This window comes from Marinobacter sp. F3R11 (assembly GCF_003318275.1).
GTDB lineage: Bacteria > Pseudomonadota > Gammaproteobacteria > Pseudomonadales > Oleiphilaceae > Marinobacter.
Map to the genome: position 1 here is coordinate 945,954 of NZ_QOCH01000015.1, position 230,686 is coordinate 1,176,639.

Here is a 230,686-nt window from a genome sequence, read left to right on the forward strand (position 1 = left end):
AGTTGCATTCAATTTATAATTGAAATTTATATAATCTATATTCATCATTTTTCTCATGAATGTGCCGCCTTGACAGTCATGCACAAAACCACGAGGCGATCTCCAGGCTGAATATCGAGATGATCCCGCCGGGGAGGATTCAGGCTGAGGTGCCGACCCGCAGCATCCGGCTGGCTCCGGAAGACGCCAAGAGCTATTTCACCTTCTACCGCCAATATCCGCTCCAGTAATTGGAAATCAGCACTGGCTGGCAAGGGGTAGTCTTCAGGATCCCGAAACTGGATTTCCGCACCTCCGACTGTAAAGAGCTCATCCAACACCAAACGCAATTCCCGCCTCAGGGCCACCTGGGCCAGAATATGGCTGAGAATCATCGGACTGATGAGCATTTCACTCTGGTGACCGTACAACAGATGGCTATTGTCCGGATCACTCAATTCCATAACCAGCTGCGGACGCCGGGCCGCTTCTGCCAGTACGTCTTCCAGCTGGAGATAACCAACCATCGTGCGCGCATCGGCCTCTTCACCCGAGGCCAGGCGATCACTACCAAGTAGTATAATGGTGTCATAGCTGGCTGGATTGATGCGGCGCAATTCATCCTCAACCATATAGTCTGCTTCGATATGATTGTAGGACCTGAGAGGTTTGCCGGCAGCGTAACGGCTGATCTCCTGATCACGTTCAGACGCAGATACAACTGACACAATATCCAGTGCAGGCTGTCCGGGGCCATAGCTTGCAAACTCAGCCATCAGGCTGGGCACTCTGCGGTTCCAGCCAAGCAGAAGAATGCGGCGACCTTCCAGCCCCTCTCCCCGCGCAGCGAGTTTTGCTTCCCCACGTTTTATCTGAGGCAGTACCTGCGCTTTCGGATCAGCATCCGTTTCAGCGTAATCACGGGCCAACATGACAACCCGGTCTTCCGCCTCTATGCGGGTATCAGAGGGTGCCGCCAGGCGTATATCCCAGGCCTGGCCCTGGCGGCGAAGCAACCCAAGAATGATTACACCAGCGCGCTCGGCAGCCAGCTCCCCGAGAGACATCCCGGCTACCGTTTCTCCGCTTCGCAGGTAAATTTCATTACCCTCTCCGGCCGTCAAAAGCTCGTTATAAACTTCAGATAACCCCGGGTGCAGCACGTTCTGTACCATTAAACGGCTGATAGTGGCGTTACCTGCCACCACTTCTACTGCACCGGGATATGCACGCTCAACTACCGGTAATTTCCGGATATCCTGAATCTCTGCGACCACAAAGGGCAATGGTGCCTGATACTGCCTTGCCTGCGCGGCAATCGATAACAACGCTTTAACCGTCTGCACATCGGAAGAAATCAGGCTACCCGAATCATAGGCTGCGCTGGGCACGATGACGGCGGCAGCATCAAGACAGGCAACCCGGTGCAGGGCATCCGGCTGGATGGCCGACCCCGAGCGCAGGATGATCTGACGGGCGCGCCGGCCAATTCCGGGCTCACTCCGCAATTCATGTACCTGTTCGGCCGAAGCCTCTTCGGATAACACCACCAGGTTCAGTTTCTGGGTATCGTACTTTTCAAGAAACCGCTGCATACGGCCAGACGAACCCAGCAGTTCAGAAAGCAAGGGCAATGTCTGGGCAGTCCAGCCCAACACAACCACATGGTTTTTCAGGGTGACAGGAGTTAAACCGCGCTCAAGGTCTTCCATTTTGGCAATCAGCCAGCGGGTCAGGATAGCTACAAGAGTACCCATGAACACCACATACCCGCTGATTGTCAGCAATGTTGAAACAAAACGTTGCCAGGTGCCCACGTCGTCACCCAGATAACCCGGGTCTGTCAGGCGCAGAAAAGCCCACCATACAGCGGACCCGGGATCATCAAAATCGCCACCCTGAGGCACCACAAGAAGGCCGCCAACAAGGGAAATCAAACCAATAAAAATACCCACCACCAGAAGCTGGAAACCGGCGCCTTTTACCAACTGGCGTTCAACAATGAACTTCACACGGTCGACAACACGAAAAGGCAACATGGCGGGCTTTTTCATCAGCTGGGTCCGGTGACTTTTGGTGGAGTGGAGCCCTGCTCAACCATGGATGACAAAGGTAAAGACAGGGCTTCCCGCAGGGACGAAGTAAACTGCAGCACGCCCTCCCTGGGGCCAACACCTCCACGAGCAAGCGTTCGCTGGGGCTGAGACTGCAGATCGGCAATGACAATACGGGTACCATCATTCTCGCAGGTAGCGATCAGCTTGTTGAGTGCGGACAACCCCCCTGCATCCAGCACGGTCACACCATCCATATAAAGGATAAATCCGTTAACGTTCCGGGACAGCTCAGCAAGCTCACCGAAAATACGGTCCGCAGCGGCAAAAAACAGCGGCCCATTGATTTTGAATACCCGCCAGCCCTCAGGCAGACTTTCTCCACTGATCCGTTTGCCTGTGGTGATATCGGTCACCTTGGTCATCTCTGCCATTTCGCGCATGAACAGCACGGCCGCCAGCAGAACACCCGTCGTAATGGCAATAACCATATCCAGGGCCACGGTCAGGGAAAAACAGGCCAGGAAGACCCATATATCACTGCGCGGTGCAGTTTTAAGAAGATGCACCGCCTTGGGCGCTTCACTCATATTCCACGCCACCATGATCAACAGCGCCGCCATAGCAGGCATAGGCAGGTAGGCCAATACACCAGCCAGCGATACCAGGGCCAGCAGCACCACGACTGCATGGATCATGGAGGCTACTGGCGATTCGGCCCCGGCACGGTAGTTGGCGGCGGAACGGGCAATGGCTGCGGTTGCGGTAATACCCCCGAAAAACGGCACGACAATGTTACCCAACCCCTGCCCCATCAGCTCACTGTTGGCACTGTGGCGTTTTCCTGTCATACCGTCGAGCACCACGGCACAGAGCAAAGATTCGATAGCGCCGAGCATGGCGATAGCAAACGCAGCCGGAAGGAGTTCGCGCACCATATTCCAGGACAAGCCAATAGCTTCACCACTGGCATCCGGCTGTTGCCAGGGCCAGGCAAATTCCGGTAGAAACGGAGGAATCCCGGCGCCAGTGCCACCATCTGGCAGCAAATAGCTGAACCTTGAGCCAATGGTTTCCACCGCAGCGCCGTTTGCGTTAAGAAACAAAGCCAGCAAACTCCCGATAATTACCGCTGGAAGATGAGGCGGTACCGGAGTCTTCAGCCGAGGCCATAGCAGCATGACCGCGAGTGTAACCGACGCAACCAGGGCACTCATGGAATCCAGTGCGGGCAAGTTCTGCACAAGCACCGCCAGCTTGTCCCAGTAGTGCTCCGGCATGGTGTCTATAGACAGGCCAAGAAAATCCTTTACCTGCAGCGTTGCGATAACCACCGCAATACCCCCGGTAAACCCGAGTGTGACGGATTCCGGTATGTACTCGATAAACCGGCCCAGCCGCATAAGAGCCATGATAATCAAAAGAACACCGGACATCAGGGTGGCCAGTAACAGCCCACCCAGTCCGTATGTCTGGGCAATGGGGTAAAGAATAACGACAAAAGCCGCTGTGGGACCGGAAACACTGAACCGGCTACCGCCGGTCAGGGCAATGATAAAGCCGGCAATGAACGCCGTATAAAGGCCGTACTGAGGTGCAACGCCGCTTGCGATAGCCAATGCCATGGCCAGCGGTATTGCAATAATACCCACGGTAACGCCAGCCATTAGATCACGGATAAAACGGCGACTGTTGTAGGGTTGATCAATGCAGGCTTCCCGGAAAGCGTGGGCAAACCGGAGCGAAAAAAGGTGGGCACGATGGGACATACTGGCCTCGAGTCTAAGGGGACATACAGGTAACGAGGCCCCATATCATATATAATTTTGCGATGAAAAAGTTATCAATCACTGTGCTAGTTGTACTAATCAGCAGCCTGACGGGATGCTCAGCCATGATCCAGCCCAGCGCCAGCGGTGCCCTGGCCAGACCTCAAACCCTTTACGAGTCCCGCCTGACAGATGCAGACAGTGGCACTCAACTGACCACTGAGACACTCGCTCAAAGACTTTCCGGAACCGATGTGATCATCATTGGCGAGTACCATGGCCACCAGGCGGCGCACTTGCTGCAATCACAGATCCAGGCGGCCCTCTTCGAGAAGCAACCTTTCCAGGTGCTGTCCATGGAACAGTTCAATCTGGACCATCAGGCTGCGGTTGATGCTTATCTGAATGGCGAAACCGGCGAAACTGAAATGATTGAAGACAGCCATGCCTGGGATAATTACCGTGCGTCCTACCGGCCACTAATGGAGTTTGCACGCCAGCACAGCCTGCCAGTGATCGCTGCAAACGCCCCCGCAGATATCGTACGCTGCGTCGGTCGCACAGGGCCGGACTATTTGGACGGCCTGACCGCCGGTCATCGGGCACAATTACCCGACAACCCGTTTATGGACACCCCGGCCTACCGGGAAAAGTTCAATGATGCCATAAACACCAGCCATGGCGCGGCGGATGAAACCATGCAGGAACGTCTCGACAATACCTACAAGGCCCAGTTGCTCCGGGACAACACCATGGCAAGTCGCATACTGGCCGCCCTCAACGCCCACCCTGGCCATCAGGTGATTCATACCACTGGCACCTTTCACAGCGAAGAACATCTCGGAACCGTTGCATTACTCCGGCAACGGGCACCGGAGATTTCGATTGCGGTCATTTCACCGGTAGTATGGCCGGCGGATGTCGAAAAGGCACCGTTGCAAGAAAACCGCAACAAGGGAGATTTTCTCTACTTCATCCAACCCTTGCCGGAAGAATTCCTTGATAAGCAGCGCGAACGCAAAGCGATGTCTGCAAGATTCCGGCGCCCTGTTCAAGAGACTTGCGAGGGAGATACCCCATGAAAGTTATTGCTGCCCTCATCCTGGGTTTCAGCGCTATCGTCTCAGCCTCACTGATCAGCGACGGCCTTACAGACCTGCGAACCGGTGACCGCTATGTAACCGTAAAAGGTGTGGCAGAACGGGAAGTGACTGCGGATCTTGCCCTGTGGCCTATCCGCTTTGTGGCAACCGGGACCAGCCTCAGCGATGCTCAGGAAAAGGCCCGGAACAGTCGCAATGCCATCATGGCGTTCCTGAAACTGCAAGCTATAAACGACAGCGCCGTGGAACTTCAGAGGCTGGATGTAACGGATACTCGCGCCAATCCTTACCAGGACAATAACAACGAACAGAAGTTTATTATCAGCCAGACTTTGATGGTACGTAGCGAGGATATAGAAAAGATCCGCCAGGCTGCCCAGGGTGTGAGCGAACTGGTCGATTCCGGTGTGGTACTTTCATCGGACTACGGCCCGAGCGGCCCGACTTACCTGTTTAACGGGCTGAATGACATCAAACCCGACATGATTGCGGAAGCCACAGCTTCCGCCCGTGAAGCCGCCAGCCAGTTTGCGGAAGATGCGAAAGCCGAGCTGGGCGACCTGCGCCGTGCCAATCAGGGCGTATTCCAGATACTGGCCCGGGATCAGGCCCCCGGGGTGTCCGAGCAACAACACCCGGTAAAAACCGTAAGGGTCGTTTCAACCGTTGAATACTATCTGCGCTGATACGGACTGAAACAGCACAACCTCACTGGGTCTGGACCATCTCGTCGGTTACCTGATACTCACCAGCCAGCCAGCGTGTAATTTCGCTGGCTGCAGGGTGATCATATGCATCATAGGTATGCATCAGGCTTTGGCGTTTTTCCTCGCTGATGCGTCCAAGACCTGTGTCCTGTAACACCAGAAGATCGGCATGGAGCTGGTCTGCGAGTTCCTTTCCGAGAACCTCTTTCGCTGCATGACGAAATGCCTGAGCATACTGGTATTGCGGCCCCTGACGATAGGATTCCACCAGCGTTATCGCGGGGATTGTAGTCAGCACAGACTGCAGGGCCGGGTTAATTCCATGCCCGGAAAGATAAGCGCCATTGGCAGCCGGACGGCCAGTAAAACCACGCAGGTGCAGATGTCTGGACATGCGATCCCCATCATTCACCGGATAATTGTCCCAAAGTACCGGCTTGCGGCCCAGCTGTTCACTCACACGCTTCAAATGCCCGGGCGAAATTTCCCGGGAACATACTTCCTCACCCGTCCAGAATATCTGGATATCATGATCCAGCCGGCGCCCAAGAGTCTCCAGGTATGCTGGAGGACGTTGCCCGAAAACACGGTCCAGCACCGGGTCATCGGAGTAATAGCTGGGGCAAACGGAAAGGTACTCAGCCTGAGTACGCTCCCGAACCCACTGCATAATATCCGCCTGGGTTTCTGCAAGCGCCGGAGTATCAGCATGCATATCATCAAACAGGATCGCCAGCTCATCGATACCAAGGCTATCAAGCATCTCAAGCTTTTCAGCAAGTACGGCACGGGCAGCATCATCAAAGCAGTTGAAAATTTCGTACGGGCTCAGACCAACACCAAACCGCATCCCCTGGGCTCGGCAAAACCGACCGAACTCTGACAGCTCTGATGCCATTTCCGATGGGTACGGCTCCTGCCAGCGCCGACGCAGAAATGCGTCGGCCTTCGGCGCGTACAGATAAAAGCCGTAACCATGCGGCGCCAGCGTGCGCACAAGTTGTTTGCGCTCCTGCCAGCTCCATACCGGCCCGTAGAAACCTTCGATAATCCCCAGTGTTGTGCTCATGGCGCTCTCCCTGTAGCAACCTGGTTTGTTACCACATGGTATACCTGCAGCAAGCGAATGGTATATCCCGCCCGTATGCCACTCGGCGAAAGCAGGCTACTATGAGTAAAATTTTTAACGGAAACGGCTATGAGTCCTCCCCAGGCCAGACTGGGCAGTCTTGATGCATTACGAGGCCTGGCAGCCATCGGGGTCGTACTTTTTCATTACCTGCCTTATTACGACAAACTTTTCGGCCATTCATTCGAACTGCCACAACTGCTGACAGACACTTTGATGTTTGGCCGCTACGGCGTACATCTGTTTTTCATCCTCAGTGGTTTTGTCATCTTCATGACCCTTGAACGCACCCGCAATGCCACCTGGTTCGGGCTGGCCAGAGGGGTCCGGCTGATGCCAGCTCTCTGGACCGGCATTGTTCTTACCTTCATTTCAGTACACCTCCTCGGCCCCGAAAGCCGTGCTGTCAGCCTCGAAACAGCATTACTCAACGCCACCCTGCTGCACGAATATCTGGGCGCAGAGCACGTGGATGGAGCCTACTGGAGCCTGGTTATAGAGGTAACCTTTTACGTCTGGATGGCACTGTTGTTCTATACCCTGCGTGACTGGTCGCGGCTGCGCCTGGCTTTCTGGGTCTGGATGCTGGCGAGCTACGCCGGTGTAATATGGTGGAAACAGATACCTGAAAGCCTTGAATTTCTGGTGAAGGATCTGATGTTTGTGAAATATGCCCCTTTGTTTATTGGGGGCATGCTGATTTACCGGATTTACCGGTACGGCCGCCCAACAGCTGCAGACGCCGCATTACTGACACTGGCTGTGTGCCACGGCCTGCTGGCTTACAAACTGCCCTACAGTCTTTTTGTACTGGGCTGCTTTGCCGTATTTTCCCTGGCAGTGGCCGGCCGGCTGAACAGTTTGGCCAATCAGCCAATGCTCTGGCTGGGCAGCCTGTCCTACAGCCTTTATCTGGTGCATCAGAACATCGGCTACGGCATTATTATGTGGAGCTACAACACTGGAATCCCGGGCTGGCTTGGCGTCTGTCTTGCCCTGGGAATGTCACTGCTTATAGCCTCTGCAATTCACTACACTGTTGAAAAGCCGGCATTGAGACATTTCCGGGCCTGGCGAAGCGGTACCGAAACGGCACAAGCTCTGGGAGCAAAGGCAAAAGCAATCGACTAGACTGGTGTCTTACTTGTGATCTGAGCAACTATCTCATTGAAGGAGCTAGGCAATGGAGATAAAAACTTTTGAAGATCTGATCGACTGGACCCGCCAACTGCATGCTCACCTCGCAAGGTGCCTGCACGAGTCTGCCAAGAAACACGATAATGAACGCGCCAGTGCGTTACTGGACTATATTGCCCGCCACGAATCCTTGCTGGAAAAAACCGTATCTGAGTTTGAAAAACAGGCCGACCCCAAAGTTCTGCAGACCCGGCTCTACGATTACCTGAACCATAAACCGTTCAAACCAGGCCAGGCCTGCGACACCAGGTTTGCTACGCTTGGTTTTGACGACATAGCCCGGGAAATTTTCGCGTTCCATGATCAGGTTATGGATCTCTACGACTCCTTGATCGGCAAGGCAGAAATTGAGGAAGCCAAAACCCTTCTGGAAGAGCTTCTGGCCCTGGAGCAACACGAAGCCATGCAGATGTCCAGCCAGATTGGAAGAATGAACGACATCTGACACCAGCTACGACCTATGTCGCATCCGGTGCGATTTTTCGTTTCACTGGTCTACAATACTTGATAACGTGAACTTGTTATCAGGCTTCCTCAAGAAAGCCGGGCTCTATCCACAAAAATGAAAAAAAGGACACATGGGCAATGAAGATCCGTTCTGTTTTCTCCGCAGCGGTACTCGCTGTGGCCGCAACTTTCGCCTCTACTCAGGTGCTGGCTCAAGACACATTTACTCTCAAGCTGGCAGAGACCTGGGGGCCGAACTTCCCGATTTTTGGCGACACTACCAAGAATTTCGCCAAATCCGTCGAGAAAATGTCTAACGGGCGTCTGAAAATCCGTATCGATTCCGCGAACAAACACAAAGCGCCTCTGGGCGTATTTGATATGGTGAAGGCTGGTCAGTACGACATGGGCCACTCAGCTTCCTATTACTGGAAAGGCAAGGTTCCCGAAACCCTGTTTTTCACCAGCATGCCCTTCGGCATGAACGCCATGGAACAATATGCCTGGTTTTACCACGGCGGCGGCATGGAGCTGATGCAGGAAGTTTACGAACCTCACAACATGCTGTCGTTTCCCGGCGGCAACACCGGCGTTCAGATGGGTGGATGGTTCCGTAAGGAAATCAAATCGCTCGAAGACCTTGACGGCCTGAAAATGCGGATTCCCGGATTCGCCGGCGAAGTTTTTGCTGAAGTAGGCGTAAACCCGACGAACATTGCACCGGGCGAGCTTTATACAGCACTTGAGCGCAACACCATTGATGCCGTTGAATGGGTAGGTCCGGCTCTGGACCTGCGTCTTGGCTTCCAGCAGATCGCCGATTACTACTACACAGGGTGGCACGAGCCTGCTACAGAGCTTCAGTTCCTGGTGAACAAGAAGGTCTGGGATAAGCTTCCGGCTGATCTGCAGGAAATCATGCGTGTTGCCATGCGCACCGCTTCCTACGACATGCTGGTAATGTCACAGCACGCCAACGCGGAAGCCTGGGCCAACATCAAGAAAGATTATCCGAACGTGCAGATCAAGCAGTTCCCGCAGGATATCTTCCAGGCCATGTACGACGCCAACAAAAAACTCCTGAAAGAAGCTTCTGAAAGTAACGAGCAGGCTGCGCGGATTGTTAAATCCCAGCAGGAGTATCTGGAACAGAGCCGTGCTTACACCGACATTTCTGAGCGCGCATATCTAAACACCATGGGCACAATCGAGTAAGATACAGGCTGTAATTGAGCCGGGGTCGCCCTGATCGTGATCCCGGTTTTGTTGTTTATAGCAATAGAACAATTGCCAGTCAGCCTGGCAGAGGATTGTGAATGCAGTGGATTATAAAACTGGATGAGGGCCTCGCCCGCTTGTCCTATCTCTGCGGCTGGGTTGCCTGTGTCGCTATGCTGCTGATGGCCGGCAACGTATTTTACGACGTGGTCGCCCGTTACGCCTTCAACGAAGTATCCATCGGTATGCAGGAAATGGAATGGCATCTGTATTCGGTGGTGTTTATGCTCGGTATACCTTACGCATTGCGCACGGATGGTCATGTGCGGGTTGATGTGTTTTATGCCCGCTGGGGCAACAAAGCAAAGGCCTGGATAAACCTGACCGGTGCCCTGCTGTTTGTGGTGCCATTTGCTTACCTTATCGGCATCTACGGCTACGATTTCGCGCTCGACTCCTACAACATGGGAGAAGGTAGCGGTGATCCTGGCGGTTTGCCGCAACGCTGGCTCATCAAATCCGTGATTCCATTCACTGCAGTCTTTATCGCCATTGCCGGTCTTAACATGGCCACTTTCGCCTTGCGCGTCATGTCTGGAGAAAAACAATACGAAGGAGAGCATAGCGGAGGGGGACTCGCATGATCGGCATGATTATGTTCCTGGTTGCCCTGTTCATGTTGATGCTGGGCTTCCCTGTCGCGTTCACATTTGGCGGCGTCGCTTTGTTTTTTGGCATATATGCCGAGGGCATGGATCTGTTTGCCTTTATGCCTTATCGCATCATGAGCGTTATGCAAAATACCGTTCTGATGGCTGTTCCGCTGTTTATCTTTATGGGTGTCATTCTCCAGCGCACGCGTCTGGCAGAGCAATTGCTGACATCCATGGGTCGGTTGTTTGGTGGTCTGCCCGGCGGTCTGGCTATCTCTACCATTCTGGTAGGCGCCCTGCTCGCCGCCTCCACCGGTGTGGTAGGTGCAAGCGTGGTAGCTATGGGCCTGATCTCTCTCCCTGTCATGCTGGCTCACAAGTATGACAAGCGGCTTGCAACCGGCACCATCTGCGCTGCAGGTACATTGGGACAGATTGTTCCACCGTCCATCATTCTGATCATTCTGGGTGACGTGCTGGGCCTTCCTGTTGGAGATCTGTTCAAGGCTGCCGTCTGGCCAGGTGTGGTTCTTATCGGGCTCTATATCGCCTATATCCTGATCATGACCCGTTTCAAACCTGAGACGGCTCCGGCCATGCCCATAGACGACAGCATCTCCCGCAAAAAGGAGATCATGAATGCATTGATGGCGATCATTCCGCCGTTAGCGCTCATTGTCGTTGTGCTTGGCTCGATCTTCACTGGCATTGCCACCCCCACAGAATCCTCTGCTCTGGGCGGCGTCGGCGCCATTGTTCTGGCCATCATCTACCGTCAGTTTTCTTTCCAGATGGTATGGGATGCATCAAAAGATACTGTCAAGGTTACCGCCATGGTATTCGCCATTCTGATCGGCGCCACGGCCTTCTCCATGGTATTCAGTTACACAGGTGGTGATTACCTGCTGGAAGAATGGATGCTGCAACTGCCGGGCGAGAAATGGGGTTTTGTCATCCTTGCCATGCTGGTCATTTTGATACTGGGATTTTTCATCGATTTTGTGGAAATTTCTTTCATCATTGTGCCCATTCTGGCACCGGTTGCCGAAGCTCTGGGCATCAATATGCTCTGGTTTGCCATTCTTATCGCCATGAATCTGCAGACCAGTTTCCTCACGCCACCCTTTGGGTTCTCTCTGTTCTACCTCAAAGGCGTTGCACCACCACAAGTACGCACCGTCGACATCTACAAAGGGGTTTTGCCGTTCATCCTCCTGCAGATGCTGGTACTGGCTCTTATAGTGATTTTCCCAGAGTGGTTTGGTATGAGCTCCTCATACTGATCTGTCGTGCAGCCGGGCCATCTGGTCCGGCTGCATTTATTCCCCCGCCTCTCACTCTTTTCTCCCCACCCTGTCAATTCCTGACGGCTCCCGGTTCCCGGTTTACCTGACAAAAACAAAACATTTTCTATAATGAACAGACAACCGGCCGTTCTCAGTCATGTATTCGGGAAAGCCCTGGCGTATGACCGCCAGCCTGAACAGCAATGTTAAGGTGAAAAAGGGAGCAGAATCAGTGAATCAGAACCGCGTCCGAAACAGTGCTCAGGGTAGTGTCAGAACCAACGCAAAGAACACCAGCCTGAGAGGACATACCGACGAAAACCATATACTGAATCTTCCTCTACAGGACACTCACGTAGATCGTGCACCGCACACCTATGAGCGCTGGCTCGTAGCCAAGCTCATGCGCATGGCAGGGTCGCCTCCTCTGCGTTTCCGGTTGTGGAATGGCGATGTCATTGAACCCGGCGAAGAATCAGCACAATTCACGCTGCAACTCGCTGACCCCAAGGCTCTTTATTCTCTGGTAACCAACCCTAATCTGGCTTTTGGCGACCTATACAGCGCCGGGCGCCTGGAAATAGAGGGCGACCTGCCCGATCTTATGGAGACACTCTACCGCGCTATTCACCAGGCGCGCGAGAAATGGCCACGATGGCTGGAAGCCCTGTGGCGAAACCACCCTCCCCGGTCGACCGGAATGCCGGAAGCACGGGAGAATATTCATCATCATTATGATCTGGGCAACGACTTTTACCGGCTCTGGCTGGACCAATCCGAGATGCAATACACCTGTGCCTACTATGAGCGGCCCGAGCTGAGTCTGGAACAGGCGCAACTGGCAAAGCTGGAACATATATGCAGAAAGCTCAGGCTCAAACCAGGCATGACCGTTGTCGAAGCAGGCTGTGGCTGGGGCGGACTGGCGCGTTACATGGCACGGAACTACGGTGTACACGTCCACGCCTACAACATTTCCCGGGAACAGATCCTTTATGCACGGGAACAGGCTCGCGAACAGGGGCTGGACACTCTGATCGACTATGTTGAAGACGACTACCGAAACATTCGTGGCCAGTATGATGCATTCGTCTCAGTTGGCATGCTGGAACATGTCGGTAAGGAAAACTATCCCGCATTGTCAGAATTGATCAAGCGTACGCTGAAGCCGGAAGGTATGGCGCTGATCCACAGCATTGGCCGCAACCGTCCCATGCTGATGAATTCATGGATTGAAAAGCGAATATTCCCCGGTGCCTATCCACCCAGTATCGGAGAATTCATGTCGCTGTGCGAACATGGCAACTTCTCTGTGCTCGATGTGGAAAATCTCAGGCTCCACTACGCCCGTACCCTGGATGACTGGCTGACACGCTTCAATTCCGTGGAAGCCGCTGTTTCTGAAATGTATGACGAGCACTTCACCCGGGCCTGGCGTATGTACCTTGCCGGCTCCATCGCAGCCTTCCGGGCAGGGTCGCTGCAGCTTTACCAGGTTCTGTTTACCCACGGCGACAACAATGAGCTGCCAGCGACACGGCAGGATATCTATAGTTCTCCCGCCGCCTCCGAAAACACCTGAGGTTACCGGCCATGGAAACTTACGATCTGATTATTGTTGGTGCCGGCCCGGCAGGATCTACCCTGGCAAAAGCCCTCGAAGACAGTGGAAAACGGGCGTTGCTAATTGATAAACACAAGTTCCCCCGGGATAAAACCTGCGCCGGCTGGGTCACACCTTCGGTTATGGAAACCCTGGGGATTGATCCTGCTGAATACGGAAACGGCCGAACCCTCCAACCCATACGCCGATTCCGGATCGGCATGATGGGGCAGGCTGCTGTAGAAAATGATCATGGCGGCGTGGTCAGTTACGGAATCCGACGCTGTGAGTTTGATGATTACCTTCTGAGCCGGACAAACACACCCAGACAGCTGGGCACACCGGTAAAAAGCATCACAAGAAAAGACGATAACTGGCTTGTCAATGAAGCCTGGAGTGCGCCGCTTCTGGTGGGCGCAGGCGGGCACTTTTGCCCTGTAGCCAGGCTGATTGGCGATGGCCCGGGAAGCCACGAAACCGTTGTCGCTGCCAAGGAAGTCGAGTTTGAAATGACTCCGGAGCAGGCAAGTGCCTGTAAAGCGCGGGGAGATACTCCGGAGCTTTGGTTCTGCCAGGACCTGAAGGGCTATGCCTGGATTTTTCGCAAGGGTAACTATCTGAATGTCGGCCTTGGCCGGGAGGACAATCATAAACTGAGCAATCATTTGCAGGATTTTGTGGAAACAATGAAAGCCAGCGGACGACTCCCTGCGGACCTGCCCGGCCGCTTTAAAGGTCATGCTTACCTGCTCTATGACCATTCAGGGCGAGCACTGACGGGTGATGGCCTGCTATTGATTGGCGACGCCGCAGGGCTTGCATATACCCAAAGTGGCGAAGGTATTCGCCCGGCCATCGAATCCGCACTACTGGCGGCAGATGTTATCCGGCGTACGCCGGAGTTCTCTGCCACTACCCTGCAGACATACAGCGACGCCATCAGGAAGAGGTTTGGTCATCGCGGACCTGCAGCAGAACAGGGTTTCCAGCTACCTGCCTGGATCCGGATGCCCATGGCAGGCATATTGATGCGATCTCACTGGTTTACGCGAAAGGTGGTGACTGAAAAATGGTTCCTTCACGAGCAAGTACCGCCCCTGGCAGCAAATATCTGATCCCGACTGCTTTCCAGATACAAAAAAGGCGGCCAAAAGGCCGCCAGGAAACAGTTCTAAGGGATCAGTGGCCCAGATAGCTACGATACATCCAGACAGTTTTTTCCTGCTGGGAAATGTAGTCACTCATCAACGCCACAGTGCCCTCATCCTGAGCATCTCCCGCCAGGCTCAGCAGCTCCCGCTGTTTGCCAATCAGTTTTGCGAAGCTGTCGAGAATATTTTCCATAGCCTGCTTACCATCACTAACGTCTCTCTGCTCAGGCACTTCTGAACGCTCAATGTAGGTGCTGTATGCGTGGGCCGGACGATGCCCCAACGTAAGAACCCGCTCAGCAACCTCATCAACCTTGAGCAACAGGTCGTTGTACAGTTCTTCAAACTTTACGTGGAGTTCAAAAAAGTTATCACCTTTTATGTTCCAGTGATAACCACGCACGTTCATGTAAAAAATCTGATAGTTGGAAAGCAGATCGTTGAGCGCATCAGCCAGCTTTACCGTTTTTTCCTTGTCCAGACCAATGAAATTCTTACCCATTTTGATGTCTCCTTCGTGGCTTTTAAAACAAGACTGGATTGACTCTAACCCAGTCTCAGCATAATCGTGAAGTTCAGTTCTTCAATGCCGGTCATAGTGCGAACCAATGCCTTGTCCCACACTCCAGCCAGGAAAATGACTACACACCAGGCCCACAGTCAATGCAGCCTTCCTCAGGAAGCGGACCGATATTGAGGTTACGATTCAGATGTTTCAGGGCTGTTCGCAGCCCTTCCTCAATCACCGGGTGGTAGAACGGCATGTCCAGCATTTCACTGACCGTTAAACGCCGCTGCACGGACCAGGCCAACAGGTGGGCAATGTGTTCAGCGGCAGGGCCAAACATCTCGGCCCCCATAAACATCCCACTACCGTGCTCTCCGTATACTCTGAGCAGTCCCCTGTTTTTACCTATCACCCGGCTCCGGCCCTGGTCTTCAAATGACACTTCACCTACAGCGAAGCGACCCGCGCAACGCTTGTCCACTTCGTCAATAGTCAGCCCTACAGAAGCTATCTGGGGATCAGTAAACACGACTGCAAGGGGGGTGCGCCTCAGACCGGCCTGAACTTCCGGGTAAGAAGCTGCATTATCGCCGGCAATCCGGCCCTCATCGGCAGCTTCGTGCAGGAGCGGCAATGTGTTATTGGCATCGCCGGCAATGAAGATATGGCTTTGACCGCAGCGCAGTGTGTGTGGATCAAACACCGGCATACCTTTTTCGTCCAGCTCAATATCCGCATTCTGAATATCCAGATTATCGACATTGGGACGACGCCCGGTAGCTGCGAGCAGATATTCAAATGTTTCTGTTTTTTCACTGCCACCTTCATCGATGTAGGTTACAGCCACTCCACCATCAACCCGCTCGACGCGCTTCACATCACTATCGGGGTCCAGCGGAAACTCTTCATTGAAACGTTCGAGCGCATACTTACGAATACTCTCATCGCGAATCGGGCCTACCGCTCCACCTACCCCGAACATTCGTACACGAACACCAAGCCTGCTAAGTGCCTGGCCCAGCTCAAGCCCGATCACGCCTGGCCCGAAAACAACAACCGACTCAGGCAAATCCTGCCATTCAAAAATGTCGTCATTGAGCACAAGGCGGTCTTTGGCTTCTTTCAGAAAACCCGGAATATTGGGGCGGGAGCCAGTTGCAATGATTATCCGACGGGCATGAATTTCGGTTTCATTGTCAACGATCAGGCGATTGGGGCCAGCGAAGCGGGCGTTGCCCCTGATACGATGCTGCTCGGGGAACATTTCTACCGAACGGACTACTGAACCCACAAATCGGTCACGCTCTGAGCGCACCCGCTCCATCACGCGCTTTCCATCCACTGTGATGTCGCCGGCAGAGATGCCGAACAGCTTTCCCCTGGCCATCCCATATGCGCTGTCCGCAGCTGCAATCAGCAACTTGCTTGGCATACAGCCCACCCGGGCACAGGTAGTTCCGTACTCGCCACCTTCAATAAGCACCACCTTGTCCGTGGCCTTTCGTACCCTCTGATAGGCCACCATTCCGGCAGTCCCTGCGCCAATAATTGCCACATCCACTTCACGCTTTTCCATAAAACAGCCTCCACTCCGGTATTCCAGAAAACCGGGAACCCGGATAAGAAATACAATAATATGTGCGCCAGTATATGCGCCTTTACCCGTAACCCTGATTTTGACAGCCTTGAATTGCCGCCATTCTGATTTAGCGCAACTCAGGCCCGGAGAGGACCCTGAAATGGACAGTTACTGGCCAGAATTTCTCACTGTAGCACTGATACACTGGTTGGCTGTAGCCAGCCCGGGGCCGGATTTTGCAGTGATGATCCGGCAAGCACTGTTCAGGAGCCGGAAAAACGCATTGATCACCTCAGCCGGTATAGCTGCAGGCATTCTGGTACACGTGACCTACTCCCTGCTGGGTATTGGCCTGCTCATCCAGCAGTCAATCCTGCTGTTTACCATACTCAAGATTGCCGGTGCACTGTACCTCACCTGGATTGCAGTACAGTGTCTGCAAGCCAGGGCAGGTGGAATTCATGTGGCAGCCGGGCCGGTTTCTCTGCAATCCAGCGCTGCTGCCCTGCGCCTGGGTTTTCTGACCAATGTCCTTAATCCGAAAGCGACTTTATTCTTTGTTTCACTGTTTTCAGTTGTCATCAGCCCGGGGACTCCCGTGGCTATACAGGCCGCTTACGGTATTTACATGGCACTGGCGACGGGTGTCTGGTTCACCCTGGTTGCCATTTTCTTTACGCTGCCCGCTGTACGTAATGGATTCAACCGCTTCGGCCACTGGCTCGACCGGTTGATGGGCGGCATTCTGCTGCTGCTGGCGGGCCAGCTTCTGTTCTCTACAGTGAGCGGAGCAGAGCTTCCGTCTGGCTCCAGCACAGGCAAGGGTCTGTGATCGAACAGCCATAGCGCAGATCATCTCCGTCGTCCTGCCGCCCGGCCTCAAGAAAGCTCTCAAGCATCAGTCCACGAATATTGGTGCTGCCTGACCGCCGCTGACGCATCACTTCACGAGCGACATCAATCTGACGCTCGGCCTGCTTACAGGCATTGTCATGACTGCAATCCACCATAATTGCAGCGCAGAGGCCTGCGTCAGAAAGGCTTTCCGAGGCGTGCTGAATGCTGGTTTCATCATAGTTGGTGATACCCCGGCCGCCACGTAGCACCAGATGGGTGTCCGGATTGCCCCGGGTGCTGACCATGACTGGCGCGCCCTTGGCGGAAACACCCAGGTGATGATGGGGATGAGCTCCTGATTTCATGGCATTGATAGCAACACTGATCCCTCCATCCGTGCCATTTTTGAATCCGGCTGGCATAGGCAGACCACTGACCATCTCTCGATGAATCTGGGATTCAGTGGTACGGGCCCCAATAGCGGTCCAACTCACCAGATCACCGAGGTAATCCATTGCAAAGGGGCTCAAAGCTTCAGTTGCCAGCGGCAAGCCCATCTCAGCCAGATTGAGAAGCAGGCGGCGTGAGCGCAACAGGCCTTCATTAAGATCGCCGGCGCCTGTACGTTCAGGATCGTATAACAAACCCTTCCAACCAACCGTTGTTCTCGGTTTTTCCAGGTATGCACGCATAACAATAAGTAAACGATCACTCACCGCATCCGCCAGAGATTTCAGCTTTTCGCCATACTCCAGCGCAGCAACTTCATCATGAATCGAGCAGGGCCCGACCACAACAAGGATGCGTTCATCCTTGCCGTGCAGAACGTCCCGGATCTCTTTCCGGTGTTTTGCTATCTGCAGTGCAAGCCGCTCGTCGAGCGGCAAAAGCTCCCGCAATTCGGCCGGTGTAGGCAGAGCTGTCTCCTGCCGGTGTGTCGATCCGGAACCCAGCACCTTACACTCTCCGGAGGGCTTCAAAGGCATATTCATATCGGTGTTTCCATTTCCCTGCGTCAGAATCAAAAAAGCCCCGGCTGGGCTACCAGTCGGGGCTTTCTGAGTCCGACGGCAGCCTGGTTTTTCGCCGGGCTGCCATCCTCGTTGTTCGTTTTTTGAAGATGTTACGGGCGGCCCTGGCGCTGGCTAAAATAAAAGCCATAACCAAACCACCAAAAAAACACAGAAGCGATCACCGCCAACGGCTTTTGGCCGGAAGCTTGCAGAACATTCAATTGACAGATCGCTTGTGTCGTCTTCATGCTTACTAATATATACCCCGGGTTTTCAACTTGGCAACCCGTAACCGCGCTTTTTAGCAGATCAATACCAGAATAACCGGCCTTTCAGGGACAATGGGAACCAGCAATGACATTAAATCTGCGGAATTACACCTTCCTGTTCTTTTTTATACTCATGCTCGCACTCATCTCCGGAACTGGTTCAGCACATGCTGACTCCCGAGCCTGGCAGCTCAATAACCGGGCTGGCGAGGATGTGGCAAGCCAGGTGCGGGAGCTTTATCACGGCGAGCCCGTATCTGTCACAGCTCGCGGGCAGCAACTCGTTGTTCGCGGCGACCAGCAATTGCTGGACGAAATCGGCATTTTAATCGAAACCCTGGACGTTGCTCCGGTGCAGGTCAGGATAACCGTACGGTCCCAGGAGGATATCGGTGGCAAGCGCTCCGGTGGTGGGGTCACAACAACACGAAACGGGGCGGGCGTAATCGTTGAGCGCAGAGTTACAAGCACTGGCGGCTCGCGGGAACGAAGCCTGATGGTTATGGACGGACAATCGGCTCATATTACGTCTGGCCAGGTGAGAACCCTGCCCTTCGCTGTACAGGGAGGAAGAAACCCGGCAGCCATCTTTGAGCAGGTAGAAACACGCAGTGGTTTTATTGTCAGCCCACAGGTGATTTCAGATCGTGCTGTAGAGCTGAATATTGTCTCTTTTGAAGCGGATCCCGCGGAGCTGGATGGGTATGAAACCCAGGCTTTAGTGACAATTCGCAGAGTGGAACCAGGCCAATGGGTATCTTTGGGTAGCACTTCAACCGAGTCGACCCACAAACAATCGGGCATTGCCTACAGCGTAAAGAGTAGCCAGTCAGATAACCGGAGCTTCCAGGTGAAGGTCGACATTATCCACTGAAGCCTACGTTCTGTTGCGCAGTAATACACTTTTTGCTTCATTTATCTTGGCGGCCAGATAATCGCTCCCGCCCCGGTCCGGGTGCATTTTCTGCATCAGCCGACGATGGGCCATAACAATCTCGTCTTTCGAACATGCAGCAGAAACGCCCAGTATTTCACAGGCCTCACGCTCAGACATACTGCCACTGTATACCGGCCCTGACTGCTCTGAGCCAGCCCTGCGTTCACCGCCCGCATCACCCGCACCCGAAAAAAAGCGATTCAGTGCCGGCACATACCGGATGATCTCCGGCAACTTTCGCAACAGTGGAATCAGTGCAGCGACAGCAGCTGTCAGGACATGCACCCGCCCCGTAAGAACCATGAACACCAACAAAGCGCCACCACCGATGAGAATGACCTTCCAGGTGGCCGCTTTCTTCTTCTCTGGTGACAATCCGCCCCATTGCTTCAGAACCACAAAGACAGCTGCCGCCAAAGCGATTCCCAATATCCACTGCATGATTGATCCTTTAATGATATAAGATCGTAATTCTGGCACCTATTGTTGTGACAAGGCTAGCCACAAATACCTACAACCCGGTGACAACTGCCCCCGGAGTTTAGTAGGATGCTATGTTTTGTCTCACATCAATAATTTCCGCATCCAAACAGTCTGTTGTTATACAAGGATCCGGAAGGGAAACACGGTCATCCGCCGCCCTTTCCTGATGATTGTAAACACCGGACGAGATAGAGATTTCCAGGACCTGAATTATGCGCACTGCTTCCCGCTTCCTGATCGCAATCATTTTCCTTGTCGTGGTGCTTGGCGGCATCTTCGGCTACAAGTTTTATCAGTTTGGCCAGATGAAAGAAATGATGTCCCAACCTCAGCCACCAGCGCAGATATCCGCCACGGACGCACTGATTGAAACCTGGACCCCCTCCGTCAAAGCGGTAGGCAGTATCACAGCGGTTAACGGTATTGAGGTAGCCAACGAAGTTCCCGGGGTAATAGAAAGCATTCACTTTGAATCCGGTGACAAGGTCAAACAGGGTGATATTCTGATCCGCCTGAACACAGAGATTGATGAGGCAGCCGTGCGTACCCAACGTGCGAACGCCCAGTTGGCAGAGCAGGAGTTCAAGCGTATATCGGATCTGCTGCCAAGGCGTGCGGTGTCCCAGTCCCAGTATGACGAATCCAAAGCGAATTTCGATGCTGCTCGTGCACGGGTCAACGAAGCTGAAGCTCAACTCAGCAAGAAGGTCATCCGTGCCCCGTTTGACGGCACCCTGGGCATTCGTATGGTAGATCAGGGCGAATACATTGCCACCGGCACACCGATTGTTGAAATCAATATGCTGGACCCGATTTACGTGGATTACACCCTGTCCGAGAAGAACCTGCCGGACGTTGCCCGGGGCTATTCAGTCATTGCCACCGTAGCGGCTGTCCCCGAACAGGAGTTTGAAGGAAAGGTCAGTGCCATCAACACGTCTGTAAACCCGGAAACGCGGACCGTACGCATCCGCGCAACGCTGGACAACCCGGAGGGCCTGCTGCGTCCAGGTATGTTTGCAACCGTACAGACCAGACAACCAGTAGCTGACGAAGTCGTTACCATTCCCCGTACTGCTGTCTCCTACAATACCTACGGCGATTTCGTATTTGTCGTTGAAGAGAATGATGAGGGTGTGCTGGTGGTTAATCGCCGCACTATCACTGCAGGCCAGACACGGGATAAGCGGGTTGCAATTCTCTCCGGCCTTGAAGCAGGCGAGAAAGTCGTTTCCAAAGGATTGCTCCGGCTCCGTGCCGGCCAGAAGGTCGAGATTCAGGAAGACGAAAAGCCGTCGCAGGAGGCATCTGAGTAATGCGATTCACCGACATTTTCATCCATCGGCCCGTATTGGCGACGGTGGTCAGCCTTCTTATCCTGCTGCTCGGTGCCCGTGCAGCCATGGAGATGGAGATCCGGCAATATCCGGAGCTGGAAAGCACCACGGTTACAGTCACAACAGCCTATCCGGGTGCCAGCTCAGATCTGATCAAGGGCTTTATTACCACGCCACTGCAACAGGCCATAGCAGAAGCCAGCGGCATCGATTACCTGACGTCGACAAGTTCACAAGGCTCCTCCACCATTGAAGCCAAGATGATTCTGAACTACGACGCCAATGCTGCACTGGCCGAGATACAGGCAAAGGTCGCCAGCCAGCGAAACGTTCTGCCCGCTGACGCCCAGGACCCTGTGATCACGTCTACCACCGGTGACTCTACGGCGCTGATGTATATTGCGTTCTACAGTACAGAGATGGCTGTCCCGCAGATTACCGATTACCTTACCCGAGTGGTGCAACCGAGACTTCAGGCACTTTCCGGTGTTGGTAAGGCCCAGCTGCTTGGCCGTAAGTTTGCCTTGCGTGTATGGCTCGATCCGGAGCGCCTGGCCGCTATTGACATGACCCCGCAAGAGGTCGTTGCCAAACTGCGCGCCAACAACTACCAGGCAGCCGTAGGTAATACCAAAGGCACCTACACCGAAGTCAGCATGACCAGTGACACAGATGTAGCGGATCCGGATGAATTCCGTAATCTCGTTGTCAAACAGGCCAACGGGACCCAGATCCGACTTCAGGATATAGCGCGGGTGGAGCTGGGGTCAGAAACTTACGATTCATTGGCACTGTACAAGGGCCAGCCAGCGACGTATGTGGCGATCGAGCTGGCGCCCGGCGCCAACCCTCTTACGGTAGCCGGCCTGGTAAAAAATGACCTTCCGGATATCGAAAGCCAGTTACCGGCTGCCCTGAAGGTTCGACTTGCCTATGACGCCTCAGATTTTATTGAGGACTCCATAAACGAGGTTATCCGTACCCTGCTGGAAGCTATGGGGATCGTACTTGTGGTGGTTTTCCTGTGCCTGGGATCCATTCGTGCCTCCATCGTACCCTCTGTTGCAGTTCCCCTGTCGCTCATTGGCGGCGCCTTTTTCATGCATATATTCGGGTTTTCCCTGAACCTGCTGACACTGTTGTCCATGGTTCTGGCCATAGGCCTGGTGGTGGACGATGCCATCATCATGGTAGAAAACGTTCACCGGCATATTGAAGACGGCGAATCGCGGTTCGATGCAGCCTTACACGGTGCACGGGAAATGGCTGTGCCAATTATCGCCATGACCACCACCCTGGTTGCGGTCTATGCGCCTATCGGCTTTATGGGTGGTCTGGTGGGATCCCTGTTTACCGAGTTCGCTTTCACCCTGGCGGGTACAGTCGTAATCTCGGGTATTGTTGCCCTTACCCTTTCCCCCATGCTGTCCGCCAAAGTGCTCAAGCCACACGGTAATCCTGGAAAATTCGAGAGCCTGGTCGAGCGCACATTCAACGGTATCTCGTCAGGTTACAAAGCGGCGCTTGCTTCCCTGATGCACACAAAGTCCGTAGTGGTCTTTTTTGCGCTGGTCGTACTGGGCTCCATCTACTTCATGGCGATGATGAGCCAGAATGAGCTGGCTCCCACTGAAGACCAGGGCATTTTGTTCTATCAGGGCCTGGGACCGCAGACGTCTACCCTGGAATATCTTCTGGAGCATGGGGAAGAAGTTCAGGAACGTCTGTCTACTGTGCCCGGTTATGCCGAAGACTTTATGATCGTAGGCATCACCGCACCCAATGCTGTATTCGGTGGTTTCAAGATGGAGCCATGGAGCCAACGGGACATTTCCCAGTTTGAAGCCCAGCCTCAGCTTGATGCAGAGCTCAAAAACGTAACCGGCCTGCAGACTGCCGTCTTCCCCCGGCCATCCCTACCCGGATCTGGCGGCGGCTTGCCGTTCCAGTTTGTAATAACAACTGGCAACAGCTACGAACAGCTCGATCAGGTAGCCGATGAATTACTGGGGAAAGCAATGGCCAGCGGCAACTTCATGTTCCTGCAAAAATCCATTAACTTCGATCGCCCGGTGACACGGATCAATGTCGATCGCGACCGGGTCGCCGATCTCGGGCTTTCCATGCAGGATGTCGGACAGTCGCTGTCCAGCATGCTTGGTGGCGGTTACATCAACCGCTTCAGTATGGAAGGCAGGTCCTATCAGGTCATTCCCCAGGTAGATCAACGGTTCCGGCTGGACGAACAAGCACTGAACGATTATTACATCCGCACAGGTGAAGGCACTCTTGTCCCTCTGGGCAGCGTTGTAAGCTTTAGCCACGATGTAGAGCCTTCAAACCGCACACAGTTCAACCAGCAGAACTCTCTGACCCTGCAAGGGGTTGTCATGCCGGGAATTGCGGCAGGGACCGCCATGGACTTTATGCAACAAACCGCAGACGAGGTATTCCCTCAGGGCTTCACCTACGATTACACCGGGCAGAGCCGGCAACTGGCAAATCAGGGCAGCGCACTGATTGTCACCTTCTTCCTGTCGTTGCTGGTGATCTATCTGGTACTGGCGGCCCAGTTCGAAAGCTGGCGCGATCCGTTTATCATTCTGATCTCGGTACCCATGTCTGTGGCAGGTGCCATGGCGTTTATCGTCCTTGGCTTTGCAACAATGAACATCTATACACAAGTAGGCCTGATTACTCTGATCGGGGTCGTATCCAAGAACGGGATACTGATCGTGGAGTTTGCAAACCAGCTGCAGAAAGACAAAGGCTTTAACAAGGTAGAGGCCGTTATTGAGGCTGCCGCCATTCGTTTAAGGCCCATTATAATGACATCACTGGCGCTGATCTTTGCCATGGTGCCACTGCTGATCGCAGCTGGTCCCGGAGCTGAAAGCCGCTTTGCCATCGGACTGACTATCAGTGCCGGGCTGGGCATCGGCACTTTGTTCACTGTTTTCGTGTTGCCTGCGTTCTATATTCTGCTGGCCCGCGATCACAATGAAGAGAACGAGGTCCAACCCGCAACCCAAAACCAGCTACCTACAACCCCCTAGCGGTCAGTAGCGGACAAAAAAGCCGGGCTAACCCCTTCTGGTTAGCCCGGCTTTTTTGCCATCTTCACTCAATTTTCTTCGAGCATTTCACAACACGGCTCACCCAAGCCCTTCTCAGCTTCGCACAAACGCTCGCGACATCGCACCGTTGTGCTGGGCAACTCGCCAAAGTGCTCCCGGTAAAGTGCCGAAAAACGACCGAGATGGGAGAAGCCTTCATCTGCCGCATACCAGGATATATGGCTCTCACTAGACTGACAATCTACCAGGCGACGCCGTACCCGGATGAGGCGTTGACGCTGGAAAAACCGGTATGGCGTCATGCCCACACTGTTTTTCATCAGGTAGTAAAGGTTGCGTTCGCAGACACCGGCATAACTGGCGAGCTCCTCCAGATTAAATTCCCACGTCGGATTCTGCTCAATTTTATCAATCGCCCGCAGCAAACGTCGATCCAAAGGCCCGGTGTCCGGAGCAATCGAAACCGAAGCGCCAGCCTGCAGGCTTGCCAACTGCTCCAGAAGCCCGCGAGTGAGTGCCCTGGCATGCGCATCATCAATGTAGAACCTCATGCTTTCCAGGTAGTGATTTATCACTGGAGCCATATCAGGCATCTGATGAAAAGCCCTGACCAAAGGAGCTGTAGTCAACAATCCTGGCGTGGGTTTCAGGACAACAAGCCGGCTGTTTTCTGAGAGTTTGAGATCAAAATCATCCCCTGGACAAACCCAGATCGGCATGTCCAGCGAGTGCGAGCCCACGCCAGGATATGATATGGACGCCTCTCCGGCGGATGAAAATAACAGTAGTTGAGCCGATGCGCGGCAGTGGACAACTTCCATTTTTTGACCGACATGCAAGCAGATGACCCTGCCTGCACTGGTAGTCAGCCAGGCCATCCCGCTCACCGGCTTGCTCACTTGGTGCGACCTGCACCTGGCAACCGAAAGGTCTGATATCAGACCAATGATCCGGAGCCACTGCTTACAACACACTCGATCGATACGGACATAAGCTTCCAGGTCCTGATTTGTTCTTGTATTTGGCATAGGTTCCGTAAATCAGGGGTTTGATGTGCGCTACTACTGCCCGCCAAGCACCACGTACAACCCTTAATAATTATTAACAATTTGAAACATTCTAGTGCAAACGTTCTGGCAGCCTTGGCCACATCTTGCAAACTCTGTAACCACGCCTCTCATTTTGAAATTTATTGATATGGATCAAGTATCATCTCCTTTACCCGATCCCAGGGCTGCGGCCGGGCCATTAAAAAGCCCTGTCCCCGTTGGCAGTCCAAACCACGAAGTTCCTGATACTGGGCCCGATTTTCGATGCCTTCAGCCACAACCTCCAGCTCCAGAGCTTCAGCAATACCCAGAATGGCAGACACGATCCGGGAATCACTGTTCTTGGAACCCAGACGGCTGATAAACTGCCGGTCTATTTTGAGCACCTGGACTGGCAAATTCTGCAAATACGCCAGCGAAGAATAGCCTGTGCCAAAATCGTCGATCGCTATCCCAACGCCCTGGTTCCGGAATTCCTTGAGTGTTTCCAGACACTGCCGGGAAAGGTGCATGATATGAGTTTCAGTGATCTCGATTTCCAGCTGCCAGCCCAGTTCATGAATGCGCTCGAACAACGGGCCAATAACGAGACCCAGCCTGGCATCGGTGATCTGACGGGCAGAGATGTTAATCGCCAGCCGGAAGTCACCCTGTGCAGAAGGAGCTGACTGCAGATCTTTCAGTATTCCCCGCACCAGGCGTTGTGTCATTTCATGAATCTGGCCCCGGCGCTCCGCCAGTGGAACAAAGTCGGCAGGCGATACCGGGCCGAATTCCGGATGATTCCAACGCAACAAGGCCTCCATACCTACAGACTGCCCTGAGCGGAGGTCATATTGGGGCTGATACACCACATGAAACTCATCAGGCGAGGTTTTCAGGGACGTTACCAACGCCTCTGAGAGGCGCTGCTCACGGCGCCCCCGCTCATCATCTGCTTCACTGTATATGCGGTAACAGCCCCGGCCTGCCAGTTTTGCTGCATACATGGCACGATCTGCTTTCTGCAGAAGCTCCGTACCACTCTTCCCGTGCGTGGGATAAACCGCAGCGCCGATTGAAGCCGAAAGAAAATATTCCCGCTGGCCAACGATCACAGGAGCACGGAAAGCCTGAATCATGCGCTGACCGACCTCTTTCAAATCCTCAATGCCCTGCAACTCCACAATAACGGCAAACTCATCACCTGACAGCCTGGCGACCACATCAACTTTTCGCACCACGCTCTGAATGCACATAGCGGCTTGCTTCAGTACACCATCGCCACATTCGTGCCCATGCAGATCATTGACCGATTTGAAAAAGTCCAGATCAATAAACAAAACAGCAAAGCGGGCACCTTCAAGACAATGCTGACTGACCCGGGCTTTCAAAAACTCCTGGAACAAAGAACGGTTGGGCAGATCGGTCAGGGGATCGTAATAGGCAAGCGACGCCAGGCGCTCATCCACACCGGTTCTTTTGCCCATATCCATAAATATGCCGACATAGGACTGTTGCCCTTCATACTCCACCGGGTAGATACTGAGCCATTGCGGATAGACCTCACCGTTTTTCTTCCGGTTCCAGATCAACCCCTCCCAACGCCCACTGCTGGCCAAAGCCTGCCACATGGCCTGGTAAAATTCCGGGGTGTGCAACCCGGAGCTCAGAACTGAAGGTGGCCGGCCCACCACTTCATCCTGGACATAACCGGTCACTGAACGGAACATGCCGTTAACATACGTAATTTTCGGCTCATTGGTAACCAGCATGATCGCGCGGGGATACTGATCCACCAAAGCCCGGAAATCCTGATGTTGCTCAAACTGCATGTGATGGCTACTCCTTATATTCTCCAGCTCGCACCCCTGGGGCTACGCACACCTTCAGCATAGAAGGAAACCTGCCGCCATCTATCCATATTATGCAAAACGAAGTCCTGAATAATATCTAGATATGAACCTGAATTCATCTTTTGCATTTTCCGGATATCCACGATGTGGATTCCATCGCAGACTGATCAGCGTCATTCGTGTGATGTTGCAAGTACAAACATCCTGCCTGGTGCCAGGCTTTGTGCGACACCTAAAACGACAAGAAACAGGCAAATTGCGGTATGCGTAAAAACGAACCTGTCACCCAGAACACGCGAACCTATCCAGATCACCTCAACCTCATAACCACTACAGATCTGTCGGGCCGGATAACCGCAGCCAACGAGGCATTCTCGGAAGTTTCCGGCTATAGCTGTGATGAGCTGATCGGCCAGCACCATAACGTCATACGGCACCCCGACATGCCGCCAGGAGCCTTCGGTGATCTGTGGCAAACAATAAAAAGTGGAGACTCGTGGCGAGGAATTGTCAAAAACCGGTGTAAAAACGGTGACCACTACTGGGTCGACGCATTTGTAACACCGATCTTCAGCGAAGGCCGTATTGTTGAGTATCAGTCTGTCCGGGTGCTCCCTGACCCCAGCCAGATCAAGCGGGCAGAATTAGCATACGCGGCATGGAATCAAGGTAGTATTCCCCGGCGCTTTCTCGCCATCAGCCCTGCTCTGCCCTGGAAGCTGACCAGCCTGTACGGAATACTGGCAACCGGCCTTCTGGCTGCAGGCCTTAAGGCATTACCCGCCCCAAGCCTGGCACTTGGTCAACTGCTGTTGCTGGCAGCCTTTCTTATCCTGCACTGGCTGACACGCTCCATGGTCCGGAGCGCGAGGGCCTCCTGTCACGACGCTCATCCGGTTATGCCGTGGATCTATACTGGTCGCCGTGATGAAAGCGCATGGATTGAGTTCGATCGGCAAAAACGCGACGCAACTCTGCGCGCAGTTTCAGCTCGCATGCACACTAATGTCGGGCACCTGCACGGGAACAAGCAGCGTACGATTGAGTGGGTCTCACACTCAGTGGACAGCATTCGGAGTCAGCGCAAGGATATCCAGAACATTACCCAGGCATTTGATGAACTTGCACGCAGTGTAAAAAGCGTCAGCGAACTGACAAGCAGAACCCATGAGGCAACCATGGACGCCAGGAAATCAGCAGACCACTGCCAGCAGCAGATGCAGATAATGAACGACGATCTGTCAAACCTGCAAACCCAGCTGTTCGCCGCCAACGAAGCAATCGCCGCCCTGTCAGAAAAAAGTGACACCATTGGTCTGGTGCTGGATGTGATCTCTGATATTGCGAAACAAACCAACCTGCTGGCACTCAATGCTGCCATTGAAGCGGCACGGGCAGGCGATGCTGGCCGTGGCTTTGCCGTCGTTGCGGACGAAGTTCGCGGACTTGCCATGCGCACCCATGAATCAACACAGAAGATCGAGGAAATAATCGGTGCCCTGCAAAATGAAACTCACAGTGTTGTAGCCATTATTGACCGCGGCGCTAATGCCTGTAAGCAAACCACCTTCATGGGCGACGAGGCCGGCAAAGCACTCACCTCTACCCTGAACGACATTGAGATTATTACAGACTGCACCTATAAAGTGACTGGCGCCACAGAAGAACAATCCGCACTCAGCCTGCAGGTACAGCAACAGGTAAGTCGACTGCTTACACTGGGTGATGAATCCGTCCGGAGCGGCGAAAGCGCCCGACAGGAGTCCGAGGATCTCGGCAGCAGTGTGGATCAGGCGCAACTCCTCACCAGTCATTTCCTGACAATGCTTTCCAGCCGGCTACCAACCGTCCGGACCAAAGCGCAGACAAAACCATATAGATTCCCCGAACCCTCGCAATAGGGTAGTCTGGCGCTCTGACCTGATATTTCTTTCGGAAGATTGCCGCTATCGTGTTTTTATCATGACTCTGGGAACCCTGTTCTGGCTGTTTGTTGCAGCCTTTGCCGTCTGGTACTGGTGGCGCGCCAAGGCCATCAAAGACTCTGTACTCCAGGCCGCCCACCGCTACTGCAAGACCATGGACGTCATGCTGCTGGATGATGCCATTTATCTGCGCGGCATCTGGCTTAAACGCGACGATCAGGGGCAGATCCGTGTCTGGCGCCGCTTCCTGTTCGACTTTACCTCCACTGGTGAAGAACGCTATAGCGGCCGGGTTATCATGCTTGGCCCTCTTATACTGAATATAGAGCTGGAACCGCACCGCTTTTCCTGATCCGTCAGGATAATTCCCCCCCGCTCCGTGGCCTGGAGAAGCCCCATCATCCAGTTGTCACATTCCTGTAATAATTTTGTCTCATTCTCCTGCCTTCCAATCGTTTGCTTCCATGAGGATTTATGACCAGAACATACCGCCCTTTCAGGACTCTCAGGAGTGCTCTGCCGGGACTGCTCGGCTTGCTTATCTGTGCGACACCGGTCCATGCCGAAGAATTGGCAATACACGGTTCAAACACTATTGGTGCAAAACTGGCTCCCATGCTGGTAGAAGGCTTCCTCCACCACCGTGGTAACGACCCTGTGCAAACCCACAGCAATGGAAAAGAAAACGAGGTAATTGTCACTGGCAACCAATCCGGTGAGGCCCTTCAAGTCCTGGTGGCAAGTCATGGTTCCAGTACCGGCTTCACGGCACTGGCGGCCGGAAACGCAGATGTATGGGCATCTTCCCGCGCGGTTAAATCCACGGAAGTAGAAAAAATGGCGGAGCGCGCCAATCTGAAAGAGCCTGAAAGCGAGCATGTGATTGCCATTGATGGGCTGGCGGTGCTGGTTCATCCTTCAAATCAGGTCGATCAACTGAGCATCGATACCTTAGCGAAAATTTTCTCCGGCGAAATCACAGACTGGTCACAGATCGGCGGTGCACCTCGGGCAATCAGTCTCTATGCCCGGGATGACCGCTCCGGGACCTGGGATACCTTCAAGAGCCTTGTATTAGGAAAACAGTACACGCTGCACACATCGGCCAAGCGTTACGAATCAAACGACCGACTCTCTGATGACGTCAGTGCCGACCCCGGAGGCATTGGTTTTTCCGGACTGGCTTCGGTACGGAACAGCAAAGTGCTGGCAATTTCAGATGGCGAGGCTCCGGCACTGAAGCCTTCGAGACTAACCGTCGCGAGTGAAGATTACCCGCTTTCCAGGCGCCTGTTTATGTACACCACGGGCAATACAACACCAGACCTCGCAAAGGAATTTCTTGGCTTCGTGCTTGACGAAGAAGGTCAGGCCATAGTCTCCCGGTCAGGCTTTGTCTCCCAAACCCCATTGGCAGTCAAACCGGATTTCGATAACAGCACTCCTGCCACGTTCAAGCGGCTGACGCAGAACTACAGAAGGTTAACGGTCAACTTCCGGTTCTCGGAGGGACACACCAAGCTGGATAACAAGGCACAAAGAGATCTGCAACGGGTAGCCGATTACCTCAATAAAGAAGATCTTAACGCAAGCGACCTGTTACTGATTGGCTTCGCCGACCAGCAAGGCGATGAATTACGGGCGCAGATGGTCTCGGAGCTGCGAGCGCTCTCCGTGCGCAAAGCGCTTTCTCAATTAGGTATCGGGAATGCCACTCACACAGGCTACGGACACTACATGCCTGTGGGCTCAACCGGTGGAGCTACCGGCCAGCAGCGCAACGGCCGGGTTGAAGTCTGGGTAAGAGCACAATAACACAACACCTGGCACCCTGGCGGGATACTCTCGGCACCCCGTCAGGGCGCTCACAAAACCTCTTTGCTTCGGCAATCACCTATCCGCATAACACACAAAAAAATGTTTGGGTTTCCTATACTGTCCGGGCCACTCTCCACCTACAGACCGAGACAATGGATATCCATAACGACCAGCGCTATGCAATCAACCTGAACGTTCGCGGCATTCAGCCTTCTGCCACATTGCGTATCAATGAATTAAGCAATCAGCTTAAATCTGAAGGCAAGGACATTATCAAGCTCGGACTGGGGCAGTCGCCCTTCCCTGTTCCGGAACGTGTCGTGAATGCGCTAAAAGAGCATGCGCACGAAAAAGACTACCTGCCAGTCAAAGGCCTGAAAGGCCTGCGTGAGTCCATTGCCGGGTACATTAACCGCAGTGAACGCATGCGCTGCAGCTGGGAAGATGTACTGATCGGGCCTGGCTCCAAAGAGCTGCTGTTTATCCTGCAGCTGGCCTACTACGGCGACCTGCTGATCCCACGCCCAAGCTGGGTGTCATATGCTCCCCAGGCCCGTATTATCGGACGCTCGGTGCACTGGTTACCAACCCATGCGGAGAACAACTGGCAGCTGACTGCCGAAGAGTTGGACATCATCTGCCGGGATGACGTTTCGCGCCCCCGCATTCTGATCCTCAACTACCCGTCAAACCCTACCGGTTGCACCTACACTGACGACCAGCTTCTGGCTATTGCCAATGTGGCCCGCAAGTACAAGCTGATTCTGCTTTCTGACGAAATTTACGGAGAAGTCCACTTCGAAGGAAAGCACAAGTCTATTGCCCGCTACTACCCGGAAGGCACCATCATAAGCACCGGTCTCAGCAAATGGGCGGGGGCTGGCGGCTGGCGGCTGGGCACCTTCATTTTCCCGAAAGAGCTGCGCTCCCTGCAGGACGCCATGGCCATTATCGCCAGTGAAACCTTTACGGCCACCAGCGCGCCGATACAGCATGCGGCGATAACAGCCTTTAACGGGGGGGATGATATTGATGAATACCTCAAGCAGTCCCGCCGCGTCCTTAAAGTGGTCGGTGAATACATGCACCGGCGCCTGAGTGAGATGGGTGCTGTTGTGCAAAAACCGGAGGGTGCATTCTACCTGTTCCCCGGTTTCTCCGGCTTCCGCGATCAGCTCGCGAGAAAGGACATCAAAACCAGTCAGGCGTTCTGTCAGTCTTTGCTTGAAAACACGGGGGTGGCCATTCTGCCTTCCAGCGACTTCGGTTTTGCCCCGGACCACCTGGGGGCTCGCCTCGCCTTCGTGGATTTCGACGGCGCTGAGTCACTGCAACTGGCAGGAGGAGATTATGCCGATCAGGAACTGGGCGATGACTTTGTCGAAAAAGCCGGGCCTAGACTGGTTAAAGCCATGGACAAGATGGAGGCCTGGCTGAACAGCCTGTGACCCAGCCATGCTAGACTGGCGCCCTCATTCTTCAGAGATTTACACGGGGGCGCCATGTCTGATTCTGTTTCCCTGCAGGACATTACCGGTTTTGCAGAAGATCTGGCCCGGGAGGCCGGAGAACTGATTCGCCAGGAGCGTGACAACAACATCCTGCGCACCGACTACAAGCACCAGACCGAGCTGGTCACCCACGCCGATGTCATGGCTGATGAATATATCACCGGTGCTATCCGCAAGCGCTTCCCCGGCCACCGCATTCTGTCCGAAGAAACCATGCCAGATCTCAGCCAGGCAGAGAACCTCGAAACGCCTCTGTGGATCGTTGACCCTATCGATGGCACGGTAAACTACGCTTATGGCCATCCACAGGTTGCTGTGTCTATAGCCTATGCTGAAAACGGCCGCGTCCGGGCAGGTGTGGTACACGCACCTTTCCCAGGCGAAACTTTCCGCGCCACTATCGGCAATGGCGCGACACTGAACGGAAACCCTATCCAACACAGCGGCGCTACAGTCCCAAGGGACTCTCTCTTTGCCACCGGCTTCCCCTATACCAAAGACAATCTGGCCCCTCTGGTAAGCCGTCTGGACGCCATGATTCACCAATGCCGCGACCTGCGGCGAATCGGTTCAGCTGCATTGGATATCTGTTGGGTAGCCTGCGGGCGACTGGACATCTACTACGAAAACGTCAGCCCCTGGGATTTCGCCGCCGCCCGCCTGATAGCCCTGGAAGCTGGCGCCACAGCGGGCCACTTCGGTGAAGTTCCGGAGGGTTATCCCGCAGATCTCTGGGGGCGGGACATCCTGATTTCAGCGCCGGCAATCTGGGAACCTGTTCGCCAGATTCTGCGTTCCGCTTCAGGGTATGAGTGAGCTAGGGGGAGGCCTCCGGTAGCCTGCTATTTTTGGTGCGGGCGGTTGATGGGGTCGGTCTGCACAGAACCGCTACGAGCACATCCATGTGCGCTTGTTTCCGGCCATCCTTGGCCTCCAACATTCTGTGCAAACCGACCCCACCAACCTCTATCAAATAACCCAGATATATCGGGTTTCTTTTCGTCTTTCTCTAAAGTGCCGTTAGCTGCTGAGACCTGAAGAAGGTCACGCAACTCTCTCTAAGATTTCGCATTGGTTCGATTGAGCAGTCAGGAAGGCCCTGTCCCGGAATGTCGGAGGCCATGGATGGCCGCAGTCAAGCGCACACGGACGTGCTTGTAGCGGTTCCGGGGCAGGGCCTTCCTGACTGCGCACCCCAAAACCAGCAGGCTACTGGAAAAAACTCGGAGTCAGTCCCAAAGAGCCTCAGCAACCAATCCCCAGCTCTCGTCAAAGTCGACTGAAGGCGCTCGAGTAAAGGATGAGCGGATAAACCGCTGAATCCGACCTTCCATGAACACCAGAACAAAATCCGCACCCCGTGTAGCACTGGTGCGTGGCCGCAAGCCCTGTCGAATTTCGCCTTCTTTAAGGGTTTGTCGCACCTGAGTTTCAAGACGCTCGAAAAACTGGGACGCACGTTTGCGCAGGGCCTCATTTTCACCCACCAGAGCATCACCGGTGAGAACACAGCACAGGCCTGGATTACGCTCGGCAAACACCAGCAGCAGATGCATCAACTGCTGTAAACGAACACGCACATCATCGTGTTCCTGCAGGATCACCTGACACCGGGAGAACACGGCGTCTTCTGCAAACTCCAGAAGTGCTTCAAACATTTTCCGCTTGCTGGGGAAATGGCGGTATAACGCCGCTTCGGTGACGCCAACAGACCTTGCAAGCACGGAGGTGGTTATTCTCGCTCCAGGATCATTTTCCAGGAGTTCAAGAAGCGCATGGAGGATTGCCTCCCGGCGACTGGGTTTCTGATCGGTCATGGCCATACTGCAGCGCTCATAATCAGAAGAAGGTGCCATCAAGAGGCGAGGATGCACTCGCGTAGAGCTTTTTCGGCATACGCCCGGCAAGGTAGGCCTCACGGCCAGCTTCGATAGCCAGGCGCATGGCTTTGGCCATCCGGACCGGGTCTTTCGCCTGTGCAATGGCCGTATTCATCAGAACACCATCGCAGCCCAACTCCATAGCGATGGCAGCGTCGGAGGCAGTGCCAACGCCGGCGTCTACCAGTACTGGAACCTTGGCGTTCTCTACAATCAGACGGATGTTGTAGCGATTCTGGATCCCCAGACCGGAGCCAATGGGTGCACCCAGGGGCATGACCGCGATGCAGCCCATTTCTTCAAGGCGCATAGCCAGCAATGGATCGTCTGAGCAGTAAACCATTACCTTGAACCCGTCTTTGATCAGCTCTTCCGCGGCGGCCAGGGTTTCCGGCATATTCGGATACAGGGTCTTGTGCTCACCCAAGACTTCCAGCTTTACCAGATCACGCCCATCAAGAAGTTCCCTCGCCAGCTTACAGGTGCGCACAGCATCTTTGGCCGTATAACACCCGGCTGTGTTAGGCAGAATGGTGTAGGTGTCCGGGGAGATAACGTCCAGTAGATTGGGCTCATCCGGATTTTGTCCAAGGTTGGTACGGCGAACCGCCACAGTCACAATTTCAGCTCCGCTCGTTTCAATAGCGCGGCCGGTTTCCATCAAATCGCGGTATTTTCCGGTACCCACCAGCAAGCGCGACTGATAGGTACGTCCGGCGATTACGAGAGGTTTGTCTTCGGGCAACTGGATCTCTGGCGTGTCGGTCATAGTATTTCCGGGTTGGTAAAACCTAGTGATGTATATTTTTGAAGATGGGTATAGTTATCAGGCTTCAGTTAGGCCATGGGGGGCTAGCCGCCGCCAATCGCGTGCACGATTTCAACCCGGTCACCATGACTCAGTACAAGTTCGGCATGCTGACTGCGGGGCACTATGTCTTCATTTACTTCTACCGCCAGCCGCTTGCCTGTAAGAGCCATTTTTTCAACCAGGGACGCAACTGTGATGCCTTCCGGGAGACCCATGGCCTCACCATTTACCTGAACCTGCATATCCTTCTTAACCTCTGTGTTTATCCGCTTGCCGGCGCATGCCAGCGGTAAGCAACAATGCCCAGCCAATCATAAAACATACGCCTCCCAGAGGCGTAATCGGGCCAATCCAGCGTATATCGGTCAGCACCAGGGTATACAGACTGCCACTGAATAACAGAATGCCCGCCAGGAAGAATCCGCCAGCCCATCCCAGCAATTGCCGGGAGAGCCCGAAACCAGACAACAGGGCAACCAGTATGAGTGCAATGGCGTGATACATCTGATAGGTGACAGCTGTCTGAAACACCTCCAGGCTACGCTCGCTCACAAGATTACGTAGCCCGTGGGCGCCAAAGGCTCCAGCCATAACCGCGGTAAGAGCAAAAAAAGCGCCCATTACGATAGGCAGGCGCATAAGGCCGAAGCGCTGCGATTTTACCGATTCAGCAGTCACAGTGGATCTTTTCTCCGCTATCCAGGTTCATCATCGTGAGTGCACCGCCCCAGACACAGCCGGTATCCAGCCCGATAAAGCGATCGATGCCGGTCTTACCCTCTATTGCGGCCCAATGCCCGAAGATTACGCGCAGATCATCAGGGCGTGAAAATTCAAACCAGGGAGCAAAGCCCTTGGGAGCACTGCCGGCAGATTCTTTGGCGGTCAGTTCAAGCCGGCCGTCTTTGGCAATAAAGCGCATCCGGGTAAAGTAGTTGGTGATCACCCGCCACCGATCCATACCACCGAGCTTTTCATCCCAGCGTTCAGGCTTGTTGCCATACATATGCGCAAAGTATTCCTGAGCATGCTTGCCACGAATAACGTCTTCCACTTCCCGTGCTCTGGCTAGCGCTTGCTCTACACTCCAGATATGAGGCACCCCGGCATGGGCCATCATCAGGTTTCGCTCGGCGTCGTGAACACACAGATTTTGCTGGCGCAGCCAGTTCACCAGTTTATCGCGATCCGGGGCGGTCAGTATTTCTGCGAGCGTATCCTTACGTTTCAGCGCGTGGCCGCCAAGAGCCACAGCCAACAGATGCAGATCGTGATTACCCAGAACCACTACAGCAGCATTCCCAAGGCTTTCAATGTAGCGAAGGGTCTCCAGAGAGGATGGTCCCCGGTTAATCAGATCGCCCGCCACCCATAACCGGTCCCGGGAAGGAGAAAAGTCCACTTTGCCCAGAACATCCTTCAAGCGATCGTAACAGCCCTGAATATCTCCTATTGCAAAATCAGTCATGACTACCTTCGCCAACCAGAGAATCCGCAATACTCACATAATCCGCCAGGCTGAGGTTCTCAGGTCTCAGGCCGTCGTTGATCCCCAATGCCTGCAACTGCTCAACAGTCACCATACTTCCCAGCGCCTTGCGCAGGGTTTTGCGGCGAGCGTTAAATGCAGTTCTTACTACCGCCTGCAGAGTGCCAAGATCCTTTGCCGGATATGGAAGTTCAGTATGAGGCACCAGTCGCACAATAGCTGATTCCACTTTCGGAGCCGGCCGGAACGCATCCGGGCCTACTTCAAACAAGGGCTGAACCTTGCAAAAGTACTGGGTCATTATCCCCAGACGGCCATAGTTGTTGTCGCCGGGAACCGCTGCCATACGCTGCACCACTTCTTTCTGCAGCATAAAATGCATGTCCTGAACGACACCTGTTTGTGATAACAGATGAAAAATCAACGGTGTGGAAATGTTATAGGGCAAATTACCAATGATGCGAAGTGGTTTCCCGTCTGTGAGTTGGCTGAAATCAAACTTCAGAGCATCGGCTTCATGAATACGGAATTCAGGGTAGTTAAAAAACTTGGTGCGTAAAACAGGTATCAGGTCGCGATCCAGCTCCACCACCTGAAGCTTTGGATTAACGGCCAGGATCTCCTCCGTGATGGCGCCAAGCCCGGGGCCGATTTCAACAATGGCATCGTCCGGTTTCGGGTGAATGGAGCGGACAATGCGCTCAATGACGCCCGGATCGTGAAGGAAGTTCTGACCAAACCTTTTCCTGGCCTGATGGCCGGCTTTTTTACTCACTCAGAGTTCTCTTTTTTGGAGGCTTTGCAATTATCAGGGGCTTTCTGACCAGCAGATTTAAGGGAACCCGCCATCCGTTCGCCCACTCGAATAGCGGTGTGCAGACTACCTGCGTCTGCCTTGCCGGTGCCAGCGAGATCCAGAGCCGTACCGTGATCCACCGAAGTGCGTACAATCGGCAAACCCAGGGTGATATTTACGGCACGACCAAAACCCTGAAACTTGAGAACCGGCAACCCCTGATCGTGGTACATGGCCAGGGCGGCATCGGCATCGTTCAGCCAGTGCGGGGTAAACAAGGTATCTGCAGGCAAGGGCCCGATCAACTGAATACCATCAGCGCGAAGTTTATCAAGCGTCGGTTCAATTACCTCAATTTCTTCCCGGCCAAGATGACCGCCTTCCCCTGCGTGGGGGTTGAGACCTGCCACAAGAATTCTTGGCTGACCAATCCCGAAAAAAGTTTTCAGATCAGCATTCAGGATTCTGACAACCTGAGTAAGCCTTTCCGGCGTAATCGCTGCGGGCACATCTTTGAGGGGTAAGTGAGTTGTTACCAGCGCAACCCTCAATTCCTCGGTAGCAAGCATCATGACGACCCGTTCCACACCACAGAGTTCCTGAAGAAACTCCGTGTGGCCGCTGAACTCGATACCGGCATCGTTGATAACGCCTTTATGAACCGGCGCCGTGACCATGCCATGGAAATCACCCTCCAGGCAGCCTCTGGCTGCAACGGTCAGGGTTTCCAGCACATAGCGGCTGTTAGCTGCATCCAGTTTGCCTGCCTGAACAGAGGCACAGCCCTCAACATGAAATACCGAAAGTTCGCCCTCATTCCTGCTCGGCGCCATACCCGGCATCCAGGAATGCAGCCTGATATCGAGACCCAACAGCCTGGCGCGCGCCTCCAGCAAATCCCGGCTGGCGATCACCACCACACCGATATCGCGCTTTCCGGCAGCATACTGCAGGCACAGCTCGGGGCCTATGCCTGCGGGCTCACCGGCAGTCAGAGCGAGAACAATCCCATCACTCATTGTTCGGCGGATTCCTGTGCATACTCACCTTTGAACTCGACAAAAGCTTCATCCCGGATTTCCCGGAGCCAGTTCTGCAATTCAGTCTCGAACTTGCGCCGGTATATTGCCTGGCGGGCCTCTGCTTCTTTTACGTCGCTACTGATATCTTTCTGGCGGCGTTCCTCAACCTGAAGAATGTGCCACCCAAACTGGGAGCGGAACGGCCCTTTGAACTCACCTACATCTGCCTCCTGCATGGCCTGCTCAAACTCCGGCACCATCTGGCCCGGGCTTACCCAGCCAAGATTACCGCCATCAGAGCCGGATACCGGATCATCCGAATACTCCCGCGCCAGTGCGGCAAAATCAGCACCCGTCTCAAGCTGTTCGAACAGCTCACGGATACGGGCCTCAGCCTCTGCGTCGGTTACCGCTTCCGAAGGCCTGATCAGAATATGGCGTACACGGTTCTGCTGAATGACCTGCTTCTGGGCTCCCCCGCGCTTGTCCATCACCATCACCATATGGAAACCACTGTTGTTCTCCAGAACCTCCGAAGGCTGACCAACTTCAAGTTCCGGCACAACCGGCGCAACCAGCGAAGGTAGCTGGCGTTCGCTGCGCCACCCCATATCGCCGCCCTCAAGAGCGTTGCTTGCATCGGATTCAGCAACCGCCACTTCACGGAAATCGCGGCCATTCAGAATAGCTTCGCGGAGTTTTTCTGCTTTTTCGCGGGTGGCGTCTACAGATGCATCATCGGCCGGGTTATCCAGTTCAAGGAAAATATAGGCAAGCCGGTATTCCGCATCACTGCCACCGCCTGACTCGAGCGCCGACAGATAGTTCTCGACCTCACGCTCCGTAACACGTACCCGGTTACCCACCTGCCGCTGCTGTACGCGACCGGTGATCATTTCCTGACGTATCTGTTCCCGGGCCTGACGATAGCTCACTCCTTCAACGGCAAGCTGATCCTCAAACTCAGACAGGCTGAGACCGTTACGTTCTGCGATGTTCACCAGAGTTTCGTTCAGCTCATTATCACTGATCCGCATGCCCATTTTATCCGCCATCTGCAACTGGACGGATTCGGTGATCAGTTGCTCCAGGACACGCTCTTCAAGAAGACGACGTGGCGGCAGGCCGGTACCCTGAGCATTAAGCCTGCCGATAATAGTGTTAACCCTCGCGTCCAGCTCGGTCTGGAGGATTACATCATCATCAACAATGGCAACCACCTGATCGAGAAGCTTTCGCTCGGCCAGCGCCGAAAAAGAAAGCGCCACTGCTGACAGCATCAGCAGTATTTGAAAACCTTGGCGAATCGTCGCCTTCATAATCACCTCTTAATGAAAATAGTAACCTGTCGTCAGGGTACCTGAATGGCACAGGTGCCGTCAGGGGGTTCCGAAACGACGCTGTTCGCGCTCATCAAAGCCGTAAATGGCCTCGGAGATCGAGGCGGAAGAGCCGCCACTGCCACCAAGACCTTTGAGCTGAATCTGGAACAACAACCGGCTGTCCAGCTCCTCATCACTGGTCAGATAGTTCTGATGAACCACCTGAACGCTCCAGCAGCAGTTGTTGTACTCAATTCCGGCAAGAGAGCCGACCGTGCGATCCAGATCCGAATCATATACCCAGCGGCCGATCAGACTAACACGGTCTGTAGCCGGAATAACCGCCGCAATATCCGACTGTTCCAGCTCGTCCCTGCTATAAGTATGACCAACACTCGCCAGATACCGGTAATCCTTCGAGTGGAAAATCAACTGACTCCGACCCTCTTCGGTATCCCCGGTGTCGGGATCCCAGAGTCCGGAAGACCGGATTTGCAGATTGTCCAGAGGGTTCAGCACCACTTCGCCGGCGAGCGCTGAACGGCTGCCGGTACCACCACCATCGCCAAAAAGAGTTACCTCGCGATCGTCGAAATACTGAACCTGGCCAACACTGAAGCGGGCTCGTTCCGCGCCAGTAACCAGATCATTGAACCGGCTTGTCAGTGCCACGGTCAGCTGGTTTGCATCACCCACCCGGTCACCACCGACAAACCGGTCCGGCTGGAACAGCTGCTCAAAATAGAACGACTGCAGAGCTGTATCAAACGCTGGTATGTAGTCCTGATCCGCCTCTGCATCAGCCCAGGCGTAATAAAGCCGGGGTTCGAACGTTTGATTGTAAGGCACATCAAACAGGCTCGACTGGCGGTCAAAATACAAACCATTATCCCACTCGAATACCGGAGCAGTGCGATCAAACCCGCTGTCTCCGGCGGTGTAATCGTCCAATTCATAACGCGTGTAATCCAGACTGACCGACGGACGACTGAAGCCCCAGAGCGCATTCATGGGCAGTGCCAGCTCAGGGCGGGCACGGAAACGCTGGCCATTGGCCTTGTCGAGCCCGGTCAGTGAGTCGTTATCACGATAGAACCAGGAATATTCGCTTTCCAGACCGGCCTCCAGCCAGCCCGCTTTGGTTGATCCGGTATAAACCACCTCTGGTAACTGGGCGTAGGGCCGGTCTTCCTGATCGATATCATCACTGATGGTCTGATAGTCATTGATATATATATCCAGGGCCTGGTTAGTCCCTTGATAAGTCACACCACCTTTACGCTGCAAATGCGTTGCCTGACTGATTTCCAGACTCCGGTTCAGATCGCTGAGGTAGTCGTTATCACTGACAACCGAAAAATCACCATAGCCATTCCAGCCACCGCCAAAATCAGCGCGGGTAGACGCATCCAGGGCCCAGCGCTGGCCAGACTCACCCGGATTATCATCTGCGTAGGCGGAGTCATTGTCTATATAACCCAGTTGCAGGGTCGACTGCCCCAGACTGCTCAGATAACGTCCTTCAACTTCGTTAAAAAGGCCGCGACCATGAATGTATTGAGGCGTAATGGTGGCATCGTAGTGTGGAGCCAGATTCAGATAATAGGGAACGGCAAGAAATGCTCCACTACCCGCACTGGAAGACCCGAACTGCGGATAAAGAAAGCCACTTTTACGACGGTCATCAATGGGAAAACTGGCATAAGGCCAGTAAAACACCGGAACATCCAGAACTTCCAGACGAACATGCTTCGCTGTTCCGAAGCCTTCCGCCTGATCCAGTTCGATATCAGAAGCCACAATAGCCCAGTCGTTCTGGTAGGGACCACACGTGGTTAGCATGCCGTCACGAATTTCTACCCGGGAATTATCCACCCGTGAAAGGCTGGCAGCACGGCCTCGCATTTCCGGCCCATGCAGCAGGAAGGTTGCGGTATTGATATCGAGCCGTCCTGAGTCGACGCTGTATTCTGCGCGATCACCGGTTAACAGAAAGCCTTCGCCCCGGCTGACCAGAGGGCCCTGAATCGATACCTCGCCCGTGCGTTGGCTATAGCGTGCCTCTGAGCCAGTCACCTGAAAACTGCCCTGGTTCAACCGGACATCACCCTCAAGGTAAAGCTCCTGGTCGATTTCATAACGGGCATCCAGACCGCTTGCCCGCAACGGCGCCGCGTCCCCGGACTCTTCTGCAAACACTCCCGGACCATCTCCTCCGGCGCCTGACGGCAGGTATCCCCCACTACAAAACACAGGCAGCGAATTCCTGACGGAATCGGGGAGCTGGTTTTTCGGGCGCCAGTCGAGCTCGGCGGCCGATGGTGCATCTTCGCCAGCCGCCAGGCCGGTACCCGCCATCAGGGAAAATCCGGCAAGCAGGCACACAAACCGGCGCTGCAGCGTGCCTTTCTGCGCTTGCAGATGGCTGTCGGACATTGGCACGATAGCAAGGTTCCTGTTCGGGGTGCATGGAAGAGTGTGGCCAGGGCAACGAAGCATGAAGACCCTGATGTCAGCGGCCTAGTTTACACGTGCCCCAAAGGCTTGTTAACGGAAACGGCCCCGGATATACGAAACTCCGCTGCAAAACCGTTTTAGCCTCTTTATACTCCTTGCTGAAGAGCCTATATAAAGAGCCCCTGATATTAATTCAAATCAAGGCTCACAAACGCTTACTATTAATACACTCTTTAGCTTCAGGATGATCGACCAAGTTATGGATAACCGCCTGCAAATGCTGACAGCCTGGATCAGACAGCTTCCCGGCTTTGAAAGCACCGACGTCCAACCGGTTTCCGGCGACGCCAGTTTCCGGCGCTACTTTCGAGTCTGCAAAACAGGCGCTAATGGCAATGTTGTAACCTTCATCGCCATGGACTCGCCTCCGGATCAGGAGGACTGCAGGCCTTTTGTCAGCATAGGCCGCCACTGGCACCAGGCAGGGATTTCTGTTCCGCAGATTTACGAGGTCGACCCTGTACGCGGCTTTCTGTTGCTGGAAGATTTCGGGGATCAGCTGATGCTCGGGCAACTAACCCCTCATACTGCAGATACGCTGTACCGGAGAGCACTGGACGAACTGCTTCTTATCCAGCAGTTGCCAGCGATGCCTGACTACCCGTTGCCAGCCTATGACGCAGCCTTGCTGAACCGTGAAATGGCCCTGTTCCGGGACTGGCTGCTCGAAGGCTACCTGGGACTGGAATTGAACAACATCGAAAAATCCATGCTCGATACCACGTTCGCTCTGCTCCGGGAGAGCGCTCTGGCCCAGCCAGAAGTGACCGTGCACCGGGATTATCACTCTCGGAATCTGCTGGTACGGGAGCATAGCAGCCGGCCCGGCGTGATTGACTTTCAGGACGCAGTAATCGGACCAATTACCTACGATGCTGTTTCCTTGCTCAAGGATTGCTACATTCAATGGCCAGAAGAGCAGATATGCAAATGGCTGGAGAGCTTCCGCGAAAAAACCCTGGCAGCAGGCCTGCACCGCGCCGATAGCGATACGTTCCGCCAATGGTTTGAGTTGATGGGGATGCAACGTCACCTCAAGGCTGCAGGAATTTTTGCGAGGCTGGCCATGCGCGACGGAAAACCAGGCTATCTGGAAGACATTCCGCGTACACTGGGCTATCTCCTTAACGCCAGCAAACAGCAGCCTGTACTACGACACTTTCATGCCTGGCTAACCGACACAGTCGTTCCCAGAATGGAAGAGCTGATAGGCCCTCTTCCGGATCAGGAGCAACTGACAGAGTGAAAGCGATGATTCTTGCCGCAGGTAAAGGTGAGCGCATGCGGCCACTGACTCTCACCACCCCCAAGCCCTTGCTCGGTGCAGGCGGGAAACCGCTGATTGAATATCATCTGGAGCGCCTCCAGCATGCAGGCTTCCGGGATATCATTATCAATCACGCCTGGCTTGGGGAACAGATCGAATATACCCTGGGCGACGGACAACGTTTTGGCCTCTCACTGCACTACTCACGTGAGGGCGACCCCCTTGAAACCGCCGGCGGCATTGTTCGTGCCCTGCCGTTGCTCGCCTCTGCTGACCAGGATTGGTTTGTGGTGATAAACGGCGATATATGGGCCGATTTCGACCTGGCCCGACTGCAACCACCAACATCTGCTGAACAACACGCACTGGACGCAATTCTCGTGATGGCGGATAACCCCCCACACCACCGTAAAGGCGATTTTTGCCTGAGCGATGACGGAATGCTATCCCAGGAGTGTGTCGAAAAGCGCGGCGAGATGCTGACGTTCACGGGTATAAGCCTTCTACACCGCCGCTTGTTTGACGGCCTGACAGACCAGGCAGGAAAGCTCGGGCCGGTTTTGCGGACCGCTATGGACAAAGGCCGTGTAGCCGGACTGCACCACAGGGGCGTTTGGATTGACGTGGGAACGCCGGAGCGATTGCGGGCGTTAGATCAGCAACTGGCTGCCCGGGAGCCTTAGTGCAATGTCGACTGATTCAGCACAACCGGCCCTGCCGCCACGAATGGAGGCCGCATTCTCTGGGCTGATGGAGCAGTTGTCGGCCGCCGATCACCAGGCACAAAAACTGATTGGCCAAACCAGTCTGCCCCGCTGGTGCCGGCACCCTCTGTTTTTCTTTCTTGGCTATATTGCCAAAGCGGACGGGCGGGTATCCGAGCAAGATATACGTTTTGCTGAAAGCCTTATTGCAGCGCTGGCGTTATCAAAACGGCAAAGGCACAAGGCAATCCGCAGCTTCCAGAAAGGCAAAACATCAGCAACACTTCCTGCATTCAGCGGACTCACACTGAGGCTCAGCCACCGCATCCGGCCCGCCCCGGCCCTGAAGGTGGCCATATGCCTGTGCCACGCAGCACAGCTCAGAGGCAGACCCCTCAAGCCGCTCCGTTATCGATGCGAAGATGCCATTGATCAGATTGGCCTGCCAGTCACCATCAGCGAAGATATATTCGATAGCTACGCCATCCGTATGTGGGGTAATGTCCGCGATGAGTCTTCAAAGCCGGTGACGCTGGAGCAGGCATGTGCCCTGCTTGGAGTCACGCGCCGGGACCCTTTAGCGACGATCAAACGTGCATACCGGAGAAAGGTGTCCGAGTGCCATCCGGACAAGCTCGTGCAGCAACGACTCAGCGTAAAAGAACAGGCTCTGGCCAAAGAGCGTCTTTTGCGTTACCAGCAGGCATGGGAGCTGATCAAGCGGCATCAATAGCCGGTGGAAAAAACTACTGGGGTTTGAGCCAGTCAGAAATCCGGCCGGCGATAGCCTTGCCATCCTGGGGCGAAAACTCAGTACCCGCTCCTACAGACTGAAAACTGAATCCTTCCACCCTGGCCCTCCCCAGGCTCGCCTTGCGCTGCCCTCCGTCATCAGAGCCTGAAAGCTCCAGAATGCGTGGGACGGATGCCTTTCCCAGAACCTCTGCCAACCGGGCAGCATCACGAGGGTAGAAATTCGGGTCCACCCAGATCAGAGCCGGAGATGCTTCCAGGCCAGCTGCGAAAGACACAACATGATTACTGCCTCGCCCTATGCCAACTACGGCTACCAATTCGTACTCACGTTTTTCAAGTTCCGCGGCACCGGCCACAATTTCTTCGAGAATGTGCGCCCTGTATGCCGCCTCTGGCCGGTCCACGACCTCTGATTCAATGACATCGATCGTCGTCGGACTGGACGCATCAGGGCTGGCTTCAGATGCCGACCGCGAACGTTCCAGCACCTTTTCGAGAGCCGGCTCCGGAGCTTCGAGACCAAGAGTAAGTACCGCAAATTTTCGGCGCACCAGTTCATGAGCCAGAGCTCCTGCCAACCCCGAGCCAGCGTTCTCACCCTCATCCGCCAGGATAATAAGAGCACCCCTTGCGGGGAGCCCGGCCTCGGGCCAGAAAAGCGCCAGCGTCCGCGCGCCCCCCTCAAGATCGAGCCAGAGTGCAGCGTCAGGAAACCTCTGGCTCAGCCCCCACTCCCCCAGACCCGAAGACACAACCCCGCGGACTTCACCGGCCGGCAGTTGACCGGGAAGGCCGGAACCCCCCTGTTCCTGTGCAAATGCGGGCATCCAGCTGCCGGCGAGCATTACAGCCAGCATGCAACTGTATATGTATCCGCTTCCACAGTTTCGCTTTATTGTTCTGAATCGGCGCACAGTTCCTGCCTCCTGGCTACGAAAAAGATCTCTTGAGCTGTTAGACTGTCATTATTATCAATGGCTGCCAATTGTTTGCGAGAACTGTGATGAATCCTTATCTGATTGCCCCATCTATCCTGTCTGCTGATTTTGCCCGCCTGGGTGAAGAGGTGGATAACGTGCTGAGTGCAGGCGCAGACGTGGTGCATTTCGACGTTATGGACAACCACTATGTGCCCAACCTGACTATCGGGCCGATGGTTTGCGAAGCGCTGCGCAAGCATGGCGTTACTGCTCCCATAGACGTACATCTGATGGTATCGCCGGTAGACGACCTGATTCGCATGTTTATTGATGCCGGCGCCAGCTACATCACTTTCCACCCGGAGGCATCCCTGCATATCGACCGATCCCTGCAACTGATTCGTGAAGGCGGCTGCAAAGCAGGCCTGGTGTTCAATCCGGCTACCTCCCTGCACTATATGAATCATGTGATGGACAAGCTCGATATGGTGCTGTTGATGTCGGTCAACCCCGGCTTTGGTGGTCAGAAGTTCATTCCTGGCACTCTGGACAAGCTACGGGAAGCCCGTAAACGCATTGATGCCAGCAACTACAACATTCGCCTGGAAATTGACGGTGGCGTAAAAACCGACAACATCCGCGAAATCGCTGAAGCCGGCGCAGACACTTTTGTCGCAGGCTCGGCTATTTTCAATACAGAAGATTATAAAGCCACTATCGATACCATGCGCCAGGAACTGGAACAGGCCCGCATGGCAATGGGCGGCCAATGAGCCTCGCAGGCCTGTTTAATGACCGCTGGCCCGGGGTCGCACTGTTTGATCTCGATGGCACCCTGGTAGACAGCGCTCCGGATCTGGCCGCGGCAGTTGATTGCACCCTCGAACAACTAGGGCGCAAACCGGCAGGTATAGAACAGGTCCGGCAATGGGTGGGGCATGGCTCTCCGATACTCATGCGGCGCGCTTTGGCCGGAAAAGTTGACTGGGAGCCTGCAAGCGCAGCAGACGACGCTCTGTTCAGCGATGCAATGACATTATTTTTCAACAACTACCGGCAATCGAACGGCCGGCACGCTGCGGTCTATCCCGGTGTTGAAATCTGCCTTGAAACCTTGAGTACGCGTGGCTGTCGCATGGCTGTCGTAACCAATAAACCGGAACAGTTTGTGGCCCCGCTGTTGAAGCAGCTGGGGCTGGAGCACTATTTCATGCTGGTGGTCGGCGGCGATACGCTGAGCACCAAAAAACCGGACCCGGCCCCGCTGCTCTACGCCATGGATACCCTCCAGGGCAGCAGAGGAACCACTGTAATGATAGGCGATTCGGCTGCAGACGTCGGCGCCGCCCAGTCGGCCGGCATTCCCTGCGTTGCAGTCACTTACGGCTACAATTTTGGCCGTTCAGTACAGACACTGGGTGCAGACGCCGTAGTTGATTCCCTGAGCGAGCTTTTGTAACCTCTCAGGTCTTGGACATTCATTCTTATCAATTCGGGAGATTCCTGCCGTGCAGGGACTGAATCTGACTGCAGCGCGTGGCATCCTGACAACCCGCGCAACACGATGGTGGCGATGGCGTACCGGCTGAAAACACTCGGCCCGGCGGATAGCGAGCGATTGCCCGTTTGATGCCACCACCCGACAGGCCGGCAGTATCGCCAGAGGCCTGCTCGAACGCAGATCAGATTTCAGGAAAACCGACCATGACTCCCGAACAATTCCATAAGCTCGCACAGGCTGGCTTTAACCGTATCCCCGTGTACCGAGAAGTTCTTGCGGATATGGACACGCCCCTGAGTACGTATCTCAAGCTCGCCAGTGGCCCATATTCCTATCTGTTTGAATCTGTACAGGGTGGCGAAAAATGGGGCCGTTACTCCATCATAGGGCTGCCGAGCCAGGAAGTTCTGAAGGTCTTTGATCACCACATAGAAATTCGTCGGCATGGTGAACATCTGGGCCGCGAGGGCGAATTGCTGGAAAGTGCAGACGTGGATGATCCCCTGGCCTTTGTTGCCAGCTATCAGGAACGCTTCAACGCTCCCGACCTGGAGGAACTTCCACGCTTCAACGGTGGTCTTGTTGGCTACTTCGGATACGACACAGTGCGCTATATCGAGAAGCGCCTGGCGAGCAGTTGTCCTCCAGACCGTATCGGCACACCCGACATATTATTGATGGTGTCCAGCGAACTGGTGGTGTTCGACAATCTGCGTGGCAAGCTGCACCTGATTGTGCACGTAGACCCAGCGGACGAAGGTGGCTACGAACGGGCTCAGTCAAGACTTGATGAGCTTGAGCAGAAGCTCCACCGGCAAACGGCAAACACCCCGGAAACACCTGCGCACCTGCGTGGTAAGACGGTGGATGAAAGCGAGTTTGTTTCTGGCTTCAGCCAGGAAAAATTCGAAGCGGCGGTCAACACAATCAAAGACTATGTGCTGGACGGCGATGTGATGCAAACCGTCATATCACAGCGCATGTCCATCCCGTTTGAAGCCCCCCCTCTGAACCTGTACCGGTCACTCAGAGTGCTTAATCCTTCACCATACATGTACTTCCTGGACCTGGACGACTTCCATATTGTCGGTTCGTCGCCGGAAATCCTGGCGCGCATGGAAGATCGCGAAGTAACCGTTCGCCCCATCGCCGGCACCCGCAAACGCGGCGCTACCGACGCAGAAGACAGAGCGCTGGAAGCCGAACTGCTGGCCGACCCGAAAGAGATCGCTGAGCACCTGATGCTGATTGATCTGGGCCGCAACGATGTGGGACGCGTGTCGGAAACAGGCACAGTGCGACTGACAGAAAAAATGGCGGTAGAACGCTACTCCCACGTGATGCACATAGTGTCCAACGTGACTGGCCGGGTAAAAGAAGGCACCAGCTGTCTCGACGTACTCAAGGCTACTCTGCCTGCAGGTACACTAAGCGGCGCTCCGAAAACCCGGGCCATGGAGATCATCGACGAACTGGAACCCGTAAAACGTGGCGTCTACGGCGGTGCAGTCGGCTACCTGTCGTTCAATGGCAACATGGACACAGCCATTGCCATCCGCACCGCAGTGATCAAAGACAATACATTGCACATCCAGGCCGGTGCAGGCATCGTCGCCGACTCGGTACCTCGCCTTGAGTGGGAAGAAACCATGAACAAGGGGCGCGCGATTTTCCGTGCTGTGGCCATGACCTACAACGACTTTGACCACTAAGGCGAGGGAACTATCATGCTATTAATGATCGACAACTACGACTCCTTCACCTACAACGTGGTGCAATACCTCGCGGAACTGGGTGCCGATGTACAGGTGCACAGGAACGACGAAATCACAGTGGCACAGATCGAAGCCCTGAACCCGGAAAGGCTGGTTATATCCCCTGGCCCCTGCACACCGAATGAAGCCGGAGTGTCCATGGAAGTCATCCGTCACTTTGCCGGCAAGATACCCATACTCGGCATTTGCCTGGGCCATCAGGCCATAGGTCAGGTGTTTGGCGGCAACATCATTCGGGCCGGACGTGTCATGCACGGTAAGGTTTCCCCGGTTTTTCACAACGACACCGGGGTGTTCCGTGGCCTCAGCAATCCATTGCAGGCTACCCGCTACCACAGCCTGGCAATCGAACAGTCCAGCCTGCCGGAATGCCTGGAAATGACCGCCTGGACTCGCAACAGTGACGGTAGCGTAGAAGAGATCATGGGCGTGCGCCACAAGACCCTGGCCATAGAAGGGGTCCAGTTCCACCCGGAATCGATCATGAGCGAAGAGGGTCACGAACTGCTGCGCAACTTTCTGCGAACCCAGTAAAAAGGCAAATCCAATGAACATGAAAGACGCACTGAACCGGGTAGCCGACAACCTCGACATGTCCCGGGACGAAATGAAGCAAGTCATGCGCATCGTGATGAGCGGCGAAGCCACAGACGCCCAGATTGGCGCTCTGCTTATGGGCTTGCGCACTAAAAGCGAAACCGTCGATGAAATCACCGGTGCAGTGGAAGTCATGCGCGAACTGGTCACCGGCGTGAATATCAAAGCAGAACCTTTGGTAGACATAGTGGGCACTGGCGGCGATGGCTCCAACCTGTTCAACGTCTCTTCAGCCGCAGCTTTTGTGGTTGCAGCGGCGGGCGGTTTTGTAGCCAAACACGGTAACCGTGCGGTTTCTTCGAAAAGCGGCAGCGCCGACCTGATTGAGCAGGCTGGCATCAACCTCAACCTGACGCCGGAACAGGTCGCCCGCTGTGTAGAGCAGATTGGTGTCGGCTTCATGTTTGCCCCGGCCCATCACGGTGCCATGAAGCACGCTGTCGGCCCGCGCAAGGAAATGGGCTGCCGAACCCTGTTCAACATCCTCGGCCCCATGACAAACCCGGCTGGTGTTAAACGCCAGCTACTGGGGGTATTCAGCAAAGCCCTCTGCCGCCCGATGGCAGAAGTGCTGCAAAAACTCGGTTCTGAACACATCATGGTAGTCGCATCCAACGATGGCCTCGACGAAATCAGCCTGGCCAGCGCCACCCATGTAGCTGAACTGAAAAACGGCGAGATCACCGAATACGACATCACCCCGGAAGACCTCGGTATTAAAAGCCAGAGCCTTGTAGGCCTGTCTGTAAACAATGCCGAAGACTCTCTGAATCTGATCAAGGCTGCCTTTGGGCGAGGTCACGATGACATGGCTGAAAAAGCCCGGGATCTGATTGCTCTCAACGCCGGCGCAGCCATCTACATTGCCGGTCTGGCTCCAACCGCCAAAGTAGGTGTGGAAATGGCGCTTGATGCTATGGGCTCCGGCCTGGCTGCTGGCAAACTGGCCGAACTGGCTGATTTCTCCCATTGTTTTTAAGCCCGGAAAACCGAAATGAGCAGACACAGCGACAGAACGCCAACCATCCTGCGCAAAATCGTCGACCGGAAGTGGGAAGAAATCGACGCCCGCAAACGATCCGCCAGCCTTGAGGACCTCAAAGCCCGCGCCGGCGATCAGCCCGGGACCAGGGGCTTCGCCGATGCTTTGCGCCGCCGCATTGAATCCGGCACACCCGCCGTCATTGCTGAAATCAAGAAAGCCTCACCCAGCAAAGGCATAATTCGCGATCCGTTTGTGCCGGACGAGATCGCTGAAAGCTACGAGCAGGGAGGTGCAGCCTGCCTGTCTGTGCTCACTGATCACGACTTCTTTCAGGGCCACGAAGACTACCTGGTCGCCGCCCGCAATGCCTGTAGCCTGCCGGTTATCCGCAAAGATTTCATGGTTGCCCCCTATCAGGTTTACGAAGCCCGCACCATCGGCGCTGACTGCATACTCCTGATCGCCGCCTGCCTCACTAAAGACCAGATGCAGGAACTGGAGGGCATAGCACACGAAACCGGGATGGACGTACTGGTGGAAGTGCACAATAGCGAAGAAATGGATGACGCCCTGACGCTTACCACACAACTGGTCGGCATCAACAACCGCGACCTGCACAGCTTCGACGTTTCGCTCGACACCACGTTTGATCTGCATCAGCGCATAGGCAACGACCGCATGACAATCACTGAGAGCGGAATAATGACACGTGCCGATGTCGAAGCCATGACCGGGCGCGGCATTTACGGGTTTCTGGTCGGAGAGTCCTTCATGCGAGCGGAAAACCCCGGAGAGAAACTTCAGGATCTGTTCTTCCCTCAGCTGCCATAACGAAACTTCGCAAAGGCCGAATTTTGGCGGACTCAGCCCGGATCCGCCAAAGCTTCCTGCATCAGCAACTGCAAATGCCCGGGCAGCTTCGTTGATAACGCCTGCGCCCGTTCATGGGCCCGGGGCGACATTTTACCCCAGGTTCTGCGCACAATCCTCAGCCACTTCTCCCGATCATATTCGGTATTATCGGCATAGAACTGAGCGAAGTATTTTTCCAGAAATACCATACAGGCAACGTCTTCCAGGAGCTGGGTATCGGCGTCTTTACGCAACTCCCGCTTGGTCAGAATCACTTCAACCCGCTCACACTCGGACTTTGGATAGCCACAACTTTCCATAATCTCAGCAGCTCTGCGCCCGTGCATACGCCCACATGCCTGACGCCACTCGTAATAGGATTTCCTCCCTTCAGGGTAATCACTGCGAGGCATTTTCCAACGCTCGATATGCTGGGCCCGACAGGCAATCTGCATCCGCTCGGAGGGCGAAGATTCCAATTCGTTCAACCAGCGGGTCATATGCAGACTGTAGGCATATTCTCTGGGCACAGACTTGCCCGCCACAAGCTCTTGATTGGGATCTGCGCGATTTGCCCTGTCGATTGCATCCAGAGCACATTCGAGAGATGTTTGTTCCATACCACTTCCTTTGACGACACGCTGAATCGGAGAGTGTATAGCGCCAGGCTCGCCGGCGCACACTGATTTCAGTTACCACTCACCCACACACATGGCTCAGGCCTGTGCAGACGGGCGTACCTTGATGCGGTCGTACCACGCCTGTAGATGAGTCTGCTCTGGCTGAATACGGATATTTACCACTCGGGCGAAGGCTACCGTTGTAAAAGCATTGATGTCGGCAGCAGTGAGTCGATCACAGCAAATGTATTCCTTGTCTGCAAGCTGATCATTGAGGAATGCCATAAACTTTCTGACACTTTGACCACACTCCTCACCCCATTCCTTTATGGGATTCATTCTGTCTTTGAAGTAGCCGCTGGTATGCTGGAAGCACATGCCTGTAGGCGAAAAGAAGTAGAACTCTATCCATCTGACCCACTGCTCAATCAGGGCTTTCTCCAAAGGCGTATCGCCGAGAAGGGTCGGCGTATCCGGGTAACTCTCTTCAAAATATCGGCAGATTGCCATTGTCTCGGCAACACAGGTGCCGTCGTCCAGCTCCATGACCGGCACTTTTTTCATAGGATTACGTGCTACGTATTCCGGAGTCAGGTTCTCGCCTTTTTGCAGATCAATCTCGATAAATTCCGCTTTTTCAAGCAACCCTTTCTCTGCCATGAACATACGTACTCGGCGGGGATTCGGTGCGGTTTTGGTTTCAAAAATTTTCATTGTTATAGGCTCCGTTCCGGAAAAGTAAAAGGTTACTCAGCGTAAGACACAGTCGAGAGACTGACCCGAAAAAAGAGTTGCGTCAAGCAACCGATAATCCCTTTCGGTTTCGCCGATGGTACGTATTGAAAAATGACGCATTTTCGTTAAAGCCTTGTAACTGGGCTCAGGATCCTTATGCTTGTAGTTACGTAGTAACCGAGATGAGTCGTTTTGCCCTATTCCCCGTATTGCCTGAAAACCGCATTGCAAAGAACCTTTTCCGGTTACTTTCCAGCAGTAATACAACAACTAGCCAGTCAATTAATATCCAAGCAACGAGCTTCAGAAAAACGACAACACATTGCTCTATCAGAATTCACCAACCTAAAAACGGAGAAGAGACTTATGCGAAAGCTTACGTCTGCTGCACTGCTATGTGCACTCTCAGTGCCTGCCATGGCCCAAGCCAACTGTGGCGAAGTATCCATCACTGAAATGAACTGGGCCTCGAACACCGTAGTCACCAACGTTGCAAAATTCATTATGGAACAAGGTTATGGCTGCGACGTATCGGTTGTACCTTCCGATACAGTCCCCGCGGTAACCTCTGTTGCTGAAAACGGCGAGCCGGATATTGTTACTGAACTCTGGCTGAACTCCGCCGGCGAGGCTTACCTGCGTCTTGAGCAGGAAGGCAAGATTCAACGACTGGCCAAAGTACTTGATCCTGGTGGTGTGGAAGGCTGGTGGATCCCTACTTACCTGGTAGAAAAACACCCTGAACTCAAGACCATCGAAGGCATCATGGACAATCCTGAACTGGTTGGCGCCCGTTTCAATAACTGCCCCGATGGCTGGGGTTGCCGGATCGTCAACGACAACCTGGTGCGCGCGCTGGATCTCGAAGCCTCAGGGATCAAAGTTTTCAACCACGGCTCTGGCGAGACCCTGGCCTCATCAATGGCGTCTGCCGTCCAGAGCGAAGAGCCCTGGTTTGGTTATTACTGGGGCCCGACCGTCCCTCTCGGAAAATATGATATGACTCGAGTGGAACTGGGCGAATACAAGCCACAGGTTCACCAGAAGAATCAGACAGCTGACACGGAAAACCCCGGTGTATCCGAGTTCCCGGCGGCAACCGTTCTTACTTCTGTTACCACCGATTTCAAAGATCGCGAACCGGAAGTAACTGAGATGCTCAGCAAAATGACATTCAAAACGGATACCATGAGTGCACTGTTGGCATGGATGGATTCCAGCAATGCATCCGGCGAAGAAGCTGCCGTTTATTTCCTGACTAATAACCGTGATGAGTGGTCTGGCTGGCTGAACGAGGACGCAAGGAAGAAACTCGCCGCCCTTCTTGAAAACTGATTGACCCGCCTTTGCCCGGGCGCAGCCTTTGTAACGAGCTGCCCCGGGCTCGCCTGGTAGTAATAGCAACGATTTCTGTGGCGCATGGCCACCCATGCGCATGAGAGGCTGAACGCAAATGGCAACCTACGACTCCCTCTTTTCGACACTGGGGTTAAAAGACTGGTGTTCGGAAGGTAAATCAGATGGCCCGATGTCGATGGCTGATCTGCTCGCTAAAACCCAAAGCAAAAGTAACAGCACAGAGCCTGAGTCTCTGTGGGATCTCCCATTTCCATCCATGGATACACTTAACGAATCCTGCGCGGCATTCCCGCAGTCGCGAGAGCTCACCAAAGGTCTGGAGCAGGGTTTTCTTGCCATAAAAGACAACCTTAGTCTGGTACTCGATCCAGTCACCCAGCCGCTCAGCTGGTTTCTGGACGGGGCACTTTATGGCATGCTCAACACACCCTGGTGGATCGTTATTCCGGTCATGCTGGCCGTGGTTTTTCTGGTAACCAAATCCTGGAAGCTGGTTCTTCTTGTTGCAAGCAGCATTTGCCTGCTGGCATTCATTGATTACTACGAATACGCCATGCAGACGCTTGCTATCATTTTCGTCTGCGCCTTCCTCTGCGTATTGCTCGGGGTACCTATTGGCATTGCCATGTCCAGAAGCAACACCTTTCAGAGGATGACAATCCCTGTACTCGATATGCTTCAGACGTTGCCGCCGTTTGTGTATCTGATTCCGCTGATTTTTCTGTTCAGCGTTACGGAGTCCAAACTCTATGGTATCGCCATCATTCTCTACGCAATCGTACCGGTGGTGCGCCTGACTAACCTGGGTATACGCCTGGTGGACAAGGACGTAATTGAAGCCGCTGACGCCTTCGGTATGACCCCCCGACAAAAGCTGTTCAAAGTCCAGATCCCTCTTGCCCTGCCGAATATCATGGCTGGCGTGAACCAGACCATCATGATGAGCCTGGCCATGGTTGTTATTGCGTCTCTGGTATCGGCACCTGGCCTCGGTGTTCTGGTGCTCCGTGGCATACGTAATCTGGAACTTGGTGTTGGCCTGGTTGCCGGCCTCGGCATAGTCATCCTGGCCGTTATTCTGGATCGGGTAACCAAGGCTTCTCTGGCACGCATCAATGCCACCCATAAGCAGTGAGGACATAACGTGGCAAACGATATCAAGATATCTATCAAACACCTCTACAAAATATTCGGACCAACCCCGGATGTGGCACTTGAATATGTGAAGCGGGGAATGAACAAGGCAGACCTGCTGGAGCAGCAGAACCATGTTCTGGGGCTCAGGGATATCAACGTGGACATCCGTGATGGCGAGATCACCGTTATCATGGGGCTTTCAGGGTCCGGCAAGTCCACGCTGATCCGGCACCTGAACCGCCTGATTGAACCCACCGCCGGTGAAATCAGGCTTGATGGCACCGACGTTCTGAGCCTGAACGAAGAGCAGTTGCGCCAACTCCGGCGGGAACAGATGTCCATGGTGTTCCAGAAATTCGCGTTGCTGCCACACAAAACCGTGCTCGAAAACGCAGGTATGGCACTCAATATTCGCGGTTATACGATCGCAGACTTTGAAAGCGAAGCGGTAAAGTGGCTGGCCCGGGTAGGTCTGGAGGGCAACGAGAACCAATACCCCCACCAGCTCTCAGGAGGTATGCAACAACGGGTTGGCATAGCCCGTGCGCTGGTATCCAACTCTCCCATCATGCTGATGGACGAGGCATTCTCAGCACTGGATCCACTTATCCGCTCGGACATGCAGGACCTGCTGCTGGAACTTCAGGCCGAGCTCCAGAAAACCATCGTGTTCATCACTCACGATCTGGACGAAGCCCTCAAACTCTCTGATCATCTGGTCATTCTCAAAGATGGCGAAGTGGTTCAGCAGGGCGACCCGCAGGAAATTCTGCTCAACCCCAATGACCCTTACATTATTGACTTTATCAGCGACATAAACCGGGCGCGGGTGCTTCGCGTGCGTTCTATCATGAAAAAACACGTCGATAACGATGGGGACTATGCCGGGGATATTTCCGAGAAAGACAACCTTGAAACTGTTCTCTCCCGTTCCGGAGGCGACACGGATATGGTCTTCCGAGTCGTCAGAAACGGTGAAATGGTGGGCAGCCTCAGCATGAAAGACCTGACCCGGGCACTGGTTCCAACGGACGCTTCCACCGCAAGGACAAATCGTACAGACTGAGGGGGCCAATGCCAGACAGCCTCCGGTTCCGCCGATCAGGTTTCATGCCCGCAGGCCGGAGCAGTCTCCAGCTTGCGGATGATTCAGTAATTGATTGATTCCTTACTGGGTGGCTTTGCTTTCCGTTGACTGAAACGCGGTGATGGTCTCGCCAGAGGATGTTGTCAGCACCAACTCCCCACGGCGGCCAATTGCCGCAGAGGTCACCTTCGCCATAAGTTCCAGAAAGCGGTGTTCCTGCGCCATCAGGGCCGGAGCACACGCCATTCTTGTTGAAAATATACCGCCGAAGCTCACACCTTCACCCTTGATCTCGTATTGGCCTCCGTATCGATTGCAGGATGCCAGCCCGGCCATACGGTTCTCTCCCAGAAACTCTATAGTCATGCGGGAACTGTCAATAATGCCGGCGCCCGCCAGGTCTTCCACAACCCACTCTGCGCCACGGAACAGACGGTAAGGATCGCCACCACAACCTTTAAAAACCTCACCATTCATTTCAAGCCGCACCTGTGCCGGGAACTGCGAACCAGACATACTATCTTCACATAACTGGCGTGCCACCTTTAGGGTTAGCTGCTGCCCATCCAGCTCACCACGAAATTCGCGGCCGTGGCGGTTAGCAACGACGGTATCGATGGCTACAATCTCCGGCTCTCCGGATTCAAACGGGCGGTGGAACAGCAGTTCTCCATCGTCTACCTGAACGTGCCAGAAAGGCTCATTGCCAGCAGCCTGAAACGGCATTTCCAACGCGCCCGCCTGCAGGCATTCAGGATAAACCTCTCCTTTTACGGTAAAGGTTGCCCGCTCGCCCTTGCTCCAGAAGCTGGTTCCATCATCGTCCCGGGCTACATAAAGCGCTCCGGAAGCACTTACCTTCGGTTTCAGAAGCAGGCGTTCACCCCGATAATCAATGCCCAGCATGTCACCGTCATCCGCCTTGGCGACCGTGACGTCAAGCTGACCACACTGATACCTGCCCGAGACATCCGGAGCACTTGGCCCGGTGGCACACGCAGAAATAAAAAGCCCGCTGACCGCGACGACAGATGTCATCAAAAACCGCTGCAAATACATAGACACGTCCTGTGGTTGTATCGTAAATAAATGCCAGTATCTTAATGACTGGCCTGCCCAAAAACCAATTCCCGAGGCTCGCCCTTTTAAAAACAGAGAATCCGGACAGCCCTGCGGCTTTTTATCTACCCGGCACAAAGCTATGCTGAAGCCCATAAATCAGGAGGCACTTCATGGCTATCAGGCTTTATCAGTTCGCCATATCCCACTACTGCGAGAAAATCCGCTGGGCATTGGATTACAGGAATCTCAATTATGAAACCACAAACCTCCTTCCCGGGCAGCACGTAAAAGCCATACAAAAGCTGACCAATGGTGCAGGAACCTCCGTACCGGTTCTGGAACACAATGGTGAGATAATCCAGGGCTCATCTGACATACTCGATTACCTCGACCAGGAATTCCCCGGCAAACCGCTCATACCAACCGATGAGGCTGCAAAAGCACTGGCAACACAATGGGAAAAACGCCTCGACGACGAAGCTGGCCCGGCCGTTCGCTGCTATTCGTATCACCACCTCCTCCAGCGTCCAAAGGTTGTAGTACCACTACTGGCCGCAGGCACGCCTTTCTACAACCGCATTCTGCTCAGTCTGGCATTCAGCAGGGTGGATGAAGTTATGCGAAAATGGATGAAAATCAATGATAAAACTGCCGAACAGTCACGAGTAGTTATGGAGAGGCTACTCACGGAACTGGTAGAAACCTATAGCCGGCAGCCGTTCCTGGCGGGTGATTCCTTTTCCCGGGCCGATCTCACAGCTGCGGCACTTTTTGCTCCGCTGTTTCAACCTGAGGCCTACCCCGTGCCCTGGCCAAAACCGGCACGTATGCCGAAGGAAATGCGAACCTGGCTTAACCAGTGGCAACCGCAACTGCAGGTACTCAGGAAGATCTACGAAGACTACCGCCAGCCCTGAACGTATGTAATCTCCGGGCCCCTTACCAGGAAAGACAAAAGGAAGATACACAGAATGAACCCCTTGCCTGAGCCCCGCCCCCGTCTGGTTCCCAGACTGAGACTGAAAACCGGAGACACCATAGCTCTTGGTCCTGGCAAAGCTCAGCTGCTGGAGCTTATCGGGCAGTACCACTCGATATCCGCTGCAGCCCGGGCTCTGAAAATGAGTTACAGGAGAGCCTGGTTGCTGGTAGACACCATGAATTCATGTTTTCGCCAGCCCCTGGTCCTGACCAGCACAGGAGGCTCTCAGGGCGGTGGTGCCACACTCTCTGCTGAAGGGTTGAAAGTACTCTCTCTTTACCGGCAGTATGAAAAAACCGTAGCTGAGTGCCCGGAACTCGCTGAGCTGACCGCTATGCTGAACGATACGCCTGAAACCTGAACCTATCGACAAAACATCTACTGCTTGTTTCCAGTCGCTGGCAGCGCTAACATTCCTGCCGTTATATACGGTCAGATATAAGGAAATTATTTCATGTTACGGCTTAAAAAGTGTGCCCACGAACTGGCGAGACTGTGCACGGGGCTCTGCCTGCTACTGACATTCAGTGGTATAGCCCACGGCGCTGATGTTCGTATCGCAGTTGCCGCCAACTTTACCGACACCACCCGCGATCTTATTACAGCCTTTGGTGATGCCACCGGGCTGGAAGCGGTAGCAAGCTACGGGTCCACCGGAAAGCTCTACGCACAAATAGAAAACGGCGCGCCGTTCGACGTGTTTCTTGCCGCCGACAGTCGCCGGCCCGAGCTTCTTGAGAGGAATGGGCTGGGCGTAGCAGGAACCCGCTTCAACTATGCAACAGGCAAATTGGTGTTATGGAGCCCGGAACCCGCAACGTTTGATGACCCTCAAGCCTGGCTGGAGTCTGATGGTTTTTCCCGACTGGCCATAGCAAACCCGAAAACGGCACCTTATGGCCTGGCGGCCCGGGAAGTGCTTGCCGGGATGAACCTCTGGGAGTCTTTGCAGGCTCGCCTTGTACGTGGCGATTCCATTGCCCAGACGTTCCAGTTTGTCGCCACTGACAACGCCCAGGCAGGTTTTGTAGCCCTCTCCCAGGTTCGTAGCTGGGGTAAAGATGAAGGTTCACTCTGGCTGATTCCGCAAAGCTACTATGCCCCAATCAACCAACAGGCTATCCTTCTGAGCCGCAGCGAGAATAATGATGCCGCTCGCCAATGGCTGAGGTTCTTGCGCAGTGACAAGGCCCGAAGCATCATCGAAAGCTTTGGTTATGAAACCGAACACTGAGCAGTAACCGGCAAAGACCATGGACATATACTGGGAGCCCGTGTGGCTGACCCTGAAACTTGCAGGCTTTACTACCGCGGTGCTCCTCGTCGTGGGCACGCCTGTCGCCTGGTGGCTTGCCCGCAGCAAGCACTGGGTCCGGCAGCCTGTTGCAGCAATCATCGCTTTACCTCTGGTATTACCACCTACTGTTCTCGGGTTTTACCTGCTGGTACTGATGGGCCCCAAGGGGATGGTCGGACAACTTACCCAAGAGCTTGGACTGGGCTTGTTACCATTCACTTTTGAGGGTCTGGTGATTGCGTCGGTCATTTACTCGCTACCGTTTACTGTTCAGCCTCTGCAAAATGCCTTCGGATCCATCAATCAACAACTTCTTGAAGTAGCATCCACCCTCCGGGCCTCACCCCGGGATCGGTTTTTTTCCATTGTGCTGCCTCTCGCCCGGCCGGGGTTTCTTACCGCTGGCGTTCTCACTTTTGCCCACACAATCGGTGAATTTGGTGTTGTACTAATGATCGGGGGCAACATCCCTGGTGAAACCAAGGTGCTTTCCGTGGCCATTTATGATCACGTTGAATCCCTGGAATATGCCCAGGCCCACTGGCTCGCAGCAGGCATGGTTGCATTCTCCTTCGTGGTGCTAGTGGTGTTGTATTCGCTCAATGGCCGGCTACAGCCAGGGTTGGTAAAATAATGGCTGACTCTGGAATACAGGCACGGTTTTGTTGCCACTTCGGAGCATTTACACTGGATGTAGATCTGGATTTGCCGGGCAACGGGCTCACCGCCTTGTTCGGACACTCCGGGTGTGGCAAAACAACGCTTCTGCGCTGTATGGCCGGCCTGCAGTCTGCTGACGGAACCATGTGTGTCAACGGTGATGAGTGGCAGAACAAGTCGGTTAGCCGCCCGGTTCATCAGCGACCTCTCGCCTACGTGTTTCAGGAAACCAGCCTGTTCCCTCACCTTTCGGTAAAGCGCAATCTGATGTACGGATATCAGCGCATCCCCCGGAGTGATCGCCAGATTTCCTTCGATCAGGCCTCACAATGGCTGGGCCTTTCCAGGTTGCTTGATCGCATGCCCGACAAGCTCTCTGGCGGCGAACGCCAGCGAGTAGCTATTGCCCGTGCTTTGCTGACCAGCCCCAGGCTGCTGCTGATGGACGAGCCCCTGTCCGCGCTTGACCAGACCAGCAAGCAGGAAATCCTGCCCTATCTGGAGGCCCTGCGGGACAAACTTGCCATTCCCATTCTTTACGTTTCCCACTCGACTGCAGAAGTCGCCAGACTGGCAGATCATATTGTAATGATGGACAAAGGGAAGGTGGTCGCGGAGGGTCCGTTACAACAGATCATGGCACGTACAGACCAGCCATTCGGGCTGGAGGAAGATGCGGGGGTTATTCTCGACGCCTGCATATCGGAGCGTGACGACCGCTGGCACCTGTGCCGCGCCGACTTCGAGGGAGGGCATCTCTGGATTCGGGCAGACGAAGGCCTGGCCGTTGGGCAAAGTATACGCTTGCAGGTGCTGGCAAGGGATATCAGCCTGGCCAGGAGCGAACAAACCGACCAGAGCATTCAGAATCTGCTGCCCGCCACCGTGGATGAAGTCGTTTCAGACGTCAGCCCGGGCACCTCCATGGTACGTCTGCTTGCAGGTCAGACTCCCTTTCTCTCACGCCTTACTACACGGGCCGTGCACACCCTTGCCATTGCTCCCGGGCAACAACTGTGGATGCAAGTGAAGTCTGTAGCGATTGTTGACTGACGGGGCTTCCGGGCCAGAAACCCCACAATGTGTCAGCGGGTGCCGAAAACCACCATGGTTTTGCCTTTCACTCTTACAAGACCCTGATCTTCAAGGGTTTTCAGAACCCGGCCCACCATCTCACGAGAGCAGCCAACTATCCGGCCGATTTCCTGACGCGTAATCTTTATCTGCATGCCATCCGGATGGGTCATGGCATCCGGCTCCTTACACAGATCCAGCAAGGTACGTGCAACTCGCCCGGTAACGTCGAGAAATGCCAGGTCGCCAACTTTACGTGTTGTCTGACGCAACCGGGAGGCCATCTGTTCGCCAATAAAGTAGAGCACCCCGAGATCCTGCTGAGCAATTTCCCGGAATTTGGGGTAGCTTATCTCGGCAACCTCACATTCGGTTTTGGCTTTTACCCAGGCGCTGCGGGAATCCATGTTGTCGAACAACCCCATCTCGCCGAAAAAATCCCCGGCATTGAGATAGGCCATGATCATCTCGCGACCATCATCGTCCTCAATAATGACGGTGACAGAACCCTTTACGATGTAAAAGAGAGAGTCGCTTTTGTCACCTGCGTAAATAATCGTGCTCTTGGCCGGATATCGGCGACGATGACATTGTGAAAGAAAATAGTCGAGATGTTTGGTCTTCTGCTCAACCGGCTTGACGATAGTGGCCATAATGCGAGTCGTGCCTCCTCAAATACTAGCGGATTCCGATGTTTGTTATTCACCCAGCTTTCCCTGCGGGTTCATTTTTTAGTAAAAATCAGAGCAACTTATAGCAAGAAGGTATGCTTCGGGCAACTGGAAACAGGATACAAGATGTATCCGGAACGAATACAGTCAACTGTCAGTATACACAGGTTATGCTAGCATCCCGTTCCAACCGTTTATCTCGGGGCCTGCAAATGCCGGCCCCTGTTTAACAGGAGAACACTCTTCATGAAAGCAACCGTCGACTGGACAGGCAACGCCAGCTTCCGGGCTACCAGTGGCACCGGTCACTCTGTGCAACTGGACGGCCCCCCCGATCATGGCGGCGAAAACCTGGGGCCCCGGCCCATGGAGATGCTGCTGATGGGCCTTGGGGGCTGCTCATCATTTGATGTAATGAGCATTCTGAAAAAGAGCCGCCAGGATGTTACAGCCTGCCATGCCGAACTGGAGGCTGAGCGGGCGGATGCCATACCTTCGGTGTTTACAAAGATTCATCTTCATTTCGTGGTGACCGGCCATAACCTCAAGGAAAATCAGGTAAAGCGGGCCGTAAGCCTTTCAGCAGAGAAGTATTGCTCCGCCTCAATCATGCTTGAGCAGGCTGGAGTGAAAATCACCCATAGCTACGAGACACGCAGCGCGGAATAAGTGGTACTCACAGCACTATTCAATACCCTATGGGGAGTGCATAATACCGCCCTTTCTCCGCCGGTCTGCGCAAAAGGTGAACAACCTGGTCAGTAGCCGGCGGCGGCCTACGCAGAGCGCACTGAGTGCTCTGCTGTCATTCATCTCCATTTTCCGGAGGGGCTGAGCATGGAACCAAAACTCCAGTTGCACGGTTTCAACAACCTGACCAAATCTCTGAGCTTCAACATCTACGACATCTGTTACGCGCAGTCCGAAGAACAACGCGAAGCCTATATTGATTACATTGACGAGATGTACAATGCAGAACGTCTGACCCAGATCCTGACCGACGTGGTCAAGATCATAGGTGCCAATGTTCTCAACATTGCCCGTCAGGACTATGAGCCCCATGGCGCATCCGTGACCATGCTGATAGCCGAGCATGAACTGAGCGGCGACGAAGAGCCCGACAATGAAGAGTCTCCGGGGCCATTTCCAGATACCATCGTAGCCCATCTGGACAAAAGCCACGTTACCGTGCACACCTATCCCGAGAGCCATCCTCACGAAGGCATCAGCACCTTCCGGGCGGATATAGATGTTTCAACCTGCGGTCTGATCTCGCCCCTGAAGGTTCTGAACTACCTGATCCACAGCTTCGATTCCGATGTGGTTACCGTTGACTACCGTGTGCGCGGATTTACCCGTGATGTGGACGGAACCAAGCACTACATTGATCACGACATCAACTCGATTCAGAACTACCTGACCGAAGATACGCAGAACGCCTATCAGATGATTGATGTGAACGTTTACCAGGAAAATCTTTTCCACACCAAAATGATGCTCAAAGACTTTAACCTGAATAACTATGTCTTCGGAGTAAATGCCGATGAGCTGGATCCGCAGGTGGCACAATCCATAGAAGATCGCCTGCGCCGGGAAATGCTGGAGATCTTCTACTCCCGCAACGTGGCTTAGCCCTGGCGGGACCCTTCTGAGTCAGACCAGATTCAGGCGAAGGATTTTCTTGCAATCAGGCGCTGCACCATGGGTCTTACAATGAGATCCATGGCCAGCGCCATTTTTGTGCCCGGAATAACCAGTGTGTCATGGCGGGAAAGCGTACTGTTCTGTATAGCCTGCAGGAGATAAGAGAAATCCACCTCCGCCGCATCCCGAAAACGGATCACCAGCATGCTTTCATCTTCAGATGGAACATCCCGGACAACAAACGGGTTGGAAGTATCCACCAGGGGAATGCGCTGGAAGTTAATGTGAGTGTGCGAAAACTGCGGAACTATATCGTGAACGTAATCGTCCATCCGGTTGATGATTGTTGCGACTACCGCCTCCTCACTGTAGCCACGCTGATGGGTATCCCGGTGTATTTTCTGAATCCATTCCAGATTCACAATAGGTACCACACCAATGAGCAAATCCACATACTGGGCGATATTAAACGCCTCACTCACCACAGCTCCGTGCAGCCCCTCATAGAACAATAAATCAGTGTCTGGCGGCAGCGATCCCCAGGCCGTGAACGTACCCGGTTTATGGCCTTCAGCCTGCAGGGCCCGGTCTTCATCGTGAACGTACTGGCGGTAACGCCCGTTGCCGGTATGGCTGTAGTCGTAGAACAGCGCTTCCAGCTTATCAATATGATTAGCCGCCAGGGCAAAATGGTTGCGCTCACCAAACTGGCCTTTTGCTGCCAGTCGCGCCATCTGCTCCCGATTATAGCGGTGAAAGCTGTCACCACTGATCATAGCTGCAGTCAGCCCTTCACCTGCAAACATACGCCGGAATATATGGCCTGTGGTGCTGGTGCCTGCACCGGACGAACCGGTAACCGCAATAATCGGGTGACGTTTTGACATGGCTAAAATGCACCAGAGGTTGGAAGAAAGTCGGGAAAAGTCAGTTAAGGCTGTCGAGCGAGCGGGGTTTTTCGATCACAAAACCCTGGGCATAGTCCACACCCAACTGTCTCAACGTACTCAGCACATCGCGTGATTCAACCTGACCTGCGATCACTTCCCGACCCATGTAGTGCGCCATATCCACCATGGATTGCACCATCGCCCGATCGGTTTCACTGGTATTGAGCTGACCGGTGAAAGCATTGTCTATCTTGATCAGATCAACCGGAAGTGAGCGCATGAACTCGAACGAACTTGGGCCGCTGCCGAAATTTCCCAGACAGAACCTGCATCCCAGCTCTTTCATCTCGGTCATAAAGTCAGCGACTGCCTCCAAATCATGAATCGCCGAGGCTTCGGTCACTTCAAACCACAGGCGTTCGATCGGGGCGTCCTTCTCGCTCAGCTTTTCATAAATATATTCAAGCAATGACTGCTCATTCAATGAGTAACCAGACAGGTTAATGCACACTCCACCCAGGTGGCGAGGGTCCGGAGCCCGTACCCGCAACCAGTCAAGCATATGACCAACAACCCAGCGATCAACCGCCTGCATACGATCATAGCGCTCAGCCATACGCACGAAATCACGGCCACTGATCAGCGTACCCGTATCATCGTACATGCTGATCAGCACTTCGTACTGGGCTGCCATGTTAGCGCGGCTGTGCAGAGGAATAATTTTCTGACAGCGCAATAGCATCCGCTCTTCGTCCAGATCACCAAGGCTGGCAACCTTCGCGGCGATCTGATCCTGACGAGCCTGGTCATCCGCACCCAGGACGTATTCAGAAATTTGTCCATGCCCTTTCTTCCTGGAAGCAACCAGAGCCTGCTCAGATGCTCTCAGCCAGCGCTCAGCACTGACCAGACCTGGTAACCCCGGCACAAGGCCTACATTGGCGGACAAACTATAGCTACTACTGCCGTGGACGTACTCTGTGCTCTCTATAGCCGCTATCAGATCTCCGGCCGCATCCTCTGCGTTTTCAGATGGCACCAACATGCCAAATTCATTTCCTGCAAGCCGGGCCAGCGGCATTCCATCTCCCACATGCTGCGCAAGCATGTCAGCGACTCGTTTCAGGGTATCGTCTCCCGCCTGATAGCCCGCCGTATCGTTCAAAATACGGAAATTGCGTAAATCCAGCCGCAGCAGAGAACGCTCATCTTCGCGCCGTGCCAGTTGTTGATCGAGCATACGCTCGAACTCGCGGCGACCCAGGAGACCAGTCAGTTCGTCATGGGTAGAAGCCCATGACAACTGGTCATAGACCTTACGCACCATACGATCGATGCTTTCATCCACCAATGGCCGCTCGTACTGGCTATCAGGCACAATTATGCCTTTACGCATGTGACGCGCCAGATCTTCGAGCTCAAGCTCCACAACCCGCATGCCCTGGTGATTGACAAAAACAAACCGGCTGAACCCCCGAGCCACCCAGACAAGACGAATGTACTGCGGCTCATCTGGCTTCTCCTGATCCCGCAGCCAGTCACCTGTGCGAAGTTTCTGGGCCCGGTTCACCCAACGCTGAAGGCTGCGCTGTTCACGTTCTGACAGCGACTGCTTGATATCCTTCTCCGGCGATGCCGGTGGCACCTCTACCATTTCCGGCGCCTTATCCGGACTGCGCACCAGAAACTGTTTCAACTCATCCCGTATCTGGGCAGACGGCATATGGTTGCTGGAAATAGACGCCAGACCATCCTGGATAACCCGCAGCAACTCTGGCAGATTCACAGCACTGTTGCGATCCTCAGCAAACACCAGCAACGAATCAACGACCGATAGATAATCCTGCCAGGCCTGGCTATCCGGTCCCTGGCGAATCCAGGTCAGTGACAATAAATCCCGCCAGCCACCATCAAGCAGGCTGAGCACCGCTTTGGGGATTTTTCGCCCTGCCAGTTTCCGGTTCAGGACATTTGCAACTGCGGTCTTGGACTCTGAAACTTTCTGGGCGCCTTCCGCAGCAGCGGTTACCCTTTCAACGTTGCGGCGGTATACCAGGTTCTGGCGATCAATCAGACTATCGAGTTCCTGAACGGTCTGTTCAAAAACCCCCACATCCTGCTCAAACTCCGTAGTAATACGCTGAATAAGCTCATCAACCCTGCGCTGAACTACAGGGTTAAGGCGGCCACCCTTAATGCCAAGTTGAGCCAACCGGTCCATAACCCCCCTGACAGGACTGTTCTTGTCATCAAAAAAGGCGGGGTCGCGCATAACAACTTTCAGAACCGGCACCTCAAGCTGGCGCATCCGCCGCTGAGCGTATCCGCTCAGTTTCGGGCTTTCTGTAACCGAGTTGAAGAAGCGGTCGACAACATCAAGCGTGCCCTGTTGTTCATCATCCAGTTTTTTTGTACCAATCTCGCGGACTTTATCAACCACTCGCTCCCGCAGCGGGACCACATTACTGGCACTGGCAACAGGTTCGGTTTGCAACTGCTGAAGCTCGCGCTGCAACTCGCCCGGAGACATAGGTTCTGCATTGGCAGGAAAGGGGGTCGGCTCAGCTTCACCGCGTGTCGCCCGGCTGGCAGCAAGAGTTCCAAGCAGGTTTCGTACAGTTGCGAACGCTGTCTGCGCGGCCTGGGCATAGCTACGGAATTCACTCCCCAGGCGTGTTTTCCCAGGCTCTGACTCACGGCCTGCAGGCGCTGGAGTCGACGTGTTGGCATCAGAGCCTGCAAGACCACTTTGCGATGGTTCAGTCGTTGCCTGCTTCGACACATCAGGAGCCGGTTCACTATGTTCTTTAGCGACTGGCTGTTCAGCCGGTGCAGTTTTTTTCTGCGTACTTCCAGAGGTGTGCTCACTGAGATATTTACTGAGATCCAGCTCTGGCAACACGCCATGCCGAATCAGGATATTGTTCAATTCTTTGTATAGAGGCTCCAGATGGAGCAGAACAGACTGCTCAAATACTTTCAGGCAAATCTTTTCAACTTCTCTGGGGGCCTTGAGCTGATTCAGCCCTGCATGAAACGACTCACATACAAGTGATGGACCAAGCGGATTATGATGCCCGGTTGCATTGGCAATACCGAGCTTGTCGAGACGTAGCTTGAGCTGCAGCAGATCTTTACGATATTGGGTATCGGCCTTAGTAACCATGACCCGGATTGTCAGCCAGTCTTCAAACTCACCCTTGTCCACCACAGAGAGCTCGGAGCCAGGGAAACCTTTGGGGGACGGTTTGAGGGGGGATTCAAGGTTGCGGGCTATCTGGTGCCATATTACGCGCTGCCGGGCCTGAACCTGACCCGAGAAATCCATTAGCTCATTCGCTTGCTGGTCATTCTTCGCTTTGTGGGCAGCATCTTTCAGGGCAGCCGCCATTTGCACGAAACATGCATCCATAAGCGGTTCGATGTGCTGGATAATCGCTCGCGCAGACTGATGCAGAACAAACTGAACCCGTTCACTCGGGGCACGCAGTGACGCACGGTCCTGGCTGTGAGACCCGCCGCACAGTTTCAGCATCGCCGCAACCGCTGCCGGGTTGGTACGTGTAAAGTTGACCCCCATAGCACCGTCAATACGCCGGACAACACAAACGTGAAGCTCATGCCGGCGCGTACCATCGGGCTCCCGAAAGCGCACAATCAGCTCAGCTGGCATACCAGAAGCAAAAGCCTGGTCAAGCTTACGGGATGTTTCGCCGGAATAGCGGACAAACAGGCCCTCAGGGCAAAAATCCGCAACCTGACACGGCCAGGTATCGCCAGTACCCAAAACAATCTGGGCAGCGAGTTTGATGGGTTTGCGAGGGCTGCTGCGACGTTCTCTCGGATCCATGAACTACCTGATGTTGAGCAAAGCCGGAAAGAGCCGGATATCCCACCCGCTGTCGGCTAACGTCTCTGAAAAAAATAGTGGCCAAGGCCACAACTTGTTATATAAAAAACTGCGATCCTTATAATCGCAACTATAAGTGTACTATAGTGGCCAGTTGCGGGCACACAAACTGCACAATCTTACCATCACGACCCGTAAAACAGCTTAGCCAGATCTATCCGGTTTTGCTACTGATAACGTTTCTGCATGACAGATTGCGCCAGCGAGCCGGCGCAATCTGTCACAGCTGCTTGAAAAACACTTTTGAATTGCGCTGGGTGTTGTAGGAAGCGAGCTTTGGCCCGGGCAAAGCCTGAACCGTACTCGGTTGAAACCCCCGTTCACGAAACCAGTGCTCTGTTTGTGTAGTAAGCACGAACAGCTTATGAATCCCCTGGCTTCGGGCATGCTTTTCGACCATCAACAGAATTTCGTCGCCGCGACCGGCACGGCGATACGCAGGGTCCACCGCAAAGCAAGAGAGCTCACCCGCCCCCTCATCCGGATAATTATGCAGAGCAGCACAACCAACAATAGTGCCATCACGCTCAGCGACGACGAAATGCTCAATATCAGTCTCCAGCATTTCCCGCGACCGGCGCACCAGAATACCCTGTTCTTCCAGAGGCTCTATCAACCCCAAAATACCACCGATGTCCTCAGCGCGCGCCAGGCGGATCTGCTCATAATGATCACCGCTGACCAGGGTACCCGTACCGTCCCGGGTGAACAGTTCTTCCAACAGCGCACCATCGTTCACGTAACTGATAATATGCGCCCTTTTGACACCTTTCACGCAGGCATCACTGGCAGCCCGGAGAAGATCTGCGTCATGCCCTGTTATGGTTCCATCAGCCAAGCGCTCCGGCGCCTGCCTTGCTGAAAGCTCACGGATCAGGGATCCATCCTGCTCAAGCAAACCCCTGTCATCAATAAACACAATGAGTTTTTCCGCACGCAAAGCAGCCGCTACCTGGCTTCCAACATCTTCGTACGACAGATTGAAAGTATCACCGGTAGGCGAATAACCCATGGGGGGCAACAAAACAATATGTCCTTGCTCCAGAAGCTTTTCGATACCCGCGACATCCACGCGACGCACCTTTCCGGTGTAGCCGAAATCGATTCCGTCCAGTACGCCAACTGGCCTGGCCGTCACATAGTTGCCACTGCTCACCCGGATACGGGCATTGTGCATGGGTGAATTGACCAGCCCCATGGACAGCCGGCTTTCAAGGTATGCCCGTAATCCCCCGGTTGCTTCCATAACCAGCGGCAAGTGATTGTCCGGGGTAATGCGCAGACTGCGGGAAAACGACGACTTCAGACCAGCATCATCCAGGCGCTTCTGAATTTGCGGACGCGCACCAAAGGCAACAACCAGGCGCACACCGAGACTGCTCAACAGTGCTATGTCGTGGATGATGTTGATAAAGTTTTCGTGCTCAATCGCGTCACCCGGAATATTCAATACAACCGTGCGACCACGATGAGCATTGATATAGGGTGATGAATGGCGAAATGAATGCAGCCAGCCGTTTGATTTCAAGTATTCCTCTCCAATCCCTGTTTCTTGCATGTACCCGGTGACCTATAGACAAAACTGCCGGATAAGGCCCCTGAGAATTTTCACCGTGGGTTCCAGTTGTGACAGCTCCAGAAACTCATCAGGCTGATGTGCCTGATCAATGGAGCCCGGCCCCATTACCAGTGTTTCCATACCAAGCTTCTGCAACCAGGGAGCCTCGGTGGCAAAGGCAACTGACCGGGCTGTGTGACCTGTAAGCTGCTCACAGACCTTTACCAGTGCCGCATCTGACGGTGTTTCAAAAGGCGGAACACTATCGAACAGCGGTTCGAATTCCATGGTTAATTCGCGTCGCTCAGCCACAGGCTGAATTCTGTGCAGAATAGCCTGACGCAGACTCTCCATATTCATTCCCGGCAACGGGCGCAGATCAAAATGCAGCTCACACCGGGCACAGATACGATTGAAGCTGTCACCCCCGTGGATGCACCCAGGATTAAGTGTGGGAACCTGCACGTCAAAATTCGGATTACGGTATTGCTTCTGCCAGCCTTCGCGCAGGGCAAGCAACTCGCCAAGGGCCTCATGCATGCCCTCCAGGGCGTTGCGCCCCAACCCGGGGTCGGAAGAGTGACCAGACCGCCCCTCAAACGTCAACCGCTCCATCATGATGCCCTTGTGCATGCGCACAGGCCTGAGGCTCGTAGGCTCGCCAATGACCGCGTAGCGGGCTTCCGGCTTGCCTGCTTCGGCCAGAGCCCGGGCACCATTCATGGAACTTTCTTCATCCGCTGTTGCCAGGATAATCAGGGGCTGCTTCAGATCAGCGGCTGTATATGCCCTGGCCGCTTCAATCGCCAGAGGAAAAAAACCTTTCATGTCGCAGGTGCCCAGCCCGTACCAGCGGTTGTCCCGCTCGGTCAGGGTAAAAGGGTCGCTTTGCCAGCGCTTGTCATCAAAAGGCACGGTATCTGTGTGGCCGGAAAGTACAAGACCACCTGAACCACGACCCAGAGTAGCAATCAGGTTGAACTTGCCGGTCATGCCCGGAACTGCAAGGATCTCTACCGAAAAACCCAGGGCTTCCAGCCACTCCCCGAGCGTTCGCACCACCGCTTCATTACTCTGATCCCACTCAGCCGATGCGCTGCTTATAGATGGCAATGCAACAAGCCGTTCCAACATTTCCCTTACACTCGGGACTGTTTCGGCGCTGCTGATGCTTTTACGGCTGCCAGTGTCTCCACGGGACTGATGCATGGTGCCTCCGGCTTGAATGCTACCGGGTCTGGCCGCGTCGCCAGACCTCAAACTCCGTGATCGCACGGACAGCTATCGGGTAAGCGACCTCCCCTCCCGCAACTTCACGGGCAATTTCCATTTTCTTTTCAGTAACACTCGCCAATCGGCCATCCACAACATTGCTATTGGTGAGCGACACACGAACCTTACGCCCGATCCACTGAGCCGCCTGCTCAATATCTTCGGTATGCCAGCTGACAACCTCCGGGTTCTCCTGCGGCACCAGCAACGCAGGAGTTTCTTCAGGAATCTCCGCTACAACCGGTTCGGCTTTGCGAAGAAAAATATCAGGTACCATCGCGCCATTGTATTCCAGTGCCCAGGCCACGGTACCATCAGCTGGCTCATCACCTGAGCGCACAGGTATGCCCAAGGTGTCGGAACCCGGCTGCACAGTCACCTTAATCTCCCCTCCCTCAAGCAACCATTGCCGATACAAGGCCTGCAACTGTTCACTTGCATGCCAGCCTCTCGACTGCAGTCCGGCTTCGAAGGTACTCAGCGCCCGTCCGGCCCACTGCACAGGCTCCACACCTGCTTCCCGGGCGCAGTAGGCGGCAACCCGACGCATAAGCCCGCCGTCTCTGAACGTCACTTCGAGGGGCTGATCCGAGCTGATCAGCGCAGTCCCGGGAGATGCCAGGTTTACACGGGCGTCCGGCCAGCTAAGTTCCAGACTGCCAGTGTTCGCAGAATTCAGTTCAACATGAAGGCGATAGGGGGACTGGTGCACAATGAGTTCGCCGGTCAAACGTGTAATGCCCATGCGTAACAGATCACCACTGCCTAACCTCTGCCTCGGATCCGGAGCACAGGGGAGATCAAACAAGGATGCTGCTTCACTTCCACCGGTGCCATCTGCAGTAACCCAGTTACGGAACATGGTAGCCTCAAGTACCAATTCCAGCCCTTCGGCCTGCAGCGACCAGCTGGGAGGCAGGTCAGAAGGATCCACCAGAGCCCTGAGCAAAGCGACAGGAGAGCCGGCATCAAACTCCGCCCGTTTGATAAATAATGGCTGGGTCAGTTCGAAATCCTGCCAGGATGCGCCTGACAGCACCAGGCGCCCTTCGACCCCGGAACCTATTTCTCCACGCTCCAGGACTCCATTCCCTCCAAGCGCCTGACGAGCTTCTGACATACGCTGGTCAGTCAGCCACCACACTCCGGCCTTAAAGGCAGCAAAACCAAGCAAAGCGGCCAAAATCAATATTGTTAGCAGACGTTTCATCCGGAAAGTCCTCAGACAGTGCTGTCAGTTGCGGGAAATCAGGGTGCCGACACCCTCATCCGTGAAGATTTCCAAGAGGCATGCGTTAGCCACACGGCCATCAATGATATGAGAAGTACGAACACCATTTTCGACTGCACTCAGTGCACAACGAATTTTCGGCAGCATGCCTCCGTGAATGGTTCCGTCTTCAATCAGATCGTTCACCTGCTGAGCTGTCAGCCCGGTGAGCACCTTGTCTTCCTTGCTCTTCAGGCCAGAGACGTTAGTCAGCAGCATTAATTTTTCGGCTTTCATGGCCTCAGCCACCTTGCCTGCAACCAGATCTGCATTGATATTGTAGGAGGCACCATCGGGTCCCACACCGATAGGTGCAATAACGGGGATCACATTGCTCCGGGTGAACATATCGATCACATCAACATTGATACTGGCCACCTCGCCAACACGCCCTATATCAATAATCTCGGGGCGTTCCAGCTCCGGTGACCGGTCCATCACTTCGAGCTTCCGGGCACGAATGAGGTTGGCATCCTTTCCGGTCAAACCAATCGCTGTGCCCCCCTGGGCATTGATCAGAGAAACAATTTCCTTGTTTACCTGCCCGCCCAGCACCATTTCCACTACATCCATAGTTTCCGCATCGGTAACACGCATGCCATTCACAAAGCGGGACTGGATATTGAGACGTGCCAGCAGCTCGCCAATCTGAGGGCCGCCACCATGGACAACGATGGGATTAATGCCCACCAGTTTCATAAGCACGACATCACGGGCAAAGCTGCGCTTCAGCTCCTCGTTTTCCATGGCATTGCCGCCATACTTGATAACGACTGTTTTCCCGGTAAATCTCTGAATATAGGGTAATCCACGGCTCAGTACTGTAGCCACCTGCATTGCTGTTTCACGATCCAGCGTCATCTTGTTGTTGCCTTAGTAAAATCAGTATTAAAAATCAGGAACCCGCACCCGCATACCCGGCTGATATCAGAAGGTAGCCACGAGATCCGGCGCGGCCTTCTGCAACTGGGCCCGGAAAACACCTTTTATCCGTTCCAGCGCGTCCTGCGTTTCCGCCTCAAAGCGCAAAACCAGAACCGGCGTGGTATTGGAAGCGCGGCATAAACCCCAGCCGTCGGCGTAATCCACACGAATACCATCGATAGTGCTGACATTGCCGTCTCCAAATTCACCCTCGCTGGCCAATCGATCCATAATGGCGAACTTGCTGGACTCCGTCACCTCAACGTTAAGTTCCGGTGTGCTGATATCTTCCGGAAAATCTTCAAACACTTCATCACTATGCCGGTCTTCAATACCCAGTATTTCAAGAAGTCTCGCTGCCGCATAGAGCCCATCATCAAACCCGTACCAGCGTTCTGCGAAGAAAATATGACCACTCATCTCGCCCGCCAGCAAAGCCCCGGTTTCTTTCATTTTTGCCTTCATGAACGAATGACCGGTTTTCCACATGATGGGTCGCCCGCCAGCTTCAGAAATAACACCGGCAAGTCTGCGACTGCACTTCACATCATAAAGCACATCGGCCCCGGGATTCCGTGAAACCACATCACGGGCAAAGAGCATCAGAAGGCGGTCCGGCCAGATAATCCTGCCAGTGTTGGTTACCAGGCCCAGGCGGTCACCGTCACCATCAAACGCCACACCCAGGTCCGCACCTTCGTCTTTAACCTTGGTGATCAGGTCAGCAAGGTTAGCAGGCTTTCCGGGATCGGGGTGATGGTTCGGGAAGTCCCCGTCAACATCGCAGTAGAGTGGAATCACCTCGCATCCCAGCTCTTCGATCAGCATAGGGCCCAACTCGCCCGCAATACCGTTACCTGCATCCACTACAACCTTGAGCGGAGCTGCGACTGCGATATCACCCAGAATACGGTCCAGATATGCCCTGCGAACATCCTCAGTGGACTGAGTACCCCGGCCAGCAGCAAGATCTCCCGTTATAACTCTCCGGTAGAGCGCCTGAATGGACTCACCGGAGAGTGTTTCGCCACCCAACATGATCTTGAGCCCGTTATAGTTAGCCGGATTGTGGCTGCCAGTCACCATAACACCCGACCCGTTTTCGAGATAATGGGTCGCAAAGTAGAGTACCGGCGTTGGCACAGCACCCACATGGATAATGTTACAGCCTGCAGCCATGACACCTCTGGCCAGCGCGTCTGCCAACTCGGGGCTTGAATGACGACCGTCGTAGCCAATGCACAGCGATGCCAACCCACGGCTGATTGCTTCTGAACCTATAGCTACGCCAATACGTTCTACAATGGACGGCGACAAAGTCTCACCGACAATACCCCTGATATCGTAGGCACGGAAAATATCGGGGGACACCTCCAGGGCAACGTCATCTATCTCTTCAACGCCCGGCATTTCACCGCCGCTGAAAAAAGAGCTGTCACTACTTCCGCTACCAAAGCCCAGAACATCCTCGTCGCCATCCAGCATATCGATATCCGGCAACTCCTTGTCCTGAAACAGGGGCTCAGCATCAACAGCCTCAACCGTTGCAGCTGTCTTCACGGCCTTCGGCCGGGCATTTTCCGCCGCCTTGATGACACGCTTCTCTACCACCTGGGACAGTCGATAAAGCACCTCACCGGCGGAGGCAACCATATCCCATGTCAAAGCAGGCAGCTTCTGGCGCTCACCGCCAAACGCCTTGTGAGCCCATTGAGTCAGACTGGTTACTTCATGGCGCAGACGTTTTTGAGCACTTATCAGCAGCCACCAAACCAATAATGCCGCCACCAGAACCGGAACACCGACCAGGAGAGCCACCATCAGGGTGCTGACAGACGATTCGGGCAGAGCGCCTGGTTTATAGCGGACCGTCCAGTCCGGGTTAACGAGTGCCCGGACTTCCGTCGCGCTCGTGTCGGCACCCAACTCCCTGCCAACGAATGTGCGTGGGGCTCCGCCGACAGTCTGTACCAGCGAGATATCTCCACCAAGCTGCGTATTTACAACAGATAGAAGTGGCTGCAAAAGTGATGCATCGAAGACCATCAGAAGACTACCGACAACGGCCTTGCTGGTAGGATTGCGCACAGGTGCAGCCATCTGTATATACCACTGGTTGTCCCGTGGAAAGGCATCCGGGTGCAGGGTCAGACCACTTTCTGCGCGACGGGCCAGCTCAAGCCCCGCAAAACCCAAAAGCCCGTTTCCATCCCCTGTCCTCGGGATCCGGCGATAGGGAAAAAGAAAAGCAGCTTTGACACCTGGCATAGCCGTAACCAGCTTTTGCTCAACAGACCCCAGGTCAATACGCTCCATTAACGTATCAACAACATGAGGCTGGGTTGCCAGACCATTTACACTCTGCTGCATTAACGCAAGATACTGGTTCAAACGCTGAGATGCCGCATCGGCCTCTGCGGTTTTCCAGGCATTGAAACGGTTGTCTGCAGCAGGCTGTAACACCAGAAAATGCACCAGAACAACCGCCACCACGCCAGCCAGCAGCACCACCAATCCCTGGCTCAGCGCCGTCGAGCCAAGATGTTTCAGTTTTGAACCGGAGGATGCTCGAGTTTTCTGTTTTTTCCCCGATTTAGCGGCAGGCTGTTCAGCAGCAGGCGCTTCGGAAGCTTTCTTCTTACCCAGTTTCATAGTTCATCCTGCAATTATCTTTTTTTGTCCTGGACAAGCACTTGTCGCAAAAGTATAGACGTCGCAATACATTCCTGCGTGACGCTTATCGGGTACCAGTAGAGCCAAATCCACCTTCACCCCGGCTGCTGGCATCAAAGTCAGAAACCACCTCAAAATCTGCCTGGACAACGGGCACCAGTATCAACTGCGCTATCCGTTCACCAACCTCAATGGTGAAAGGCGTATCACCCCGATTCCAGCATGACACCATCAACTCCCCCTGATAGTCGGAATCAATCAGGCCTACCAGGTTGCCAAGGACAATGCCGTGCTTATGACCAAGCCCGCTTCTGGGCAGTATCATTGCAGCCAGTGATGGGTCGGCAATATGTATGGAAAGACCTGTCCGGATCAAAGTCGTATCACCCGGCGCCAAGGTTAATGGCCCATCAAGGCAAGCCCTCAGATCAAGCCCTGCAGAGCCTTCAGTGGCGTATTCAGGAAAAGCAATCTGATTGCCAATCCGGTCATCAAGAATCCGTACCTGTAAATTTTTTCTGCTCATATTATCCCTGCTTCAGGTGTTGGCTGATTAGCGCTACAAGGCGTGAACCAATCGCCTGTTTGGTATCCGGGCCTATAGACTCCTGTCCTCCCGGCCAGAAAACAGTCACCGCATTATCATCACTATTGAACCCCAGACCAGGGGCAGACACGTCATTGGCAACAATCATGCGTAAGTTTTTGCGTTGCAGTTTATCTTTGGCATAGCGGGCAACATCAGAAGTTTCAGCCGCAAAACCCACGGTAAATGGTGCATCTGGCCGCCCGGCAATGGTGGCCAGGGTATCGGGGTTGCGCACCAGTGACAGCTCCATAGCCTCGCTGGATTTCTTGATTTTTCCACTGGCACAGGTCTCAGGCCTGTAGTCGGCCACTGCAGCAGTCGCAATAAACAGATCGCAGCCTTCATCCACTGCCTGTGAAGAAGCCTGTAACATATCACTTGCCGTAACGACATTACGGACCTCGACCCCGGCCGGAACCGGCAAGGCCACAGGCCCGCTCACCAGAAGCACACTGGCACCGGCATCCCGGGCCGCAACGGCCAGGGCATAGCCCATCTTGCCTGAGCTGTGGTTACTGATGTAGCGCACAGGATCAATGGGTTCACGTGTAGGGCCAGCCGTAATCACTACGCGCTTACCTGCCAGATCACCAGAGCTCGAAGCTTTCCCCATTACCAGCCCGGCAATAACCGCAGGCTCAAGCATGCGCCCCGGCCCGTTATCTCCACAGGCCTGTTCCCCCTGGCCCGGGCCCCAAAGGGTTATCTGTGGGTCATCGCTCAACAGGCGAATGTTGCGCTGTGTACGCCCATTGGCCCACATTGCCTGATTCATTGCAGGCACCACAGCCACAGGAGCCTCAGTCGCACAACAAACCGTGGTCAGCAGATCATCAGCCATACCCTGGGCAAGCCGCGCGATGAAATCCGCAGAAGCCGGGGCAACAATCACCTGATCGGCCCACTTTGCCAGCTCTATGTGTCCCATGCCAGCTTCAGCCTCAGGATCGAGCAGAGAAGTACGCACAGGCTCCCCACTAAGGGCCTGAAAAGTTAACGGCGTCACAAAAGCTTCAGCCCCCTTGGTCATGACAACCCTGACTTCATTACCGGACTTTTTCAGCAGACGCACAAGCTCAGCACTTTTATAAGCCGCAATGCCGCCGGTGATACCCAGCAGAATTCTTCTGCCCTCCATAAAGGCTCCGTATCCACTTATAAAGAAAGGCTTATAAGATAGCATGCCCTGACAATACCGACAGCCTGCCAAAGTCGCGGTACGTTTACCGTTTGTTACTTTTTGAAGTAAGCTTTGTAATTAAAGGGTGCAGGAAGCACCAAAAGCCAAAAAACAAGACGCAAGGAAGCTCAAATGACGGACTCTGCCTGGCCCATGGATGAACGTCCACGGGAACGACTTCTCGCCCACGGAGCCGAAAGCCTTTCTGACGCCGAACTGCTGGCAATTTTCCTCCGTACCGGCACGACCGGCATGCCAGTTATGGAACTCTCCCGGTTTTTGCTGCAGGAGTTTTCCGGATTACGGGGACTGCTGACCGCATCCCGCAGACAGTTCTGCACGGTCAAAGGTCTGGGCACCGCAAAGTATGCGCAGGTGCAGGCAGCCATGGAGATGGCACGGCGGGTTATGGATGAACCCCTGCGCCAGGGCGACCCTCTGCGCTCACCAGAGGACACCCGGCGTTTTCTCACCAGTCGGCTGGGCACTTATCCCCATGAAGTCTTCGCAGGCCTTTTTCTCGACAACCGGCACCGGATTATCCAGTATCGGGAGCTGTTTCGCGGCACGATTGATGGTGCCGCAGTATATCCGAGAGAGGTTGTCCGGCAGGCTCTGGAAGACAACGCCGCCGCCGTTATTTTTGCCCACAATCATCCCTCGGGGGTTGCAGAGCCCAGCCAGGCAGACATCTCGCTGACCAGACGCCTGAAAGAGGCGCTGGGGCTGGTGGACATCAGGGTTCTTGACCATATGGTAATTGGCCACGGTGAGGTAATATCCCTCGCGGAACGTGGTTTAATGTAGATCGCTACAAACGCAGGCAGGGAAATTGGCCAAATTCCCAACAATTTTTTGCGTTGGGCGGCTGGTTCTGGTATAAAAGCGTCCCTTTCTGGCGGCGTCTGGCGAGCAGCGTTCAGTTTAGAGGCGCAAACAGGGGCGCAAGCGTTCCTCGGCAACCAGAGACGCATTAAAAATCGAATTCGCATTTATTAAGACCATTGCTCAGGTCGGAGGCAAGTATGTCCAGAGTTTGTCAGGTAACCGGTAAGCGTCCGGTAGCCGGTAATAATGTATCCCACGCGATGAATCACACTCGTCGTCGTTTTCTGCCGAATCTGCAGAGCCATCGCTTTTGGGTTGAAACCGAGAAGCGTTTCGTGAAGCTGCGCGTATCCACAAAGGGCATGCGCATCATCGACAAAAAAGGCATTGACGCTGTACTGGCCGATCTTCGTGCCCGCGGCGAGAAATTTTAAGGAGTCGCATCATGCGCGAAAAAATCAAGCTGGTATCTTCAGCAGGCACAGGTCATTTCTACACGACCAAAAAGAACAAGCGTAACACTCCGGAAAAAATCGAGATCAAAAAGTACGATCCGGTTGTCCGTAAGCACGTTGCGTACAAGGAAGCCAAGATCAAGTAATTCCTGATCAGGCATCCACAAAAAAAACCCNNGGGTTTTTTTTGTGGATGCTTTTGATGAATATCTCAGAATTTCTCCAGATACCCATCCGGCAATGCAATATCCATAGCAATCGGCAAATGATCCGACATGGGATAACTTACCACCTCCGCACGCCGGACCTGCAAGCTCGGACTCACAAGAATATGGTCAAGCGCTTTCTCGGGACGCCAGCTAGGAAAGCTATGCGCCGTATCCGGCAAAGGTACCAGGTCTGTATCCCTTAGCGGCGTCTGAGTAAGAAGCTCCTCAGCATGATTATTCATATCCCCCATGAGAATCACATGCCGGTATTTGGAAATGAGCTCACTGATAAAGCCAAGCTGGCGCTGCTGCGCCGCTTTGCTTAACGATAGATGCATAAGCACCAGAACCAGCGGATCTTCTTCAGTACCATATCGAACCACAATGGCCCCTCGCCCCGGAATCAACCCGGGCAACTTGTACTCTTTCACGTCCAGCGGCCGAAACCGGCTAAGCAAGCCATTGCTGTGCTGGGCGATCTGCCCCAGATTGCGATTCAGTTGCTGATGCCAGTATGGGATACCAGCTGCCTCAGCAAGATATTGCACCTGATTGATATAGCCACTACGCAAGCTCCCGCCGTCACACTCCTGCAAGGCAACCACATCGTAGTTGCTTAACAGAGAGGCTATGCGATCCAGGTTCTGGATTCGGTTGCGGTAGGGAAGAAAGTGCTGCCAGCTTCGGGTCAGATAGTGGCGATAGGAGGAGGTGTTGATGCCCACCTGTATGTTGAATGTCAGCAGCCGCAGGTGGCGCTGGGGCTCAAACGCGGGCACATGCTCCAGACCCGAGTTCGAACCTCTCGGCTCGCCCCGGGAGCTGATGATACCGTCCAGCTGTTTCCTGAAGCGCTTATACATAATAAACCTGCGGCCCCGCTCCGCCAGATAACTCTTCAATCAAACAAGCCACCCAGCGGAGAACGACTTTATTTATCCGCAGAGTGCTCTTTCTCCACCAGATAGTCTACAACTTCCAGCATAGCCTCAAGACTACCTGCTGTGGAGGCACTGACCGTGTACTTGCCATTTACCATCATAGTCGGTGTGCCGGTAACCCGCGCGCCCCGCACTTTGGACTGGGCCTGTTGCATATGGGCATTTACGCCAAAACTATTGTAGTTTTCAAGGAATCCATCACGATCCACACCATAGCCGGCAACAAAATCCGCCAGGGATTCACCGTCATTAAGCGGTCGGTGCTCACCGGCCAGAGCGACATACATCTGGTCGTGAACTTTATCCAGCGCACCCATGGCCTGAAGCGCATAAAATGCCCTGGCATGCGGCACCCAGGAACCGCCCAGTGCAGCGGGGATCCGCACATAGTTTACATAATCCGGAGCATTTGCTTCCCAATGCTCTGCCAGTGGCTTGAGGGCCTGGCAATGCGGGCAGCCGTACCAGAAGATTTCCGCCACCTCAACACCGGTATCCGAGCTGGTATGAATGGGAGTGTCCAGCTTTTTGTAATGTCGGCCTTCCTCCCAGTCAGCCGCATTGGCCTGGCCGAATACAGCAAAGACTGACAACAGCAGCACGGCCGTTCTTAGCGCTCGAAACATGAAATATCTCCAGATTTTAGGATGTAGTTATGAGGGAATTATGACCTGTTGAACCTGAAAAGTTCCACTGTTCTGGATTACAGGATCGAAAGACAAAAAACCCCGCACAAGGCGGGGTTTTTTCAGACATAGAACAGCCGGATCAGTTCAGGCCCGAAATATAACTGGCGACGGCCTCGATCTCTGCATCTGTCAATCTGGACGCAACGTCCATCATGATAGCCGCATTGGTGCCACTGTTCCGCGTACCGTCACGATAGGCGTTCAGCTGTTTGACCAGATATTCCGCATTCTGGCCACCAATATGCGGGTAGCCGGCAGGCGCATTACCCTTGCCCTGCGGGTTATGGCAGCCAGAGCAAGCCGGAACTCCGGAAGCCATATTGCCACCACGATATACCGCAGCACCTTTCTCTACCAATTCCGGATCTGCCTGACTAACGCCCATATCCTGTGATGCAAAATAGGCCGCCAGATCCTGAAGATCCTGCTTGGATTTCCCATCCAGTTGCCCGGTCATCTCCGGAATAGACCGGGAATTTTCCTGTATGGCCACTAACTGGTCATACATATATCTTTCACCCAGCCCGGCTATTTTTGGATAGGAACCCATAATAGGCTTCGCCCCACCCTGACCATGACACGCCTGACAGGCCACCGCATTCTGCTTACCAGCTTCAGGATCACCCGCTCCATGCGCCATGGCACTAAGCCCAACGCCGAATACAAACCCTGCGATCAGTTTCTTCATGCTCGCTCCGCTTCTCTCATCTCGAAAATATTCTTTGTTTGCAGCCGGCAGGCGCTGACCAGTCACGCTCAAAACCGGGACTGACAGCGGTTACGCCAAGCGTACCGCCCGGATTTGGTGTAGCATTATACATTAATCCCTGATAACTGAAATCCAAAGGAAAGCCAACTGCTGTGGACTCTGATCTGACTCAAAAAAGCATCTCTTTTAACAGCGCCCGCTTCCTGGTCAGCGCCCCCCGATTGGAAGACTGCCCGCCGGACACAGGTGCCGAGGTGGCCTTTGCAGGGCGCTCGAATGCCGGCAAGTCCAGTGCGATGAATGCAATCACCGCAAACGGCAAACTGGCCCGAACCAGTAAAACCCCGGGGCGCACACGCCTTATTAACTTTTTTTCCCTGAATCGTGAGCATGTCCGGCTCGTAGACCTGCCCGGATATGGCTACGCAAAAGTATCAAGGGATATGAAAGACGACTGGCAAAAACACCTTGGGCATTACCTGAACGATCGTCGATGCCTGCGAGGTCTGGTTCTGGTGATGGATATCCGCCATCCCCTTACCGATTTTGACCAAATGATGGTGGAATGGTGTGAGCATAACAAGTTGCCACTGATGATTCTGGCAACCAAAGCAGACAAACTTAAATTCGGTCAGGCAAAGAACAGCATGCTGGACATTTCCCGCAAGCTTGAGTCCTTCTCCTGTGTTGAGCACCTGCTCATGTTTTCATCAACCTCAAAGCGTGGCGTTGATGAGTGCCGGGCGGCGCTGATTGACTGGCTGGAAGGAACCGGGGAAACAGGAGAATAAAACAGAAAAAACCGGCCTGGGAAAAAGCAGGCCGGTAAAACGTCAGGGTCTACAATGTGCTAAAACCTGAGAACTCACTCAGGAGACGCCAGAAACGTCCGAATTGCCGGCGTCTGTTAATGAGACAGCTTCTCCCGGCAAAGGTTCCGGCATTGTTGGCCGATATTGCTCCCGAAGCACCATCACCTGCTCCCGGTAAGCCGGCGTCAGGTAAGGAACTTCAATCGTCAAGACCTGATAAATACCTTGTTTCAGTTCATGAATGGTCAGGCTGGCGGAAGTTTTTTCGGCATGAGCGGTCTTCAGAAATGCCATCCAGTTAGTGATCACCAGCCAGACATTCAGCGACATAGCCTTCCGGAGAGATTCGGGTTGAGGCTCTATAATCCCTGCATCTTCCTGCTTTTCGAATATTCGGCTGATGGCCGCAAGACACCGGTCGGTGAAGTCCCGGTAATCGCTGCGCAGACGCGGGTCCCTGTCCAGCAGGTACTCCAGATCCCGGTGAAAAAACCGGTAATTCCAAAGCCCGTCAAATACTGACTCCAGATAAAACATCATATCAGCCAGTGTCATGGAACGGCCTTCCGGGATGTCCAGATAAAAATCCACCAGTTTTTCGTATTCCTGAAATAACTCGTAAATAATGTCGGACTTGTTGCGGAAGTGGTAATAAAGATTACCCGGAGAAATGGCCAGGTGAGCCGCGATATGATTCGTCGTGACGTTTCTCTCGCCCTGCTCATTAAATAACTCAAGGCTGGATAACAGTATTTTATCTCTGGTCTTCATAAACTTATCAGCGCCTGTGGTTTAACAGCTCACATATGCCCTGGCCGGCATTGAGGCTCGCTTGACTATCTAGAGTATATACTCTAATAATACACCCCAGCGCAAATTGAGCATTTTTTCGCCAACCAAAAACACCCGGCTGCTGCCGCGAAGCGATGGCGTCGAAAGGAGGACATCATGGGTGCCAGCGTTGTTCAGCTCACTGAGAGCCAAAAGCACATTCAGCATACTCATCGGGTGTTCGAGGATCAGAAGAGGGCATTCCACAGCAACCCTGCACCGTCGCTGGCTGAACGCGAAGACAACCTGAAACGCCTCAAACAGGCTCTGCTGACCTATCAGGATCGCCTGCTTGAGGCTATAGACCAGGACTTCTCATGTCGCTCACGGGATGAATCCCTGATTGCAGAAATCATGCCTTCAATTCAGGGTATCAACTACACCCTGAAAAACCTTGAAGGCTGGATGAAACCGTCCCGCCGGCACGTCTCCATTTTATTTCAGCCTGCCAGCAACAGGGTCTGTTATCAGCCCAAAGGCGTTGTGGGTGTGATAGTGCCCTGGAACTACCCGCTCTACCTCGCAGTCGGCCCACTGGTGGCCTCGCTTGCGGCGGGCAATCGAACCATGATCAAAATGTCCGAATTCACGCCTCACACATCTGCGCTGTTCCAGAAGCTTATTGCGGAAAATTTTCCGGAAGACCTGGTGTCGGTTATCAATGGCGAGGCTGATGTTGCTGCCGACTTTTCCGCCCGGCCATTCGACCACATGCTGTTCACCGGCTCCACCTCCGTTGGCAAACTGGTGATGCGCGCAGCTTCTGAAAACCTGACGCCCGTTACGCTGGAGCTGGGTGGCAAATCACCCGCAATCGTCTCCCCGGACGTTCCCATGGAAGATGTGGCCCAGCGCATTGCCTTTGGCAAAGCATTCAATGCCGGCCAGACCTGCGTGGCACCGGACTACGTACTCTGCCCCGATGACCGTATTCAGGCCTTCGTAGACGAGTTCCGTGCACAGTTTTCGGAGATGTACCCCTCTCTGCGCGATAATGACGACTACACGGCCATTATCAACGAGCGCCAGTACAATCGCCTGCAAGGCTATCTGGAAGACGCCCGGACCAAAGGTGCCGAGCTGATCGAGATCAACCCGGCGCAGGAAAACTTCAGTGATGGTACTCACAAGATTCCGGTGACTCTGGTTCTGAAAACCACACCGGACATGAAAGTCATGCAGGACGAAATTTTCGGCCCCATCCTCCCGGTTGTGGGCTATGAAAACCTCGATGACGCAATCCAGTTTGTCAATGATCGCCCGCGCCCACTGGCACTCTACTTTTTCGGCTACGACCGCGACCAGCAGCAACAAGTAGTCAACAAAACGCTTTCGGGGGGCATGTGCATCAACGATTCACTGATGCATGTCGCTCAGGACGATCTGCCTTTCGGTGGAGTAGGCGACTCCGGCATGGGCCACTACCATGGCAAGGAAGGCTTCCTTACCTTCTCGCATCAGCGTGCCATTTTTGCCAAACAGAAGTTCAATAGCGGGAAGTTTGTTTATCCTCCCTATGGGACATCCTTCCACAAAATGGTTTATAGATTTTTTATTCGCTGAGCACCCTGCACTTTGGCCGGGGCTCTCACAGGGCCCTGCGCACAGCAGCTACAGAAATAACCGGAATGCTGATATTCTGGGCGCCTTATAAAAAAGGAGCTGTGCATGTCTAAAGTTATTTACCCGGGCACCTTTGATCCCATCACCAATGGCCATACAGATCTTATCGAGCGCGCCAGCCGCATGTTTGATGAGGTTGTTGTTGCCGTAGCTTACAACTCCAAGAAGAAGCCATTATTTAACGTGGAAGAGCGCTGCGAACTGGTCCGGCAGGCAACCTCTCATATCCCTAACGTCAGCGTGACAGGCTTCAACTATCTGCTTGCCGATTTCGTCCGCGACCAGGGCGCAACCGTTGTTATCCGGGGTCTGAGGGCAGTGTCCGATTTCGAGTATGAGTTCCAGCTTGCAGACATGAACCGCCGCCTGGCACCCGAACTGGAAAGTGTGTTTTTGACGCCGTCCAACCACCTGTCCTACATCTCCTCAAGCCTGATCCGGGAAATTGCGTCCCTCGGTGGAGATGTGTCTGAGTTCGTTGACCCGGCTGTAGAAGCTGCGCTGAAAAAGAAATTCAGCGAAGCCTGAAACCACCTCTGCCAACAAAAAAAAGCCCCATTCGGGGCTTTTTCTGATCCAAAGCACTCTAGAACAGCGGTGGCAAAGGAATTTCCTGACCATTAACGTTGATCACCATGTCGTTCAGCTTCGCAGCCAGCACGAGGCGGTCTCCCTCAGGCACCAACAACCCCTGTTTGATCAACGGCGCCAACTGCATACGCACTGCAGGGTACTCATCCGCCAGCACCGAAGGCATGCTCAGATTCATGGTTCCGGTTAACTGCTGCATAACCATCAACATTTCAGCTTTCTGATCATCTGCCAACTCGGGATGACTGATCATTAGGCTGCCGGTTACCGCGCCCTCCGGCGTATTCAGGGAGAGTTCGGGAAACCCGACAGAGAACCCTTCCATGGCAAGGTCACGCATGGCCGTACTCACCTGCCCCATAGCCGCCATCTGCCGTTCAAAAGCCTCACGGCCGCCGGGATCCGGTGCAAGCGCCAGGCCCTGAAGCTCAGCCATGCTGGTTGTCAGACTGTTCCAGCTCGCAACATCCAGGTCCTGCAGAACAAATGCAACCTTGTGAGGCCCATAGGCCTGATCTTCAAGGCGCACATTCTCTGCCTCAATTGAAAACCGGGAATCCAGCCGCTGCCCGTCATCTTTTGCCTCGGTACTGCTGCTCGCCCGCAATTCCTCCAGGGTTATATGCTGTGCCGTGGGTGACCTTAACGCAACAGACGCAATTGAGGCATCCATGATGCCTGTCCATACATCACCATTCAGGTGAGACATGCTTTGCTCAACGCGGAAGTTATTAACGCGAACGCTCGTATCCGGCCCGGTAAAACTAATCTGTGGCCATACGATCAGCGCTTCAGCCCGGGACCCGGCATTACTGACTTCAACCCGGACAACACCACCACTGGTGCTAAGTGATTCACCGCTTTCAGGCTCATCAATGTTGATAGCCGGGGCTTCCAGCTCAAGCACTGCTGTACCCCAGATACGGGTTTCCAGAGTCAGCCGCGGCTGCTCCTGAAACCAGTCAGAGCCTTCTGGCGCCCAACCGCCCACCGGCTTGAAGTCAATGAAGCTGCCGGTGAGGCCATGAGTCACGTCGGCACGATACTCTATGGGGTGAGTTTCGCCATTCTCAGGATTAAGCAGGGTCAGCTCGCCATCCAGTTCTGCACTAAAGAATCCCCGCCGATAATCCTCCGTCTGCACCTGCACAAACTGCTGTGACTGATTCAGTTCCCGGGTGACCTCTTGCCACTGCTGCTCTGTCACATAACCCACTACCCAAGGCATTGAGCCAGCCACTACCAGTATAGCGGTACCAGCAATAATCCATTTTGCTTTCAAAAATTTTCTCCGTCTGAAAATGTCAGGATTTCCCCGTCAGGCGCTCTAGCAACACCAGTTGCGCAGCGAAACGTTCTTCTCCCTCGGCCGGCTGGTTCTGAATATAGCTTCCATCCGGTTGTAGGACCCAGGACTGGCAATTATCTGCCAGATAGGTGTCCAGATCTTCACGCACCCGTGCTATCAATTCCGGATCTTCAATGGGAAATGCCGTCTCAACCCGGTTCAGCAGATTGCGTTCCATACCATCTGCACTTGAGCAGTAAACCTCCGGTTTTCCATTATTACCGAAACAATAAATTCGGGTATGCTCCAGAAAACGCCCCACAACAGACCGCACCCGGATATTATCGGAAAGCCCTGGTACTCCGGGCTTGAGGCTGCAAATACCACGTACAATCAAATCAATTTGCACGCCAGCCTGAGAAGCCCGGTAAAGCGCCTTGATCAGCTGAATTTCTGTCAGCCCATTGATTTTAATGATAATCCGCCCCTTGCGCCCCAAAGTAGTCTCACGCTCAACCAGACCAAGCAACCGGGTAAGCAACGTAAACGGCGCATGAAACAATTTCTTGATTTTTAAGGCCTTACCCATTCCAGTCAGCTGCTGGAACAGTTTATTCACGTCGTCGCCGATCGACTCATCACAGGTCAGAAAACTATAATCAGTGTACAGGCGCGCATTACCCGCATGATAGTTGCCAGTTCCCAAATGCACGTAACGACGTAAACGTCCCTCTTCCCGACGCACAATCAGAATCATCTTGGCGTGCGTTTTGTAACCCACAACGCCGTACACCACAATGACACCGGCTTCCTGCAACCGGCTCGCCAGCTCAAGGTTCTCCGCTTCACTGAATCGTGCCCGCAGCTCAACAACTGCCGTCACCTCCTTGCCCCGGCGGGCCGCATCTGCCAGAGCCTCAACAATCTCCGAATCAGCACCGGTACGATACAGGGTCTGCCGAATAGCCAGAACTTGCGGGTCTTTCGCTGCCTGTCGCAACAGATCAACTACCGGGCTGAAATTCTGGAACGGGTGATGCAGTAAAATAGGCCGTTTGCGAATAGCATCAAATATGGTTTCTTTGCTTCGAATCGAGCGGGGGATGGAGGGCGAGAAACCAGCGTAAGTCAGGTCGGGGCGATCCACCAGACTGGTAACAGCCATCAGCCGGGTGAGGTTCACAGGCCCGTTCACCTGGTACAGGTCCCGCGCCCCCAGACCGAATTCCGTCAACAGGAACTGCACCAACTCCTGTGGACAGTTGTCTGCAACCTCCAGCCTGACACCATCACCAAACCGGCGACTGAGAAGTTCACCGCGCAGTGCCGAAGCCAGATCTTCAAGATCGTCTTCCAACTCCAGATCGGCGTTACGCGTGAGCCGGAACTGATAGCAGCCTTTAACCTCCATACCAGGGAACAGTTCATCAGCATGGGCATGAATTATGGAAGACAGGAATACAAGATTCTCTCCGCCCTTACATATCTCATCCGGCAGGCGCACCAGCCTCGGCAGTGAGCGGGGCGCAGGCACGATGGCCATTCCGGTCTCCCGACCAAAAGCATCCTTGCCATCCAGCTCAACAATAAAGTTCAGACTTTTGTTCACCAGTCGAGGGAACGGATGCGACGGGTCCAGCCCGATAGGGCTGACCACAGGCAGAATCTCTTCTTCAAAATAGTTGCGAACCCACTCCGTCTGCTCAGGCGTCCATTCCCGCCGTCGCACGAAGTGAATGTTCTCTTTCTCCAGCTCAGGAATCAGAACATTGTTCAGGATGTCGTACTGCTCGTTGATATACTCATGAGCAACACGACTGATCTCACTCAGCGCCTGCTCCGGGATCATGCCATCGGCACCCACTGCCTCCCGGCCATATTTCATTTGCTGACGCAGGCCGGCTACCCGTATTTCAAAAAACTCGTCCATGTTACTGCTGAAAATGCAGCAGAAAATCAGGCGGTTAAACAACGGATGAGTAGTATCGAGCGCCTGTTTCAGCACCCGGTAGTTGAACTGGAGTTGGCTCAGCTCGCGATTAAAGTAATTCTCACTGGCATCCAGATTGATTACTTCACCTGCCGGGGGAACACCTACCGGAACCGGAACGCTCTGCTCTCCGCCCGCCTTCAGCTTGCTGGTGATTTCCGTTGTCATGGCCTTTCCGCTCCTGTGTAGTTTGCCCCCGGACTCTCTCCGGCAGCGGGTGTCGCGCTATGAATTCAGCGTTTCCGGCTCTGCATGAGGCGCGCAGCCCGCACCGCAAAGTATGTCAGAATTCCATCTGCACCAGCGCGGCGCATGGCCATCAGGCTTTCCATCATGACGGTGTCGCCATCCAGCCAGCCATTCTGCTCCGCCGCCATGTGCATGGCATACTCGCCGCTGACCTGGTACACAAATGTCGGCACCTGTAACTCTGTTTTCACCCTGTGCACAATATCCAGATACGGCATGCCGGGTTTGATCATCACCATATCCGCCCCCTCGGCCAGATCCACCATCACTTCATGAAGTGCTTCATTGCTGTTGGCAGGATCCATCTGATAGGTAGCCTTGTTACTCTTGCCCAGGTTTGCGGCTGAGCCAACTGCATCCCGGAACGGCCCGTAGTAACCAGAGGCATACTTGGCAGAGTATGCCAGGATGCGGGTATTCACATGCCCGGCGGACTCCAGTGCTTCGCGCATGGCGGCAACACGACCATCCATCATATCTGAGGGTGCAACGACATCAGCACCCGCATCCGCATGTGAGAGAGCCTGCCTGACCAGGGCTTCCACCGTAATGTCGTTCAACACATAACCATCGTCATCGATGATGCCATCCTGTCCATGGGTGGTGAACGGGTCCAGCGCCACATCCGTAATAACGCCCAGCTCCGGATAGGCTTTCTTCAGTGCCCGAACCGCTCGTTGTGCCAGCCCCTCAGGATCCCAGGCACCAGAGCCGGACAGGTTTTTTTTCTCCGCTGGAACAACGGGAAACAACGCCATTGCGGGAATGCCCAGCTCCACCAGTTCTGCTGCCTGTTCAACCAGAAGATCAATACTGACACGTTCCACTCCAGGCATGGACGGCACCTGCTCACGCTGCCCCTCACCTTCAAGAACAAATACCGGGTAGATCAGGTTGTCCGGTGTCAGCTGATGCTCTCTCACCAGACGGCGGGAAAAATCACTGGCCCGATTACGACGTAAACGGGTAGCCGGGAAAGCACGGGGTGTTGATAAGGGCACTGAAAACCTCCTGAATGACACTACGATAGAGTTGGATCAAAATCCCGGCGCCATGACGACACCGCCTGTCCCATCATACACCTCCGGGGCCACTGGTTGCAGGCTGGCAACGGGACAGGGCGGTCTTCGCCCCTACCAGGAGAGCAGGCAGGCAGAGTGTAAGGACAGCAGCTATGATTACAGGAGCGACAAAGAACAGCCTGAAAACAAATTGAATAATCATGGGCAGGTCCGCTATGTCGATGACTTTGCTGCAGCCCCGGATACCGGGAGTGAAGCGCGTTGCTCATGCAAGAACAGACAGCAACAGAGCGTTTTACCGAGACAGACTACAAAACAGACCGGGGCCTGAAACAGCCCCGGCCCATGCAGACAATGTTCAAAAAGAGCGATTATTAAAGTCTGTTCCCACCTTGCGAGAGGAGTCAGAGCGGAAAGTTGTCTCAACTTCCTGGATTCTGCCACCCTGGCTCAGGAATTTTTCGATATCCTGCTGCAACTGTTCCCGCACCCTTGCCCGGCCTGTAATCGAATGGGCATCGTCATTCTCGTTGTCCCAGCTCCTGGATTGCCCCAGGTTGCTTTCGTCGAACTCACTCATATTTTTCTCCATCAACGAAAACACTATTACAAGTGCTGCGACCCAGTTAAGGTGCTGCACCTCACCTCGACCCGCCGCCACTGCGGCCCTGTCTTGGGGTCTTTATAATCTGCTTTCCATTACAGCGCTATTTACGAGCAATGCCTTTTTTGTAAAGTTTTGTATACTTTCGGAGCTCGGTGATTTACAAAGAAAAAATTCAATAGGCAAAGGCAATGTTGCATTGACCCAAAGAATGAATCATGATTCATTAATTGCAGGGAGCCGACATGGCTTATCGTGAAACGGAAAAAATGCGACAGCGCAAAGCCGCAGCGCGTCAAAAGATCGCTATGTGCGCTTATAAATGCGTGGCAGACGGCGGTTTTCGTAACGCAAGGGTTACCCATATTGCGCAGCGTGCGGGAGTAGCCACAGGAACAATCTATCGGCATTACGAGTCGAAAGAAGAACTGTTTGCGGAGATATTCCGCCAGGCAACACAACGCGAAGTAGACAAGGTGGCGGAAGCTCTGACATCGCCGGGAAACGCAAAAGCACGACTGGAGTATGCGCTGCGGCAGTTTGCCGAACGCGCACTTAAAGCTCCGGTGATGGCATGGTCACTCATTGCCGAGCCGGTAGACCCGAAAGTAGAAGAAGAGCGGCTGGCTTACCGGAAAGCCTATGCCAGCCTGTTTGAACAAGCGATTCGAGAAGGCATCGAAGAAGGGTGCATTCCGGATCAGGATGCAAAGCAGAGCAGTACCTGCCTGGTAGGCGCTATAGCAGAAAGCCTGGTCGGTCCGCTATCACCGACGCACTCCGAACAGGAAGGCGCAGGTGAAAATGACAACAACAGTTCGCTGATCAACACCATCATCCGCTTCTGCATACAGGGGTTGACCGGCACGAGGAGGTAGCCATGAACACCCCGCTAACCATGCCCGGAACACCTGTGAACAAACCTGGAGATCCTTATCTGGCAACCACCCACGAAGTGGTCAACCAGCCGCCCGCACTGGAAAACTACAACCTGTATGAGCAGGATATTGCTCTTCAGCAAGCGGTACAGCACGAAGGCTCATGTGACACAGAAGATGAGCTGAAAACCTTTGGTGCCTTTGCCGGCAGCGCAGCAGCGATCGATATGGGCTTTCGGGCCAATAACAACAAACCCCTGCTCCATACCCATGACCGTTTTGGCCACCGCATCGACGAAGTGGACTTTCATCCTTCCTATCATGAATTGATGCGCATCGCCTTCGAAAACGGCCTTCATAGTAGTCCCTGGACAAATCCGGGAAACGGTGCGCACGTACTCCGTGCTGCAAAATACTACATGCATTCCCAGGTCGAAGCTGCACACTGCTGCCCGGTCACCATGACGTTTGCCGCCATTCCCTCCATCCGCAAACAACCGGAACTGGCAACGCTTTGGGAATCGAGAGTGCTGGCTAACAGCTACGATGCCCGAAACATCCCGGACAGTGAAAAAAGCTCAGTCACTATCGGTATGGCCATGACCGAAAAACAGGGCGGCAGCGACGTGCGCGCCAACAGTACCCTGGCTCACCCGATAGGAATAAGCGGCCCGGGCCAGGCCTATGAACTGGTCGGACATAAATGGTTTGTCTCAGCTCCCATGTGCGACGCATTTCTGGTTCTCGCACAGACACCAGGCGGGTTGTCCTGTTTTCTGATGCCTCGCTGGCGCCCGGATGGCACCAAGAACCCCTGGCAGGTGCAGCGCCTGAAAAACAAAATGGGTAACGTTGCAAACGCTTCCAGTGAGGCAGAATTGCGCGGCGCGCTAGCCTGGATGATTGGCGAAGAAGGCCGTGGCGTGCCCACCATCATCGAAATGGTGGCCATGACTCGTTTCGATTGCATGATCGGCAGCTCTGCCGGTATGCGTCAGGCCGTAGCCCAGGCCACACACCACTGCCGCCATCGCAGCGCATTCGGCCGCCGGCTCACCGATCACCCACTGATGCAAAACGTGCTTGCAGACCTGGCCCTGGAGCACGAAGCTGCTCTTGCTTATACCATGCGAGTGGCCAGGGCTCTCGATAACCAGGACCAGGAGCACGAACGCCTGCTGGCACGCCTGGCCACACCGGTGGGCAAGTACTGGATCTGCAAACGAACCCCCAACCATGCCTATGAGTCCATGGAATGCATTGGTGGTAATGGTGTCATGGAAGATTGCATCATGCCTCGCCTGTTCCGGGAGTCTCCGGTCAATGCAATCTGGGAAGGCAGCGGAAATGTCCAATGCCTGGATACCTTACGCGCCATACACAAAGAACCGGAAACCCTCGATGCCTTCTTCCACGAAGCCTCAGGGGCAAAAGGCGCAGACCGCCGTTTTGACCAGTTCCTTGCTCAATTGCAGAACGACTTCGCTGACATCAGCGATTTCGAATACCGCGCCCGCAATCTGGTTGACCGGATGGCGCTGGCCATGCAGGCCTCCCTGCTGCTACGCAACGCAAACAATGCTGTGGCAGATGCCTTCTGCGCCGCCCGCTTGCAATCCAATGGCGGCATGAACTACGGGAACCTGCCATCCGGCACCGATGCCGCGGCTATTATCAAACGGGCAACGCCTGTAGTAGGCTGAGCAAAACCTATCAACAGCTTAGGGGAGCAGGTGGGACGCAGCTTCTGAAACTGTGCGGAGCCAGGGATGGCGGAGCCAAGCGTACACGGACGTATTTACAGCGTGTTTCAGAAGCTGCGTCCCACATGCTCTTGCACGGAGTCATATGTCTGAAGCACTGCGAAAACTACTCAAAGAAGGCAATACGCCTCAACACAGCACTGCGATTACTCCGCACGTGGGTATACTGACCCTGCATTTTCAGCTCTATGGTTGCGAAGATCTCAAGGCCAAGCGTAAAGTATTCACATCAATGCGAGCCATATGGGGCAAGGAGTCTGACCTGGCAGTGGCAGAAACCGCTGATCACGAGGCTCTGGATTGCGCAACCTGGACTATCGCTGCCCTTGGCACATCCTCGCAGCTGATAACCCAACGGCTCGACCAGATCGAGAAAACCATCCAGGAGCGGGTCGATGCGGCCATACTGGACATTCACCGGGAAATTCTCTGACAAAGCTCTGTAGCGCAACGCCGAAGCAGCCCGTATACTACGCCACCTCAGGGATGCCAGTATGCCTGCGTGCGACAGGTGACAATTAACCGATGCCGGAACCAGACTCCGGCTGAATCCGTAGGGCATCCGGAAACAGCCCTTCGGATGACCACTGATTGTGTGTGGTATCTATGACCGGTAAGAAAAAATCCGCCCATGCTTCGGTAGAAGCCATGTACCGCGTGTTCACCGTGCCCGAGGCACCGGAGTCCACGCTTAGCCGGATTGACCAAGACATCTCCCGCAATCTTGCAGGCTTCCTGCAGGAACATATCGTTGCGGTTGAACGGGATCTTGCCGACGTCGAGAAGAACTTCTCAGACTATGCAATCCCGGAAAAGCCTGTGTTTGTTTCCGAACAAACCCAGTTCCTGCTCGATAAACTCGTTGCCAATTCCGTTCATACCGCTTCACCAGCCTTTATCGGCCACATGACCTCAGCGCTGCCATACTTCATGTTACCGCTGTCCAAAATCATGATCGCCCTGAATCAGAACCTGGTGAAAACTGAAACCTCCAAAGCGTTTACGCCTATGGAGCGACAGGTTCTCGGCATGATTCACCGGCTGGTATATCAGGAAGACGGCGCCTTTTACCGGAAATGGATGCACGACCCCCGCTATGCTCTTGGCGCCATGTGCTCCGGCGGCACCGTCGCCAATCTGACAGCACTCTGGGTTGCCCGTAACCGGGCCTTTCCCGCTGAAGGCAGCTTCCGCGGCCTGCGCCAGGAAGGTCTTTTCCGTGCATTGAAATATTATGGCTACGAAGGCGCAGCCATCGTGGTCTCGCGCCGTGGTCACTATTCACTGGGAAAAGCTGCGGATGTTTTAGGGCTGGGTCGTGATTCGCTTGTAGCTGTGGATACCGACGATAACAACCGGATCCAGACAGACGCCCTGCGCGACAAGTGTCTGGAACTACAGAAACAGAAAATCAAGATTCTGGCAATCTGTGGTGTAGCGGGCACCACAGAAACCGGTAACGTCGACCCTCTTGACGCCATGGCAGATATCGCCCGTGAATTCGGTGCACATTTTCACGTGGATGCAGCCTGGGGAGGGCCAACACTGTTCTCCAGAACCTACCGCCACCTGCTGCGAGGTATAGAACAGGCAGATTCTGTCACCTTCGACGCCCATAAACAGTTGTATGTCCCTATGGGCGTAGGCCTGGTCGTGTTCAAGGACCCAAGCCTGGCGAATGCAGTTGAACATCATGCCCAGTACATTATCCGCAAAGGCTCCAGGGATCTGGGCACGACAACACTGGAGGGCTCCCGCCCCGGCATGTCCATGCTGATTCACTCTGGCCTGAAAATTCTGGCCCGAGAGGGCTATGAGATACTGATAGACCAAGGTATAGAGAAGGCAGCCACCTTCGCCGACATGATTGAGGCACGGCCAGACTTTGAACTGGTTACCCGGCCAGAGCTAAACATTCTCACTTACCGTTACTGCCCGGATGACGTACAGCAGGCTCTCACTCTGGCAAACCCCCTCCAGGCCGAGAAACTCAACGCCTGCCTGAACAGCGTCACCAAGTTTATACAGAAAACCCAGCGCGAGCGGGGCAAGGCATTTGTTTCAAGAACACGACTGGAACCGGCCTGCTACTACCACTTCCCATGCATTGTTTTCCGGGTTGTACTGGCAAACCCGCTCACAACACCAAAAATCCTGGCGGACATTCTGGAAGAACAGCGTGAGCTTTCAGAAGACGAAGGGATTCAGGACGAGATCAAAATACTGCACCAGATGGCAGACGCTGTGCTCAAGCAGGATCGGAAGCAGGCCTGACGGAATATAACTCCCAAGATCCGGCCCCGCCCTGCTCGCTCCATCGAGCACTTAACTCAGTAAAGCGCCTCTTCGTCGTCCAGTACCTCATGAATAATATCCAGAAACATGCGGTCCGCTTCGCTCCACTTCTCCGGAATACGGATCGTAGTATTAGCACTGATCTCCCGGGCAATCAGCTCATCCGAGCCGGCTTCTTTGCGATACTTGCGCGCAATATCTACAGACTTCACAGCGATCGTCGGATCGCTCAGGACTTTCTTGATGAACACCCTAAGCTCATCAATCACCCTGGCCTGACGGCTTTCAACCGGTGTACTCATACCTCACCCTCCGGGCAAATGAATTCTCCGGGAGCATTCCACTCCCGCTACTTACACATAGTATGACCAAACCCGCGTGCTACAACCAGTCAGCGCGTTAAATCAACAGCCCGCGCAAAGTAAAAAACAGAATAGCCGCCATAACTGCTGACGCTGGCACCGTTATAATCCAGGCAGCAGCTATACGCACCAACTGCGACCGTTTAACCATTTCTTCCTTGTAGACCTTCTTCAAACGCTTGCGATCTGACTTGGTCAGGGGCACATGCTTCTTTTTCTTGGCCCGTTTCAGGAGATCTTCCATTTCCTCAACGGATGCACTGCGAAAATCGTCAAGAAATGGCTTGAGCCTGGCCCGATCGACATCGTCGCGCTCCTCCATGATCTTGTGCAACTGAGTTGCATAATTGGACTTCAGATACTCGCGCAGAAAACCCACGCCAAAAACACCACCAATAGCAATATGTGTAGAACTCACCGGCAAGCCCAGCTGCGAGGCGAGAATAACTGTCAGAGCCGCCGAAAGGGCTATACAGAAGGCACGGGTCTTATCCAGTTCGGTAATTTCACTACCTACGGTTCTGATCAGCCGTGGACCAAACAGCATCAGGCCCACCGTCAGACCCAGGGCGCCAACCATCATGACCCACAAAGGAATACTTGAAGACGTGGCCACCCCACCATTTGATAAAGCATCGTTAATCGCCGCAAGCGGGCCAATGGCATTAGCCACATCATTTGCACCATGGGCAAAGCTCAACAGTGCTGCAGCAAAGATCAGCGGCCAGGTGAACAGGGCATTCACTCCGCTGGTACTGTTTTCCATTGTAGCCGCTCGACGCGCTGTCTGAGTGCGCACGATTACAAATACAATCACGGCCGCAACCAGCCCCACCAGAGAGGCTGTCAGGAAATCAACCTTGATGATCTTTTTAACTCCCTTGATCATCAGGTAAGTCCCGAACGCCCAGGCCATTATGGCCACCAGCCAGGGCACAAAGGTGCGGGCAGCGGGCACAACATCCTTCCGGTAGAGCACCGTCTTTTTAATGACGAAGAGCAACAAGGCCGCCAGCACCCCACCCAGTACCGGAGAGATAACCCAACTCCCGGCAATCTTGCCCATTACAGCCCAGTCGGCAATGCCCCAGCCTCCAGCGGCAATACCAGCGCCAAGCACGCCTCCCACGATAGAGTGCGTGGTGGATACCGGTGCACCCATCCAGGTTGCAAGGTTGAGCCAGAGCGCACCCGCCAGCAATGCCGCCGTCATCAGCCAGACAAAGGTCTGTCCGTCTTTCAGGCTTGTCGGGTCAATAATACCGCCCTTGATGGTTGAGACCACATCACCACCGGCAATCAGCGCGCCGGCGGACTCAAAAATGCCCGCCAGTAGAACGGCAGCCCCCAGAGACAAGGCTCCGGAGCCAACAGCAGGGCCGACATTGTTCGCAACATCATTAGCACCTATATTAATAGCCATATAGCCGCCGATAACAGCGGCTGCCATCAACAGTGCATTGTTGGGCAGACCAGAACTGAAGGAACCAACAACCAGCCAGATGCCCAACAGAAAGAACAGGCTGAACCCGACTCGATATCGTTCCGTAGTATTGCTGGTAAGAAGAGTTTCCAGGAATCCGCTTGAACGGGCCATAGCTGAAAGGGTCTCATTTGGTCTGAATGAAGAGCTAACCGATGTGTTGCGCGCAACTATAGAATTTTTGACTTTAAATTGAAACAAATGTGCAGCACCGCGATGCGGTCACACAAAGAACCTGTGGTGGATGCATACATACAACTACCTGCTTCATAATAGGTACAAACGCCGGAATGCTATGCAAGCGCACCGGGTATTCAGACAAGGACGCTATGACCAGAGATTCATCATCGGGTTACCAGGCCGCACGGGAACGGGAAGATGCCCAGATTTCGCGGACATTGACCTGGCTGTCCCTTGCCGCAGTTCTGTTCCTTATCGGGATTGCTTTCAAAGCCTGGCACTCTGGCCACAGCACCCACGCTTTGGTTCTGATGGCGTTTACCCTCCCTATGCTTGCAAACATGAACTGGTTTGTACGAACAGGCAACCACGCCAGGCAAAAAATCGGCCTGATAGTCATCGCCAGCGCTTTGTTTACCTACCTGATTGCCTCTGGAGGTGAAAGCAATACGGGGCCTTTATGGTTCTATGTATTCCCGCCGCTGGTGTTTTTCCTGACCAATCTCAAAACCGGCACTATGGTTCTGCTGCTGGTATCTCTGGTCGCAGTTATTGTAGTCCAGTTTCCTGACCTTCCCTTCGTGCAGGCAGAGTATGGCAGTGACTTCCAGATCCGTTTCTTTGCCGCTCTGACTTTTGAATCAATCCTTTGCTTTGTCCTGGAGGCAAGCAGACTCAAGGCCCGCAATGAACTGCTGGAACTGGCTCTGGCCCATGAGCACGCGGCCAAAACCGATGAATTGACCGGACTTTCGAATCGTCGCGACATGCTGAACCGGTTATCGGAAGAGTTTTCACGGTATCAACGCTCCGGACACCACTTCTCCATCGCCCTGATAGATCTGGATCTGTTCAAGAACATCAACGATCAGTACGGACATGACGCGGGAGATGCCGCCCTGATACAGTTCGCCGACCTTGTGCGATCCATTATCCGCCAGACCGACGTTGCGGCACGCTGGGGTGGCGAAGAATTTCTTCTGCTGCTACCGGACACTTCGCTGATTCCAGCACTCACGCTGGCAGAGCGCTTGCGCAGCGAAGTGGCGAAGAGCACCTTCAGCTTTAACGGACAGGTTTTACCCGTCACTATGAGTGCGGGCATCTGCTCCATCGCCCAGGCCAATTCCATTGACAACCTGCTTCGCCAGGCAGACATACAGCTATATAGCGCCAAGGAAGCAGGACGTAACCGGATTGCACCCCGGGTTCGAAGTCAGAATACCGATACCCAGAGCGGCCCAGCCGCTTGAGACACATTGCTACTGCCGCTATGATCCAGCGCCATCAGCAACCCGCTCTGGCAACAAACAGGTAAGATCATGACAGATATCCGCATTCTGGTAGGCAGCGTATACGGAAGCGCACTGATGACCGCAAAAGCCATCAAAGCTGCGCTGGATGCCGATGGCCACTCGGTAACCGTTCTGGAGAACCCGACGCTTGACGATATAACATCAAACTCAGCCCCGCTATTGGTGTGCACATCAACAACAGGCCAGGGAGAGATCCCCGGTAATCTGCTGCCCTTCTATCTGGCTCTGCGTGAGCAATTGCCTCAGCAGCCGGGCCGGCCTTTTGGCGTCATCGTGCTTGGAGACAGCTCCTACGGGGAGACTTTTTGTGGCGCAGGGAAGCTTATGGAAGAGGCCCTCTATGAAACCGCAGCCCGCAAGGTTGGTGAAACGCTATGCATTGATGCATTAGAAACCCAGGAGCCTGAAAATGAGGCTTTGCCCTGGGTGCGCAAATGGATATCTGCCATGTAAACTTGGGGGGTGGCTCTCATGCTGTTGATGCGACTGACAACGACAATAAACCAGGTTCCGCGAAAACATGACGATTAACGGTGATTTGTGACCAGGCGGCCATTGTCTCATGCGCTGACTGTGCTGATACTGCTCATATCTCTGGCCTTCTGTTGCCAGGGTGCAGAGACGTTCCGCTTTTCAGATATAGAACTTTTGCGGCAGCCGCCCGGTGTGCAGCTCTCTGCACTTGAGGCTGCGACTTCCGACGGCTGGCAACCACTGGAAACCAACAGCCCGAACCTTGGCTATACCCACGATACTGCGTGGTTCCGATTCGACATACCCACCGACCGTCAGATCGATTTGCTGGAGATAGCTTATCCTCATCTTGATTACATCGGGTTTTACATAGTCAAGAACGGAGAGCTTACCGACAGGATAATTACCGGTGACCTGAATCCGTTTGCGCAGCGCCCTGTTCTCAACCGTCATTTTCTGTTCCCGTTCAGCCCCGAAGCTGGCAGCGGCGGCCAGATTCTTCTGGAGGTACGTACCGAAGGTACCTTGCAGGTACCTATAACATTATGGAACACCCAGGCTTTCTTCGAGCACGCCTCCGTTGAAGAACAGATCCACGCCGCCTATTACGGAATATTGATCAGCGTTATCTTTTTTAACCTTTTTGTTTTTTTCGCTTTGCGAGAGAAAGTCTATCTCCTTTACGTACTCTCAACGCTGAGTTACCTGTTGCTGATTGGCAACCTGAACGGCACAACGTTCCAGCTGATCTGGCCCCGAAGCCCCGCATTAAACAGCCATACAACGCTGATTGCAGTTCCTCTTGCAATAACATTCACTCTGCTGTTTGCAAGCGCGTTTCTAAGTCTCAAAAAAACTGAGCCCTTCCTCAACCGCATCATACATGGTTTCGTTTTCCTGAATGTGGTGACAATATTCATAGGCAGCTTTGCTGCATACAGTGATGCCATCCGGCTAACGATCGCTGTCGCCCTGCCGAGTACCCTGCTCCTGACCGTAATCGGCCCCATGCAATGGGTGCGGGGAAAGCCTCAGGCGGGCTATTACACTATTGCCTGGGGCGCACTCTCTCTTGGCGCAGCAATTACAGGCGCCAGCACATACGGCGTGTTTCCCCACAACTTCATCACGACTTACAGCATGCAACTCGGTTCTGTGGTTGAAGCAACACTCATTGCCCTGGCCCTGGCAGCACGCCTGTACAAGGAGCGCGAGGACAAGGTAGAAGCCCGTGAGTCCAGGATTTCAGCCCTGGAGGCAAAGCGCTCTGCAGAACTCAAGCTGATCGAAAACGCCCTGCATAACCCTCTTACAGGATTGCCTAACCGCGCCAGTTTTGAGATGCAGGTATGTGACTTCATTCGCCAGGCTCCAGACAAACGACATGGCATTGTGGTGATTCATCTGAACAATCTGCAATCAGTAACCAAAACACTGGGTCACCAGAACAGTGACCGGATACTGGAACTGGCAGCACGCAGACTGAACGCTATTACCCGCGATTTGCCCGGCATTATTTCTCTTGGACAACACAACGGGCGTAAGTTTTTTGTAGCCTCTCTGGATTCAGAGACCTTTGCCTGTGTCGTAGATGCAAGCATTGCCGAAAGCGAACGCACATCTATTTCCAGTGCAGTGGAAGCTATACGTAGCCCCATTGATTATCTTGGAATGCAGGTTCCACTGAACACGCAGCTTGGTGTTGCTATCTCACCCGCCCATGGTGACGATGCCACTTCGCTGATACGCAGAGCCGTTATTGCTGAAGGCTCGGACCGCGCCAGGGAGCTTGGAATCGCTTATTACAAAACCTCTCGTGATTCCTATAGCGCAGAACGGCTTACGATGATCTCGGAATTGCAGCAAGCGCTTGCAAACGACGAACTGAAACTGTACCTGCAACCGAAGCTGAACCTCAGAACCGATCGCTTTGATAGTCTGGAAGCACTTATCCGCTGGCCCGAGCGGGAGCCGTCGTTCCCTACGGACGAAATCATCATGCTGGCCGAACAGTCAGGAGTGATCAAACCCCTGACCCGCTGGGTACTGAAGCAATCTTTGCAGATTCGCGGCCAGCTTTCGGAACGGGGGCATCATCTCGATATATCTGTAAACATTTCACCTTACAACCTCCGGGAGCCGGACTTCCCGTCATTTGTACGCCAGCTTATGAATGCACATCCACAGCATGAAGGATCCATCGTCTTTGAGGTTACGGAAACATCAATGATGCAGGACCCGGCCAACGCACTGAAAGCACTTAATTCCCTGGTAAATGCTGGCATTCCGGTTTCAATTGATGACTTTGGCTCAGGTTACTCATCGCTTTCTTACATCAAACAACTGCCAGCCAGTGAAATTAAAATCGATCGATCACTCATCACTGATCTGGCGACCCGCGAGGAAGACCGGGTTATCGTCCAGACCACCATTGATATGTGCCACGCCCTCGGTTACCGGGTGGTCGCCGAGGGCGTGGAGGATGAAGCAACTTTGAACCTGCTGAAGGAGATGGGGTGTGACATGATTCAGGGCTATCTGCTGAGCTGTCCCCTGCCGCTGGAGCAGATACTCAGCTTGCTTTCCGGAAATCCCGAAACCATCGCTGTTCAGCACGCCCCGGATAACGTGCACTATCAGCGCTGACGGATAAGCGCTTCCTGTGTCGTAGAGGCAACCAGTACACCATTCTGATTGAAAAAATTGCCACGGTTGAAACCGCGACCAGAGCAGGCACTGGGACTGTCCTTGTCGTACAGCAGCCAGTCCTCCATACGGAAATCCCTATGGAACCATATGGCATGATCAAGACTTGCGATCTGTAGCCCCTTGTTCATAAAGGACACGCCATGGGGATTGAGAGAAGTTCCCAAAAATGAAAAATCTGACGCATAGGTTAGCAGGCAGCGATGCAGAACCGGGTCATCCGGTAACGGGCCGACAGCACGGATCCAGCTTTGCTTATGGGGGGGGCGCTTTTCCGGCTGAAGCGGATTCATGGGATCCACCGGTCGTATTTCGATTGGTCGGTCGCGGGTCATGATCTCGCGCATTTTCTCCGGCATCCGGGACGCCATCATCTTGCCCCACTCCTGTTCGGAGCGCAGGGTTTCCGGATCTGGCGCATCAGGCATATCGATCTGATGTTCAAATCCCTCTTCTTTGGCATGAAACGACATGCTTCCTGTCAGAATTTCCTTGCCATCCTGACGGGCTATTACCCGGCGAACCGCGAAGCTCCGCCCATCGCGCACCCGCTGAACCTCATAATCGATGGGCATATGCTGGTTGCCCGGGCGCAAAAAATAGGCGTGCATGGAGTGGCAGAGACGACCCTCAACGGTATGGCTGGCAGCCATCAGGGCCTGTCCAAGGACCTGCCCTCCAAACACATGGGGAAACCCCAGATCCTGGCTGTCGCCGCGATAGTGGTCTTCTCCAGTGGGGGAGAGATAAAGTAACTCCACCAGTTTTTTTGTAATTTCAAGCATGCCTGCTCCTGTTGATTCGTTAGCATACGACGGGGTTTCTACCCTAAGCGGGGCGTTTTCGCAACGTGAAGTGCCCTGGGGAGCAGCCTGTTCAAGAATGAATGGGTGGCACGACTTTGGACAAAGCCTGTTTTTCCAGTGCAAAACGACCGGTTACCGCAAAGCCCAGCACCTCACCTTCCGCATTTCTGAACAGAGCTTTTACATGAGAGCCATCCTGCTCAGCTTCCCAGTTGCCTTGAGCACCTGACGGGGGCGGGCAAACTGCAGCCGGGCAACAAGGTGTTTTGATCATCACCGGCATAGTGCCGTAACTCACTTCTGTGCGCTCACCGGTCAAAGTTTTTGCCAGTGCTCTCGCACAAGCCATCAGAGGCAGAACGTAAAGCAATACATGGCCGTCCACCTCCGCACAATCGCCCAGTGCATAAACATCCGGGACCGAGGTTTCCAGTGCGCGGTTCACCGTGACTCCGCGACCTGTGTGGATTCCTGCAGCCTTGGCCAGTGCCGTGCGGGGGCGAAGGCCCACAGCAGAAATCACAAGATCCGCCCGTAATTTATCACCATTGGACAGAAACAGGGTTACTCCCGTTTCGGCCGTTTCAATCCGTTCAACCTGGGTTCCCAGGTGAAAGCGCACACCCAGTGATTCAAGCTCAGCCTGAACAGCACCGGCCGCAACTGGTGGGAGTAAGCTCGGCATGACAGCATCGGAAGGTGCGATCACATCCACCTCATAGCCGCCATTACTCAAATCATTCGCAAATTCACAGCCAATAAGACCGGCACCCATAATAGCCACATGGCTATCCGGCTTCAGCGCCTTGCGGAATGCACGATAATCGGCAAGATCATTGATGGGGAACACACGCTCCTGGCCATCACCCGGTATGGTCAGACGAATAACCCCCGCCCCCCAGGCAAGTACCAGTTTGCTGTAGGACAGGCTCTCGTCGCCCAGTAATACCTTATGGCCTGCCGTATCGATACCTGTCACCGTGGTATAGGTACGGATCTCCAGCTGCAGTTGCTCAGCCATAGCGTCAGTCGCAGCCTGAGCCAGAGCGTCTGCATCCTTACCTTTCGTAAAACCGGTGGACAACATTGGCTTGGAGTAACTGACACCATCATCAGCCGTCACCATCACAATCCGGACGTCCTTATCCAGCTTGCGAATTTCCCTTGCCAGGGAATATCCTGCCAGGCCGGTTCCGATAATAACTATGGGCGCCTGCTCTGTCATAACATTACTCCACTCGGGTTCAGTCAATCTCGATCATTTCAAAATCTTCTTTGCCCACGCCACAATCGGGGCAGACCCAGTCTTCAGGCACATCGTCCCATGCTGTACCCGGCTCAATGCCATCCTCCGGCCAGCCTTCCGCTTCATCATAAATCAGACCACACACAACGCACTGCCACTTCTTCATACACTCTCTCTCCACCACACACCTGTGGCCGTCAGGATAATTGTCAGACAATACACCTGAAAGTGCTTTCCCGGTGCACCCTCAAGCCTGCCTCACCGGCCAATTTTCAAGCCTTGCCATGCCATAATACCCGGCACATCCGGATTGACCAATGCCGGTACTGGCACAACACCCGGCTTTTCTGCCAATTGTCGATCCTACGCCCCCTCCCCTCCGGCGATCCTCTCCGGTATAATCGCCGGTTTTACGACAGGACCGACCGTTATGACCGATACCGTCGCCGAAATGAACCAGGTTATGGCTGAAGCCGATTGCCTGGTTGGTGAGCAACAGGTACAGGCTGCAATTCGTAATCTCGCTGACGAAATTACGGGCCGCCTCAAGGACAGCAACCCTCTGCTGTTTTGCGTAATGAACGGCGGGCTGATCTTTACCGGCCAACTTCTGCCTCTGCTCAGGTTTCCGGTCCAGGCCGAATACCTTCATGCTACGCGCTACCGCCAGGAAACAACCGGCGGCATTCTTGAGTGGAAACTCCAGCCCGAAGCCGACATGAAAGACCGCATTGTACTGATTATTGACGACATTCTTGATGAAGGCACAACCCTGTGCGCCATCGCTGACTATTGCCAGGCCCACGGTGCGAAACAGGTGTTAACAGCAGTGCTGGTGGATAAACAACATGAGCGCAAGGCCCGGCCGGATCTGAAAGCGGATTTCACCGGACTGGACGTTGAAGATCGTTTTCTGTTCGGTTACGGCATGGACTATAAAGGCTACTGGCGTAACGCTCCCGGAATCTATGCCGTCAAAGGTCTCTGATATCGGTACTTGCGCCGACAATACCAATCTGATTATTCCACCAACCGATTGGTACCAGTCTCTCACCGCAGCCGGGCTCCGCAATCCGGATGTCCATGGCCCGGCACGGCAATGGCTTCAGGTAGAGGGCTCCTTTACCCGGGCCCTGCAAAAAAAGTGTGCACACTCATTCCACGTGGAAATTCAGCGCGAGGGCTTTGCCGCACCAACTCTTGAGGAGTCCAGGCGCCTCAGAATTCCCGTGCGTCAAAAGGCCTGGATCCGCGAAGTACGTCTGTGTGGAGATGGTAAACCCTGGGTTCTCGCGCGCACAGTCATTCCCCTTGCCTGCCTGACCGGCGCAGACCGGCGCCTGCTTCATCTAGGCAACAAACCCCTGGGCGCTTACCTGTTCAGTTGCCGAAACTGGCAACGTGGACCACTTGAAACCGGGCTTTGCAACCATCGGAGTCTCGGGGTCCCGCCAGCGGGTGTACCCGAAATTGCACGTCGATCCCTGTTCAGCAACAATAAGAGTTCGCTGCTGGTGGGCGAATACCTGCTTCCGGCTCTTTATGGTACGAATTGACAGACCACGGAAAACACCCCGGCTTTCACCCGCACCTGCGCACTCGCTATAATCTTTATACTTTTATTTTTCAGACTCTCTTTTCCAAATACCCAAACGGATAGATTCATGCTGCCTGATGCCGTGCCAGAACACATACGGAGCCGCCTTGCCGACTACGCACAACTATTGCGTATCAACCGCCCTATCGGTGCGCTTCTCCTGCTCTGGCCTACGTACTGGGCTCTCTGGCTTGCCGGGGATGGCAGTCCTGGAATAGGCAACATCGTCATCTTCACACTGGGTGTATTCTTCATGCGTGCCGCCGGTTGCGCCATTAATGACTTTGCCGACCGGGACTGGGACAAACACGTCAAGCGCACCAAAGACCGCCCGCTGACAGCCGGCAGGATAGAACCCTGGGAAGCGGTCGCGCTTTTTGGCGGGCTGTGCTTTATCTCATTTTTAATGGTGGTGCTATTTACCAACACCCTCACACTCTATCTTTCCTTTGGTGGCGCCGTGCTGGCATTTGTCTACCCGTTCACTAAACGCCATACCCACCTGCCACAGCTATTTCTCGGCGCCGCTTTTTCCTGGTCCATTCCCATGGCATGGGCTGCCCAGGCCGGCGAGCTCAGCCAGGTCACCTGGCTTCTCTTCACCGCTAACGTTCTCTGGACCGTAGCTTACGATACCTTTTATGCGATGGTTGATCGCGATGACGACCTCAAAGTCGGCATAAAATCCACCGCCATCCTCTTTGGCGATGCCGACCGTATAATCATCAGCGTGCTCCAGGCTATGGTGATATTCATACTCATCATCGTTGGACACCGCTGTGAACTCGGGACGTTTTACTATCTGGGACTGGTCGCCATGGCCTGCCTGTTCATCTATCAACAGTTTCTGGCCAAAGACCGGGAAAGAGATGGCTGCTTCAAAGCATTTCTGAACAACAACTGGGCGGGTTTTGCTGTTTTCACAGGACTGGCTGTTGACCTCCTTCTTTCCTGACAAGACTGCCTTGCACGGTTGGCGCCAGAATGGGCTAACCTTGTCACATAGTTGTAACACTGGGGCGTTGTAATAGTGCAGCAACAAATCAAGGTCTGAAACAGGTTATAGATTATGTCTGGAAAAACCGTCCTGATCGTCGACGATGAACCCGCAATCCGTGAAATGATCGCCGTCGCACTGGAAATGGCCGATTACGACTGCATGGAAGCCGCTGATGCCCGTGAAGCTCATGCCCTGATTATTGACAGGCAGCCGGATATCATTTTGCTGGACTGGATGCTCCCGGGAAGCAGCGGGATAGAGCTCGCGAGACGCCTGAAAAAAGAAGAAACCACTGCAGACATCCCCATTATCATGCTGACCGCCAAGGTTGAGGAAGATAACAAAATCCGAGGTCTGGAAGTTGGTGCTGACGATTACATCACCAAACCCTTCAGTCCGAGAGAACTCGTCGCACGCCTGAAAGCAGTACTCCGGCGGGCAACGCCGCCTGGCATCGACAACCCCATCGAGGTTGACGGTCTGATACTGGATCCCTCAAGCCACCGCGTCACTGCAAACAATAGCTCGCTTAACATCGGGCCTACAGAGTATCGTTTACTGCAATTTTTCATGACGCACCAGGAACGAGTGTATACACGCTCCCAGCTTCTGGATCAGGTATGGGGTGGCAACGTTTATGTTGAAGAGCGAACCGTTGATGTACACATCCGGCGGCTGCGCAAAGCTCTGGGCGAGCAACACGATTACCTTGTTCAGACAGTAAGAGGAGCCGGTTACCGTTTCTCTACCCAGCCCGCCTGACCAGGCGGGTACAAACCACTAAAGCAATACAAGGCAGCCCTTCATGCAGCAAAACTGGTCGCGCCATTTGCGCCATACGCTCGCCGGTCTCGCAGGCACCACCCTTGCTGGTTTGTATCTTGGGTACCCGCTCTACGGGCTGACGGCCGGGCTTGCCGCCTATGTGCTCTGGAACCTGTATCAGATCTATCGCCTGGCCCAATGGCTGGCAGATCCGAATGCCACTGATGAGACCCCGGAAAGTATCGGGATCTGGGGTGTTCTTTTTGAAAAACTGCATAAACTCAACCAACGCCACCTGCAGATCCGCGACCGGCTGAGAGCACGAATAGACCGCATACAGGAATCGACCAATGCCATGCGCGATGGCGTCATCATGACCGACGCACGTGGCGCCATGGAGTGGTGGAATGGCTCGGCAGAGTACCTGCTGGGTTTTCGTCGCAACACGGATCAGGGACAGTATATCTATAACCTCATCCGCACGCCGGCCTTCAAATCCTACTTCGATGCCAAAGACTACCGCGAACCTCTTGAAATCCATTCACCGGCAAAACCCCATATTCATCTGCAGATCCAGATCAGCCTGTTCGGGGATGATGATCGCCTCATCGTGGCCAAAGATGTTACGCGTCTGCACCAACTGGAACAGATGCGCAGGGATTTTGTAAGTAACGTCTCCCACGAAATGCGGACACCGCTGACAGTGATCAGTGGCTATCTGGAAACACTGGAGGACAATGCCGAAGACCTCCCTGCCAAATGGCAGCGGGCCGTCAACACCATGGCAACCCAGTCCTCCCGTATGGAAGCTCTGATTACTGACCTCATTCTTCTTTCCAGAATTGAGACCAGCGAACACACAGACAGCAGCACACCAACGAATATAGACAGCCTTGTCCGGCAAATCTGCCAGGACGCCCGGACACTCAGTGGTGAGAATCAGCATGAGATTACCTTCGAGGTATCCGGGCCACACTTCCTGAAAGGCGATGAATACCAGCTACGCAGTGCCTTCTCCAACCTGATATTCAATGCCGTCAAATACACACCCGCTCTGGGCCGGATAAGCGTAACCTGGTCCACCAACAATGAAGGCGGACATCTTTCAGTGAAAGATTCAGGTGCAGGCATCGATGAAATCCATATCCCCCGGCTAACTGAACGTTTTTATCGCGCAGATCCCAGCCGGCATAAAGACACTGGTGGCACGGGACTGGGCCTGGCAATCGTTAAACACGCACTGATCAACCATGATGGCAGGCTGGAAATACGCAGCCAACTTGGCAAAGGCAGCGAATTTATCTGTCATTTCCCGACCGAACGACTGATTGAAGGCCCCACAAAGTAAAATAGTTTCCGGCCTGAGCCTGGAAGAAGGAACAGAACTCAGCGCTTCCCTGCCCGGAAGCGCGCTATGAACCGGGACAGATCTTCAAGTTTCTTCGGGTCTTCATCTACAAACCGGACCGTGATACTCACAAATTCGGTATCCCGGCGCTTGTCTACCGCCTGCAACTGATGCACATAGCCGTTCAGCCTTGCCATCTGGCCCTCACCGGTTTCTATATCCACAACTGCCTGATCCAGAATGCCCGGGAACGCCTGATCCCGCCTTGCAATAACCCTCACTTCCGTCAGATTGATGTCCTTCACTGCTGATTTCAGGGTGCTTTCCGCGAAGCGGATCGAGGCGAGACTCATATTGCCTTTGGTTACAGCCTGCTTCGGACTTTCCGGAGGCAACGGAGCCGAAGATGCAGATGGAGAAGATACACCGGACACTGGCTCAGTCCGCTCGGCTGCACGGGGCTGGGGTTCACGCTTTTGCGTAAGCAGAGTAGCTGACTCTTTGAACGCATCGGCCGGGCCCGCCATGGATTTTCCACTCTGGCTCATGGCCGCTGTCAGGGTCCGCCCCATCACCTTGATAATTTTTTTGCCCAGGCCTTCCGGGCTGAATGGCTTGCCAAGGTATTCAGAGACACCTTCTTTCACGGCCTCTATGACATGATCCTTATCACCACGACTGGTAATCATGATGAATGGAGTTTTCTCATACTGAGGTTGCTGACGCATCCACTGCAATAGCTCAAGACCGGACATTTCCGGCATTTCCCAGTCACACAGAATCAGGTCAAATTCCGTGCGGGACATAAGCGACTGAGCCCTGCGACCATTCTGGGCATCAGTAGTTTCTATAACCGGAAACCTCTGGCGTATAGTTCTCTTGACCAGATCTCTTACAAAACTGGCGTCATCAACCACCAGCGCTTTCAGCGTTGCCATGAATCTAACTCTTGAAAATGTATCGCCCAACTATAGAACAAAGGCCCACATGGAAAACCCGCAAGCTACAAAAAACCACAAACTTCAAACACGAAAGCAGACAGAAACAACACTTCAGGAAAGCCTGAGGCCGGGAGGTTAAAGAACTGTCACTCTGGAAGCCCTGTAAAGTGTTTCCCCGGAATAAAAACGCGCTACCATGGGGCTGGTATCGTCCATATCTTACCCTGACCGAGGTTTCACGTGCTGATCAAGCTTGCAAGGATTCTGCCCAACCGTCATACGGCATGCCGCCTTTCCGTTTCTGCTCTTCTGGCAACGTCCGCATTACCTGCATTAGCAGAGAGTGATGCGGCCCCTATAGCGCCCGACGGCTTTGAAGAATGCAAACTGCGGTTGCAGGAAAAGGCCATAGCCGCCGGAGTCAGCGCTCAAACGGCTCAGGAGGTAATGACAGGAGTCAAACATATTGACCGGGTCATCGAACTGGACCGCAAGCAGCCCGAATTCACCACTACATTTGCAGACTACCTTAATCGCCGGGTTAATGACGACCGGGTAACGAAAGGCCGGGAATTGATCAAAGAGCACAGAGAGCTGCTGGCACGGGTTACCGAGGCAACCGGAGTGCCTGCAGCCTATCTTGTCTCCTTCTGGGGGCTGGAAACAAACTTCGGCAGTTACTTCGGGAAGATGTCAGTGCCGGATTCACTGACAACACTGGCCTGCGACACTCGCCGCAGCTCTTTTTTCACCGAACAGCTGATCGCGGCACTGCGTATTATTGATGAGGGCGCCATCCCGGCAGACCAGATGGAAGGATCCTGGGCCGGAGCCATGGGTCACGTTCAGTTCATGCCCACCGTATTCCTCAAGCACGCGGTGGACGCCGACGGTGATGGTCGACGCGATCTCTGGCACAGCCTGCCGGATGCAATGATGTCTGCCGGACGCTTTTTGCAGTCCATGAACTGGGATGGAGACTATCGCTGGGGCCGGGAAGTGGTGCTGCCTGAAAACTTTGACTACTCCCTTGCTGATGGCCGGAAGCTCAGCCTCACTGAATGGCGCGAGCTGGGCATTACCGACGCCTTTGGCAAGCCCCTTGCCCGTGAAGACATCAAAGCTGCCCTGATTGTCCCGGCCGGACATCGCGGGCCGGCCTTTTTGGCGTATCACAACTTCAAGGTAATCATGGGCTGGAACCGCTCGGAGTTTTACGCCATAGCCGTAGGCCATCTGGCCGACCGCATTGCTGGAGCCGGGGTACTCCAGAATCCACCGCCAACAAATACTCCGGCTCTATCACGGGATACCATCATGGAACTCCAGTCTGCCCTGAACAAACGTGGATATGATGCAGGCAAACCCGACGGTATTCTCGGGCCCGCAACCCGCTCGGCTATCCGGAAGTACCAACACGACTCAGGGCTGATAGCCGATGGTTACCCCGGACAGGAATTACTTGACGGTCTTCAGATAAAAACGAGCTGACAATGTCAGCTTTATTTACACTTTAAAAAACAGGAGCCTCCAACCCTTTGTTATAAAAAGATATTTTAAGTTGGCACGAAACTGGCTTAATGGTAGTAACTTACGACATAAATGCGTTGTGTCGTTTCATCATTCAAGCCAGGAGTAATGCCATGAAGAATTTGGCGAAAGGATCCTTCGGTGCGCTGCTGCTGACAGCCGCCATGAGTGTAGCCGCGTTTCCGGTCGACGTTACATCGATTGATGGCACATTTGAAAATACACTGGATACTAACGGTAACAGCGTTAGTGGCGATGGCAGCAATTACATCAAATGGGGACAGGGCCAAAAAAGCAGCTACAAATTCACCGGCGCGAGCCCTCTGCCTATAGAGATCGTCGATGATTCGATTTTCAGCCTGGGCACATTGACCCACAAAAACCGGCAAGTCACCGGCCCGGTACTGACATCGACCGATCTTGCAATAACCCTCGGCTTCTCCGGCTTTGGTGACACAGATACCGCAGCCGGTACCTTTGTGTTTTCACACGACGAAACACTGGATAACGGCACATATCAGGAATGCTTTTTAATTTGGTGCTGGAACGAACACGACGGCCCGGTTGATGACATCATTGCGCAAACCGGTGCATCAGTCACCAGCTCCAGCTTTATTCTCGGCGGTTTCGAGTACTCCCTGGAACTGCTCGGCCTGAGCGCTGACGGTAGTACCCCTGAAAACACAAAACGCGATTACGAGTTGTTTGCCAAGCTTAACGCAACAGCACTTCCTGTCCCCGAGCCCGGCACACTTGCTCTGCTCGGCCTGGGACTCGCTGGTCTTGGCATGGCTCGTCGCCGCAAAGCCTGATTACCTGGCGCGCTGACAGACAGGCTCTGGCAGCAACCCCGGTAATACGCTATACATAACTGACGCCCCGCACTGTAGCCCAGTCCGGGGCGTCAGTTTTTCAATATCTGCTTTTTATCAGCATCCGTTTCCCGTGAATTGCTCCCCCAATCCACGCATAATACCCGCCATCAGATTCCCGCGCCTGGACAGGACTCATGAATTCACCTGCCCATAGCACCTCCATCGCCGGCATGAAGAGTTAAAACCATGCGACTTGACCAGTTTATTGCCACAAGCTCACCACTTTCACGCAAAGAGGCCAGGCGAGCCATTCACGCAGGCAAGGCTGAGGTAAATGGAGACATCTGGAAAGATACCGGCAAACACGTCCCCGCCGGCGCCCGGGTTTTACTGGAAGGAGAAGCGTTAACACCGAAAGGTGAACGCTATCTGATGCTCAACAAACCCTCAGGCGTAGTCAGCGCAACCCGCGACAGCGAGCACCCTACAGCGCTGGATCTTTTGCCAGGGGAGCTGGCCCGCGACCTTCACATAGCCGGCCGGCTAGACGCTGACACCACGGGTTTACTTCTGCTGACAACCGACGGCCAGTGGTCCCACCGGGTCACCTCACCCAAAGTGAACTGCCCGAAAACCTACCGGGCAAGTCTGAGCTCCGCCCTGTCAGAATCGGCTATTGAAGCGCTCAGAACAGGAGTAACACTTCGAAACGACCCGGTACCCACAAAGCCCGCGCAGGTAAACATTCTGAAGCCGGATCTTATTGAGCTGACCATAACAGAAGGGCGCTATCACCAGGTCAAACGCATGCTGGCGGCCGTAGGCAGCCATGTGGAAACCCTGCACAGGCACAGTATTGGTGACATTATTCTCGACCCGGCATTGGAGCCAGGTGCATACCGGGAACTGACGAAGCAGGAAATCGCATCCATAGGCTGAACCGGAAGTGCTTCAGGTATGCTCGAAACGCTGGGCTTTCAGGTTCTTCTTTACCGCTCCGGCCTCGAACACTTCTCCGTTCATTGCAATGTAGACTCCCGGCGGCAAAAGTTGCACCGCTGCCCAGGCAAATCCTATGTTAAAGACCGCGTCACTGCGGCGCATCCGCGCAGGCTGCATGGCACCCGTAAGAACAACGGTTTTGTCACTCAGAGACGACAACACACTGGCGGTTTCAGCCATAGTGTCAGTGCCATGAGTAATCAGAATGCGGCTGGACTCACTGGCTCTGACCGCCTCAAAAACCAGCATTCGGTCTTCGTCGGTCATCTCCAGACTATCTTTGCGTAATAGTCCCTCCAGGCTGTAACCTTTGTGGATATTGGATTCCGCCAACAGTTCCGGAACCAGAGACTCCCCGATTTCAAACTCGCTATTGGCATCAAAATATACCTTGTCGATGGTGCCGCCAGTGGTAAATATCCGGATCATGAGATTGCTGCCCTGCTCAGTTTTCTGCACACCATCGAAAGTACACCTTAATCCAGAGCTGCCCTGGTGCTATGAGCCGCTGAGTTATAGGCCGCATTCTTTTGCTGGGCGTATTGCCGCGCCGCTTCTGCCACCTGCCCCTTAACACCAGTATCGAGCCAGCGTTTGATACGCCCGGCATCACCCATCGGGGAACGGGTACCAAGGGAATCGAGAAGCACAGTGACTACCTCCCGGCCGTTCATATGAGAAATCATCACCAGACAGCGCCCGGCTTCCGAAAGATAGCCGGTTTTACTCAGCCCCACACCCCAGCTTTCGCGGTGAACCAGGGAGTTGGTATTACCAAAGGACAAGCTGTATCCGGGATTCCGGAACTGGCCACGAAAATAACCGGTTGTGGAGTACTCCCGTATCTCTGGATGTCTGGAAGCCGCATTAACGAGCCTGACCAGGTCTCCTGCAGTTGAGCGATTCTCCACCGAAAGCCCCGTCGGATCCACAAATCGGGTACCCGTCATACCAAGATCCTGCGCTTTGGCGTTCATAGCCTCGACAAACTCATCGAAACCGCCCGGATGGCTCCGCGCAAGGGTATAGGCCGCAAAATTCTCCGATGACATCAGAGCAATACGCAGCACATCAGCCCGGCGCATCTTTGAACCGATCCGGATTCGACTGTATGCATTGGCCGCAGCCGGCGTATGGCGCTTTTGAAATACCAGCCATTCGTCCAGAGGAGCCCCGGATTCCAGAACCACCAGCGCTGTCATCACTTTGGTAATGGAGGCAATAGGGACGGAGCGATCGGCGTTTTTACCAAATAGCAGATCATTACTGCCAGCCAGAGCCACTGCCGCGTTGACGGAAGCCAGGTTCGGACCCTGGATATCAACCCCGGAGGAGCCCGCCTGCCCGGCATGAACCACTACCGGCAAAATGAAGACCAGCCACAACACCAAGCCGGCCATGCTCTTTTTATACATTTATTGCACTCTTATTGAATCCTGCCGTTATGGCTAACACCAATTGTATCGCCATCTTCAACCAGTGCAATGGGGCGACACTGGCTCCCAGAAACCAGTCTGACTGACCTGCATCAAACAGTATCTCCACGATGCGTCTTACAATCGATTGAAAATAATTGAGTCGCGGAGGCACGTCATGTCATCACCCACTTTGCCAGAAACGGCCAGCTCCGGGTATGAACGATGGCGCCAGGGTTATGGTGTCATCCAGCATACCGAAACCACCTGCGATCATGTAAGGGCTCTTGCCTCGCGCCTCGTTGCCGCCGGCCATCAGCCAGATACCGAAACAGTCTACCGCAAGCTGGCAGATCTGGATCGCCTTACCAGCGCCGGATTGTGGCTGGTGGTGCATATGACCTATGCAAACCGCGTTGACATCTCTGGCGCCGCGCTTTCCGCCCGGGATTATAAAGTCAGCCCTGAGGGCCATACCGGCGGCGCACTGAATATGGTGCCGGCTTATGCAGCATACATGGCTCTCAACAATCTGACAGGACGCACCAGAAGCTGGCTTATGGGACAGGGGCACTGTGTGGCAGCCATTGACGCAGTGAACGTGCTGACCGGCAACCTGCATCCCGAACAGCAAGAGCGTTATAGAGGAATAGACGGGCTGTCGCGAATGGTAGCGGATTTTTACAGCTTTCAGCAAAAACCGGATGGCAGTATGTCCGCACCTCTGGGTAGCCACGTTAACCCTTACACTGCCGGCGGCATTATAGAAGGCGGTTACCTCGGTTTCGCAGAACTTCAGTATGCGCACATGCCGCTACCAGGCGAATCGCTTGTGGCATTTCTTTCAGACGGAGCCGCAGAAGAGCAGCGCGGCAGCGACTGGATTCCACGCTGGTGGAGGGCAACAGACTGCGGGCTGGTGACGCCCGTGATGATAGCTAACGGCCGCCGTATTGAACAACGGACCGAACTGGGAACCCGCGCGGGGCTGGAACGATTTGAAACGCATCTGGCAGCCCGGGGTTTCGATCCATTCCGGTTTGATGGCCGCGACCCGGCTGCTTTTGTCTGCGCCCTGATGGACATGGAGCGCACACTGCAAGACAGGAGTGACCGCGCCCTCGAAGGCGAACTGGGGTATCCGGTCCGCATTCCTTATGGCATCGCGGAAACGGTCAAAGGATTCGGTTTCTTCGGCGCCGGCCTCAATGCTGCCCACAACCTGCCACTACCCGGCAACCCCAGAATGGACATCCGCTCCCGGGAGCTGTTTCAGGAACACGCATCCCGCCTGTGGGTCGCACCAGATGAACTTGCTAACAGCGTACTGAATCTTACACAACACGAGCAGCAAACCCGCCCCCTGGAACGGGATCATCCTCTGGCAAAACGAAACCCGCCAGACCTTATAATTCCCGCTATTCCACCACGTCATGATCTGGTGTCGCCGATGCTGGCAGTCGATAACTTCTTCCGGTCTCTGATTAACCAGAACCCGGATCTCCGGGCCCGCGTAGGCAACCCCGACGAGCTTGCCAGCAATCGCCTGACCGGCATTCTGGAAGACCTGAAGCACAGGGTCAACGACCCCGAGAATGCTCTGGAGTCAGTAACCGGCAACATCATTACCGTACTTAATGAAGAAGCCGTTGTTTCTGCCTGCCTGGCGAACAAGGCCGGTATCAACCTGGTCGCCAGCTACGAAGCTTTTTGCGTGAAAATGCTCGGTGCAATCCGTCAGGAGCTGATTTTTGCCCGCCACCAGAAAGCCGCAGGTCGCCCTGCCCGCTGGCTTGGCTTGCCAATTATTGCCACATCCCATACCTGGGAAAACGGCAAGAATGAACAGTCCCACCAGGACACCACTTTCTGCGAAGCCATGCTGGGCGAAATGGGAGACGTGTCCCGGGCTATCTTTCCCGCTGACTACAACAGCGCCCTGTCGGTACTTCCGTCGGTCTTTAACGGGCGCGGAAAAATCAGTTGCATGGTAATCCCGAAGCGCGAACGGCCCTGCGTTTTCGATGCCCGAGAAGCGGAAACACTTGCCCGGCACGGAGCCCTGGTTGTCGACGAAGATACATCCGGGGGAGAACCCATATTGCTGATTGCCAACGGCGCCTACCAGCTGTCAGAGGCCATGCGGGCCTGTGACCGCCTGCGCGAGACTGGCACATCATTCCGCCTGGTCTATCTACAGGAGCCGGGACGGTTCCGTGAGCCCAGGGATTCTCTGGAAGCAGAAAGCTGCATGTCCGAGTTTGAGCGGGAACGGCTGATGCCAAACCGGTTACACCGACGAGTAGCTCTGACCCACATGCGGCCAGAAGTATTTCGTGGGCACCTGCACCCGCTCTTCCCGGATCCGGCCCACAGCAGAGTTCTCGGTTATATTAACAGGGGTGGTACGCTGAACGAGGCAGGGATGCTGTTCGCGAACAGGTGCTCCTGGGGTCACACTCTGGCTGCCTGCGCCAGCGTTCTGAACAAGCCACCCGGTGAATGGTTATCCAGTGCGGAGCTGGCAGCGGTGGAAGGCCGTGGCGACCCGACTCTGATTACCCGCGGCCTGTCCTGACCTGATAATTGCTGATATCAGATCAAGAAACTGAAGCCGGGATGAATAAACGCCCCGCTTGCCGGGCGGGGAGCTCTGGTAAGCAAGTTGTTTACGATTGCCGGGGGTCTGTTTCCGCAACCCAGGGGTTGGTTTTCCGGCTGTCACGGAATGCCAGCAAGCTTTCGACACCAGTGAAATCCACCAGTTCGCGGAAATCCAGCCAGTCGACCAGGCAATAAAGGCACATTGCGGGGTAGTTCCACTGCTCAAACTGCCCGTCTTCCACTTGAGCTGCGAGTGTGCGCAGGGTGGTCATGATTCGCTCACGCTGCAGATCAAAAAACAACACGCCCGGAGTATCCACATCAAGCCCGGAGCGTTTGGCCAACAGCAGAGTGACCGCTGAGTCATTGGCACCATCAATCAGGGTAAGCTGGTTCTGCTGGTCCCAGGTAAGGGGATCCCGGCCCTGCTTGGCGCTGATGTAACGGGAAATAATGCGTGAGTCATAGATCTCCTGACCATCGCTTTCCAGTACAGGTATTTTCAGTGCCGGATTGCTGCGCCTGATTTCGTCACGGTCTGCGCCGTAGATATCGAGGTTAACGAAGTCATAAGGTTCTTCGTCCAACAGAATTCGGATGCGCCGTACGTAGGGCGATGTGGTTGATCCAATCAGCTTCATAAACTCTCCGGTTGTATAACCCAAGTAATACTTTGTGTCTGGCTGAAATGTACCACATTGACACCCCGGAGCAGGAAAAAACAGGGCTTTTACAACGAAAAAAGGCAGCCGAAGCTGCCTTTTTGGCGGTTACTACTCTATCCGAATGGGATTAGAGAGGAGTAACGTTTTCCGCCTGAGGACCTTTCTGGCCCTGGGTAACGGTGAACTCAACTTGCTGGCCTTCTGCCAGAGTTTTGAAACCGCTGCCTTGAATAGCGCTGTAGTGAACAAAAACGTCCGGGCCGCCTTCACGAGTGATAAAGCCAAAGCCTTTTGCTTCGTTGAAGAACTTAACAGTACCGGTAGTAGTAGACATACTTAAACTTCCTGAAATCAATCATATTATCTGCTGCCATTCACTGAATGTGTATGGTCAGCGTTTTACGGAAATACAGAACTCGCGGAATCAAAAACAGGACGGTCACTACTAAACTGCGGAGTACGTCTTATTCATGAAATGCTTTACTGAATCTTTCCTTCAACGACCACTCTACTCCTCAAGCACCGGCTTGCCAAGCAGATTTAAATAAATTATGCATGTAATATCACCTATTAACCTTTTACCAGCCCAAAGGTGTATATCCCCAGCGCCGTCATCAGAATAGAACCGACAACGTGAACTAGAATACCGGTGATGGCCATCGCCCATTTACCGTCCTGAATTGCTGCGAACATCTCCAGGGAAAACGTGGAAAAGGTTGTAAGTGCACCACACAGCCCGGTGATGGCAAACAGGCGCCACTCTGGCGCCAGTGTAGTGCCATGGCTGAAGTAGCCAATCAGGAAACCGACCAGCCAACCCCCGCTGAGGTTGGCAGCCAGGGTGCCGAATGGAATCACGTGATAGCTGGCATTCAGCCACAGCCCCAGCATCCAGCGCAGATTGGCACCGACAAGGGCACCAACACTAACGGCAAGGAAGGATAGCCACATGGCGGTCTGTCGTCCTGTTATGCGGGATTGTGATCAATCACAGTTTCCTTGTTACGGGCAAATTCATCAAACGGGAAATCATCCACAGTGAGCATTTCCAGCACGACCGCTTCATACTCACGCATGAACTCCGCTTCCTCTTTAGTATAGATGCCCGCTTCCAATGCAGCCTCGAAGCGCTCTTCGGGGTGCAGCGCTGTTGCGGGCAACTCACCTTTGGCGTATGCCTTGGTTGCTTTCCGGTAAAGCTGCTCCGCCTTGTCGTATTCCTTCAACAAGTCGTTATAGCGTGCCACCGGATTTTCCACCTCGCCCTCACCTTCTGTGGTCCAGGTACTGGCAAGCAGTTTGTGGCGAACAGGCGTATCGGTCGAGATTAGCCGTGCGAGTTTGCGCGCCAGATCGTCATGGGGATTGCCCCAGCTTCTGCCCAAAGGCAGTGTTACCGCGCGCAGAACCAGTGCTACTGCCCGATTCGGAAGATTCTGAAGAAATACATCCAGAGCTTCTTCAGTACGATGCAGCAACAAGCAAAGGCTGTATTGCATCACTTCCTTTTCACCTTCAACCGGCTGTGTTTCATGCCAGTTTTTGAGCACCATGGATGCCAGATACAGGTTGGACAGCATATCCCCGAGGCGGGCAGAAATAAGCTCCCGCATTTTCAGTTCACTGCCAAGCGTGGTCATGGCGGCATCGGAGCACAGGCCGAAGGCCGCGCTGAAGCGTGCAACAGCCTGGGCATAGGCACGGCTGGCATTATCAAATGGAACGTCAGCACGGCCGATCTTCAGTGCCTGGGTAAAGGCACGGGCCGCATTGCCGAAAATCAGACCGGCATGGCCGAAGAAGGCATCATCAAAGGCATTGATATCGTCGTTATCTTTGGCCGCCAGTTCTTTCAGCACATAGGGATGACAGCGGATAGCCCCCTGACCGAAGATCATCAGGCTGCGGGTCATGATGTTGGCACCCTCAACGGTGATTGATACCGCCGAACCGCTGTAGCCAATACCCAGATAGTTGCGGGGGCCCAGAGTTACCGTTTTACCGCCATGAACATCCATGGCATCCGTGAGGATCTCTCTCTGCATTTCGGTCAGGTGGTACTTGAGAATCGCTGACGGAACGGCCGGCTTTTCGCCTTTGTCGATCATGTTTGCGGTGTGGTTGACCGCTGACTGTGCAATATACGTTTTGGCGGCAATACGGGCCAGAGGCTCCTGCACACCTTCCATGTCCGCTACCGGTGTATTGAACTGGCGACGGATCCGGGTGAATCCACCGGCCGTGCCCACTGAATAAGCAGCGGAGCCCGCGGCACCGGAAGGCAAGGTAATGCAGCGGCCAACGGAGAGACATTCAACCAGCATGCGCCAGCCCTGACCGGCCATTTCCAGGCCACCGATAATGTAGTCCAGCGGGATAAACACATCCTTGCCAACGATCGGGCCATTCAGGAACGGGCTTCCGATGGGGCAATGACGACGGCCGATTTCCATACCCTTGGTATCCCGGGGTATCAGCGCACAGGTAATGCCATAGTCTTTGGTATCACCGAGCAGGCCGTCCGGGTCGAACATGCGAAATGCCAGACCAACCACGGTTGCGATAGGTGCAAGCGTAATCCAGCGTTTCTCGAAATCGAGTTTGATTCCAACAACCTCTTTGCCGTCTATCTCCCGTTTGCAAACGATGCCAGCATCTGGCAACGAAGTCGCGTCCGAACCCGCACGGGGGCCGGTAAGACCAAAACAGGGAATTTCCCGACCATCGGCCAGGCGAGGCAAATAATGCTTCTTCTGTTCATCAGTACCGTATTTGACCAGCAACTCGCCAGGGCCAAGGGAGTTAGGCACACCTACAGACACCATAAGCATTTCGTTGGCTGCGATTTTCTGCAGAACAGCTGTCTGGGCTTTAGCCGAGAAACCAAGACCACCATATTCTTTGGGAATGATCATCCCGAAAAATTTCTCTTTTTTGAGATAATCCCAAAGTTCTTTCGGCAGATCGGCGCGTTCGACGGCTATGTCCCATGCATCACACATGGAGATAGCCTGGACGCATTGGTTATCCACAAAAGCCTGCTCTTCGTCACTCAGGCCTGTGTGCCGGTTAATCAGCAGATTGTGCCAGTCAGGCCGGCCAGTAAACAGTTCACCATCCCAGCCTACAGTACCTGCCTCAAGAGCAACTTTTTCGGTGTCGGATACCTTCGGCGCAACCTTTTTGAACATGGCAAAAATGCGTGGTGTGAGCCAGTTCTGACGCAATGCCGGCAATCCGGCTGCAGCCGTGACCCCGGCCCCGACAAACAGAAGCAGGGCCAGCCAGGCTGATGCAAAGATCATAGACAGAAAACCAACCACAACCATCACACCAATAGCGGGCCTGGCTCCGGATTCACGGCGCATTACGAACAACAAGCCGGCCAATGCAACCAGAAACAGAATAAAAGTCATCATAGGTTCTCTCTGTTATCCACGAATAAAACTGAAAACTATTGGCTAACCGTATCGCATCAGATGAATACTGACCAGCGAACGCCATGGCATCCAGGGGTTAGCTGGTTCTTGATACGCCTTATCAGGCAGTAACAATAACCCGAATACCTTCCAGAGCCAGACTTGCGTGCCCGATCGCCTCACGGGCAGCATCAAGCTGATGCCGGAAGTAGTCGATTTCCTCTTCACGAATGGCCGGATTTACTTTTTGCAAAGCTTCCAACCGGCGAATCTCAGGTTCAAAATTTGCAGCCACCTGCTCCAGCGCTTTTTGTCTCAGGGGCTCCAGATGTGGCGCAGACAAACGCTCAGCGTGGCCCACCATAGCTTCGACCTGAGGGCGAATCTGGGGCACAATCGCCTGCGCCGTGCGCCGGCGGATGTTAGAACAAAGCTCGTTCAGGCGGTCATGAGGCAACGCTCCTGAAAGCTCCTTGCCGTTAACATCTACCAGTAACCGCAAGGGCGATACCGGCAGGTAACGGGTCAGCTGCAAGGCTTCTGGCGCGGGGCAATGCACTGTGAACAACGCCTCCATAAGCAGGGTTCCAGGAGGCAGCGCCTTGACTGACAAGCTGGCCAGGGCCGCCTTGCCCAGCCCGGAACTGGTTACCGAATCCATTACACCGGTTACCATCGGATGTTCCCAGCTCATGAATGCAATATCTTCCCGCTCCAGTGCATGCTGACGATCCCAGGTGACAGTTATACCGTCTTCCGGAAGTTCGGCTACATGGCCGGCCTGATATTGCTCACCAGGGCGCAGGATATCGGCATATGCAGAGTGATCCTCAACCTCCACTCCTAAAATATCGAAAGCTTCCATCATGTAGTCCCGCACCTGAGCAGAACCTTCTTCCTCTTCGATGCCGGCAATCAACTCATCGGCTATATCTTTGCGACAGGAGTTGAGCTCAATCAGAGCATCGCGGCCATTCTGCAGCAAGGTTTTCAGGCGCGCTGTTTCAGCGGCAGAGGCCTCAACCAGGCTATCCAATAAACCGGTATCACCGGCAATTGCACCTTCCCACTGCTCGCCGACTGTCTCCTGTACAGCCACACCAACAGCACAGCTCTCAGCAAATGCGTTCAGCCCCTCGTGGAACCAGCGATACTGAACCTCTTGCGAGGTGTTCATTAGATAAGGAATATGAATATCGATCGTTTCAGTCTGGCCAATACGGTCAAGACGTCCGATACGCTGTTCAAGCAGGTCCGGGTTTGCGGGCAGATCAAACAGCACCAGATGGTGAGCAAACTGGAAATTCCGCCCCTCACTGCCAATTTCAGAACAGATAAGCGCCTGAGCACCCTGTTCATTGTCAGCAAAGTAAGCCGCAGCACGGTCGCGCTCTATAAGACTCAAATGCTCATGAAACGCGGCACTGCGAATGCCTGCCCGAAGCTGAAGGTAATGTTCAAGCGCCATGGCTGTTTCGGCCATGGCACAGATGACCACGACTTTCGCGGGGCGCAGTCCCGCCAGTTTTTTCTCCAGCCAGGTAACCCTCGGATCATCCGCCAGCCACTGCTCTTCCGGCACAAACTGCTCTGGAGCCAACCCCTCGCAACCAAACCCCTGACCCTCGTACATGGCAGGACATTCAAGCGCAACGGCATTAACCCGGCGTTCAGGGAAACCCTGTATCGCTGCACGGGTATTGCGGAACAAAACCCGCCCTGTACCGTGCCGGTCAAGCAATGCGTCGATGATAGCCTGACGTGGCGAATCACCCTTCAACAACTGCTCCAACTCATCGCCCAGCCATGTCTCAAGCGCCTTGCGATCATCTTCAGGGATTTCCGAATGCTCATCCTGCAGGCGCCGCACTACGCTATTAATCGTTTCGTACTGCTTCTCTTCTTCCTGAAACGCCTTCAAGTCGTGAAAGCGCGCCGGGTCGAGCAGGCGAAGCCGGGCAAAATGGCTGGCCACACCCACCTGTTCCGGCGTCGCGGTCAGCAATAACAGACCCGCACTGGCTGCCGAAAGCTCTTCCACTATCTGGTATTCAGGGCTGACACTCTCGGGACTCCAGGCAAGGTGATGAGCCTCATCCACAATCATCAGATCCCATCCGGCGCTCAGCGCATCCTTTCTGGCCTTCTTGCTGCTGACCAGGAAATCGAGGCTACACAGCACCAACTGGTCACTTTCAAAGGGATTAACAGAAGATTCGTCCCCGAAGATGTGATTTACCAGTGCATCCACGTCATCTTCGCTTTCAGCCAGAGCGTCGTAGCGGCTCTGGTCCATGATAGAGAAACGCAGGTTAAACCGCCGCAGCATTTCCACAAGCCACTGATGAATCAGCGAATCGGGCACCACTATCAAGGCGCGCCGGGCCCGCCCGGTCTGCAATTGATAATGCAGCACAAGGCCCGCTTCAATGGTTTTCCCGAGGCCAACTTCGTCCGCAAGAAGCACCCGTGGCGCATGACGCTTCGCGACTTCATGGGCAATGTAAATCTGGTGCTGCAAGTGCTGTGTACGCGCACCAATCAGACCCCGGGCAGGAGAAGCTCGCAACCGGTCCTGGTGCTGCACGGTGGCAAAACGCAGACGGAAAGCACCATTCCGGTCAAACTGGCCGGCAAAAAGGCGTTGATGGGGCGCAGAGAAATTCACGGAACCGGCGAGTTTTACCTCGGAAATCTGCTCAAGATTCTCACCTTCATCTGACTCGCCTCCATCGGCAAGACTGACTGCGTGATACATCAGCACACCACCGGCTTCTTCCACTGCGCGCACAAGATATCTGGCGCCGTCGAAGGTCTCGATTTCCTCACCAACCTGGTAAACGATCCGAGAAAGCGGTGCATTATCAATGGCATAAGTACGCTCTTCATCCGCCGCAGGAAACCCCAGGGTAACCCTCCGACCGGAAACTTCTGTCACTATGCCCAGCCCCAGGGCTGTATCACTGTGGCTTACCCAGCGTTGACCAATAACCAACTCAGATGCGTCCAAAAAGCCTCCCGACTTGTTAATTTCGTGTTGCGCCGTTTTCGCGCACCCAGTAGGCGGTAGCACCGCATACGGCTGCAGGAACCACGACCAGATTCAGAACCGGCACCATCGCCGCCAATGCCACCGGCAATCCGAAGCCAAGTGCAGACAGACGGGTGTCAGCAAGTAACTGCCGCAAAGCCTTGAAGCTCACCTTGTGGTTATCTGCAGGATAATCCACATACTGCAGTGCCATCATCCAGCTGTTGAACAGAAACCACAGCACAGCTGCGACCAGATTAACCACCGGGATCAAACCAATAATAAAGAGGCCAATTGCCCGCGGCAGGTAATAAACGATTTTCTGCACTTCGCGCCAGAGTGCCCGGGGGGTATCTTTGATGATCGTCGCCCAGTTGTCATCGGGGCTGACTTCCTGCCCGGTAAGATGCTTTTCAGTGAGCTCTGCCAGATAACCATAGAACGGGGAACCAATCAGGTTGGCCACGATCACAAAGCCGTATGCCAGCATCAGCAGAATCACTGCGCCGTAAAAGATCCAGAACAGCCAGTCCAGGGCCTGCAGCCAGGCCCAGTCGGGCAACCAGGCCATTGCAGTGGCAATCAACCCACTGAAAATCTCACCCAGAAAATAGAACAGCAAGCCGAAAAGCAGAATGTTGATCACAAGCGGGATCATCACAAACAGTCGCAAGCCGGGCTGACGGATCAGGCGAAAACCTTCCCCCAGGTAGCCCAGTCCGCGAAAAAAATTACCTCTGAGCATCGCTGATTAGCACTCCGCTTCAATGACATTGACGGGGCGCAAAGCATATCATGTTGAAAACCTTCACACAGCCAGAGAACTCTGACGGACTTCACCAATGGCAACACTGAAACATCAACTGACAAGCCTGCTGCACTTTCAACTACTGTGGCGCTTCGGCCTGCTGCTGTCAGTGGTTGCCATTGGCTTTCTGGCAACCACGAGCAGCAGCTATCCAATTCCGTCGGCCCCAAGCGACAAGGTGAACCACATCATTGCCTTTATTGAACTCACAATCCTGACTCGTCTGTCATGGCCAGACCTCCGTGCCATTTGGTTTGTACCAGTGCTTCTTGGCTTTGGAGTCGGTATTGAAGCCGTTCAGGCGAACCTGCCATACAGGGACTTTTCCCTTGCGGATATCGCTGCTGACGGAGCAGGCGTACTGATTGGCCTTCTGCCCTGGCCGGGCCTGCCCAGAGCCGACAAACGGGCCGTGAGAGATTCACCCGATTCAGTGTGAGATATTTCGCACAAGCTTGTGCGATCTTACAGTGACTTTACGTGCGCAGCGGCATCCCGCTCCGTCCAACCCTTTGCCAAGTCCATGATATGTAATGCCATAGTCGCCACACTCTCAAGACATGCAGCTAACCACGCCCCACAGATCGTGCTGAGTGATCGCACCTCCCGGCAGCAGATCAGTACAATGGCGTTGTCAGGGATGACATGGAAAAGGACGAAGCACTGGATGCACCCCGGCATGGAATGCAGGGAGAAGCAGGGACACAGGAGTATCTCGCTTAAGGGACAAGTATTCGGATCGCCGGCTCGGAAGCCGGCACCATGGAGTGGCAGAAGGATTCGCAACATGGCTGTTGCACTCAGCGCAAGGACGCGCCGACCCGTTTCTGTAGAGGGCGACCCAAGGGTCGCCTTTTTTTGCCTGATCAGTATTCTGTGCCACCTGGAAAACAGGGGTAAAAAGCAGAAAAAAGCCACATCCGCTATACTGCGACCTGACCCTGGCACGCGATTGAGCCCTCGAATGGCAAGCAGACCCGATACCGACGACTACCTGTCCCTGTTCCTCAGTGACACGCCATTAATGGATGTCCGTGCACCAGTGGAGTTTGCCCGGGGCAGCTTTCCAGGCGCAGAAAACGCGCCCCTGATGAACGATGAAGAGCGACACCGGGTAGGCATCTGCTACAAGGAAAAAGGCCAGGAGGAAGCCATCCGGCTGGGTCATCAGCTGGTTTCCGGTGATATCAAAGCCCAGCGTATTGAAGCCTGGAAGAGGTTTATAGCGCGTCATCCCGAAGGGTATCTTTTCTGTTTCCGGGGCGGCTTGCGATCCAGGCTCACCCAACAGTGGATACGGGAGGCGGGCATTGATTACCCTCTCGTCAAAGGCGGCTACAAGGCTCTGCGCCGATTCCTTATCGACAGTCTGGACAGGCTTATCGAGTCCGGTGACTTCCGCATAATAAGCGGGCGTACAGGAACCGGCAAAACCCGTGTCCTGCAACAACTGCCGAACCCGGTAGATCTGGAAGGTCTGGCCAATCACCGGGGATCGAGCTTCGGCCGGCAGGTAACACCCCAGCCCTCACAGATAGATTTCGAGAACCGCCTCGCTGTTGCCATGCTAAAGGCTCACCATTTAAAAGAAGGGCCGGTTTATCTGGAAGATGAAAGCCGCCTGGTTGGCCGTTGCGCCATGCCCGACGCCCTGAAACAACAAATTGCTCATGCACCGCTGCTCATTGTCGAGCAAACACTGGAAGAGCGCACTCGCATCATCAGGGAAGACTACGTAGAAAAAATGCTGGCTGATTATACAAGGCGTGACGGTGAGGCCGCGGGCTGGCTGAATTTCCGGGACTACCTTCTCGGCGCCCTTGACCGCATAAGCAAGCGTCTGGGAGGAGAACGTCACAGGCAACTGCGCAGCTCCATGTCGCAGGCGCTGGAGCAACAGGAGCGCAGCGGGGACATTCACGGCCACAATGCCTGGATCCAGTCGCTGCTTCTGGATTATTACGACCCCATGTACGACTACCAGCTCAGCCAGAAACAAGGATCCATACTTGTCCGTGGTGGCCCGGCTGTCGTGGCTGAATGGGCCAGAAACAATACGCCTGCATAAACACCACCGTTTTTAAGCTCGCCGCCCCCCCCTGAAACCACCTTTCGTATTACCTGTTGTAAAAACCACTGATTACATGCAGTCGTTTCAGCTCTATAATAGCCTCGCAATACCTAAAAATCAGAAATTGACAAGGAAACCCTTATGGAAGATCTACTTGGTGCTGACGGACGCGCATCTGAATACATGAACCAGGCAGTTGAGCTGGTTATGACCTATGCGCCGAAAGTCTTGCTTGCAATTGTCACGCTGATTATCGGCATGTGGCTGATCAATCGCTTTGTAAGATTGATGGATGCAAAGCTTGGGAAAAAAGACCCCACTCTGAATAAATTTTTGTGCGGATTGATCGGCGCGATTCTCAAGATCCTGCTGCTCATCTCTGTTGCCTCCATGGTTGGTATTGCGACCACCTCCTTCGTTGCCATTATCGGTGCCGCAGGCCTGGCAGTCGGTCTTGCACTTCAGGGCAGCCTGGGTAACTTTGCGGGCGGCGTTCTGATTCTGATGTTCAAACCCTTCAAGGTCGGTGATGTTATCGAAGCTCAGGGATACCTCGGCTCGGTTGTCGAAATCTCCATCCTTTACACGATCGTCAATACCTTCGATAACCGTCGGGTTGTGATCCCCAATGGCGACCTGTCCAACTCCAGCCTGACCAACCTCAGCGCCTACGAAACCCGCCGTTGCGACATGTCGTTCGGTATCGGCTATAACGATGACATCGACAAGGCCAAAAGCATTTGCAAACGCCTGATCGAAGAAGATGAGCGCGCACTGAAGGATCCTGCGCCGCTGGTTGTAGTAGGTGGTCTTGGTGAAAGCTCGGTTGACCTTACCGTTCGTGTCTGGGCCAAATCCGGCGATGTGTGGCCCTTTTACTGGGATATGCAGGAACGCGTGAAAAAGGCGTTTGATGCAGAGGGCATCTCTATTCCCTTTCCCCAGCGCGACGTACACATGTACAAATCCGAGTGAGATAGCAATCTGTATCGCTTAGATACAACCCGTTACTAGCAAAGTGTACAACCTAAGCTAAGCTGACCATTAATGGCGGGGCTGAAGCAGCCCCGCCAGGCCATCGCCGGAGCAGGAGATGCATTTGAATCCGCCGCTCCGGATTGCTGTCGTTGTTGGTAGGGGCCTGTCACTATGCCGATACAGCAGTTGAAAGAGTTTCTTGATGAGGCAGATGTTGAATACATGTGCCTCACTCACCCCCCCGCATTTACTGCTCAGGAACTTGCTCACCACGTGAAAGTTGCGGGTGACAAAGTCGTCAAGACCGTCATTATCGAACTGGATGGAAAAATGGCGATGCTGGTTATGCCAGCAACCTGGCGCGTTCGCTGGAATAGCCTTTCACGCATTCTGGATACGGATTTCGTTGATCTTGCCGATGAGCAGACATTCCAGGACCGGTTCCCGGACTGCGAAGTCGGAGCCATGCCGCCTTTCGGCAACCTGTTCGGTATGACCGTTTACTGCGCAGAGTCTTTGACGGAACAACCAGAACTTGCCTTTGCTGCAGGAAGTCACACTGAAACCCTGAATATGAAAACCCGGGACTTCCTTAATCTTGTACAGCCAATCCTGCTTAACCGGGGGTTCATCAAACCTGGTGGCCAAAAGCCATCCTGGCTTCTGAAAACCTGTCACCCCCATGAAGAGGAGCCCGACCAACAGATATCCGGAATGACCGGCTGACAATACTTTTACAACCGACTTGATGCCGGCTGCTTGTCTGATCTTTGCCATCGCGTAAACTGTGGGCATCAGACAGGAATCCGATATGACTCAAGCTTTTGATATTGTGATTGTTGGTGCTGGCATGGTCGGCGCCGCCCTCGCCACTGGTCTCGGGCAGCAAGGCTTCAGGGTAGCAATGGTCGATCGAGCATCGGCTCCGGCATTTGACCCGGATGCAGCGCCCGATATACGTGTATCTGCCCTGAGTGCTGGCAGTGAGCGCTATCTGAAAAACCTGGGAGCCTGGGAGCACATTCTTGACTTGCGCGCCACGCCCTACCGGCGGCTCGCGGTATGGGATGAAACATCGCACCCGCTACGTAATCTGTTACCACGCACATCAAACCGGGTAGATTTCGATGCCGCCGGGCTGGGGGCATCTCACCTCGGCCACATTGTCGAAAACTCGGTCACTCAGATCGCACTCTGGCAGACGGCTGAATCAGAACCTTCGGTAACCATTCTGGAAGGTACCGGCGTCACCTGTATTTCCCAGACAACAGAACAGGCTACTGTCACACTTGATAACGGCCAAGAACTGACCGCAGCATTGATTATCGGTGCTGACGGAGCTCAGTCGCAGGTGCGGGATATGGCAGGCATTGGCGTTACCAGAAATCAGTATGACCAACAGGCCATGGTGATTTCCGTACGTTATCAGGGCAAGGTAGAAGACATTACCTGGCAGGGCTTCTACCCTTCTGGCCCAAGGGCTTTCTTGCCACTATACAGTGCAGGCCCTGACTATCCGGGTGAGAGTCTCGCCTCTCTGGTGTGGTACGACGCACCGACGGAAATCGCGCGCCTCAAAAGCCTGAGTGACACTGCTCTGATGGCGGAAATACAGACGAAGTTTCCGACAGAACTGCCACACATTACCCATATTGAAGATCATGCAAGCTTCCCTATAGCCCGGCAACATGCGAAACAGTATTCAGCGGGGCGCATTGTACTCGCGGGGGATGCCGCCCACACGATCAATCCCCTGGCAGGCCAGGGCGTGAACCTGGGCTTTCAGGATGCCCAGTGCTTGCAGAGTATTCTGAAAGAGGCCCGGCGGGCGGGCGAAGACCTGGCGGAGCCCTCCCGACTGGCCAGCTATGAGCAGCAACGACGCCCGGCAAACCGACGCATGATGCTGACCATGGACGCCTTCTATCATTTGTTCAGTAACCGGGTTCCACCACTTCATCTGCTCCGGAATCTCGGCCTGGGAACTGCCCGCGCGCTGCCTTTTGCCCGTAACCGGGTGGCCCGCTATGCCATGGGTATAGACGATGAACTGCCTGCAGTTATCCGACAACTGACGTCAAGACTACCGGGTCTGAAACAGCTATAAACAACTCAACAACCAAGCAACAACAGGGAGTCCGCATGTCCGAGACCATTTTCACCAAGATCATAAACCGGGAGATTCCGGCAGATATCGTCTATGAAGATGACATCAGCCTGGCGTTTCGCGATATCAATCCGCAAGCGCCGGTGCACCTGCTGATCATACCGAAGAAAGCAATTGCTACCATTAACGACATGGAAGAAGAAGATCGCGAGCTGTTTGGCCACTTGTACTGGGTAGCCGCCAAGCTCGCAAAAGAGATGGGGTTTGCCGAAGACGGGTACCGCACCGTGATGAACTGCGGTGAAAATTCCGGCCAGACCGTGTTTCACATCCATCTCCATCTGCTGGCAGGAAAACCCTTCGGCTGGCCTCCTTATACAGATAGAATGAAGCAGGCCTGAGCCAGCAGGGCATAGGTAATACGGGATTAACTGCCCACAATCCGCTCTGTCTCCTCCATCGGAGTATGGCGGACATCTTCACCCTTGACCATGAAGATCACGTTCTCAGCAATATTGCAGGCGTGATCTCCTACCCGTTCCAGTGCCCGCAAAACCCACATCACAGACATACAGTGTGAGATATTGCGGGTGTCTTCCATCATGAAGGTCAGCAAGGCGCGGGCTGCGGACTGATACTCCTCATCTACCCGCTTGTCTTCTTTCATTACCCGCAGGGCCTGCTCGGAATCCAGCCGTGCAAACGCGTCCAGAGAATCGTGAATCATCCCCATTACGTGGGCACCAATATTGCGTACCTCCGCATAGCCCTGAGGCGCCTGACCTTCCTCGGCCAGCTTGATCGCAAACCGGGCAATTTTCTTGGCTTCATCGCCCACCCGCTCCAGATCCGCAACCATCCGGATTACTGAAATCACCAACCGCAGATCACGGGCTGTGGGCTGACGACGGGCGATGATGAGCATAGCCTCCTCATCAATATCCATCTCCATCCGGTCCACCAGCTTATCTTTGGACCGGATCTCTTCCGCGAGTTCGCCATTGCTTTCGATCAAAGACTGCAGAGCACTGTCGATCTGGGCTTCCACCAGCCCACCCATCTTCAGAAAACGGGTTTTCAGGGCCAGAAGTTCATCGTTGAACCTGTTGGAGATGTGATCCCCGTATACGTCGTCCTTATTTGGAACCATAATATTTTCCTCCCTTGTTCTGTTTATCCGGCTCAGCCAAAACGACCGGAAATATAGGATTCCGTGAGTTCATGTTCCGGCGTTGTAAACACTTTGCTGGTCTCGTTTACCTCAACCAGATGACCAAGGTGAAAATACGCTGTGCGATTGGAAACCCGCGCTGCCTGTTGCATCGAGTGGGTAACGATCACAATCGTGAAACTCTCGGACAGCTCCGCAATCAGCTCTTCTACTTTGGCCGTTGCAATAGGGTCCAGTGCCGAACAGGGTTCATCCATCAGCACCACTTCCGGGCTGACGGCAATGGTTCTGGCGATACACAGCCGCTGCTGCTGGCCGCCGGACATACCGGTCGCCATGGCATCAAGACGGTCCTTGACTTCATTCCACAGCCCCGCCTTGCGCAGACTGCTTTCCACAATGTCATCCAGTTCCGATTTACGGTTTGCCAGGCCATGAATCCGTGGACCATAAGCCACATTGTCGTAGATTGATTTGGGAAACGGGTTGGGCTTCTGGAACACCATGCCCACACGGGCACGCAGTTCAACCACATCGCGCTTGGGGTCGTATATATCCTGGCCATCAAGCAACAGGCCGCCTTTGACCCGGCAAATATCGATACTGTCGTTCATGCGGTTCAGACAGCGCAGGAAGGTTGACTTACCGCACCCGGATGGCCCGATAAATGCGATCACCTCATTACGGGCAATGTCCAGACTGATTTTCTTGATCGCACGACTCTCGCCGTAGAAAACCTCTACATCACGCAGCTTGAACTTCGGGTCATCGGCGAAGGGGGTACCGACCGTCACCCCTTCTTCCAGAACCGTATCTTCCGGCTTTTTCTCGGTTACCGGCATGACCTTTTCCTCTGGCGCCTGCACTTGATTGATTGTCGTCGAGCTCATCGTGTTCATATATGTTCTCCTTACCACCGGCGCTCAAGGCGTTTGCGGAGCCAAATGGCCATTGCATTCATAGTCATCAGAAAAGCCAGCAAAACCATAATCGCAGCTGACGCACGCTCAATGAACGCCAGCTCCGGGCTGCCGGCCCACAGAAATACCTGCACCGGCAAAACCGTTGCGGCGTCGAAAAATCCTTCCGGAACTTCCACAATAAACGCCACCATGCCAATCAACAGCAAGGGTGCGGTTTCGCCCAGAGCCTGAGCCATGCCAATGATCGAACCGGTCAACATGCCCGGCAACGCCAGCGGAAGTACATGGTGCAGTACTACCTGCATTTTTGAAGCGCCGATACCTTCGGCAGCTTCGCGCACCGAGGGAGGTACACTCTTGATTGCCGCACGGCTGGAAATGATGATGGTGGGCAGTGTCATCAGGGTCAGAACCAGACCACCTACTACTGGCACAGAGCGGGGCATACCGAACAGGTTGATGAAAATCGCAAGACCCAGCAAGCCGAAAATAATGGATGGAACAGCGGCCAGGTTGTTGATATTCACCTCGATGAAATCCGTCAGTCTGTTCCTTGGAGCAAACTCCTCAAGATAGATAGCCGCAGCAACACCAATGGGGAACGCAAGCACCAGAGTAATGATCATGGTCAGTAACGACCCGACAATTGCTCCCAGCACACCAGCCTTGGCAGGATCCCGCGAGTCTCCATTGGTAAAGAAAACATCGTTGAAACCGGTTTCTATAAGTCCCCGTTCCCTGAGCTCGTCCACCCAGGACTGCTGCTGCTCCGTCAGCTTTATAGAATATGCCGCATCGCCTTTATGCTTCACATAGACATCGACGTTACTGTGTACCAGGAAGGACATGGTTCGCGTTGTCCCCATCCATTCCGGGTTCTCAATCAAAGCATCCCGGAGCTCAGTGGAAGCGTATGGGTTGATCAACCGGCGTAAGGCATCCTGATCATCTGCCGTGGCGCCCGGAAGGGCATCATCTACAGCTGCCACCAGGGGCGACACAAAATCTGCCATACGTACCTGTTTTGAATCCGTGGGATCATCCAGATACATCAGATCCGGATCCATGGTCACCTCAAGGGTGACAGTCGTTTTCAGAAACCCTGTGTATCCTTTCCCGACAATATCGGTAAACAGAGTAATCAGGGCCGTGAGGGCTATGGCAATAGCCATGATCCCATAAGCCCGGAAACGACGTTCTTTGCGGTATCTGCGTTTAAGGGACCGGCGAACCAGTTCCGCTTGTGAAGTATGATCAGTCATATTGTTCCCGATATTTTCGGACAATTTTCAAAGCGATTACGTTGAGCAACAGCGTAGCGATAAACAGCATCGCTCCCAGTGCAAACGCAGCCAGAGTCTTCGCACTGTCAAATTCCTGATCACCAACCAGCAGGGTAACAATCTGCACCGTGACGGTCGTGACGGTTTCAAGAGGGTTGGCAGTGAGATTCGCAGCAAGACCCGCCGCCATCACAACAATCATGGTTTCCCCGATAGCCCTGGATACTGCCAGCAAAAGGCCGCCCATGATGCCTGGCAGCGCCGCCGGAAATATGACCTTTTTCATGGTTTCGGACTGGGTCGCGCCCAGAGCAAGAGAGCCATCACGAAGAGACTGGGGCACAGCGTTAATAACATCATCTGAAAGCGAGGATACAAACGGGATGATCATGATACCCATGACCAATCCTGCTGCGAGTGCACTCTGCGAAGAGGCTTCCACACCAATTGCACTGGCCAGATCACTGATAAACGGTGCGACTGTCAGAGCTGCAAAAAAGCCGTACACGACGGTCGGAATACCTGCCAGCATTTCCAGCAGGGGCTTGACGATGCTGCGCACCCTTTTGTTCGCGTATTCAGAAAGATAAATTGCCGACATCAGGCCTACGGGCGCTGCGATCAGCATCGCAATAAAGGAAATCAGCAAAGTACCGGTAAACAACGGGATCATCCCGAATGCTCCCTCCGACCCTACCTGATCAGTTCTCAGGGCCAGCTGAGGGCTCCAGGAAGTTCCGAAGAAAAACTCCAGAAAAGGAACCTGCTCAAAGAATCGAATGGTTTCAAACACCACCGAGAAAACGATACCTACGGTGGTCAGTACCGCGACGCCTGCACAGGCAAAAAAGAACCAGCGCAGAACTGCCTCTACCTGCTCCCTGGCATTCAGCAACGGGCGTATACGTATCCATCCCAGAAATCCGGCCAGTAGTGCAACAGCAACAACCAGGCCGGTCATATAAATTTTGCTCTGTACCTGCAGTGCCTGCAGTAACTCAGCAGCTTTTGCCACAGGTTCCTCAACAAAACCCGGGGGTAAAGACCCGTTGGCAACGTTGCCGATTTTGCTCATCAGAAGGCTGGCCTCACCTGCCGAATCCGGAATCATGGTCTCAGGCAAGGTACCGACCACAATTGACTGGATAACTTTGCCTTCGAACGCCGCCCATAAGGCAAGAATAATCAGCGCGGGCACTCCACACCAGATAGCTGCGCGGACGCCGTAATAGCCGGGTAACGATTTAAGATGGCGCACACCGCCGAGGGGCATTGCCAGCGCGCGGGAGCGGGCATAGCCCAACCCGTAGGCGACCACGGCCAGCACCATCGTCAATAAAAGCAGGTTTAACGGTTGCATGAGGATTCCTGTCTTCAACTACACAGAAGGGTGCAGGCTTTCCGTAAGCCTGCACCCCGCATTAACCGAAGAACTCCGGTTTATTTCAGTTCTTCCAGAGTCAGGTTAGGCATGTTTTCAACCTTATCCTGAAGCTCCATCAGAGCAGCACGAGTCGGAATAATAAGCCCGACATCCTTCAGGTAGCCGTTTGAACCCATGGCACGAGGGCTGACGAACTCGGAAGCATATTCAACAATACCCGGAACCACACCCACGTGGGCTTTTTTCACGTAGAAGAACAAGGAACGGGCAACCGGATACTTGTCCTCTGCGATGTTCTCCTGCGTCGGCTCAACACCGTTGAGGGAAGCAGCCTGCAGACGGTCACCGTTTTCTTCCAGGAAGCTGTAACCGAAAACGCCATACATATCCTTGTCACCGATGAGCTTCTGAACGATCAGGTTGTCATTCTCACCAGCTTCAATAAAGGCTCCATCTTCACGAATGCTCTGGCAGATAGCTTTATGCTCATCCTTGCTCAGGCTAGCCGCTTCAGGAAGTTCATCACAACCACCTTCCAGCGCCAGTTCGTTGAATGAATCACGGGTGCCGGAAGTCGGAGGCGGCCCCATTACACGGATTGGCTTGTTCGGCAGACTGGAATCAACGTCGCTCCAGGTTTTATTCGGGTTAGCTACCCACTTGCCATTCTGGGGAACTTTCTCGCCCAGGGCCAGGAACAGCTGCTCCAGGGTCAGATCCATATGCTCCGCTTCCTTGGAGCTCGCAATCACGATACCGTCAGAACCGATACGGAATTCAACAATGTCTTTTACGCCGTTGCTCTGGCAAAGCTCGAACTCAGAGGCCTTCATACGACGGGAAGCGTTGGTAATATCGGGGTTCTGAGTACCAATACCCTGACAGAAGATCTTCATGCCACCACCGGAACCTGTGGATTCCATTTTCGGCGTAGAGAACTCCGTGTTAGAGCCAAAACGCTCAGCCACAACAGTAGCGAACGGGTAAACCGTGGAGGATCCCACGATGCTGATAGTGTCACGAGCCATTGCCGGTGCAGACATGGCAGCGACGGCGCCAGCCAGCGCAACTGTTGCGAATGCTTTGTTCAGTTTCATCACGTCGAGTCTCCGTTATCAGGTTTGGACGTTGTGTCGGATGTGCTTTACCGATGACTGCATCCTAAGAGCCCTCTATGACAACTTTGTTACAACTGATGAAATATAGACGTCTTTGCTCAAATTTCCTTGCAGAGCGCCGCCAGCCCGTTACCATGCTAGGAAAACAATTCAAGAACTGATAAAAGGCTTGCTCCATGACTACGTATGACGATGACAAACCCAAACCCCGAGGCGATCTGGTTCTTCAGGTTGTCCCCCTGCCTCAGGACACAAACGCCAATGGCGATGTATTTGCTGGCTGGCTTGTAAAACAGATGGATATTGCAGCCGCCACTATGGCAGGGCGCATTTCTCTGGGCCGCAATGCAACAGTGGCTATGGACCGGATGGAATTTCTCTCGCCCCTGCGGGTAGGATCCCAGGTCGGATGCTACTGCGAACTCGTAGACATCGGCCGCAGTTCCATGAAAATCAATGTGGAAGTCTGGACCCTTGACCGTGCTGCCAAAAACCCGCGCAAGGTTACCGAGGGCCGGTTTGTTTACGTCGCAATCGATGAGCAGGGCCGCATCCGGGAAGTGCCTGAGCAGCATCAGTAATCAGGATTTCACAAGCCGGTCCAGGCACAGGCGTTCCCTCTCGTCAAACAGCCGCCGGCTACCCCAGCTGACCGCCATCACAGCACCAAATCCCGTGCCTGCAGTAATGATCAGCATCACCAGGATCTGGTATTTCACCGCCACCGCCGGTGGACTACCTGCCAGGATCTGACCCGTCATCATACCCGGCAGGCTGACAATGCCAGCAGCAGCCATGGCGTTGATTGACGGCATCATACCACTCCGCATGGATTCCCTGCGGATGTCTTCCAGTGCCTCTTGCCAGGTCTGGCCCAGCATCAGCCGGCCTTCGATCACCGCCCGTTGCCGCCAGACTGATTCGTTCAACCGGTCAAGAGCCAGACTGATACCGGTCAGATTATTGCCCAGCATCATTCCCAGTAACGGAATGGCATATTGCGGTGCGTACCACGGCTCAGGGCCAATCACCACAATGAGCGCCAGCACGGTCACGGTGAATGATGAGACAAACATAGCTCCGGCACCAATTCCAAACGCCCACCAGCCATGCAGCTTCCGGCCTTGGCGGGACACAACTTCCCTGCCCGCAACCAGCAGCATGACCAGTGCCATCAGCGCAATCCAGTAAAACGCTGATGAAGCAAAGAGCGCTTCCAGCACCAGCGCAATCAAGGCCAGCTGGATGACAGTACGCACCGTAGCAATTAACAGGCTGCGGGCAATACCCAGGCGGGAAAGATGGCTGGTTGCTGCCAGAGCCAGAATCAGCAGAGTCGCCAGCCCCAGCTTCCACCAGGCCAGGTCAATCACTTCCATGGTCAGGCTCCAGTCCGGTTCCGGTTATCCGGAAGTGTGCATCTGCCACACGGTGAATCTGCGCCGGGTCGTGGGCCACCCACAAGGTGGCCAGGTGCCGGCGACGGATCTCGGCAAGCAGCCAGTTTTCAATCCTGATCGTAGCATCGCCATCCAGATTGGCCGTGGGTTCATCAAGCAATAGCGCCTGAGGCTCCAGAGTCAAAGCCCGCCAGAGCGCAAGTCGCTGCCGCTCGCCAGATGACAATCGACTGACCGACCAATCCATCACGCCAGGTGGAAACCCCAAAGCTGGTGGCAGCCTATCACCGGTGAGGTCAGGAAAGTGCTCACCTACCTTGTCAAACCACCACTGACTATCAGCGGGAACCATCATTACCCGACGGCGCCAATGGTGGGCAGAAACGGAGAGCTGGTCAGTGCCATTGAGTAAAATCCGGCCACCGTGGGGTTCAAGATCAGCAATCGCTCGCAACAAGCGGCTTTTACCACTGCCTGACGGCCCGGAGACGCAAATCACCTGGCCGTCGGGCACCTCGAGCGATACGCTGCCCAGCCCGCCAATGCAGACGTTTTCCAGCAGCAGCCCCTTCAAAACAGGGTCAACACTGCAATGGAGCAATTCGCGCCGACACTCATAATCTGACCGGGTCCGGACATGACACATCTCTTCTGTTTGGCTTTTCTCAGGGGGCAACAGGTTGTCAGAACCAGAACATGGCTGCCTACACCTATTGGCAAGACCCTGCTGTATCTGTAATGGTTACACCATTACATCCATCTTGCCAGCAACCAACGATCGAGCCATAAGCCCTATGAACACTCGAGGATTAAGCGCCGCTATAGTCGCCCTGAGCATGGCCGCGCCTCCCGCAGCAGCTGAGATTGGCATCTCTCCCTTTGCAGGTTTTCGCCTGGGCAGTTCGGTGGATATTGAAACCTCCGGTGCCGGCACTGACGGAGAAATCCGCTTCAGGGATTCTGTGAGTCATGGTCTGGTGGTAAATTTTGATCTGCCCGAAGCAGGTAAGCAGGGGGAATTCTACTTCGGGCGACAGAACACATCCGCCCGGCTCAGCAATGGCCTCTTTGCACCGGATACCCGGTCAATTGACCTTACCATCTACCAGCTCCAGTTCGGTGGCCTATACTTTCCGGGGGGTAAAACCAGTGGTGGGTTCATCTCCGGAATTTTCGGCGTTACCCGCCTGGAACCCGACAATCCGGAGTTTGAGACACACCACCGTGCTGCCCTGTCGCTAGGTGGCGGCTATCAATTTCTGCTGACAGACAAACTACGGCTGAGGCTCGACCTGCGCGGCATCTACACTGCCCTGGATTCCGGTGGCTCGGTATTCTGCTCCGGCGGCTGCGAACTCCGATACAACAGCAGCGGGTATCTTCAGGTTGAAGCGGGCGCCGGTTTGGTAGCGCGATTCTGACATATTTTTACCATCAGGCAGCGGCTTCGTGCCTTTGGGGAAGCAGAAGCGACAGCAGCGCAGCGGTCGCCACCAATCCCGCAGAAATCCACAAACAGGCCTCCAGACCATAAACCTGATAAACCCAGCCAGACAGGATTGTCCCGAGAAGGCGGCCGGCGGCGTTGGACATATAGTAAAACCCCACATCCAGTGACACACCGTCACCCCTTGCATAACGGATAATCAGGTAGCTGTGCAAAGAAGAATTGATGGCAAACAGTACACCAAACAATAACAGACCACCGACAACCACGTACCGGGGTGACCAGCCCGCCATCAGGCCCACAGCGATCGCCGCGGGAACCAGAGCCAGAACGGCGGCCCAGAGAACTGCGGGCCCCTTGCTGTCCATGTTGCCGGTAATCCGCGGAGCAATCGTCTGAATAAAGCCGTAACCGATCACCCAGGTAGCCATGAATCCACCAACTTTCCAGAAATCCCAGCCAAATACTGTATGGAGATAGACCGGAAGGGCCACCACGAACCAGACATCCCGCGCGCCGAACAGGAACATCCGCGCAGCGGATAACACGTTGATGGCACGGCTTTTCGACAAGATCTCACTGAACTTCGGTTTAGCCTTGCTCTTGCCCAGCTCCTGCTTGAGCAAAAACAGACTTGCCAGCCAGACCAGGCCCAATGCCACAGCCATTATGATCACAGCACCCGTAAAACCCGCTGCCATCAACAACACGCCGCCCAGAAAGAATCCGACGCCTTTCAGAGTATTTTTCGAACCTGTAAGGATGGCCACCCATTTGTAGAGCCGGTCCTGCTCACCATCCGGTAGCAGAAGTTTGACCCCGCTTTTGGCTGACATCTTGTTCAGGTCTTTAGCGATGCCCGACATAGCCTGAGCCGCCATCACCCAGGGCACGGTCAGCATGGCAACAGGAACCGCGAGCATCGCCAAAGCCAGAATCTGCAGAAACAACCCGAGGTTCATGGTGCGGTTGAGACCAATTCTCGCACCCAGATACCCCCCCACCAGATTTGTCACCACCCCGAAAAATTCATAAAAAATGAACAGCAAGGCAATTTCCAGCGGCGAGTAACCCAACTGGTGGAAGTGCAGAACCACCAGCATCCGCAAGGCCCCATCCGTCAGGGTGAACGCCCAGTAGTTACCGGTAATCACAAGGTACTGACGGATGGACGCAGACATATCAGACAGAGCCCACCTTACGAGCCAGTTCCACCGTGCGATTGGCGTAACCCCATTCGTTATCGTACCAGGCGTATATTTTTACCTGAGTCCCATTAATCACCAGCGTAGAAAGGGCATCAACAATGGACGAACGCGGATCGGTTTTGTAGTCGATAGACACCAGTGGACGCTCGTCGTAACCCAGAATATCCAGAAGTTCGCCCTCGGAAGCGTCTTTCAGAAGCTGGTTCACTGTGTCGCGATCCGTAGGCGTCTCCACCTCAAACACGCAGTCGGTCAGCGAGGCATTGGTTAAAGGCACCCGCACGGCGTGCCCATCCAGACGCCCTTTCAGCTCAGGGAAAATCTCGATAATCGCGGTAGCAGAACCTGTACTGGTCGGGATCAACGAACTGCCACAGGAACGGGCCCGGCGCAGGTCCTTGTGGGGCGCATCAATGATCGTCTGAGTGTTGGTCAGGCTATGGATCGTAGTAATGGAACCATGTTTGATACCAAGCTTCTCATGAATGACTTTGACCACAGGCGCCAGACAGTTGGTGGTGCAGGATGCGGCGGTAACTATGCGGTCATTGGCTGGATCGAAAATGTGCTCGTTCACGCCCAGAACAATATTCTTTGCCCCGGACTCCTTCACCGGTGCAGTGACCACTACGCGTTTCACACCCTGATCCAGATAGGCCTGCAACACCGCTACCGTCTTGTTCACACCACTGGCTTCAATCACCAGGTCGCAATCAGACCAGTCAGTGTCACCGATTGCCCTGTTGTGGGTGACGCTGATCCGCTTGCCTTCAATCACCATCTCATCGCCACTGGCTTCGGCCTCACAGTTCCAGCGCCCGTGAACGCTGTCAAAGTTCAGCAGGTGAGCCAGGGTGCGGGTGTCGGCGCCCGGATCGTTAATGGCAACAAATTCCAGCTCCGGCCAGCCCCAGGCAGCTCGCAGAGCCAGGCGACCGATGCGGCCAAAACCGTTAATGCCTACTTTGATCTTCTTCATGGCGATCTCCTCGTAAGATTTAAAATCTGCGTATACGATTGATGATCAGGTGCATGGTGCGACCGGGCGCTCAGCCATGGCCTGTAACTGCTCCAGAGGTCTCCTGATCAGCACCGGATTGTTCTGCGCAGTTTCATCCAGAACCCGCGACACCCATGCTGGAAGCCGGGGGTTCTGATAATAATAGACCCATTGGCCACGACGCTCCGTTTCGACCAGCCCCGCATCCCGTAAAGTGGCCAGGTGACGGCTGATTTTCGGCTGGGCTACTTCGAATGCCTCTGTCAGTTCACATACACAAAGCCTGTTCTGGTCCCGGATCAGTAACAGGGCCGCCAGACGCAACTCATCGCCCAAAACCTTGAAAATAGTCACAGGGTCATAGGTTTTCGGTTTCAGGCCAGTTTCCTTCTGATGCACCAGAGTGAACAGGCCTATCCGCTCTTTAAGCTCTTTCAGAGTCAGAACAAAGGTGGCGCGCCGGTTACTGGCAACCGGGTCTGGAAAATCCCAGGCAATCTGCTGGGCGCCCTCGCTGAATGCCACACACTCCCTGGCAGCTTTTTCACAAAGGGTGATCACGTAATCCCAGCGTTCGTTCTGAAACTCGACCAGTGCCTTGCTGTGCAATCCCTCAGTGGGAATTCCGGCTTCCGTCAGAACCTGCAGAGCCAGGGGATGGGGTTCAGCAGGCCGGGTACCGGCGCTGACTACTTCAAACTGGTCTCCCGCCATGTGCCTCAGCAGCGCTTCGGCCATCAAAGAGCGGGCACTGTTCGCTGTGCAGATGAACAGAACTCTTCTTTTCATATAAATTTCCGTATATTCGAATTGCCATATATCCGTTTTTTGCGATAATAGGTGCGAAAGGTTACAAAGTAAAGACAGCACCATGACAGTCACTAAAGAGGCCGGCACCGAAAGTACGCGGCCTGATCTTATTTTTCAGGAATCGAAAACCGCATTATGAAGCTGACAGAACTCCCTAATATCAACGCCGACCTGTTCCGGGCCCCGAGCGCAGAGCACCTGTTCGAAACAACCCCCTCATCCCACGCTCCACGCATTCTGCTGCTGTATGGTTCACTCCGTGAACGCTCATTCAGCCGCCTGGCAGTTGAGGAAGCAGCCCGTTTACTGGAAGCAATGGGAGCTGAAACGCGTATCTTCAATCCGCGTGGCTTGCCATTGGCCGATGCCGAAGAGGATTCTCACCCTAAAGTTCAGGAGCTACGGGATCTGGCACAGTGGGCAGAAGGTATGGTGTGGTGCTCCCCGGAACGCCACGGCGCCATGACCGGCATCATGAAAACCCAGATTGACTGGATTCCATTATCCATGGGCGCCGTTCGCCCCACCCAGGGCAAGACCCTGGCGGTAATGCAGGTGTGTGGCGGGTCCCAGTCTTTCAATGCAGTAAACCAGTTACGGGTTCTGGGCCGGTGGATGAGGATGGTGACTATCCCGAACCAGTCATCAGTGCCAAAAGCCTTCATGGAATTCGACGACAACAACCGCATGAAGCCGTCGCCGTACTACGACCGCATTGTGGATGTCATGGAAGAGCTGGTTAAGTTTACCCTGCTGGTTCGTGATCGTAGCAGCTACCTGACTGACCGCTACTCCGAACGCAAAGAAAGCGCAGAAGCTCTGTCAAAACGCGTCAATCAGCGATCCATCTGAGAGAAAGCCAATGAACAGCAAAACCACTGCTCCCCCCGTTGACACCCCCTCCGGCGGAATGGGTCTGTTTGAGCGCTACCTGAGCATCTGGGTAGGGTTAGCCATCATTGCCGGTGTGGTTCTGGGCCAGCTGGCACCTTCAGTGCCCGAAGCGCTGTCCCGCTTTGAATACGCCCAGGTATCCATTCCCATTGCCATTCTGATCTGGGCGATGATTTTTCCTATGATGGCGCAGATTGATTTCAGCGCCATTGTGGGTGTACGGAAGGAACCCAAAGGCCTGGCCATAACCACTGTCGTAAACTGGCTGATCAAACCCTTCACCATGTTCGCCATCGCCTGGTTTTTCCTGATGGTGGTGTTTAAGCCCTGGATTGCCCCGCAACTGGCCAGTGAATATCTCGCCGGCGCTATTCTGTTGGGCGCGGCCCCCTGCACCGCCATGGTATTTGTGTGGAGCTACCTGACCAAAGGCGATGCCGCCTATACGCTGGTGCAGGTATCCCTGAACGACATCATCATGCTGTTTGCTTTTGCGCCTATTGTGGTATTCCTGCTCGGCATCTCCGACATTCAGGTTCCCTGGGATACGGTGATCCTGTCGGTGGTGTTGTACATTGTGATCCCCCTGGCTGCCGGTTACCTGACCCGCCGCACACTGATTGCCGGCCACGGTCAGCAATGGTATGACGACGTGTTCCTGAAACGCCTCAGCCCGATTACCCCGGCGGCACTGATTATCACATTGGTACTACTGTTTGCTTTCCAGGGCGAGGTGATCCTGAACAACCCGCTGCACATTGTGCTGATTGCTGTGCCGCTGATCATCCAGACCTTCCTGATCTTTTTCCTGGCCTACGGCTGGGCCCGGCTATGGAAAGTTCGCCACTGTATCGCCGCTCCCGGTGCCATGATCGGTGCCAGCAATTTCTTTGAGCTGGCAGTGGCCGCCGCTATTGCACTGTTCGGCCTGCAGTCAGGTGCGGCACTGGCAACGGTGGTAGGCGTTTTGGTTGAAGTACCTTTGATGTTGGTTCTGGTACGCATTGCCAATAACACCCGAGATAAATTCCTGCCGTAGTCTTTCGCTCTCCGGCCCGGGCTTCCCTGGCCGGCCGGAGAACTGTTCAGCCAACGGTCACCCTGCTAATATCCCGCCCATCTTTTTATCATCTTGAACAGCAACCGCTGATCCAGTCGGAACCCATACTATGGATTTTTATCAGGCCCTTTTCCTTGGCCTCCTTCAGGGATTGACCGAATTTCTACCCATCTCCAGCTCTGCCCACCTGATTCTGACCCCGGCGTTTTTCGGCTGGACGGATCAGGGCGTAGGTTTTGACCTCTCTGTACACATAGGCACCTTGTTGGCGGTTGTGTTGTATTTCCGCCGCGATGTTTTCGGCATAGCCCGGGACGGCCTGATCTCCGCTGCCCGGCGCAAAATCATCGGTCAGGGCGCACTGGCCTGGTACCTGGTCATCGGCACCATCCCCGCCGGCCTTGCCGGCCTCGCGCTACTGGATCTCATCGACAACGAATTGCGGGCAGTAGAAGTCATTTTCTTCACCACCCTGATTTTCGGCTTACTCCTGGGTATTGCAGACTGGCTGCCCAAACGCCAGCGCGCCTTGGATAGTCTGAACTGGAAAGATGCTGTGCTGGTCGGCATCGCCCAGGCCATGGCGCTGGTACCCGGCACTTCCCGTTCCGGCGTCACCATTACCGCAGGCCTTTTCCTGGGCATGAGCCGTGAAACCGCGTCCCGGTTCTCGTTCCTGCTGGCTATCCCTATCATCGTGCTGGCATCGGCAGTGAAATTACTGGAAGTCGCAACCTCAGACATCATTGTCGACTGGAATGGTTTTCTGATTGGCGGGGTAACGTCATTCCTGATGGCCATTACAGCTATCCACTTCTTCCTGAAGTGGCTTAACAAGGTAGGCATGTGGCCTTATGTTATCTACCGCATTGCTCTGGCCGGGGTTATTTACGCAGTTCTGATGTGAGCTCTGGCCCTGACGCCAGGCCCTTCCAGCGTCAGGCGTCACCGGTATTGCTGATGCCCTGGCGTTCAATAATATCGGCCCATTCGGTACTGCCCGGCCCGACCACACATTGCCCGCTCTCACGCAGCGCAAGGCGCAGGTGACATTTCCTGATCTCGGTTTCCAGCTCCTGCTCAGGAATGCTTTTCACCGCAGCCAGTAATTTCATATGGAAAGGAGAGACTTCGCGATTAAGGGTATAGAAAACCCACTTTCCTTCTTTCTGGGCAGTCACCAGTCCTGCTTTTTGAAGAATCTTCAGATTGCGCGAAACGTTGTAATGGGTTTCTCCCAGAACGTCCATCGCTTCGGCAACACAAATTCGCTCATCGATATGCACCAACAGCCAGAAAAGCCGCAAGCGATTCGAGTCCGAAATAGCCTTTAACGCATCGGTATAACAGGCATCTATCATTCTGTTTCCAAACCTCCGTTGGTCTGGATCTTAAGTGATTACAACCAGGCCAGCAATCGGGAACAGGGCAACCACCTTATTCGGGCGATTTTCGGTGTTGGCTGAGCCCTTTCAGCATCAGAAAAACACCGGCACAAAACACCAGCCCGGAATGGCAGCCATGAAAGACCAATTCCGTTTTACTGGCACCAGTCAACAAGGCGATCCAGAAGAAGGGGCAGAAAAGACCCAGCAGTGCAATAGAAAAGCCTGGCCTGGCAGAGGAAGGCAGTTTACGTTCCCTGACCACCTTCCACAAATGTGTATAGGCGCATAGATTTGCCAGAACCTGTCTGACTTTTTTCATGCTTTCCTCCTGGTCTCGTTCATCCCCAGTAAAAAATGATTCAGCATTTGGCAGGTTACTTCACCGTCGTCAGAGTCCCGCATTTTCCTACGCGCCTGAGCCAGAGCTTTTTCGTCGAATTTGGCTTCAGCCACAGTCAGAAACTGGTGAAAAAAATCCCCCGTAAACTCCGGATGACCCTGTATGGTCAGAACCCTGTCCGTATGACGGGTCAGGTAATAAGGGCAGAACTTACTACCCCCCAGAAGCTCAAAACCTTCAGCTGGCACAACGACCTGATCGCGATGCATTGCATACAGAGCAACAGGCCTTGAATCGGGGAGGCCGCTTATCCGCTGATGCAGATGCACCGGATAGACCCCCAGGCCCCAGCCTGCAGTACGTTCCACGCGTCCCCCTAAAGCCTGATGAATCATCTGGTGGCCGAAGCAGATCCCCAATAATCGCCGATGCGCACTATGAGCTCCCCGGATGAAACGCCCCAGCTGTTCAATCCAGTGTTCCCGGTCGAACGCACTGGCCGGACTGCCACTAACCAGATAGGCATCAGCGTCCCGAACATCTCCTGGCAGTTCGCCTTTCCAGGCACGCCAGGTTCTGATTTCAGCTCCGGGGTTGTCGAGCTGGAGCCTCTTAACCAAACAGTTCTGGTAGTTACCAAATCTTGGTTGCAAGTCGTCATGCACGTCTCCGCACAACAACAGGCCGATACGAGTCGGCCGTTGTTGTGTGTTTTGCCGGCGACCAGGTGTTCTAGAAGACAACACTGAAAACAACTCCACCGACAATGGCAAGAGTAATAACAGTTATCACGAAAGCCACTACAGCTTTCGGTTTGAGTACGGAAGAAATAATGGCGATCTCAGGCAGGCTGGCACCTGTCCCGCCGATCAGCAGCGCCATGGCTGCCCCCATCCCCATGCCCTTGGCAATGAGCACTTGCAGCAGGGGAAGAGCCATCTCGATTCGCAGATACAGGGGCACGCCAATGCCGGCGGCTACGGGAATCGCGTACCAGCTGTCCGCACCAATGTATTGTTCGACAATTTCCGCAGGGAGAAAGGCGGCAGACAGCGCACTGATCACGGCACCAATCAAGACATAGGGAATAATTTTCCTGAACAGTGCCCAGGCGAAGCGCATGGCCAGTTTCATTCGTTCCTTGTGCGCCACGGTGGTGGTACTGGTGAAGGGGGCACAGGCGGTGGCTATGCACTCTTCCAGTTGTCCTGACGGCGACTCTATCGCCATGGCCTCAGCACTGCAGCTGGGCACGGCAGTTGCGGTGCAGGCTGTCGCGGCGGGAGCCGGGGCTGAACAGGCCGATACGGGCGCTGACGCTGAGCAGGCAGACGCCGGCGCGCTGCCACACCCGCTTGCAGGAACTTCCTCAATACGACGGACAGCATTTTTTAACGGTGTCCAGCCAATGACGTAGCCCGCCAGTATGGCGCCACCCAGAGTCAGTGCCAGGTATACAAGCGCCACTTGCCAGCCAAACACCGCAACGATGAGGCCAACAACGACAAAATTACACAAAGGGGCGGAAATCAGAAAGCCGAACACCATTCCCATGGATGCCCGCATTTCAATCATCCCCATGACCACCGGCACCATGGATGCACTACAAAACGGTGTGAGCGTTCCCAGTAAGGCACCAACCAAGGGGCCCCGTTTTTCATTTCTGGCCAGTTTTTTCTGCAGTTTTTCCTGTGGAATGTATTCCCGGATGATGCCTGTCAGAACCGCAACCACGGCAATAATGAGAACGAGAGCTCCGCCCACATGCAGCAACTCATCCAGGGCGACTGCCCAGCTATTTTTGTCCATAACCTTTCCCTTCAATGACGTAAAATGCCCAACACACGCACATATGCACATTTATGCGTTTGTGCACATTAGACGATTAAGCAACGTCTGACAAGAAAAAATCACGTTCAATACACTCTAGCAGGCCTCCAGAGGCGCATACGCAAGAACGAGCCATTTGGCCCCTTCATCGAAATTCACCTGTACCCGCGTATGGTGCCCGCTGCCTTCGGCATTCAAGACAATACCTTCGCCAAACTTCGGGTGCCGAACCCGCTGGCCCAGACTGAAACCGGACTGTTTTGCGGAATCCTGGCTGAACAGACCCTCGTTTGGTCGTTCCAGCATCGCCGGGCGGGTTACTGTATTACGTAACCGCACTTCCTGCAGGCAGTCGCCAGGAATTTCCCGTACAAACCTCGATAAAGCGTGGAACTTTTCCTGACCATACAGCCTGCGGGATTCGGCGTAAGTGATCACCAGCTTTTTCATGGCCCGGGTGATACCTACATAAGCCAGGCGACGTTCTTCCTCCATACGCCCCGGTTCCTCCAGAGACATACTGTGCGGAAACAGCCCTTCTTCAACACCGGCCAGAAACACCAGCGGGAATTCCAGGCCCTTTGCCGAGTGCAGAGTCATCAGCTGAACACTGTCTTCATGGTCCCCGGCCTGGGATTCACCGGCATCCAACGCTGCCTGAGCGATGAACTCAGAGAGTGGGTCGACACCCGGTTCTACTTCAAAATCCGCCAGCGCATTAACCAGTTCCTCGAGGTTTTCAACCCGGGCCTGGGCTTTCTCGCCTTTTTCACTGGCGTGATAGTCTTTCAGACCACTGGCTTCGATTGTCTGCTTCATCAGACTTTGAAGCGACGCATCCTCAGCCGTGACGGATAGCTCTTCAATAATGCTGATAAATGCCTGCAAGCCGGTTTTCGCCCGCCCCTTAACCTGTCCGGCTTCCAATAGTCGCTCCGCCGATTCCCAGAGGGATATGCTCTGGCTACTGGCATAGGCTCGCAGGTCCGCCATGCTCTTGGCCCCGATTCCCCGGGCCGGTATGTTCACCACTCGTTCGAATGCTGCGTCATCACGGCGATAATGCACCAGCCTCAGATAAGCCAGGGCATTACGGATTTCCTGACGGTCGTAAAAGCGCAGACCTCCGTATACCCGATATGGAATACCCTGGCGCATCAGGGACTCTTCCAGCACACGGGACTGAGCATTAGAGCGGTACAGAATGGCAGATTCGCTGCGCAGATTGCCTTCGTTAACCCAGGCCGAGATGCTGTCGGCAATGTAGTTGGCCTCATCCTGCTCGTTGAACGCGGCATACAGGCTGATGGGTTCACCTTCAGCACCGTCTGTCCATAGCTCCTTGCCCAACCGACCCTGATTGTTGGCAATCACTGAGTTCGCCGCTTTCAGAATAAGTTGTGTAGAGCGGTAGTTCTGTTCCAGCCGCACCAGCCGCGAATTGGGAAAGTCCCGCTGGTACTGCTGGATATTCTCGATTTTGGCGCCACGCCAGCCGTATATGGACTGGTCGTCGTCCCCAACCACGGTTAACGGAACCCTGTTGCTGGCCAGCACCTGCAGCCATGCATACTGAATGGTGTTGGTATCCTGAAACTCATCCACCAGGATATGCTGAAAACGTTGTTGATAGTGGGCCAGTATTTCCGGCCGGTGCAGCCACAGTTCATGGGAGCGAAGCAGCAGCTCACCAAAATCGACCAGTCCGCTCTGCTGGCAGAGTTCCTCATAACGGCGATACACCTTCAGCATTGTGGAGGTAAAATGGTCGCCAGGGTTTTCCTGAATGTGGTCTGCCCTCAGGCCTTCATCTTTCTGACTGCTGATAAACCACTGTGCCTGCCTGGGCGGGAACTGGCTTTCATCAATCTGCGCCTCCCGCATCACTCTCTTGACCATCCGCAGCTGGTCATCACTGTCCAGCACCTGAAAGTTCTCTGGCAAGCCGGCATCTTTCCAGTGCGCTCTCAGCAAGCGGTGGGCTATCCCATGGAAAGTGCCAAACCAGAGTCCCCGGCTTGGAATGTTCATCATCTCTTCGATGCGGTAACGCATCTCTTTGGCGGCTTTATTGGTAAAAGTAACCGCCAGAATTCCCGTGGGTGGGACACGATCAACCTGCATCAGCCAGGCAATCCGGTGCACCAGAACCCGGGTTTTACCGCTCCCGGCCCCGGCCAGCACCAGCAGATGGTCGTTCTGGGCCGTAACCGCTTCGCGCTGGGCATCATTCAGGGAATCGATAATGTGAGAGACATCCATAGGGAACACTTTCGCTACTGGTTAAATGAACAGGTTGGAAGTATATCAGCCTTGATGAAGGCCTGCTTTCCTGCACAGGAATCAAAGAAGGCGAGCCGTAGCTCGCCTTCTTTGATTAAACCTCCGGGGTGTCAGAATCCGCGGGGCACAGTCTGAGCTTCAACAAATTCAAACAGACCTTCATGCCCACCTTCACGGCCAATCCCTGAAGCCTTCATACCGCCAAATGGCGCTTCAGGCGTTGGCCCTGTGCCGGTATTCCAGCCTACATGGCCAAACCTCAGGCCTGCAGCAACCCGGTGAGCACGTTCCACATCAGCGGTGAACACATAGGACGCCAGGCCGAACTCGGTATCGTTGCCGGCATCAATGACTTCCTCCTCAGTCCGGAAGCTTGCCATTGGCACCAGGGGCCCGAATGTTTCTTCCCGGAAGCAGCACATATCCCGCGTTACGCCAGAAATAACCGTCGGAGGGAAGAACAAATGCCCTTCACCCAGATCATCGGGTTGTTTACCTGCAACCAGCGAAGCACCCTTGTTGAGTGCATCCTCCAGGTGACGCTTCACCTTGTCGAATCCCGCCTTGTTAATCAGTGGGCCAAGATCCACATCGCCGGCAATTCCATCGCCTACAGTCATTTTGTTCACGCGTTCAGCAAGTTTCTTACCGAAGGTATCTATAACTGTTTCGTGCACAAAAATCCGGTTGGCACAGACACAGGTCTGACCGCCGCCACGGAATTTATTGGCAATCAGGTTGTCGGCTGCAGCATCCAGATCTGCATCTTCAAATACGATAAACGGAGCGTTCCCACCAAGTTCCAGAGCCAGTTTCTTGATCTGATCAGCAGTATCCACGACCAGTTTCCGGCCCACTTCCGTGGATCCGGTAAAGCTCAGCATAGGCACATCCGGGCTTTCGCACAGAACCTTGCCAATCACGCTGGCCTTGCCCATCACCAGATTTACCATGCCATCCGGCAGGTTGACGTGTTTATCCATCAGGTCGAAAAGAGCAATCATGGTCAGCGGTGTCTCGCTGGCCGGTTTGATCACCGAAGGGCAGCCTGCCGCCAGAGCGGCTGAGAGTTTTTTGGCGATCATACCGATCGGGAAATTCCAGGGAGTGATCAGCCCGGCAACACCGATTGGCCGGTAGTGTACGGTCCAGCTGCAATCCTTGGGGCTTTCCGGAAGCGTCCGGGCGTCCAGGGCCTGAATATGCTTCGAACAGTAGTCAAAAAATCCTGCGGCGTAATCAACCTCGCCCTGAGCTTCATTCAGCGGCTTGCCATGCTCCAGACACAGAATGCGACCAACCTCTTCCTTGTTCGCCCTGAGCGCATCACGGATATCCTCAAGCCACTTTCTACGGGTTTCAATAGAGTAAGGGCTCGTAAGTCTCAGTGCAGATTTGCCCGCTTCGACTGCAGCCGTGACCTCGCTCTCAGGCATGGAAGCAACCTGTGCAATTACTTTGCCCGTTGCGGGGTTATAAACATCAAAGGTGCTGCCCTGCTCGTTGTCAGTCCAGCGACCGCCAATGTAGCCAGTCAGCTTCTCCAGCAATGGTGACTCGATCATTTCGGCTCCTATACTGTAAGTAACGGCACCCGAGAAGGTGCACTATTGCGTCGGTAGAGTATGTCTTCCATAGTGGATGCTGAATCTCTACCTGTAAAGTCGGCGGCCCGGCTTTTGACCATCCTCCGTCGGCACCTATACTCGGAGAACCAGACATTCAGGAGTTCGGACAATGAAAGCTTTTTTCCATCCCGCTCAAGATCAGCATACGCCCCGAACCTACTTCACCAGGGGGCAGATGCGCCAGCCTCAGGAGGTGCCAGATCGCACCAGTCAGATGCTCGAAGGCCTGAAAAATATTGGCATACCGGTACTGCAGCCTTCGGATCACGGGGCCGGCCCGATTTCCAGAGTGCACGACCTTGGGTATCTGCGGTTCCTCGAGTCGGCACACCGTCGCTGGAAAGAAATGGACGACTGGGGTGACGAAGTAATGTCCAATATTTTTGTCCGGTCTCCGAATCACCTGACGGGTGTTCTTGCGGAAGCTGCCCGCTACCAGTCAGACGGCAGCAGCCCCATCGGTGAGCACACCTGGCACGCAGCCTACTGGTCGGCCCAGTCGGCCCTTGGCGCCGCCGACGCACTGATGGCAGGTGATCGCACTGCCTATGCTGTCTGCCGGCCACCAGGTCACCATGCCCGCAAGGATTCTGCTGGCGGCTTCTGTTATCTGAACAATGCGGCCATTGCAGCCGAGCACATGAAATCCCGCTTTCCCCGCCTGGTCATTCTGGATACAGACATGCACCACGGCCAGGGCATTCAGGAAATTTTCTACGATCGCAGCGATGTGCTCTATATATCCATTCACGGCGACCCGACCAATTTCTATCCTGTCGTTACCGGCTTTGAGAATGAGCGCGGCGAAGGCGAGGGATATGGTTACAACATCAACCTGCCGATGCCCCACGGCTCATCCGAAGAAGATTTCTTCGGAAAGCTTAATGAGGCCTTGGCTGCTATCCGGCTTTTCCAGCCAGATGCGCTGATCCTGACTCTGGGTTTCGACATTTACAAAGACGATCCCCAGGCCAAGGTTTCGGTTTCCTCGGAAGGCTTCTCCCGCCTCAGCACTCGTGTGCGTCAACTCGGCTTGCCAACGCTGGTGGTTCAGGAAGGCGGCTACGATCTGGACATGCTGAGTGAGAACGTTCAGCAGTTCTTCAAAGGGCTGGCCGTCTGAGGTTTTATGAACCGGGCGCGTAAACCTTGATGTTTCCGTGCCCTTCAGCCTTCAGATTCACTGCGTGCATACGGCTCATGGTGCCGCGGTCGCAATACAGCAAATATTGCCGGTTGGCCGGGAGATCCGGCATCCTCCGGCTCAGCTCGTAAAACGGTATGGTCAGGATCTCGTTACCCGTGAGCTGCAACGGGGACTGCTCACCTTCTGCCGGGTGGCGCACGTCGATAATGACATCGCTGACGCCCGGCGTTTTTACCAGATCTACATCTTCTGGCGTCTTGGTAGTTTCCAGCAGGTCACTGACGGCCGTTTCTTCACGAGCCTCAATGGCACGAACCAGAACCTCGGGGTCCATGCCCGATTCTTCTTCCTCCACCCGGTGCAGACGAGCGCGGGTTGCCGGCTTCTGGGATATGACACCACAGTATTCAGGCATGGTGCGAGCGTAGGGTTCTGTGCCAATTTCCCGGGCAATACCGATAATGGCTTCCTTGTCCATGACGATCAAAGGCCGCAAAACCACCTCATCACTCGCCCGGTCCACCACGTTCAGATTGGTCAGGGTCTGGCTCGATACCTGACCCGCCGCATCACCCGTCACCAGCGCAGAAGCATTGTTGTTTCGCGCAATTTCGCTGGCTGCCTTCAGCATTTGCCTCTTCAGCACCACACCCCAGTGCCTGTGGCCGACAGAACGCATGATTTCTTCCACCACACCATCAAAAGGCACGGAAATAAACTTGGCGCCATGAGAGGCTCCATAGCGGTCCCACAGGTAGTGAACCACCTGCCGCACCCCCACCTCGTGGGCCACTCCACCCAGGTTAAAAAACAGAAAGTGACTGCGTATACCCCTGCGCAGCATCAGGTATGCAGCGACTGACGAATCATAACCTCCGGACATAAGTGTCATTACGTTCTCGGCACTGCCCAGGGGATAACCACCCAGGCCGCAATGCCTGCGGTGGGCAATATGGAACTGGTCATCCCGCACTTCGATGCGCACCAGTACCTCAGGTGATTTCAAGTCGACCCGGGCACCCGAAGCCGACTGCAGCAAAATACCACCTATGGTCCGCTCAATATCAATTGAGCGAAAATCGTGTTTACCCTGACGCCGGACCCGTACAGCAAAGCTTTTCCCGTCGAGGCGGCCGTTATATGCAGCAACCGTTTTTTCTGCCACATCGTCAAGACTGATAAACGGAAACGCCACAATCTCCTGAATGGTAGAAATTCCGGGAATACGCATAAGCGCATCAATCACCGGTCCTGCCAGGTTTCTGCCTTCGGGAACATCCACGTCCACTCTGTCCCAGCTACCGTCCACAAATATTTCGGGATCCAGGCGCGCCAGAAGTTTGCGGACATTCTGACGCAGATGACGCATCTGATCACGACGAACAGGCTTGCTCTTGATTGCAACTTCCGGGGCAGGACGAATAAGCAGTTTCATAAATCGGCGTTTTGTCGGATGGTATATGATCGGAAAAGCGCTTAGTGTAACGTTTCGGCGCCATGCCTCAAAATCGGGTATTACCGCAACTCTTCAGGAGCTTTTCCGTTCATGACCGCACCGACCATCAATGCCCTCGTATCACCTGAGGGTAGCCTGGAAATACTCTCCAATCACGAAGTCAATCTGCTCAAGGACCGAAGCGAAGGCGGCTTGTACCGGCTTTTCCGGCAGTGTGCTCTGGCGGTTCTGAATACTGGCGTCGTGACCGATGACTGCCAGGGCCTGATGGAGGGGCACAAGGATTTTGATATACGCCTGATCCCCCAACCCAGGGGCCTGAAGCTGGAATTGATCAACGCTCCGGCACACGCATTTGTGGATGACGAAATGCTCCGGGCCATTCGGGAGCATCTGTTCTCGGTTCTGCGGGATATTGTTTATACCCACTCCTCGCCGCAGTTTGCCAAGATCATGAAGAGCAATGAGCCGGACGACCTTACAAACATGGTATTTCACATACTGCGCAACGCCAGAGCACTGCAGCCTGGCCGGCAACCTGACCTGATCGTGTGCTGGGGAGGTCACTCCATCAGCGACAAGGAATACCAGTACAGTAAGGAAGTGGGTCACCAGCTTGGACTTCGGGAACTCAGCATCTGCACCGGTTGCGGCCCTGGTGCCATGAAGGGACCAATGAAGGGTGCGACCATAGGTCACGCTAAACAGCGGGTGAAAAACGGACGTTATATCGGTATTACCGAGCCGGGCATTATTGGCGCCGAAGCCCCCAACCCTATTGTTAATGAACTGGTGATCATGCCAGATATCGAAAAACGCCTGGAAGCCTTTGTGCGCTGTGGTCACGGAGTGATTGTTTTTCCGGGTGGAGTAGGCACCGCTGAAGAAATTCTTTACCTGCTTGGCATTCTTCTGCATCCGGACAACGCTGACCTGCCCTTCCCGGTGGTTTTCACCGGCAGGCCTGAAAACGCAGAATATTTCGAAATGATTGATCAGTTCATCCGCAACGCCCTCGGAGACAAAGCCGCCAGCAAATATGAAATCATCATAGACGACCCGGTTCGGGTAGCTCAGGCCATGAAAAAAGGCATGAAGGAGGTTGAAACCTTCCGCCGCGCCATGCAGGACGCCTATTACTTTAACTGGGTGCTGAAAATCGATCCGGTATTCCAGCTACCCTTCGAGCCTGACCACGAGAATATGCTCGCTCTGGAATTACATCGTGATCAACCCGTGCACCTGATCGCAGCCAACCTGAGAAAGGCATTCAGCGGCATAGTTGCGGGTAACGTTAAAGAAGGGGGGATTCGAAAGGTTCAGGAAAAAGGGCCCTTTGAAATATCCGGTGACCCGACCCTGATCAAGCCTCTGGAAGCCATGCTGGAACAGTTCGTGATCCAGAATCGCATGAAGCTGCCGGGAAGCTCAGCTTATAAACCGAGCTACCGTATTGTTGGCACAACAGCCTGAGCTGTTGTGCCAATACGGACTGCTTAGTTGCCGCCAGCTGGCAAGCTTGAATAGTATGCCGCCAGATCATCGATATCTGCATCGCTCAGTGCTGCCGCCTGGCCTTGCATGATCGCTGCCATGCCACCGTTACGCTGCTTGTCCCTGTAGGCTTTTAGGGATGACACCAGATACTGCTCGTGCTGCCCGGCCAGATTCGGGTACATCGGGATCTGGGCAACTCCGTTCAGGTTATGGCAAGCCGCACAGACTGCCGCTTTTGTCTTGCCCGCTGCCGCATCGCCGGCGGCAGAAGATACTGCCGGAACAGCAGCGCCAAGAGCAAAAAGCCCGACAATCGCATAATGTTTAAGTTTCATCATAATTGGCCTCTCATCATCGTTTTAAGTTTTCCAAACCGGTATTCTGAACCGGACAATAACTGGCTGGAACTTATAGCACAGCCATGCGGCTGCGCAAATGCCATAGATCAATGCGATTGTTTCGACGTTCGTCCTCTTTAACTTCCACCCGGTTAAGGAGACATTACGGATAACGTCCGAATCAGTGATTATATTACAGCCCGGAGACACCTTTAATGTCTGTAGAGGTTCAGGAAATCCCCTGTCGCCAAGGCCATTTAGGCTTGCTGACTCTGAATGCCCCCGCCACCGTGAATGCGCTCACCCAGGATATGATTGTCGCTATCAGTGACACCCTGGATCGCTGGGCCGACGACGAACGCATCTGTATCCTTGTAATACGAGGCGCTGGAGAAAAAGGCTTCTGCGCAGGCGGAGACATCCGGGACCTGTATCAGTCGTTAACGGATTCGGGGAATCACGACGCTGCATTCAGTGTTTTTCGCCATGAATACGCACTGGACTACAAGCTGCACAGATTTCCCAAGCCCGTTGTTGGTATCGGACACGGAATTATTATGGGGGGCGGCCTGGGACTTTTTTCCGCCTGCCGCTATCGGCTGCTCACGCCGGACGCGACTCTGGCAATGCCTGAGATCTCCATAGGCCTGTTTCCGGACGTTGGTGCAAGCTGGTTTCTGAACCGCCTGCCCGGGCGTCTGGGATTATTTATGGGGCTGACAGGTTGTAGGCTGAACATTTCAGACGCACTGCGTGTGGGGCTGGCCGACATGGCCCTTCCTGCCAACGACCCGAAAGGCCTGCTGTCGCGGCTACAGGACGAAAGCTGGAGTGGCAGGAAATCAGCTGATGACAGCCGCCTGTTCCGCTTGCTGAATCAACTTGAAACCGGGAATTACCGGGCCTTACCCGCCAGCCATCTTGAGTTGCACGAACGGGATATTGCCAGGCTGTGTGCCGGCCCCAGCTTACCCCGGATCGTTGAGCAGCTGCTGACAGCAGACATAGACAATGACTGGTGGCAGGCTTGCATGAAAACCCTGAAAGACGGCTGCCCGGTATCCGCATGGCTGATATGGAATCAACTCAGGAAGGCCCAGCAGATGTCCCTGAAAGATGTATTCAGGATGGAGCTGGCAATGGTTGGGGAATGCCTGCGCCGACCAGACCTGACCGAAGGCATACGGGCCAGGCTGATTGATCGTGACCAGAACCCGCAGTGGTCTTTCTCTCGTATCGATGATGTACCCGAAGCGGTTATTGATGCCCACTTTCTGCCCGTGTGGGACGATCAGACAGACCCCATGCGACTGGAATAGAACCCTTCACACCTCCTGCCAGATTTCCAGGAGTTCCCGAACCACGCCACGCAAGCGGTCCTCACCGTCACGCTGACCAGAGCACAGCCCTTCTTCCTGCAGCTCTGGCCAGCTCCAGCCCTGCAGTACAGCCCGGCACCACAGGTGCGCGTCTGCATGCCCCGCCATCCAGCTCATAACCCCCTGGACCAGACTCAAATCCCGCAATACCGGAACCATCAACCGGAACCCCCGATGGCCATTGCCATAATTCTGCAGATCGCGGATATCCGCCGCATCTGGCCTGCAGGCCGATGACAGGTCAGACATCATCTCCGCCAGCAGTCCCGGGTCCAGATATTTCCAGTTCAGAGGTACGAGCACCAGCCAGTGCCGAGCCAGCCGCGACTGTACTTGCTGAAACAAAGATATCCCTTCCGGGCTCAGGGCATGAACCATCTGCACCGGATATTCTCCGCTGGTGATCTCCTGTTGCAGCCCGATGCGGGCCAGTTCCAGGCCGCAGGAGCGCCAGAAAGCATAGAGATCGGAACTGCCCCCAAAACTGGTGCCCGTATAATCCAGCCCTTCCCTTGCCGCACCTGCAGTCGCGGCAGCGACCAGTCTACGCCCGATACCGGAACGTCTGGCCCGGGCGGTGACAGCAATACGGACAGTTCGCAAGCCGCGCTGGCTCGCCGCCTCAGGGAATCCGCTGTGGCTGGCCAGAGACTGGGGCAGAAGATGCCCACGCACCCGGCGCTTTCCACTTGCCACCAGCCCGGCGAGCTCTCTGCTCAGCCCACCTTCCACAGCGCCCCAGAGCAGGCCCACAGTTTTACCATGCACAAGAGCCCGCCAGCTTCTGGCGGCGGGATCGTCCATCCATTGCCGGAGATCTGCAGGTGTGGTCCGGTAGTGCGCATCCACCAGAAGACCAAATGCATCAGCCAGCTCTGCCTCGGAAGCCAGGGCCGGCCGCCAGGGCTCAATGACAACCTCTCCGGCCTCTGTTTCCGGAATATTACCCGGGTCATGGTCTGCACCGAGCAGGAACAGCCCGGATATCAGAGACTCCAGCAAGTCGCCTTCGGCCCAGCGTACAGGCCTGGAAAGGGTTTGTAATTGCCAATGCGGAGTGGTCTGGTCGAGAATCTGACGAAAGCGAATGGCAAACCCGCGCCCTGCGCCTTCGTAACCATGAACAGTGGACGCAAAAGCCACCCGGGGCCAGCCCAGAAGAACACGCTTCAGAAGAGACACCGGGATAGCCGCAGCTTCGTCCACCATAACCACTTCAGCTGCCGGGTTTTCCCGTAACAGATCCCGGACGGATAGAAAACGTAGCCTTGCGCCGGATGCAGTTTCCAGGCAGTCGTCACTGGCACCGGCTACCTCGGCGCCAAGGCTTTCCCGGGCGTGGTAGAACAGAGCCTTAACATTCTCGATGGACGGCGCAGTCACCAGAACCTGCCGTCGCCCCTGTTGCAGCAGTTGTGCAGCAGCCATTCCAAGCGCTGCAGATTTACCCCGGCCCCGGTCAGCGGTTACCACCAGTGGCCGGCGCCGTCGCCCCAGCCCAAACGACACCAGCTTACGGATCAGCTCCTGTTGATCGGGTGTCGTAGCAACCCTGAATTCAGATGCCGGCACGGACAGCTTAGGAACAACAACCGCATCGGGCACGCCGGGGTTTACCCGGATCACCGAAGAATCCGCCGCCAGAATGCTGGCCATGCGCTGGGCAAAAGGATGAGCCTGACCATGATCAAGGCCCGTTCTCCCATAATCCGGATCAGGAAAATGCTCCCAGTTCTCCAACTCAGGCATCAGCCAGAACAACAGTCCGCCTGCTTTAAGCGTTCCGGCCAGTGCCGCAAACGCATCCGGAGGGTTACCCTGCCAGCCATCCCACACAATCAGAGACGTTTCCCGCCCCAGCCATTGCCGTGCTTTCATCGGTTCAATAGCAGTCAGGCGGCCGTCGGTCACATCGTCTGCCACTCCGACCCACAGCCCGCCCCGCAGCCCAAGTGAAGGTATCACTGCCTGCAGCCACTGAATGGAGAGATCGCGCCCGCCTTCCAGCAAGACCAGCCGGCGTTCTCCCCGGGCTGCAAGACCGGCCTGTAATGAGCGCCAGTCAGAAGTATCGGGTGCTGAGGCCAGGATTCCGGAGTTCATCAGCTAAGATCTACACCATGGGCTTTCAGGTTATCCAGCGCACAGTGTTCCAGCGCGGCCCGATGGGTAGCGCGCAGCCTTACTCTGGGAGCACAGCCCGCTTCAAAGGCTTCATGCCAGCGCGCCGCACAAAGGCACCAGCTGTCCCCGGCTTTTAAACCCGGAAATCCAAAAGCAGGTACGGGCGTGCTCAAGTCGTTGCCACGAGCCTTGGAAAATTCCAGAAACTTATCCGTCAGCACAACACAAACCGTGTGCGACCCATGATCATCCGGGCCAGTGTTGCAGCAGCCATCACGATAGAAGCCTGTTTCCGGATCTGTGCTGCAGGACTCCAGTTTTTCACCCAGAACATTAATTGATTCTTCAGTTTTCATAATCATTTCCTCTGGCTTCGCGCGCTGGCAACAAGGCAGAGCCTTATCCAAAATACGCTGTGAATACATCCCTGTACGCTCGGCTCCGCCATCCATGGCTCCGCACGATTTTGGATAAGGCTCTGCCTTGTTGCTCTCCATCTTCTGAGGTGGATTCGATATGTTAACCATTCATGTTAACGGGACAGGTACCCCCACTACCAGTTGGCCCGTACAATAGCACCTATGCCAAACAATACCTCCGAATCCCCTGCTATGGATCTGCCCGACTTTCTCACCGACGAGCAGCGGGCGATTATCACCGCCGGCTATGAGCACTCGGTGATCACCGCTGTGGCCGGCAGTGGCAAAACGTCCACACTGGCCTGGCGCATCCGCTATCTGCTGCAACAGGGCCATGATCCCAGCCGGATGCTTGTGCTTATGTTCAACCGCAGTGCCCGGATGGATTTCGAACGAAAACTACAGGAGACATGCCGCCAGAGCGGGCTGGCCCTGCCTGAGATTCGTACCTACCACGCCATGGGGCTACGGCTGTACAAACGCTTTGTCCGTGAGGGCTACCTGCCAGGCTTCTCCGAAAAGATCCTGACAGAGCAGGAAATCAGCTTTCAGGCCTGGGTGCTAACACGACGGCTGGCGCCGGAGGACCTGGCAGACGAGATACGGCGCAACAAGAAAGAATTTGTGGAGGCGGCAACTGGATTTATTGATCTGGTAAAAACCACTCTGTCTCCCCCGGAGATTGTGTTTGAGGACCTGGGTTACTCTGAGAAGCACCGCTACCTGATAGACCTGTTTCACAGCTTTGAGCAATGGCGTAAAGGACAAAGCCGCATCAGTTTCGCGGACATGCTATATGAACCGGTAATGGCAATTCATCAGAACCAGCCTCTGCAGCGGCTGGTTGGTAACAAGATGGATCTGATTCTGGTGGATGAGTACCAGGACACCAACGAAATCCAGCATCTGCTCCTGCGCTATGTTGCCGGCGACCGGGCCCGGGTAACAGTGGTGGGGGACCCGGATCAGACCATTTACGAATTCCGGGGCGCCAGGCCGGAGTTCATTCTCAAACGTTTCAGCGATGAGTATGAAAGCCCACTGGAACAGACCCTCAGTTACACTTTCCGTTATGGGCACCGCGTAGCTTTGCTCGCCAACCATCTGATCTGCCACAACAGTGGGCGCAAAGACGTATTGTGCCACTCACACCCTTCCACGCCGGCTACAGAGATTGCCCTGCACCGCACCGAAAATGACGCAGATACTGTCTTGCAGATCCTGAGCCCGGAACCGGAGGGGACATCTTCGGATAAACCCTCAGGCGCTGCAGCAGATACCGCAATTCTGTTCCGGGTCTGGAGCCAGAGTGTGCCCATAGAACTGAAGCTACTGGCCCGGCAGATTCCCTACCGGATCGATGCTGGCAAAGGCGCTTTATTCAGCCGTGAAGTGCAGGCCATCACTGCGCTGCTTTCAGTGGTTACGGGACAGCTGGAAAAACAACCGGAGGACAACCGGCTGGAGCTGGCACGACAGCTTCTGCGCTTTCCCCACGTCGGCCTCAAGGAGCCGGAACTGGAACAGCTGGCTCGATTCCTGGCCGGATTCGCCAACGACTGGCACAAACATTTGCTGGCTCTGGATTTTGGCGCACTGGCGCCCATGGCAGCGCGCAAACTGCGCAAGCTCGGTGAAGCTCTGGAGCAGCTGCAAGGCTATTCCGGCCCCGTAGCAGGGCTGATTACCGTTTACGCAGAACACACAGACTTGTATGAGGGTATACGAAGCCTGGCTCTGACTTATGACAGTGCCGAGGAACGCATTGATACCATTCACGGGTTCCGCGAATACCTGAAAAGCCTGGATGTTGACGCCGGGAGCACCCTTGCCCATCTCAAGGCGCTACGGCATCAGGCCGATGCAAAGCAACCGGACGGTGAAGGTATTCTGCTCTCCACTATTCATCGTACGAAGGGGCTGGAGTGGGCAAGAGTGATTATTCCCGGGTTGCAGGAGAAGTATCTGCCTCACAGTCCGCGACCCCAGGATGACGTCCGCGCAACTCTCGAAAGCGAACGGCGGTTGTTGTACGTCGCCATGACGCGCACGCGGCAAACGCTGCATCTGATCACCCGGCCGGTAAGCAAACAACCTCACCTGGATGGCGACCAGGGCCCCAGTCGCTTTATCGACGAATGCTGCTTTGACCTTGCCGACGAATTCGGACGATGGCTGGATGAACGGACAACTGACAACAATCCCTCCGTGAAACTTGTAGCGCCGCTCACACCCGTCAGTTCACGCTACGCAGCACAGGAAGGCATTACCCTGGAAGGCGAAGTTCAGGCAAACAACAGCACATCACCTTTGTGGCATCAGCCACACCTCAATCACGCTATTTTCGGGGCAGGTTCTGTGGTCGCAGAAGACGAAAGTTCTTTCGAAGTTCATTTCAGCAGCGGTGAAAAAATGAATTTCAGCAAAAAAAGCGCCCACCTCTATTTCAGCATTCCATCAACGCAAACCAAATAAAAGTATGCTAGTGCATGATGCAACACGTATAATTCCTGATGTAACATTAGCGCTCAAATCTTTATTTTTCGTAACTCTTTTGGTCGAAATTGTGTGCAAAATGCAATTAAGCCATTTAAACAATGCAATAGTTTTACAACGATAACCGAACAGGAGGTTCTGCATGAACATCATGCGTCCGATCGCGATTGCCGCCATTGCCACCACTTTCGCGGCTCCGGCCCTGGCTGCTGAACGCACAGAAACGGTTTATATCAACCCTTTCGCTGCGTATCAGCTTTTTGACGATGACCGTGATCTGAGCGAATCGGGCACCTTCGGCTTCGGGCTGGAGTACCGGTTCAAGCCAAACTGGGCAATTGAGGCCATGTACTCACGTGCCGATGCAGACCGCAAATACGTCCCCGGATCATCAGACTTTGAAGAAATCCGCGTAGATGGCACCTATTACTTCGCCTCTCAGGATGAAGCCTGGAACCCGTATGTTTCTCTGGGTGCCGGCCATGCTGACTTTGGCGTAAACGATGCCAGCGGTGTTCGTACCGCCGGCACCAACCACGACGAAACGCGCGTTAACGTAGGTACAGGTATACGCTACAACGTAAGCGACGCGATCTCCCTGCGTGGTGATTTGCGCGAATTCCACGGCATCGACGAAAGCACTTTTGATACACAGGTTTCTCTGGGCATCAGCTTGGCATTCAACCGCACAGTTGGAAGCGCAGCACCCATGGCACCGGCAGATACCGACAACGACGGTGTGCCTGACTCCCGCGACCAATGCCCGGGCACTCCTGCTGGCGCATCGGTTGACAGCACTGGCTGTGAGCCGGATGCAGATGGCGACGGCGTAGCCGACGTACGTGACGCATGCCCAGGAACCCCACGCGGCGCAGAAGTTAACAGCCGTGGCTGCGAACTCGACAGCGACAATGATGGCGTGGTCAACAGCCAGGATCTTTGCCCCAACACAACTGCAGGCGCAGAAGTGGATGAAACTGGTTGCGAAGGGATCACTGAAACTATCGAGACCTTCACCATCGAAGTTCAGTTCCCGACCAACAGCTCAGTGATCAACGACGCTTATGACGCAGAAATCCGTCGTGTTGCTGACGCTCTCAAGGCTAACCCAGGCACTGTTGTAGAAATTGCCGGCCACGCTGATAATCGCGGTAAAGCCAGCTACAACGAACTCCTGTCACAACGTCGCGCCGAAGCAGTAGCTGCACGCCTGACAGGTGCGCTTGGCGTTGATCCGGCTAAAGTGAGTGCGAAAGGCTATGGCGAAAATGAGCCTGTTGCCTCTAATGACACCGCTGAAGGTCGTGCTCAGAACCGTCGCGTTGAGGCCCGTATTCAGGTTCTTCGCTAATAATACCTGAGCGGACAAAGACGTAAGTGAAGTCAGGAAAGGCGCCTTCGGGCGCCTTTCTTTTTGCCAGCCCTTTTTTGATGGGAGGTGCACTCCATGTTCAGATTGCTGGCCCGCCTGGCCTTTCTGCTCGCCCTCACCGCCCCGACCCAGGCTCAGGTATTCCGTTGCAGTGACGGGAAGGGTAATACCGGGTATGCCGACACTCCTTGTGGCGAAAATTCGGAGCCCGTTCAGATCCGGGATAACCGCATAGGCGGAAGCTTCAACCAGAACCTGCCCGATCCGGATAATTTTGAAGCAAGCCCCGGTGAAATGGAGTCACAGAAAAAAACCAGCAAACCATCTCGAAAAGAACCCGAAACCTGCCGTTTTATCAACTCTACCGATCTGCGCCGGTATCTGGTCCGGGAACAGGTAGTCAAAGGCATGACCCGGGATAATGTGCGAAGGGCTTTTGGCAACCCACCCGAAACCTATGATACCCCGCAGGAAGTCTGGATTTATCAGACTCGGTATTACGGCGCACTTTATGAGCTGACTTACGTCTACTTCAGAAATGGATGTGTCGAACGTGTGGAGTACCGAAAGCCCTGACTCACCCCTTGTGCAAACCGGTTAATACTCACTCCTGATAACGTCCGGGGCGGAATGCATCCAGACAAACCGACGGCTCTTCACCATCGATCACCTGTGCAATCACATCCGCACTGCCCGCCGAAAGCGTCCAGCCGAAGGTTCCATGGCCGGTATTGAGGTATAAATTGTTGCGCGGACCACGACCAATGATGGCAGGGCCATCCGGAGTCATAGGCCGAAAACCTGTCCAGGTTTCCGCAGCATCCAGATCAGCACATCCCGGATAACGGCATTCAACGGATTTCCGGATAGTGGCAATGCGCGCTTCCGGAATATCTCGATTAAAATCAGCCATCTCCACAAACCCGGTTGCGCGCAACCGATTACCCAGACGTGTGGACACGACTTTGTAATTATCATCGTGGATAGTGGAAAACGGCGCCTTATCCGGATTCTTCAGCGGCACAGTAATGCTATAACCCTTGACCGGGTATATGGGCAACTCTAGGCCCAAAGGCCTGACCAGCTCCGGAGACCAGCAACCAGCGCAGACCACAAAGGCATCGGCGGCAAGAGTTTCCTGCTGGCCATTTTCGTCAAGAAAAACAACTGACTCGACAGCCTGGCCGCTACCCGTCAGGCGCTCAGCCTCTACCTTATAACGGAAACTGACACCTTTGCTCTCGCAAGCCTTGGCCAGTTCCTGAGAAAACAAATGACAGTCACCGGTACCATCTGTGTCGTAGCTCAATGCACCAGAAAGAGGACCATTCCGCGCCATTCCCGGTTCAGCCTCATACACCTGATCCGGGGTCAGCAAACGGGAAGCTATGCCCATTTCGTTCAGTGTCCGCTGAGTACTCCGGTACCCTTCCAGGGCTTCAGGAGTACTGGCAAGGTGCAGCAAACCACGGTGACCTCCATCAAATGCCAGGTTCAATTCCTCCTCCAATTTCAGAAAACGCTCCTGGCTGTGAATACCGAGGCGCAACATGGCACGTTTGTTTAAGCCGAACAGGCCAGGTGACCAGGCGTAGCGCAGAGTAGAAAACATAAACCGAACAGCATTCAGTGACGGCGGCACCCGCAGTTTCAGGGGCCCGTCCTGTTTGAGCAACCAGGGCAGCGCCTTGAATGTCATCTTTGGGTCAGCCCAGGGGTAAACCACACCGTAGGAACGCTGTGCGGCGTTGCCCTTGCTGGTTTCATTGCCTGCGATGGCATGCCGCTCAAGCACCGTAACCTGATGACCACGACGATTCAGTTCCCAGGCTGTAGTAACACCCACAACGCCACCACCAATAACGACAACGTGCATCTGCGCCTCCTTCCATCGTGAAACCAGAGAAAAACCTTCATCAAGGAAAGCCCTTATCCGTCAATGTAGGCCAACAAACGGACAACTGGTAAACTTGTGATCTTTAAGATCCCGGATTAGTAGTCGGAATCCCAGCCTGTATTGGAGCCTAGCATCAGCCCATGAGCAAAAAACGTCGCGAGATTCCCGTATTCGACCACCCGATCATTGAGACTCACTGTCACCTGGACTACCTCAAGGACCGCCCCCTGGAGGAAACCCTGGAACAGACACAGAGGGTTAATATCGAGCGTGTGATCACCATCGCTGTGGCTCCGGGAAACCTGGCACAAGTGCGCGAGCTCAGCACAAAAGCTCCGTGGCTTTACGGGACTCAAGGCATTCATCCACATGAGGCGGAAGGGTACAGCGACACCGTTGAAGCCGAAATCCGTGCTCACATCGGGGACAACAAGATCGTTGCGGTTGGCGAAATCGGGCTGGATTATTTCTATGACAAGGCAGATCGCACTGTCCAACGTGAGGTTTTCCGGCGCCAACTTCAGATTGCCTGCGACAATGACCGCCCTGTGGTTATTCACAGTCGTGAGGCAGATGATGACATGATGGCTATACTTAAAGAATTTGAGCAGTCTCTCACGCGTCGTGGCGTCATTCACAGCTTCACATCCGGCCCCGAGCTCGCAACATATGCTCTGGATCAGGGCTGGAATCTGGGATTCAATGGTATTACGACCTTCAACAAGGCTGAGAACGTGCGGGATATTGTTCGTATGGCTCCCATAAACCAGATTCTTCTGGAAACCGACGCACCGTATCTCACACCTGTGCCCTACCGTGGTCGGGAAAACGCGCCATTTTATCTGCCCTTTGTCGCAGAAAAAATCTCAGATATCAAAGAACTGCCTCTGGAGGACGTGATCGTGCAGACCTACAAAAACAGCCTGCAAACGTTTTTCCCTGCATAATGATCAAGCGTATCCCTATATCCGCACTGAAGGTCGGCATGTATATCACCGACCTGAACAACGACTGGATACCCCACAATACTCAGCGCAGGCGTGGGATTATCAAGCGTGAAGAAACTATCGAAAAAATCCGCAAGATGGGCGTGCAGTTTGTCTATATCGATGCTCAGAAGGGAGCGGATACTCAGGATTCGGAGACAGCTGCAGCCGTAGATGAGCGCAACGAAGAAGCTCTGCAACGCGCCGGTGAACAAAAGCCCGGCATAGCGCCACGGGTTCCTCTTCCCGAGGAAATGGTCACGGCTCTGAGAATTCATACCGAAGCACAGGAGCTGGTTGGAAACTTCATGACCAGCGCCAAGCTCGGCGCCGCCATCGACGTAGCCCCGATCCATAAACTTGCGGACGAACTGCAAAACTCGGTAACGCGCAATGCCAATGCCCTGGGTTGCCTGGGTCGCATTCGCGAAAAAGACAACTACCTGCTTGAGCACTCAGTAAACCTGAGCGTTCTGATGAGTATTTTCGGACAGTACCGAAAACTGTCTAAAGACGTAATGCACCAGACTGTTGTAGGCGCCCTTCTGCACGACCTCGGCAAAATTCTGACCCCCGACGAGGTACTGCACAAGCCCGGGCGCCTGACATCAGAAGAGTATGAAGTCATGAAGCTTCATGCCAGGCACTCCCGTGACATCCTGTCTGCAACTGAGGGCATCGGCAAACTCACGGTGATCACTGCTGCGCAACATCACGAACGGATGGACGGCACCGGATATCCGGAGGGCCTCAAGGGCGACGAAATTTCAGTGTACGGACGCATGGTTGCCATTACCGATGTATACGATGCGATTACAGCCGACCGCGTATACCACCGGGGAATGACGCCGACACAAGGGCTCAAGAAACTTCTGGAGTGGAGCGGCAGTCATCTGGACCCGGCACTGGTAAGGCAGTTCATCCGGTGCATCGGCCTGTATCCGGTAGGCTCTCTGGTTCTTCTGGACAGCGGGCGGCTTGGTGTTGTGGTTGAGATCAACGAGGAAGATCAGCGTTTGCCGGTTGTGCGGGTGATGTACCATACAAAGTTCCGGATGCCGATTACCCTTACAACCATCGACCTCTCGAAACCCTCAAGTCAGGACCGTATTTTGCGCGCGGTCGATCCGGACGAATACAGGATTGACGTAAGGAAGTTTCTTTCCTGAGCCACTCTAACCGAGCGCAAGAAAAACACCCATCAGCACCGGCGACAGAAAAGACAGAAGAAAACCGGAAGCGATTGCCACAGGAACGCAACTCAGCCCGCCGTTACTGCGTATTACCGGAAGGGTAAAGTCCATCGCAGTCGCGCCGCCATACCCTATGGCCATGGCAGGCCGGCTGCCTATAACCAGCGGTATGATGGCCAGCGCGATGATCTCGCGAAGCACATCATTCAGAAAGGCCACACCGCCCCAGGCCGGTCCCAAAGCATCTCCGATCACAATGCCAGAGAGCGAATACCAGCCAAACCCTGAAGCGAGTGCGAGCACGTCGTTCCAGGGCAGCCCCAGCACCGGAATCAGCAGCACGCCAGCCAGCAATGAGCTGAGCACAAGCACCACTGCAATGCCCAGCCCCTGAACGTTCATCAGCAGTTTACGCAGTGAAAGCCCGGCATTACGCAACTGCAGACCAATCAGGAACAAGAGCAACATCAGGGACCAGGTAGCCAACTGCTCTGCCTGTGGCATGGCCGGCAGCAGGTAAAAGCCCGCCAGCAAACCCATTAACACTGCAAACAGGGGCCTCAAGGCAGCCATGAACAACCTCAGGTAACCCGCACCCTCAGCGGACAGGTCCCGGGGCTCAGGGATCATTGGCTTATGCCGGTGCAACAACCACAGGCCTGCCATGTTGGCAACAAACAGAACCACGACCAGAGCCGACATCTGGACCGCCATGGCTCCAAGCTGGCTCACCAGACCGTCCATCTGGCCCAACCCGAGTCCCAGCAGAGCCAGAATGAAATACACCAGCGCTTCAACCAGGTAATGAATTATGGTCATCAGCCTGCGATTCTGCAGCGGTAAGGCAAACCCCATAAACAGTGGAGCAAGAATCAGCAATGCACTGGTCAGCATCAGTGCACCGGTGAGTCGGCGCGATCCTGAACCAGCACCCAGGGCGCTATGACCACAGCCCACAGCTCGGTATTGCAGTCGTACCAGGCGCGTGCCACGTCAGGCGAAACATCTCCCACATCCCCTGTAGCGAGCCATTTTTCAAAGAGGGCGCGGTTGTCTGCAGCCAGCTCGGAGGCCACTTCCAGCAAGTCCAGATTGTTGCCTACAAATACCACTTGCCCACGAGCATAGTAGGTTTGCAGTTCATGCCAGGGTATACGGGAGGTTTCCAGGTTGAGCCTGGCTTTGATTTCATCGTGATTGTGGGAGGACGACATGGCAGCCTTTTCGGATAGTGACAGTATAGACCGGCAAAAGCTTAACCGATTACACAAGCCTCATTCCAGATTTCCCTTATCTGGTCTGCCAGTGTGAGGGGATCGAACGGTTTGGGGATAACGCCCGCTGCCCCCTGGGCCAGATAACCCTGAACCTCATCATTCTGAACCTTTGCGGTCATGAACACGGCCGGTGTCGTCGCATAACCCGGTAAACTCCGGATTGCGGCCAGAGTGGCGGGACCATCCATCCCCGGCATCATCACATCCAGAAGAATCAACTGAGGCTGACACTCTCCTATCTGTTCCAGCGCCTGCTGGCCGGAATCACAAGCCGTCAGTTCAAATCCACCGATAGCTTCCAGGGCAAGTTCAGCGATAGAGCGGATATCCGGCTCATCTTCAACCATCAGAATGCGTTCAAGGCTGTGCGCTGACATCATTCTGCTCCATGTCATTGTGCTCAATACCCAGCCGTCGCATCAGTATGCGACATTCGGGGCTTTCAGACTGCTCAGCAGCCAGCAAAGCAGCTGCCCGCATCACCAGCTTTGATCGACTGACGTTGGTCCTGCTCAACACATACACTGCACCAACCAGTTCTCTCAGGTCCAGCGGTAAACGCCACTGCACCTTGATTTGGTTCCCCAGCTTTTCCGCCCAGTAGGTAATGGCTGAATCAATCTGTTCGTATTCAAGCGGCTCCTTAATCTGGTCACAATGATTCTGAAGCACCTTCAGGGCGGCCAGCTCACCTGCCCGGCTCAAGAGGCCTGCGGTGTAATACACTGCGGGGTTATCACCGACCCTGGTAGCCAGAGCGGCGGCCGATTCTGCAATTTCTACCGCCTGCTCCTGCTCAAGGCGCGCGCGCTCCGCCAGGCGCGAGCACGACAGCTTGCCGGCAATATCCAGCGACAACGCAAGCGCCTGATTCAGAGCCATGGAAACACCGATTACGCTGATCGCCTCTCTTGGTGTTTTTACCGCAGTACCGGAACGCCGGAACGAAGCACTGTTCGCCACGTCCAGCAACTTTGCATTCAGACCGGGTTCACGCTTCCAAAGCTTGGCAAGCGCTATGGCATCCAATTCATCACGTTTTTCCTGGAGGCTCAGAACTTCAGCTGTGTCAATCTGGCCAGGCAACTGGATCGCAGAATTACAAGCTGCCTCCATTTTTTCCTCCAGAGTAGTCCGGCTTTTCCCGGGATCAGCCATAGCCGAAACCAGTTCTGTAAGCTTCTGGTGCAACACATCTACCTGAAACGGCTTGCTGATGTAGCCATTAATACCTAAATGAGCTGCGGCCAGAATGGAGTTACGGTCTGCACGGCCAGTGATTATGAGAACAGGGATATCCCTGCTGGTCTTTCTGACCCTGCGAACCATATCCAGACCAGTGCCATCTGGCAGGTTCCAGTCCGCGATGACGAGATCCGCAGGTTGTTTCTCCCAGCTAACAAGTGCCTGCTGCAACTCGCCAAAAAGCTGGATTGTGGCACCCGGGCAAGCGCTTGCCACAATGGTTTCCAGCAGGTCCCCCATCAGTTCATCATCATCCAGAATCAATACATGCATATTGGCGGTCTCAGTTTGCAGTTAAAAGGTCACGACCACCGTCGGGTGCCATACTAACGCCATTGCGGCCCCTACGCTTGCGCTCAAAAAGAGCCCGGTCCGCTGCTTCAATGGCCTGTTCGCCAGACTCATAGCTGTTCAATAAAGCAACACCGGCACTGAAGGTTACTGAAAACTCCCCACTCCCACCGTTGAACACCAGCCGGGCAAAATCCTGGCAGAGCGCCTCAAGCACCTCAACCGCTTTGCCCAGCGAACACTCAGGCAACACAACTACAAACTCTTCACCGCCATAGCGACCGATAATATCTGTATCTCGCAATCGGTGCCGAAGCAGATTGGATAATGCCTTGATCACCATATCGCCAGTCCCATGGCCGTATGTGTCATTAACCTGCTTGAAGTGATCCAGATCGAGCATGGCTACTACAGAATCATGCCTGGTACGGGTACAGCGCGCGAATTCGCGATTCAGTTCGGTTTTGGCAAGCGCGTGCTTCAGCAGACCGGTAAGGCTGTCCAGCGATACCAGCTTGCCAAGCTGACGGGCACGGTAGCAACGAATCCTCACTGTACGCAGCAGAAACTCATCAGAGACCGGCTTGGTCACAAAATCATCACCACCACGGGCAAGTACATCCAGCTGCAGATCCCGGTCTTCCTCGGACGAAAAGAAAATAATAGGGAGGCTGAGCCACTCCGCCTGAAATCTCAGCATTCTGGCCAGAGCCGGTCCTTCATATTGCCCCATTTGCACATCCATAAGCAGGATGTCTGGCCGGAACTCAGCCAGTTCTGACAGCAGATCTGTCGGGTCGTCGAGGGTCCGTACCTGCAGCCCGCCACTGGTGAGAACCAACCGGTAGTGCTCAAGCAGTTCGCGGTCGTCGTCTACTATCATCACCCGACCATTAAGCGTTGCCAGTCCTTCAGCCAGGAGGTGCTCTACCCGGTCGGCAAGAGCGGGAATGTCCTGGGGATCTTCCAGGCAGGCATCAACGCCCAGGCAGGCCAACCTGTAACGAGTGGTAAAGTCGTGAGCCTCACTGAAGCAGATAACCGGAAGGCCTGAAAATCTGGACAGCCAGTGTTCCCGCTCATCCTGTAAAAAAGTATCCCGGACCATGATCAGATCAACATCTGATATGTTGTCTGGCCACAGGTGGCCGCTGCTCAGGGTTCGCACCCTGTATCCATACAGCGCCAGCCCCTGTGATATCAGATCTGCAAGCTTTTTATCCGGCTCCAGGAGCATCAATACAGCCCGGTCATCGATCTCTGTTACCCTGGGCTGTTCCCAGCTGGTCGATACGGGCTCCGTTGTATCTAAAAGAGTACAGAGACCGACAATATCGTCTTTATAGCCGGTTGTCAGAAGCTGCCTCAACTGCAGACGGATGCCCTCACTGTCGTCCCCGGCAGCAACCTGGTCAGCCAAGGGCTTCAGGGCAATCTCGAGCTTCCGCGCCTGCTCACCAAGCTGAGTAAACCCAAGGGTGCCTGCCGAGCCAGCCAGCCGGTGAAATAACTGATAGGCACCCACCAACTCTCCAATCGATTCGGAATGCTCGGATGCACTGAAAATACTGGAGACCAGTCCCTCAAGTTCACGTATCGTTTTATCCCGAAAACGATTACGAAGTGTCTCCAGTTTTTTCCGTACCTCGGAAGACGGACTTTGAGGCATAAGCACTCTTGATGATTAACGCGTGTAAACGCTGTGAATTCTCTTTCAATTGATGTTCAATCAAAGCAAGTTTTTCGGCAAATAGCCAGACAGGAGCACGATTTGAGTCATTTATCTCTGGGTACTCGTCTTGCCGTGATCATCATTCTTGGCAGCATGATAACTGTGGGCGCCATCATCTTCGCCGCATACGGCGCGTTGGTGGAAGAATTTCAGAACAATCTATCCGCACAGCAGGAAAATGAAACCACCCGGATTTCCAACCTGGTCAGTCTGAATCTTGAACTCCGCATCAACGTACTCGATCAGTTTGCCACTTTGCTGACTGACCAGAACCAGCTGCTGCCTCCAGCACAACTTACAAGGCTGCTGAAGAAACAAGAAAAACTGACAAAGCTGTTCCCCCATAGCCTGCTTGTGCTGTCACCCAACGCCATTGCCATCGCAGAAAATATTCTGGTGCCAAACAGATTGGGCACCTATTATGGCGATCGCACACACTTCAAAGAGGTGATTAAAACGGGCCGTCCAGTCATCAGCCGGCCGATTATCGGCCGAGCGACGGGCGTACCCCTGATAGTTTTTGTGGTTCCAATCAAGGGAGACGACGGAGAGGTGGCTGGCCTGCTCAGCGGCAGCCTGCGCCTGGATCAGACCCGCCTTATTCCAGAATCCATACGTAGCAAAGCCAATAAAAATGCTGTTTTCCTGGTCATAGATACTGGCAACTTCTTGTTTGTAGAGGGCTCCCGTGAAGGCAAAATGATCGAAGCTCTGCCAAACCCCGGAGAAAGTCAGCTAATTGATGCAGCTCTGTCCGGTATCCCTTTTGGCGAAGTCGAATCTGATTCCGGAGAGACACTGATCTATGCAACCAGCCACCTCCAGCGTCTTGGGTGGCTGTTTGTCCGGGCAGTTCCCAAATCTCTTGCAACCGCTCCCGCAGAAGAGGCTTTTAGCCGTTTTTTCCTGATCAGCATAGGCCTGACTCTCGGAGTTCTGTTACTGACCTTTGCAGCGCTTCGTTCAACAGCTGAGTCGCTGACACAGATGACTCAACGAATACGCTCCATGATCCAGAAACCCGAATCCTCGCGCCGCCTCAAAGAACAGGGAGCTCCCGAGGTACGGAATCTGGCAGAGGCGTTTAACCAGTTAATGGATGAACGGGATGCCACCAACAAGCTCAAAGACAGCTTTGTTTCCAACGTCAGCCATGAATTGCGAACCCCTCTCACCTCACTGAATGGCGCACTCCGGCTGCTCAATTCAGGAACAGCTGGCGAACTGCCGGAGAGCGCGCAAAAAATGACCACCCTCGCCCTCCGTAACAGTGAGCGTCTGCAGCTACTCATCGCGGATTTGCTGGATTTCAACAAACTGTCCGCAGGTGAAATGCGCGTTAACTTCGAGACTGTGGAGATTGGAGAGCTCATCAGAATAACCGTTGCCAGCAATCAATTAATGGCGAGCGAGTATTCTGTATCCTTAACCGCCAGAGATATCCCCGATTTGTCCCTGGTAACCGATGGGCACAGGCTTACGCAGATCCTCGACAATTTCATCAGCAACGCTATCAAGTTCTCACCGTCCGGGGGAGAAGTTGTCATTGAAGCAGAGGAGAAGGAGACACAGCGATTACGCATCATTGTCAGCGACCAGGGCAAGGGCGTACCCGACAGTTTCAGAGATCAGATTTTCGAGCGTTTTACTCAGGCAGAAGTCGGGACGACCAGAGCAACCAGCGGGACAGGTCTTGGACTGGCCATATGCCGTCAGCTGGCCACACTGTTAAATGGCGAGGTCGGCTTTTTCAATGACGGAGGCGCACATTTCTGGGTAGAACTTCCCGTCCGGCAAATGGATGCGGACCAGGAGCAGAAATCATGAAAGCGCCAGAGTGGCCGGATAATGAAGGCTCCCGACAGACGGCTCTGGATCAATTGAAAATTCTCGACACGCCTCCGGAAGCCCGTTTTGACCGGCTTACGCGAATGGCCGCACGGGGGCTTGATGTACCCATTGCCATGATCTCCCTGATCGACCGCGATCGACAGTGGTTCAAATCCTGTGTCGGCGTAGACCTCAGCGAAACGCCCAGAAGCATTTCGTTTTGCGGTCACGCCATAGCCAACAAGCAGCCCCTGGTAATCGAAGATACCTGGAAGGATGAACGTTTCCGCGATAATCCATTGGTAACAGGCGACCCGGGTGCCCGATTTTATGCAGGCATACCACTTTACAGTGCTGGCGGCCACGCGCTCGGCACTCTGTGCGTGATTGACCGGCTACCACGCACACTGAGCCAGGCCGATCACCAGTTCCTGCGGGATCTGGCTGACTGCGCCGAAGAGCAGATCAGTGCCCGCGAGCTGGCCATTCACTATCGTGAACAGGAACTGCATGACAAGAACGAATCCCTGGTTATGCTCAAACAACTCGCGGATCTTGTGCCTGGCGGCCTCTATCAGTTCCGCCTTTATCCAGATGGTCGTATGAGTTTCCCCTTCACCAGTAAGGGGATCGAACGCTCGTTTGGCGTAACCGGACAGCAGGCCAGAGATGATGCAAATGCACTTTTAACGCTGGTCAATCCCGAAGACTACCCGAAGGTTCTCGACTCCATCAGCAAGTCAGCGAGAGAACTCAGTACCTGGTCGGGCCAGTTCCGGGCATACGCCAAAGACGGCAGGAACCACTGGATTGAAGGCCACTCCACACCCCAGAAACTCGAAGATGGCAGCATTATCTGGCACGGATACCTGGAGGATATCGACGACAAAAAAAGAGCGCTGGTGCGGCTTCAGGAAAGTGAACAGCAGCTCCGGCGCCTGTTCGAGCTGGCACCTATCGGTATTATTCTCGTGGACTATCACTCTGCTGACTTCATTGATGTAAACACATCCATGTTGAAGTCAACTGGTTATCGCAAAGACGAATTCCTGAAACTCAACCACCACCAGTTACTGGACCCCAGTCATGTTTCAGTACGGTCCAGGGTCCTGGAAGAACTGGCAAAAACCGGATATTTCGGCCCCATCGAGCAGAAAGTCATCGACTGCAAAGGCGACAGCTATCCGGCAATTATTCACAGCATGCTGATTCGTGATGCTTCAGGCCACAAGCTGCTCTGGGTTCTGGTGGAAGATATTTCCGAGCGTAAAAAAGTTGAGCGTATGAAAAACCAGTTTGTGTCTACTGTGAGTCACGAACTACGCACGCCGCTCACCTCCATAGCAGGGGCCATCGGATTACTGGCCGGAGGCGCCGCCGGAACACTCCCACCCAAAGCAATGGAAATGATGGTTATTGCCGAGCGTAATGCCCGGCAGCTGACAACCCTGATCAATGACCTGCTGGATATCGAAAAGCTGGTCGCGGGCAAGCTGAACATCCATGTGCAAAAACAGCCTCTGAAACCTCTGCTGGAACAGGCTGTCATCATCAACCAGCCCTATGGTGCACAGCGGGGAATTACCGTTCACCTTGCTGCCGGAACGCCGCTGGCGGAAATAGTTGTAGACGATCAGCGGCTATTGCAGGCACTGAACAACCTGATTTCCAATGCGATAAAGTTTTCTCCGGATAATGGCCGCGTTGACCTTTCTGCCCGACTGCAGTCAGGCCTGGAGAGCCCAATGGTCTCCATCTCCGTGCAAGACAGCGGCGAGGGTGTTCCCGAGACTTTCCGGAATCAGATTTTTCAGCGTTTCGCCCAGGCCGACAGTTCAAACACCCGCAGCCAGGGCGGGACTGGCCTGGGGCTGGCCATCACCCGGGAGCTGATTACAGCTATGGATGGTGAGGTCGGTTTCGAGTCTCCTCCGGGCCAGGGGGCTAACTTCTGGATACGCCTGCCGGTGGTGACCAGTGACGAGCACCCGAAAAAACCCGACAGCCTTTAACTGGCTGACGGGTTTTCCTGAGCCGGCTGAGAAAAGAACTCAGGCCGACTTGAGCATTTCCCGCACGACATAGTGCAGTATGCCTCCATGGCGGAAATACACTGCCTCATTGGCGGTATCAATCCGCGACCTGAGCTCGCAACTCGCGGTGGTACCGTCTTTGTAGACTACCGTCATGGTCAGTGTCTGACCCGGTTTTATATCACCGGATAACCCTTTGATACTAATGGTTTCTTCACCTGTGAGTCTGAGGCTCTTGCGATCCGTGCCTTCTGCGAACTGCAAAGGCATAACGCCCATACCAATCAAATTTGAGCGGTGAATCCTCTCATAGGACTCGGCAACCACGGCGCGGACACCAAGCAAGCGCGTACCTTTTGCTGCCCAGTCACGGCTGGAGCCGGTTCCGTACTCTTTACCGGCAATAACAACGAGCGGTGTTCCCTGCTCCTGATATTTCATGGCAGCATCGTAGATGGGCATTTGTTCCCTGGTGGGCACAAATTTCGTGAAACCACCCTCAACATTTTCAAGCATTTCATTGCGGATACGAACGTTCGCGAAAGTACCGCGCATCATCACTTCGTGATTACCACGGCGCGAGCCGTAGGAGTTGAAATCCTTAGGCGCTACCCCGTGCTCCTGCAGATATCTGCCAGCAGGAGAGTCAGCCTTGAATGAACCGGCCGGAGAAATGTGATCAGTGGTAACCGAATCACCCAGCAGCGCGAGAATACGCGCATCCTCTATATCTTCAATCGGCTCAGGTTCTTCGCCCATACCTTCAAAGAAAGGCGGGTGCTGAATATACGTTGATGTTCCAGACCATTCGTAAACCTTGCTCTCTGGCACTTTGATTGACTTCCATGTGTCATCGCCATCGAACACTTCAGCATATTCCTTACGGAACATCTCAGTTTTCACCTTCTGTACCGCTTCCGCGACTTCCTGCTGACTGGGCCAGAGGTCTTTAAGGAATACAGGGGTCCCGTTTTTATCAATGCCCAGAGGCTCTTTATCCAGATCCAGCCGCACGTTGCCAGCCAGCGCATAGGCTACAACCAGGGGTGGCGATGCCAGCCAGTTGGTTTTCACCAGCGGGTGAACCCGACCTTCAAAGTTACGGTTACCAGAGAGAACGGAGGCTACGGTGATGTCACCATCAACAACAGCTTTTTCGACCGCGTCGGGCAGCGGCCCGGAGTTACCAATGCAGGTAGTACACCCATATCCCACCAGGTTAAACCCGAGTTTGTTCAGGTCGTCCTGGAAACCACCGACCCGCAGATAATCAGTTACAACTTTGGAACCAGGTGCCAGGGAGGTTTTCACCCAGGGCCTGGTCCTGAGTCCTTTCGCAACCGCTTTCTGGGCAACCAGGCCCGCGGCCATCATAACGCTGGGGTTAGATGTGTTCGTACAGGAGGTAATGGCTGCAATAACCACGGCACCAGGATCAAGCCGTGTCTGCTCGCCGTTGAGTTCCAGGTGCTGGCTCGACGGATGGTGGTAGCTGTCATCCACACCGACCGCTGTCTGGCCACCTTCCGATTCCAGGTTGCTGTTGCGGATGTCGCTGGCATTTGGTGCACCCTCAGCAGTTGCCATCAACAGCTCGAAGGTCGATTTCATGTTTTTCAGTGCAACCCGGTCCTGGGGCCGCTTCGGGCCTGCGAGGCTTGCTTCCACTTCACCCATATCAAGTTCCAGGGTGGCAGTGTAGACCGGCTCATGCCCTGGTTCACGCCACAAACCCTGAGCCTTGGCATAGATTTCTACCAGATTCACCTGCTCGTCTTCACGACCGGTCAGGCGCAGGTAATTGAGGGTTTGTTCATCCACAGGGAAAAAGCCACAGGTTGCCCCGTACTCCGGCGCCATATTGGCAATAGTGGCGCGGTCTGCCACCGGCATATCCTTGAGGCCATCGCCATAAAACTCCACAAACTTGCCAACCACGCCTTTCTTGCGCAGCATTTCGGTCACGGTCAGAACCAGGTCAGTGGCGGTAATGCCTTCGCGCAGCTTTCCTGAGATCTTGAAGCCAACAACTTCCGGGATAAGCATGGACACAGGCTGTCCGAGCATGGCGGCTTCTGCTTCAATACCGCCAACACCCCAGCCAAGAATGCCAAGACCGTTTATCATGGTGGTATGGGAGTCTGTTCCAACCAGAGTGTCCGGGTAGGCTATGGTTTTGCCATCCTGCACTTTGTGCCACACAGTTTTACCCAGGTACTCCAGGTTTACCTGATGACAGATCCCCGTGCCCGGCGGAACTACCCGAAAGTTATCAAAGGCCTGCTGGCCCCAGCGCAGAAATTCGTAACGCTCCTGATTACGCTCCATCTCTATGGCTACGTTGTCAGAAAAAGCGCTAGCCGTCCCGAACTCGTCAACCATAACCGAATGATCAATCACCAGATCCACAGGCGACAGAGGGTTTATCAGCGCTGGATCCTTACCCGCCTTTTGCACGGCTTCACGCATGGCGGCCAGATCAACCACGCCGGGCACACCGGTAAAGTCCTGCATCAGAACACGGGCGGGGCGGAACTGGATTTCGGTATCAGAGTGCCGGTCCTTCAGCCAAGAAACCATGGCTTTGATGTGAGTCTGGTCTACCGTTACGCCGTCTTCGTTGCGTAACAGATTCTCCAGCAGCACCTTCAGTGAAAATGGCAGGCGGCTGATATCCCCTAATGATTCAGCCGCCTTCGGCAAACTGTAATAATGGTAGGTCTGATTGCCTGCATCCAGACTACTGAATGTATTCAGGCTATCCTGGCTGAGAGTATCACTCGACATGGCACGCCTCCTACGATGAGTAGAGTACCTACTACTATTGCATCGTTTTGGCAGACTTCAACTCCCAGCCATTAATGTTCACTATTCAGTTTGTGAATGGGAATCCCCAAAGGGGATTCCCGCAGAGTTGTTAATGTGTTTTGTACTCAGTAATCAATGCATCTACCTCTGCGATCATACGGCTGATTTCAGCAGCCAAGGCCTGGGATTTCGCTGCTTCCTGCACGACCTCCTGGCTCTGTTCAGCGACCTGTTGAACGCTCTGGTTAATCTCGCCAGATGCCACAGCCTGTTGTTCAGTAGCCGAGGCAATCTGCAGGTTCATCCCACTTACCTGAGCGATTGCATCCTCAATATCCGCGATTGCTTTACCGGTCTGGGTCATCGCTCCCAGGGTCTCCCGCGAGCGGGTCTGGCCCATTTCAATGGCAGCCAGAGTTGCCTCGGAAACGTTAGCCAGGCCATCAATGGTGGCACGGATTTCAGTTGTGAAATCCTGTGTACGCCGCGACAGATTGCGGACTTCATCTGCCACTACGGCAAAGCCGCGGCCGTGCTCACCTGCACGGGCAGCTTCTATGGCCGCATTCAGGGCAAGCAGATTGGTCTGATCTGAAATATCATTGATCGAGGCGATAAATGCACCAATAGACTGCACTTTATCCACCAGTTCAGAGACCATATGCGATGAATCCGTCAGTGCAGAATTGGTTGCTTCGGTCATAGCAATCGCACTCTGGATATGGCGAGCACCCTCGGCTGACGCCTCTGATGAACGGCTCGCCGACTCCGCGGCAGACTGTGCGTTGCGGGCCACATCCTGGATGGTTGCCGTCATCTGATTGGTGGCTGCTGCCGCCTGGTCAGTCTGAGCTTGCTGAGCGTCGATTATCTGGTGAGTGGTGGTGCCCGCAGTCGTCAGGGCTGAGGCTCTGGTATGCAACTGCCCGGAAAGCTCCCGCACCGAATCAATCAGCTCTGAAAAACTGTTCATCATGGTGTTAAAGGCAGTAGCAGCAAGATCACCCTTGGCGTTGTTCAGACGGCCGCGCAAATCCTGCTCATGATCAAAAGCGTTAACCAGCGCAATGATTTCCCGGGAGCGTTTCTGCTCAACGGCCATTTTGACTGCGAAAAACGACAGTATTCCTGCCTCAAAAACCACGAAAGCGGCGTGAACTGCGGTAATAGACCAGCTGCAACCATAATTGAACAGCATTACCGGCATACCACCGACAGTGACCTCAGACAGCTGTAACGCTGTCAGCACCAAATGGTGCACCGCTATCAAGGCAGCCGCTGCAAACACCGTCAACCAGTCGCGGTAGGCGATGGTAAGCGCCAGAGCCGAAAAAATATGGAAATGCATCTCGATGCGCCCAAGCTGGGCCTGGATCATGGTAGCCGAGAACAGCATCAGGCACATGCTGAGCAATACACCGCAGGCACGGGTACCCCGCAACACGTTGTAACCGGCGATGGCCAGAACACCAATAACTACAGAAGCTGTGATCGCAAAACCATAGGTTCCATAACCCCAGGGTACAACCAAAGCTACTACTGGCACGTGCCCCAGCAACAGCCAGAGCATGTTGCGGTCTGTACTGAGTAATTCCTGCTGCTGAAGATGTTGAATATTATCCCTTGAACTCACAATGACACTCCATTTTAAAATCTGGTCCGAGCCGGACCTCTCACCAATTAAACTACTTACCCGCCCTGGCGTTTCAGCCTTTGGCATGTTCCATAAGCTGCACAAGATCGGCACTCACCCTGTCTAAATCCAGATCGGGCGAGGCGTACAAAAGCTGCCGCCGGTCGTCTGCTGTAACTACGTAAATTCGTGCACCATGGTTGATTTCCTTGCTCACACCTCCCTCACGGGCCGAAAAATCTCCATACTCCTGTGCAAGCTCCTGCGCTTGTCGAAAGCTCGCCGGGCGCACAGCGCGAAAGTTCGACCCCATGGTTGCCATAACGCCATCCAGCTCTTCCTGGCTGTCGCTTTCAGGATCCAGAGTCACAAATACAAACTGCACGGGATGGCCCTGCAAACGATCATGCAAGGCTTTCAGGTTCAACAACTGCAACGGACAGACGGTACCGCAGCTGCGGTAACCAAAAAACACAACGTTCAAACCACCATCAGGCACATAAGCACCCGGCAGGGAGGGTACAGGAACATCCGTTTTGTAACCGTAAAATCCGGCTTTTCCATCAATTTCATTTAACAGGCCCTGCGCAAATGGCAAAGCCGCCGCCAGCACCAGAGCGGTGAGCAAAAAAATAGCGGAAGCAGATTTCATTACAGGCATAGTATCTTCAGAGGTGTAGCGAGCCATTCTCGCCAAAGGCGGTCCTTATAACAGTTAGCGGCCGTTCTGGCGTATTCTTTAACCATAATTTTTGCGATCATTAACGCCTATTTCTATCCAGGCAGGAATTCACCCCACCATGAAACACGATTGCCACTATCACCCGGGCGACCCTGCCAAATGGCACTGCGGCGAGTGCCAGGTGCACTATTGCACCCGCTGCATGCCAGACGCGGATATCCGACAACGCCAGGCACTGTGCCCCAGGTGCAACAAAGCCATGCGTTATCTGGGCGCCGCGACCGAAGTAGTGCCTTTCTGGAACAGACTCGGAGCCTTTTTCCGTTATCCGTTCCACTCTGATCCGCTGATGGTTATTGCAATCTGCACACTGGTACCTGTTATTGCCCCCGCCAATCTGATCGGAATCCTGATCTGGCTTGTGCTGGCGCTGGCTCTGTTCAAGTACACCTATGCCGTAATCAACCACACAGCTGAAGGCCATCTGAAGCCGCCGTCGGTATCTGTTGCCTTTACCGGCAGCGGCTTCAGTATTGTTATTCTGCAGTTGCTGGTTTTTATTCTTATGGGCGGACTGGTTGGCGCGGCCGCCATGCTGGGCGGCCCCTTGCTGATGATGCTGGCATTGGCTTTCGTTGTACTGGCACTGCCTGCCAGTATCATGGTGCTGGCCATGGAGCGATCGGTGGGAGCCGCTGTCAACCCGATGAACCTGACCAGGTTGATTTCTCGCATCGGCACACCTTACTTCCTATTATACGGCTATCTGATTCTGCTCACACTGGCATCTGGTGTGGCCCAGGATTTCGCTCTCAATCACTTCCCCTTCTGGTTCTCGCAACCTTTGTCGGGCTTCCTGAACAGCACTTTTACGCTGATTCTGTTCCACATGCTTGGCTACCTGCTTTTCCAGTACCAGGAAGAACTGGGATTCGCTTCGGATATTCAGGACGAGGCATCGGAAGTGGATATGCAACAGCGAGACCGCAGCACCCGTTTCGACGCAGACATAGACATGAACCTGAAAGACGGCAATTATGACCGTGTCCAGGGGATGCTGAAAGAAGCATTGAAGCGAAACCGGGACGACCCGCTGCGTATAGGCCAGCTCTACCAGTTACTGACTGCACAGAACGACATTACAGAAATTTTCCATTACCACCCGCGTATTCTGGGCTGGCTGGCCGACCGGAACGATGGTGAGGGCATAGCATCTGTACTCGCCATGCTTGAGCAGGTGGAACCTGGGTTCAAGCTGGATGACCCGGATCTGTCTGTCCGCTGTGCCCGCTGCCTTTATCATAGGCAACAGTTCAAGCCCGCTTTGCGGCTGCTGCAGGATTTTCACAAGCGTTTCCCGGACAGCGACGAGTTAGCTCCGGCCTATCTGCTGGTTGCCCAAACGCTTGCCAACGGTATGGGACAATGGGAAAAGGCGACAGCCTTCCTGACGTTTATTCAGAAGCAGTGTGCTAATCACCCTCTACACGAACAAATTTCCGTATTTCTGGAGCAGGCGGGAAAGCGGGAACCTCTTAAGGGCCCCAAAGCGACATTTGTAGCGCCGGATTAGGGCAAGTGTCGCGCAGGCACCCTCAACTCGCCTGAAGCAGTTGCCGGTAGTGACGCGCCTTGGGCTCCATTTCCAGCTTCTCAAATTCTTCAACAAGTAAACGACAGGCTTCTGCGGTCAGCAAGGGGTCATCAGCACTGCGGAGGCGCTCAAAAGCTTTTTCTGCTGCTTTGAGATCGTGCTGCTTGAGACTGATGAAAAGCACACGGTTGTGATCTTCCGCGCCGAGAGGGTGATAGCTCTCCCCTTTGCCAAGGTATTCCTGCCATATAGCAATCGTTTGATCCGGTTGCCTGCGACGCAGGGTATCGTTCATCAGCTCGCGGGTAAGGGACAGGTATTCAGGCAGGTCCGGGCGCAATTTTGCGAGGTTATACAGGTGCTGCAACAAAATCGGCCGGTCCGGATATTGTTTGCGCAATGCTTCGAACTGTCGCCGCGCCACGTCGAAGTCCATGCGCCCCAGGCTTGCCATGGCCTGAGCATAACCTGTTGTGAAGCGATCATCCTGTTCAGCCTCTTCTGGCTCAAAAAACTCCTCGCGCACCTGCAACCAGCTTTTGCCCAAAAGCCACACCAGCCCGGCACCTGCCAGCAGGCCACCGGCGTGCGCCATATAGGCAATACCAGTCGCGCCAGCAAACCAGTAATCGTAGATTTCCTTGCCGAGCCACACCGGCAATACCGCCAGCGCGGGCGCCCGGAAGTAGTTGAAGTACACGCCGATAAAGTAAAAGAAGCGAATTTTCTGTAAACCATAAATGGCCACGTACATGCCCATCAGGCCGGAAATAGAACCGGATGCGCCCACAAGCGGAATATGGCTACCCAACGAAAACACAGTAAAAACAATGCCCGACAGCGCGCCGCACACCAGATAAGCGAGCAGAAAACGCCCAGGACCCAGGGCTTTTTCAACAGTGAAACCAAGAAGAAACAGAAAGACCAGATTACCGATAATATGCCCCCACCCGCCGTGCAGGAACTGATAGGTAATCAGAGTGTATAAGGACAGTTGCGCCGGAATCAGACCAAGCTGCTGAGAACTCAGACGCTGGATATAAGTTTCTTCAATGACTGTGCGTTGCTCCAGCCAGCGCACCCGCTCTGCCGGAGTCCAGATAACATCGCCATTCCGAAGGAGGTACTGGTAGAACTCACGGTCCATGAGCAATCTGCCGGCAAGCCAGAAGTTCTCGCCCTCCTCTCTCAGCTTCTGGAACCTCTGAAGCTCAAAAACCTGATCATCCTCACCTTCAAAGCGAATCTTCCGCTGCAGGTAATCTTCATAGGCAGGAGCTTCCAGCGACGGCAAACCGAAATCTACATAAGTACGAACTGCCTGCTCCAGCTTGCGACTGTCTCCGGCCTGGTAAAAAAGAAAAACCAGAATACAGGTGAACATCAGTCCGAGGGTGACCCAGGGGGGGCGCTTCCAGTTAACTGCGTTTTCAGCAGGAATAATCAGCATAGGTGGTCACAATTCATCATAATCTGCCCCTGAAAAAATGCTTTTTATCATATCAGTGTCTTATTTTCGCGCTTAAATGGTTTTCAGCGCGAATGTCATGTCGACCATCCGCCAATTGCTGTTATTTCTGTCTCGACCAATAGTGAGCAGGAATAACAAGAAAAACCAGAGATCTGGAACAAGGATACCGCAGATGACCGTACTCGTATTGGATAACCCGGAGTTGATTGCCAAAGCTGCCATAGCATCCGGCTTTAACGCCGCCGCCCTTAGTGGTGAAAGCAAGCCGCCACACCGGATGAGATTTCACTATGGCTTCAACAAGCACGCACTGGACAGTTCAGACAAGGCGATTGTGCGGCAACATGCAGTGTATCTGAGGCAACATCCGACCATCAGCGTCCGGATTCATGGCCACTCAGATAATTTTGGTGCCGAGGACTACAACCGTTTCCTGTCCAGACTGCGAACCAGCTCTGTGGCGAAACTTCTGATGGAAGAAGGTATTGCCGAGTCCCGTATTCTGGTCACCTGCTGGGGGTCTGATCGCCCGCTGGCTACTCCGGATGACCGGGCAGCCAATCGCCGTATAGAACTGGAATACCTGACCCAGGATATGGCCAGAGCACTCTAGGCAAGGCGTGCAGAAGACACATCAGAGCAGAAAATAACACGGGGCCGGAATGCGTGGCCCCGAAAAGCAAAAAGGCTGACCCTTGCTATCAGCCGTATACCTGCCAGACATTCCATAACAACAGAACCGCCGTAACCAGAATAGCCAGCCAGGTCAGTAAAATACCGATCGCCCGGGCTTTATGTGGCCCGCCGCTACCGTTAATCATGCCCCAGGCATGAAGGAACCGGCCGACGACCAGAGCCATGCCAGTCCAGTAGATAATGCCGCTGGCAACCCCGTTCAGCTCTGCAATACCCAGCATGATCAAGCCAAGCGGTGCATACTCCACAAGGTTGGCGTGGGCGCGAACGGCGGCCTCAAAATCCCGATCTCCGGTAGTACCCATGCCCATTTTGTACTTCAGGCGGAATTTCACCACCTGGGCAGACAGCACCAACAACAGAATACCAAGAACAGCAGCAAACACTCCGGTAACAGGTACGATCATCTTCAGCTCTTGCCTCTATTTGCGGAACTTTTACAGGTAGGAAATACAGCCCCGCAAAGATTGCCCTGTTTTTACTGGTGGTTCAACCACACTCCAAACATACTAAACCAAAGCCCCCATGCAACTCAGAGACTGGAGATAGCTTCCGCCATCGCTTTGTGGCAGCGCTCGACCAAAGCAGGAACATCCCTGGTGGTAAGCCCCGTCGTTTCCACCGGGGGCAGGATCCGGATAGTCACCGGCTCACGTTTGCCCCACCAGCCCAGAGTCTTTTTGCGATACTCCGCGTTGCAGACCATAACTATCGGGACGCCGGCGGCTACCGCAGCATAAAAAGCTCCTTTTTTGAATTTCTGCAACCCGCGCCCCTTACTCCGCGTTCCCTCCACAAAGACCCAAAGACTCTTCTTGTCACGGGTGATTGCATCGCTGGTCGCCTGCATTACCGCTACGGCTTTGCGTGATCTGGCACGATTCAGCATCACATTGCCGCCCAGCCAGAAAACCTGGCCAAAAAACGGAACCCAGATCAGTGATGATTTCCCGACGGTTACGGTTCGCGGTGGCACCAGATCACCCATAACGAAGAGGTCATCGTTGTACTGATGGTTGGCGATGGCAACCACAGAACGATCCCGGGGCATTAATTCAGCGTCCACCACTGGGCGTTTCATGCCCAGTATGGCACGGCCAGTGCGGGCCAGTGCTATGGCCAGCAACCGGTTATTGTCTGGATTGAATGGCCTGAGGATATACAGTGGCAAGGCGAACATACAGATGACGGGAACGCTGAGCCAGGCCAGAACATTTCTTAAAGCACCCATGGGGAAAACTCTGCAACAGGATTTTGGCGCACAAGTGTACGCCAAGTTCACAGGCCTGCAACAGTATCCGTTTGTTGCACCCGGGCCTCGACCACATACCGGAGAGGACCGCCGGGATCCATACTGTCAAATGGATAGCAGGTAACCAGGAGGAGGGTATCCGCAGACAACTGGCGGGGATCAATAAACTCCGACCGGCTGTCCACGATTCTGGTTTCATGTACGCGATAACTCTGCCACCTGCCGTCCCGGCTTTGCAGCCGCAGTTCGTTACCGGGTTCCAGATATTTCAGGGGCCGGAAATGTGTGTCCCTGTGTCCTGCGATTATGACGGCGTCTTGCGGATCCTGGGAGCCCATCATCTGCCCGGGCCCGAAAGCCAGGCTTTCCCCGTGGGTACCCGCCAGCACAATCATGGAGTCACCCAGATCCGGAATGGACAGTTTTGCAACAGGCCAGGTGTCCGCCCAGGGCCATGGCCGCGATTCGGTCTGCCGCGCCTGGCTTTCAGCCCAGGCAATCTCCAGCAACTCCTGAGCAACCACAGCTTTCAGAGGAATCCATAGCCCGAACACCAACAGGGTGGCGGAGCTTGTTATGAGTAACAGTAGCAAGCGGTTCATGGATAAGACCGCCTTTGCAACAAGGCGATAGCAAAGCTGAGCATCAGGCCCAGCAGCCCCAGAGCAACAAGCAAAGGCGCTACGGTGGCCGTCTGCGGGTAGCGTGCCATGCCGGGCTGAGAGCCGGCAGGTAACAGAGTCGGCAGATCGTCTTTTAACAAAGCACTTTCCAGATCACGGGCCGGCGTTGCATCCACCGCCACAAAACTGGTGTAAGGCGACATCAGGCTATGCTCAATTGCCAGCCTGGTGATTTGTGCTTTATCCGCCTCCTGAGCCTGAATCCGCGCCTCGTCCAGCAGGCTATCTATCTTCTCCCGGGCCCAGTAACGGTGTAAGCCCGTACCAGAAGCCGCCTGTTGCAAATCCAGGCTTCGCTGCCATTTTCCACCACCCGGCAAACGACCTGAAACACTCAGCTCACCGGCTGCCGGCACGCCTCGCACCACCTGCAACAAAGGCTCACCCTGAAACAGATCCCCGGGGCGCTGCGGAAAACTGTCTTCCTGCACTGATGCTGACTGGCCCGGCCAATGTACCTTGATGTCCGTCAGTACCGGCGCCTCCATGGCCGCAAATAATCTGGCCAGAGGGCCACTGATATCCGAAAGATCCTGAACTGAGGTGTAGCTACCGCGTCCCCAGCGTGCGGCCTCACGCATAAAATGTCTGTTCGGCGCTGAACCTATGGCCACCGTAAACAGCCTCTGATCGCCAAGCTGGCGACGGATCTGGCTGAACAATGCCAACTCATTGCCAACCGCACCATCGGTCATGAACACCACTTGCCGTACTCTTGGTGCAGCATCCTCCAACTGTTCGTCTGCCCCTCGTTTCTGGCTTTGGAACGCGAGGCTCAACGCCGGTGCCATTTCTGTGCCCCCGTCAGCCTGTAACCTGCTAACGTAATGGCGTGCACGGGCCAGATTATTGGCTGTCGCCGTTTCCGGCTGTACGAACAGTGCATGGGGCTGAGAGTTAAACTGAATCACGTTGAAGCGGTCACCCGGGGCCAGTGTCTCCAGGCCCATTTGCAAAGCCTCTTTCGCCTGCCGGATCGATTCCCCGGCCATGGAGCCGGAAGTATCAATCACAAACGTCAGTTCTCGTGGTAAACGTGTTTTACCAGCTCGCCCCGGCACCACCATGGCCAACAGATAGTCCTCTCCTCTCCAGCGCTGCTGAAAAACAGCAGCCCCGGGTTCCTGGCCGGCAAGAGGCTGCCAACGCAAGACAAAGTCACGATTCATCACAATCTTCCCCGCCTGCGGCTGAACGGTCACTACTGCGCCATCCAGCTCAGTTGCAAGGTCATGGCTGGGGCTCGACACCTGCGCCAGCGGAAGCCCGGCATCAATGGTGAACCTGAGCGAAGCCCGATGGCTGTCAGCAGCCACATTTGCCACACCCACCGTAAACGGGCTGATGGAATCCGCATCCGGGACATCCGTGGTGGGTACCGCCCAGCCACCCTTCCACTGCTGTGGCGACGTAGCCAGAGGCTCACCAGGCATATATCTCGGCATCAGGGTCGTTGGCACACTGAGTTCAAAAATCCCGTCCTGGTAGTCCACCAACTGCTGGTAGTTCAATTCCACACTTACCCTGGCCCCAGGCGGAATATTCGCCACCCTGGTAGTGAAAAGATTCGGCCGCTGCTGCTCAACCGTCGCTGCATGACGCCCTGAATCCCGGGCTTTCTCATAGGTTTTCTTTGCTTCCTCACGGGGCTGAACTTCCCCCACAATGGTGCGTTCGCCCACTTTCATGGTGAGCCCATATACACTGGCGGTCTCCGGAAGTGGAAACACGAACACACCCTCGCGCCATTGGTCGCTGGTGTTCCTGAAGGTGCGCACCAGACGGCTGTCCGCGATCAGCCCGGTGACCCGCACATCGAAATCACTGCCCAGCACCAACGCAGGTTCCTGCCACTGCCCCTTGGCATTCACAAAGTGCAGCACCCCCGCCGAATCTTCACGGCCGGTACTGGCTTCGGCATAAAGTGGCTGAACAAACAGCATCAACAACACCACCAGCCACAAACTGACACCTTCCATAAAGTGCTTAACACGAAGCTTCCGGCGCGCGCAGGGCCGTCCCATGGGGCTGGAGTCCCTTCCGAAACCGTGCGGAGCCATGGATGGCGGAGCCGAGCGTACAGGGAAGTATTCACAGCGTGTTCCGGAAGGGACTCCAGCCCCGTGGAAGGGCGGACTATGACGGTAGGACGAAACACCAAACTGAGAAGAGAGCGAAGAAAACATCATGGCAAGATCCTTGAGCTGCATGATTCAAAAAGACCTCGCCATTACAACAATCCGAAAAGGCACTCCCGTGGCAGAATCAAACATTCCGCTCACAAAAAATGATGAATTGTGGCAACACCCTGAGCTAACCTTGCTCTTACGGCCTGCCATGTTTAAATAGGCCTTCATTGCCCAGGGATAACAGTCAGAAAAATGAAAAAACACCTTGTCCTGATAGAGGATGAACCCGCCATCCGCGACAACTACCGCGCAGCCTTCGAACGCCGGGGTTACCATGTGTCCACCTACGGTGACCGCGCATCCGCATGGCAGGTGTTACGCCAGAACCTGCCCGACCTCACCATTATCGATGTAGGTCTGGGGAATGAACCGGAAGGGGGATTTACCCTGTGCCAGGATTTGCGCTCATTGTCTGGAACGCTGCCCATCATTTTTCTGACCGCCCGGGACAGTGACATTGATTCTGTCCACGGCCTGCGCCTGGGAGCTGACGATTACGTCACCAAAGATATGAGCATGGAGCACCTCCTGGCTCGGGTCACTGCCCTGCTGCGTCGTGCCGATGCCTGGGCCGAAGCCCGGCAAAAACCGGACGAAGTGGTCAAACGTGGCCGCCTGGATCTCAATGTTGATCGCATGACGGCCGCCTGGAATCAGGCCGCACTGGACCTCACCGTGACCGAGTTCTGGATGTTGCATGCGCTGGTACAGCACCCCGGCCACGTGCGCAGCCGCGAACAACTGATGGAGGCTGCCAGCACAGTTCTTGATGACAATACGGTGACTTCCCACATCAAACGCATCCGGAGCAAGTTCCTGCAACTGGACAGCACCTTTGACAGCATCCAGACCGCCTATGGCATGGGCTATCGATGGGATGCCCGTGAGCTCTGATTCGTGACACTCAAGCGCCAGCTTTTCGTTGCCAGTCTGTTGATGCTGCTGATCCCCTGGGCCGGCCTGCAGTTTGTACTGGAGCTCGACCAGGCTCTGCGACAACAGGCTCTCCAGCAGTTACAGGATCAGGCTGAACGGCTGGCGCAGACCGCCGGAGACCTCAGTCTCGGGCTTCCTGTTGTAGCATCCCGGGCGCCATCCATTTATGTTGAGAATATCAGCAGCCCCCTCAACCTGGACGGATACAGTGATGACTGGCCCGGTTACGACGAGGGGGAACAGTTCCAGCCCTGGCAAACTGCCGGATATCAGGATCTGCCAGCGAACAATGCCGGTAAACCGACTATGCAATGGCAGGCGGCAACCGATCAGCGCCACTTGTATCTATTGATACGTGTCAGTAACCACCAGCCCATATTCTTCAACCCCGGCACCCCTGACCAGCTCCATGACCAGCTCATGATCTGGCTGGAACCAGCAAACGGCAATCTGAATCCAGATAAACAATCGGCCTCCTGGATGATTCGCACGCCTGCGCCTGGCCGTGTTTATGCCACTACAGGAGGCCCCGAATACAAACCGGACTACAGGGTGAACGGGGTCTGGCAGCCCGCGGGTAATGGCTGGCAGATTGAACTGCAACTGCCCAAACCACCGCAAGGCAGCCGGTTAGGCTTTGCCGCCCAGTGGCAGAGCAGCCCGGAGTCTATGCTTACATCAACATCTACAGACCCACTTCCGATTCTGGTTGAGCGCAAACCCGGGCTGGAACGACAACTCACTCCGGGGATGAGCAGGGGCCAAATTGCCCGGCTGATTGAACCGGCGGGGTGGGTAATCGCACAGCAGTCAACGCCTTCCCGGCAGCCACGACCGGAGTTTGAAAGCCTCAGCCCCATACAGATTGTTGAACATATCAGCCTCAATGCCTTGCGGGCACTGGTGCGATTTTATCAACCCAGGCCAGCGACCCTGGCTACAGACACCAACCGGCTCGAGATGAGTTCCCTGCAGAGCGAGGGTCTTGTCCGCCATGCAGACGACAGCGTCTGGCTGATGACTACACACCCGGTATTTGGTGGGCGGACACTGGTGCTGGAACAATCTCTGGACCAGTTATTAACCTTGTCCGGCTCCACTCTTGGCTCCGTTATTGCCCGCAGCACAATTATGATTATCGGCCTGACTCTGGTTTTACTGGGTTATGCAAGCTGGCTTTCCTGGCGCATAACCCGTTTACAGCGCGCAGTCAGTGCCAGCATTGATCAGGACGGCAGGGTTATCGGCACTATTGCCACTGTGCCTGGCGCCAGAGCCAGGGATGAGCTGGGGCAACTGCAAAACCACTTCGCTCAGATGGTCGACAGACTACACGGCTACAACCGGTATCTTGAGAGCTTTTCCCAGCGTTTATCCCATGAACTCAAGACGCCGGTTGCCGTTGTACGCTCATCGCTGGAAAACCTGCCTCACAGCAAAACAGAAGAAGAGCGTTCCCAGTATATCGGGCGCGCAGCTGCAGCAACGGAACGTTTGCGTCAAATCCTTCACGGCATGAGCGAAGCTACGCGCCTGGAGCAGAGCTTTGATCACGCAGACAAAGAAGTGTTTGATCTTGCAGAGGTCATTGGCCAGGCAACTGCGGCTTACCAGTCTCTGGATGAGCATCACAGGTTTCAGTACACCGGGCCGGCTTCCGGTGTCACTTTGACTGGCTCCCCGGAACTGATCGTACAGCTACTGGATAAACTGGTTGATAACGCCAGAGACTTTACACCACCAGATGGCCGGATTATCACGGGCCTGGCACAAACCGGAAATGAGATCTGCCTGTCTGTTTTCAACGAAGGGTCAGCGCTGCCAGCCAGCCAGGACACCAGTATTTTCAGCCCCTTCGTGTCTGTGCGGGAAGGCGGGGAAGAAGGCCATCTTGGCCAGGGCCTGCTGATTGTTCAGCTGATCGCCGATTTTCACGGTGGGCGCATAGAAGCAGAAAATGAGATCCAAAGCAGTATTGAAGGTGTCAGCTTCCGGGTTATCATTCCAACTGCCCATTCTTAATTACAGGATAACTCCTTACCGTGAGCGCGCTACTTGAGTCTCTCGAGATTCACCCTCTCAGAGACGATCTGTACAACGAGCTGCATTCCCGGCCTTTTCAGGTTATTCCCTCCCCTGCCCGGATAACTCATATTGCGGTACTGACAACACCGGAACAGCGCCAGCAGCAGTTTGATCATCTGCAGATGCTTTCCCGGGAATTGGGCTATCCTGTCCCGGAAAAGGAAGTCGGGTGTTTCGAACAAACGTTTGGCACCTTGCGGGTACGCAGGGAAATGCATATGGAGTTCGCCTCTTACACCTTCATAAACCTGGCGGGCAGCGACTCGGAACCCTTTGCTGACACCGGTATCACGCCCCTGCCAGAGGGCTGGCTTGAACAACTGCCGGGCACAGTGATTGCGGCCTTTCATCTGGACATTCTGCCTGCAGAATGTGGCGCCGATGGTGATCCTGAATATATACGCCAGTACTTCGAAGGATTGCGTCTGGTTGGCAGCAGCCCCAAAGAAGGCGCAGCAAAAGTCTGGAGTACGTTCAGGCTGCACAAAGATGGGTTCGGGCGCTTTATGGTAGTGAACCACAAAATGTCAGATAGCCAGCTCGGCCGTCTGACCCAGCGCCTGATGGAGATTGAAACCTATCGGCTGATGTCACTTCTGGCACTGCCCGTTGCCCGGAAAATCTCCCCGGCTCTCAATGATATGGACCAGAAGCTGGCTGTCATCACCCAGGCACTGGCGGACGAGCATGATGTAGATGAACAAACGCTGCTTGCCCAGTTAACCAATATTGCAGCCCGCATCGAAGCATTCCGGGCCAACGCCACCTTCCGTTTTTCCGCCACCCGTGCCTACCATCGGCTGGTACTGACACGACTGGAAGAACTCAGGGAAGATGAGCTGTCGGGACACCTCACACTGACAGAATTCATGACCCGGCGTCTGACACCAGCGGTTAAAACCTGCGAAGCAGTCAGCGAGCGACTGGAAGACCTGTCAAGAAGGGTGGACAGGGCCTCAGACATGATGCGCACCCGGGTTGAACTGGCGATCCAAAGCCAGAACCAGCAGCTACTGAGTTCCATGGACCGGCGTTCCAAAATCCAGCTGATGATGCAGCATACTGTTGAAGGCTTCTCAGTTGTCGCTATCACCTATTACCTGATTGGCCTGCTCAAACTGGTTCTGGATTCTGTTTATGAAGCCGGGATCATATTCAACAAAACCCTGACGCTGGGCATTGCTATTCCTGCCACTCTGGCACTGGTGTATCTGAGTGTACGATTCGTCCACCACCACTTCATACGCATGGCAAAACGGCAATAGACCGGTCTTCAGCGCGCAGCCCCACCTCCGGAAAACTGGCGATAAAACTGCTGAGCTGTACGACCATTGCGCACGCCTTTGGAAGTTGCAAAGCGTATGGCCTCGCGGTGCAGGTCTTCACGGTCAGCAATATCCGGAAACAGGGCATCAACTGCCTGCAGATAAACCTCCTGAGAAAATGCGTAGAAAGAGAGCTGCAAACCAAAACGGTCAGCCAGAGAAACCTGTTCTTCTATTGCCTCCGCAGGATGTAGCTCCCCATCCTGCACCTTGCTATTAAGGTTATCGGACATAAACTCCGGCATCAGGTGCCGACGGTTAGATGTCGCGTAAACCCGAACATTTTCGGGCGGCAGTTCCAACGAACCCTCAAGCACACTTTTCAATGCCTTGTAACCGGTTTCTCCCACATCGAAGGACAAGTCATCACAGAAAATGATAAAGCGGAATGGTAAATCGCAGATATCGTCAACTATCTCCGGCAGGTTAACCAGATCATCCTTATCCACTTCGATGATTCGCAAACCACGTTCGTTATAGCGGTTCAGCAATGCCTTGATCAGGGATGACTTGCCGGTTCCTCTTGCGCCCCATAGCAGCACGTTATTCGAAGGGTCTCCTGCGAGAAAGCGCTCGGTGTTACGTGCCAATGCCTGCTGCTGCCGGTCGATGCCGGTCAGAGCTCCCCACTGAACCGGGTCAAGGCGCCGCACTGCGCGCAGACCTGCACGATGGCGGCGCCATACCGCAGCAGGGGTGGATGACCAGTCAAAGGATTCGTTACCAGACATAAGCTCTCTTCCTGTTCAACTATTTACAGACATAGGCGCCAGCTCGTTGGAGGCGGATCGGGCATCAGTATATCTGGACAGACTGCACTGGAGCTATCAGGGAGAGCCCATAAAAAAGTGCAGAGGTTGGGCCTCTGCACTTTTTCGGGGGTCAGAGTACGGAGTAATCAGAACTGAAACTTCAAGCCAACCTGCGCGGTATCAAAGTCCGGGCCATCGTTATTCAGCTGTCCATTGAAGTCACTCTCATCTATATCGACGTTATAACGGTTGTATTCCAGAAAGGTGGTCAGATTTTCCGTAATCCGGAAATCAACACCGGCACCGACAACGGGGCTTACGTCGTCGTAGGTCTCATCCTCATCGAATGCATCCACGTCGAGGGCTGCCGCAAAAGCACCGGCTTTTGCATAAACACCGAAGCTCTCGGTTACCGGAAGGCGCCCGATGGCTACCAGGGCTCCACCCTTAAGCTTGCCATCGACATCGTCCTTACCGAAATTGCCGAAATCTACATAATTCGCTTCCAGAGCAAAAAACTCGTTGAACTGGTAGCCAAGGCCTGCGCCGTATAGATCGTTCGAATCATCAAAATCTCCACCGTGGGACTTGTAGCCGCCGTAGCTACCCTTGATATAAGGACCGGATGAATCACGATCTGCGGAGCCTTGAGCGAAGGCTACAGGAGCTGCAAAGACACTGGCGGACAAAACAGTTGCTAATGCAATACGAGAGTTAGAGTTCATAATGCTTCTTCCTCACTAGTAGGAGTTTCATTCGTCGTTGCATTCCCAAGGGCACAGTAATGATTGGTTGCTGTCCCTGGAACACGTGCTCCTACCCTAGTGATTCTGATCCGGCGTTTGGGTTACATCCGGACTAAAATCTCTTCATCTTCTCTTAATCGTCCCTCCGAAAAGCTATAACAACCCATTGTTATCAATAGTTTATTTATCATGAGCGCGTATTTATCTCAGGCAGAGGACGCAAAAGCTGAAGTGTGCAGACAAGGAAATAACTGAATTATCGGGAGGCGAAAGGCTGTTCGGTGGGAGAGGTATCTGCAGAAGATTCCGGCGCATCTCCTGATTCACCCTTGTCCTCGTTGCCAGGGTCAGACGACTGGCGCATCAGGGTCATGCCACCCTGAAGCAGCAGTTGTTTCAGCCTCGGATCACCCTGCTCCGCTATGCCAACAGCAAAAGCCAGTACTGCCGCCTCCAGCGGATTGCGGGTAATCAACGAACGCAAGATATCGATGGGAGAAGCCGAGCCAGAAGCGGAGGGGTTGCTCTGTGTATCACGCAAAGTTCTGGCCGGGCGGGTCATGCGGTAAAAAAACAGGCCCAGCAAACACAGGCAGACTAGCCCGACTATTGCCATGGCTCCCGGCTCACCCACAACGGGAGCCAGGGCCAGGGTCGCTGCATGGACGAGCAGATAGAAGCCAGTGATCAGCAACGCAGTAAGCAACACCAACGCAAGAACTATCCCGGTGATAGCCGCGACAGCCTTACGGAGGATGCTCTGGATAGCTGCAGAATCAGCGATCAAGCATTTTGCCTACAATAATGCCAGCGAGGAACATGAGGATAATGCTGAGAAATGGCTTCTCCTCTATCTTGTGCTCCACACTTTCGACGGTCTGTGATCCGGCTTCAGTGGCACGGGCAAGCGCCGCATCGCCCCGCTTGCGCAGCTGCTCCAGGGCTGCGCGTGTTTCACGGCTTATTTCGTCTTTCAGGCTGTTGGCATTGGACTTCTGGCCATCTGCAACCGCTTTGGTCAGCGCTGCAAGATCTTCCCGCAGTAACTGAAGATCCTCTTTGACGCGGTCGTAATCACCTTTTGCAGGTTGCTTTTCCATGTGTTGTCTCCTGATGGGTACCGGGTTTCATTCGACAACGGCCGGACCAGATCCCTACATCAACTGGCCTGCATGACCGCTTAAAAAACACTCTAGCACAGGGCCAGGAGTTCGTAACTGTACACAGATACCTCAGAAAACACGGTTGCATTATTCTACGCAAAGCCCCCGACCAGCCCTTACCAGTCCGGTTCATCCCCCCGCACAGGTATAAAACCTGCGAGGGGAAGTAAGCCGGAAGCAGCCTGTAAACATGCCGCTCCTGGCATACCTGTATCGCTTTACTGCGCGGAATACTCGTCAATACAGACTGCGCGGGATACCGTATCCCGACAAAAGTTTCTGGGTGAAAGGGTTCGTATTGCTAGCCGCGTGCAGGCGATACCGCATTTCACCGTCATCAACCTGAAAACGAACATCCACCGCGCTGCTGCTGACGCCGGTTATGTCGGCCTTGTCCAGGAGCCGGAACAACGCCCAGGGCCCGCTCTGGGAGATACTGCGCGGTGAACGATTGACCTGCACCGGCACCAGGGTAATCCGGCTTTCCACCGTCTCTCTCAGGGTATTGGGCCATACCAGAGGAATACTCTGGCGCGGGCCGTGACTGAACTCCACCAGCTGGCCATCAAGGTTCACCACGCTGCGACGCTTGTTGGATGACAGGTTCAGTGGCTCAAGTGCAAACTCCACATCCAGTGTTCCACTACGGGTAAAGTAGGCGCTGCGAATTTTTTCGGCTTTCTCCAGAGACGCCAGTACGTCGCGGCGCACCAACCCGGCCCGGTGAACATCTCCTACCTGTTCCGGATGATCCTCCAGGAACAGCTTCAGGTTGTCCTTATAGAAAGTGTCCAGCACGCCATCTGGCGCAAAGAACTGTTCAAAATCCTGCAGGGCAACGTCACGACCGGAATCGACGTTAAACGGATAGTACCTCGCCAGGTTTTGCTGGAAAGGCTGATAAACCTCCTGATACCACTCCCGTTCAAGTTGCGCTACCGCCTGATCCAGCAACACCCGCCAGCTTTCTGTGGCAAGCCGGTTCATCAGCCTGTTCAGCGGCTCGGGCTGATGAGCCGCCATCCGCTGCAGGGTAAAGATAGGATCTGCGCCCTGCAGGCCCATTCTTGCCCGGGCTGCAGCCAGCGCTGCCTTGCCGGTGTCTGGCGATTCCTGCACTGCACGCATGTATTCGTGCAGATCGTTAACCACCAGCATCACCTGTTCAAACCCACTGGGCTGATCTCCGTTGCTTTTACGGGTGAGCTGGTTCAGGTCAGTGAACTGGCGCTCAATGTTCTGCAACATGCGGAAGTGTGCCGACTGTTCAAGCAGTTCCCGTGCGGCGGCGCCATCCCCTTCCGCTGCTGGTATCAGCTGGGTATTCCGACGGACCTGCTCAAGAAGATGTGCCAGTGGTTCATGACCACCAGTAAGGCTTTCCAGTACACGAACGCCGTGGTTGAGGTCTTCAAATTCCTGAATATCAACCCGGTTCAGAGCCATGCGCCAGGCGTTGGCGTAGTGCTCGGCATAAAGATTCTGCAAACTCGCCCTCAGTTCTGCTTCATCGGCGCTGCTGAAGTTGACGTTATCCCGGCGCCCCAGCACCCATGCATCTATCAGGGCCAGCTCGGTTACTGCATCGGATTTACGCAGGAACCACTTTTCCAGACCATCCCGGGTCAGCAGCGCGGGAATCCTCAGAGGGTCCTCTTCCCATTCATCAGCCTGCTCCACATGCTCAAAGACATTGCTGAACGCTGGGCCAGAGGCACGGGCAAGATCGACTGGCTGGCTGAAGTCGCGGCCTGCTTCAATCTCCAGATCCCGGTATACCCGATCTGGCGTAGGTATACGGCCCAGCTCATGTTGCGACCACTGAACACTGCTTTTGAAAGGTGCAAGAGCCATATCAGCGGTAACATCACCATTGCGGGCCTGGTCCGCAAGATCGGTATAGACCATGGCGTAATCGAGATGGGCCATGAGCCTCTGCTGGACATCGCTCTGGCCAGGAAAGGCGCCCTGCCAGTATTTGCTCATGTAGGCCGTTACAATATCGTTCCTGCGGCCGCTGGCATCGTATAGCATCCGCAAAACACGCAAATGCTCAAGGCGTTCCGGGCTATTGTCTGGCGCCCGGCTCATTTCACCCATCACACCAAACATCAGGGCCGGCAGGTACTGATAGGCCAACATATCCAGGTATGAGGCTTCCACTTTCGGCCCGATTTTGTGGCCCTTATACAGACCCATGTCACTGACCAGCAACCACTGCTTGCGATGATCCCCGAAAGCCAGCGTTGCCTGGCGTAACTGGTCCAATGGTTCCAGCAGATTGCGGCCGGTAGTATCTGGCTCATAACCTACCGGCTGCCAGTTATTGATGAAGCCCTGTACCCGTGTTTCAACCGACGCTGCAGCCTCGGCGTTCTTGATGAAATAATGTTGCCAGCCCGCGGTTATACCTGCACCTGCGCACACAGCCACAATGGCGGCCATAGTTACCCGGCGCTGACGACCACGCACAATCCGCCGGTTGTCGCCGGCAAGCCCGGCTTCGGGATAGATAATTCCGGGGAAGAGGGATTGGGTAAACAGATTTTCGGACTGACCCGTGCGCTGCGCGGGCTGAATAGGGCCGGACACCTGATAATGACTGGCTGCAGCGGAGACAAAAGCATCTTCCGGCACGCCTTCCTGTACAACAGAGGTGAAGTATGTCCCGCGAACCAGTGCCGGTGTCGAAAAAGCATCCGCAGACAGAAGGCTGGCCAGATAGGTTTCAAGCACTGGCTTCATGCCCGCCAACTGGCGCGTAAATGAGTAGGCAGCCGCCCGCTCCTCAGCATCACGGGTGCGGGACAGGACATCCGGCAAACGGTCGTTCAGCCGCGCAACCATCTCGCTGAAGCGTTCCGGGAATTCATTCAGCCAGTCATCGTTATCCAGCTGACCTTCCAGCAAAAAGGTAAACCCGAGAGCCTGCTCTTTCTCCTGTTTACTTAGGGTGCGGACAAACGGTCCAAAGCCATAAAGCAGATCCATTTTGGTGAAAGACACATACACGGGCAGGCGTGATCCTATCTGCTCCATGAGCTCTCTCAGGCGCGTGCGCAACAAAATTGCATGGGCTTCCCGCTGCTCATCACTGGCTGTACTCAGGCTAGCCAGGTCCACCGCCAGTATCACGCCGTTGAGCGGGCGTTGCGGGCGATTGCGTTCAAGCCACTGGATAAAATGTCCCCAGAGCCGCTGTTGTATTTCCTCCGCAGCACTGTTTTCCTGATCACGCCCCTTGTTTTGGCTCTGGCTCAGCAGCTCACCATCCGGGTCAATCAGCACGCCGTTATCACCGATCCACCAGTCGAATCCATACGGATTGCGATCTGCGCGATTGTTACGGGTAACATTGGTCAGTGTATAAGTCTGGCCGGAGCGCTGGATAAGGCTGGTTTTTCCTGCATTCTCTAACCCCATGACCAGATACCAGGGCAACCGGTAGACGCCACGGCGCCCGGGCAGGTTGTTCTTCAGTGCTGAGAGCTGGCGGTCCAACAACCTTTGTTGCCGGCGCTCCATAGGTAGAATGGGATCTTCCTGTTCCTTCTGTGCCTCCGCCTTTGCCGCAGTAACCTTACCCAGACGACGTGCGAGCATAGCTGCCCAGATCATGGCAACCAGTAATATAACGCCCAGAGTCACCAGGGCTCGCATTTGCCAGGATGCCAGCGGGAAGCTTTCACGCACTTCCCATTTTGGCCCGAGCCACCAGGTGGCTACTAACAGCACAATCAGGCCAAGCGCCAGGGTGACCGGTGCCGCACTCCGAATGTATGGCAGAAGCCAGCGACCAATGAGTAATGCTTTTCTCCACATGGTATCCATACCCGCTGTTTATACGTAGTGAGGTTGCCAGGCCCTCAGGCCAGTCGTTCAAGTTGTTTCATCAAAGCCGGTTCCCAGTCTTCAATTACAAGACCGCCTATCTGCTGCTTCAGATCCTGGATCTGCCGGGTGGCCAGACCGACCAGACCGGCTTCTTTCATCAGACGTGCTGAGCCAAGACGCCAGTAGAACTGCTCCCGAGGCTCCCGTGCTTCCGCCAGACCCTCTTCCAGTATCTGCATCGCCGGAGTCAGCCCTTTCTGGGCGGCCAACTCCCGCGCTGTGTCGTATGCCTGTTCCCAAGGGCTTGCACCGCCGGAATGGCCCTGTGCGGACGCCGACCAGAGCCACTCCCGCGCTTCCGAAGACAGGAACGGTGTGCCATCGTTAAACGTCAGGTCAGCAAGTTGTGGCAATCGCTCAACAAACTCGTTAACAGCCACACGAATAGCTTCAGCACAGCTGTCGCACCCTAAAGCACCGGCTACTCTGGCACTCAGCCAGTGACCATCGAGCCAGAAGGGGCTTACCGAGAGACTCTGCTCTATACGTTGCCACAAAGCCTGATCCGGCGATTTTTCCAAAGCTTCACGGTATTCCGCGACGCGATCCGCACTGACAGCAGCAAGATCAGTGCGTTTACCATCCCGGGTTGGGGGTATGGATGTAATACTCTGCCAGATGGCGTAGCGCCGTAACTGGTAGCCCAGGGACCGCTCCGGCTCTGTTCCTGTCAACATGTCCGCCACTTTTAACAAGCTCTGGCGGGTAGCACGTTCATTGCCCGGATCCAGTGTCAGAGCACCAAGCGACGGGCTGGAGGGTGACATCGCTGTACCCGCCATTGCTCTGCTGTCTGTTGCGGAGTTTGCTGACGGTGTCTCTGCCGCTTTGCCCGGGCTGTTTTCAGTACCCCCTTGACGGGAGCCGGCCCCGGCCTCCGGGTTCCGGGACAGCTGTTCGACTGCACGCCGGAGGTCTGTTAATGCATCGTCAGGCAGCTCCCGTTGCTGTGCCTGGGTCTTGAGTTTTGTTACCAGCTCAAGACAATAGCTTTGACCATCACCAACACTGGCATCGAAAGACTTTCCCGCCACACCCTTGGTCGCGCGCTGGAGCATCTGGGTGAACATCATTTTCCGCGCCCGCTTTCCTTTCTCGCCCGGCACCGGCCACCCGTCTTCCCACCAGGTTTCCAATACTCGATTGAGCAGATAAAGCGAAAGCGCAAAACGCTCTCCGTCGCTGCCACGCTGCAGGGCGATCAGGAGAAAGCCAAGGACTTTCAGATCCTTGCTGCGAGCCGACAGGATGTTCAGGGATCCACTTTCAACCTTGCTCCAGTCAATACTGGAATGGGCAAGAGAACCTATTTTCATGATCTCGTTTTCAAGGAATCCGAGGTCAGCGTCCTCCCCCAGCGCCATGCCCGTTGCACACTCACCTTTCAGGGGCTCAACAATCTGCTCAACGTAAGGGTGCTGTTCGATAACCTGCATCTGTTTATCCCTGTGTCCTTGTGTCCTTGCAGTCCAACTACCAGCCGCAGGCCTCACGAAGCGGGCGAATAGCACCCGCAAAGCCCGTCAGATCGAATAACAGCCCATCGATACGGCTGTTTTCGGAGTAAACACGGATATCCGTTTCTGAGCCGATTCCCTTCACTGCACGAATAGCAGGCAGGCCACGCCCAATGCTGAGCACGTAGCCGTTATCCCGGACTCTCCAGGCGCTCCGGTCCGGGGTTTCAGAAACGCCAAGCCTCAGGCTGACCCGTTCTTCGTCCAGCGGTTCTGGCAGCATAAGGGTTAGTTCGGTAATGTTGTTGTGGCACTGCAGTGCAAGCAAAGGCCGGGGAGGCTGCACCCCCAGCGCCGGAACCGTAACCAGAAGCCCTGCAGTCTTTCCGGTATTGCGATAGGAAACACCAGCAGCTTCGGTTTCCGCCTGAGCATAGGCTGCGCGCCAGCGCCCGGTAAGTGCCTTATCGTGCAGTCCTGCACCTGACCCTGTTCCGGATGCGCCCTCCGCCAGCGGAGTTCCAAACACCTCGTCAAAACATGCCAGCCGCTCAAGACGCTGGGGTTCACCTGTACACCTGCGTGCATCTTCCAGCAAACCCGCCTGGGCCGCCCCACACAGAGCCGCCAGGCTCAGAATGCCCAGGTATCTGGCAACCGCGACGACAGGCATACGAGCCAAAGTAATGATGTTCAGATATTTCATGCTTCGACTACCTGGTACTTCAGACACTTGTGGGCGAGTGTGCGTTTTGGCAAGCCGAGGCTTTCTGCAGCCTGAGCCCGGTTACCGCCGTATTGACGGAGACGATGGCGGATAACAGCAGCCTCAAAAGACTGGGCCGCAGCTTTGAGATCGCGAATATCGTCCAGGCTTGATACAGCTTCATGAATTTTCGGGCCACAGGGCTCCGAGACTACGTCAGTAAGCCTGATCACTTCGGGCTGAATATCATCTCCGGCAGGTGTCTGCAGGCACGCCAACTCTATGATATTGCGCAGCTCCCTGGCATTGCCCGGGAAGTCATAGGTCGAGAGCAACTGCAAGGCGTGACTGCTGATGCCAAGCGGCCCGCTGCCTTCGCGCTCGGTATACAGACGAATAAAATGGCGACTGAGAGATTCAAGGTCATCAAGGCGCTCACGCAAAGGCGAGACCTGTAAGGGGAACTGACTCAGGCGGTAGAACAGATCCCGGCGAAATCCGCCGTCTTCGATACTTTGCTGCAATGGCTGATGCGTAGCCGCAACGAGACGAAAATCGGAATGCTGCTCATGCCGTGCCCCAAGCGGCCGGAATTCCCGGGTTTCCAGCACCCGCAGGAGTTTGGACTGCAAGGCTGTAGGCATATCGCCGATTTCATCAAGAAAAAGTGTGCCTCCATTAGCCTGAGCCAGAAGCCCTTCTTTGGCTTGAACCGCTCCGGAAAACGCACCCTTTGTGTGGCCGAAAAGCTCGCTCTCCAACAAGCTCTCCGGTATAGCCGCACAGTTAACCACGACCAGCGGACCCTCGGCACGATCTGACAGCTCGTGAATGCCCCGGGCGACAACGTCTTTCCCGCTGCCGGTTTCACCCTGAATCAGCACCGACAGCTGGCTGCCTGCAGCACGGACAACCTGGGCTCGCAGTCTGGTCATGGCTTCCGAAGAGCCAACGAGAGTCCGGGCCAGTATTTCACAGCGCTGACGGACGGTTTCTGCATCGTGCAGGTGATCCAGAGAACGTTTGAGCATGCGCCGTTGCCAGACCTGATCCCGGCTTTGCAATTGCGATATCCACTGGAGCTTGAGCAGTTGCAGAAGACCGCAATACAAAGGCTGGGCAACAATACTGCTCCAGTCAGCTTCATCCCGGCATAGTACGAGTATGCCAAGGGTCCGGCCATCATCACCGCTCAAGGGCTCGAGCCACAGGGATTTTGGACGACCGCTGGCTTCGATGAGGCGTTGAAAGCCGGGATGATCAAGGCGGTAGCTGGCAGCACGAGTGAGTTCGCGTGCTTTGCCGGTTTGCAGCAAATGTGCGAATGGATGGCTGAAGTCACCACAGTCAAACTCACCTTGCTCAGGCATATCGCCACAGTGCAGTGTGCGGCCACTGAGGTCGAGTTCCAATGCCCAGCAACGCGTCAGGCCGAAGGTATTTTCCAGCTGTGTGGTAGCGGTTTTCAGCAAATCCGGCAGTGTTGCCTGTCGGATCAGTGCCACTGCCAGCTCTATGCCAGTGTGCAGTTCCATCTGCATCCGTCCCATGTTTCTATTCCCTTAATTTCTCTTTATCCTGGCGCACTACCGGCTCAGGACACAGTCCCTGAAAACCTGTTTTCACAAACGCTCAGGCTCACTCGCTTAACCGGCTCCTTCGCCGCGAGCTTTTCAAGCAACGCCAGTGACACCGGCGGCAACAGTTCTCCTTCGATGATAGACTCCAGCATCCTTGCACCGTTTTCACTGCGTGTTGCCCGGCTTCGGATAGCTTCTGCAAGACCATCTTCCAGAACGACTTCTGCGTGGTAGCGATCGCGAATCTGGTCAGCCAGACGTTCCAGCTTCTCTCCAACAATGCGGTTCAGAGTATCTTCACCCAGTGGCAGGTATGGCACTATTTCCATCCGGGCCAACAAGGCCGGCTTGAAGAAATCAGCCAGTTCCGGGTACAGGGCTTCTTCGATTTTCTCCGGTTCTTCAGCATGGTTGACGATGGTCTGATAACCGAGGTTGGAGGTCAGGAAAAACACAATGTTTTTACAATCGATCAGACGGCCTTCGCCATCAGCCAGTTCACCTTTATCAAAGGCCTGATAAAACAGGTTGAGAACTTCAGGGTGCGCTTTTTCCACTTCATCCAGTAACACCACGGAATATGGCTTCTGGCGAATGGCTTCGGTAAGGATGCCACCTTCGCCGAAACCGACGTAGCCCGGGGGGGAACCGATCAGGCGCGAAACCGTGTGTTTTTCCTGATATTCAGACATGTTGATAGTCGTAAGGAACTGCCGGCCGCCATAGAGCAGTTCGGCAAGCTGTACAACGGTTTCTGTTTTACCAACGCCGCTGGGGCCGACCAGCAGAAATGCCCCCATAGGCCGACCGGGCCGGCGAAGGTCTGCGCGGGCGGTAAGCAAGTGCTGGTGCAGGCACTCAATGGCGGCATCCTGACCTTTGATATGGGCGTGCAGGTATGCTGGCAGATGGGTGATTTTTTCCAGTTCGTCTGCTGTCATGCGATTGACAGGAATACCTGTCCAGTCAGCAATGACTTCAGCAATCTGTAGCGAATCTACCTGTGAGTGAACCAGTGGCTCACCAAGCTGCAGTTCCGTCAGTTCCTGTTCGATGGCGGCAGCTTCATTCTGCAACCCAGGGTGTTCTTCAAGGCCCTGAGTCTGCACCGCTGTTTGCTCTGACGCGGCGGATCCGGAAGATGCATTCTCGTCTTCGGCCGGGGTCAACAGCTGGTCCCGGATATCCACAAGGCGGGCAACCAGGCCACACTGTGTTTTCCAGTTCTGTTCCAGTTCCCCGGTCTGCTCTTTCAGCCTGGTTATTTGTTCTTCCAGCTCGGCTTCCCGGGCGGTATCAACATTCTGACCAAGGGTGTGCTCCCGGTTGAGCAGCTCTTTTTCCATAGAGAGCTGGTGCAATTCGCTGCGCATGTGGCTGAGCTTACGCGGGGGCGTGCTAAGGTTAAGGCTCACGCGGGCACAGGCGGTATCCAGTACGTCGATGGCTTTATCCGGGAGTTGCCGGCCAGCCAGATAACGCGCAGACATTTCCGAAGCAGCTTTCAGGGCGCTGTCGGCAATAAGAACCTTATGGGCTTTTTCGTACACTGTTCGCAAGCCACGGAGGATGTGAACCGCCTGTACCGGGCTGGGTTCGTCCAGCGCTACCGGCTGGAACCGGCGGCTGAGAGCCGGGTCTTTCTCGAAGTATTTTTTGTATTCACGCCAGGTGGTAGCGGCAATTGTGCGCAGTTCACCACGGGCCAGCGCTGGTTTTAACAAGTTGGCAGCGTCTGAGCCTCCCTCGCTGTTGCCGGCGCCAATCAGGGTATGAGCTTCGTCGATAAATAGAATGATAGGCGTCGCCGAGCCCTTCACCGCTTCGATAACCCCTTTCAGGCGTTTCTCGAACTCACCTTTAACCGATGCTCCCGCCTGCAGTGCACCCATATCCAGGGTCCAGAGTTCAACCTTCTGCAGGCGTTCAGGCACATCACCATTAACAATGCGCAGTGCAAGACCTTCCACTACAGCGCTTTTGCCAACACCGGCATCCCCTACCACGATGGGATTGTTCTTGCGGCGACGGCAGAGAATATCGATCATCTGGTCAATTTCAGCATCACGACACACCACTGGATCCAGTTTTCCAGAGCGAGCCATAGCAGTGAAATCGGTTGCGTAGCGTCTGAGCGGATCCATATCCGCCTCTGCCCGGGGCGTGCCTGTCTGGCCCTGTTCCAGTTCCGGACATTCGGCGGAGCCTGCAGTCACAGTGGAAAACTGGCGACGCAGCTGTTCACGGTTGATATCCCGGAGCAACTGGCTGACCTGCGGCGCCAGATAACGATCAGCACTCATCAGCAATGCCAGGAACACTGCACCGGAGCGTAGTTCCCTATGTTCCAGTTCAGTTGATGCCAGCAGCCAGGCATCCTGCAACAGCTCAATCAACAGCGGCGAGAAAGACGGATAGGCCTCTGCTGTTTGTGGCTGGCCATTAAGGCTTTCACCCACAACCTGCTGAAATTCCGGATAGTTGACACCCGCGTGCTCCAGAATCTGGCGTACATCGGAAAACGGTGTTTCCAATAATTTGAACAACAGATGGGCCGGAGTAATTTCAGCTCCCTGGCGACTGATACACAGGGCTGCAGAGGCTTCCAGTCCATTGCGGCAAATATCATTGAGACGCCCGATAAGCGCCGGCAGTTCTACCCGAATCACAGTGATATCCTTATTTCGGTAATTGTTCCAGAACGCTGAGTACATCCCTGATGCGTTCTTCCAGAGCTATATTGTAAAGACTGAAGATTCCCGCCATAACGACAACAAACAAGCCCGCTATACCCCAGAGCGGCAAGCCGGTGCGCAACCGGTTCCGCGCCGGGGTTACATTCACATGCGCGTCAGCCAGGGGGGCCGGGCCGGGCTCATTCCTGAGTGACTGAAGCTGTTCATGAAGCCCGCGCAGAATCTGCTCGTACTCATCACGACCGTTTTCCATCACCTTGTAACGGCCTTCAAAACCCAGGCAAAGGCATAAGTAGATAAACCCCAGCATGTCCTTGTAGCGCGCTGGCTCCTGTTCCATGCGAGCAAGGATGGCAAAGACTTTTTCTCCACCCCAGGTTTCATTGTGAAAACGCGACAATAACGAATGTTGTGACCAGATACTGTGGGCGCCCCAATCTGTACCCAGCACTGCTTCATCAATAAAGGCACAAAGCACATAGCGATAGGCCACTACTGTAGGGCGTTCATAACCCTGTTCTATAAGTTCTCGATCAATAGCGGCAATCTCATCAACCACCTGCTGGTAGAGACTCTCAACTGCCCCGAAATCGGCCAGCCTGCGAATCCGGATCACCAGCCCCAGCAAAGGTGTGGCTGCGTCGGTCAGGCGATTGTCTTCCAGACCCCGGAGCTGGAACCGGGCATTGCCAAAATCGCCGTCGGAATGCCCGTTCTGCGACTGTTCGCCGGCAAACAACAGCTCACTGAATGCACTGTTATCTGAATGCCTGTTGCCATTGGGTAAATCCATTACCGGTGCACCTGTCATGAATTAACTCCTGATTGCCCAAAACTGCATTTCCAGACCCGGGAAGTTGCCCGCCACGTGGAAGGCAAAGCCACTGGCGTTTTCGAGCATTTGCCAGGCCTGGCTCTGATCATCCAGCCGGAAGTACACAAATCCGGCGTGATACGGCAACTGCCGCGGCGCTACCGGCAGAGCAGATAGCGGAATACCAGGAAGTTGCAGACTGATGAGATCGCGGATTTTCTCAACGGAAGCCACCTTACACTGCTGGGTGAACTGCTTACGCAGATCGTCCAGCGGCATGTCGGCTTTAACCGCCAGAATGAATTCAGCGCTGTGTATCAGCTGACCATCCTGAACCGGCGCGACTGTCAGGCCGTACTGGCGCTGCTGCAACTGAATGGCCAGTGCTCGCGGCTCCAGTACCGTACTGAGAGACTGTCGCAATACCTGCATCAACGGCGTAAAGCTGTCTTCCGGTAGATCGTGATCGTATGGCAGGTACTCTCTGGGCAGGCGGCTTTCGTCAGTGAAGGTCACCAACTCGCCACAAAGCTCCAGCAAGGCTTCATACAGACGCTCCGGATGCAGTTGACGCAGGCGGGCCAGGTGCATGAATCTGGGGTGCGCCCGGTTGAGCATCTGGAGCAGCATGAAATCTGCCACATCCGCAACACCGCCCTGCCCTGGCGCACCTACACGTTCCGCGATATTGCGCGCACGCTCACGCATCAGGCCTGCCATCTCGCCGACAAAACGCTGCAATCTGGGTGCCGAGCGAATGCTGAGCATGGTCGGCAGGAAATTCGGATCCATTACCAGGCTACCATCCGGGCGCTTTTCCAGAATCCGGCCAACAGCCAGAGCTGCATAGGCGCTGCGGTCGTCCCGCTCCAGCATCAGCCGAGGTGCTACCCGGGCAACATCTATGGTGTGGGAGTCGCCGTCGATGGAATGCAAGTCCCGGATTTCGGCACTATGAGCCCGGAGCCTTCCGGCCACGGGTGCTTCCGGCCACTCTACTTCCGCCAGATTGTCATTACCCAGTGGCAGGGCGAGATACACAACCTGGTTGGCCACCGACGCATCGGCAATTTCCAGAGGCTCTGGCATCACGTCATCCTGGGGCACATTGAACCATGTGCCATCGGGAAACAGCCCGCTGGCCCGCACCAGTCCGACACGCCCGAAGCTCAGATATTCGGCATTCAGCTCCAGATCGCTGAACCCGTACAGGTAGTCTGATACCGCAAGAGACCGCTCAGTGATCTGATGCTCCAGATAACGCTGCTGCTGCTGGAAGTGCTGGGGTTTGATAAACAGACCATCACTCCATACGACTCGGTTGGTAACGGCCATCAGGATTCGTCCGATCGCTTGAGTTGCACTTCTCTGTCCCGCAGATTAACCAGAAGGTGATAACGGCTACCAAGGGGGTCGACTCTGACCACTTTTTTCCACTGGGACAGGTTTGGGTAAGCGTAGAACGCGATCACGCCGATAAACCGGGTATCCTTATTGATCTCAAACGGCTCCACAAACTTGAACTGTCCGGGCACCAGAGTGTAATCACTGTGATCAATGTAATTTCGCCCAAGCGAACTTTTCAGATCACTCAGTAACTGGTCAAAATCACCAGCCATCAGCAACGAGCTGTCGCGCATTTCAATGATCTGAAAAGCAACCGGCGTGGGAGCCAGGGATTCGTTCGGGTTCACGTCCGGTTCAGCCACCATGGTCAGGTCTACCCGGCTGGGCAGGTCCTCCGGGTAACCAACGGGAATATCCGGATCCCAGAGTACTTTTGCTGTCTTGGTAACTGCGTTATAGGGCGTGCTGCATCCCACAAGCACAAATACCACTGCCAGCATCATCGCCAGCACCCTCCATTTGCAGGTTTTCACAACAGATTCTCCCTTTGTAGTTGGCGTAGATGCTGGTCATATGCCTGATCGAATACTTCCTGGAACAAGCGTTCAAATCCCTGCTGACGACTTGATCTCAACTCCTTGTAGTAATGCTGATACATATCCCACGCCCATCGCCCTTCATCCTCATTCTGTTTCAGACCCCGCCGGTAACCGTGAAAGCGACGGAGCAGAGCCTCTGGTGAGAATGCGTGCAGAATGGCATCCAGTGCTTCACTGACCGCCGCTTGAGTAGCCTGCTGATGGTGGTTCAGGCTCTGCAGACTTTCCTGAACAGCTGCAGGTGCGGAGAGGTGCACTGGACTACGCTGGCTCGCAAACAGAGTCTGGACGGTTTCCTCGTAGTCGCTACCTAGCCGCAAGGGGTTATCTTCAATCGGCTGAAGCCGCGTGCGCAGCGCCTGGTGCCGGGTATCTTCACTCTGATGCAGAGCCAGCAACCCGTCGATAGCGGCTTTCAGTGTCTGCCCGGCTTCTTCCAGAAACAGCTGCATTTCATCGCTGTCTTCAAAGCTGAGGCCTGCGTCCATACCCTGTAATACAGGTGCGACACTGATGTGCTTGCGGCTCTGATCGTTTGCGGGAGCAGTTCTATGATCTCTGGACTCCCTCCCTTTCATGCCGGTATTGGTCTGCGACATCCTGTCCTTTTCTCCCTTTTTCACCGGAAGGCCAATCGCTACATCGCGGTTTTCCCGGTATTCGTCCGTTACCGTGGTTTCAGCCGCAAACCAGGCACGCTTGTTTGCCATGAGAGCGTGTTCTTCGTGACCTGCACGGGTGGTTTCTTCATGCAAATGCTGCATGGGGTCAGCACTGATGGTTTCGGCAGGGGCCGGGGGCAGCCCTTCCATTGGTTCGGCAGGCAGAGAAGCGTCCTGATTTCCCGCACTCCGGGCAAGCTCCCCTTCCGCCACATCCACAAGCCGTCGGTCCCCTGCATCGTCCCGATGTTCCAGCTGCTGATCAGCCGGCATTTCTGATAACTCTGTGCGCAACCGGTAGCGACCGATACTCAGGGTATCGCCCTGCTTCAGCCGGGCCCTCCGGCCCCGACCAACTGGCTGAGTTGCGCTATTGATGTACGTTCTGCCACTGCGGTCAATCAAACAGAAGCCACCATCCAGAAGCCTGATTTCTGCATGGCCTGGGACAACGCCTGTACGATGTGCCGACAACTGCCATGTATCACTCTTCGCCGTACCAATAGACCCGCCCTGTGGACCGAAGCTGTGTTCAATATCAGCTCCGCTGCGCATTGTTTCGGGGTTGGTTACCGTCAGTTTCAGTCGGCTTACCTGCCGTTCTTCCATGATCACATTCCTTTTCCCTGTTAACGGCGTATCTGAAGTCGCACGGCTGGCCGGCGCCGGGCTTTCTCCGGCGTCACGAAAGAGTTCCAGCCCAGCCGCACATCCTGACCCAGTTGCATGGGACGAATATCGGGGGCCCGCATTTGCAACTCCAGGTCGTAGGCCAGTTGCTCGCGGGTCGCAAACTCCACAAGTTTCACCAACCGGGGATAATCCTGTCCGTTGGGCAGGAAATCGGCAAAACGCTGGCGACTCAGGTTTCGAATCCGCAGAATAAATTTGCCACTGCGATCACGGATGCTGGAGCCCACCAATGTGTCATCACCCAGCCTTGCGTTGCTCTGCCCCAGCCGCGTTTGCTGATCACCGGCAATGGCCACTTTGCGCAATACCCACTGCTCAATGCTGACATCATCCAGGTCAAAACAATGACCAACAATGCCACTAACCACTTCAGGAGAGCGGCTACGGCCTGCCATAAGCCCGGAGTAAGCCAGCATCTTCGACCAGTTGACCGGTGTGGCTTCCCGCAGGCGGCTGTCGCCAAGCCCTATGAGCGCATAAATAAGTTCGGAAAAACCATCCGAAGCGCCGGGGCGAAAACGCACGTAATAACGGTATTTACGCCAGGCGCGATGAAACAGCGTAACCAGCCGGTGGTTGAAAAAATCCAGGAAGTGCCTGCGTATACCAAGATCCTGGCCAGCTTCCCACGCCAGATCTTCAAGGTAGTAACCGGGCAATGGCGACTGTGAACCGTGCAGCCCCAGAAAACTTACTTCCAGCTGATAGGGGCCGTGTTCATGCTCCGGCGATAATGCTGAAACCACATCACTTCCGGGAAATCCCAGACTGGCGGACGCCGAAAACCGAATACGTTCCTGGCGCGGCTCATCACCCCGGTCACATTCCAGGTCGTCACCATGGTAGCGGTGAATCAGATCCACCAGCTGGAAAAAACTGTAGCGTCGTGCATTGCCCAGGACGGGTTGCAGATCGGCTACATCAACGGCTGCTGGCCTTGCTGTAACGTCCATGTATACCGTTCCTGGTTGTCTGTATTCACCACTTCCAACTGGTGAAAAGCGTTGATACTGGCGTAAAGTGCAAAGAACTGACTGAGTACAGTGCCAAACAGGTACAGATCCCCTTCTGATGCAAAGGCCTGCTGATCCAGTTTCAGCACTGAACGGATACCGCGCACCGGCAACCCGCGGACCATTCTGTCTACCGGGCTGGTTTCGATACTGCTGATACCGGCCAGCCGTTTCCGGGATACACGCTCTGCCTGCCGGTCCACCAGGGCCCGGAAGTCATAAACCCTCAGTACCGTTCGAAGGGCATCCACATCCAGCATGGAAAGATAGTTCAGCGAGAGATTCGAGATCAGCGTCCACAACAGACTGCCATCAAGAGTCGGCCTCAAAGTGGCTGTAGGACGGGTGATGTTGCTGAACGAGGCGTATGCCGGGGTGGTCTCCGTGGCCATGCAAACCTCCCCCACAGCCAACTGTTGGGGTAGTTGCCGGTTGGTGCATGTAAGCGTCAGTGAAATCGCTTCCTGACGATCCATGCACTCGGACTCATCACCGCGCACAAATGAAATATAATGATCAAACCCATCGCCCCGCACACTGTCCTTGGCCCTTACCCGGTAGTACAGTGCCGCACGGCCACGATCGCGCTCAACTTCGTGCTGAAAACTCTCAAACGCTGTGTAAATCCGGGGCTCACCCCGACCAGAACGGCCTTCCAGCCAACCTTCAACCTGCTCAATACTGAACACTTCAAAATGATCCGGCGAACGGCTGGATGCCAGTATCCTGTACTCCGTCTGACGCCCGTTAAGATCAACCGGCTCTCCCTCATGGGTAAACAGATTCACCGCTGGCGTGCAGTAAAGCTGCATGTTTTCAGCCCGTATCCTCACATCCGGGGGCAGAATTCTGCTGAAATGAAACCGCAGGGAGATCTCATCCGCCTGAACACCAGGCAAGCGATTCCCGAGCCCGGAAATGTCTATAAACCGGAATGCCTCAGGGAAACTCAGATATTCCTGCAGAATCCGGTAACCGGGATAGGCATTCTTCGGATAGGGCAACAGTGTCTCATCACTGGCAAACCCTACAGGCTTGAGCGTGGACGTCGGCAAGCTATAAACCGAACCACCAACAACAAGCTCCATACGGCTGAGGTAGTGATTCAGCCAAAGATAAAGTGTTTCTGATGTGTGGTTATCACCGCCCAGATAAAAACGTAAATTGTCCAGCCCCAAAGCATTTAACGGCTGATCTGTATGCAGCGCCAGATCCACGGTCATTGTCGATACTTCCCGTGAATGTTCTGCATGAGCATCTGCCACACTGATGGGGAACACATCCACTGCCCGACAGGTGCGAAACCTGCATTGCGTCTGATGTGTAGCATCACCAAGTGGCCGGCTTTTGATCTCGGTATGACGCTCAACCCGCTGGTGTTCACTAATCGCGTGTAACTGCGGATCAAACCTTATGATGGTGCAGCTTGGAACCGGGCGAAGGTAGTTGGGCCAAAGCATGTTTAACAGGGAGTGCGTCAGCTCCGGGAATTCATCTTCAACCTTTTCCCGAAGTTTACCTGTCAGGAATGCAAAACCCTCCAACAAACGCTCTACGTCCGGGTCTGTGCTTTGTTCAGACAAGAATCGCGTCAACTGCGGATGCGCTTCAGCAAACTCTCGCCCCTGAAGTCGCAGAAAACTCAGCTCATCCCTGTAAAATCGGTTTAACTTCATACCACTACCGCGTCCTTGGGAGTATGAGCCGATCGGGATACATTTCTTCCGGAAAAAACAACTCGCTGCGCTCAGGCATTTTTTTCCTGCAGAAAAGCATCCCCACCGTCTCCTGCCATCCTTGGTGTTTGCCGGCCTTTTCGTTACAGAACCCGGTAGTAACGTTTGTCATCCAGCAATAAATCTATGGTTGTTTTGTCGTCTTTTGCGCCGACATTCAGGTAAACCGTTACCTGGAAACGCAGCTGCAATGGATCCGGGCCCTGAGGCAAGGCAACCACGTCAACTCGTTTTACTCTGGGCTCATACCTTTCAATACATTGCCGGATCGCGCTGCGGATCTGGATACTCAGATCGTGCGTACCCAGGGTCGCATCATTGAAGTCGAGCAACCCCAGTTCCGGCACGCAGGCACTGTTGCCAGGATGAGCATTGAGCAGACGCACCATGTGGCGTTTTATGGAATCCACCACATGGGTAACTTCGCCCATACTTTGCCCGGCCGGATCGGCAGCTTGCTCCAGTCTTTCGAACAGACTGCCTCCGGTGGTTTGAGCATCACTACTAAACACGCCTTAGTCCTTATCCAGGCGCCCAACCAATGACAGCTCGAAGTTAGCCCCCATGTATTTGAAGTGCGGACGCACGGCCAGGGAAACCTGGTACCAGCCCGGATCGCCTTCCACATCGGAAACCGTTATCTGGGCCGCTCGCAGCGGGCGACGGCTGCGCACTTCAGCCGGTGGATTTTCCTGATCTGCTACATACTGGCGAATCCAGGTATTCAGCTCACGCTCCAGATCCTGACGTTCCTTCCATGAACCAATCTGCTCTCGCTGCAGTACTTTGATGTAGTGGGCCAGGCGGTTGACGATCATCATATAAGGCAGCTGGGTACCCAGCTTGTAGTTGGTCTCCGCTTCCTTGCCTTCCTTGGTATTCGGGAACTGTTTCGGCTTCTGCACGGAGTTGGCAGAGAAGAAGGCTGCGTTGTCACTGCCCTTGCGCATGGTAAGGGAGATAAAGCCCTCGTCAGCCATTTCATATTCGCGACGATCAGTAATCAGAACTTCTGTCGGAATTTTTGCTTCCAGCTGGCCAAAGGATTCGAACAGATGAACCGGGAGGTCTTCAACAGCACCGCCGCTTTGCGGCCCGATTATGTTCGGGCACCAACGGTATTTGGCAAAGCTTTCGGTTAACCGGGTAGCCAGCAGGTATGCAGTGTTGCCCCACAGGTAATGCTCATGGTCGCCCGAGACATCTTCTTTATAGTTGAAGCTGCGCACCGGGTTCTCGCTGGGATCGTATGGCACTCGCAGCAGAAAACGTGGAGAGGTCAGGCCCAGGTATCGGGCATCCTCAGATTCCCTTAGCGCACGCCACTTGGCGTATTTAGGACCCTCAAAAACAGCTTTCAGCTCCTTGATCGCAGGTAATTCCTGGTAGCTGTCCACACCAAAGAAAGACGGCGCAACCGAAGACAGGAAAGGCGCATGAGCCATGGCTCCGACAGACGACACATACTGCAGCAGCTTCATGTCCGGAGTGGACGGAGTGAAGGCGTAATTGCCCACCACAGCGCCTACGGGCTCGCCGCCAAACTGGCCGTACTCTGTAGAGTAAATATGTTGGTAGAAGCCGGTCTGGGTAACATCTGGAGCAAACTCGAAGTCTTCCAGCAGCTCGGTTTTGGTGGCATGCAGAATATCCACTTTGATGTTCTCGCGGAAATCGGTGCGATCAACCATAAGCTTGAGGCCACGCCAGGATGACTCCAGTTCCTGCAGCTTTGGTGCGTGCAGGATTTCATCCATCTGGGCACTGATTTTTCGATCCAGTTCGACAACCATCTGGTCGACCAGTGCTTTGTTGACCGGCTGGCCTTTCTCTTCGCTTTGCAACAGGTTAGCAATAAAGGTTGCGACGCCTTTACGGGCAACATCGTAGCCTTCATCGGCTGGAGCCATACGGCTGTTTGCCATTACCTGGTCAAGCAACGAGCCTTCCATTACGGATTCAGAGGCAGCAGATTGCTGCGCAGTAGTATCAGACATACCACATCCCTTTAGTACGTGATTGATATTCAGTGTTATGCACCGCACTCGGCGGAGGCTGTGATTACTCGCCGCCGGTAGCCAGTTCCAGCTCAGTCAGCAAGGTTTCCCGGGCTTCATCGTTATCCAGAAGCTCCTGGAGCTTGGTACGAAACGAAGGCACATTACCCAGCGGCCCCTTGAGGGCAACCAGGGCTTCCCGCAGCTCAATCAGCTTTTTCATTTCGGGAACCTGACGGGCAATGCTGTCGGGAGAAAAATCATCCAGCGACTGGAATTCGAGGTTTACCGGCAGATCATCTGCCTGCTCATCCAGCTTGTTGGAAACAGTAGTGGATAGCGTGAGACCCGCTTCCTTCATGACAGAACGGAAGTTGTTCTTGTCAACGGAAATGGCCTTGCGTTCTTCGATGGGGGTTTCTTCGGCATGCCCCTTGAAATCGCCAACAACGAACATTTTCAGCGGCAGTTCGGTTTCAGCCTGCTGATCTCCGGTAGCGGGGACATACTTGATATTGATGCGCTCTTTCGGCGCGACAGAACCGTCTTTAGACGACATGGCTTGCTCCCTGTGCAATCATTTGCAGTTGTTCAGTCCTGATGCGTACCTTCCTGGTAAGCAGTGCCAAAACTCTACACAGATAATACTGGGTTCTCAAGCAAAAATTGGCCAGAAAAGTGCCAAGTTGTGAGCGCGGGCAAACTTTTGCCAAAGCAGCCAGAGAATCGGTCAATGACGGCGGGCATTGCCATAGCTATACTCCAGAATCGGTTAGCCAAACAGCAATATCATAACTACCAGCAAGGAATCGGATATGAGCGATCTGAAAACCAGGTTCGACGAAGCGGTGAACTACATTCAGACTGCGGAAGGTGACTTCAAACCCACCAACGAGATGAAACTGGAGTTCTATGCCCTGTACAAACAGGGGACCGAAGGGGATGTATCCGGCAAGCGCCCGGGCATGATGGATTTTGTTGGCCGCGCCAAGTATGACGCCTGGGAAAAGTGCAAAGGCATGTCAGCAGACGGCGCCATGCAGAAGTACATCGACAAGCTCGACGCTCTTAAATAAATCACGCCCAGGCAATAGCAGGCTCTGTCTTGAAGACACCACTAATTACGCGACAGGGTTACGACGACCTGCAAAAGGAGCTTGATGAGCTCTGGCGGGTTGAACGCCCGGAAATCACGAAAAAGGTCACCTGGGCAGCCAGCCTGGGTGACCGCAGTGAAAACGCTGACTATCAGTACAACAAGAAACGGCTTCGGGAAATCGATCGACGGGTCCGCTACCTGAGACGCTGCCTGGACAATCTCAAGGTGGTAGATCAACGCCCGGAGCAAGAAGGGAAGGTCTTTTTTGGTGCCTGGGTAGAAGTTGAAAACGATGACGGCGAAACTCTGAAGTTCAGAATCGTCGGCTATGATGAGATTTTCAATCGCACCGATTATATTTCCATCGACTCCCCCATGGCCCGGGCATTACTGAAAAAGGAAGTCGGTGATGAAGCAGAGGTAAAAACTGAAGCCGGGACAACCACCTGGTATATTAATGCCATTGAATACGTCACGTAGAAAAGACAATCCGCTTCTTTATTCTGGCTTTATTCATCAGACATAAAAAAACCCCGTAAAAACGGGGCAAGGCTAGCGCTGTGCTGGAGGTAGAAACAAGCGGCTATTGATGCCTGTTTCTGTCTACAATGCCTATTCTCCACACACCTTATTACCACGCCCTTGCCGATGAATTACCTTTTAGTCAGGGTAAAGCGGACAGCCCTTACAGCAAATTAGGTTGCACACTCTAGGGAACGTCGATAGCTTTCGCCCATCAAACCTTATATCTGCCAGCTACGGAGGTAGCACAATGAACACACAGAAGCTCCTGAACAAGGCTCTCGAAGGCGTCGACGCCCTGGGCTACCGCCTCGACCAGATGGGCATTACCGGAAAAATCAACCGTCATAATGTGGCGGCTTTTCTGATGTCCGAACAGAAACATCTGGAAGGTGAGTGGGACAGTATCCAGGTTCGCCTCAACCGCCGCCGATCGCAGTTTGAGCGGATTGCCCAACAGATTGAAACCCGCACCGATGCGCTCGTAGGCCCCGTAATGTCACAGGTAAACCGGTTCCGCCCCAACCACTGAGATTCAGGCGCGTCCGGTTTCTGCAGGGGCATGGATATCGCCGCCAGCCGAGTCTGGTGACTGCTCAGTCTGAGTAGCCTTGATACGCTTGCGCAAACGGGTAAAAGCTGGCATCCGTACGGCTACTGTCAACCCGGGAGGCTCTTCGCCCGGGTAAGTATCGCTGAGTACAATGCGCCCCTGATGAATATCGGAAACGGCACTCACCAGGCTGAGCCCCAGGCCATTCCCGGGCAATGAGCGGCTCTTCCCGACCCGATAGAAACGCTGGAATACCTGCCCCTTCTCATCATCCGGAATACCGATACCACTATCTCTGACTTCGAATACTGCTTCTTCGCCCTCTCTGCGGACAGCCACACCAATAGTGCCGTGTTCAGGCGTATATTTGATGGCGTTATCAATCAGGTTGCTGATCATCTGGAACAACAGGTCCCGGTCACCCTCAATAATGACATCAGGCTCCAGCGACTGCTCAAATGTCTGATCCTTATCTTCAGATAGCGCCTCGTATAGTTCACAGGCATCAGATACCAGTGCATCCAGCGCAACCTGTTTCATATCAGCGGAATTACCTTTGGTTTCAAGGCGAGCAATGCGCAACAGGGCATTGAAGGTTGCCAGCAGCTGATCTGCCTCTGCAACGGCCCGACCTGCCTGTTCCCGGGCCTCGTCATTGTCTACAGACATCAGCGTATTTTCGAGCTGGTTTCGTAACCGGGTAAGAGGTGTTCGAAGATCGTGGGCAATGCTGTCTGATACGTGCCGGATTCCTTCCATCAGATAGACGATCCGGTCCAGCATCTGGTTCAGGTTTTCCGCCAGCTGGTCAAAATCATCCTCGGTACCACGGGTAGGTATCCGCAAAGAGAGATGGCCATTCATGATTCGCCGGGATGTGTTATTGATGATTTCGATACGGCGCGTCGTACTCCGGCTCATGAGAAAACCGCCGAGCAACGCCAGTGCAAGGGTGATCCCCATGCCCCAGTTTATTGCGGTTTCAATAACTCTCTTGAGGTTGGTGAGCTCATCCACATCACGGCCAACGAGTAACCTGAGGCCGCCCTGAACTTCAAAAATGCGGGCACGGGCAAGCCGCTCGGAACCTGTCCACCCAACAGCAGGACCAAGCGTGAAGTTGATCCAGCCACTTTCTGAACGGGATCCCTCCGGCCAGGTTTCAATATTGCCGGCGAGTTTGAGAAAGTCCTCGGTAGTCAGCAGATAAACGGTTTTCGCATTAGGATCACGGGCAACCCGCTCACGGATGATCGTGATCAGGCCGTTTGCTCCCCGCCCCCGATACTGCTCCGCCAGACCTGCGATTTCCGCTTCAATGGTTTCGTCAGTCTGAGCGGCCATAAACCCCGCTGTACGCCAGTAAATAAAGGCCAGCAATAAAAATACCGAGGTGGCAAACACCACCATATACAGAAGGGCAAGCTGAAAGGACGATGTCCTGAGCTGGCTAAGCAGTTTCACGTAACATGTATCCCGCACCCCGGATGGTCTGCAGCAGGGGTGTTTCGAATTCCTTATCGATCTTTGCACGGAGGCGACTGATGTGCACGTCGATCACGTTTGTCTGAGGATCAAAGTGGTAGTCCCATACTTTTTCCAGCAGCATGGTCCGGGTAACCACCTGACCTGCATTGCGCATCAGGTATTCCAGTAACCGGAACTCCCGGGGCTGAACATCGATATTCTGGCCGGAACGTTTCACCGTCCGCGCCAGCAGGTCCATTTCCAGATCAGCCACACGCAACACAGTTTCAGTTTCCGCAGACTGGCGGTTCCGGCGGACCAGGGATTCAATTCTGGCGAGAAGCTCGGTAAAGGAAAAAGGCTTGGTCAGATAATCATCACCACCGCCCCGCAGACCTTCAACGCGATCGTCCACATCACCCAGTGCACTCAGAATCAGAACCGGCACCTGATTACCCGTGGCACGAACTGTCTTGATAATTGAGAGACCGTCCATACCTGGCAGCATACGGTCGACAATCATGATGTCGTACTCTTCACTGGCAGCCATCATCATGCCGTCTTTTCCGTCGGCAGCATGGTCAACAACGAAATCTGATTCCTTCAGCCCTTTGACAAGATAATTTGCTACGTCCTGATCGTCTTCGATTACCAGCGCTTTCACCAGATCCTCTCCCAATAACGAATTACAATAACAACAGAGTACGAATAACTCGTGACACCGGCCAGTTACGATCTTGTAAGAGGGTGTCGCCAATGGCGACGGTCAGTTCTGCACCGGCAGCCAGTGTAGGCTTTCTGCTGTATCTCCTGAGGGCCGGTATTCCGCGCTTACCCAGCCGTCATAATCCATTTTGTCTATGGCTGCGAAAACATTCGAAAAGTTAATCTCACCGGTTCCCGGTTCATGCCGGCCCGGATTATCTGCAAACTGTATGTGGCCAATCCAGGGCAACAGACACTCCATAGAGCGCAGAATGTCGCCCTGCATGATCTGCATATGGTAGATGTCGTACTGAAGGCGCAGGTTGTCCGCATCAACTTCTTCGATCAGCGCCATGACCTTGCCCGACGTATCAAGGAAAAACCTGGGCATATCGACACGGGAGTTAATCGCCTCCAGACACAGGGTAATCTTCTCAGCCGCCAGTTTGTCAGCGGCCCAGGCAACATTGGCAACCAGCGTCTGCCAGGCCGTTGATTCGTCCAGATCAACCGGCTTTAGTCCGGCCAGGCAATTCAGCCGCCTGCACCCCAGCGCCCGGGCATACTCAATGGCCTGACACACCCCGTCACGAAACTCATCAACCCTGTCTGGCAGGCAGGCAATACCACGCTCTCCCGCGTCCCAGTCACCCGGAGGCAAGTTAAACAGGACCTGAGTAAGACCGTTTTCGCTCAGCGAATCACTAAGCTCTTCTTTAGGCCAGGCATAGGGAAACAGATACTCTACGCCGGTAAACCCGGCCTCGGCCGCTTTGGCAAAACGCTCCACAAACGGAACTTCGGTGAACAACATCGACAAATTGGCAGCAAAACGGGGCATGGAAGCTTACTCCTTTGGGCCAGATTTTAAGCGGGGGGCGCTTTCACCCAGACGGGCACCATTAATATGCTCCAGCTCCAGAAGCAGTCCACTGTGATCTGAATCGCTGTGGCCATTGGCAACCAGAGACAGGTATTCATTATGCACCTGTTGCGCCAGCGGCAGAGTCAAACCCTCTGCACGAGCTTCATCCAGAATCATCCGCATGTCTTTAAGCTGAATGCGTGCGGGGGCACCGGGAGCAAAATCACGGTCAATCATGCGCTGCCCGTGCAGCTCAAGAATCCGGCTGCCGGCAAACCCACCCATCAGCGCCTCTCGCACTGCTGCCGGATCCGCACCGCCCCTCGCTGCCAGTAACAGAGCTTCAGATACAGCTCCTATGGTTATCCCGACAATCGCCTGATTAGCCAGCTTGGCCAGCTGCCCGGCGCCCACAGGGCCGATCCGCGTGCACTTGCCGAGCACCTCAAACACCGGCCTGGCCCGGGAGACATTTTCCTCAGAGCCGCCAGCCATAATACTCAAGCGCGCTTCCTGCGCTCCCAGGGTGCCACCGGAAACCGGAGCATCCACATAACCTGCGCCTTTTTCAGCCGCAAGCGCAGCGTGACGACGAGCCACCGAGGGCTGAACGGAGCTCATATCAATTATCAGAGCCCCCGGCTTGATGGCTTCCATTGCACCGCTTGCAACCAGCACCTGTTCCACCACATCGCTGTTTTCCAGCATAGTGATCACAACATCTGCTGTTCGCACGGCATCTGCAGGAGTGTCAGCAACCGTTGCTTCACTGGCAAACGGCGCGCACTTGCTGGCTGTACGATTCCAAAGAGTCATGGGGAAACCAGCATCCAGCAGATTGCGGGTCATGGGAGCACCCATCAGGCCAATGCCGAGAAATGCGATCTGAGGAACTTCTTTCGTCATTTTAGCGGTCTCGATTTCAAGTATCGGGAAGAAGCAATCGGGCAGGCCTTTGCAAAACTGTACGGAGCCATGGATGGCGGAGCCGAGCGTACAAGGATGTATTCACAGCGTGTTTTGAAAGGGCCTGTCCAGTTGCATCGTACACCAGACTATAAGATACAAAAGGCGCAAACAAAAACGCCACCAACCGAAACGGTGGTGGCGTTCTCTAAAGTGCTTTCAGGTGAACTACCAGATCAGGCAGCTTCAACCATCTGCAACCGGATTTTCTTCATGGCATTCTTCTCAAGCTGGCGAATACGCTCTGCGGATACACCGTACTTGTCAGCCAGTTGATGCAGCGTTGCTTTACCTTCAGACAGCCAGCGCTCCCGAAGAATATCCTGACTACGCTCATCAAGCGTTTCCAGTGCGTGCATCAGGCGCCCGTTAGAGTCTTCAGTCCAGTCAGAATTTTCCAGTTGAACAGCCGGATCGCTACGATGGTCTTCCAGATAATGCGCCGGTGCCTTGTAAGCACTGTCGTCGTCATCATCCATAGGACCATCAAAAGCGGTGTCATGGGACGACAGACGACCCTCCATTTCCTGAACGACCCTTGGCTCGACTCCCAGATCCTCCGCTACAGCTTGCAGCTCAGAATGAGTCAACCAGGCCAGCTTTTTCTTCTGACTACGCAAATTAAAGAACAGTTTGCGCTGTGACTTGGTGGTTGCCACTTTCACGATGCGCCAGTTGCGCAGAATGAACTCGTGGATTTCTGCCTTGATCCAGTGCACAGCAAACGACACCAGCCGGACACCGTATTCCGGATTAAAACGTTTGACGGCCTTCATCAGGCCTACGTTGCCTTCCTGAATCAGGTCTGCCTGCGCCAGGCCATAGCCTGAATAACTGCGGGCAATGTGAATAACAAAACGCAGGTGAGACAAAACCAACTGACGCGCTGCATCCACATCTTCATTGTAATGGAGGCGCTCAGCCAATTCCCGCTCTTCATCCACGGTCAGTACCGGGATGCGGCTCGCAGCCTGTATATAGGCCTCGAGATTTGCGCCCGGAACCAGTCTGTCAATAAGTTGTAAGCTCGTACTCATGCTTTAACCTCCGAACCTGACGATCGCATAGAGTATGCGAATGGGGGTTAGACCGCCAAGAACCTTAAAAGTTCCAAAATTTCCCAATAAAACGTTTTAAATCAACAAAATGAGAAATTCCCTATGACTATTCCCAAGGACAAGAAATTACCCCGGAACAAGCATCTTATTCAATAGGGTGTTACCACAATTTCAATACGGTGTTCCCGCAATCCCGATATCAGCCGCCAGCAATTTCACCCGGCTCAATATCATCCAGATGGCGCTTTACCGCAACCCAGGCGCCCAACCAGCCTAACAGCATCGCCGAGATAATCAATGCAAGCCCGCCGTCGATACTCAGCCCGCTGAGAGAGAAGTCACTGCGATACAGGCCCGCCAGACGTTCGACAGGACCGCTCAGCCACCACAGCGAAAGCTGCAGAAGTATCCAGGCCACAATACCGCCACCCAGGCCGAACCAGGCTCCCGTATACAAAAAAGGCCGCCGCACAAAACCGTCCGTCCCACCAACCAGCTTGGCTACCAGAATCTCATCACGGCGACTCTCAATGGACAGTCTTACGGTATTACCAATCACCAGTACCACGGCCGCTGCCAGCAGTATGGCCAGAGCCCATACAGCCCGCGCAAGCAGATCAGTCATGGCATTAAGTCGCTGCAGCCAGCCCAGATCCACCTGAACCCGCTCTACTCCATCCATTCCTTCTATAAAAGTCACCAACGCAGCAACACCATCGGCGGACCGGGCATTCTCCTCCGGCGTGATCAGCAGTGTATGTGGCAGAGGGTTCTCATCCAGATAATCCAGAGCCTCGTCAAGGCCGGATGTAGCGCGAAACTCCGCAAGCGCCCGATCCCGGTCTATCAGTTCCAGCTCGGCTACACGCCCATCTGAACCAACCTCGCTGGCAAGCGCCCGGGCCTGGTCCAGACTTGAATCCAGCTGCATGTATGCGGTTACACGGGCGCTGCTCTCCCAGCCAGCACTCACGCCCTGCAGGCTAGTTAACAGCAACAACAACGCCACGGGCAATGCCAGTGCAACACCCATTACCGTCCAGGTCATCAGACTTGCAACAGGTGTCCGCCACATGCGCACAGCGCTGTCACCGGCCACTTTACGATGATGGATAAAATAGGATTCTGCCTGCTCACGCCATGGTGACCGGGAGATCCTGGCCCCACGGGCAGGATCCGGTTTGCGCGACCTGGGTGCTGAATCAGCGGCCACCGGAACCTCCTTGAAGCGGGTTCCCGCCAGCAATCAGATTGCCCTGGTCCAGCGTCAGTGTGCGTCGGCCCATTTCCTTGATCAGCGCAAGATCGTGGCTTGCGATCAACACAGTTACGCCCACCTGGCTGAACTGGGCAAACAGATTCATGATGTCTGCAGACAACTTCGGGTCCAGATTACCTGTCGGCTCATCAGCCAGCAGTAAGGGCGGTTTGTTCACCACCGCACGGGCAATACCCACGCGCTGTTGCTCACCACCGGAAAGCTGTAAAGGATTCATTTTTTCCTTGCTCAGCAGGCCGACCTTATCCAGCGCCGCACGCACCCGCCGGCCCGCGTCACGAGGGGACGCACCCATCACTTCCAGAGGCATGGCTACGTTATCGAACACGGTACGGTCAAAAAGCAACTGGTGATTCTGGAATACCACACCTATATGCCGGCGAATGTAGGGAATCTGGCGCCTCGGCAGGCGATTCAGCACCTGACCACCGACGACCACTTCACCTGCACTGGGCCGCTCCATAACCATGAGCAGTTTCAGCAGGGTACTTTTACCCGCGCCGGAGTGCCCGGTCAGAAATGCCAGCTCACCGCGCCCCAGGTGAAAATTCACCTGGCGCAGCGCAGTATGGTCACTGTCATACCGCTTGGTCACCTGACGGAATTCGATCATGGCGGGCTACTGCTCCATAAAACCGGTTTATTCAGCGAACAACGCATCAACGAAAGTCTCAGCATCAAAACTGCGCAGATCATCAACCTGCTCACCAACACCGATAAAGCGAATGGGAAGCTGCAACTGACGGGCAATTGCGAAAACAATACCACCCTTAGCGGTGCCATCCAGTTTTGTTAAGGTAATCCCGCTAACACCGACAGCCTTCTGGAACACCTGAGCCTGGCTCAGGGCGTTCTGCCCTGTACCGGCATCCAGTACGAGCATCACTTCGTGGGGGGCGGTGTCGTCCAGTTTTTTCATGACCCGGACGACCTTTTCCAGCTCGCTCATCAGGTTATCTTTGTTCTGTAACCGGCCAGCAGTATCTGCAATCACAACGTCTACACCACGGGACTTGCCCGACTGTATCGCATCAAAGATCACCGAAGCACTGTCAGCTCCCGTATGCTGGGCAACAACAGGGACATTATTACGCTCCCCCCAGACCTGTAACTGCTCAACTGCAGCCGCACGGAAGGTGTCACCCGCCGCCAACATTACCGACTTGCCTTCGTTCTGGAATTTTTTGGTGAGCTTGCCAATAGTTGTTGTCTTGCCAACGCCATTCACACCAACCATCAGAATCACGTATGGTTTTTCTGCAGAATCCAGAGCCAGTGGTTTTGTAACTCCCCTGAGCAGACTCTGTAGCTCATCACGCAGGGCTTTGCGTAGCGCCTCACCGTCTTTAAGCTGATTGCGCTGAAGTTTCTCTGTCAGCGACTCAATAATTTCCGAGGTTGCAGTCACACCCACATCCGCCATCAGCAGTGTGGTTTCGATCTCTTCCAGCAGGTCTTCGTCAATTTTCTTGCCGACAGAGAACAGATCTGCCATACCTGCACGGGTTTTTCCCAAACCCTGCTTTATCCGCTCAAATACACTTAGCTGAGGCGCAGATTCAGGCTCCTTGGTTTTTTCCGGCTCAGGTGCAGGAGGAACCTCCGGCTCGACCGCTGCCGGCACTTCAACGGTTTCCTCAGGCACGGGCTCAGGGGTGGCCTCTGCGGCTTCCTTCTCAACCGGTGCTACAGGCGCCGGGCCTCTGGCGGCCTCCGGTTTGCGTTGGGGCACAGGCTTCGGCCGCGGGACACGGCGGCGATTGCTGGCAATATCCAGAACAAACACGAACACAAGAAGGGCCAGTAGGCCGACTGAAATCCACTCTGCCGTCATAAAGTCATACCATCAGTCTGAATGGGCGGGACAAATAGAGCGCACATTCTAGCAGAGACTCTGCGGGAAGTGAGGATCGCGTGGATTATCATGGGAGACCCGGTTTCCGCTAAGATACACCGCACACAGTGACCCTGATCCGCTTTCGGAGTTAACAAGATGACGCGCAGAAAGTCCACAGGCCCGCGCCCCGCAAACACACCGGCAAAGAATGCTCCCCGGGGGAAGAGCCGGAACCAGAGCCCAGCGGGCGAACTGCGCATAATCGGTGGCGACTGGCGCAGCCGGAAGCTCAGGTTTCCTGATGCGGGAGGTGTGCGTCCGACACCGGCCCGCACACGGGAAACCCTGTTTAACTGGCTTTCATTTCATCTTGCAGGCCGCGATTGCCTGGATTTGTTTTCCGGTTCGGGGGCACTGGGACTGGAAGCACTGTCCAGGGGTGCGGCACAGGCCACGCTCATTGATAACAACCCCGCCCTTGCAAAAGCATTACGGGATAATCTCCGGCTGCTCGGTTCGGACTCAGGGACCGTAATCTGTTCAGAAGTGGACAGCTACCTCAGCCAGCGGAACCGGCAGCCATTCGATATCATCTTCATGGACCCACCATTTCGGCAGGGCTGGCTGACCACTCTTTTCCCCTTGCTGGACTCCCAGGGCTGGGTAAAGCCCGGGGGCTGGGTCTATGTGGAACACGAGAGTGAAATCCACGCACCGGACGCACCCGCCAACTGGCAATTGCACCGCCAGAAAACTGCCGGCCAGGTTACCTACTGCTTATACCGGGTCGCTCAGGCTGCCGGACGCAGCGAGTAAGCCCGCAGGTGGGCCGCAAAGTCTTCCAGATACCGGATACCACTGGCCTCAGCCTCTTTGCACCATTCCATCAGCGCTTGCAACTTCTCCTGGGGTTTAAGCCCTCGCTGGCGCCAAAGAGCCTGTAGCTCATGGCTTTTCTCGTATATCTGGCGTAAAACGGCATTAGTTTCCAGAACCGAATCCAGAGTTTCCTTTTCGCGCGGTTTGATCAACGTCACCTCACGAGAGAGAAGCTGCTTTAATTTGCCGTAACGGGGACGGATTTCCTCCTCCATCAGGCTCTTTTGCTGACGCAATACCGGTTCAGTTACCCGCTTACGGTACTGACGCATGATATCGAAGCGGTTGTTGGCAATCGCCTGTACCGTCTCTACATCCACTTCCTGTTTTCCCGGAATATAGTGCGCAATTGGCAGGTATCCTTTGGGATTCGCCAGGCCGAACAGCTGGAACAGGCGAATGTAGCCCCAGCCGATGTCCACTTCGTACCAGCGGCGGGAGAGTTTGGATGAATTCGGATACGTATGGTGGTTGTTATGCAACTCCTCCCCGCCAATCAGAAGTCCTAATGGCGAAATGTTGCGGGCATTATCTGCACACTCAAAGTTCCGGTAGCCCATCCAGTGGCCGACGCCATTCACTACACCGGCAGCCCAGAAGGGTATCCAGGCCATTTGCACAGCCCATATCCAGATTCCGTGCACTCCGAACAGCGCCAGATTAATTATGGCCATCAGCACAATGCCCAACATCTTGTAGCGGCTGTATACCTTGCGTTCTACCCAGTCTTCCGGAGTGCGCTGACCATATCTCTCAAGGGTTTCGGTCGTAGCTGCCGAAGCATAGAGCTCGGCACCTTCAAAAAGTACTTTTTTTATCCCGAGCACTACCGGGCTGTGCGGATCCTCAGAGGTTTCACATTTGGCGTGATGCTTGCGGTGGATCGCAGTCCATTCTTTGGTATTCTGCGCAGTAGTCAGCCACAACCAGAAGCGGAAAAAGTGTTTAAGGGCAGGATGCAGATCCAGCGAGTTGTGAGCAGAATGTCGATGCAGGTAGAGCGTCACACTTATAATCGTAATGTGCGTCATGCCCAGAGTTACCAGAACAAGCTGCATTACTGACAGGTCAAGGAGACCGTTAAACCACATAGTAAATCCTCAGATCGAAATGCATGGCGACATCAAGGGCGCCAACAACCTTAACTCTAGCGTACAGGTGTTAGCTAAAACAACAGCCTTATACAGGCTATTTTGTTACTGTTCGCCCTTGCGCTCTATCGCATCCCACAAACCCGAGCGGAGACAGGCTGCGTGCCCGAATTACCCGAAGTTGAAACCACAAGGCGTGGTATTGCGCCGCATTGTGAAGGACAAACCATTGACCGGATCAGGGTGCGCAATGGCAACCTTCGCTGGCCTGTACCAGAAGATATTGCTACGCAAATGGAAGGACAGGTTATCCGCTCGGTGGATCGGCGGGCGAAATACCTGTTCCTTAACCTGGACCGGGGCACAGCCATCATTCATCTAGGCATGTCCGGCAGTCTTCGCATTATCACCGACAATACTCCGGCACTGGCACACGATCATATCGACCTTATGCTGCAATCTGGTGTCATTCTGCGCTTCAATGACCCACGCCGGTTTGGTTGCTGGCTTTGGTCTGATGCGGCAACAACGCATCCGCTGATATCCAGTCTCGGTCCCGAACCTCTGTCAGCCGAGTTCAATGGCGGGATGCTGTACCGCTTATCCCGGAGCAAAAATACTCCTGTAAAATCATTCATTATGGACAGCCACGTGGTTGTTGGCGTGGGTAACATCTATGCCAATGAGGCCTTGTACAAGGCTGGCATCCACCCCCGCCGCAAGGCCGGGCGGATCAGCCTGGACCGCTATTGCCGACTTGCGGAGGCCGTCAAGGAGATTCTGAGCGCTGCAATCCTGATGGGCGGAACCACTCTCAGGGATTTCGTGAACAGCGACGGCAAACCGGGCTACTTCGCCCAGTCTTTACTGGTTTATGGCCGGACCGGTGAACCCTGCCCCGAGTGCGAAACACCCTTAAAAGAAATCCGCCTGAGTGGACGTTCCACAGTCTATTGTCCCCGTTGCCAGCGATAATTGTGCACAGCTCTCTACTCAAACGGTCCCGAAACACAGAATTCGCAATGAAAATGCGTTTAAAAATGCGCAAATATGATTCATAGTTAACAGAGGATTTATACCCGGGAGTTACAATAGGGTTCGATCTTCAAGGTACGAACCCGGTACCGGAGACAGTAACCCGGTGTCAACGGGGCCCAAAAGTTCAGGAGACAGATAATGACTCGCAAGATTTCACGCACTCTGGTGGCCACTGTAGCCGCTTGCCTGCTGGCGTTTGCGTCCGTTGGACACGCTCGCGCAGTTGACGAAAGCCCTTCGGCACTGGCCATGACCGGTGACGCCCTGCTGATTCGCCCGGTTCTACTGGCCACCACGATTGTTGGCGGTGCTGTATATCTGGTGTCCCTGCCATTCTCTTTGCTTGGCGGAAACGCTGAAGAAGCGGGAGAAGTTCTGGTTATGGGCCCGGCAAAAGCAACCTTTGTTCGTTGCCTGGGCTGCACACAGTCAGGCAAAAAACCAGAGACTGTTGAGCAAACCGGTAACTGAGCCTCGCCTGCGATCCTGACATTGCAGGGCATGAGTAACATCCCGGCTTGCCTCTGGCTTGGATCTGCGGCAGCCTGAAGAAAATTCTTCAGGCTGTTTTTGTTTATGATCAACTGGAAGTCTCTCGATACCGTGTTCCTCGATATGGACGGAACACTGCTTGATCTGCACTTCGACAATCATTTCTGGCTGGAACACCTGCCCCGGCGCTATGCCGAGAGGTATGACCTGCATCCTGAGGAAGCCAGGAGCCAGCTGATCAGCATGATTATGGCCGAGAAAGGCACGCTCAACTGGTATTGCACCGATTACTGGAGCGAACGACTCGCCATGGATATCACTAACCTGAAATCAGAGGTCGGCGACCGCATCGGCTATCGCCCCCATGTAGCTGACTTCCTTCAGGCGCTCAAGAAAACCGGTCTGAAATCAGTGATCGTTACTAACTGCCATCCGGATCCACTAAGGCTCAAATTACAGCGTACAGGCCTGGACGCCTTCGTGGACAGCATTGTCTCCAGCCATCAACTCGGCAGACCAAAAGAAGACGTAGAATTCTGGAATGATCTGCATCAGCTTTCACCCTACAGGGCAGCAACAACGTTAATGGTCGACGACAGCTTCCCGGTACTTGAAAGTGCCCGGTCTGCCGGAATAGCCCAATGCCTGGGTATTCTCGCACCAGACAGCAAGCAAGCTCCCCGGGAAACCCATCCGGACATACCCTGCGTCCATCACTTTAGTGAAATCCTGGATTCCATCTTCCAGCAAAGACCCCTCCATCCGCAGGGGTCTCCCCAGCAGAACAGCCCCCTGCCATCTGCAGGCTGAGAGCGCTATAATCCCGAAATACGCCCATCAGGTGAGGAGACATGACGGCATCTACTTCGGACGATCAGCGGGTCAGGCTCGACAAATGGCTCTGGGCCGCGCGCTTTTATAAAACACGCTCTCTGGCCAAAGAAGCTGTCGAAGGCGGCAAAGTTCACTACAACAACCAGCGCTGCAAACCTGGCCGGATAGTGGAACCCGGTGCAACACTCACCTTGCGTTTAGGGTT

Annotated in this window: 208 protein-coding genes (1 of these 208 running past the window's edge); 93 read left to right on the top strand and 115 right to left on the bottom strand. The window is 54.5% G+C overall.

Translation table 11 applies throughout. From position 1 onward, the window contains the following. Nucleotides 1–53: 53 nt before the first annotated feature. Nucleotides 54–2,018, bottom strand: a complete 1,965-nt coding sequence (locus DS878_RS12795; protein WP_113816704.1) for a CASTOR/POLLUX-related putative ion channel — start codon at nt 2,016–2,018, stop codon at nt 54–56. 14 nt (nt 2,019–2,032) lie between these two features. Then, nucleotides 2,033–3,802: a C4-dicarboxylic acid transporter DauA gene (dauA, locus tag DS878_RS12800; protein WP_113816312.1), complete on the bottom strand. Its 1,770-nt coding sequence runs from the start codon at nt 3,800–3,802 to the stop codon at nt 2,033–2,035. 125 nt (nt 3,803–3,927) lie between these two features. Here dauA and DS878_RS12805 point away from each other — a divergent pair, with 125 nt between their 5' ends. Further along, a complete protein-coding gene (locus DS878_RS12805; protein WP_113816313.1) occupies nt 3,928–4,884 on the top strand; it encodes a ChaN family lipoprotein in 957 nt (318 codons plus the stop codon). Further along, nucleotides 4,881–5,591, top strand: a complete 711-nt coding sequence (locus DS878_RS12810) for an SIMPL domain-containing protein (RefSeq protein ID WP_113816314.1) — start codon at nt 4,881–4,883, stop codon at nt 5,589–5,591. Before DS878_RS12805 ends, DS878_RS12810 begins: the two co-directional genes overlap by 4 nt. A gap of 22 nt (nt 5,592–5,613) precedes the next feature. Here DS878_RS12810 and DS878_RS12815 read toward each other — a convergent pair whose 3' ends face one another. Continuing rightward, entirely contained in the window at nt 5,614–6,681 is a 1,068-nt protein-coding gene (locus DS878_RS12815; protein WP_113816315.1) for a beta-N-acetylglucosaminidase domain-containing protein, read from the bottom strand. 129 nt (nt 6,682–6,810) lie between these two features. On the opposite strand from DS878_RS12815, the gene DS878_RS12820 reads away from it, so the two are divergent. The 7 genes from DS878_RS12820 (at nt 6,811) to DS878_RS12850 (ending at nt 14,260) form a co-directional block, all read left to right on the top strand. Further along, the gene (locus DS878_RS12820; RefSeq protein ID WP_113816316.1) at nt 6,811–7,872 is read left to right on the top strand and encodes an acyltransferase family protein; all 1,062 of its coding nucleotides are present in this window, start codon (nt 6,811–6,813) and stop codon (nt 7,870–7,872) included. A gap of 52 nt (nt 7,873–7,924) precedes the next feature. Continuing rightward, nucleotides 7,925–8,383 (top strand): ATPase, encoded by a 459-nt coding sequence (locus tag DS878_RS12825; protein WP_113816317.1) that lies wholly within the window; start codon nt 7,925–7,927, stop codon nt 8,381–8,383. 140 nt (nt 8,384–8,523) lie between these two features. Further along, nucleotides 8,524–9,600, top strand: a complete 1,077-nt coding sequence (locus DS878_RS12830; protein WP_113816318.1) for a TRAP transporter substrate-binding protein — start codon at nt 8,524–8,526, stop codon at nt 9,598–9,600. A gap of 101 nt (nt 9,601–9,701) precedes the next feature. Then, the gene (locus tag DS878_RS12835; RefSeq protein ID WP_113816319.1) at nt 9,702–10,247 is read left to right on the top strand and encodes a TRAP transporter small permease subunit; all 546 of its coding nucleotides are present in this window, start codon (nt 9,702–9,704) and stop codon (nt 10,245–10,247) included. After that, nucleotides 10,244–11,539, top strand: coding sequence for a TRAP transporter large permease subunit (locus DS878_RS12840; RefSeq protein WP_113816320.1), 1,296 nt, complete (start codon nt 10,244–10,246; stop codon nt 11,537–11,539). Before DS878_RS12835 ends, DS878_RS12840 begins: the two co-directional genes overlap by 4 nt. A 301-nt stretch (nt 11,540–11,840) precedes the next feature. Then, the gene (locus DS878_RS12845) at nt 11,841–13,124 is read left to right on the top strand and encodes an SAM-dependent methyltransferase (RefSeq protein ID WP_261977902.1); all 1,284 of its coding nucleotides are present in this window, start codon (nt 11,841–11,843) and stop codon (nt 13,122–13,124) included. A gap of 11 nt (nt 13,125–13,135) precedes the next feature. Continuing rightward, nucleotides 13,136–14,260 (top strand): NAD(P)/FAD-dependent oxidoreductase, encoded by a 1,125-nt coding sequence (locus DS878_RS12850; protein ID WP_113816322.1) that lies wholly within the window; start codon nt 13,136–13,138, stop codon nt 14,258–14,260. Between the two features lie 64 nt (nt 14,261–14,324). Here the strand turns inward: DS878_RS12850 and DS878_RS12855 are convergent, their stop codons facing one another. Beyond that, complete coding sequence (locus DS878_RS12855; protein WP_113816323.1) at nt 14,325–14,798, bottom strand: Dps family protein; 474 nt, start codon at nt 14,796–14,798, stop codon at nt 14,325–14,327. A 139-nt stretch (nt 14,799–14,937) separates the two neighbouring features. Continuing rightward, the gene (locus tag DS878_RS12860) at nt 14,938–16,380 is read right to left on the bottom strand and encodes a dihydrolipoyl dehydrogenase (RefSeq protein WP_113816324.1); all 1,443 of its coding nucleotides are present in this window, start codon (nt 16,378–16,380) and stop codon (nt 14,938–14,940) included. 163 nt (nt 16,381–16,543) lie between these two features. Between DS878_RS12860 and DS878_RS12865 the strand changes: the two genes are divergently transcribed. Then, nucleotides 16,544–17,215, top strand: coding sequence for a LysE family transporter (locus tag DS878_RS12865; RefSeq protein WP_113816325.1), 672 nt, complete (start codon nt 16,544–16,546; stop codon nt 17,213–17,215). Here DS878_RS12865 and DS878_RS12870 read toward each other — a convergent pair. After that, nucleotides 17,160–18,212 carry a 3-deoxy-7-phosphoheptulonate synthase gene (locus tag DS878_RS12870; protein ID WP_113816326.1) on the bottom strand — a complete coding sequence of 351 codons (1,053 nt, stop codon included), beginning with the start codon at nt 18,210–18,212 and terminating at the stop codon, nt 17,160–17,162. The genes DS878_RS12865 and DS878_RS12870 overlap by 56 nt on opposite strands. Before the next feature lie 375 nt (nt 18,213–18,587). On the opposite strand from DS878_RS12870, the gene DS878_RS12875 reads away from it, so the two are divergent. Next, a complete protein-coding gene (locus DS878_RS12875) occupies nt 18,588–19,376 on the top strand; it encodes a secretin (RefSeq protein ID WP_113816327.1) in 789 nt (262 codons plus the stop codon). A 3-nt stretch (nt 19,377–19,379) separates the two neighbouring features. On the opposite strand, the gene DS878_RS12880 is transcribed toward DS878_RS12875, so the two are convergent. Next, a complete protein-coding gene (locus DS878_RS12880) occupies nt 19,380–19,880 on the bottom strand; it encodes a DnaJ domain-containing protein (RefSeq protein WP_113816328.1) in 501 nt (166 codons plus the stop codon). A gap of 254 nt (nt 19,881–20,134) precedes the next feature. On the opposite strand from DS878_RS12880, the gene DS878_RS12885 reads away from it, so the two are divergent. Then, complete coding sequence (locus DS878_RS12885; protein ID WP_113816329.1) at nt 20,135–21,238, top strand: efflux RND transporter periplasmic adaptor subunit; 1,104 nt, start codon at nt 20,135–20,137, stop codon at nt 21,236–21,238. Further along, nucleotides 21,238–24,315, top strand: a complete 3,078-nt coding sequence (locus tag DS878_RS12890; RefSeq protein ID WP_113816330.1) for an efflux RND transporter permease subunit — start codon at nt 21,238–21,240, stop codon at nt 24,313–24,315. The genes DS878_RS12885 and DS878_RS12890 overlap by 1 nt, the downstream gene beginning before the upstream one ends. A gap of 68 nt (nt 24,316–24,383) precedes the next feature. On the opposite strand, the gene DS878_RS15650 is transcribed toward DS878_RS12890, so the two are convergent. Continuing rightward, entirely contained in the window at nt 24,384–24,920 is a 537-nt protein-coding gene (locus tag DS878_RS15650) for a helix-turn-helix domain-containing protein (protein ID WP_261977825.1), read from the bottom strand. A gap of 605 nt (nt 24,921–25,525) precedes the next feature. After that, nucleotides 25,526–27,199, bottom strand: coding sequence for a putative bifunctional diguanylate cyclase/phosphodiesterase (locus DS878_RS12900; protein ID WP_113816332.1), 1,674 nt, complete (start codon nt 27,197–27,199; stop codon nt 25,526–25,528). A 284-nt stretch (nt 27,200–27,483) separates the two neighbouring features. On the opposite strand from DS878_RS12900, the gene DS878_RS12905 reads away from it, so the two are divergent. From DS878_RS12905 to DS878_RS12925, 5 genes are all read left to right on the top strand, one after another. Next, complete coding sequence (locus DS878_RS12905; RefSeq protein ID WP_113816333.1) at nt 27,484–29,121, top strand: methyl-accepting chemotaxis protein; 1,638 nt, start codon at nt 27,484–27,486, stop codon at nt 29,119–29,121. 61 nt (nt 29,122–29,182) lie between these two features. Then, a complete protein-coding gene (locus tag DS878_RS12910; protein WP_113816334.1) occupies nt 29,183–29,497 on the top strand; it encodes a DUF3301 domain-containing protein in 315 nt (104 codons plus the stop codon). Nucleotides 29,498–29,619: 122 nt separating this feature from the next. Beyond that, nucleotides 29,620–30,960, top strand: coding sequence for a substrate-binding domain-containing protein (locus tag DS878_RS12915; RefSeq protein ID WP_113816335.1), 1,341 nt, complete (start codon nt 29,620–29,622; stop codon nt 30,958–30,960). A 155-nt stretch (nt 30,961–31,115) separates the two neighbouring features. Then, nucleotides 31,116–32,411, top strand: coding sequence for a pyridoxal phosphate-dependent aminotransferase (locus tag DS878_RS12920; RefSeq protein WP_113816336.1), 1,296 nt, complete (start codon nt 31,116–31,118; stop codon nt 32,409–32,411). A gap of 54 nt (nt 32,412–32,465) precedes the next feature. Next, nucleotides 32,466–33,290, top strand: coding sequence for an inositol monophosphatase family protein (locus DS878_RS12925; protein ID WP_113816337.1), 825 nt, complete (start codon nt 32,466–32,468; stop codon nt 33,288–33,290). A gap of 413 nt (nt 33,291–33,703) precedes the next feature. On the opposite strand, the gene slmA is transcribed toward DS878_RS12925, so the two are convergent. The 9 genes from slmA to DS878_RS12970 all read right to left on the bottom strand — a co-directional run bounded on the left by slmA (nt 33,704) and on the right by DS878_RS12970 (nt 42,152). Beyond that, nucleotides 33,704–34,291, bottom strand: coding sequence for a nucleoid occlusion factor SlmA (gene slmA, locus DS878_RS12930; protein ID WP_113816705.1), 588 nt, complete (start codon nt 34,289–34,291; stop codon nt 33,704–33,706). Between the two features lie 22 nt (nt 34,292–34,313). After that, entirely contained in the window at nt 34,314–35,123 is an 810-nt protein-coding gene (locus DS878_RS12935) for a thiazole synthase (protein ID WP_113816338.1), read from the bottom strand. Between the two features lie 83 nt (nt 35,124–35,206). Further along, a complete protein-coding gene (thiS, locus tag DS878_RS12940; RefSeq protein ID WP_113816339.1) occupies nt 35,207–35,407 on the bottom strand; it encodes a sulfur carrier protein ThiS in 201 nt (66 codons plus the stop codon). A gap of 7 nt (nt 35,408–35,414) precedes the next feature. Then, a complete protein-coding gene (locus DS878_RS12945) occupies nt 35,415–35,804 on the bottom strand; it encodes a DUF423 domain-containing protein (RefSeq protein WP_113816706.1) in 390 nt (129 codons plus the stop codon). A 28-nt stretch (nt 35,805–35,832) separates the two neighbouring features. Continuing rightward, entirely contained in the window at nt 35,833–36,633 is an 801-nt protein-coding gene (locus tag DS878_RS12950) for a symmetrical bis(5'-nucleosyl)-tetraphosphatase (RefSeq protein WP_113816340.1), read from the bottom strand. Beyond that, entirely contained in the window at nt 36,626–37,429 is an 804-nt protein-coding gene (gene rsmA / locus DS878_RS12955; RefSeq protein WP_113816341.1) for a 16S rRNA (adenine(1518)-N(6)/adenine(1519)-N(6))-dimethyltransferase RsmA, read from the bottom strand. Before rsmA ends, DS878_RS12950 begins: the two co-directional genes overlap by 8 nt. Continuing rightward, entirely contained in the window at nt 37,426–38,469 is a 1,044-nt protein-coding gene (gene pdxA, locus DS878_RS12960; RefSeq protein ID WP_113816342.1) for a 4-hydroxythreonine-4-phosphate dehydrogenase PdxA, read from the bottom strand. The genes rsmA and pdxA overlap by 4 nt, the downstream gene beginning before the upstream one ends. Then, nucleotides 38,466–39,791, bottom strand: coding sequence for a peptidylprolyl isomerase (locus DS878_RS12965; RefSeq protein ID WP_113816343.1), 1,326 nt, complete (start codon nt 39,789–39,791; stop codon nt 38,466–38,468). Before DS878_RS12965 ends, pdxA begins: the two co-directional genes overlap by 4 nt. A gap of 60 nt (nt 39,792–39,851) precedes the next feature. Beyond that, on the bottom strand, nt 39,852–42,152 hold the full coding sequence (locus DS878_RS12970) for an LPS-assembly protein LptD (RefSeq protein ID WP_261977903.1): 2,301 nt from the start codon (nt 42,150–42,152) through the stop codon (nt 39,852–39,854). A 358-nt stretch (nt 42,153–42,510) separates the two neighbouring features. Here DS878_RS12970 and DS878_RS12975 point away from each other — a divergent pair, with 358 nt between their 5' ends. Genes DS878_RS12975 through DS878_RS12985 form a run of 3 tightly spaced genes read left to right on the top strand, consistent with a single transcriptional unit; the run spans nt 42,511 to nt 45,015 of the window. Beyond that, complete coding sequence (locus DS878_RS12975) at nt 42,511–43,557, top strand: aminoglycoside phosphotransferase family protein (protein WP_113816345.1); 1,047 nt, start codon at nt 42,511–42,513, stop codon at nt 43,555–43,557. After that, nucleotides 43,554–44,261, top strand: coding sequence for an N-acetylmuramate alpha-1-phosphate uridylyltransferase MurU (gene murU, locus DS878_RS12980; protein ID WP_113816346.1), 708 nt, complete (start codon nt 43,554–43,556; stop codon nt 44,259–44,261). Before DS878_RS12975 ends, murU begins: the two co-directional genes overlap by 4 nt. A gap of 4 nt (nt 44,262–44,265) precedes the next feature. Then, nucleotides 44,266–45,015, top strand: a complete 750-nt coding sequence (locus tag DS878_RS12985) for a molecular chaperone DjlA (protein ID WP_113816347.1) — start codon at nt 44,266–44,268, stop codon at nt 45,013–45,015. Between the two features lie 13 nt (nt 45,016–45,028). Here DS878_RS12985 and DS878_RS12990 read toward each other — a convergent pair whose 3' ends face one another. Then, on the bottom strand, nt 45,029–45,865 hold the full coding sequence (locus tag DS878_RS12990) for a DUF3530 family protein (RefSeq protein ID WP_187298791.1): 837 nt from the start codon (nt 45,863–45,865) through the stop codon (nt 45,029–45,031). 176 nt (nt 45,866–46,041) lie between these two features. On the opposite strand from DS878_RS12990, the gene rpe reads away from it, so the two are divergent. From rpe to trpC, 6 genes are all read left to right on the top strand, one after another. Next, nucleotides 46,042–46,731, top strand: coding sequence for a ribulose-phosphate 3-epimerase (gene rpe, locus DS878_RS12995; RefSeq protein WP_113816349.1), 690 nt, complete (start codon nt 46,042–46,044; stop codon nt 46,729–46,731). Beyond that, the gene (locus DS878_RS13000) at nt 46,728–47,417 is read left to right on the top strand and encodes a phosphoglycolate phosphatase (protein WP_113816350.1); all 690 of its coding nucleotides are present in this window, start codon (nt 46,728–46,730) and stop codon (nt 47,415–47,417) included. The genes rpe and DS878_RS13000 overlap by 4 nt, the downstream gene beginning before the upstream one ends. Nucleotides 47,418–47,662: 245 nt before the next feature. Continuing rightward, nucleotides 47,663–49,171: an anthranilate synthase component I gene (trpE, locus tag DS878_RS13005; protein ID WP_113816351.1), complete on the top strand. Its 1,509-nt coding sequence runs from the start codon at nt 47,663–47,665 to the stop codon at nt 49,169–49,171. 15 nt (nt 49,172–49,186) lie between these two features. Next, the gene (locus DS878_RS13010; RefSeq protein WP_113816352.1) at nt 49,187–49,768 is read left to right on the top strand and encodes an anthranilate synthase component II; all 582 of its coding nucleotides are present in this window, start codon (nt 49,187–49,189) and stop codon (nt 49,766–49,768) included. A 13-nt stretch (nt 49,769–49,781) separates the two neighbouring features. Next, complete coding sequence (trpD, locus tag DS878_RS13015) at nt 49,782–50,810, top strand: anthranilate phosphoribosyltransferase (RefSeq protein ID WP_113816353.1); 1,029 nt, start codon at nt 49,782–49,784, stop codon at nt 50,808–50,810. A 15-nt stretch (nt 50,811–50,825) separates the two neighbouring features. Beyond that, on the top strand, nt 50,826–51,647 hold the full coding sequence (gene trpC, locus DS878_RS13020; protein WP_113816354.1) for an indole-3-glycerol phosphate synthase TrpC: 822 nt from the start codon (nt 50,826–50,828) through the stop codon (nt 51,645–51,647). Nucleotides 51,648–51,679: 32 nt separating this feature from the next. On the opposite strand, the gene DS878_RS13025 is transcribed toward trpC, so the two are convergent. Continuing rightward, a complete protein-coding gene (locus tag DS878_RS13025; RefSeq protein ID WP_113816355.1) occupies nt 51,680–52,288 on the bottom strand; it encodes a DUF4202 domain-containing protein in 609 nt (202 codons plus the stop codon). A 96-nt stretch (nt 52,289–52,384) separates the two neighbouring features. Then, nucleotides 52,385–53,002, bottom strand: a complete 618-nt coding sequence (locus tag DS878_RS13030) for a glutathione S-transferase family protein (protein WP_113816356.1) — start codon at nt 53,000–53,002, stop codon at nt 52,385–52,387. Between the two features lie 387 nt (nt 53,003–53,389). Between DS878_RS13030 and DS878_RS13035 the strand changes: the two genes are divergently transcribed. From DS878_RS13035 to DS878_RS13045, 3 genes are all read left to right on the top strand, one after another. After that, the gene (locus tag DS878_RS13035) at nt 53,390–54,358 is read left to right on the top strand and encodes an ABC transporter substrate-binding protein (RefSeq protein WP_113816357.1); all 969 of its coding nucleotides are present in this window, start codon (nt 53,390–53,392) and stop codon (nt 54,356–54,358) included. Nucleotides 54,359–54,476: 118 nt separating this feature from the next. Then, nucleotides 54,477–55,517, top strand: a complete 1,041-nt coding sequence (locus DS878_RS13040) for an ABC transporter permease (protein ID WP_113816358.1) — start codon at nt 54,477–54,479, stop codon at nt 55,515–55,517. A gap of 9 nt (nt 55,518–55,526) precedes the next feature. Further along, nucleotides 55,527–56,585, top strand: a complete 1,059-nt coding sequence (locus DS878_RS13045) for a glycine betaine/L-proline ABC transporter ATP-binding protein (protein ID WP_113816359.1) — start codon at nt 55,527–55,529, stop codon at nt 56,583–56,585. 102 nt (nt 56,586–56,687) lie between these two features. Here the strand turns inward: DS878_RS13045 and DS878_RS13050 are convergent, their stop codons facing one another. Beyond that, nucleotides 56,688–57,644, bottom strand: coding sequence for an META domain-containing protein (locus DS878_RS13050; RefSeq protein WP_113816707.1), 957 nt, complete (start codon nt 57,642–57,644; stop codon nt 56,688–56,690). A 194-nt stretch (nt 57,645–57,838) separates the two neighbouring features. Between DS878_RS13050 and DS878_RS13060 the strand changes: the two genes are divergently transcribed. The 5 genes from DS878_RS13060 to modC all read left to right on the top strand — a co-directional run bounded on the left by DS878_RS13060 (nt 57,839) and on the right by modC (nt 61,660). Next, nucleotides 57,839–58,585 (top strand): glutathione S-transferase family protein, encoded by a 747-nt coding sequence (locus DS878_RS13060; protein WP_113816360.1) that lies wholly within the window; start codon nt 57,839–57,841, stop codon nt 58,583–58,585. A gap of 54 nt (nt 58,586–58,639) precedes the next feature. Then, nucleotides 58,640–59,011 carry a winged helix-turn-helix domain-containing protein gene (locus tag DS878_RS13065; RefSeq protein ID WP_113816361.1) on the top strand — a complete coding sequence of 124 codons (372 nt, stop codon included), beginning with the start codon at nt 58,640–58,642 and terminating at the stop codon, nt 59,009–59,011. Between the two features lie 93 nt (nt 59,012–59,104). After that, nucleotides 59,105–59,884 carry a molybdate ABC transporter substrate-binding protein gene (modA, locus tag DS878_RS13070; protein ID WP_113816362.1) on the top strand — a complete coding sequence of 260 codons (780 nt, stop codon included), beginning with the start codon at nt 59,105–59,107 and terminating at the stop codon, nt 59,882–59,884. Between the two features lie 19 nt (nt 59,885–59,903). Continuing rightward, nucleotides 59,904–60,581 carry a molybdate ABC transporter permease subunit gene (modB, locus tag DS878_RS13075; RefSeq protein ID WP_113816363.1) on the top strand — a complete coding sequence of 226 codons (678 nt, stop codon included), beginning with the start codon at nt 59,904–59,906 and terminating at the stop codon, nt 60,579–60,581. Further along, the gene (gene modC, locus DS878_RS13080; RefSeq protein WP_113816364.1) at nt 60,581–61,660 is read left to right on the top strand and encodes a molybdenum ABC transporter ATP-binding protein; all 1,080 of its coding nucleotides are present in this window, start codon (nt 60,581–60,583) and stop codon (nt 61,658–61,660) included. Before modB ends, modC begins: the two co-directional genes overlap by 1 nt. Before the next feature lie 32 nt (nt 61,661–61,692). On the opposite strand, the gene crp is transcribed toward modC, so the two are convergent. Continuing rightward, nucleotides 61,693–62,334 carry a cAMP-activated global transcriptional regulator CRP gene (crp, locus tag DS878_RS13085; protein WP_096783948.1) on the bottom strand — a complete coding sequence of 214 codons (642 nt, stop codon included), beginning with the start codon at nt 62,332–62,334 and terminating at the stop codon, nt 61,693–61,695. Between the two features lie 264 nt (nt 62,335–62,598). Here crp and DS878_RS13090 point away from each other — a divergent pair, with 264 nt between their 5' ends. Further along, the gene (locus tag DS878_RS13090) at nt 62,599–63,021 is read left to right on the top strand and encodes an OsmC family protein (RefSeq protein WP_113816365.1); all 423 of its coding nucleotides are present in this window, start codon (nt 62,599–62,601) and stop codon (nt 63,019–63,021) included. Between the two features lie 168 nt (nt 63,022–63,189). Further along, nucleotides 63,190–63,984: an adenosylmethionine decarboxylase gene (speD, locus tag DS878_RS13095; protein ID WP_113816366.1), complete on the top strand. Its 795-nt coding sequence runs from the start codon at nt 63,190–63,192 to the stop codon at nt 63,982–63,984. A gap of 32 nt (nt 63,985–64,016) precedes the next feature. On the opposite strand, the gene DS878_RS13100 is transcribed toward speD, so the two are convergent. The 9 genes from DS878_RS13100 to coaBC all read right to left on the bottom strand — a co-directional run bounded on the left by DS878_RS13100 (nt 64,017) and on the right by coaBC (nt 78,220). Further along, nucleotides 64,017–64,883, bottom strand: a complete 867-nt coding sequence (locus DS878_RS13100; RefSeq protein ID WP_113816367.1) for a phosphoribulokinase — start codon at nt 64,881–64,883, stop codon at nt 64,017–64,019. Between the two features lie 40 nt (nt 64,884–64,923). Further along, the gene (locus tag DS878_RS13105) at nt 64,924–68,736 is read right to left on the bottom strand and encodes a DUF1631 family protein (protein ID WP_113816368.1); all 3,813 of its coding nucleotides are present in this window, start codon (nt 68,734–68,736) and stop codon (nt 64,924–64,926) included. Between the two features lie 280 nt (nt 68,737–69,016). Beyond that, nucleotides 69,017–70,324: an amino-acid N-acetyltransferase gene (gene argA, locus DS878_RS13110; RefSeq protein ID WP_113816709.1), complete on the bottom strand. Its 1,308-nt coding sequence runs from the start codon at nt 70,322–70,324 to the stop codon at nt 69,017–69,019. Nucleotides 70,325–70,366: 42 nt separating this feature from the next. After that, a complete protein-coding gene (argE, locus tag DS878_RS13115; RefSeq protein ID WP_113816369.1) occupies nt 70,367–71,563 on the bottom strand; it encodes an acetylornithine deacetylase in 1,197 nt (398 codons plus the stop codon). Between the two features lie 19 nt (nt 71,564–71,582). Continuing rightward, nucleotides 71,583–72,836: an acetylornithine deacetylase gene (locus DS878_RS13120; protein WP_113816370.1), complete on the bottom strand. Its 1,254-nt coding sequence runs from the start codon at nt 72,834–72,836 to the stop codon at nt 71,583–71,585. A 24-nt stretch (nt 72,837–72,860) separates the two neighbouring features. Beyond that, nucleotides 72,861–73,757: an acetylglutamate kinase gene (gene argB / locus DS878_RS13125; RefSeq protein ID WP_113816371.1), complete on the bottom strand. Its 897-nt coding sequence runs from the start codon at nt 73,755–73,757 to the stop codon at nt 72,861–72,863. A 66-nt stretch (nt 73,758–73,823) separates the two neighbouring features. Next, nucleotides 73,824–76,472, bottom strand: coding sequence for a phosphomannomutase/phosphoglucomutase (locus DS878_RS15695; RefSeq protein ID WP_113816372.1), 2,649 nt, complete (start codon nt 76,470–76,472; stop codon nt 73,824–73,826). Nucleotides 76,473–76,557: 85 nt separating this feature from the next. Then, entirely contained in the window at nt 76,558–77,019 is a 462-nt protein-coding gene (gene dut / locus DS878_RS13135; protein WP_113816373.1) for a dUTP diphosphatase, read from the bottom strand. A gap of 1 nt (nt 77,020) precedes the next feature. Then, entirely contained in the window at nt 77,021–78,220 is a 1,200-nt protein-coding gene (coaBC, locus tag DS878_RS13140; RefSeq protein WP_113816374.1) for a bifunctional phosphopantothenoylcysteine decarboxylase/phosphopantothenate--cysteine ligase CoaBC, read from the bottom strand. 174 nt (nt 78,221–78,394) lie between these two features. Here coaBC and radC point away from each other — a divergent pair, with 174 nt between their 5' ends. From radC to rpmG, 3 genes are all read left to right on the top strand, one after another. After that, a complete protein-coding gene (gene radC, locus DS878_RS13145; protein ID WP_113816375.1) occupies nt 78,395–79,069 on the top strand; it encodes a RadC family protein in 675 nt (224 codons plus the stop codon). A 218-nt stretch (nt 79,070–79,287) separates the two neighbouring features. Next, entirely contained in the window at nt 79,288–79,524 is a 237-nt protein-coding gene (gene rpmB, locus DS878_RS13150) for a 50S ribosomal protein L28 (RefSeq protein ID WP_096783936.1), read from the top strand. Between the two features lie 11 nt (nt 79,525–79,535). Continuing rightward, nucleotides 79,536–79,691, top strand: coding sequence for a 50S ribosomal protein L33 (rpmG, locus tag DS878_RS13155; RefSeq protein WP_008173465.1), 156 nt, complete (start codon nt 79,536–79,538; stop codon nt 79,689–79,691). A 65-nt stretch (nt 79,692–79,756) separates the two neighbouring features. Here the strand turns inward: rpmG and DS878_RS13160 are convergent, their stop codons facing one another. The 3 genes from DS878_RS13160 to DS878_RS13170 form a co-directional block, all read right to left on the bottom strand. Then, complete coding sequence (locus DS878_RS13160; protein ID WP_113816376.1) at nt 79,757–80,617, bottom strand: endonuclease/exonuclease/phosphatase family protein; 861 nt, start codon at nt 80,615–80,617, stop codon at nt 79,757–79,759. 68 nt (nt 80,618–80,685) lie between these two features. Beyond that, the gene (locus DS878_RS13165) at nt 80,686–81,321 is read right to left on the bottom strand and encodes a thiol:disulfide interchange protein DsbA/DsbL (protein WP_113816377.1); all 636 of its coding nucleotides are present in this window, start codon (nt 81,319–81,321) and stop codon (nt 80,686–80,688) included. Between the two features lie 142 nt (nt 81,322–81,463). Next, the gene (locus DS878_RS13170) at nt 81,464–82,072 is read right to left on the bottom strand and encodes a c-type cytochrome (protein WP_113816378.1); all 609 of its coding nucleotides are present in this window, start codon (nt 82,070–82,072) and stop codon (nt 81,464–81,466) included. 173 nt (nt 82,073–82,245) lie between these two features. Here DS878_RS13170 and yihA point away from each other — a divergent pair, with 173 nt between their 5' ends. After that, on the top strand, nt 82,246–82,884 hold the full coding sequence (yihA, locus tag DS878_RS13175) for a ribosome biogenesis GTP-binding protein YihA/YsxC (RefSeq protein ID WP_113816379.1): 639 nt from the start codon (nt 82,246–82,248) through the stop codon (nt 82,882–82,884). A gap of 78 nt (nt 82,885–82,962) precedes the next feature. Here the strand turns inward: yihA and DS878_RS13180 are convergent, their stop codons facing one another. After that, nucleotides 82,963–83,676 carry a TetR/AcrR family transcriptional regulator gene (locus DS878_RS13180; protein WP_113816380.1) on the bottom strand — a complete coding sequence of 238 codons (714 nt, stop codon included), beginning with the start codon at nt 83,674–83,676 and terminating at the stop codon, nt 82,963–82,965. Nucleotides 83,677–83,853: 177 nt separating this feature from the next. Here DS878_RS13180 and DS878_RS13185 point away from each other — a divergent pair, with 177 nt between their 5' ends. Both DS878_RS13185 and coaD read left to right on the top strand, forming a co-directional pair. Continuing rightward, nucleotides 83,854–85,299, top strand: coding sequence for a coniferyl aldehyde dehydrogenase (locus DS878_RS13185; protein ID WP_113816381.1), 1,446 nt, complete (start codon nt 83,854–83,856; stop codon nt 85,297–85,299). Nucleotides 85,300–85,404: 105 nt separating this feature from the next. After that, complete coding sequence (gene coaD / locus DS878_RS13190) at nt 85,405–85,887, top strand: pantetheine-phosphate adenylyltransferase (RefSeq protein ID WP_113816382.1); 483 nt, start codon at nt 85,405–85,407, stop codon at nt 85,885–85,887. 58 nt (nt 85,888–85,945) lie between these two features. Here the strand turns inward: coaD and DS878_RS13195 are convergent, their stop codons facing one another. The 4 genes from DS878_RS13195 to DS878_RS13210 all read right to left on the bottom strand — a co-directional run bounded on the left by DS878_RS13195 (nt 85,946) and on the right by DS878_RS13210 (nt 91,079). Beyond that, nucleotides 85,946–87,232, bottom strand: coding sequence for a DUF945 family protein (locus DS878_RS13195; RefSeq protein WP_113816383.1), 1,287 nt, complete (start codon nt 87,230–87,232; stop codon nt 85,946–85,948). 22 nt (nt 87,233–87,254) lie between these two features. Next, nucleotides 87,255–89,396 carry a polyphosphate kinase 1 gene (gene ppk1, locus DS878_RS13200; RefSeq protein ID WP_113816384.1) on the bottom strand — a complete coding sequence of 714 codons (2,142 nt, stop codon included), beginning with the start codon at nt 89,394–89,396 and terminating at the stop codon, nt 87,255–87,257. A 65-nt stretch (nt 89,397–89,461) separates the two neighbouring features. Then, on the bottom strand, nt 89,462–90,478 hold the full coding sequence (gene hemB / locus DS878_RS13205) for a porphobilinogen synthase (protein WP_113816385.1): 1,017 nt from the start codon (nt 90,476–90,478) through the stop codon (nt 89,462–89,464). Between the two features lie 379 nt (nt 90,479–90,857). Then, on the bottom strand, nt 90,858–91,079 hold the full coding sequence (locus tag DS878_RS13210; protein ID WP_113816386.1) for a hypothetical protein: 222 nt from the start codon (nt 91,077–91,079) through the stop codon (nt 90,858–90,860). 269 nt (nt 91,080–91,348) lie between these two features. Between DS878_RS13210 and DS878_RS13215 the strand changes: the two genes are divergently transcribed. The 4 genes from DS878_RS13215 (at nt 91,349) to panP (ending at nt 96,018) form a co-directional block, all read left to right on the top strand. Then, the gene (locus DS878_RS13215; RefSeq protein WP_113816387.1) at nt 91,349–91,981 is read left to right on the top strand and encodes a TetR/AcrR family transcriptional regulator; all 633 of its coding nucleotides are present in this window, start codon (nt 91,349–91,351) and stop codon (nt 91,979–91,981) included. A gap of 2 nt (nt 91,982–91,983) precedes the next feature. Continuing rightward, nucleotides 91,984–93,684, top strand: coding sequence for an acyl-CoA dehydrogenase family protein (locus DS878_RS13220; protein WP_113816388.1), 1,701 nt, complete (start codon nt 91,984–91,986; stop codon nt 93,682–93,684). A 145-nt stretch (nt 93,685–93,829) separates the two neighbouring features. Further along, nucleotides 93,830–94,177, top strand: coding sequence for a DUF503 domain-containing protein (locus tag DS878_RS13225; RefSeq protein ID WP_113816389.1), 348 nt, complete (start codon nt 93,830–93,832; stop codon nt 94,175–94,177). Nucleotides 94,178–94,350: 173 nt separating this feature from the next. After that, the gene (gene panP, locus DS878_RS13230; RefSeq protein ID WP_113816710.1) at nt 94,351–96,018 is read left to right on the top strand and encodes a pyridoxal-dependent aspartate 1-decarboxylase PanP; all 1,668 of its coding nucleotides are present in this window, start codon (nt 94,351–94,353) and stop codon (nt 96,016–96,018) included. 56 nt (nt 96,019–96,074) lie between these two features. Here the strand turns inward: panP and DS878_RS13235 are convergent, their stop codons facing one another. Together DS878_RS13235 and DS878_RS13240 are read right to left on the bottom strand one after the other, a co-directional pair. Then, nucleotides 96,075–96,341 carry a hypothetical protein gene (locus DS878_RS13235; RefSeq protein WP_113816390.1) on the bottom strand — a complete coding sequence of 89 codons (267 nt, stop codon included), beginning with the start codon at nt 96,339–96,341 and terminating at the stop codon, nt 96,075–96,077. A gap of 97 nt (nt 96,342–96,438) precedes the next feature. Next, on the bottom strand, nt 96,439–97,998 hold the full coding sequence (locus DS878_RS13240) for an inorganic phosphate transporter (RefSeq protein ID WP_113816391.1): 1,560 nt from the start codon (nt 97,996–97,998) through the stop codon (nt 96,439–96,441). A 215-nt stretch (nt 97,999–98,213) separates the two neighbouring features. Here DS878_RS13240 and DS878_RS13245 point away from each other — a divergent pair, with 215 nt between their 5' ends. The 3 genes from DS878_RS13245 (at nt 98,214) to DS878_RS13255 (ending at nt 102,500) form a co-directional block, all read left to right on the top strand. Continuing rightward, nucleotides 98,214–99,317 (top strand): GGDEF domain-containing protein, encoded by a 1,104-nt coding sequence (locus DS878_RS13245; protein WP_113816392.1) that lies wholly within the window; start codon nt 98,214–98,216, stop codon nt 99,315–99,317. A gap of 69 nt (nt 99,318–99,386) precedes the next feature. Continuing rightward, nucleotides 99,387–99,833 (top strand): flavodoxin, encoded by a 447-nt coding sequence (locus DS878_RS13250; protein WP_113816393.1) that lies wholly within the window; start codon nt 99,387–99,389, stop codon nt 99,831–99,833. Nucleotides 99,834–99,920: 87 nt separating this feature from the next. Continuing rightward, a complete protein-coding gene (locus DS878_RS13255; RefSeq protein WP_113816394.1) occupies nt 99,921–102,500 on the top strand; it encodes an EAL domain-containing protein in 2,580 nt (859 codons plus the stop codon). On the opposite strand, the gene tesB is transcribed toward DS878_RS13255, so the two are convergent. The 3 genes from tesB to rd all read right to left on the bottom strand — a co-directional run bounded on the left by tesB (nt 102,491) and on the right by rd (nt 104,778). Beyond that, on the bottom strand, nt 102,491–103,345 hold the full coding sequence (tesB, locus tag DS878_RS13260; protein WP_113816395.1) for an acyl-CoA thioesterase II: 855 nt from the start codon (nt 103,343–103,345) through the stop codon (nt 102,491–102,493). The genes DS878_RS13255 and tesB overlap by 10 nt on opposite strands. A gap of 91 nt (nt 103,346–103,436) precedes the next feature. Beyond that, nucleotides 103,437–104,591 carry an NAD(P)/FAD-dependent oxidoreductase gene (locus tag DS878_RS13265; protein ID WP_113816396.1) on the bottom strand — a complete coding sequence of 385 codons (1,155 nt, stop codon included), beginning with the start codon at nt 104,589–104,591 and terminating at the stop codon, nt 103,437–103,439. 19 nt (nt 104,592–104,610) lie between these two features. Then, nucleotides 104,611–104,778 (bottom strand): rubredoxin, encoded by a 168-nt coding sequence (rd, locus tag DS878_RS13270; RefSeq protein ID WP_113816397.1) that lies wholly within the window; start codon nt 104,776–104,778, stop codon nt 104,611–104,613. A 264-nt stretch (nt 104,779–105,042) separates the two neighbouring features. Here rd and DS878_RS13275 point away from each other — a divergent pair, with 264 nt between their 5' ends. The 5 genes from DS878_RS13275 to phoR all read left to right on the top strand — a co-directional run bounded on the left by DS878_RS13275 (nt 105,043) and on the right by phoR (nt 109,322). Then, nucleotides 105,043–105,600: a hypoxanthine-guanine phosphoribosyltransferase gene (locus tag DS878_RS13275; protein WP_113816398.1), complete on the top strand. Its 558-nt coding sequence runs from the start codon at nt 105,043–105,045 to the stop codon at nt 105,598–105,600. Beyond that, the gene (locus tag DS878_RS13280) at nt 105,581–106,168 is read left to right on the top strand and encodes a chorismate--pyruvate lyase family protein (protein ID WP_113816399.1); all 588 of its coding nucleotides are present in this window, start codon (nt 105,581–105,583) and stop codon (nt 106,166–106,168) included. The genes DS878_RS13275 and DS878_RS13280 overlap by 20 nt, the downstream gene beginning before the upstream one ends. Nucleotides 106,169–106,276: 108 nt before the next feature. Beyond that, nucleotides 106,277–107,164: a 4-hydroxybenzoate octaprenyltransferase gene (gene ubiA / locus DS878_RS13285; protein WP_113816400.1), complete on the top strand. Its 888-nt coding sequence runs from the start codon at nt 106,277–106,279 to the stop codon at nt 107,162–107,164. Nucleotides 107,165–107,278: 114 nt separating this feature from the next. Continuing rightward, nucleotides 107,279–107,971, top strand: coding sequence for a phosphate regulon transcriptional regulator PhoB (gene phoB, locus DS878_RS13290; RefSeq protein ID WP_113816401.1), 693 nt, complete (start codon nt 107,279–107,281; stop codon nt 107,969–107,971). Between the two features lie 43 nt (nt 107,972–108,014). Continuing rightward, a complete protein-coding gene (gene phoR / locus DS878_RS13295; RefSeq protein ID WP_113816402.1) occupies nt 108,015–109,322 on the top strand; it encodes a phosphate regulon sensor histidine kinase PhoR in 1,308 nt (435 codons plus the stop codon). A gap of 38 nt (nt 109,323–109,360) precedes the next feature. On the opposite strand, the gene DS878_RS13300 is transcribed toward phoR, so the two are convergent. Further along, nucleotides 109,361–110,260 carry a response regulator gene (locus DS878_RS13300; protein ID WP_113816403.1) on the bottom strand — a complete coding sequence of 300 codons (900 nt, stop codon included), beginning with the start codon at nt 110,258–110,260 and terminating at the stop codon, nt 109,361–109,363. Nucleotides 110,261–110,503: 243 nt separating this feature from the next. Between DS878_RS13300 and DS878_RS13305 the strand changes: the two genes are divergently transcribed. The 3 genes from DS878_RS13305 (at nt 110,504) to DS878_RS13315 (ending at nt 113,547) form a co-directional block, all read left to right on the top strand. After that, a complete protein-coding gene (locus DS878_RS13305) occupies nt 110,504–111,754 on the top strand; it encodes a lytic murein transglycosylase (protein WP_113816404.1) in 1,251 nt (416 codons plus the stop codon). 152 nt (nt 111,755–111,906) lie between these two features. After that, nucleotides 111,907–112,605 (top strand): THxN family PEP-CTERM protein, encoded by a 699-nt coding sequence (locus DS878_RS13310; protein WP_187298792.1) that lies wholly within the window; start codon nt 111,907–111,909, stop codon nt 112,603–112,605. 249 nt (nt 112,606–112,854) lie between these two features. Continuing rightward, the gene (locus DS878_RS13315; protein WP_113816406.1) at nt 112,855–113,547 is read left to right on the top strand and encodes a pseudouridine synthase; all 693 of its coding nucleotides are present in this window, start codon (nt 112,855–112,857) and stop codon (nt 113,545–113,547) included. Between the two features lie 12 nt (nt 113,548–113,559). Here the strand turns inward: DS878_RS13315 and DS878_RS13320 are convergent, their stop codons facing one another. Together DS878_RS13320 and pbpG are read right to left on the bottom strand one after the other, a co-directional pair. Then, nucleotides 113,560–114,039: an asparaginase domain-containing protein gene (locus DS878_RS13320; protein ID WP_113816711.1), complete on the bottom strand. Its 480-nt coding sequence runs from the start codon at nt 114,037–114,039 to the stop codon at nt 113,560–113,562. 47 nt (nt 114,040–114,086) lie between these two features. Then, nucleotides 114,087–115,025: a D-alanyl-D-alanine endopeptidase gene (gene pbpG / locus DS878_RS13325; protein ID WP_261977843.1), complete on the bottom strand. Its 939-nt coding sequence runs from the start codon at nt 115,023–115,025 to the stop codon at nt 114,087–114,089. 178 nt (nt 115,026–115,203) lie between these two features. On the opposite strand from pbpG, the gene DS878_RS13330 reads away from it, so the two are divergent. Beyond that, the gene (locus tag DS878_RS13330) at nt 115,204–117,603 is read left to right on the top strand and encodes a xylulose 5-phosphate 3-epimerase (RefSeq protein ID WP_113816407.1); all 2,400 of its coding nucleotides are present in this window, start codon (nt 115,204–115,206) and stop codon (nt 117,601–117,603) included. Nucleotides 117,604–117,694: 91 nt separating this feature from the next. Here the strand turns inward: DS878_RS13330 and DS878_RS13335 are convergent, their stop codons facing one another. From DS878_RS13335 to cysZ, 6 genes are all read right to left on the bottom strand, one after another. Next, nucleotides 117,695–118,270 (bottom strand): glutathione S-transferase family protein, encoded by a 576-nt coding sequence (locus DS878_RS13335; protein ID WP_113816408.1) that lies wholly within the window; start codon nt 118,268–118,270, stop codon nt 117,695–117,697. A gap of 151 nt (nt 118,271–118,421) precedes the next feature. Beyond that, the gene (locus DS878_RS13340) at nt 118,422–118,628 is read right to left on the bottom strand and encodes a cold-shock protein (RefSeq protein ID WP_071265711.1); all 207 of its coding nucleotides are present in this window, start codon (nt 118,626–118,628) and stop codon (nt 118,422–118,424) included. A 236-nt stretch (nt 118,629–118,864) separates the two neighbouring features. Continuing rightward, entirely contained in the window at nt 118,865–119,245 is a 381-nt protein-coding gene (crcB, locus tag DS878_RS13345) for a fluoride efflux transporter CrcB (RefSeq protein WP_113816409.1), read from the bottom strand. A gap of 17 nt (nt 119,246–119,262) precedes the next feature. Continuing rightward, a complete protein-coding gene (locus DS878_RS13350) occupies nt 119,263–121,713 on the bottom strand; it encodes an acyl-CoA dehydrogenase (RefSeq protein WP_113816410.1) in 2,451 nt (816 codons plus the stop codon). A 121-nt stretch (nt 121,714–121,834) separates the two neighbouring features. Next, nucleotides 121,835–124,723: an RNA polymerase-associated protein RapA gene (gene rapA, locus DS878_RS13355; RefSeq protein ID WP_113816411.1), complete on the bottom strand. Its 2,889-nt coding sequence runs from the start codon at nt 124,721–124,723 to the stop codon at nt 121,835–121,837. A 16-nt stretch (nt 124,724–124,739) separates the two neighbouring features. Beyond that, nucleotides 124,740–125,489 (bottom strand): sulfate transporter CysZ, encoded by a 750-nt coding sequence (gene cysZ, locus DS878_RS13360; protein WP_113816412.1) that lies wholly within the window; start codon nt 125,487–125,489, stop codon nt 124,740–124,742. Between the two features lie 97 nt (nt 125,490–125,586). Between cysZ and DS878_RS13365 the strand changes: the two genes are divergently transcribed. From DS878_RS13365 to DS878_RS13390, 6 genes are all read left to right on the top strand, one after another. Beyond that, on the top strand, nt 125,587–125,991 hold the full coding sequence (locus DS878_RS13365) for a VanZ family protein (protein WP_113816413.1): 405 nt from the start codon (nt 125,587–125,589) through the stop codon (nt 125,989–125,991). A 525-nt stretch (nt 125,992–126,516) separates the two neighbouring features. Continuing rightward, nucleotides 126,517–127,620: a tRNA 2-selenouridine(34) synthase MnmH gene (mnmH, locus tag DS878_RS13370; protein ID WP_113816713.1), complete on the top strand. Its 1,104-nt coding sequence runs from the start codon at nt 126,517–126,519 to the stop codon at nt 127,618–127,620. Nucleotides 127,621–127,764: 144 nt separating this feature from the next. Continuing rightward, nucleotides 127,765–128,598 carry a mechanosensitive ion channel family protein gene (locus DS878_RS13375; protein ID WP_113816414.1) on the top strand — a complete coding sequence of 278 codons (834 nt, stop codon included), beginning with the start codon at nt 127,765–127,767 and terminating at the stop codon, nt 128,596–128,598. A 174-nt stretch (nt 128,599–128,772) separates the two neighbouring features. Continuing rightward, the gene (locus DS878_RS13380; protein WP_113816415.1) at nt 128,773–129,327 is read left to right on the top strand and encodes an aminoacyl-tRNA deacylase; all 555 of its coding nucleotides are present in this window, start codon (nt 128,773–128,775) and stop codon (nt 129,325–129,327) included. Nucleotides 129,328–129,412: 85 nt separating this feature from the next. Beyond that, nucleotides 129,413–130,708 (top strand): FAD-dependent monooxygenase, encoded by a 1,296-nt coding sequence (locus tag DS878_RS13385; protein WP_113816416.1) that lies wholly within the window; start codon nt 129,413–129,415, stop codon nt 130,706–130,708. Between the two features lie 35 nt (nt 130,709–130,743). Beyond that, complete coding sequence (locus DS878_RS13390) at nt 130,744–131,109, top strand: histidine triad nucleotide-binding protein (RefSeq protein ID WP_113816417.1); 366 nt, start codon at nt 130,744–130,746, stop codon at nt 131,107–131,109. Nucleotides 131,110–131,135: 26 nt separating this feature from the next. Here the strand turns inward: DS878_RS13390 and phoU are convergent, their stop codons facing one another. The 5 genes from phoU to DS878_RS13415 form a co-directional block, all read right to left on the bottom strand. Then, complete coding sequence (phoU, locus tag DS878_RS13395; protein WP_113816418.1) at nt 131,136–131,858, bottom strand: phosphate signaling complex protein PhoU; 723 nt, start codon at nt 131,856–131,858, stop codon at nt 131,136–131,138. A gap of 32 nt (nt 131,859–131,890) precedes the next feature. Beyond that, nucleotides 131,891–132,769, bottom strand: a complete 879-nt coding sequence (gene pstB / locus DS878_RS13400; RefSeq protein ID WP_410003482.1) for a phosphate ABC transporter ATP-binding protein PstB — start codon at nt 132,767–132,769, stop codon at nt 131,891–131,893. 20 nt (nt 132,770–132,789) lie between these two features. Then, complete coding sequence (pstA, locus tag DS878_RS13405; protein ID WP_113816420.1) at nt 132,790–134,064, bottom strand: phosphate ABC transporter permease PstA; 1,275 nt, start codon at nt 134,062–134,064, stop codon at nt 132,790–132,792. Next, complete coding sequence (gene pstC / locus DS878_RS13410) at nt 134,057–135,445, bottom strand: phosphate ABC transporter permease subunit PstC (protein ID WP_113816421.1); 1,389 nt, start codon at nt 135,443–135,445, stop codon at nt 134,057–134,059. The genes pstA and pstC overlap by 8 nt, the downstream gene beginning before the upstream one ends. Nucleotides 135,446–135,525: 80 nt before the next feature. After that, nucleotides 135,526–136,569, bottom strand: a complete 1,044-nt coding sequence (locus tag DS878_RS13415) for a substrate-binding domain-containing protein (RefSeq protein WP_113816422.1) — start codon at nt 136,567–136,569, stop codon at nt 135,526–135,528. A gap of 194 nt (nt 136,570–136,763) precedes the next feature. Here DS878_RS13415 and DS878_RS13420 point away from each other — a divergent pair, with 194 nt between their 5' ends. Beyond that, the gene (locus DS878_RS13420) at nt 136,764–137,168 is read left to right on the top strand and encodes an acyl-CoA thioesterase (protein ID WP_113816423.1); all 405 of its coding nucleotides are present in this window, start codon (nt 136,764–136,766) and stop codon (nt 137,166–137,168) included. Here the strand turns inward: DS878_RS13420 and DS878_RS13425 are convergent, their stop codons facing one another. Further along, complete coding sequence (locus DS878_RS13425; RefSeq protein WP_113816424.1) at nt 137,169–137,966, bottom strand: ABC transporter permease; 798 nt, start codon at nt 137,964–137,966, stop codon at nt 137,169–137,171. Next, on the bottom strand, nt 137,953–138,633 hold the full coding sequence (locus DS878_RS13430; RefSeq protein ID WP_113816425.1) for an ATP-binding cassette domain-containing protein: 681 nt from the start codon (nt 138,631–138,633) through the stop codon (nt 137,953–137,955). Before DS878_RS13430 ends, DS878_RS13425 begins: the two co-directional genes overlap by 14 nt. Before the next feature lie 148 nt (nt 138,634–138,781). On the opposite strand from DS878_RS13430, the gene DS878_RS13435 reads away from it, so the two are divergent. Continuing rightward, nucleotides 138,782–139,408 (top strand): hypothetical protein, encoded by a 627-nt coding sequence (locus DS878_RS13435; protein ID WP_113816426.1) that lies wholly within the window; start codon nt 138,782–138,784, stop codon nt 139,406–139,408. Between the two features lie 13 nt (nt 139,409–139,421). On the opposite strand, the gene arsJ is transcribed toward DS878_RS13435, so the two are convergent. Genes arsJ through DS878_RS13450 form a run of 3 tightly spaced genes read right to left on the bottom strand, consistent with a single transcriptional unit; the run spans nt 139,422 to nt 142,431 of the window. After that, nucleotides 139,422–140,615: an organoarsenical effux MFS transporter ArsJ gene (gene arsJ, locus DS878_RS13440; RefSeq protein WP_113816427.1), complete on the bottom strand. Its 1,194-nt coding sequence runs from the start codon at nt 140,613–140,615 to the stop codon at nt 139,422–139,424. 1 nt (nt 140,616) lies between these two features. Then, entirely contained in the window at nt 140,617–141,621 is a 1,005-nt protein-coding gene (locus tag DS878_RS13445) for an ArsJ-associated glyceraldehyde-3-phosphate dehydrogenase (RefSeq protein WP_113816428.1), read from the bottom strand. Between the two features lie 45 nt (nt 141,622–141,666). Continuing rightward, nucleotides 141,667–142,431, bottom strand: a complete 765-nt coding sequence (locus DS878_RS13450) for a metalloregulator ArsR/SmtB family transcription factor (protein WP_113816429.1) — start codon at nt 142,429–142,431, stop codon at nt 141,667–141,669. Between the two features lie 156 nt (nt 142,432–142,587). Between DS878_RS13450 and arsH the strand changes: the two genes are divergently transcribed. The 3 genes from arsH (at nt 142,588) to DS878_RS13465 (ending at nt 145,313) form a co-directional block, all read left to right on the top strand. Beyond that, complete coding sequence (gene arsH / locus DS878_RS13455; RefSeq protein WP_113816430.1) at nt 142,588–143,304, top strand: arsenical resistance protein ArsH; 717 nt, start codon at nt 142,588–142,590, stop codon at nt 143,302–143,304. A gap of 10 nt (nt 143,305–143,314) precedes the next feature. Continuing rightward, the gene (gene arsB / locus DS878_RS13460; RefSeq protein WP_113816431.1) at nt 143,315–144,385 is read left to right on the top strand and encodes an ACR3 family arsenite efflux transporter; all 1,071 of its coding nucleotides are present in this window, start codon (nt 143,315–143,317) and stop codon (nt 144,383–144,385) included. A gap of 130 nt (nt 144,386–144,515) precedes the next feature. Then, entirely contained in the window at nt 144,516–145,313 is a 798-nt protein-coding gene (locus DS878_RS13465; RefSeq protein ID WP_113816432.1) for an undecaprenyl-diphosphate phosphatase, read from the top strand. A 31-nt stretch (nt 145,314–145,344) separates the two neighbouring features. On the opposite strand, the gene DS878_RS13470 is transcribed toward DS878_RS13465, so the two are convergent. From DS878_RS13470 to DS878_RS13495, 6 genes are all read right to left on the bottom strand, one after another. Continuing rightward, nucleotides 145,345–145,767, bottom strand: a complete 423-nt coding sequence (locus tag DS878_RS13470; RefSeq protein ID WP_113816433.1) for an ArsR/SmtB family transcription factor — start codon at nt 145,765–145,767, stop codon at nt 145,345–145,347. A 76-nt stretch (nt 145,768–145,843) separates the two neighbouring features. After that, entirely contained in the window at nt 145,844–146,113 is a 270-nt protein-coding gene (locus DS878_RS13475; protein WP_113816434.1) for a hypothetical protein, read from the bottom strand. Beyond that, the gene (locus DS878_RS13480) at nt 146,110–146,754 is read right to left on the bottom strand and encodes a type 1 glutamine amidotransferase (protein WP_187298793.1); all 645 of its coding nucleotides are present in this window, start codon (nt 146,752–146,754) and stop codon (nt 146,110–146,112) included. Before DS878_RS13480 ends, DS878_RS13475 begins: the two co-directional genes overlap by 4 nt. 112 nt (nt 146,755–146,866) lie before the next feature. Next, on the bottom strand, nt 146,867–147,943 hold the full coding sequence (locus DS878_RS13485) for a permease (protein WP_113816436.1): 1,077 nt from the start codon (nt 147,941–147,943) through the stop codon (nt 146,867–146,869). Nucleotides 147,944–148,060: 117 nt separating this feature from the next. Further along, nucleotides 148,061–150,226, bottom strand: a complete 2,166-nt coding sequence (gene uvrD, locus DS878_RS13490) for a DNA helicase II (RefSeq protein ID WP_113816437.1) — start codon at nt 150,224–150,226, stop codon at nt 148,061–148,063. Nucleotides 150,227–150,357: 131 nt separating this feature from the next. Then, nucleotides 150,358–151,812 carry an NAD-dependent succinate-semialdehyde dehydrogenase gene (locus DS878_RS13495; protein ID WP_113816438.1) on the bottom strand — a complete coding sequence of 485 codons (1,455 nt, stop codon included), beginning with the start codon at nt 151,810–151,812 and terminating at the stop codon, nt 150,358–150,360. Between the two features lie 172 nt (nt 151,813–151,984). Between DS878_RS13495 and DS878_RS13500 the strand changes: the two genes are divergently transcribed. Then, nucleotides 151,985–152,998 carry a histone deacetylase family protein gene (locus tag DS878_RS13500; RefSeq protein ID WP_113816439.1) on the top strand — a complete coding sequence of 338 codons (1,014 nt, stop codon included), beginning with the start codon at nt 151,985–151,987 and terminating at the stop codon, nt 152,996–152,998. Nucleotides 152,999–153,002: 4 nt separating this feature from the next. On the opposite strand, the gene thiI is transcribed toward DS878_RS13500, so the two are convergent. After that, complete coding sequence (thiI, locus tag DS878_RS13505) at nt 153,003–154,457, bottom strand: tRNA uracil 4-sulfurtransferase ThiI (protein WP_113816440.1); 1,455 nt, start codon at nt 154,455–154,457, stop codon at nt 153,003–153,005. Between the two features lie 111 nt (nt 154,458–154,568). Here thiI and ppnN point away from each other — a divergent pair, with 111 nt between their 5' ends. Further along, nucleotides 154,569–155,951 (top strand): nucleotide 5'-monophosphate nucleosidase PpnN, encoded by a 1,383-nt coding sequence (gene ppnN, locus DS878_RS13510; protein ID WP_113816441.1) that lies wholly within the window; start codon nt 154,569–154,571, stop codon nt 155,949–155,951. A gap of 23 nt (nt 155,952–155,974) precedes the next feature. Here the strand turns inward: ppnN and DS878_RS13515 are convergent, their stop codons facing one another. Continuing rightward, entirely contained in the window at nt 155,975–156,310 is a 336-nt protein-coding gene (locus DS878_RS13515; RefSeq protein ID WP_113816714.1) for a c-type cytochrome, read from the bottom strand. Nucleotides 156,311–156,528: 218 nt separating this feature from the next. On the opposite strand from DS878_RS13515, the gene DS878_RS13520 reads away from it, so the two are divergent. After that, on the top strand, nt 156,529–157,632 hold the full coding sequence (locus DS878_RS13520; protein WP_113816442.1) for an enoyl-CoA hydratase/isomerase family protein: 1,104 nt from the start codon (nt 156,529–156,531) through the stop codon (nt 157,630–157,632). 6 nt (nt 157,633–157,638) lie between these two features. Here DS878_RS13520 and DS878_RS13525 read toward each other — a convergent pair whose 3' ends face one another. Further along, the gene (locus DS878_RS13525) at nt 157,639–159,795 is read right to left on the bottom strand and encodes a tRNA(Met) cytidine acetyltransferase TmcA (protein WP_187298794.1); all 2,157 of its coding nucleotides are present in this window, start codon (nt 159,793–159,795) and stop codon (nt 157,639–157,641) included. After that, the gene (locus DS878_RS13530; protein ID WP_113816715.1) at nt 159,795–160,172 is read right to left on the bottom strand and encodes a DUF2237 family protein; all 378 of its coding nucleotides are present in this window, start codon (nt 160,170–160,172) and stop codon (nt 159,795–159,797) included. The genes DS878_RS13525 and DS878_RS13530 overlap by 1 nt, the downstream gene beginning before the upstream one ends. A 225-nt stretch (nt 160,173–160,397) precedes the next feature. Between DS878_RS13530 and DS878_RS13535 the strand changes: the two genes are divergently transcribed. The 3 genes from DS878_RS13535 (at nt 160,398) to DS878_RS13545 (ending at nt 164,679) form a co-directional block, all read left to right on the top strand. Continuing rightward, nucleotides 160,398–162,710 carry an ATP-dependent helicase gene (locus DS878_RS13535; RefSeq protein ID WP_113816444.1) on the top strand — a complete coding sequence of 771 codons (2,313 nt, stop codon included), beginning with the start codon at nt 160,398–160,400 and terminating at the stop codon, nt 162,708–162,710. A gap of 163 nt (nt 162,711–162,873) precedes the next feature. Beyond that, nucleotides 162,874–164,082 carry an OmpA family protein gene (locus DS878_RS13540; RefSeq protein ID WP_113816445.1) on the top strand — a complete coding sequence of 403 codons (1,209 nt, stop codon included), beginning with the start codon at nt 162,874–162,876 and terminating at the stop codon, nt 164,080–164,082. A gap of 96 nt (nt 164,083–164,178) precedes the next feature. Then, nucleotides 164,179–164,679, top strand: coding sequence for a DUF4124 domain-containing protein (locus tag DS878_RS13545; RefSeq protein WP_113816446.1), 501 nt, complete (start codon nt 164,179–164,181; stop codon nt 164,677–164,679). Nucleotides 164,680–164,707: 28 nt separating this feature from the next. Here the strand turns inward: DS878_RS13545 and DS878_RS13550 are convergent, their stop codons facing one another. Beyond that, nucleotides 164,708–165,979, bottom strand: a complete 1,272-nt coding sequence (locus DS878_RS13550) for a D-amino acid dehydrogenase (RefSeq protein WP_113816447.1) — start codon at nt 165,977–165,979, stop codon at nt 164,708–164,710. A gap of 161 nt (nt 165,980–166,140) precedes the next feature. Between DS878_RS13550 and DS878_RS13555 the strand changes: the two genes are divergently transcribed. Together DS878_RS13555 and DS878_RS13560 are read left to right on the top strand one after the other, a co-directional pair. Beyond that, nucleotides 166,141–166,947, top strand: a complete 807-nt coding sequence (locus tag DS878_RS13555; RefSeq protein WP_113816448.1) for a TatD family hydrolase — start codon at nt 166,141–166,143, stop codon at nt 166,945–166,947. Continuing rightward, nucleotides 166,947–168,155 carry an HD-GYP domain-containing protein gene (locus DS878_RS13560; RefSeq protein ID WP_113816449.1) on the top strand — a complete coding sequence of 403 codons (1,209 nt, stop codon included), beginning with the start codon at nt 166,947–166,949 and terminating at the stop codon, nt 168,153–168,155. Before DS878_RS13555 ends, DS878_RS13560 begins: the two co-directional genes overlap by 1 nt. 6 nt (nt 168,156–168,161) lie before the next feature. Here DS878_RS13560 and DS878_RS13565 read toward each other — a convergent pair whose 3' ends face one another. The 5 genes from DS878_RS13565 to DS878_RS13585 are packed head-to-tail and all read right to left on the bottom strand — an operon-like array spanning nt 168,162 to nt 172,661. Further along, the gene (locus DS878_RS13565) at nt 168,162–169,073 is read right to left on the bottom strand and encodes a lysine exporter LysO family protein (RefSeq protein WP_113816450.1); all 912 of its coding nucleotides are present in this window, start codon (nt 169,071–169,073) and stop codon (nt 168,162–168,164) included. Then, on the bottom strand, nt 169,073–169,393 hold the full coding sequence (locus DS878_RS13570) for a DUF2288 domain-containing protein (RefSeq protein WP_113816451.1): 321 nt from the start codon (nt 169,391–169,393) through the stop codon (nt 169,073–169,075). Before DS878_RS13570 ends, DS878_RS13565 begins: the two co-directional genes overlap by 1 nt. Nucleotides 169,394–169,434: 41 nt before the next feature. Further along, nucleotides 169,435–169,833, bottom strand: coding sequence for a response regulator (locus tag DS878_RS13575; protein ID WP_113816452.1), 399 nt, complete (start codon nt 169,831–169,833; stop codon nt 169,435–169,437). Beyond that, the gene (locus DS878_RS13580; protein ID WP_113816453.1) at nt 169,814–170,974 is read right to left on the bottom strand and encodes a response regulator; all 1,161 of its coding nucleotides are present in this window, start codon (nt 170,972–170,974) and stop codon (nt 169,814–169,816) included. The genes DS878_RS13575 and DS878_RS13580 overlap by 20 nt, the downstream gene beginning before the upstream one ends. Before the next feature lie 10 nt (nt 170,975–170,984). After that, nucleotides 170,985–172,661, bottom strand: a complete 1,677-nt coding sequence (locus DS878_RS13585) for a diguanylate cyclase (RefSeq protein WP_113816454.1) — start codon at nt 172,659–172,661, stop codon at nt 170,985–170,987. A 102-nt stretch (nt 172,662–172,763) separates the two neighbouring features. Between DS878_RS13585 and DS878_RS13590 the strand changes: the two genes are divergently transcribed. Together DS878_RS13590 and DS878_RS13595 are read left to right on the top strand one after the other, a co-directional pair. After that, complete coding sequence (locus DS878_RS13590) at nt 172,764–174,551, top strand: ATP-binding protein (RefSeq protein ID WP_261977849.1); 1,788 nt, start codon at nt 172,764–172,766, stop codon at nt 174,549–174,551. Beyond that, nucleotides 174,548–176,566, top strand: coding sequence for an ATP-binding protein (locus DS878_RS13595; protein ID WP_261977851.1), 2,019 nt, complete (start codon nt 174,548–174,550; stop codon nt 176,564–176,566). The genes DS878_RS13590 and DS878_RS13595 overlap by 4 nt, the downstream gene beginning before the upstream one ends. 39 nt (nt 176,567–176,605) lie before the next feature. Here the strand turns inward: DS878_RS13595 and acnA are convergent, their stop codons facing one another. From acnA to DS878_RS13610, 3 genes are all read right to left on the bottom strand, one after another. Further along, nucleotides 176,606–179,374, bottom strand: a complete 2,769-nt coding sequence (acnA, locus tag DS878_RS13600) for an aconitate hydratase AcnA (protein WP_113816455.1) — start codon at nt 179,372–179,374, stop codon at nt 176,606–176,608. A gap of 130 nt (nt 179,375–179,504) precedes the next feature. Continuing rightward, nucleotides 179,505–181,028 carry a methyl-accepting chemotaxis protein gene (locus DS878_RS13605; RefSeq protein WP_261977852.1) on the bottom strand — a complete coding sequence of 508 codons (1,524 nt, stop codon included), beginning with the start codon at nt 181,026–181,028 and terminating at the stop codon, nt 179,505–179,507. A gap of 73 nt (nt 181,029–181,101) precedes the next feature. Then, on the bottom strand, nt 181,102–181,680 hold the full coding sequence (locus DS878_RS13610; protein ID WP_222837469.1) for an SCO family protein: 579 nt from the start codon (nt 181,678–181,680) through the stop codon (nt 181,102–181,104). 148 nt (nt 181,681–181,828) lie between these two features. On the opposite strand from DS878_RS13610, the gene DS878_RS13615 reads away from it, so the two are divergent. Then, nucleotides 181,829–183,283 carry a hypothetical protein gene (locus DS878_RS13615; protein ID WP_113816458.1) on the top strand — a complete coding sequence of 485 codons (1,455 nt, stop codon included), beginning with the start codon at nt 181,829–181,831 and terminating at the stop codon, nt 183,281–183,283. Nucleotides 183,284–183,305: 22 nt separating this feature from the next. Here DS878_RS13615 and DS878_RS13620 read toward each other — a convergent pair whose 3' ends face one another. Then, nucleotides 183,306–184,754: a rhomboid family intramembrane serine protease gene (locus DS878_RS13620; protein WP_113816459.1), complete on the bottom strand. Its 1,449-nt coding sequence runs from the start codon at nt 184,752–184,754 to the stop codon at nt 183,306–183,308. 193 nt (nt 184,755–184,947) lie between these two features. On the opposite strand from DS878_RS13620, the gene DS878_RS13625 reads away from it, so the two are divergent. Beyond that, nucleotides 184,948–185,388, top strand: a complete 441-nt coding sequence (locus DS878_RS13625) for an OmpA family protein (protein WP_113816460.1) — start codon at nt 184,948–184,950, stop codon at nt 185,386–185,388. Nucleotides 185,389–185,476: 88 nt separating this feature from the next. Here the strand turns inward: DS878_RS13625 and DS878_RS13630 are convergent, their stop codons facing one another. From DS878_RS13630 to DS878_RS13645, 4 genes are all read right to left on the bottom strand, one after another. Beyond that, complete coding sequence (locus DS878_RS13630) at nt 185,477–185,878, bottom strand: MAPEG family protein (RefSeq protein ID WP_113816461.1); 402 nt, start codon at nt 185,876–185,878, stop codon at nt 185,477–185,479. Between the two features lie 125 nt (nt 185,879–186,003). Further along, a complete protein-coding gene (locus DS878_RS13635) occupies nt 186,004–186,702 on the bottom strand; it encodes a lysophospholipid acyltransferase family protein (RefSeq protein ID WP_113816462.1) in 699 nt (232 codons plus the stop codon). A gap of 47 nt (nt 186,703–186,749) precedes the next feature. Then, nucleotides 186,750–187,325, bottom strand: a complete 576-nt coding sequence (locus DS878_RS13640) for a class GN sortase (RefSeq protein WP_113816463.1) — start codon at nt 187,323–187,325, stop codon at nt 186,750–186,752. Further along, nucleotides 187,322–189,430 carry a marine proteobacterial sortase target protein gene (locus DS878_RS13645; RefSeq protein ID WP_261977853.1) on the bottom strand — a complete coding sequence of 703 codons (2,109 nt, stop codon included), beginning with the start codon at nt 189,428–189,430 and terminating at the stop codon, nt 187,322–187,324. Before DS878_RS13645 ends, DS878_RS13640 begins: the two co-directional genes overlap by 4 nt. 357 nt (nt 189,431–189,787) lie before the next feature. Here DS878_RS13645 and pdsR point away from each other — a divergent pair, with 357 nt between their 5' ends. The 3 genes from pdsR to DS878_RS13660 are packed head-to-tail and all read left to right on the top strand — an operon-like array spanning nt 189,788 to nt 193,881. Beyond that, entirely contained in the window at nt 189,788–190,489 is a 702-nt protein-coding gene (gene pdsR / locus DS878_RS13650) for a proteobacterial dedicated sortase system response regulator (protein ID WP_113816465.1), read from the top strand. Nucleotides 190,490–190,492: 3 nt separating this feature from the next. After that, nucleotides 190,493–192,553, top strand: coding sequence for an ATP-binding protein (locus DS878_RS13655; RefSeq protein ID WP_113816466.1), 2,061 nt, complete (start codon nt 190,493–190,495; stop codon nt 192,551–192,553). Nucleotides 192,554–192,573: 20 nt separating this feature from the next. Continuing rightward, nucleotides 192,574–193,881 (top strand): DUF3422 family protein, encoded by a 1,308-nt coding sequence (locus tag DS878_RS13660; RefSeq protein WP_113816467.1) that lies wholly within the window; start codon nt 192,574–192,576, stop codon nt 193,879–193,881. Between the two features lie 8 nt (nt 193,882–193,889). Here the strand turns inward: DS878_RS13660 and DS878_RS13665 are convergent, their stop codons facing one another. The 18 genes from DS878_RS13665 to tssB all read right to left on the bottom strand — a co-directional run bounded on the left by DS878_RS13665 (nt 193,890) and on the right by tssB (nt 216,355). Beyond that, nucleotides 193,890–194,672 carry an ATP-binding protein gene (locus DS878_RS13665; RefSeq protein ID WP_113816468.1) on the bottom strand — a complete coding sequence of 261 codons (783 nt, stop codon included), beginning with the start codon at nt 194,670–194,672 and terminating at the stop codon, nt 193,890–193,892. A gap of 167 nt (nt 194,673–194,839) precedes the next feature. Continuing rightward, nucleotides 194,840–195,418 (bottom strand): outer membrane beta-barrel protein, encoded by a 579-nt coding sequence (locus DS878_RS13670; protein ID WP_113816469.1) that lies wholly within the window; start codon nt 195,416–195,418, stop codon nt 194,840–194,842. A gap of 277 nt (nt 195,419–195,695) precedes the next feature. Next, nucleotides 195,696–196,226, bottom strand: a complete 531-nt coding sequence (locus tag DS878_RS13675; protein WP_113816470.1) for a hypothetical protein — start codon at nt 196,224–196,226, stop codon at nt 195,696–195,698. Continuing rightward, the gene (locus DS878_RS13680; RefSeq protein WP_113816471.1) at nt 196,216–196,539 is read right to left on the bottom strand and encodes a hypothetical protein; all 324 of its coding nucleotides are present in this window, start codon (nt 196,537–196,539) and stop codon (nt 196,216–196,218) included. Before DS878_RS13680 ends, DS878_RS13675 begins: the two co-directional genes overlap by 11 nt. 300 nt (nt 196,540–196,839) lie before the next feature. Continuing rightward, a complete protein-coding gene (gene tssM / locus DS878_RS13685; RefSeq protein WP_113816472.1) occupies nt 196,840–200,433 on the bottom strand; it encodes a type VI secretion system membrane subunit TssM in 3,594 nt (1,197 codons plus the stop codon). A gap of 35 nt (nt 200,434–200,468) precedes the next feature. Then, nucleotides 200,469–201,932 carry a type VI secretion system protein TssA gene (gene tssA / locus DS878_RS13690; RefSeq protein WP_113816473.1) on the bottom strand — a complete coding sequence of 488 codons (1,464 nt, stop codon included), beginning with the start codon at nt 201,930–201,932 and terminating at the stop codon, nt 200,469–200,471. Between the two features lie 37 nt (nt 201,933–201,969). Further along, nucleotides 201,970–202,659 carry a type VI secretion system-associated protein VasI gene (gene vasI, locus DS878_RS13695; RefSeq protein WP_261977854.1) on the bottom strand — a complete coding sequence of 230 codons (690 nt, stop codon included), beginning with the start codon at nt 202,657–202,659 and terminating at the stop codon, nt 201,970–201,972. Next, entirely contained in the window at nt 202,656–204,200 is a 1,545-nt protein-coding gene (locus DS878_RS13700) for a sigma-54 interaction domain-containing protein (RefSeq protein WP_113816474.1), read from the bottom strand. Before DS878_RS13700 ends, vasI begins: the two co-directional genes overlap by 4 nt. A 53-nt stretch (nt 204,201–204,253) precedes the next feature. Continuing rightward, nucleotides 204,254–206,908 (bottom strand): type VI secretion system ATPase TssH, encoded by a 2,655-nt coding sequence (gene tssH / locus DS878_RS13705; protein ID WP_187298795.1) that lies wholly within the window; start codon nt 206,906–206,908, stop codon nt 204,254–204,256. Between the two features lie 10 nt (nt 206,909–206,918). After that, entirely contained in the window at nt 206,919–207,746 is an 828-nt protein-coding gene (gene icmH / locus DS878_RS13710) for a type IVB secretion system protein IcmH/DotU (RefSeq protein ID WP_113816476.1), read from the bottom strand. 3 nt (nt 207,747–207,749) lie between these two features. Beyond that, a complete protein-coding gene (tssK, locus tag DS878_RS13715) occupies nt 207,750–209,084 on the bottom strand; it encodes a type VI secretion system baseplate subunit TssK (protein ID WP_113816477.1) in 1,335 nt (444 codons plus the stop codon). Beyond that, the gene (tssJ, locus tag DS878_RS13720) at nt 209,084–209,629 is read right to left on the bottom strand and encodes a type VI secretion system lipoprotein TssJ (RefSeq protein WP_261977856.1); all 546 of its coding nucleotides are present in this window, start codon (nt 209,627–209,629) and stop codon (nt 209,084–209,086) included. Before tssJ ends, tssK begins: the two co-directional genes overlap by 1 nt. After that, a complete protein-coding gene (gene tagH / locus DS878_RS13725) occupies nt 209,626–210,966 on the bottom strand; it encodes a type VI secretion system-associated FHA domain protein TagH (RefSeq protein ID WP_113816478.1) in 1,341 nt (446 codons plus the stop codon). Before tagH ends, tssJ begins: the two co-directional genes overlap by 4 nt. A gap of 20 nt (nt 210,967–210,986) precedes the next feature. Next, nucleotides 210,987–212,003: a type VI secretion system baseplate subunit TssG gene (gene tssG, locus DS878_RS13730; protein ID WP_113816479.1), complete on the bottom strand. Its 1,017-nt coding sequence runs from the start codon at nt 212,001–212,003 to the stop codon at nt 210,987–210,989. Then, nucleotides 211,967–213,739: a type VI secretion system baseplate subunit TssF gene (tssF, locus tag DS878_RS13735; RefSeq protein WP_113816480.1), complete on the bottom strand. Its 1,773-nt coding sequence runs from the start codon at nt 213,737–213,739 to the stop codon at nt 211,967–211,969. Before tssF ends, tssG begins: the two co-directional genes overlap by 37 nt. A gap of 143 nt (nt 213,740–213,882) precedes the next feature. After that, a complete protein-coding gene (tssE, locus tag DS878_RS13740) occupies nt 213,883–214,311 on the bottom strand; it encodes a type VI secretion system baseplate subunit TssE (protein ID WP_113816481.1) in 429 nt (142 codons plus the stop codon). Nucleotides 214,312–214,314: 3 nt separating this feature from the next. Further along, nucleotides 214,315–215,796 (bottom strand): type VI secretion system contractile sheath large subunit, encoded by a 1,482-nt coding sequence (gene tssC / locus DS878_RS13745; RefSeq protein ID WP_113816482.1) that lies wholly within the window; start codon nt 215,794–215,796, stop codon nt 214,315–214,317. Between the two features lie 64 nt (nt 215,797–215,860). After that, nucleotides 215,861–216,355, bottom strand: coding sequence for a type VI secretion system contractile sheath small subunit (tssB, locus tag DS878_RS13750; RefSeq protein ID WP_113816483.1), 495 nt, complete (start codon nt 216,353–216,355; stop codon nt 215,861–215,863). Between the two features lie 256 nt (nt 216,356–216,611). Between tssB and DS878_RS13755 the strand changes: the two genes are divergently transcribed. The 3 genes from DS878_RS13755 to DS878_RS13765 all read left to right on the top strand — a co-directional run bounded on the left by DS878_RS13755 (nt 216,612) and on the right by DS878_RS13765 (nt 217,949). Beyond that, nucleotides 216,612–216,872, top strand: a complete 261-nt coding sequence (locus tag DS878_RS13755; RefSeq protein ID WP_113816484.1) for an acyl-CoA-binding protein — start codon at nt 216,612–216,614, stop codon at nt 216,870–216,872. 29 nt (nt 216,873–216,901) lie between these two features. After that, nucleotides 216,902–217,375, top strand: coding sequence for a transcription elongation factor GreB (gene greB, locus DS878_RS13760; protein WP_113816485.1), 474 nt, complete (start codon nt 216,902–216,904; stop codon nt 217,373–217,375). A 292-nt stretch (nt 217,376–217,667) separates the two neighbouring features. Next, complete coding sequence (locus DS878_RS13765; protein ID WP_113816486.1) at nt 217,668–217,949, top strand: hypothetical protein; 282 nt, start codon at nt 217,668–217,670, stop codon at nt 217,947–217,949. A 3-nt stretch (nt 217,950–217,952) separates the two neighbouring features. Here DS878_RS13765 and DS878_RS13770 read toward each other — a convergent pair whose 3' ends face one another. From DS878_RS13770 to ftsY, 8 genes are all read right to left on the bottom strand, one after another. Beyond that, on the bottom strand, nt 217,953–219,434 hold the full coding sequence (locus DS878_RS13770) for a sensor histidine kinase (RefSeq protein WP_113816487.1): 1,482 nt from the start codon (nt 219,432–219,434) through the stop codon (nt 217,953–217,955). Next, nucleotides 219,421–220,101 (bottom strand): response regulator transcription factor, encoded by a 681-nt coding sequence (locus DS878_RS13775; RefSeq protein ID WP_113816488.1) that lies wholly within the window; start codon nt 220,099–220,101, stop codon nt 219,421–219,423. The genes DS878_RS13770 and DS878_RS13775 overlap by 14 nt, the downstream gene beginning before the upstream one ends. A gap of 102 nt (nt 220,102–220,203) precedes the next feature. Continuing rightward, on the bottom strand, nt 220,204–220,983 hold the full coding sequence (hyi, locus tag DS878_RS13780) for a hydroxypyruvate isomerase (protein WP_113816489.1): 780 nt from the start codon (nt 220,981–220,983) through the stop codon (nt 220,204–220,206). 6 nt (nt 220,984–220,989) lie between these two features. Continuing rightward, a complete protein-coding gene (locus DS878_RS13785; RefSeq protein WP_113816490.1) occupies nt 220,990–221,913 on the bottom strand; it encodes an NAD(P)-dependent oxidoreductase in 924 nt (307 codons plus the stop codon). Between the two features lie 236 nt (nt 221,914–222,149). Then, complete coding sequence (gene rpoH, locus DS878_RS13790; protein WP_113816491.1) at nt 222,150–223,010, bottom strand: RNA polymerase sigma factor RpoH; 861 nt, start codon at nt 223,008–223,010, stop codon at nt 222,150–222,152. A gap of 220 nt (nt 223,011–223,230) precedes the next feature. Beyond that, the gene (gene ftsX / locus DS878_RS13795) at nt 223,231–224,244 is read right to left on the bottom strand and encodes a permease-like cell division protein FtsX (protein ID WP_113816492.1); all 1,014 of its coding nucleotides are present in this window, start codon (nt 224,242–224,244) and stop codon (nt 223,231–223,233) included. Next, nucleotides 224,234–224,923, bottom strand: coding sequence for a cell division ATP-binding protein FtsE (gene ftsE, locus DS878_RS13800; protein ID WP_113816493.1), 690 nt, complete (start codon nt 224,921–224,923; stop codon nt 224,234–224,236). Before ftsE ends, ftsX begins: the two co-directional genes overlap by 11 nt. A 27-nt stretch (nt 224,924–224,950) precedes the next feature. Then, a complete protein-coding gene (gene ftsY / locus DS878_RS13805) occupies nt 224,951–226,144 on the bottom strand; it encodes a signal recognition particle-docking protein FtsY (protein ID WP_113816494.1) in 1,194 nt (397 codons plus the stop codon). A 159-nt stretch (nt 226,145–226,303) separates the two neighbouring features. On the opposite strand from ftsY, the gene rsmD reads away from it, so the two are divergent. Next, nucleotides 226,304–226,963 carry a 16S rRNA (guanine(966)-N(2))-methyltransferase RsmD gene (gene rsmD / locus DS878_RS13810; protein ID WP_113816495.1) on the top strand — a complete coding sequence of 220 codons (660 nt, stop codon included), beginning with the start codon at nt 226,304–226,306 and terminating at the stop codon, nt 226,961–226,963. On the opposite strand, the gene DS878_RS13815 is transcribed toward rsmD, so the two are convergent. Beyond that, nucleotides 226,939–228,117: a fatty acid desaturase gene (locus tag DS878_RS13815; RefSeq protein ID WP_113816496.1), complete on the bottom strand. Its 1,179-nt coding sequence runs from the start codon at nt 228,115–228,117 to the stop codon at nt 226,939–226,941. The two genes, rsmD and DS878_RS13815, sit on opposite strands and share 25 nt — an antisense overlap. 162 nt (nt 228,118–228,279) lie before the next feature. Here DS878_RS13815 and mutM point away from each other — a divergent pair, with 162 nt between their 5' ends. The 4 genes from mutM to hslR form a co-directional block, all read left to right on the top strand. Next, nucleotides 228,280–229,092, top strand: a complete 813-nt coding sequence (mutM, locus tag DS878_RS13820) for a bifunctional DNA-formamidopyrimidine glycosylase/DNA-(apurinic or apyrimidinic site) lyase (protein ID WP_113816497.1) — start codon at nt 228,280–228,282, stop codon at nt 229,090–229,092. Nucleotides 229,093–229,293: 201 nt separating this feature from the next. Further along, complete coding sequence (locus DS878_RS13825) at nt 229,294–229,626, top strand: hypothetical protein (RefSeq protein WP_113816498.1); 333 nt, start codon at nt 229,294–229,296, stop codon at nt 229,624–229,626. Nucleotides 229,627–229,731: 105 nt separating this feature from the next. Next, entirely contained in the window at nt 229,732–230,457 is a 726-nt protein-coding gene (yrfG, locus tag DS878_RS13830) for a GMP/IMP nucleotidase (protein WP_113816499.1), read from the top strand. 41 nt (nt 230,458–230,498) lie between these two features. Then, nucleotides 230,499–230,686, top strand: the 5' end (the start) of a protein-coding gene (hslR, locus tag DS878_RS13835; RefSeq protein ID WP_113816500.1) for a ribosome-associated heat shock protein Hsp15. Its footprint extends 220 nt past the window's final position; 188 of the gene's 408 nt are visible here — the first part of the coding sequence; it begins with the start codon at nt 230,499–230,501; its stop codon lies beyond the right edge, outside the window.

Bases quoted from the DNA above. Each gene is read 5' to 3' on its own strand.
- DS878_RS12795 (WP_113816704.1), bottom strand. From the start codon at position 2,018: ATGTTGCCTTTTCGTGTTGTCGACCGTGTGAAGTTCATTGTTGAACGC.
- dauA (WP_113816312.1), bottom strand. From the start codon at position 3,802: ATGTCCCATCGTGCCCACCTTTTTTCGCTCCGGTTTGCCCACGCTTTC.
- DS878_RS12805 (WP_113816313.1), top strand. From the start codon at position 3,928: ATGATCCAGCCCAGCGCCAGCGGTGCCCTGGCCAGACCTCAAACCCTT.
- DS878_RS12810 (WP_113816314.1), top strand. From the start codon at position 4,881: ATGAAAGTTATTGCTGCCCTCATCCTGGGTTTCAGCGCTATCGTCTCA.
- DS878_RS12815 (WP_113816315.1), bottom strand. From the start codon at position 6,681: ATGAGCACAACACTGGGGATTATCGAAGGTTTCTACGGGCCGGTATGG.
- DS878_RS12820 (WP_113816316.1), top strand. From the start codon at position 6,811: ATGAGTCCTCCCCAGGCCAGACTGGGCAGTCTTGATGCATTACGAGGC.
- DS878_RS12825 (WP_113816317.1), top strand. From the start codon at position 7,925: ATGGAGATAAAAACTTTTGAAGATCTGATCGACTGGACCCGCCAACTG.
- DS878_RS12830 (WP_113816318.1), top strand. From the start codon at position 8,524: ATGAAGATCCGTTCTGTTTTCTCCGCAGCGGTACTCGCTGTGGCCGCA.
- DS878_RS12835 (WP_113816319.1), top strand. From the start codon at position 9,702: ATGCAGTGGATTATAAAACTGGATGAGGGCCTCGCCCGCTTGTCCTAT.
- DS878_RS12840 (WP_113816320.1), top strand. From the start codon at position 10,244: ATGATCGGCATGATTATGTTCCTGGTTGCCCTGTTCATGTTGATGCTG.
- DS878_RS12850 (WP_113816322.1), top strand. From the start codon at position 13,136: ATGGAAACTTACGATCTGATTATTGTTGGTGCCGGCCCGGCAGGATCT.
- DS878_RS12855 (WP_113816323.1), bottom strand. From the start codon at position 14,798: ATGGGTAAGAATTTCATTGGTCTGGACAAGGAAAAAACGGTAAAGCTG.
- DS878_RS12860 (WP_113816324.1), bottom strand. From the start codon at position 16,380: ATGGAAAAGCGTGAAGTGGATGTGGCAATTATTGGCGCAGGGACTGCC.
- DS878_RS12865 (WP_113816325.1), top strand. From the start codon at position 16,544: ATGGACAGTTACTGGCCAGAATTTCTCACTGTAGCACTGATACACTGG.
- DS878_RS12870 (WP_113816326.1), bottom strand. From the start codon at position 18,212: ATGAATATGCCTTTGAAGCCCTCCGGAGAGTGTAAGGTGCTGGGTTCC.
- DS878_RS12875 (WP_113816327.1), top strand. From the start codon at position 18,588: ATGACATTAAATCTGCGGAATTACACCTTCCTGTTCTTTTTTATACTC.
- DS878_RS12880 (WP_113816328.1), bottom strand. From the start codon at position 19,880: ATGCAGTGGATATTGGGAATCGCTTTGGCGGCAGCTGTCTTTGTGGTT.
- DS878_RS12885 (WP_113816329.1), top strand. From the start codon at position 20,135: ATGCGCACTGCTTCCCGCTTCCTGATCGCAATCATTTTCCTTGTCGTG.
- DS878_RS12890 (WP_113816330.1), top strand. From the start codon at position 21,238: ATGCGATTCACCGACATTTTCATCCATCGGCCCGTATTGGCGACGGTG.
- DS878_RS15650 (WP_261977825.1), bottom strand. From the start codon at position 24,920: ATGGCTCCAGTGATAAATCACTACCTGGAAAGCATGAGGTTCTACATT.
- DS878_RS12900 (WP_113816332.1), bottom strand. From the start codon at position 27,199: ATGCAGTTTGAGCAACATCAGGATTTCCGGGCTTTGGTGGATCAGTAT.
- DS878_RS12905 (WP_113816333.1), top strand. From the start codon at position 27,484: ATGCGTAAAAACGAACCTGTCACCCAGAACACGCGAACCTATCCAGAT.
- DS878_RS12910 (WP_113816334.1), top strand. From the start codon at position 29,183: ATGACTCTGGGAACCCTGTTCTGGCTGTTTGTTGCAGCCTTTGCCGTC.
- DS878_RS12915 (WP_113816335.1), top strand. From the start codon at position 29,620: ATGACCAGAACATACCGCCCTTTCAGGACTCTCAGGAGTGCTCTGCCG.
- DS878_RS12920 (WP_113816336.1), top strand. From the start codon at position 31,116: ATGGATATCCATAACGACCAGCGCTATGCAATCAACCTGAACGTTCGC.
- DS878_RS12925 (WP_113816337.1), top strand. From the start codon at position 32,466: ATGTCTGATTCTGTTTCCCTGCAGGACATTACCGGTTTTGCAGAAGAT.
- slmA (WP_113816705.1), bottom strand. From the start codon at position 34,291: ATGACCGATCAGAAACCCAGTCGCCGGGAGGCAATCCTCCATGCGCTT.
- DS878_RS12935 (WP_113816338.1), bottom strand. From the start codon at position 35,123: ATGACCGACACGCCAGAGATCCAGTTGCCCGAAGACAAACCTCTCGTA.
- thiS (WP_113816339.1), bottom strand. From the start codon at position 35,407: ATGCAGGTTCAGGTAAATGGTGAGGCCATGGGTCTCCCGGAAGGCATC.
- DS878_RS12945 (WP_113816706.1), bottom strand. From the start codon at position 35,804: ATGCGCCTGCCTATCGTAATGGGCGCTTTTTTTGCTCTTACCGCGGTT.
- DS878_RS12950 (WP_113816340.1), bottom strand. From the start codon at position 36,633: ATGACTGATTTTGCAATAGGAGATATTCAGGGCTGTTACGATCGCTTG.
- pdxA (WP_113816342.1), bottom strand. From the start codon at position 38,469: ATGAGTGATGGGATTGTTCTCGCTCTGACTGCCGGTGAGCCCGCAGGC.
- DS878_RS12965 (WP_113816343.1), bottom strand. From the start codon at position 39,791: ATGAAGGCGACGATTCGCCAAGGTTTTCAAATACTGCTGATGCTGTCA.
- DS878_RS12970 (WP_261977903.1), bottom strand. From the start codon at position 42,152: ATGGCGGGTACCGGCCTGGCGGCTGGCGAAGATGCACCATCGGCCGCC.
- DS878_RS12975 (WP_113816345.1), top strand. From the start codon at position 42,511: ATGGATAACCGCCTGCAAATGCTGACAGCCTGGATCAGACAGCTTCCC.
- DS878_RS12985 (WP_113816347.1), top strand. From the start codon at position 44,266: ATGTCGACTGATTCAGCACAACCGGCCCTGCCGCCACGAATGGAGGCC.
- DS878_RS12990 (WP_187298791.1), bottom strand. From the start codon at position 45,865: ATGCCCGCATTTGCACAGGAACAGGGGGGTTCCGGCCTTCCCGGTCAA.
- rpe (WP_113816349.1), top strand. From the start codon at position 46,042: ATGAATCCTTATCTGATTGCCCCATCTATCCTGTCTGCTGATTTTGCC.
- DS878_RS13000 (WP_113816350.1), top strand. From the start codon at position 46,728: ATGAGCCTCGCAGGCCTGTTTAATGACCGCTGGCCCGGGGTCGCACTG.
- trpE (WP_113816351.1), top strand. From the start codon at position 47,663: ATGACTCCCGAACAATTCCATAAGCTCGCACAGGCTGGCTTTAACCGT.
- DS878_RS13010 (WP_113816352.1), top strand. From the start codon at position 49,187: ATGCTATTAATGATCGACAACTACGACTCCTTCACCTACAACGTGGTG.
- trpD (WP_113816353.1), top strand. From the start codon at position 49,782: ATGAACATGAAAGACGCACTGAACCGGGTAGCCGACAACCTCGACATG.
- trpC (WP_113816354.1), top strand. From the start codon at position 50,826: ATGAGCAGACACAGCGACAGAACGCCAACCATCCTGCGCAAAATCGTC.
- DS878_RS13025 (WP_113816355.1), bottom strand. From the start codon at position 52,288: ATGGAACAAACATCTCTCGAATGTGCTCTGGATGCAATCGACAGGGCA.
- DS878_RS13030 (WP_113816356.1), bottom strand. From the start codon at position 53,002: ATGAAAATTTTTGAAACCAAAACCGCACCGAATCCCCGCCGAGTACGT.
- DS878_RS13035 (WP_113816357.1), top strand. From the start codon at position 53,390: ATGCGAAAGCTTACGTCTGCTGCACTGCTATGTGCACTCTCAGTGCCT.
- DS878_RS13040 (WP_113816358.1), top strand. From the start codon at position 54,477: ATGGCAACCTACGACTCCCTCTTTTCGACACTGGGGTTAAAAGACTGG.
- DS878_RS13050 (WP_113816707.1), bottom strand. From the start codon at position 57,644: ATGACATCTGTCGTCGCGGTCAGCGGGCTTTTTATTTCTGCGTGTGCC.
- DS878_RS13060 (WP_113816360.1), top strand. From the start codon at position 57,839: ATGGCTATCAGGCTTTATCAGTTCGCCATATCCCACTACTGCGAGAAA.
- DS878_RS13065 (WP_113816361.1), top strand. From the start codon at position 58,640: ATGAACCCCTTGCCTGAGCCCCGCCCCCGTCTGGTTCCCAGACTGAGA.
- modA (WP_113816362.1), top strand. From the start codon at position 59,105: ATGTTACGGCTTAAAAAGTGTGCCCACGAACTGGCGAGACTGTGCACG.
- modB (WP_113816363.1), top strand. From the start codon at position 59,904: ATGGACATATACTGGGAGCCCGTGTGGCTGACCCTGAAACTTGCAGGC.
- modC (WP_113816364.1), top strand. From the start codon at position 60,581: ATGGCTGACTCTGGAATACAGGCACGGTTTTGTTGCCACTTCGGAGCA.
- crp (WP_096783948.1), bottom strand. From the start codon at position 62,334: ATGGCCACTATCGTCAAGCCGGTTGAGCAGAAGACCAAACATCTCGAC.
- DS878_RS13090 (WP_113816365.1), top strand. From the start codon at position 62,599: ATGAAAGCAACCGTCGACTGGACAGGCAACGCCAGCTTCCGGGCTACC.
- speD (WP_113816366.1), top strand. From the start codon at position 63,190: ATGGAACCAAAACTCCAGTTGCACGGTTTCAACAACCTGACCAAATCT.
- DS878_RS13100 (WP_113816367.1), bottom strand. From the start codon at position 64,883: ATGTCAAAACGTCACCCGATTATTGCGGTTACCGGTTCGTCCGGTGCA.
- DS878_RS13105 (WP_113816368.1), bottom strand. From the start codon at position 68,736: ATGGATCCGAGAGAACGTCGCAGCAGCCCTCGCAAACCCATCAAACTC.
- argE (WP_113816369.1), bottom strand. From the start codon at position 71,563: ATGCATCAGTCCCGTGGAGACACTGGCAGCCGTAAAAGCATCAGCAGC.
- DS878_RS13120 (WP_113816370.1), bottom strand. From the start codon at position 72,836: ATGAAACGTCTGCTAACAATATTGATTTTGGCCGCTTTGCTTGGTTTT.
- argB (WP_113816371.1), bottom strand. From the start codon at position 73,757: ATGACGCTGGATCGTGAAACAGCAATGCAGGTGGCTACAGTACTGAGC.
- DS878_RS15695 (WP_113816372.1), bottom strand. From the start codon at position 76,472: ATGAAACTGGGTAAGAAGAAAGCTTCCGAAGCGCCTGCTGCTGAACAG.
- dut (WP_113816373.1), bottom strand. From the start codon at position 77,019: ATGAGCAGAAAAAATTTACAGGTACGGATTCTTGATGACCGGATTGGC.
- coaBC (WP_113816374.1), bottom strand. From the start codon at position 78,220: ATGGAGGGCAGAAGAATTCTGCTGGGTATCACCGGCGGCATTGCGGCT.
- radC (WP_113816375.1), top strand. From the start codon at position 78,395: ATGACGGACTCTGCCTGGCCCATGGATGAACGTCCACGGGAACGACTT.
- rpmB (WP_096783936.1), top strand. From the start codon at position 79,288: ATGTCCAGAGTTTGTCAGGTAACCGGTAAGCGTCCGGTAGCCGGTAAT.
- rpmG (WP_008173465.1), top strand. From the start codon at position 79,536: ATGCGCGAAAAAATCAAGCTGGTATCTTCAGCAGGCACAGGTCATTTC.
- DS878_RS13160 (WP_113816376.1), bottom strand. From the start codon at position 80,617: ATGTATAAGCGCTTCAGGAAACAGCTGGACGGTATCATCAGCTCCCGG.
- DS878_RS13165 (WP_113816377.1), bottom strand. From the start codon at position 81,321: ATGTTTCGAGCGCTAAGAACGGCCGTGCTGCTGTTGTCAGTCTTTGCT.
- DS878_RS13170 (WP_113816378.1), bottom strand. From the start codon at position 82,072: ATGAAGAAACTGATCGCAGGGTTTGTATTCGGCGTTGGGCTTAGTGCC.
- DS878_RS13180 (WP_113816380.1), bottom strand. From the start codon at position 83,676: ATGAAGACCAGAGATAAAATACTGTTATCCAGCCTTGAGTTATTTAAT.
- DS878_RS13185 (WP_113816381.1), top strand. From the start codon at position 83,854: ATGGGTGCCAGCGTTGTTCAGCTCACTGAGAGCCAAAAGCACATTCAG.
- coaD (WP_113816382.1), top strand. From the start codon at position 85,405: ATGTCTAAAGTTATTTACCCGGGCACCTTTGATCCCATCACCAATGGC.
- ppk1 (WP_113816384.1), bottom strand. From the start codon at position 89,396: ATGACAACGGAAATCACCAGCAAGCTGAAGGCGGGCGGAGAGCAGAGC.
- DS878_RS13210 (WP_113816386.1), bottom strand. From the start codon at position 91,079: ATGAGTGAGTTCGACGAAAGCAACCTGGGGCAATCCAGGAGCTGGGAC.
- DS878_RS13215 (WP_113816387.1), top strand. From the start codon at position 91,349: ATGGCTTATCGTGAAACGGAAAAAATGCGACAGCGCAAAGCCGCAGCG.
- DS878_RS13220 (WP_113816388.1), top strand. From the start codon at position 91,984: ATGAACACCCCGCTAACCATGCCCGGAACACCTGTGAACAAACCTGGA.
- DS878_RS13225 (WP_113816389.1), top strand. From the start codon at position 93,830: ATGTCTGAAGCACTGCGAAAACTACTCAAAGAAGGCAATACGCCTCAA.
- panP (WP_113816710.1), top strand. From the start codon at position 94,351: ATGACCGGTAAGAAAAAATCCGCCCATGCTTCGGTAGAAGCCATGTAC.
- DS878_RS13235 (WP_113816390.1), bottom strand. From the start codon at position 96,341: ATGAGTACACCGGTTGAAAGCCGTCAGGCCAGGGTGATTGATGAGCTT.
- DS878_RS13240 (WP_113816391.1), bottom strand. From the start codon at position 97,998: ATGGCCCGTTCAAGCGGATTCCTGGAAACTCTTCTTACCAGCAATACT.
- DS878_RS13245 (WP_113816392.1), top strand. From the start codon at position 98,214: ATGACCAGAGATTCATCATCGGGTTACCAGGCCGCACGGGAACGGGAA.
- DS878_RS13250 (WP_113816393.1), top strand. From the start codon at position 99,387: ATGACAGATATCCGCATTCTGGTAGGCAGCGTATACGGAAGCGCACTG.
- tesB (WP_113816395.1), bottom strand. From the start codon at position 103,345: ATGCTTGAAATTACAAAAAAACTGGTGGAGTTACTTTATCTCTCCCCC.
- DS878_RS13265 (WP_113816396.1), bottom strand. From the start codon at position 104,591: ATGACAGAGCAGGCGCCCATAGTTATTATCGGAACCGGCCTGGCAGGA.
- rd (WP_113816397.1), bottom strand. From the start codon at position 104,778: ATGAAGAAGTGGCAGTGCGTTGTGTGTGGTCTGATTTATGATGAAGCG.
- DS878_RS13275 (WP_113816398.1), top strand. From the start codon at position 105,043: ATGACCGATACCGTCGCCGAAATGAACCAGGTTATGGCTGAAGCCGAT.
- DS878_RS13280 (WP_113816399.1), top strand. From the start codon at position 105,581: ATGCCGTCAAAGGTCTCTGATATCGGTACTTGCGCCGACAATACCAAT.
- ubiA (WP_113816400.1), top strand. From the start codon at position 106,277: ATGCTGCCTGATGCCGTGCCAGAACACATACGGAGCCGCCTTGCCGAC.
- phoB (WP_113816401.1), top strand. From the start codon at position 107,279: ATGTCTGGAAAAACCGTCCTGATCGTCGACGATGAACCCGCAATCCGT.
- phoR (WP_113816402.1), top strand. From the start codon at position 108,015: ATGCAGCAAAACTGGTCGCGCCATTTGCGCCATACGCTCGCCGGTCTC.
- DS878_RS13300 (WP_113816403.1), bottom strand. From the start codon at position 110,260: ATGGCAACGCTGAAAGCGCTGGTGGTTGATGACGCCAGTTTTGTAAGA.
- DS878_RS13310 (WP_187298792.1), top strand. From the start codon at position 111,907: ATGAAGAATTTGGCGAAAGGATCCTTCGGTGCGCTGCTGCTGACAGCC.
- DS878_RS13315 (WP_113816406.1), top strand. From the start codon at position 112,855: ATGCGACTTGACCAGTTTATTGCCACAAGCTCACCACTTTCACGCAAA.
- DS878_RS13320 (WP_113816711.1), bottom strand. From the start codon at position 114,039: ATGATCCGGATATTTACCACTGGCGGCACCATCGACAAGGTATATTTT.
- pbpG (WP_261977843.1), bottom strand. From the start codon at position 115,025: ATGTATAAAAAGAGCATGGCCGGCTTGGTGTTGTGGCTGGTCTTCATT.
- DS878_RS13330 (WP_113816407.1), top strand. From the start codon at position 115,204: ATGTCATCACCCACTTTGCCAGAAACGGCCAGCTCCGGGTATGAACGA.
- DS878_RS13335 (WP_113816408.1), bottom strand. From the start codon at position 118,270: ATGAAGCTGATTGGATCAACCACATCGCCCTACGTACGGCGCATCCGA.
- DS878_RS13340 (WP_071265711.1), bottom strand. From the start codon at position 118,628: ATGTCTACTACTACCGGTACTGTTAAGTTCTTCAACGAAGCAAAAGGC.
- crcB (WP_113816409.1), bottom strand. From the start codon at position 119,245: ATGTGGCTATCCTTCCTTGCCGTTAGTGTTGGTGCCCTTGTCGGTGCC.
- DS878_RS13350 (WP_113816410.1), bottom strand. From the start codon at position 121,713: ATGATGACTTTTATTCTGTTTCTGGTTGCATTGGCCGGCTTGTTGTTC.
- cysZ (WP_113816412.1), bottom strand. From the start codon at position 125,489: ATGCTCAGAGGTAATTTTTTTCGCGGACTGGGCTACCTGGGGGAAGGT.
- DS878_RS13365 (WP_113816413.1), top strand. From the start codon at position 125,587: ATGGCAACACTGAAACATCAACTGACAAGCCTGCTGCACTTTCAACTA.
- mnmH (WP_113816713.1), top strand. From the start codon at position 126,517: ATGGCAAGCAGACCCGATACCGACGACTACCTGTCCCTGTTCCTCAGT.
- DS878_RS13375 (WP_113816414.1), top strand. From the start codon at position 127,765: ATGGAAGATCTACTTGGTGCTGACGGACGCGCATCTGAATACATGAAC.
- DS878_RS13380 (WP_113816415.1), top strand. From the start codon at position 128,773: ATGCCGATACAGCAGTTGAAAGAGTTTCTTGATGAGGCAGATGTTGAA.
- DS878_RS13385 (WP_113816416.1), top strand. From the start codon at position 129,413: ATGACTCAAGCTTTTGATATTGTGATTGTTGGTGCTGGCATGGTCGGC.
- DS878_RS13390 (WP_113816417.1), top strand. From the start codon at position 130,744: ATGTCCGAGACCATTTTCACCAAGATCATAAACCGGGAGATTCCGGCA.
- phoU (WP_113816418.1), bottom strand. From the start codon at position 131,858: ATGGTTCCAAATAAGGACGACGTATACGGGGATCACATCTCCAACAGG.
- pstB (WP_410003482.1), bottom strand. From the start codon at position 132,769: ATGAGCTCGACGACAATCAATCAAGTGCAGGCGCCAGAGGAAAAGGTC.
- pstA (WP_113816420.1), bottom strand. From the start codon at position 134,064: ATGACTGATCATACTTCACAAGCGGAACTGGTTCGCCGGTCCCTTAAA.
- pstC (WP_113816421.1), bottom strand. From the start codon at position 135,445: ATGCAACCGTTAAACCTGCTTTTATTGACGATGGTGCTGGCCGTGGTC.
- DS878_RS13420 (WP_113816423.1), top strand. From the start codon at position 136,764: ATGACTACGTATGACGATGACAAACCCAAACCCCGAGGCGATCTGGTT.
- DS878_RS13425 (WP_113816424.1), bottom strand. From the start codon at position 137,966: ATGGAAGTGATTGACCTGGCCTGGTGGAAGCTGGGGCTGGCGACTCTG.
- DS878_RS13430 (WP_113816425.1), bottom strand. From the start codon at position 138,633: ATGTGTCATGTCCGGACCCGGTCAGATTATGAGTGTCGGCGCGAATTG.
- DS878_RS13435 (WP_113816426.1), top strand. From the start codon at position 138,782: ATGAACACTCGAGGATTAAGCGCCGCTATAGTCGCCCTGAGCATGGCC.
- arsJ (WP_113816427.1), bottom strand. From the start codon at position 140,615: ATGTCTGCGTCCATCCGTCAGTACCTTGTGATTACCGGTAACTACTGG.
- DS878_RS13445 (WP_113816428.1), bottom strand. From the start codon at position 141,621: ATGAAGAAGATCAAAGTAGGCATTAACGGTTTTGGCCGCATCGGTCGC.
- DS878_RS13450 (WP_113816429.1), bottom strand. From the start codon at position 142,431: ATGAAAAGAAGAGTTCTGTTCATCTGCACAGCGAACAGTGCCCGCTCT.
- arsH (WP_113816430.1), top strand. From the start codon at position 142,588: ATGAAGCTGACAGAACTCCCTAATATCAACGCCGACCTGTTCCGGGCC.
- arsB (WP_113816431.1), top strand. From the start codon at position 143,315: ATGAACAGCAAAACCACTGCTCCCCCCGTTGACACCCCCTCCGGCGGA.
- DS878_RS13465 (WP_113816432.1), top strand. From the start codon at position 144,516: ATGGATTTTTATCAGGCCCTTTTCCTTGGCCTCCTTCAGGGATTGACC.
- DS878_RS13470 (WP_113816433.1), bottom strand. From the start codon at position 145,767: ATGATAGATGCCTGTTATACCGATGCGTTAAAGGCTATTTCGGACTCG.
- DS878_RS13475 (WP_113816434.1), bottom strand. From the start codon at position 146,113: ATGAAAAAAGTCAGACAGGTTCTGGCAAATCTATGCGCCTATACACAT.
- DS878_RS13485 (WP_113816436.1), bottom strand. From the start codon at position 147,943: ATGGACAAAAATAGCTGGGCAGTCGCCCTGGATGAGTTGCTGCATGTG.
- uvrD (WP_113816437.1), bottom strand. From the start codon at position 150,226: ATGGATGTCTCTCACATTATCGATTCCCTGAATGATGCCCAGCGCGAA.
- DS878_RS13495 (WP_113816438.1), bottom strand. From the start codon at position 151,812: ATGATCGAGTCACCATTGCTGGAGAAGCTGACTGGCTACATTGGCGGT.
- DS878_RS13500 (WP_113816439.1), top strand. From the start codon at position 151,985: ATGAAAGCTTTTTTCCATCCCGCTCAAGATCAGCATACGCCCCGAACC.
- thiI (WP_113816440.1), bottom strand. From the start codon at position 154,457: ATGAAACTGCTTATTCGTCCTGCCCCGGAAGTTGCAATCAAGAGCAAG.
- ppnN (WP_113816441.1), top strand. From the start codon at position 154,569: ATGACCGCACCGACCATCAATGCCCTCGTATCACCTGAGGGTAGCCTG.
- DS878_RS13515 (WP_113816714.1), bottom strand. From the start codon at position 156,310: ATGAAACTTAAACATTATGCGATTGTCGGGCTTTTTGCTCTTGGCGCT.
- DS878_RS13520 (WP_113816442.1), top strand. From the start codon at position 156,529: ATGTCTGTAGAGGTTCAGGAAATCCCCTGTCGCCAAGGCCATTTAGGC.
- DS878_RS13525 (WP_187298794.1), bottom strand. From the start codon at position 159,795: ATGAACTCCGGAATCCTGGCCTCAGCACCCGATACTTCTGACTGGCGC.
- DS878_RS13530 (WP_113816715.1), bottom strand. From the start codon at position 160,172: ATGAAAACTGAAGAATCAATTAATGTTCTGGGTGAAAAACTGGAGTCC.
- DS878_RS13535 (WP_113816444.1), top strand. From the start codon at position 160,398: ATGCCAAACAATACCTCCGAATCCCCTGCTATGGATCTGCCCGACTTT.
- DS878_RS13540 (WP_113816445.1), top strand. From the start codon at position 162,874: ATGAACATCATGCGTCCGATCGCGATTGCCGCCATTGCCACCACTTTC.
- DS878_RS13545 (WP_113816446.1), top strand. From the start codon at position 164,179: ATGTTCAGATTGCTGGCCCGCCTGGCCTTTCTGCTCGCCCTCACCGCC.
- DS878_RS13550 (WP_113816447.1), bottom strand. From the start codon at position 165,979: ATGCACGTTGTCGTTATTGGTGGTGGCGTTGTGGGTGTTACTACAGCC.
- DS878_RS13555 (WP_113816448.1), top strand. From the start codon at position 166,141: ATGAGCAAAAAACGTCGCGAGATTCCCGTATTCGACCACCCGATCATT.
- DS878_RS13560 (WP_113816449.1), top strand. From the start codon at position 166,947: ATGATCAAGCGTATCCCTATATCCGCACTGAAGGTCGGCATGTATATC.
- DS878_RS13565 (WP_113816450.1), bottom strand. From the start codon at position 169,073: ATGCTGACCAGTGCATTGCTGATTCTTGCTCCACTGTTTATGGGGTTT.
- DS878_RS13570 (WP_113816451.1), bottom strand. From the start codon at position 169,393: ATGTCGTCCTCCCACAATCACGATGAAATCAAAGCCAGGCTCAACCTG.
- DS878_RS13575 (WP_113816452.1), bottom strand. From the start codon at position 169,833: ATGTCAGCGCACAGCCTTGAACGCATTCTGATGGTTGAAGATGAGCCG.
- DS878_RS13580 (WP_113816453.1), bottom strand. From the start codon at position 170,974: ATGCATGTATTGATTCTGGATGATGATGAACTGATGGGGGACCTGCTG.
- DS878_RS13585 (WP_113816454.1), bottom strand. From the start codon at position 172,661: ATGCCTCAAAGTCCGTCTTCCGAGGTACGGAAAAAACTGGAGACACTT.
- DS878_RS13595 (WP_261977851.1), top strand. From the start codon at position 174,548: ATGAAAGCGCCAGAGTGGCCGGATAATGAAGGCTCCCGACAGACGGCT.
- acnA (WP_113816455.1), bottom strand. From the start codon at position 179,374: ATGTCGAGTGATACTCTCAGCCAGGATAGCCTGAATACATTCAGTAGT.
- DS878_RS13610 (WP_222837469.1), bottom strand. From the start codon at position 181,680: ATGAAATCTGCTTCCGCTATTTTTTTGCTCACCGCTCTGGTGCTGGCG.
- DS878_RS13615 (WP_113816458.1), top strand. From the start codon at position 181,829: ATGAAACACGATTGCCACTATCACCCGGGCGACCCTGCCAAATGGCAC.
- DS878_RS13620 (WP_113816459.1), bottom strand. From the start codon at position 184,754: ATGCTGATTATTCCTGCTGAAAACGCAGTTAACTGGAAGCGCCCCCCC.
- DS878_RS13625 (WP_113816460.1), top strand. From the start codon at position 184,948: ATGACCGTACTCGTATTGGATAACCCGGAGTTGATTGCCAAAGCTGCC.
- DS878_RS13630 (WP_113816461.1), bottom strand. From the start codon at position 185,878: ATGATCGTACCTGTTACCGGAGTGTTTGCTGCTGTTCTTGGTATTCTG.
- DS878_RS13635 (WP_113816462.1), bottom strand. From the start codon at position 186,702: ATGGGTGCTTTAAGAAATGTTCTGGCCTGGCTCAGCGTTCCCGTCATC.
- DS878_RS13640 (WP_113816463.1), bottom strand. From the start codon at position 187,325: ATGAACCGCTTGCTACTGTTACTCATAACAAGCTCCGCCACCCTGTTG.
- DS878_RS13645 (WP_261977853.1), bottom strand. From the start codon at position 189,430: ATGGGACGGCCCTGCGCGCGCCGGAAGCTTCGTGTTAAGCACTTTATG.
- pdsR (WP_113816465.1), top strand. From the start codon at position 189,788: ATGAAAAAACACCTTGTCCTGATAGAGGATGAACCCGCCATCCGCGAC.
- DS878_RS13665 (WP_113816468.1), bottom strand. From the start codon at position 194,672: ATGTCTGGTAACGAATCCTTTGACTGGTCATCCACCCCTGCTGCGGTA.
- DS878_RS13670 (WP_113816469.1), bottom strand. From the start codon at position 195,418: ATGAACTCTAACTCTCGTATTGCATTAGCAACTGTTTTGTCCGCCAGT.
- DS878_RS13680 (WP_113816471.1), bottom strand. From the start codon at position 196,539: ATGGAAAAGCAACCTGCAAAAGGTGATTACGACCGCGTCAAAGAGGAT.
- tssM (WP_113816472.1), bottom strand. From the start codon at position 200,433: ATGGATACCATGTGGAGAAAAGCATTACTCATTGGTCGCTGGCTTCTG.
- tssA (WP_113816473.1), bottom strand. From the start codon at position 201,932: ATGCAGGTTATCGAACAGCACCCTTACGTTGAGCAGATTGTTGAGCCC.
- vasI (WP_261977854.1), bottom strand. From the start codon at position 202,659: ATGAAATATCTGAACATCATTACTTTGGCTCGTATGCCTGTCGTCGCG.
- DS878_RS13700 (WP_113816474.1), bottom strand. From the start codon at position 204,200: ATGCAGATGGAACTGCACACTGGCATAGAGCTGGCAGTGGCACTGATC.
- icmH (WP_113816476.1), bottom strand. From the start codon at position 207,746: ATGACAGGTGCACCGGTAATGGATTTACCCAATGGCAACAGGCATTCA.
- tssK (WP_113816477.1), bottom strand. From the start codon at position 209,084: ATGGCCGTTACCAACCGAGTCGTATGGAGTGATGGTCTGTTTATCAAA.
- tagH (WP_113816478.1), bottom strand. From the start codon at position 210,966: ATGGAAGAACGGCAGGTAAGCCGACTGAAACTGACGGTAACCAACCCC.
- tssG (WP_113816479.1), bottom strand. From the start codon at position 212,003: ATGGACGTTACAGCAAGGCCAGCAGCCGTTGATGTAGCCGATCTGCAA.
- tssF (WP_113816480.1), bottom strand. From the start codon at position 213,739: ATGAAGTTAAACCGATTTTACAGGGATGAGCTGAGTTTTCTGCGACTT.
- tssC (WP_113816482.1), bottom strand. From the start codon at position 215,796: ATGTCTGATACTACTGCGCAGCAATCTGCTGCCTCTGAATCCGTAATG.
- tssB (WP_113816483.1), bottom strand. From the start codon at position 216,355: ATGTCGTCTAAAGACGGTTCTGTCGCGCCGAAAGAGCGCATCAATATC.
- DS878_RS13755 (WP_113816484.1), top strand. From the start codon at position 216,612: ATGAGCGATCTGAAAACCAGGTTCGACGAAGCGGTGAACTACATTCAG.
- DS878_RS13765 (WP_113816486.1), top strand. From the start codon at position 217,668: ATGAACACACAGAAGCTCCTGAACAAGGCTCTCGAAGGCGTCGACGCC.
- hyi (WP_113816489.1), bottom strand. From the start codon at position 220,983: ATGCCCCGTTTTGCTGCCAATTTGTCGATGTTGTTCACCGAAGTTCCG.
- DS878_RS13785 (WP_113816490.1), bottom strand. From the start codon at position 221,913: ATGACGAAAGAAGTTCCTCAGATCGCATTTCTCGGCATTGGCCTGATG.
- rpoH (WP_113816491.1), bottom strand. From the start codon at position 223,010: ATGAGTACGAGCTTACAACTTATTGACAGACTGGTTCCGGGCGCAAAT.
- ftsE (WP_113816493.1), bottom strand. From the start codon at position 224,923: ATGATCGAATTCCGTCAGGTGACCAAGCGGTATGACAGTGACCATACT.
- ftsY (WP_113816494.1), bottom strand. From the start codon at position 226,144: ATGACGGCAGAGTGGATTTCAGTCGGCCTACTGGCCCTTCTTGTGTTC.
- rsmD (WP_113816495.1), top strand. From the start codon at position 226,304: ATGACGCGCAGAAAGTCCACAGGCCCGCGCCCCGCAAACACACCGGCA.
- DS878_RS13815 (WP_113816496.1), bottom strand. From the start codon at position 228,117: ATGTGGTTTAACGGTCTCCTTGACCTGTCAGTAATGCAGCTTGTTCTG.
- DS878_RS13825 (WP_113816498.1), top strand. From the start codon at position 229,294: ATGACTCGCAAGATTTCACGCACTCTGGTGGCCACTGTAGCCGCTTGC.
- yrfG (WP_113816499.1), top strand. From the start codon at position 229,732: ATGATCAACTGGAAGTCTCTCGATACCGTGTTCCTCGATATGGACGGA.